Here is a 199,780-nt window from a genome sequence, read left to right on the forward strand (position 1 = left end):
TTCAGCCGCGAACGACCTTGCCCGCCTTCAGGCAGGAGGTGCAGACGTTCATGCGGCGGGTGTTGCCCGGGGCAACCTGGGCGCGCACGGTCTGGATGTTCGGGTTCCAGCGACGGTTGGTGCGCCGGTGCGAGTGCGAAACCGACTTACCGAAGCCGGGGCCCTTGGCGCAGACGTCACAGACGGCAGCCATAGTCGCGAGCTCCTTCATGTCATAGTGGGACGCGCTGCACGGTGCGCAGCGTGTCCGAAAGCCTAATGTTTTGGACGTACCTACCAGCGAATTGCTGGTGAACGCGGGCCGATACCTGAGAGGGCAGGACCGTGCCTGCGTGAGGCAACCGCACAAGAGTAGCCAACCCCGCCCGGGCGTGTCCAATCAGCCCCCCGTGCACGGTTTCGTATGTGCTGTACGAATGCCAGGTGGCGGCGTGGTGTCGGTCGCCCCGACTAGGCTGGCGGCCGGGATTCCACGACGTGAGAGGACGGTGACGGTGCCCGGGGTAGCGGACGCGCTCGACGGTCACGAGGGCCTGGATGGGACTGCCCTGCTGAGGTGGGGCCGGCTCGCCCTGACCGCCCTGGAACGCCACCGGGACGAGATCAACGCCCTCAATGTCTTCCCCGTCGCCGACTCCGACACCGGCACCAATCTGCTCAGCACCATGCGGGCAGCCGTCCACGAGGCCGAGGTCGTACACGCGGAAGCCGAGGCGGTGCACACGAACGAGCCGGAGCTGTCCGCTCACGCGGTTACCGCGGCCATGGCCAGAGCGGCGACCATCGGAGCGCGGGGAAACTCGGGGATCATCCTGTCGCAGGTGCTCCGCGGGATAGCGGACGCGGTGGCCACCGGGCCGCTGACCGAGCAGGCGCTGCGGGTGGCGTTGCGGCAGGCCGCACGGCTGGTGCGGGAGGCGCTGAGTTCTCCGGTCGAGGGGACCATGCTCACGGTGCTGGATCGGGCTGCCGAGCGGGCATCCGACTGTACGGAGCGGGATCTGGTCGCGGTGGCGCTGGCGGCGGCCGATGGAGCGGCCAAGGCGTTGGGGGAGACGCCCGCGCAATTGGGTGTGCTGCGTGAGGCCGGGGTGGTGGACGCTGGGGCGCGCGGATTGCTGGTTCTGCTGGACGAATTGGTGGCGGCGGCCGGGGGCAGCGCGCCGACGCGACCGGCTTACCGCCGCGGCGCACCGGAACGGCGGGAATCGGCGATGACAGCCGTGCGCGCCACGGGCGATCTCGACGCGGGCATTCCGGGCGCGGGGCCGGAGACGCCTAGCGTGATGGCGTCGAATCCGGTTGTCGCGGTAGTGGATTCGGCGGTGAGCGGCTCGTTCGGCCGGGTGGGGGTGGCCGCACCGCACTACGAGGTCATGTTCCTGGTGCGCGGGACCGATGACCGGCGGATCGCCGCCCTCCGGGATCGGCTCGGTGCGCTGGGGGATTCGGTGGTCGTCGTGGGGGACGGGTCGCAGACCTGGTCCGCGCACGTGCACTGCGCCGATGCGGGCGCGGCGGTCGAGGCCGGGCTGGAGACGGGGGCGCTGAGTGGCATTCGCATCGAGACGCTGACCGTGTCCACCCACGCCCTCGGCGGGACGGATCGGGCGATTCTGGCGGTGGCGACCGGGGCGGGCGCGGTGCGGCTGTTCGAGGACGCGGGTGCGGTGGTGCTGGAGGGGGAGGTGACGGCGGACGTGCTCCTCGAAGCGATTCGCGCGGTCCGGCAGCGGGAGGTACTGGTGCTGCCGAACGGGGCGCTGCCCGCGCACGAGCTGGTGGCGGTGAGCGTAGCGGCGCGGGACGGGCAGCGGGAGGTACTGATGCTGCCGTGCGGGTCGATGGTGCAGGGGCTGGCGGCGCTGGCCATGCACGATACGGGGCGGGCCGCGGCGGACGACGCGTTCGCCATGTCGGAGGCGGCGGCCGGGACACGGTGGGGGGCTTTGCGAATGGCGCCGGAGCGGGCACTGACCATGGTCGGGATGTGCGAGGCGGGGGACGGGCTCGGGCTGGTGGGCCACGATGTGGTGGTGATCGATTCGGATGTGCGGGCGGCGGGGCGCACCCTGCTGGACCGGATGCTCGGGCTGGGTGGGGAATTGGTGACCATGCTCATCGGATGCGATGCGCCGGAAGGGCTTTCCGCAGATCTGGCCGGGCATGTGGCCGCGGGTTTCCCGGGTGTGGAAGTGGTGGTGTATCCGGGCGGGCAGGCCGGTGACCTGGTGCAGATCGGGGTGGAATAGATGGCGACACTGGCGGATCGGCTCGACCACGTGCTCGGGGTGAAGGCAGCCGAGGGGCTGCAGGAACACTTCGACATGCAGACGGTGGAGGACCTGCTGCGGCACTATCCGCTGCGCTACGCCACCCAGGGACAGCCGCTCACCGAGGAGGCGCCCGAGGAGGGCCAGCACATCACGGTGATGGGCCGGGTCACCAAGACCGAGCTGCGGCCCATGAAGAATCGGCGCGGCAGCCTGCTCAAGGTGAACCTGGACACCGGCGGCGCGCGCCCGGTGGAGATCACCTTCTTCAATGGCGACAAAGTGCGCTATCTGGTGAAAGAGGGTGTGCGGGCCATGATGTCGGGCACCGTGCACTGGTGGCGGCCCGACCGCTGGAATCTCTCGCACCCGGACTATCTGATCCTGCCGGAAAAGGGTGACGGGTCGATCGAGAGCCTCACCACCGTGCGCGGCGGCGGCGCGCTGCGCGGCCTGGCGCAGAGCGCGAAAGGCGCGGGGGGAGTGGATGTCTCGTTCTTCGAGCGCGAGTTCATCCCCGTGTACCCGTCGACCGCCAAGGTGCAGAGCTGGGATCTGCTGCGCTGCATCCGTCAGGTGCTCGACCAGCTCGACCCTATCGACGATCCGCTGCCGGAAGCGCTGCGAACCGAGCACGCGCTGTTGCCGGTCTCCGACGCGCTGAGCCTGATCCATCTACCCGAGCACAAGGCCGATATCGAGGCCGCCCGCGGCCGTTTGCGTTTCGACGAGGCCATGGCCCTGCAGCTGGTGCTGGCCGAGCGCCGCCATCAGGTGGAGGGCCGGGCCGCCAAGTCGTGCCCACCGCGGACCGACGGCATCGCGGCCGCCTTCGACAAGCGGCTGCCGTTCGAGCTGACCGAGGGCCAGCGCACGGTCATCGACGAGATCTCCGCCGACCTGTCGCGCAGCCATCCCATGCACCGGCTGCTGCAGGGTGAGGTGGGTTCGGGCAAGACCATCGTGGCCCTGCACGCCATGCTGCAGGTGGTGGACAACGGCCAGCAGTGCGCGCTGCTCGCGCCGACGGAAGTCCTTGCGGCGCAGCACTATCGGTCCCTGACGAAGATGCTCGGCGATCTCGGCAACGCCGGGGAGCTGGGTGCGGCCGACCAGGCCACCAAGGTGGTGCTGGTGACCGGCTCCATGTCGGCGGGCCAGAAGAAGGCGGCCCTGCTGGACGCGGTCACCGGCGAGGCGGGCCTGGTGATCGGCACACACGCCCTGATCCAGGACAATGTGGAGTTCTTCGATCTGGGCATGGTGGTGGTCGACGAGCAGCACCGCTTCGGCGTGGAGCAGCGGGATGCCCTGCGCGCCAAGGCCAAGGACGCCGCCAGCCCGCACCTGCTGGTCATGACGGCCACCCCGATTCCGCGCACCATCGCCATGACCACGCTGGGCGATCTGGAAACCTCTGTGCTGACCCAGCTTCCGCGTGGCCGTTCCCCGATCACCTCGAAAGTCGTTCCCGCCAAGGTGAAACCGGCGTGGGTGGATCGGGCGTGGGAGCGCATCGGCGAGGAGGTGGCGCAGGGGCGTCAGGCCTATGTGGTGTGCTCGCGCATCGGCGACGAGGAGGAGAACGGAAAGGGCAAGGGCCGCAAGGCGAAATTCGAGGAGGAGAAGGAGGGGCCCACCACCCATTCGGCGGTCGACATGTACGAGATGCTCGGTTCCGGGGCCTTCAAGGATCTGCGGGTGGGCCTGCTGCACGGTCGCCTGCCGGCCGATGAGAAGGACCGCGTCATGCGGGCCTTCAATGACGCCGAGATCGATGTGCTGGTGTGCACCACGGTGGTCGAGGTCGGTGTCGACGTCCCGAATGCCACGGTCATGGTGATCGTCGACGCGGACCGTTTCGGCGTGAGCCAGCTGCATCAGCTGCGCGGCCGCGTCGGCCGGGGCAAGCATGCGGGCCTGTGCCTGCTCATCACCGAGACCAATCCGATGGGAACGGCCATGGCCCGGCTGGAGGCGGTCGCGGGCACCACCGACGGTTTCGAACTGGCGGTGCTGGATCTGCGGCAGCGCCGTGAGGGTGATGTGCTGGGCGCGGCGCAGTCGGGCACGGCTCGCAGTCTGCGCCTACTGTCGCTGCTCGACGACCTCGAAGTCATCACGGCCGCACAGCAGCTGGCGCGCGAGATCGTCGAGTCCGATCCGGGCCTGCGGAACCATCCCGGCCTGGCGAGCATGATGCGCGCGGCCGTGGACGGTGAACGCCTGGAGTATCTGGCCAAGTCCTGACGGGTCAGCCGTCCGTGGGCTCCGGGGTCAGCTGCGCCAGCTCGCGCCACCGGGCGAGTTCTTCGTCGTGTGAGCCGCTGAGCGTGGCCTCGGTGACGTCGACCGCGGCCGCGTCATCGCTGTCGCCGTCGCGGGTGAGCAGCAGCAGCGGCCAGGTGGGCCGGCCGGGTTCGGCCCCGTCGAACGGCTGCCAGGTCCAGGGTCCGCCGAAGCGCCACGCGCGCCCGCCGGCGTCGGCGACCTCGTCGCCGATCTCGAGGAAGGCGTATGGGCGGAACCGTAATTCGACGCGCCGGGGGATGTCGTCCTCGGGATCGAACGCGGCGCCCTGATCGTCGAGCTCCGGATCGAAGGACTGTCCCGCGCGCAGGTAGACGACCTCCCGTCGCGGCCGCGGCAGCCACCCCGTCACGCGCGGCGGATCGAAGTGCCGCACGGCGATGACGTGTACGACGGTCGGCGGAATCCCGATGCGGCAGCCGGCCTCCGCGGTGAGTTCCGCTGCCGCGGGCTGGATCCGGAACACTTCCCGTTCCCATCCGGGCGTGTCCGGTCCGACAGCCACCGCCACCACGCCGTTCCACCGCACCCCGTCGCTCGCCGGATCCACGGCCCACCACGGCCATTCGACGAAGACATCCTCCGCCGTCAGCTCGATCACCCGCGCATCGGTGAACGGACAGGACAGCTCGAGGATGTCGCCAACCCGGTATTCGAACGCCACAGCCACCGAACCTAACCCGTCCCCACCCCCGCCGTCGTATTCCGCGGGACCGGCCGGTCCCGAATGCCGATGGCGGGCAGGTGGGTGCGGTGTGTCCGGAAAGTCAGCCGGCGGCGGGGAATTCGTCGGCCTTCACACCCTGGATGAAGGCTTCCCACTCCCGGACCGTGAAGAGCAGCACCGCGCCGTTGCGGCCTTCCTTGCTGTGGGCGACCACGATGCCGCGGCCGGGCCAGTAGCCGACCTGGACGCAGCTGCCATGGGGGCCGCCGGCCGCGCTCGTCCGCAGCTGGAGTCCTGCGGGCAGATCTGCCTGGGTGATCATGAGGGCGGTTCCTTTCGTCCTTTCACAGGTCGGTTCGGACGCGAGGCGAGGAAGAGCAGCCGGGGTCCACGATGCGGGACAGCGCCGTCTGGCATCGGCTGAACGAATGCGAACACGGGACCCGGAGACAGCCGGATGACCGATTGTTCGACGGTGTTCACACTACCGGGTAGCTGCTGGGAGCGCGCCCGATCGATTGCAAATCGGTGACCCGTCATGGGGATTCAAGATCGACGGTTCACTGCGGGCACAGACACACTCGCCCGTACGGAATTCGGCGGTGCCGTCCGTACGAGCGAACAGGGATGCTGCCGGGCGATTTCTCACACCTCGATTCGGCCAGGTATGCGGGAACCTCAGCGGGGCATGCGGGGATACGGCAGATCCGAACTGGTGTGCTCACTGATCGCCAGCGGCCGCCCGATCTGCGGGAAGGCGCGCTGGGCGCAGCCGGGGCGCTCGCACACCTTGCAGCCCGCGCCGATGGGCGCGGCCGCGGCCGGGTCGTCCAGCTCCAGGCTGCGCGAATACACCAGCCGGTCGGCGTATTCGATGTCGCAGCCCAGTCCGATGGCGAATTCCTTTCCGGCCGAGCCGAATCCGGTCGGGGTGGGCGCCGTGGTGCGGGCCACCCACAGGTAGCGCCGCCCGTCCGGCATGGCGGCGATCTGGGACAGCATGCGGCCGGGATGGTTGAACGCCTCGTGCACCACCCACAGCGGGCAGCTGCCGCCTACCCGGGAGAAGTGGAAGGCGGTGGCGGACTGGCGTTTCGAGATATTGCCCGCGCGATCGGTGCGGATCAGGAAGAACGGCACCCCGCGCTGGCCCTGCCGCTGCAGGGTGCTGAGCCGATGGCAGACGGTCTCGAAGCCGACCTCGAAGCGCAGGCTCAGCAGGTCGATGTCGTAGTGCAGCTCCTCGGCCGAGCGCAGGAACTTGCTGTACGGCAGAATGAGCGCGCCGGCGAAGTAGTTGGCCAGCCCGATCCGGGCCAGGGTGCGGGATTCGCCGGTGAGCGAGGGACTTTCGTCGAGAACCTCGTCGAGCAGGCTGCCGTGCAGCAGGAAGGCCAGGGTGGTGGCGATCTGGAAGGCGCGCTGCCCGGGCCGCAGCCGCCGGGCCAGGGTGAGGGTGCGGGTCTCGGGCTCGTAGTGGCGCTTGGGGATGTTCGGATCGGCACCGTCACCGCGGACCAGGACGGTGACCCCGGCGCGTTCCTCGGCGACCCGGGCCAGTTGCCGGTCGAGGGAGCCGATGGTGAGCCCGTTCTCCTCGAACAGCCGCTCGGCCGCGAGATCCAGCTGGGCGATGTGATTGTGGTGATCGTAGAAGAAGTCGCGCACGTCCTCGTAGGGCATGGGGACGCCGGGTGCGCCGGTGGGGGTGGCCACCTTGGAGGACAAGAGATCCAACTGGTCGGTCGCGGCGCGTAGTCGGCGGTGCATGGCCACAACGATTTTCGCGACCTCGGGCATGCGGGTGGCCAGGTCTTCGACCTCGGCCACCGGCGCGGCATTGCCGCCCGCGGCCTCCACCAGGATTTCGTGCAGGTCCGAGACCAGCCGCGCGTCGGAGTCCGCGGCGAAGAACTGCACATCGAGATCGAAGGTGGAATTCAGTTTCAACAGCACGGGAATGGTGAGCGGCCGCTGATCACGCTCGAGCTGGTTGAGGTAGCTGGGAGACAGGTCCAGGGATTTGGCCAAGGCCGCCTGGGTCATCCGCCGTTCCTCGCGCAACCGCCGTAGTCGGGCGCCCGCATACATCTTGCGCACCTGCAGGATGGTACCGATTCGGCTTCGCAAACATCGCAATTTGAGGAGACTCGCCGCAATTTTACCGACTCTGCGTGGCACTTCACCATGGAGGCCGTCCTGCGTAGCATGCGAATTCGGTGCTACGGCCGGTTTTGCGCGCGAGTCCCTATGGTACGACCAACCCGACGTCGCCGAGGAGGAACGAGGTCCGGAATGTGCGCCGAAATCGGCGGGCTCACCCCAGAATCAGGTGAACCTGGAGTTCGCCAACCAGAAACCCGAGCACCGCGCCGATGGCTACCAGCTTCCATTCGTCCTGTTTGAACGCCGGGCGCAGCAGACCCTCGTACTCGTCGTCGGTGAGTTGCTTCGTCTTCTCGATGACGAGGTTGCGCACGTCCAGGGCCTCGATGGCGTGCTGATCGAAACCGGAGTGTGCGGCGGCCTTGACGTGATCGAGTACGAAGGTGACCGCATCGCGTTCCAGGGCGGTGTAGCGGTCGCGCGCGACCATCAGCATGAGCGGGCGGGCCGGGCCGGTCTGCAGTTCGAGGAACTCGCTGACGTGCCGGCTCAGCAGGGATGCCAACCGGTCGGCACGCTCGCCATTGAGGACGGCCTCGAGAATGCGTGCGGGGGTGAGGATCTCGGTGGCGATGAGATCGCCGTAGTCGGTGCAGACCTGCTCCCGGCGCTTGTGGAACAGGCCCTGCCACTTGAACGGTCCGATCCCGACCGGGCGGATCGGACGGAAGATCATCTGCAACGCCAGCCAATCGGTGATCAATCCGGTGAAACCGCCGAAAGCGGGCATGAGCAAAGGGGAGTGGGTGAGCGCCCAGGTGATCATCTGCACGAAGCCCAGCACCGTGCCGAAGATCAGGCCCGAGCGCACGATGAAGCGCAGCTCGTTGCGGCCCACCCGGCGCACCATCTCCACCAGCAGTGACTTGTCGTCCACCAGCGCGCTGATGGCCATGCCGCGCAGATCCATCACCTGGTCGATATTGGTGCGCAGGTCGTAGACGATGTCCTCGATCAGCTGCGGCAGATCCCGTTGCGCGCGTTCGATAATGGCGCGCTGGGCGGCGTCGGGCATGTTCACCCAGAGTCGCGGCTGATGCTTCATCATCATGGCGCGGACCATGTAATCGACACCGGCGTCGAGGGGTTCGCGCAGCCGCGTGGTCAGCTCGGCGACATCGATGCGGGCGATGATGTCCTGCGGATCGATGAGCTTGCCGAACATGAGATCCACCGCGATGGTGGCCATGCGCGGCGCGGAGCGCGGAATGACGCCCTGCCAGCCCAGCCACGGTGGGATGCCCTTGAATTCGAGCGGATACATCAGCATCTGCACGGCGACGATCTTGGTCACCCAGCCGATGAGGGCAGCGACGAGCGGGATGGAGCAGTACAGCAGCCAGTGGTCGGCAAAATCCGCGATCACGACCCGATCGGCCCCTGTGTCCCAGTGGTTGCCATGCCCTGCTCCTCGGTGCAATTATTCGTACTCAGCCGTGCGGCTATTTGTGCCGCGGCTCAGGCTAGGAGACCCGCGTGCCCACTGGCAAGACCGAGAGCTCACCGCCCACCCAGCGCGTGATCTCCATCGTGGAATTGCTCGCCGCCCAACGCGACTCGCTCACCTCTGCCGAGATCGCCGACAGCCTGGACCTGAACCGCTCCACCACCGGAGCGATCCTGGCCGCGCTGGCCGAACGCGGGTGGGTGCGCCGGCTCCCCGATCTGAGCTATGAACTCGGCGCGCGGCTCGCCGCCGTCGGGGCGCGGGCCGCCGCGGGTCAGCAAGATCGTGCCTGGTTGGACCGAGAATTGGCGCGGCTGGCCGATTGCGTCGACTGCGGCGCGGCGCTGACCGCGCTCAGCGGGGGTCACCTGAAGTTCGTCGCCGTCACCCGCGACCGCCTCACCGTGGGAATGGAGTCGGGCGTGCGGATTCCACTGCTCGCGCCGGCGGGGGCCGCGATCATCGCCCACACCGGCGCGGCCCGCCAACGGGATTGGCTCGACACCCGAGGAGCCGACCGACGTGACGAATATCGCGCCGTCCTCGACACCCTGCGGACCGCCGGGTACTGCGCCTGGCGGCTGGAAGCCGACAGCCTGCCCGGCGTCCGGGTCCTCTCCGAGGTCGCCGATCACCTCGCCGAACATCCGGGGAGCAAGGACCTGCGGGGAAAGGTGCTGGCGCAGTTGGCGACCTTCGGCGGAAGCGCCTACGACCAGCAGACATTCGACAGCGACGTGACACTGCCGCTGAGCTACATGAGCGCCCCGGTGTTCGATACCCGCGGCCAGGCGGTCATGGAATTGCAGATCGGCCCCCTGCGCGAGGACGTCACTCGCGCCGAACGCCGCCACTACCTCACGGAGTTGTCCGCGGCCGCGCGCCGCATCGGCGACGGGCTGGAGTCCGTCAGTGCTCGCCCAGTACCACCGCCTGCGCGGCGATGACCGAGTTGCCATCGAACGTCACCGCGGGCGACCCGTGCAGCCGGTAACCCTCGTCCAGCAGTGCACTGATCCGCTCACAGAAGGTCGCGTCGTCGGGGCCGGTGATCAGGCGGTAGCGCAGTCGCGGTTGCTCGGTCATGCCGACAGCCTAGGGCGGCCGCCTGACGATGGCGCTACTGCATCTCGCGGGTGATCGCGATGAGGAACTGAATGGTGTCCTGCACCTTCTGATCCGTCATCCGCAGCGGGACCGAACTCGTCGCGGCGGTCTTGTCGTCGATGGCGAGCATGCCCTCCCAGGTGCCGACCCGGGTCAGGTAGCTGTCGTCGGGGGTCCGCCAGACGTCCTCGCCGAAGCCGTCCAGGCGCTGATATCGGTCACCGGTAGGGTCGGTGTGGTCGGGCTTGCGCATATTGCGCACCGTCAGCCACGCGACGTAGGGGGCGCGGCGTTGCAGGTTCAGGTAGCAGGATCCGGTCATGCCGATGGTGGCATCGATGGTGCCCTGGCTGAGTTCGGCCACCTGCGCGTCGGGGACGCCGAGTGTGTTGTGGAAGAAGTCGGTCATCCGGACGCACAGATCCCGGTTCGAGTGCGCGGAAGGCGTTGAGCCGGGGTCTGTTCGGGATGCGGGGGACGAGCCGCATCCCGCGAGCACCAGCACGGCCACGGCCAACAGGCATCGGACCCCCCACTGCTTTCCGATCACCTCGACCTCCTGTCCGGGCCGGAGCGTAACAGGACCGGCGGGTCCGGCCAACCATGGTGGCGCAACTGCGCCGGGCCGCCCCATCAAGTGCCACAACAACTCTCGATTCAGCGGACCGTGACCGGTGCCGGATCAGAGCACCTTCACGATCGCGGGCACGACCTTCTGGACCAGGACGTCGGGGGAGCGGTCGGTCCAGGTCTGGAAGGACTGGACGGTGGCGGGATCGTCGATGATCACCAACCTGGTGTGGCTGAGGCTGGAGGAGAGGAAGCTGCTGGGCAGTCCGCGCAGGCCACCGTTGCCCGCCTGCTGGTCGGTACGCACGACGATCACGACGTCGACGTCGGGGACCGAGGTGTCGGAGGGGGACAGGGGGCGCGGCGACGCCTCGCCGGGCTGGGCGCGGTAGTCGGTGCTGTAGCGAAAGCCGATGTCCACCAGGAACTTCGCCTGATCGCTGGTGTCCAGGTCGGCGGAGAGACTGCCGTCGCCGAAGTTGAACGCGGCGACGGTCTTGTTCTGGAAGGTGGGGTGGGCGGAGCGGACCTGATCCAGCGCATCGGTGTGCACGGTGGTGGTCGCGGCGGTCGAGCCGCCGGACTCGTGGTTGCCGGCCAGGAAGGCGGCGACGCCCGAAATGCCCAGCAGCGCAACGATCGCCGCGATGGCCGGAGCGAGCCACCGCCGCCGGCGCGGGGCGGGCGGCCGCAGCGAGCCGATCCGCACGGTCGGCGGTTCGTCCCCGGCACTCGGACGGATGGCGATCGGCGGGGCGGGGACAACCGGTGCGGCGGAAGGTATCCGGCCCTGCAAGGCCAGCGCCGCGTCATGGGTGAAGTCGTGGCAGGTGGCGTAGCGGTGGTCCGGATCCTTGGCCAGCACCTTCGCGATGACCGCGTCCAGCGCCGGCGGCAGATCCGGGCGCAGCGGGCTCAGCGCGGGTGGCGGCTCCTGGAGGTGACCCAGGGTGGCCTCGGCCAGGGAGGTCACCGGGAACGGGGTGCGGCCGGTGAGCAGCTTCACGAACGCGCAGCCCAGGCTGTAGATGTCGCCGCGATGGTCGAGCGGCCCGGCGACCAGGCGCTCGGGCGGCGCGTAGGCCAGCGTCGCCATCAGACTGTCGGTGGCGGTGAGCTCGCGGCCGTCGGTAATCGATTTGGCCACACCGAAATCGGTGAGCAGCACCCGCTCCTCGCCGCCGAGCTTGTCGTCCGGTTCACCCGGTGAGAGCAGGAAGTTCGCGGGCTTCACATCCCTGTGCAGCAGCCCGCGCCGGTGCGCGTAGTCGAGGGCCTTGCCGACCTCGGTGATGATGCGCAGCGCCCGCTGCGGCGTCATGGCGGCGGGGTTCTTCTTCAATTCCACGGCGGCGTCGGTGCCGGGCACGTACTGCATGGCGATCCACAGCCGCCCGTCCTCCTCGCCACGCGCGTAGACCGTGACGATGTTCGGATGATCCAGTTCCGCCGCCAGATTCGCCTCGCGCTCGAACCGCGCCCGGTAATGCTCGTCGTGGGACAGATCGGCGCTGAGCACCTTCAGTGCGTCGAGCCGCCGCGGGAACATCGGATCCTGCACCAGATACACGGTGCCCATCCCGCCACTGCCGAGCACTCGGATCACCCGGTGGCCGCCCACGATCGTGCCGGGCCGCAACGGCATGGACATCCTCCCTCAGCACTGCCGGGATCCCGACCCTTACGAATGTAGCAACGATCGCCACACCCGGCCCGGCATCAGATGTGCCCGTATGCCAGTAGCTCGTACTGTGCCGAAAGTCGTTGGCGCAGATCCTGGGACTGGTCGGCGAACACCTCGGCCACATAGTGGTCGTAGGGCAGATAGCACATGAATTTCGCTCCGGCGGTGTTCTTCTCGTCCTTCAGCTGCAGGCACCGGGCGGTCGCCAGGCCGGGCGGTGGGTCGATGGGTTTGTACCGGTCGCTCAGCTCGTCCACGAAGGCGCCGGTGAGCCGTTGCGCGCCGCCCGCGTCCCGGGCCCGGTAGAGGCCGCTGAGCGCGTGCGCCACCAGGTCCACCCCGTCCTCGTCGAAGGCGCGCCGGGTGGCCGCCGGCCGATCGTCGAGGGTCAGGGCGGCGTGGGGGCCGTACAGTCCCTCGGTCGCCCAGATCTGGCCCTTGCCGGGCGGCAGGGTGCGGGCGAGCAGATCCTCGGGATCGGCGGCCAGCCCCGCGAGCTGATCCAGCGGGGTGGGCTCGTAGTCCCGCATGGCCTCGATCGTCTTGTCCAGCACCAGTTTCGTCGTGTCCAGCAGGGCTCCGGGACCGTCGGGCACCGTGAGGTCGTCCTCGACGTGAAGCCAGTAGAGGTAGTCGTCCTGCGCGTAGGTGGCCTTCACATATTCGAGCGAGGTCAGTGCGGCCCTGGCGGTGGGATACCCGGGAATCTGCAGCGGACCCTTGTCCGGGTATTCCGGGTTGGCCAGTCCGACAAGGAAATTCCCGGCCGCCGCGGCTTGCTCGGGCTTCGCGAACCGCAGCACCGTGATGTCCACGTTCAGCCCGAGCGTGGTGTCGACCCGATGCCGCCCGCCCGACTCCCAGCCCGAGATCAGGCCCGGCGCTTTGTCATTGAAGTTGTCGATGCTGATCGGCGGGTAGTCCGCCGTGATCGCGTGCGCGGAATTGTTGAACACCAGTCGGTTGTCGATGTCGAGGGCCAGCGGCACGTGCTCGGCCATCCGGATCGACTCCTGCAGGAGATCGCCCACCGTGATGTCGGGCTTCTGGTTCGTGATCGCGCGCGGGACGACCGGGTAGTTGCCCGGATCCAGTTGGGAGGCATCGACGATCGCGGCCTTCGAAGCGGGTGTGGCGGGTCCGCGGTGGTCCGAACCGCACGACGCCGCGAGGGCGACCGCCAGCGTCAGCAGGGCCAGGCGGCCGGGCAGGGTTCCGGTGCGTGCCGTGGTCATGACTGTCCGCTCTTGGCCAGCATCGAATACTGTGCCGACACCCGTTGCGGGAACGAGGCCGGTGCCCCGCCGCTGAAACGCGCCGCCGCCCCGATCACCGCGACATACCGGCCGTACACGACCGCGCAGATGTAGGTGTACTGGCGAATCGGCTCCGGTTCGTCGAGCTGGATACAGTGCGCGTCGGTAATGCCGGGCGGGTTGGGGAATTCGTCGTCGTCGCGGCCCAGCGTGGTCAGCGCGGCCTGTAAACCGAAGGCGGCCGCCCGGTCCCGGGTGCGGTAGACGGTCGCGGCATTGCGGGCGACCAGATCCACTCCCGCCGCCGCGAACGCCCTGCGGGCGGCGGCGCCGTCGCGTTCGTAGTGCAGGGCGCCCGCCGGGGTGTAGACACCGCCGTAATTCCATCCGAACTGGTCGGCATCGGAGGTGTCGTACTTGTTCGGCAGCGTCAGTCCCAGGATGTTGCCGGGGTTGATCGGCAGATCGGGGAGGTCCTCCAGCGGCGTGGGAGCCAGATCGGCCATCCGAGCGAGCTGGGCCTGCACCATGGTCCGCAGCCGCACCCCCAGTGCGGCGGGATCGGCCTGCGGGATCACGGCGTGGCCGACGATTGCGTAGACGCCGTGCACCGCGAAGACCTGCCCCTTGGCATCGGTGATCGACGACGCACGAGCGTCGACCCCGTCGATCGGAATCGGGTGCAGCCCAGGGGTGGCCAGCGCATCGGCAAACCCGTCGATCGCGGCCCGGGCGGCCTGCTCGGTCGGGAACCGAATGACCGCCAGGGTGATGTGCTTGCGCGCCCGGACGCTGTTGTTGTTGCGCCAGATGTACGCGCCCGCGATCATCCGGTTGTTCTGCGCGACAGCCTGCCAGGCCTTGGGGAAGGGCCCGTTGGTGTCGTCGAAGTTCGCGTCGGAGGTGTCCAGCACCCGGGCTCCGCCCAGATACGTGACGTCCGGATCGATTTCGTCCGGGCCGACCAGATAGGTCATCATGCGGCGCGACTCGATCTGGTACGCGTCGGTGACGACCGAGTACGTCGGGGCGTACTCGATCGGGGCCGAAGGATACGGTCCGACAACGAGTTTCGATAAGTCGGCCGGTGTCATGCCGGGAATCGGGTGACCCGGAACCGTCGACGACGCCGCCGCGATGCCCACCACCAGGACGGCGGTCACCGCCGTCACGATCGCCAGAACCGTTCGCGGCCTGCGGAATTCGCGGATTCGCCTCACGCCGTCACCTGCTCGTCACCAGCACGTACTCGGCCGAGGTCTTCTGATACAGCTCCGGCACGTTCAAGGCGCCGACCTGCACGGTGTACCGGTCCACGTGGAAGTTGCACTGGTTGGCGACCACATTTCCGTGGTCCAGCACCGTGAAACAGCCGATGTCGCCGGGGAAACCCGGAGGTGGGGCGATACTCCGGCGATCGCCGGAGGTGTCCTTGGACGGATCCCATCGGCCCCACAACGCGCGGGCCGCCGTCCCGGTCCGGCTGTGGAACACCAGTGCGTCGCCGTAGCCGACCAGGTCGATGTCGCCGACCGTCAGGAAATCGAGGTCGTTGTCGGTCAGGCTCTGCAGCGCACCACGGCCCGTGTACACCCCGTCCGGGTCCGGCCGCATGGGCTCCTCGGGATTCGTCGGCAGGGTGCGGCCGAGAATGCCGTCCGGATCGAGCGGCAGGTGCTCGAACCTGTCCGCGGGCGTGGGCTGGAACCGGTCCAGCAGCGGCAGCGCCACGTCCAGCATCCGTTCGGTCCGGGCGCTCAGGTCGGCCAGGTCCGGCGCGGCGGCCAGCTCGTCGACCACCTTGATGAACACCACATAGCGATCGTGCACGGTCCAGGAGCCGATCGAGGCCACGTTCGGCCGCCAATGCGCCTTGCTGTCAGGGTATTTCGGCAGGGTGGCGGCCCGGTTGTCGACGTTGTAGGTGAAGTCGTCGTGCTCGAGCGCGGGGCCGACGGCCGCGGCCCGCCCGGCGTCCGGCAGCTCCAGCACCGCGATGCTCAGCCTGCGGTGCGTGGCGTCGGAATCGGATCCGGTGCACCAGGTATCGACCCAGCCGCCTTGCAGATCGTGGGCGACCTCGTCGAAGGTGTCGTTGATGAGGATGTCACCCAGGCCCTTGTGATTGGTGACGATGTGCGGGCGGACGTCGTTGGAGCACTCGTAGGCGTAGTCCCTGTCGGCCTCGAACGGCAGCGCCACGTAGTCCGACAGCCGCTGTGACTCGCGGATGCGGGATTGCTTGTCGGTCTTGGCATTTCCCACCACACGCGGCGTGACCTGATAGTTGCCGACCTCGAGGCTGCCCGGATCGGTCTGCTGCCGCACCGGTTGCCCGGGAACGCTGGTGGCACAGCCGGTCGCGGCGGCGAGCACGACCGCGACACCGCACAGCAGCGGCGCGCGCCACGCGAACGATGTCACCGTCCCCTCCTCGCGCCGGATTTTACCGGCGCGCAAGCCTTCTCGCGCGGCTTTGGCCGCCGGGGGTGTGGTCTCGGACACGATCGCGCGGCAATCCGGCCACCGGGATGTCTCGGCGCGCGCCCGCGCCGCGGCTGGCCGCTGGGCCGCAATCCTTAACATGATGGCGAATTCAGTGGTCGGAGCGACGCAACCCTCACCGGCAGGGATGTATCGCGGTGATTAACACAAATTCGCAAGCGGGAAGTCCGTCCTGTGAAGATTGCACCGAACGGGACTTCGATGCCCGATCCGTATCTCCGGGCAGGTACCTTCTACCCATGTTCTCCAAAGTCCTGGTCGCCAACCGCGGCGAGATCGCCATTCGCGCCTTCCGCGCGGCCTACGAACTCGGCATCGGAACGGTCGCGGTTTTTCCGTACGAGGACCGCAACTCCGTGCACCGGCTCAAGGCCGACGAGGCCTACCAGATCGGTGAGCCCGGCCACCCCGTGCGGGCGTACCTGTCGATCGAGGAGATCATCAAGGCCGCCAAGAGCGCCGGCGCCGACGCCATCTACCCGGGCTACGGCTTCCTGTCGGAGAACCCGGACCTGGCCGCCGCCTGCGCCCGCGAGGGCATCACCTTCATCGGCCCGTCCGCCCAGGTCCTCGAACTGACCGGTAACAAGGCGCGCGCCATCGCCGCCGCCAAGGCCGCCGGACTGCCGGTGCTGCGCTCGAGCGAACCGTCCGCCGATGTGGACGCGCTCATGGCCGCCGCGGAGTCCCTGGAGTTCCCGCTGTTCGTCAAGGCCGTGGCCGGCGGTGGCGGGCGCGGCATGCGGCGGGTCACCGATCCGGCCCAGCTGCGCGAATCCATCGAGGCCGCCGCGCGCGAGGCCGAATCCGCCTTCGGCGATGCGACCGTGTTCCTCGAGCAGGCGGTGGTCAACCCCCGCCACATCGAGGTGCAGATCCTGGCCGACCAGCAGGGCAATGTGATCCACCTCTTCGAGCGCGACTGCTCGCTGCAGCGCCGCCACCAGAAGGTGATCGAGCTCGCGCCCGCCCCGAATCTGGATCCCGAACTCCGCGAACGCATTTGCGCCGACGCGGTGGCCTTCGCCCGCCAGATCGGCTACTCCTGTGCGGGTACCGTGGAATTCCTGCTCGACGAGCGCGGCAATCACGTGTTCATCGAAATGAACCCGCGAATCCAGGTGGAGCACACGGTGACCGAGGAGATCACCGATGTCGACCTGGTGCAGTCACAGCTGCGCATCGCTGCGGGGGAGACCCTGGCGGACCTGGGCCTGAGCCAGGACGGCATCCAGATCCGGGGCGCGGCGCTCCAGTGCCGCATCACCACCGAGGACCCGGCCAACGGGTTCCGGCCCGACACCGGCCGCATCACCGGCTACCGCTCGCCCGGCGGCGCGGGCGTGCGCCTGGACGGCGGCGCGAATGTCGGCGCGGAGGTCGGGGCCTACTTCGACTCCATGCTGGTCAAACTCACCTGCCGCGGCCGCGATTTCGCCACCGCGGTGGCCCGCGCCCGGCGCGCGGTCGCCGAATTCCGCATCCGCGGCGTGACGACCAACATCCCGTTCCTGCTCGCGGTGCTGGACGATCCGGACTTCCGCGCGGGCCGGGTGACCACCTCGTTCATCGACGAGCGACCGCAGCTGCTCACCCTCAAGAGCTCGGCCGACCGCGGCACCAAGATCCTGCAGTACCTGGCCGACGTCACCGTGAACAAGCCGCACGGCTCGCGGCCGACCAAGGTGTACCCGCACGACAAGCTGCCCGCCCTCGACATGACCGTGCCGCCCCCGCCGGGCTCCCGGCAGCGGCTGCTCGAGCTGGGACCGGAGGGCTTCGCGCAGTGGCTGCGCAACCGCGAAGGGGTGGCCGTAACCGACACCACCTTCCGCGACGCGCACCAGTCGCTGCTGGCCACCCGGGTCCGCACCAACGGCCTGCTCGATGTGGCCGGGCATGTGGCGCGCATGACGCCCGAGCTGTTGTCCATCGAATGCTGGGGCGGTGCAACCTACGACGTGGCGCTGCGCTTCCTCTACGAGGACCCTTGGGAGCGGCTCGCGGCGCTGCGCGAGGCGGTGCCGAACATCAACCTGCAGATGCTGCTGCGCGGCCGCAATACCGTCGGCTACACGCCCTACCCCGAAAAGGTCACGCGCGCTTTCGTTTCCGAGGCCACCGCCACCGGCATCGACATCTTCCGCATCTTCGACGCGCTCAACAATGTCGACCAGATGCGCCCGGCCATCGACGCCGTGCGCGAAACCGGCACCGCCCTGGCCGAAGTCGCGCTCAGCTACACCGGTGACCTGTCGAACCCGAACGAGAACCTCTACACGCTCGACTACTACCTCAAGCTCGCCGAGCAGATCGTCGAGGCCGGGGCGCACGTCATCGGCATCAAGGACATGGCCGGACTGCTGCGCGCGCCCGCCGCGCACACGCTGGTCACCGCGCTGCGCCAGGAGTTCGACCTGCCCGTGCACGTGCACACCCACGACACCCCGGGCGGTCAGCTCGCCACCTACCTGGCGGCCTGGCAGGCCGGCGCGGACGCCGTCGACGGCGCGTCGGCACCCATGGCGGGAACCACTTCTCAGCCCGCGCTCTCGGCCATCGTTGCGGCAGCGGCGAATTCGCCCCACGACACCGGGCTGAACCTGCAGAACGTGTGCGACCTGGAGCCGTACTGGGAGGCGCTGCGAAAGGTGTACGCGCCCTTCGAATCCGGGCTGCCGGGGCCGACCGGCCGCGTCTACCACCACGAGATTCCCGGCGGCCAGCTCTCGAACCTGCGGCAGCAGGCCATCGCGCTCGGCCTGGGCGACCAGTTCGAGCAGGTCGAGGCCAAATACGCTGCGGCCGACCGGATGCTGGGCCGGCTGGTCAAGGTCACCCCGTCCTCCAAGGTGGTCGGCGATCTGGCGCTGGCACTGGTCGGCACCGGCGTCGACGTCGACGACTTCGCCGCCGATCCGGGTCGCTACGACATCCCGGACTCGGTCATCGGCTTCCTGCGCGGCGAACTCGGCACCCCGGCCGGCGGCTGGCCCGAGCCCTTCCGCAGCCGCGCCCTCGCCGGCCGCGGCCCCGCCAAGCCGGAAACCCAGCTGACCGCGGCCGACGAGGCCGGGCTGAACGGGACCTCGGCCGAGCGCCGGGCCACCCTCAACCGCCTGCTGTTCCCCGGCCCCACCGCCGAATTCGTCGCCCACCGCGAGAAGTTCGGCGACACCACCGGGCTGTCGGCCAACCAGTTCTTCTACGGCCTGCGCCACGACGAAGAACATCACGTCCAGCTCGACAAGGGCGTGACCCTGCTCATCGGCCTGGAGGCCATCTCCGAGCCCGACGAGCGCGGCATGCGCACGGTCATGTGCATCCTCAACGGGCAGCTGCGACCCATCACGGTGCGCGACCGCTCCATCGCCAGCGAGATCCCCGCTGCCGAGAAGGCCGACAAGACCAATGCCGGCCACATCGCCGCGCCCTTCGCCGGCGTGGTGACCCTGTCCGTCTCCGACGGTGATTCGGTCGCGGCGGGCGACACCATCGGCACCATCGAGGCCATGAAGATGGAGGCCGCCATCACCGCCCCGCGCGCGGGCGTGGTCCGTCGCGTGGCCATCGCCAAGGTGCAGCAGGTGGAGGGCGGCGACCTGCTCGTCGACGTGAGCGTCACCGAGGCCGCCGCCGAATGACCCGCATCGTGGCAGGTACCGCCGGGGGCCGACACCTGCGCGTCCCCCCGGCGGGCACCCGCCCCACCTCCGACCGCGTGCGCGAGGCGCTGTTCAGCCTCCTGCACGCCCGCATGGATTTCGACGGCCTGCACGTCCTCGACCTCTACGCGGGCTCGGGGGCGCTGGCCCTGGAGGCCCTGTCCCGCGGTGCCTCCCACGCGCTGCTCATCGAAGCGGACCGCAAGGCCGCCGCCATCATTCGCGGCAATATCGGCGACCTCGGGCTGCCGGGCGCGGAGCTGCGCCAGAACTCGGTCACCAGCGTCCTGTCGGGTGCGCCGCCGGAGCGCTACGACCTGGTCTTCTCCGACCCGCCCTATGACCTCGACGTCGCCGATGTGCAGGCCGACCTGCGCGCCCTCGTCGACAACGGCTGGCTGCACGAGGGCGCGCTCCTCGTCGTCGAACGCTCCACCCGGTCGCCCGAGGTGTCCTGGCCCGACGGCTACGCCCCGCTGAAATCGCGCACCTACGGCGAGACGCGTATCGATCTCGCCGAATTCGAGGGCTGACACCCGACGGATTTCCCGGCTCCCGCCGGTCTGAATACCGACAGGAACAGACCAGAGTAGGGAGTGCGTGATGTCGGATTCGATACGGACCGCCGTGGTCACCGGCGCGAGCCGGGGATTCGGGCGGGCGATCGCCGCCTCGCTCGTCGCGTCGGGCGCGCGGGTGATCGGCGTGGCACGAGACGCGCAGGCATTGCAGGACGTCCGTGCGGAGCTCGGGGACAGGTTCGTGCCGGTGGCCGCCGACGCGACCGAGGAAGCCGTGGCGCAGAAGGTGATTCGCGGGTACCGGCCGGAGTTGCTGGTGCTCAATGCCGGGGCCGCTCCGCCCCTGGCCCCCGTGCACGAGCAGACCTGGGAGACCTTCAGCCGCAACTGGGAGACCGATACCAAGCAGGTGTTCGTCTGGATCGGGGCCGCCTTGCGGGAGCCGCTGCCCCCGGGGAGCGCGGTGATCGCCATGTCGAGCGGGGCCGCGCTGGCCGGGTCGCCGCTCAGCGGCGGATACGCAGGAGCCAAGTCCACCATCCGATTCATCCGGACCTACGCCGCCGAGGAATCGGACCGCGCGGGGCTCGGCATTCGGTTCGTGGCCCTGCTGCCCAGGCTGACACCGGCCACCGGGCTCGGCCAGAAAGCGGTCGCCGGGTATGCCGCCCGGCAGGGCATCGACGTGGAGACCTATCTCGCCGGGATGGCTCCGGTGCTCACACCCGAACAGGTCGGCAAGGCGGTCGTCGAACTCGCCGATGATGCCGGCAGTGCGGCGGAATACTTGGTGAGCGGCGCCGGGCTGAAGCAGATCGGCTGAGGGGTCGCGACCATGACGACCAGCGCACCTCCGGGAGTAGCGGCCATGCCCTCCGACACCGAACGGCCCGCGGTCACCGCACCGCCCACCGAGCGCGAATTCGCCGCTCTCACACAGCGATTCCGCCCGGAACTGCTCGCTCACTGCTATCGCATGCTGGGGTCGGTGCACGACGCCGAGGATCTGGTGCAGGAGACCTACCTGCGGGCCTGGCGGGGGTTCGGCGGGTTCGAGGGCCGGTCGTCGCTGCGGCACTGGCTGTACAAGATCGCCACCATGGCCTGCTTGACCGCGCTGGAAGGGCGCTCGCGTCGGCCGCTGCCGTCGGGACTGGGTGCGCCGGAGGACGATCACCGGGTGGCGATGGCGGCCCGGGAGCCCGAGGTGGAGTGGTTGCAGCCCGCGCCGGACTCGCTCTTCGGGTTCGACGATCCGGCCGTCATCGTGGCCGGACGGGCGGGGGTGCGGCTGGCTTTCATTGCGGCACTGCAACTTCTGCCCGCCCGGCAGCGCGCGGTGCTGACGCTGCGCGACGTGCTGGCCTTCCGGACGGCGGAGGTCGCCGCCATGCTGGACACCACGCCGACCGCCGTGGACAGTGCGCTGCGGCGGGCCCGGAGCCGATTGGCGCAGGCCGGGCCGGTGGAGGCGGACCTGGCCGAGCCCGACGAACTCGCCCAGCGGCGGCTGCTCGACGGCTATGTCGACGCGTTCACCCGTGCCGACCACGCCGCCCTGCTCGAGCTTCTGCGTGCCGACGTGGAGATGGAAATGCCGCCCACGCCAACGTGGTTCACCGGCCGCGACGCGGTCCTCGGGTTCCTGCGCAGTCGCATCCTGCGGCCGGGCCTGTGGCGTTTCACGCCGACCCGCGCGAATGGCCAGCCCGCCTTCATCGTTCACAAACGCATCGACGACCACCACTACGAGGCCTACGGCATCCACGTCCTGACGCTGATCGGGGCCAGGATCGGCCGGATTACCGCGTTCAACGACCCGACCCTGGTGCGTACCTTCGGCGCGGCGGCCGCGCTCGAACTCTGAGGCCGGGCCCGTCGCGAGATCGACAGCGGGAGCGGCGGATACGGCGATGCCCGCCGTGTACGACACGGCGGGCACCGTCAGGAATGTCCGAGAACGTCAGTTCTGGAACAGGTCCCGCAGCGATTCGGGAGCCTTGTGCTGGCAGGTGTTCGCCAGGCAGCCCAGGTCCCACATCTGCTCGATGGCCGACAGCACCGAGTAGTGGTCGGCGAGGTCGGTGGACGTCTTGTGGTGGGGCTGGGGCTTGCCCTTCTCGCCCTGCTCCTTGTGCACCTTGTCGGAGTTGATCACCAGCAGCGGGGAGTCGCCGCCACCGAGCACGGTGCCATTGGCGCCGACCGGGCTGCCCGGGCCGCCGGAGAAGCCGGAGTAGTCGTTCTCGTCCCAGGCGATCACGATGCTGGAACGGGTCTTCTTCCAGGTGTCCGAGCTCGTGATCTTGGTGACGGTGTCTTTCAGGAAGGCGTCACCGAGCTGGATCGGGCCGTGCGCCACACCGGAAGCCGGCTCCGTGCAGTTCGGCTTGTTGACCAGCGCGGCCGCGGCGCTGGAGATGCCGTGCATGTCCGAGCACTGGTCGGGGCTGATCCAGGTGAAGTTGGGTACGTTGCCGCTCTTCAGGTCGGCGTCGAAGTTGTTCTCGAACGGCACCACCTTCTGCAGGCGGGCATTGCCGGGCGAGTTGACGTCCGAGAAGTACATGAACGGATTGTGCTTCTGGGCGTACAGCTTGACCATGGTGCCGTTGACGTTGCCCGGCGCGAATTCGCCCTGGAAGCCGGCCTGCGGCATGCCGCCCATGTAGGCCTTCCAGGACTTGCCCTTGCCCTCGAGCTCGTCGACCAGGTTCTTCCCGGCGAACATGTGCGGCTTGGCGGTAGCGCTGGCGATCTGTTCCGGGGTGAGCGAGGCGCCGGAGGTGCCGTCGCCGGAGTTCGGGACGAATTCCTCGGGGGCGCAGGTGGAGTCGGCACCGGCCTTGCAGTCGTCCCAGATGCCCTGGAAGTCGCCCGAGAACATGGAGAGGTAGTTCGGCAGACTCGGGTGGGTCACACCATGGAAACCGGTGGACACGCCGTTGTCGTTGGCCAGCTGGTTGATGAACGGCGCATCGGCCGTGTTGCCGAGGATGTCGTCGTCCCCCTGGTTCTCCATCATGATGTAGAAGATGTGTTCCGGCGCCGCCCCTTGGCCGTTCCCCGGATCGGCCGACGCGGACGCGCCCACCAGGCCGCTGAACGCGCTCACCGTCGCAGCCACGGTGACTGCGATCTTCCGACCCAACGATGCCCTTGCCATATGTGTGTACTTCCTTCATCGAGCGAGATTGCCGATGCAGCTTCGCAATCGGGTCAGGAAACGATCAACGCGAGAAAACCGAACAGTACGGAAACGGGGAGCAAGCAGTTGCTGGGTTTCGGAGCCATAGCTGACCAGGCATAACTGCGCAGCGGAGGCCGGACCGGGCCGCGGCCGCCCCGCCGACATGCGGTAGCGTTCGGCCATGGCTGGAGCACTGTGCCCCGGGTCGTTCGACCCCGTGACCAATGGACATCTCGACGTGATCGCCCGCGCCGCCGCGCAATTCGACGAGGTCGTCGTGACCGTCGTGGTGAACCCCAACAAGCAGGGCATGTTCACCGTCGAGGAGCGGATGGACCTGATCCGCGAGGTCACCGCCCACCTGCCCAATGTGCGGGTGGAATCCTGGCGCGGCCTGCTGGTCGACTTCGCCAAGCAGCAGGGCATCACTGCTATCGTCAAGGGCCTGCGCGACGCCACCGACTTCGGCTACGAGCTCCAGATGGCCCAGATGAACCGCAAGCTCACCGGTGTCGACACCTACTTCATCGCCACCAACCCGGCCTACGGCTTCGTCTCCAGCTCCCTGGTCAAGGAGGTCGCCGCCTACGGCGGCGACATCGCCGACCTGTTGCCGCCGATCGTCCACAAGCGCCTGCTGGCCCGCATCGCCGAACGCCGGGCCTGATCGCCACCGCAGGGGCGCAACCCCTTCCGCCCCTGCGGAATCCGGCCCGGTTCAGAGTGCACGGACCGTCAGGGCGCGCGGCTCGGGCGCCGGGGCCGGCTCGATTCGGCCGTCCGGGCGGCGTCGGCGGGTGGCCAGGGCGGACCGCAGGTGCCGGGCCGGCCGCCCCCTGACCAGGTCGTCCCAGGTCCAGCGGACCACGTCGAAACCGAGGGCGCGTAGATAGGTTTCGCGGGTCCGCTCGCGCTGCACGGCGGCCGCGAGGTCCTGACCCGGCCGCAGCAGCCGGCCATACTCGGTGGGCCCGTCGAATTCGCAGAGGACACCGGCGGATTCGTAATAGAAGTCGACCCGGCCGACGAACCGGCCATCGGAAGTCAGGACATTGCCCTGCGACCGGGGCAGCGGTAGCGCGTGCTGATGGATCATGGTGCGACTGAGGGACTCGCCGATGCTCTGACTGTGGCCGTCCAGCATCGCGATCACCTGCTTCGCCTGGCCGATCCCGTAGCGGCCCTTGGCCCGTGCGAGCTCTTCGGCCAGTTCGGTCGCTCCCAGCCCGAACATCCCCGCCAGCGCGTCGCCCGCCACCACCGCGGCGTCGAACGGCAGGGTCAGGGCCAGATCCACCACCGTCCGCGCCGGGGTGGTGACCAGCAGCCCGTCGAGCTCCGCCGCCGAATCCACCGGCGAACCATGGACTTTCGTGAAGGGCCTGGTCCGGCCGCCGCCGCGGCGGTTACGGGTGACGCACACGCGATCCAGGGGAGTGCGCCACAGCGTGGTGCCGTAGAGCACGGCCGCCGACTGGTGACTCACCACGGTGCCCGCCGCCATGTCCGGCAGCACGGCCCGGATCAACTGCCGATACTGTTCCCGCCGGCCCAGTGCCGGCGCGAGCCCGTGCTGCGCGGGTCTGCGCTGCTGGCCGTGCCCCCGCTGCTGCCCGGGGCTCCGCTGTGCGCCGCACCCCTCGAGCAGCGCCCGCCGGGATCTGCTTGCCCCGCACCGCCGTCCGCCGCCCCCGGCCGTCCCCTCGGCGCTGGTGGCGATCGTCTCGGCCGCGGTGTCCATCGGCGCGGCGGCAGCCGTCGTCCGGGTGGTCATTCGCCCTCCCGGCGGGGCGGTTGTGGGCGCCGGTGCCGCACGCACGACCCGCGGATCCGCCCCGCCGGCCGCTGTGGTCGCGGCCCGGCCGTATCCCGCCGTCCCCCAAGGCATCCGCGCCAACGGTCCATGTCGGAACCCCTTTCGTCGTCGATGCTGTCTTGGACGCGGACCGGCCGAAAAGGGTTCCCGCGCACGCGGAGAACGAGGAGCGGTGGGGCTCAGAACACCCAGAGCCGCAGGGTGAGGAAGCGCATGGTGCCGACCGCGGCGGTGATACCCAGCACCGCAATGGCTTCGGTGAGGCCGTCGATGCCCGGCTCGATGACCTCGAGAATGGCCAGGCCACCCGAGGTGATGGCCAGTCCGGCCAGCGCGAGCGCGCCGCCCTCCAATTGCGCTGTGTACCAGCGCACCCGGTCGGCCGCCTGGAAGGTGAGCCGCCGATGCATTTCGTTGGCCAGCGCGGTGCTCACGATGGATCCGGCCAGATTGGCCAGCTGCGGGCCGCCGCCGTAGAGCGCGAGGAACAGCAGGATGTAGCCGACATTGCTGAGGCCGCCTACCAGGGCGAAGCGAATCAATTGCGCGAAGACCGCGTCACCGCGGAGCCAGACTCCGAGCCGGCCCAGCCAGCGCGAGCCCGTCGCGTGCAGGGCTTCGGTGCCGTGGGCGAGGGCCTCGGTGCCGTAGGCCAGGGCCTCCGTGCCGTAGGTATAGGTGTTCACCAGCCCGGTCACGGGCATCGTCGCCCGTTCCGGAATCTCGTGGACAGCCATCGTCTTCCCCATCCGAACACATCGGTGTCGGCCGGGCGGTCCGGAGTTCTACCGGGCCACTGTCATTGGCCGACACGTTCTCGCCCTTCCACGGTAACACCAAGTGGAGTGGTTTCCTCCACTTGTTTTTGTGGTCTGTGAAACAGGCCATGTTCCGGAAAACCAGCGACACGCCGTGTCGGACCTTGTTGACAGCGCTGAGATTGGCAGACTGGCGGAAGCGGAGAGTCTCGCCGTGAGTCCTGGCAGGAGAGTGGAGTAGCACATGTACCGGGTATTCGAAGCGCTCGACGAACTGGTGGCCATCATCGAAGAGGCCCGTGGCATCCCGCCGACCCGCAACTGCATCGTGCCGCGCGGTGAGGTGCTGGAGCTCCTCGACGATGTCCGCGAGGCCCTGCCCGGGGAACTCGACGACGCCCAGGACGTGCTCGATCACCGCGACAGGATCGTCACCGACGCTCGCACCGGCGCCGAGACCACGGTCAAGACCGCCAATGAGCAAGCGCACCACACGGTTACCTCCGCGCGCGACGAGGCCGACCGCATCCTCGCCGACGCCAAGGCGCACGCCGATCGCATGGTCGCCGAGGCCCGCGCTCACGCCGAGCACCTGGTCGGCTCGGCGGAGGAGGAGGCCGAGCGCACCGTCGCCGACGGCCAGAAGGAATACGACACCCTCACCGGCCGCGCCCGCGTCGAGGCCGACCGCCTGGCCACCGCCGGTCAGGCTTCCTACGACCGCTCGGTCGCCGAGGGCAAGGCCGAGCAGGACCGTCTGGTCTCGCAGACCGAGGTGGTCCGCGCCGCCCACGCCGAATCCGCCCGGCTCATCGACACCGCCCAGGCCGACTCCGATCGCCTCCGCCAGGAATGCGACGACTACGTCGAGGGCAAGCTCGCCGACTTCGAGGAGACCCTGCACAACACGCTGCGCATCCTCGGCCGCGGCCGCCACCAGGCCCGCTCGGGCAGCTCCGTCCCCGACTACGCCTCCGAGTTCCGCCGCTGAATTTCCGATCGGGTTGCCCGCTTTCGTCCCATTTGGGTCGCAAGCGGGCCTTTCGGTATTGTTGGGTGGTTGCCCATTCCACACCTAGCGTGAGCGAGTTCAGAGATGTCCGCCGATTCCGGTAATGGTTCGCGTCATCGTCACAAGACGACCGACGCGGGCTTCGTGCTGGACGTACGCAGTCTCGGACGCGCCCCCGGATCCATGCGCGAGTTGCAGCGCACCCTGACGACCGCCGACAAGATCGGCCTCGATCTGATCGGCATCCCGGCCGGTGCGCAGGTCGAGCTGGATCTCACGCTGCAGTCGGTCTCCGAGGGCGTGCTCGTCACCGGCACGGTGTCTGCTCCTATCGAGGGCGAATGCTCGCGCTGCCTCGAATCGTTCACCGACGAGATCGAATTGCAGCTCACCGAGCTGTTCGCCTACCCGGACAGCGCCACCGAGCAGACCACCGAGGAAGACGAGATCCCGCGCCTGGTCGACGATTTCATCGACCTGGAACCGGTGATCGTCGACGCCGTCGGCCTGGAGCTGCCGCTGCAGCCGCTGTGCGAGCCGGACTGCGCCGGATTGTGCCCGGAATGCGGCGTCAAGATGGCGATTGCGGGTTACGGCCACGGTCATGAGATACTTGACCCTCGCTGGGCCGGACTCGCCAGATTCACTGACAACGAACACAGTCGGGCTGAGTCCACCGATACGGAGACCGTGTCGGACCCATCAACAGATTCCACCCTTGCGGGACACAACGGTGCCGCAAGTAAGAAGACAGAGGAGAGCTAGTCGTGGCCGTTCCGAAGCGCCGGATGTCCCGTGCCAACACCCACGCGCGTCGCAGCCAGTGGAAGGCCGCCGCGCCGACCCTGATCACCTGCCCGAACCGCGCCTGCGGCCAGAAGACCCTGCCGCACATCGCCTGCCCGAGCTGCGGCACCTACAAGGGCCGTCAGGTCACCTCCGCGATCTGATTCGCGTTCAGCCGACCGTGACCGCCAGCAAGGATGCGGCGGATATTCCCGCCGTAGGTGATGCAGCCGACCATGCCAGTCTGCTCGAGGCACTCGGCGTGGACGTACAACCGGAGCTTTTGCGCCTGGCGCTGACGCACCGGTCGTACGCCTACGAGAACGGTGGCTTGCCGACCAACGAGCGCCTGGAGTTTCTGGGCGATTCGGTGCTCGGTCTGAGCATTACCGAGCGCCTCTATCTGGAGCACCCGGACAAGTCCGAGGGCGAGCTGGCGAAGCTGCGCGCGAGCGTGGTGAACATGCACGCACTGGCCGAGGTGGCCCGCTGTCTCGGTGAGGGCGGTCTCGGCCGCCATCTTCTGCTCGGTAAGGGCGAGGAACTCACCGGTGGCCGCGACAAGCCGAGCATCCTGGCCGACGGCATGGAGTCGCTGCTGGGTGCGGTGCACCTACAGCACGGCATCGATGTGGCACGCACCGTCGTGCTGCGGCTGTTCGCCGAACTGCTCGAGCGCGGTCCCCGCATGGGGGCCGGGCTCGACTGGAAGACCAGCCTGCAGGAGCTGACCGCCGAGCGCGGCATCGGCGTGCCCAGTTACGAGATCACCTCCACCGGGCCCGACCACGACAAGGAGTTCACCGCCACCGCGGTGATCGGTGGTCAGGGTTACGGCCAGGGGGTGGGCCGCTCCAAGAAGGAAGCGGAACAGAAGGCCGCGGGCGCGGCCTACAAGGCTTTGAACGCCGAGAACGCGCCCGAGGGTTCGGCCGACGGCTCGAAGAGCTAGATGCCCGAGCTTCCCGAGGTCGAAGTCGTCCGGCGCGGGCTCACCGAGCATGTGGTGGGCCGCGTCCTGGACCGGGTGACGGTCAAGCATCCGCGTTCGGTGCGTCGGCACGAGCTGGGCGGGGACGATCTCGCCGCCCGATTGACCGGTCTGCGCGTCGAGAACGCGCAGCGGCGGGGCAAATTCCTCTGGCTCACCTTCGATGAGACCGACACTTCTCTGGTCGTGCATCTCGGCATGTCCGGGCAGATGCTGGTGCAGCCCGCGGCCGCGCCGCTGGAGAAGCACGCGCACATCATCGCCGCTCTCGACGACGGGAACGAACTGCGGTTCGTGGACCAGCGCACCTTCGGTGGCTGGATGCTCTCGGATCTGGTCGAGGTGGACGGGACCTGGGTGCCCGAGTCCGCCGCCCACATCGCGCGCGACCCGCTGGATCCGCTCTTCGACGCCGATGCTGTGGTGAGGACCCTGCGTGGCAAGCAGTCCGAGATCAAGCGGCTGCTGCTGGATCAGACCGTGGTGTCCGGGGTCGGCAATATCTATGCCGACGAGGCGTTGTGGCGGGCCAAGATCCACGGTGAGCGCTCGGCGGCCAAGCTGACCGGGCCCGCGCTGCACACGCTGCTCGGCGAGACGCAGAATGTCATGAGCGAGGCGCTGCGGGCGGGGGGCACCTCCTTCGACGCCCTCTACGTGAACGTCAACGGCCAGTCCGGGTACTTCGAGCGGTCGCTCAATGCCTATGGGCGCGAGGATGAGCCGTGCCGTCGCTGCGGTGCGATCATGCGCCGGGAGAAGTTCATGAACCGTTCGTCTTTCTCCTGCCCCCGCTGCCAACTCCGCCCGCGCGGCTGAGACCAGCAGGTATTCTTCGCTTCAAGGTCATTCCAGTGTGACCGAGCCTCCCTATCCCGTCTGTCGAGGCGCTACCTTTTTCACTAGCGGTATGCGTTGTGCCGGCTGGAGGAAACAAATGCGCAAACTGACCTACTACGTCGCGGCCACCATCGACGGATTCATCGCCACCGATGCGGGTTCGGTCGACTTCTTCCCGGTCGGGGGCGACCACGGGCCCGCGATCATCGCGCAGTATCCCGAGACCCTCCCGACCAAGGTTCGTCAGGTGCTGGGCGTCGACAAACCCTGCCAGAACTTCGACACCGTGCTCATGGGCCGCAAGACGCACGATTTCGGCGTCCGCACCGGCACTTCCAGCCCGTACGCCCATCTGCGGCAGTTCGTGGTGTCCACCACGCTGCCGGAGAATCCCGCCCCCGATGTCGAGTTGATCGCCGAGAACCCGATCGAGCGGGTGCGCGAGCTCAAGCGCGAGGAGGGGCTCGGCATCTGGCTGTGCGGCGGCGGTGAGCTCGCCCAGACCCTGCTGCCGGAGATCGACCAGGTGTTCCTGAAGCTCTACCCGATGGTGCTGGGCCACGGCCGACCGCTGTTCGGCACGGCCGGTCACCTGCCCGAACCCGCCCGATTCCGGATCCTCACCAGCTGTATCTTCGAGGACGGCGTGGCCTTCATCAAGTACAGCCGGGTGCGCTGACCGCCGCTAGGCCAGGCCGTGGTCGAGCGCGTAGATCGCGGCCTGGGTCCGATCCCGGACGCCCAGCCGCGTCAGGATGTTAGAGACGTGGTTCTTCACCGTGCCCTCGCTGACGTACAGGGTGCGAGCGATCTCCCGGTTGGACGCGCCGGTCGCCAGCAGGCGCAGGATCTCCGATTCCCGTCTGGTCAGGTCGGCCGCGGGTTGCGGGCCGGTGCCGCGGCCCGGGCCGCGCAGCATGCCGAGCATGCGAGCGGACACGGTCGCCGAGTACTGATCGACGCCGGCGTGCACGAGCCGAACCGCCGCGGCGAGATCGGCGGCCGGGAGATCCTCGAGCAGGTATCCGTGCGCGCCCGCACGCAGGGCCCGGATGACGTACTCGTCGTCGTCGAAGGTGGTGAGCATGAGGACCTTGGTGTGGTCGCGCAGTGCCGCCGCCGCGGCCAGGCCGTCCAGGACCGGCATCCGGACGTCCATCAGCACCACGTCGGGTTCGCGTTCGAGCGCGAGATCGACTGCGGCCGAACCATTCTCGGCGGTGCCGACCACCCGCACCCCGGCCTGGAGCGCGAGCAGGGAGGCGATGCCTTCGCGAACCAGCGGTTGATCGTCGGCGATGAGGACGGTGGTCGCGGTGGTCATCGCGAACCCCGGGGGAGTCGTGCCCGCAGCCGGGTGCCGTGCGGCCCGGTTTCCGCCCGGAGTTCTCCGCCCAGGAGTGCGAGCGGTTCGCGCATGCCGGTCAGGCCGTGGCCCTCCTCGCTGGTGTCCTGGAAACCATTGCCGGGCAGAAGTTTCCGGTCACCGAGGTGCTCAACGGCGGGGCGGTGCCGTTCGGGATCGCGTTCGCGGCGGGGCTCTACCTGGCGCAGTACGACCGGATGGGGCGGTTCGGCGGGTGGGCGTTCGCGGTGCACTTCCTGAGCTTCGGATACTTCGCGGGCATCGCGTTCACCATGAACTTCGTCCTGGTGCACCTGGATCCGGCGGCGGTCGACCACTTGCTCGACGGACCGGCGCGCTGGGCGTTTCTCGCGACAGCGGCGCTCACCCTGCTCGGGACCTGGCTGTTCTCGGCGGCACTGTGGCATGCGCGCGTGGTCCCGCCCTTCGCCGTCGGGTGCTACGTCGCCGGACTGACGGCGCTGTCGCTGACGTTCCTGCTGCCCGCGCCGATCGTGCGGGTGGGCCATGTGTTCGTGGGCGCCGGCATGATCTGGCTGGCCGCGTGGCTGCGGGCGGCGGCCGGGCGCGCCGCCGCCCCGCTGCCGCAGTACAGCTGATCCGGGCCTCAGAGAATCGCGACCGCCACCACCAGGCCGATGGCGATGTGCGCGGCGGACACCACCACGGACTCGGTGCTGAACTCCGGATCCTTCAGCACCGCACCGATATCGATGCCGAGCACGTATTCCAGGCTGCGCATCGCGATCACCTGGGCTGCAATGCCGACCAGCCCGTAGATCGTGGTGGCGATGAGGCCCTCGGCAAGCTTGCCCGCCTGCGCATAGATGGCCAGCACCACGATGAACGCCGTGCTGAGCATGGCCGCGGAGCCGACGATGACGGCGTTCGGCAGCCCGCGCGCCACCATGGCGCGCAGGGGGCCCGGGGTGGTCCAGTCCACCGCCTGGAAGCCGATGAGCAACAGCACCAGGCCCAGCAGGGCGTAGCTCAGGATCGCGCCGACGCCGTGGCCCAGGGAGTGCCAATACCCGGCTTCGAGTGCGAGAGCGGTGGTCATCGGATCCTCCGGGTCGGGGTGAATCGGGCCAGGGCTACTGCGGTTACTGCGGTATGCGGTGCGGGACGAAGGTGGAGCTGTCGTCGGTGATCAGGCCGACTGTCTCCCGGATACCCAGTCCCGCGGAGGTGTCGCCCACGATCCAAGCACCCAGCACCGGTCGCATGCCGTCGAATTCGGGGAGCGGGTCCAGCATCTGGTAGACGTACCCCTCGGCACCGTAGACGCCGCCGGTGGCGGTTTCCACGCCCGCCCCGACGATGGTCATGTTCGCGCCCTCGCGGCCCAGCTTCGGCTTGCGGATGTACTCGGTGAGCTCGTGCGGGTCGTCGATGTAGGCGGGCAGCAGGTTGGGGTGGCCGGGGTACATCTCCCACAGCACCGCCAGGATGGCCTTGTTGGACAGCAGGGACTTCCAAAGCGGTTCGATCCACATGGTTTCCGGCAGGGACTCCACCACGCGGCGGCCGAAATCGTCGTCGAGGGCCCATTCCCACGGGTAGAGCTTGAAGATGGCCTCGATGGGGGCTTCGGCCAGATCCACGAAACGGTGCAGCTCCGTGTCGAATCCGACGTCCTCGATGGGCAGGGCGACGGTGTCGAATCCGGCCTCGGCGGCGGTCTCCTGCATGTAGGCGGTGGTGACATTGTCCTCGCCGGAGGAGTCCGCGCCCGACCAGCTGAAGTGCAGCTGCGAGCCCGGCAGCGTCTCGCGCATCTCACCCCAGCGCTCGACCAGCTTCTCGTGCAGGGAATTCCACTGGTCGTCGTCCGGGTGGGTGTCGGTGAGCCAGTGCCACTGCACGATTGCCGCCTCCAGCAGGGAGGTGGGCGTATCGGCGTTGTACTCCAGCAGTTTCGCCGGGCCGCGGCCGTCGTAGCGCATGTCGAAGCGGCCGTAGATGTGCGGGTCGGAGCGGTGCCAGGACTTGGTGATGGGTTCCCAACTCCATTGCGGCAGACCGAAATCGGCGAATCGCTCGGTCAGCACCACCTGTTCGACGGCGTGCAGGCACATGGAGTGCAGCACCTCGACCTGGGCCTCCATGGCCAGGATCTCGTCCATGTCGAACTCGTAGTGCACCGACTCGTCCCAATAGGGACGGGGTTGCCCGTTCGGGTACTGCCCCGGAGAGCCGTAGACCAGACCCTGACTCTCGATGATCCGCTGCCAGCCCGGCCGCGGAGTGCTGCGTACCCGCCGCACTAGGAACCTCCACCGTGGATCTTCGCGCCGAGTCCGCCGCGTTGAATCGTGCTGCCGCTCTTGGTCTTCACCGTCGAACCCTTCGGGGCCGTCGTGCTGCCGCCCGACGGCGCGTGCCCGATGGTGCCGCTGCCGCCGTAGTAGTAGCGGTAGGAGTGCCCCGCCAGGAAGAAGAAGCCGGGGTGAATCCCGCCGTCCCCATGATCCTGTGCATCCGAACAGTAGTTGTCCGGAACGACGATCTCCTGATTGTCCTGTGTCGCAGTGACACTCTGCCCCTGTCCGGTGGGCACGGTCTCGCCCTTGTTGGCCACCACCGTGCAATAGGCGGTCACCTCGGGTCCGTTCCACGCCTCCGCCACCAGGTATCCGCCGCCCACCAGCGCCGCGATCCCCACCACGGCGGCGCCGCCGACGAGTAGTCGCTTCTTCTTGCGCTGCTTGGCTTCCGCGGCCTCCGCCTCGGCCCGCTCCTGCGCCTCGGCTCGCTTCCTGGCCTTCTCCCGCGCCCGTGCCTCCGCCACGGTGGGCGGCCGCGGCCGGGTGACCCCCGCCTCCTGTGTGGTGATGCTGCCGCGCCGCGGCGGCGCGGCAGGCTCGTCCATCGTCGCCGGCAAGGCCGGTTCCTCCGGCTCCAGCACCGGCCCGGGCAGGACGAACCCGGCGTTGCCCAGCAGCGGCCCCGGCGCGGCGGTCGGGCCACCATCCCCCGGCCGCCCGAAAGCCCCGGGCCCACCATGGAATTCCCCCGCGAGATGATGCGGCCCGTGATGCTCGCCGCCGTGCTCCGCCCCGAAATCCGCCGGCATCGGCAGTGTTGGCGGATACCCGGCCGGTCGTTCGGTGCCGGGCTCGCCGAAACCGCCTGTGCCGCTCCGAGATTCATCGGATCCGGATGCGGATTGGTTCGGCAGCGCGAGCGTCGGCTCATGGCCGCGGGGGGTCTGGCCGGGTGTCGTGGGCTCGGCCGTGAATCGGACGGTGGGATCGGTGTCGCCTGTGCCGGCGGTCTCGGCGTCCGGGTCGGCGGGCAGCGGATAGTGCTCGTGGCCCGGGTGGGCGGGATCGGCTGGGGCAGTGTGGGATTCGGCGGGGTGTGCGGGGTCGGGGGTGGGGCGGTCCGGGGTTTCCGGACTACCGGGACGGTCTGTGGACATTGGTCGACTCCGTGGGCTCGCCGCTCGCTAGCGTTCTTCGAATCCTGTCATGTCGCCCGCGGCGGCACTCCAGTCTTCCACCACCAGGTTTACCCGACCCGGTGTAGTACCGGAACGTAGCAGGTCGAGTAGGGTTTCGCAGCGATCGCGGGGCCCTTCGGCCACGACGTGCACGCGGCCGTCGCGGTGATTGCGGGCATAGCCGGTCAGGCCCAGTTCCAGGGCGCGCGAGCGCGTCCACCAGCGGAAGCCGACTCCCTGGACCAGGCCGTGGACCCAGGCGCTGAGGCGGACCGGGCCACCGCTCATTCGTCGATGCGGAACGTCAGGTTGACGGTGGAGCCCGCCTTAAGGGTGCGGCCGACCGTGCAGACCTTGTCGACGGCGCGCTGCGCGGCCACCAGCAGGCGCTCGCGGGTTTCGGCGTCGAGTTCGCTGAGGTCGAGCTCGAACTCCTCGTTGAGCTCCGGGTACACCTCGTTCTCGCGGTCGGCGTCGCCGGAGACGTGCACGGTGGCGTCGAACGTCTCGCCCAGCCGACGTGCGAGGGTGAAGTCGGCGCTCAGTCCGGTGCAGCCCGCCAGCGCGATCTTCAGCAGCTCACCCGGGGTGAACGCGCCCGGCACGCCCGCGGACGCGATGAACACCTCGCCACCGCGGTTGTTGCGGCCGGTGTAGGCGCGGGTGCCGGTGCGTTCGGCCCACAGCTTGACCGGCTCGGCGGCCGGGTCGGTGGCGACGGTCTGCGGTGCGGCGGTCTGTTCGGACATAAGGAAGATCCTCCCATTGGGTCACCCAGGTCAACCATCTGGTTGCCGCTCGTTCGGAACGCCGAGGTGGTCAGCGGAATTCCTCCACCAGTTCCGGGGTGACCTCCTTCAGACTGTCGGCGACGTACGCGGCCAGCGCGATGGCGTCTACGGCGGGCGGGTACTTGGGATGCGGGACGGCGATGACCGTCATGCCCGCGGCGTGGGCGGCGCGCAGGCCGTTGCTGGAATCCTCGACGGCCAAGCACGCGTCGGGGTTGATACCCAGCCGCGCGGCGGCCTCGAGGTAGCCGTCGGGCGCGGGCTTGCCGCGCGCCACCTCCTCGGTCGATACGGTGGCGGCGAACAGGTCGGTGACGCCCATGTGGTCGAGCACCACGTCGATCAGCCGGCGCGGGGACGAGCTCGCCAGCCCGAGGGTGTAGATCTCGGCCAGCCGGCGCACGGTGTCGACCGCGTCCGGCATGAGCGGCAGGTGGTCGGCGTAGCGGGCGGCCATGCGGGCGATGACGTCCTCGGCGACCTCGTCGGGCGTGCGACGGCCGTCGAGCAGCTCCTCGCTCAGGTACCGCGACCATTCGGCCGTGCTCATTCCCATGAACCGGTCCTGGGTGTCGGGCAGCCAGCGCCCGCGCATCTCCTCGACGTACGCGCGCCGCACCTCTTCCCAGATGGGTTCGGTATCGATGAGCACACCATCCATGTCGAACACGATCGCAACAGACATGGCTTCCATGGTGGTTCATCACCGTCCGGGTACCCGGCATCGGGGGCGCATGCGGCGCGTCCACTGACTGGGATCGTGGTGCGGAACCGCGCCGCCCGCTCGCGCGCGGCGTTAGCTTCCGAAGCGAAAGACGCATACCCGCAAGCGAATACCGAGGTGGGCCGTGGGCACGGTCATGGACATCTACGATCCGGAGCTCTATGTGTCCGGGCCGATCCACGAGATCTTCGCCGACCTACGGCGCACGGACCCGGTGCACTGGCAGGAGATGCCGGGCGAACCCGGCTACTGGGCGATCCTCAAGCACGCGGATGTGGCGTACGTGGCCCGCAATCCGGAACTGTTCTCCGCCGAGCGGGAGGGCGTGATCCTGGAGAACCAGCCGCCCGAACGCCTCGAGCAGACCCGCAACATGCTGCTCATGATGGATCCGCCGCGGCACACCGACTACCGCAGGCCGCTGGCCGAGCACTTCAAGGCGCGGGTCATCGGCGAGCTGGAGGACCGGGTCCGGAAGCTTACCCGGAACCTGCTCGAAAGCGTCGACGGCGACGTCGAATTCGTGCACGACGTGGCGGGCGTGCTGCCCAGCCAGGTGGTGGGCGGTCTGTTCGGCATTCCGGTCGCGGACTGGCCGAGCATCCGGCGCTGGGCCGAACAGTCCACCAGCCAGCAGGATCCGGACCTGGTCGGCGATTTCGACGTGACGGCCGAGCTCACCAATATGGCCATCTACGCCATCCAGTTCTCCATGGCGCGGCGAGCCGAGCCGCCGCAGGCGGATCTGACCTCGCTCATCCTGGGCGGGTCCTACGGTGGAAAACCCATGTCGGACCTGGAGTTCGGCAGCTTCTTCACGCAGCTGGTGACCGCGGGCAACGACACCACCAAGACCATGCTGTCCTCGGGTCTGGAACTGCTGCTGCGGCATCCCGCGCAGCTCGCGGCGCTGCGCGCGGATCCGACGCTGATTCCCGGTGCGGTGGAGGAGATCCTGCGATACGCCAACCCGCTGCACTACTTCCGGCGCACCGCCACCGCCGACACCGAGATCCGCGGGGTTCCCATCAGGGCCGGGGACAAGGTGGCCATGTGGTACACCTCGGCGAATCGGGACGAGGACGTCTTCGACGACGCGCAGCGCTTCGATATCCGTCGAAATCCCAACCCGCACCTGTCCTTCGGGCTGGCCCAGCACTTCTGCCTGGGCGTGCACCTGGCCCGGCTGGAGGGGCGGGTGTTCTTCGAGGAGCTGCTGACCCGCTTCCCGGCAATGGAGCAGACCGGCGAATCCCGGCGGATCCGTTCGAATCTGAACAACGGCCTCAAGTCGCTGCCGCTCCGCCTGATGCGGTAAGTTCGCGCGTCCATCGCGGCGAGAGCTCCCTGATCGCTGTCCGGGGGATTACGACTGGAAGCGGTAGCCCATGCCCGCCTCGGTGAGGAGGTGTTTGGGCTGGGAGGGATCGTCCTCGAGTTTGCGGCGCAGCTGGGCGAGATAGACACGCAGATAATGGGTTTCGGTCGCGTAGGACGGACCCCAGACCTCGCGCAGGAGCTCGCGGCGGCCGACGAGCTTGCCGCGATTGCGGACCAGCATCTCCAGCACGCCCCACTCGGTGGGGGTCAGGTGCACGTCGTGGCCGTGGCGGGTCACCTTCTTGGCCGCGAGATCGACGGTGAAGGAGGTGGTTTCGATGACCGGCTCGGCGGTGTCGGCGATATTGGCGGAGCGGCGGACGGCGGCGCGCAGGCGGGCCAGCAGTTCGTCCATGCCGAAGGGCTTGGTGACGTAGTCGTCGGCGCCGGCGTCGAGGGCCTCCACCTTGTCGGAGGAGTCGGTGCGGGCGGAGAGCACGATGACCGGGGCGGTGGACCAGCCGCGCAGGCCGGCCAGCACCTCGATGCCGTCCATATCGGGCAGGCCGAGATCGAGGATTATGACGTCCGGGTGCTTCTCGGCGGCCGCGCGCAGGGCCGCGGCCCCATTGGATGCGGTAGTCACCTCGTAGCCGCGGACCGACAGATTGATGCGCAGCGCGCGCAGGATCTGTGGTTCGTCGTCGACCACGAGCACTTTGGTCGGCGCTGCCGCCGCGTTCGTCACCCGTTCTCCTCTCCGGTGTGCGCGGGGTCGTCCCCCGCGGGCAGATCGATCACCATGGTCAAACCGCCGCCAGGGGTGGGCTCCGCGTGCACGGTGCCGCCCATGGCGTCCACGAAACCGCGCACCACCGACAGGCCCAGGCCCACGCCGGTAGAGGTGTCGCGGTCGCCGAGCCGCTGGAAGGGCTCGAACAGCTGGTCCTCCAGGCCGGTCGGTACGCCCGGACCGGTATCGACCACGGTAACGGCCACCCGCTTCCCGACCTGCTCTGCCGCCACCCGCACCATCGAATCCCTGGGGGAGTAGCGGGCGGCATTGTCGATCAGATTGGCCAGGACCCGTTCCAGCAGACCGGGATCGGCGCGCACCGAGACGGTGTCGACATCCACCTTCACCCGGTCCATGGTGGTGCGGCGCATGCCGCGGGTGCCCATGCCCATGAGCGCGTGATGCACCACCTCGTCGAGGTAGACCTTGCGCACCTGCGGCTTGATCACGCCGACCGCCAGGCGCGAGGAGTCGAGCAGGTTGCCGACCAGCGCGGTCAGCTGATCCACGGATTCCTCGATGGTCTCCAGCAATTCGGCGGTGTCCTCGGGGGAGAACTCCACATCGTCGCTGCGCAGGCTGGACACCGCCGCCTTGGCCGCGGCCAGCGGGGTGCGCAGATCGTGGCTGACCGCCGAGAGCAGGGCGCGGCGCAGCTTGTCGGCCTCCATGACCGCCTGCGCGGCGCTGGCCTCCTCCTGCAGCTGCTTCTGTTGCACCAGTCCCGCCGCCTGATTCGCGACCGCGCCCAGCACCAGGCGGTCCCCGGAGGTCACGGAACGTCCTCGCAACAGCAGCCAGTGCATGTCATCGCCTGCCTCCAAAGCGGTTTCGGCGTCGCTGACCTTCTTCGGCGGCTGCTCGCCGACCGACGCGATGACCTCGTCGTCGGTGACCAGGCTGACGGCGTCCTGGTTGTAGGTCTCGCGGGCGCGTTCGAGTAGATCCTGGAGATCGGCGCCGTGCAGCACCGAGCCCGCGAACAGCGTCAGCAGCTCGGCTTGGCGAGAGGCCTTGCGCGCCTCCAGGGTTCGCTTGGCGGCCACATCCACCAGTGCCGCGACCGCGACCGCCACGAACAGTAGCACCACGATGGTGAGGAAGTTGTCGAGCTGGTCGATGGTGAGGCTGTAGCGGGGTTCGGTGAAGAACCAGTTCAGCAGCATGCCCGACAGGAGCGCCGACAACGCCGCGGGGGCCACGCCGCCGAGCAGCGCGACCGCGATGACGCCGATGAAGAACAGGGCGCTCTCACCGCTGAGGTCCAGCAGGCGATCGAGCCAGAAGTAGATGATTGCGCAGATCGCCAACGGCACGATGAACGCGGCCGACCAGGAGCCGACCTTGCGCTCGCGCCGGGTCAGCGAGGACCAGCGGAAGCCGCCCCGGTTGGATTCCTCGTGGGTCACCATGTGTACGTCGATCTTGCCCGACTCCTGCACCACGGTGGCGCCGATACCCTCGTCGAGCATGCGCGCCCAGCGTGAGCGGCGGGAGGTCCCCAGCACCAGCTGGGTGGCATTGACCTGGCGCGCGAAATCCAGCAGCGCCGTGGGCACGTCCTCGCCGGTGACGGTGTGCAGGCTGGCGTCGAGACTCGTGGCCAGGTCGCGCAGGCGCTCGAGCCGCTTCGTCGACACTCCGGCCAGCCCGTCACCGCGCACGATGTGGACCACGATCAGCTCGGCGCTGGACTTGGCGGCGATCCGGCTGGCGCGCCGCACGATGGTCTCCGACTCCGGGCCGCCGGTCACGGCCACCACGACCCGTTCGCGCGCCTCCCAAGTAGTGGTGATCTTGTGATCGGCACGGTATTTGGCGAGCGCGGCATCGACCTGATCGGCCAGCCACAGCAGTGCCAGCTCACGCAGTGCGGTCAGATTGCCCGGGCGGAAGTAGTTGCGCAGCGCCGCGTCGACCTTCTCGGCGGCGTAGACATTGCCGTGGGACATGCGGCGGCGCAGGGCTTCCGGCGTGATGTCCACCAGCTCCACCTGGTCGGCGGAGCGAACCACCCAGTCCGGCACGGTTTCCCGCTGCACCACGCCGGTGATCTGCTCGACCACGTCGTTGAGGCTCTCCAGGTGCTGTACGTTCACCGTCGACACCACGTCGATGCCCGCGTTCAGCAGGTCCTGTACGTCCTGCCAGCGCTTCTCGTGCTTGCTGCCCGGGACATTGGTGTGCGCCAGCTCGTCGACCAGCACCACTGCCGGATGGCGCCGCAGCACGGCGTCCACATCCAGCTCGGGCAAGGTGGTGCCGCGGTACTCGATCATCTTCGGCGGGATGCGCTCGATTCCGGCGAGCAGCTCCGCCGTCTTGCTCCGGCCGTGGGTCTCCACCACCGCGGCCACCACATCGCGCCCACGCTCCAGCCGCCGATGCGCTTCGGAGAGCATCGAGAAAGTCTTGCCCACGCCGGGGGCCGCGCCGAGGTAGATGCGTAGTTGCCCGCGTTTCAACGTTGAATAACCTTTCGTGTCCCCCGTGACGGTCCGTGCAGTGATCTACCTCCGAGTCAGTTTGGACACGTCAGGCGAAGGGCTGGCGGTCGAACGCCAGCCCGAGGACTGTAAGCGAATCGCCGAGGCTCGGGACTGGTCCATATGTGAAATTTATACGGAGAAGCCGGTCTCCGCCTGCGCCGAAGACAAGAAACGCCCAGCGTATGACCGCATGGTCGAGGAGCGCCGTGCTGGCCGCTTTAACGCTCTCATTACGGGGGCCTCGGCGGATTGATCCGCCGGCCACGCCGGCTCGAGGACTGGATCGACGCCGCCGAGGTCAATGGGCCGTACCTCGTGACGGCCAACGGCGAAGCCGACCCGCGGACAGCCGTCGGACGCATGTACGCGCTGATCAAGGCTGTGGTAGCCAATCGCCACGGCGACCGGCGCTGGTCTGGAACCGAAACCGGTCCCTTACCCGGGACGGTTCGGTTGTCGAGCGTGGAGTGTTGTTCGGGAGGCAGTCCAGGTAGCCGGCCCAGCTGGCTTTTCACGCAGTTGGCCCATTTATGTGCTGTGCCGGGGTGAACGACGTAGAGGTCACTGACGTCGGCGGCGTCGAGGTCGGTGACATTGGCAATCATGGCGGTATTGCGTGCAATTGGGGCTGCAGAGTGCCGTCGGTTGGGCAGCGGTGTGGTTGTTGTCGTGTTCACCGCGATCTTGAAACCATTGTGGGAGACCATCTTTGCGATTCGGTAGTTCGAGTTTGCTGATGAGTCGACACTTTTCGACCGTCTGACGAAACTCCGGGCACCGATGTCTCGGCGGCGGCCGACAGGGTTGGGCTCGAACCAGGTGCCGAGCTGTGCCTGTCCGGGGTCGGCGAGCAGGGTGCCGGTGTCGTCGAGCCGGTCAAGGAACGCGAGGATATTGCGGATCTTGTATTGGTCTGTGCGGACTACGCTTTCGCGTCAGCGATGGCGGCGTGTGGCCCGGCGGGCGCGTCGGATGACGTGCAATTCGACGTATGGCCGGACAACCTTCGGCTGGTGCAGTGGCGGGAATGATCGTGTTGGCCCTGATCCCGCCCTCGCGTGCGAAATCGGCCAGCACCCACGCGAATCCGTGCCGTGGGACCAAGGCAGCAACGTCGCCATGATGGGCGGAATCGACTGGGCCGCTGATCAATCGATGCTATTGAAGGCTACGAAGCGGGCAATGATTGCCCGACGTACTCACCGAAGAAACCTGCCTTCCTGCCATCGGGCGATCTCCCACAACGAGACTGCTGCGCCAGTACTTTCCGAAAGGCACCGACGTCGCCACCGCCGCGCGCATCCGGCCCGGGTCGAGTACGGGCTCGATCACCGCCCCGCGTGGTCCTCAGCGACCGCACACCTGCCGAGATCTTCGATGCTCGGCTGGCCTCCGGACACCTCTCATCGCTGTAATGGCCGCTGGAAACCGCCTTTCTCGTTGGCATCTGGCCGACATGGATACGACCGGCCCGCACGGCGTGCTTCCTGCTTCATCGCCTGTGAGTACGAGTTTTTAGGGGAAGATTCCGCAAAAATGAGATAGGTTCTAGAGCAATCGTTCATGCGAGACCTCGAGCTGACATGCACTGGAAGGTGGGAGGAGTCAAACTGTGAAGGCTGTCCTGGGTGCTTCGGTTGAAGGTGGTGGGGATTTGATGGCAAAGGCCCTCGCGGCAGATTTGCCCGTTCGCAGAAGCGGCGGCAAAGGAAAAAGACCGTTCGGCACCCAATTGCAGGGCTCAACGATCGTTCGTCTGGAATGGATCAAGAGCCGGGGGTTCATCATCTGGGCGACAGTCGACAATGCCGTCAATGCGTGGCTGGACACTGTTGGCGTTCCTCGACCCGATGAGAGCGGCGAGATTCCGGATCTCACCGAATGCTCAGCGGAGCCGGTAACGGATGGCGACGTTGATGGTTGACCCAAGGCAGTTGCCCGGGGCGGATCCCTCTGCACGTTGCGCCTGGACCGAGGCATGCATGTCGTCCTCACCGAACAGCTGATATGTAAGCATGTTCTGTCGAGCGGCAGTTGAAAGCGGTCCCGGCGATTGTGATTGCCGGGACCGCCTTCGTGTGTGGTCGAGCGACAGTTCACCGCCCAGCGGCACCGTCCCCATCGAAAAGTCGTCCCGTGGTTCCCGATCCGGGTGAACCCCGCGTCACCGGAAATCCCGGCATAGCCACTTTCTGGCGAACATCATGGGTGAGCGGGGTAGGTGTCGATGAATCCAGAGTGTGGGGCGACTGGCAGATTTGCCGGAATCCCAAAACCGCGACTGCCGGTTTTTGTCCGAATAAGGACAGTCCTCAATCAGGCAAACGGGAAACCTTTCCTCTTTATCCATCGAATATCCCCTCTGGGATGTATTCTGGCGAATGATTCGCTACCCCCCTTAGCGGATCCTGATGTTGTGGAATGAACGCCCTTCTAAGCTCCACAATGTCGCGGTGGTGTCGACTATCCCCGACACCACCGCTGGGAGGGCAAACACATTCACCGATCGGAGGCGTTGGACTGTCGTGATGGGAGCGTGGTGGCCGAGGCTCGAACCAGGAGTCGGCAACCGGCTCATCTGAGCCGGTCTGAGTAGCCCGTTACCGCCCGTTGCGCCGATTCGACCGCCACTTTAGGACAATTGTTCAGAAGAATCTTGGTACCGATTGCAGAGACGGAGCGCAGTGTACGCAAAGCATGTGACATTCAACGATTTCCAGGTCGTCTGGGTTACCGAAAGATCCACCTTCATTGCCTACTGTGAACACTATCCGGGGCTGTTCGCCAAAGATCCCTGGTCGGCAGTGCGCGCCAGACGGAGTCTGGAGGACCTGGCGCGCAATGTACTGGTGTGCAATGACCTTTCGTGAGTTCCATAGGTCGGTGCGTTTCGGCCTGTAGGCCCAGGATCGAAACAATCGCGAAGGTCGCCGAATTCGAACGGTCATTTGTGCTCGAACGCGTCGGCAGGGTGCTGCCGCAGCTCGAGTGCACGGCGTCCGGGAACGGAACTCGCTGAGCACCGAGTGGTCGACTTGAAATCCTTGCGGGCCGCTGGCCTGGCGGGAAGTTGTACCTGACCTGCACAACTACTCGGTGCACAAGCGGCGCGAGATGCGCGAGCGGTGCGCCGCGCATGGCGTGGCACTGGTTTCCCGCCGACGTACTCGTCCTGGCTCGACCCGCTTGTTCAGCAGTCTCCTAGACGCCGTCATCGGCCAAATAGCATGGCATGCAGCCGACGTCCAGTCGAGCCGGATAACGATCACCCAAACGAACAGGCAGCAGTCCATGGTCGAATGCGTCCTGGACTCGCTGGGTCCCCAACGGTGCCGCGCCAACGGCGCTGAATTCCCACAGGTGCCCGGTACCGTCCGGTGCCCAGCCCTCCGGATCGAGCTCGTAGACACGCTGGACAACACGATCGACGACGACGATGGCGTGGCGTGCACCTCGGCGGACAGCGGTTCCGATGTGCCACCACCGACGGTCCATTTCATAGGAGACCTGGCCACCCGATGTGTCGACCAGGGCCTCAACGTCCGGCCACGGGCGCGAGATCACCAGGGCTATCCGCGCACCGATCGACTCCAGATGGCCCCATCGGCGATGTACCGTCTCCCGCCCCAGATGGGTCACGGCCGCGATATCGCCGAGGTCTGCTGTGTGGTCGAGAGCTGCGGCCGCCCCACCTGCCATCCACGGGTCGATCTCGCACTCGAGGACGCTGCATATGTGAAGAAAACCGAGCTGAAGCTCCCGGACTTCAACGGCATCCAGGGCTGCGTTCTCGTATCGCCGCCAGGCGTCCGGCCCGAGACCCGAGATGACGCCGGCCATGCGCGTCACGATCCCATGGATTTCCCGGGAGAGTTGAAGCCGTTCCGCCGGTCGCAGTTCACGAGCGAAGCCAGCCGTATGACCACTGCCATCCATCGTCGGATGCTCCATATCCCTTGACTCTAGACGTGACTTATTGTCAATTGCATCGATTTTGCCGAATTGCAATACATCTTAATGGCCGTGCCTCCGCGGGCGTCGCTCGGATTACCCTATGTTTCATTCTAATTCTCCTCGAGAAGCTTCTAATTCTCTTCAAGAAGCTTCTAATTCTCCTCGAGAAGCGCGGTGTGATCCGGCCGGTGCATTGCCGACTTCGGCACGGGTCCGTTTCCGCGACAAACGCTGGGTTCATTCCTCTGTGTCAGAGTGGCGGAATGCGGTCCACTGCAACGTTCCGTTGCCTGGACGTATTTTGGGTGTCGGCGTGATGTGAGTCGCTCGTCGATTGCTGCGGAAGAAGTAATGCTGGCGGACTCAGTACTGGCATTACCGACACGCGGCGACTGTGTGGCGTCCTGGTGCGAGGACTCGCCGCGTCGACCGGCTTGCCTTTGCTGGGCCGGCAACCCACGACCTTAGGGTTCCTCAGGAAAACACGCAAACGTTCCGGGGAATACTTCCTGATTGCCGCTTTGGGGACGGTCCTCAATCGGATAATTCAGTCGAACCGATTCGGCTGGCAGGGTCTCGTCATGATCGCACCGCTGGCCGGCCCTCGGGTCCCGCCATAAATTTCCAGGATTTCATGCGACTTAATCCGGCAAATCTGTGACCAGCCACTACCGAACGGCTAGAGTCATCCGCGATGAACCCCGAAGGTGCGTGCGTGCGCGGGCGGTCGCAGGTCTGATGTCGACGCGCATGAGGAAGCGCCGGAGCTACTCGTCGCGGGCCAACACGGCGACCTGCGGCGTGACGCCGGTGCCGATCAGGGCGTGTGCACCTTCATGACACGTCCGTTCTCGCGGACTTCGAGTATCAACGCGTCGGCGGCGACGTATGTGTAGGAGCCTTGGTCGAGCGGGCGGGTGCGGAACGTCTCGAACCGGGCGTCGAGATCTCGGGCCATCATCGGTCCCTGCGATTTGGAAAGTGTTGTGATGCCGAGGGATTCGACCAGCTTGTGCACATCTGCCGGTCGGAGTGTGCCCCCGGCAGGATTCGAACCTGCCGGACCCGGGTGTGAATGGATGCTCACCCGGGAGAGTGTTCCGGGTGCGGGTTAGCCCGCGTCTTACTCGTTCATCGTGCGTGGTGCGCGGAAGCCCTGCTGTGCTTGCGGACGGATTCGCGGGTGCCTTCGGCGGCGGCCAGGACGCGCAATACCAGTGCGCAACCGAGGAATCCGAAGATCACCATCAGGGTGACGGCGATGTGCGGCACGGCTTCTCCTTTACCTATCTGGGTGTGCGCCCGGTTGCGCGTGTGCGCGTACGGGTCCCCACTTCATACCTCCGATGCTGGTCAGGTCGCTGATCCTGACGGTTTCTTTACAGTCGTGTGCCGTGTTGTTGACAGGATCCGAGCGGGCTCGAGAAGGCCAAACGGTAAGGCATCGATCTGGATGTCCGTGGTCGGGAGGAACCGGCGAACGACTGCGCAGCGAGCAACAAGACAGCAAATGTGGTAGCCGCATTGAAACCAAAATCCCTCTGCCTGGTGCCCCTATCACCGCTGGCGCAATGCAACCCATGCTCAAATAATGTGGCGTAGGCCGCAGTTCTTGCATGACGCAGTTACGATGTGGCTATCATCCTTGCCGCATGTGTCCGATAGGCAGTGGTCAGGGAGCTTTTCCAAGTCGAATCCAACGAGAGGGTGGTCGCATGACTCGTCGGTGTGGAGAATCCAGGACCAGCGCGTCGCGACGCGCCCTGCTGCCGATCGTCGGCGCAGTACCACTGGCCGTCGCTGTGGTGACCTGCTCCAGCGCCACGGGCGCCGCCGCGACGCAGCCCGGCGTCCCGGCTCCCGCGGTCTTCGAGCAGCTCTGGACGAGCCCGGTACCGCCCGGTGCGTTCGGCATCCCGGTGCCGGAGAGTGTCCCCGACGCCCGGCTCGATCAGGCGAAAAATGCTGCAGCCGCCACCAATGCCGTCATCGGCGGCGGGCTGCACTCGGTTGACGACAACTACTCGGACCGGGTCACCAGGCTGAATGTGGGTAGCGGTGCAGCCGGTCTCATCATCGGCGCGGCCGTGGCGGCTATACCGTGCGCGGTGATCGGGGCAGTGCCGGGAGCGATTATCGGGGCTGCGTTCGGTGGGGCTGCCGGCGGGGTCGTGGCCGGCCTCGCCATGGCCGTTCCGACCCTGGGGGTGGGTGCGCCCTTGGGGGCCGCAGGCGGCACCCTCGCTGGGGCCGGCGCGGGTGCTGCGGTAGGCGCCCTGATCGGCGGGACAGTGGCCGCTGTCTCCGGTGGCATCGTGGGCGGAGTTGTCGGTTACGGGCTCGGCGCGGCCACCGGGACCGGCAACGGTTTGCAGGGTACTTAGCCTGAATTCATCGGGTTGAAAAAGACCGATTGGTACGAGATCTCGCGTGTGCAGTGGGGGAACCCTAAGCTGTCGTCCGTGAATTCCGGGCGGGCAATGGTCGACGGGCGTTTCGAGTTGATCGAACCGCTCGGCAGCGGCGGCATGGGCACGGTGTGGCGCGCCTACGACATCGCGCTGCACCGCGAGGTGGCGTTGAAAGAGGTGCGGGCCGAAGGCGACGCGGGCTCCGCGGAGGTACAGCGGGAACGGGTGCTGCGCGAGGCACGCGCGCTCGCGCGCATCACGCACCCGAATGTGGTTGCCATCCACCACATCGTGGACACGCCCGCCGAGAAGCATCCGTGGATCGTCATGGAACTGGTCGCGGGCGGCTCGCTCGCCGACCGGCTGGACGAGGGGCCGATGTCGCCGGGGCAGGCCGCCTGGGTCGGTCGTGGCATCCTGGCCGGTCTCCGCGCCGCGCACGCGGTGGGTGTCCTGCACCGGGACGTGAAGCCCCCGAATGTGTTGCTGCGCACCGACGGTTCCCCCGTCCTCACCGATTTCGGCATCGCCGCCGTCAACGACCTCACCGGCCTCACCTCCACAGGCAGCGTCGTCGGCTCGCTCCCGTACGTCGCCCCCGAACGACTCCAGGGCCACGAGGGCAACCCCGCCTCCGACCTCTGGTCCCTCGGCCTGGTCCTCTTCGCCGCCGTCGAGGGCTACCAGCCCATGCGCCGCGACACCGACGTCGCCACCCTCGCCGCCGTCCTGATGGGCACGGTCCCACCCCCACGCCAGGCCGGCGCGCTGACCCCGGTCCTGCAAGCCCTCCTGGTCCCCAACCCCGGCCACCGCCCGCCGGCCGACCAGGTCGACCAGATGCTCGCCCAGGTCACCCAGGACTTCACGCCGCCGGCCCAGGACTTCACGCCGCCTGCCCGAGGCTTCACGCCGCCTGCCCGAGGCTTCACGCCGCCGGCCCAAGGCTTCACACCGCCGGCCCAGGGCTTCACGTCGCCGCCCCAGGGCTTCACGTCGCCGCCCCAGGACTTCACGTCGCCGCCCCAGGACTTCACTCCGCCGCCCCATTTCCAGGGATTCTCGACGACGTCCGGACCGCAGAACTCGACGTCGTCGCAGGGCTTCCCGGCAATGCCCCCGCCCCAGGGGTTTCCGACCGCACCGCAGCAGCCGGGCTTCGCGACCACTTCATCGTCGACGGGATACCCGACAGTCCAGCAGCCCCACGGATTCACCGCATCCCAGCCGTTTCCACCGGTCTCGTCGATCCCTGTTCCTGCTGCGCCGCAACGCAATTCGCGTCCCTGGATACTCGCCGGTGTCGGTTTCGTCCTGGCTGTCGCCGCGGTCGCCGCCATTGCCCTGTGGCCTTCCTCGTCCGGTGGCGGCCAAGGCCTATCGGGCCAGCCGAACGTCCCCACCCAACCCACCGGCATCCCGCTGAGCGGCGTCATCCCGCCCACCGTCATCGCCCCCACCACCGCCAAGGGTGACGCGACCACCGACCTGCTCACTCCCGACGGCATCCGGAAGGCCGTCGCCGCCCTCGAAAAGGTCACCGGCGGCAAACAATTCACCGAAACCACGATCTACCCGACCTACATCGGCACGGGCGCCCCGGTCCAGGGCCAGCCCAAGCTCTACGACAAGTTCTCCTACCGCAACGGGACCGCCAAACGCGACGGCGCCGGCAGCGAGCTGACCGAGCCCACCATCGACCTCGGCTCCATCAACTGGGACCTCCTCCCCGCCCTCCTGACCGCGGCTGCCCAGCAACTCAACGTCCCCCACCCCACCAGCCGCTACATCATCGTCAACCCCGCCTGGACCTTCAACGACGATCAGCCCAGCCTGCTGGTCTACCTCTCGGACGACTACGGCGGCGCCTACCTGGCGGCCGGCCTCGACGGCACCATCGTCAAGACCTACCCCCGCAATTAACCGTTCAGGCCACGGTCGAGGCCGCAAGGCGCGTGGGGCTCGGTGGCGGGCGTGGCCCCGCTGGTGGGCCCGATCATCGGCGGCATTCTGGTGGACGGGCTGGGCTGGAAGTGGATCTTCCTGGTGAATGTGCACGGCGCACTGATTCCGGCTCGGCTTGCCGCGCACGGCATTCCGTCGGTCGGTGAGGGTGCGAGCGGATCCCTCTCGGGCACAGTGCAATCCGCGTTCAGCGCCGCGCTGGTGCAGTCGATGGTGCTGCTTTCGGCGGTGCTGATCGGCGGTATCGCTGCGTGTTTGCTACTGGGGCATCGGACTCCCGCGCCATCCCCGGCGGCCGCGGCGCAGGAGGCGGCGGCCGCCCTGGGCTGACCCCCACTTCGCCTTCGCAATGCCCCCGGAGAGTATCGCTCTCCGGGGGCTTCAGCGCGTCCGGGTTCCGTCGAAATACCAGGTCCTGACGGTTTCTTGATGGATTTGTGCGGTATGTCGACGACATCCCTCCGACACGCGGCGCGACCCTGTAAGCGGAGCGTCAATGCGACCCGCTGGGACGCTAAGAAGGCGTAAAGGGCCTCGAAGTTGCGCTATCCGGGCGCTTGACTCACTCCGGCGCGTCTCAGGACGTGCCCGTAAGCAGAGAGGTTTCGAGACATGTCTGTCGTGGTGTTCACGGTGCTGACGGTGGCGATCTTCGCCCTGTTCGGCTTGATCCAACGCGGGGTGGAACGGCTGTGACGCAGAACATTATCGGTCTGGTCCTGGCCGTCGGTATCGCCATCTATCTGGTGGCGGCGCTGCTGTATCCGGAGAGGTTCTGAGTGAGCACGACAACAGCGGGGATCCTGTTCGCGGTATCCCTGGTCATCGCGCTGGCCGCGGTGCATGTGCCCCTGGGCGACTACATGTACCGGGTTTACAGCAGCGAGAAGCACTCCAAGGCCGAGAAGGGCATCTATCGACTGATCGGCGTGCAGCCGGGCGTCGAGATGACCTGGGCCGTCTACGCGCGCAGCGTGCTGGCCTTCTCGGCCATCAGCGTGCTGCTCCTGTTCTTCCTGCAGCTGATTCAGGGCAAACTGCCGTTGCACCTGAACGATCCGGGCACCAAGATGACCGCGGATCTGGCGTGGAACACCGCCATCAGCTTCGTCACGAACACGAACTGGCAGAACTATGCCGGTGAGTCGACGATGGGTCACGTCGTTCAGGCCGTGGGCCTGGGCGTGCAGAACTTCGTCTCGGCGGCCGTCGGTATGGCCGTGGCGGTCGCGTTGGTACGCGGCTTCGCCCGCCGCCGCAGCGGCGAACTCGGCAACTTCTGGGTGGATCTGGTGAGGGGAACCACCCGTATTCTGCTGCCGCTGTCGATCGTGTTCGCCATCGTGCTCGTCGCGGGCGGCGCGATCCAGAACCTGCACGTGTACGACCAGATCGCTCAGACGGTGGGCAACACCGGTTCGCAAACCCTGCCGGGCGGACCTGTTGCCAGCCAGGAAGCGATCAAGCTGCTCGGCACCAACGGCGGCGGTTTCTACAACGTGAACTCGGCACACCCGTTCGAGAACCCGACCGCGTGGACCAACTGGCTCGAGATCTTCATGCTGCTGGTGATCAGCTTCTCGCTGCCGCGGACCTTCGGTCGCATGATCGGCTCCAAGAAGCAGGGCGTGGCCATCGCCGCTGTCATGGCGACCCTGGCCATCCTCAGCGTCACGGTGATGAACTTCTTTCAGATGCAGCACCACGGCACCGTGCCGAGTGCCATCGGGGCGTCCATGGAGGGCGTGGAAACCCGCTTCGGCGTCTCGGATTCGGCGACCTTCGCCACCGCGACCACGCTCACATCCACCGGTGCGGTGGACTCGGCGCACGACTCGTACACCAGCCTCGGCGGCATGATGACCATGTTCAACATGCAGCTCGGTGAGGTCGCGCCGGGTGGTACCGGTTCGGGCCTGTACGGCATGCTGATCCTGGCCGTGATCACGGTTTTCGTCGCCGGTCTGATGGTCGGCCGCACCCCGGAGTACCTGGGCAAGAAGATCAACCCGCGCGAAATCAAGCTGGCTGCTTCGTATTTCCTGGTGACGCCGCTGATCGCGCTGACCGGCACGGCCATCGCGATGGCACTGCCGGGCGAGCGAGCGGGCATGGCCAATTCGGGTCCACATGGGCTCTCGGAAGTGTTGTACGCCTTCACGTCCGCGGCCAACAACAATGGTTCGGCCTTCGCCGGTCTGTCCGGCAACACGGTGTGGTGGAACACCGCGCTCGGCTTCGCCATGGTGTTCGGTCGCTTCGTCCCCATGATCTTCGTGCTGGCGCTGGCCGGTTCGCTGGCCGCTCAGGGTCACACCCCCGCCTCCGAGGGCACGCTGCCGACGCATCGGCCGCAGTTCGTCGGCATGGTCGCGGGCGTCACCGTCATCCTGGTCGCGCTCACCTTCCTGCCGATGCTGGCGCTCGGCCCGCTCGCTGAAGGAATCCACTCATGAGCACTCCCACCATCGATTCTGCGCCGGTGAAAGCGGCGCCCGGCAAGCCGAAACGCGGTGTCTCGGCGGGGTTGTTCGACCCCAAGATGCTGGTGAAGTCCCTGCCGGACGCGGTCAAGAAGCTGGATCCGCGCACCATGTGGCGCAATCCGGTGATGCTGATCGTCGAGATCGGCGCGGTCTGGTCCACCATTCTCGCGCTGGTGCATCCGACGTTCTTCGCCTGGGCGATCGTCGTATGGCTCTGGCTGACAGTGATTTTCGCCAACCTGGCCGAGGCCGTGGCCGAGGGCCGCGGCAAGGCGCAGGCGGACACCCTGCGAAAGGCCAAGACCGACACCATCGCTCGCCGTCTGGTGGACTGGTCCCCGGGCGCACGGGTGGTCGAGGAGAAGGTCGCGGCCCCCGAGCTGCAGCGCGGCGACCACGTGGTCGTCGAGGCGGGCCAGGTCATTCCGGGTGACGGCGATGTCGTGGAAGGCATTGCCTCCGTGGACGAGTCGGCCATCACCGGTGAGTCCGCGCCGGTGATCCGCGAGTCCGGCGGTGACCGTTCCGCGGTCACCGGCGGCACCACGGTGCTGTCGGACCGGATCGTCGTCAAGATCACCCAGGAGCCGGGCGGCTCGTTCATCGACAAGATGATCGCGCTCGTCGAGGGCGCCTCACGGCAGAAGACGCCGAACGAGATCGCGCTGAACATCCTGCTGGCCGCGCTGACGATCATCTTCGTCTTCGCGGTGGCGACCCTGCAGCCGCTGGCCATCTTCTCGAAGGTCAACAATCCGGGTGTGGGCGACAACCAGACGCTCGACATCAACGGTGTCACCGGCATCGTGATGGTCTCGCTGCTGGTGTGTCTGATCCCGACCACCATCGGCGCGCTGCTGTCCGCCATCGGCATTGCCGGTATGGACCGTCTCGTGCAGCGCAATGTGCTGGCCATGTCGGGTCGTGCGGTCGAGGCCGCCGGCGACGTCAACACCCTGCTGCTGGACAAGACCGGCACCATCACCCTCGGTAACCGCCAGGCCTCGGACTTCGTACCGATGCCGGGCGTCACCGCCGACGAATTGGCCGACGCCGCACAGCTTTCCAGCCTCGCGGACGAGACCCCCGAGGGTCGCTCCATCGTGGTGTACGCCAAGCAGGCGTACAACAAGCGGGAGCGCACCCCGGGCGAACTGGTCGGCGCCAGCTGGGTGGAGTTCACCGCCCAGACCCGTATGTCGGGTGTGGACCTGGCCGACGGCCACCAGCTGCGCAAGGGCGCGGCCTCGGCCGTGACCGAATGGGTCCGCTCCAATGGCGGCGAGATCCCGGAAGCGGTCGGCGTGACCGTCGACGGCATCTCCGCCTCCGGCGGCACCCCCCTGGTGGTCGCGGAGATCAAGAAGGGCACCGCCAAGCTGCTCGGCGTCATTCACCTGAAGGACGTCGTGAAGCAGGGCATGCGCGAGCGCTTTGACGAGATGCGCAAGATGGGCATCCGCACCGTCATGATCACCGGTGACAACCCGTTGACCGCCAAGGCGATCGCGGACGAGGCCGGTGTGGACGACTTCCTCGCGGAGGCGACTCCCGAGGACAAGCTGGCGCTCATCAAGAAGGAGCAGCAGGGCGGTCGCATGGTCGCGATGACCGGTGACGGCACCAACGACGCTCCCGCCCTGGCGCAGGCCGACGTGGGCGTGGCCATGAACACCGGTACTTCCGCCGCCAAGGAAGCCGGCAACATGGTCGACCTGGATTCGGACCCGACCAAGCTGATCGAGATCGTGGAGATCGGCAAGCAGTTGCTGATCACCCGTGGTGCGCTCACCACGTTCTCGATCGCCAACGACATCGCCAAGTACTTCGCGATCATTCCCGCGATGTTCGTGTCGCTGTTCCCGGGCCTGGACATCCTGAACATCATGCGGCTGCACTCGCCGCAGTCGGCGATCCTGTCGGCGGTCATCTTCAACGCGCTCGTCATCGTGGGCCTGATCCCGCTGGCGCTGCGCGGTGTGAACTACCGTCCGTCGAGCGCGTCGAAGCTGTTGAGCCGGAACCTGTACATCTACGGCATCGGTGGCATCATCGCGCCGTTCATCGGGATCAAGCTCATCGACCTTGTCATTCAATTCTTCCCGGGGATGTCCTAATGCGTATGTCAGCCTGGATTCGGCAACACATCGCGGCGCTGCGCGCGCTGCTGGTGCTCACGGTGATCACCGGGCTCATCTACCCGGCCGTGGTTCTGGGTATCTCGCAGATACCCGGGCTGAAGGACAAGGCGGACGGTTCGCTGATCACCAAGGACGGAAAGCTGGTGGGCTCCAGCTTGATCGGGCAGGCGTTCACCGACGGTAAGGGCAATGCGCTGGTGCAGTACTTCCAGACGCGTCCGTCCAACTCTTCCCCGGCCCCCGACTCGACCACCGGTATGAGCGCGATCCCGGACGGCTACGACCCGACCAACACGTCCTTCGGCAATATGGGCCCGGAGTCCGTGGTGGACAGTCTGGACGCCAGTGACCCGAAGAAGGACAAGCTGAGCCTGCTCAGCACCGTGTGCTCGCGCAGCGCGGCGGTCGGCCAGCTCGAGGGTGTGGACGGCAGTCGTCCGTACTGCACCTCCGGTGGCGTCGGCTCGGTGCTGGCGGTCATGGGCGACCGTGACTCGCACGGTCTGGTCACCCACCCGACCCAGGTGATCAGCGTCAACGAGGCCTGCTCGACCGATCCGAAGAACCCGACCACGCCGTTCATGCAGGCATACGAGGGCGTCAAGGTGGAGTGCGGCAAGCGTGGCGAGGACTACTCGGCCGGTCAGATCGTGCCGATCCGCGGCGACGCGTCGGTCGACACCCCGGTGCCGACCGACGCGGTGACCGCCTCGGCCTCCGGCCTGGACCCGCAGATCTCCCCGGAGTACGCGGCCATCCAGGTGGCGCGGGTTGCCAAGGCGCGCCACGTCTCCGAGGATCAGATCAAGGCCCTCGTGGATGCCCACAAGAGCGGCCGGGCCCTGGGCTTCATGGGTGAGCCCACGGTCAATGTCGTCGAGCTGAACTACGACCTGGACAGCAAGTACCCGTCCAAGGGCTGATCAGCCGACCCCTGGGGTCCGGTCGCTTCGCTCACGAAGGCGACCGGGCCCCTTTGGCATGCCGGCTGCCGGTCCGGCGAACACGTGGTGGGGTTGGGCAGCTCACCGCACGAGCGAGAACTGGGCCGCGGGTAGGCGCATGGCCGTCGGTGGTCACCGTCTCGACGACGGAAGCCTTTGCCGCGTAGGCGTATTCGGTCCGTGCGGATCGGTGGCCGCGATGGTGCGGCAGGAGGCGGCGGTCGGCACAGGGGGCCGGTCGTCGCCGAGCACGTGCGAGGCCCCGAATTCTGTTGTGTTACCGCGTCATCGGTAGCGCGTATGGATTCGGTAAAGAAGGTGGGCCGGGGCGAACGGGGGCCGTCAAGATCGGGCGATCAGCCCGTTCGCTCGGCCTAGCGTCGGTGCCGACAAGGTTCCGTGGTCGAAAGACGAGGCGTCGGTTCGATGGATAACCCAGCGGATGAGCTGTCCGCACTACGTGAGCTGGTGAATCACCGTGGCGTGGTGGAGTTGCTCGACCTCCTGGCCCGCGAGCCGCACACGGTGCGGCAACTGCGCGCCGAACTCGGCCTCCGCAGGCCCGGAGTATCGCGAGTCCTACGGCTCCTGGCCGCCTACGGCGTCGTCACCGCCGACCACGTCGGCACCTGGGACGACCCCCTCGACATCGCCGGCCCCGTCCGCCTGACCGAAAGCGGCTGGCGCACCATCGAATTGCTGAGCAGCTTCGCGGTCTGGGAAGCGCTCTACCAGTACCCGCATTCGGCCCGCGACCGCTGATCATCAGTCGGGTCCGCGCAGGATCGGGCCGGAATCGTCGTGTTCGCTACCATCGGTTCGGGGATGGGGCTACCACCAGTCCAGGATGGGCTCGAGTTCGCGGGCGAGTTCGGGGGCCATGGACCGCGAATAGCTTGCGGTCAAATGGTGTTCGTCGTGGTAGATGAGGATGTTGCCCTCCACGACCGGGCAGATGTCGGGTTCGCAGACCGCGTCGTTGGGGTCGATCAGGTGCATGTTCGGGAAGGCGGCGGCGGGCGCGGCGGCCGGGTTCTCCAGGCTGAGGGCCTCGGCACGCGGGATGCCGCAGCTGAGACGATCGCCGCCGCCCGCCAGGCAGTCGATGGCGCGGTAGCGAATACCGTTGCGGCGCAGCCACGGAGTGTCGCGGATGCCGATGATCTGGAGCCCGCGGTCGGAGAGCGCCGACCAGACGTCGACGTAGTCCTGCGGGGTCTCGTCGCCGCCATTGTCGCTGGGGCGGGTGGCGGTGGTGAAGACGTACTCGGGGCGCTCCACGCCGAGCCGGTCGATCACCTCGGACGACCAGTCGCGGCAGTCCGGGTTCTGCTGGCCCTTGTAGATGGGCTCCTCGGCGACCGTGAGTGGGCAGCCCATCTTCAAGTAGACGACGACCCGGAAACGGTACTGCTCGCCCAGGATCTGCAATGCCGGAATCCAGTGCTCGGCATGCGAATTGCCCACCACCGCGAGGGTGCGGTGCGCGTCGCGATCACCGTAGGTGCAGGTGACGACCGAGCGGGTGTCGAAGTCGGCGATGCAGCCGTCGCGCGTGGGGTAGGCGATATCGGCGGGGGCTTCCTCGGTGGTGGGGCGCATCGGGGCGCGCGGCACCAGCGCGTGATCGGTGAGGGCCTCCGCGCCCGGATATTTTGCGGGATCCAGCTCGCCGACCGCGTGCGCCTTCGCACCCATGCTCCACTGCCAGGTGAAGGTCGAGCCGACCAGCAGCACCCCGACCGTGGACACCGCCACCCCGGCGAGCACGCGGCCGCGCGCGGGGGTCGCGGCGGGCCGCGAGCGCAGCCGCAGCGGCTCCTCGACCAGGTGATGGGTCACGAAGGCCAGCAGCAGCGAGATCAGGATGATGACCAGCCCGCCGAGCCACCCGGCCCGCCGCTGATGCAGTTCGCCCAGATAGAAGATGAGCATCGGCCAGTGCCACAGGTACAGCGCGTAGGCGAATCCGCCGAGTTGCACCACCGGCCAGGAGGCCAGCAGGCGATTCACCAGCGGCTGATCGGCGGTGTCGCGGCCGGCGCCCGCGAGAATCAGTGCGGCCGTGGCCAGGACCGGAATCAGCGCGGCCGGGCCGGGGAAGACCAGGGAGCCGTTCACCATCCAGCCACAGCAGGCGATGGCCGCGATTCCGGTCCACGCGAACACCTCCCGCGTCGGCCTGGGCAGCCGGATCAGCGGCGCGGCCAGGGCGAGCAGACCGCCGGCGAGGGGTTCCCAGGCGCGGGCGAAGGTGTCGTAGTAGTTCCAGCCCTGCTGGGTCGAAACGCCTTCGCCGGCATGGCGGAACGAGATGATGGCTGCGGCGGCGAATATCACCGCGAGTGTCAGCCGCTGCACACCGTCCTGTCCGGCGCGGCGCAGCAGAGGGTACTCGGCGGCCAGTTTCCATGCCCCCGCCCGAATCACGCGGCGCAGCACCCAGGCCACGCCGGCGACGGTCAGTAGCAGCGCGAGATACATCTGCCCCTGCACCGACATCGACCACAGGTGCTGCAGCGGGCTCACCGAGGGATCCGCGGCCAGATAGTCCGACCAGGACAGCGCCAGATACCAGTTCTGGTAGTAGAACAGCGAGGCCAGCGTCTGGCCCGCGATATTCGACCAGCGGGTGTGGGGGAGCAGCACCACCGTGGCGACGACCACCGCGGCCAGCACCACCACCATGGCGGGCAGCAGCCGGCGCAGCGTGCGCCGGATGGTGGTCAGGACACCCACCGATCCGCTGTCGGCGCGGCGCATCAGCATGCCGGTGAAGAAGAAGCCGGACAGCACCAGGAACACGTCCACACCGCCGGATACGCGTCCGGCCCAGATATGGAAGGCGACGACGAGCGCGATAGCTACGCCACGCAATCCGTCCAGATCGAGGCGGTAGGTCCCGGGCCTGGCGGGGGCGGCCGGCGCGTCCTGTCGGTCGCTGCCCGGTGAGGTCGGGTGATCGGTGCTGGATATGGACATGGCGGCTGCCATTGTCGGTCAGGGGTCGCGGAAATTACCAATCGCCACACAGAAGAGGTCCGTGTCGTGCCCTTTGTCGCAGGTCAGGCGAATGCGAAATAGCGCAGCCACAGATATGGCACGGTCACCGTAATCGTGACCGCAGTCACCAGAATGCCCTTCCGGGTGAATTCCCAGAACGAGATCGGCTGGTCCGAGCGCCGCGCGATCCCGAGCATCACCACATTCGCGCTGGCCCCGACTGCTGTGAGATTGCCACCGAAATCCGCGCCCAGCGTCAGCGCCCACCACAGGGCGTTCGCCTGGGCCGGGTGATCGATGTGCTCCACCAGCTGGGCCACCAGCGGACTCATGGTCGCCACGTACGGGATGTTGTCGATGACACCCGACAGCACGGCCGAGACCACGAGTATCAGCATGGTTGCCACGAGCGCGTCACCGCCGGTGAGTTCGGTGGCGAATTTCGCCAAGCGCGCGATCACACCGGTTTTCACCAGCGCCCCGATCATCACGAACAGACCGGCGAAGAACAGCAGCGTCTCCCATTCCACCGCGGAGAGGTAATCCTGTTGCGGCAGACCGGAAATCAGCACCAGCGCGCCCGCGCCGAGCAATGCCACCAGCGACGGTTCGAGGTGGAAGATCGGGTGGCCGAAGAATCCCGCGAACACGGCGGCGAGCACGATTCCGCACTTGATCAGCAGCTTCGGATCGCGAATCGCCTCGCGCTCGTTCAACTGCATGATGTCGGCGGCGCGTTCGGGATCGACGTCGAAGGAGCCCTTGAACAGGCGCGGCAGCAGCAGGGTGAACACGGCCAGCGTGATCAGCACGATCGGTGTCAGATTCAGGAAGAAGTCGTTGAAGGACAGCCCCGCCCGGCTGCCGATGATGATGTTGGGCGGGTCGCCGATGAGGGTCGCCGCGCCGCCGATATTGGAGGCCAGCACCTCGGCGATGAGGAAGGGCGCCGGCGGCACCTCGAGGCGCTCGCACACCAGCAGGGTGACCGGGGCGATGAGCAGCACGGTGGTCACATTGTCCAGGAAGCCGGACGCGGTGGCGGTGATGAGCACCAGCAGGATCATCACCCGCAGCGCGGATCCCTTGGCGCGCTTGGCCGCCCAGATGGCGACGTACTCGAAGATGCCGGTCTGCCGCAGTACCCCGACAATGATCATCATGCCGAGCAGCAGGTAGATGACATTCCAGTCGATGCCGGTCTCGTGTGAGTAGAAGACGTCGTCGGAGTCGAGGATGCCGATGCCGATGACGACGCCCCCGCCGACCAGCGCCGCGATGGTCTTGTGCACCCGCTCCGATGCGACGAGCACATACGCGACGACGAAAACGGCAATGGCAACGGCGGTCACGAGGGCCGCCCCGGCGGGCTCAGTTCGCCAGCGCCACCTCGAGCAGCCGCGCGGACGTGATCACGCCGAGCAGCGTCTTGCCGTCCTGCACGGCCACCAGCGGCGACTTGTACTTCGCCATCAGCGCGGCCACCTCGACGATATTGTCGTCGGCCTTCGCCGCCGGAATCTTGGTGAGCCGCTCCGGAATCACATCTCGAACCTTCTTGCCCCGCAACCGTTTCACCACCTGCCCGCACATGGACTCGTTCAGCACCCCCGCCAGCGACGGATCGTCCTGCACGTACTTCGGCACGATGAACAGCACCACCTGCGACGCCGGCAGCACCGAATGCGGCTCCCCCTTGGCATCGGTCACCAGAATCCCGGGTAGTCGATACTCGGCCAGAAGCTTCGCCGCGTCGATCGCGTCGGAGTCCAGATCGATCACGGGATAGTCCTCGGCCATCTGAGCGGCATGCATATGTGCAGGATACGACGAAGAGCCGAGCGTTCACCGCAGCAGAATACGTCAAGATCGAAAACGGATGCCGCATCGAAACTCCCAGGTCGGACCGGTGCAGCCCGAGGTTCCGGACCGGCCGACCAGACTTCCCGGCACGCCGTGAGTAGAGATTTCGTAAACGGTACCGCGAACGGGTTTACCTGTTGCCCGGGTGTGTCAGCTCGTACACCCGGCAGGCCGTGCGAATGACCGGATAGGAGACATTGCGGACCTCGACGCCGCCCGCGGTGCGGCCGAATTCGGTGCCGCCGTGGGCGTGGCCGTGGATGGCGAGGGCGGCGCCGGCCGCGTCCACCGCCTCGGCGAGATCGTGGCAGCCCAGGCCCGGGTAGATCTTCGGGGGTTCGCCGGCCAGGGTGTCGACGACGGGGGAGAAGTGCATGAGGGCGATGCGGAGATCGGTGTCGAGGGATTCAAGGGCGGCGCGCAGGCGGGTGGCGTCGGCGGGACCGCGGCGGAAGCGGGTGCGGTGTTCGACGCTGCCCTCGGCGGGATTGCCCGGGTGGCCGGGAAATCCGCCGCTGCCGCCCATGACACCGGCGACACCCAGGCGAATCCCATTGACGGGCAGGGTGATCGCGGTGCCGTCGAGCATGTGGACGCCGATATCGCTGAGCCGCACCGAGATCCGGAAGGCGAGACGGCGGTCGTGATCGTGATTGCCCAGGACGGCGACCACCGGGACCGGCAGCTTCTCGATCTCGGCGCACAGCGCGTCGGTATCGCGCAGGGTGCCGCCATTGGTCAGATCACCGGCCAGCAGCAGCACATCCGCGTGTGCACCCAGTTCCAGCAGGGCGGGCCGGAATCGGCCGCGCATGCTCTCGCGCATGTGCAGATCGCCCACTGCCGCGATCCGGACGCGTCCGGCATCGCTCTCGCCACGGCCCATACCGTCAGCCAGCCACAGAACCTTCCTGGCTGTCAACGTTATTCGGGCCGTGGCTGGTGTTGGCTACTCGCCCAGGGGCTCCAGCCGCAGTGGGACGCCGATCCGGTTCCACAGGTTGATCTGCGCCGTCACCGCCACCAGACCCGCCCGCTGGCCCTCGTCGAAGTGCTTCTCCACGCCCGCCCAGATCTCGTCGCTCACCCCGCGCGGGCCGAGTTGCGTTGCGGCCTCGGCGTATTCCAGCGCGGCCTGCTCGGCCGGGGTGAAAAGTTCGGACTCCCGCCAGGCGTTGAGGTGCCAGAGCCGTCGCTCGGTCTCGCCCTCCTTGCGTGCCTCGGTGGAGTGCATGTCGATGCAGAACAGGCAGCCGTTGAGCTGCGAGACCCGGATCTTGACCAGTTCCCGCACGGTGGCGTCCAGGGGTCCGCGACGGATCGCGGTCTCCGCGGCGATCCAGGCCGTGTAGACCTCGGGGGCCGCCTGCTGCATGGCCAATCGCGACATGGTGTCGTCCTTTCCTCCGGTTCGTTTCCACCACCAAGGACGAGCCAGGGCCCGGGGACGTGACGGGTAGGCCGCTGTGGCCTCGATCACGCCAGTGTGGTGCTGCTCGCGGCCGGAGTTGCCGGCGGGTTCCCGGGCGGCGTCCAGGTGGACCGGTCGGCTCGCTCGGTCCGGAGGGTGGCGTTTGCCGTAATTGTGCGAAATACGGCGCGGCGGACAATAATCCGCACGTGGGAACAGTTCTGCTGATCGCGCTGGGTCTGCTGTGCTTCGTCACCGGACCCGCGTTGGCGCTGGTTATCGTGCTCGCCGTGCGAGGGTCGGCGCGGGGCGCCGCCGCCGCGCCCCGGTCCGGACACCGTGATGCCGGCCGGATACCCGTCGGCGTCGACCAGGGCCATCGCCGGTAGCCGGACGCCACGGGTTCACCTGCGCGACGACCGGGTTCCGGTGGATCCCCCAGGCGATCCACCGGAACCCGGCCGGACACCGGATCACCCCTGAACCGGTGCGCCGGAACCGCTACGGCCGCGTCATTGCGGCATAGCGGGCGATGTGTTGGTCGGTGGTGCCGAACTCGTACTGCACAGCGGTCAGGCGCTTGAAGAAGTGGCCGATGGCCAGCTCCTCGGTCATGCCCATGGCGCCGTGCAGCTGCACCGACTCCTGGCCGATGCGCCGGGCGGCGCGGCCGATGGTGGCCTTGGCGGCCGCGGCGGCGCGGGCCCGCTCGGGGGTGGGGGCGTTCAGTTTCAGGGTCACCAGATACGTTGCGGCCACGGCCTGTTCGAGCTCCAGCAGCATGTCCACCATGCGGTGCTGCAGCGCCTGGAAGCTGGCGATTGGCACGCCGAACTGCTGGCGCTGCTTGGTGTAGGCAACGGTGTCGGCGACGACCTTGCGCATGGCTCCGACCGCCTCCGCGCACACCGCCGCGATGGCCTCGTCCAGGGTGACGGCAATGGCCTCGCCCGCGTCCGCGAGCAGTAGGGCGTCGGCGGGCACGCGCAGGGCCCCGAAGGTCAGGTCCGCGGCCTGGCGCTCGTCGATGGTGCGGTACGGGCGCGCGGTGAGCCCGGCGGGCGGATGGGCGGCGTCGAAATCGACCACGAACAGCGCGATGCCGCCGTCCAGTCGCGCGGTCACCAGCAGGTGCGTGGCCAGCGGTGCGGAGGTCACCACCGTCTTCTCGCCGGTCAGCACCCAGTCGTCACCGTCGCGGACCGCGGTGGTCGCGACAGCGGTGTAGTCGTAGCCGGATTGCGGTTCCAGCGCGGCGAATCCGGTGACCACCTCGCCGGCGGCGATGCCCGTCAGCAGATCCTCGGCCCGCTTGCCGTCGGCGCGCCGCAGCAGGCCGCCGCCCACCACCACGGTGTCCACGTACGGTTCCAGCACCAGTGCCGCGCCCAGCGCCTCGGCGATGATCATGGTCTCGACCGGGCCGCCCCCGATGCCGCCCACCGACTCCGGCAGGCTCGCCCCGAGGATCCCGACCTCCTCGGCCAGCCCGCGCCACACCTCCGGCTGCCAGCCGGCCCCGGTGCGCGCCGCCGCGCGGCTGGGCTCGAGCGGATAGCGCGCCGCGAGGAACTCGGTGACCGTGTCGCGGAGCAGTTCTTGTTCGGCGGTGAAGGAGAAGTCCATGGCTACAGTCCCAGGGTGGCTTTGGCGATGATGTTGCGCTGAATCTCGTTGCTGCCGGCGTAGATCGAGCCGGCGCGGTCGTTGAAGTACCGCAGCGGGGCGACCGCCTGCCAGTCCGCGCCGGCGACGAAACCGTCGGCGGGCGGGGTGAAATCGGCGATCGGGCCGCCCGGCATGGTGGCGTGCGGCTGATAGGCGCGACCGCGCGGACCGGCAGCCTCCAGCGCGAGCTCGGTGAGCGCCTGGCTCAGCTCGGTGCCCAGGATCTTGATGGTGGATGCGGCCGGGCCCGGGTCCTTGCCGCTGGAAACCAGTGCGAGGGTGCGGTATTCGAGGACCTCGAGCACGTCCGCGCGCAGGCGGGTGTCGGCCAGCTTGGCGGCGAAGGCGGGGTCGTCGATGAGCGCGCCGCCGTTCGGGGCGACCTGCTCCGTGGCCGCCCGGGCGAGTTCCTCGGCCATGACCTGCAGGGCCGGGGCCGCCGCGCCGCCGCCGCGCTCGAAGTTGAGCAGGTACTTGGCGACGGTCCAGCCGTCGTCGATGGCGCCCAGCACGTTCGCCTGCGGCACCCGCACCTGGTCGAAGAACACCTGGTTCTGCACCTGCTCGCCGGAGGTCATGACCAGCGGGCGGATCTCGATGCCAGGTGTGCGCATGTCGATGAGCACGAAGGTGATGCCCTGCTGCTTCTTGGCCTGCCGGGAGGTGCGGACCAAGGCGAAGATCCAGTTGGCCTCGGTGGCGTGCGTGGTCCAGATCTTGGAGCCGGTGACGACCAGGTCCTCGCCGTCGGGTACCGCGGCCATGGTCAGCGAGGCCAGGTCCGAGCCCGCCTCGGGCTCCGAATAGCCCTGGCAGAAGAAGACGTCGCCGGTGAGGATGCGGGGCAGGAAGAAGTCCTTCTGCTCCGGGGTGCCGAAAGCCATGATGGCGTGCGAGACCATGCGAATTCCCATGGGGGACAGGTTCGGTGCGCCGGCCAGGGTGCATTCGCGGCCGAAGATGTAGTGCTGGGTCAGGCTCCAGTCGCAGCCGCCGTACCTGACCGGCCATGCCGGGGCGGCCCAGCCGCGCTCGTGCAGGATGGCCTGCCACTGCATGCTGGCCTCGTGGTCCGGGTAGACGCTGGTCGCCAACCGTCCGGCACGGCGAAGATCGTCGGTTAACTTTTCGTCGAGGAAGCTGCGCACTTCATCACGAAATGCCAGATCGGCAGGCGACCAGTCGAGGTCCACGATGACTCCTTGTCCGAGAACTGACACTAACCATCTCATCGCATCGCCCCTGCTGGCAAATGTGCTGGCACCCGCCTTCACTTTAATTTCTTGACATTCCATTGTGGAGGTTTATCCTAGATTTATGTTCCACTGTGGAACATATGGCAGCGTCCGATCGAGAGGATCGACATGGACATCACCACCGGCACCCGCGCCTCCGACGCCGAGCGCGCCCAGATCACCGACCTCCTCGGTCGCCACCTCTCCGATGGCCGCCTCGACCTGGCCGAATACAACGAGCGCCTCACCCGCGTCTACGCCACGGCCACCCGCGAAGACCTCCAACTGGTCCTCGGGGACCTCCCCAAACTGCCCAAGATCGGTGCGGCCCAGTCCATCTCCCGCACCCGCTTCCCCATCTGGCAGCGGATCGAAGGCAGCGCCTGGCTCGGCGTCGGCGTCCTCTGCCTGGTCATCTGGGCCGCAATCTCCCTCGCCGCAGGCGAATTCACCTACCCCTGGCCCATCTGGGTCATCGCCCCCTGGGGCGCAGTCCTCGCCTTCCGAGTTCTCATGGGCTGGGAATCCAACGCCTGGAACCGCTATCGCACCCACTGACCCGCCCCCTCGTCGACGTGTGACCCCCGTGTGTCAGCTGGCGAGTCACCATGAAACCGATTGCGGAGGAGTGGATGCGGCGTAGGTTGCCCGAATATGGCTGACCCGCCTAACAATCCGCACGACGCCTACTTCAGGCACGTCCTGGCCAAGCTCGCCAACGCTGCCGGAGAATTGCAGGCCGTGCTCCCGCCGGCCGTATCCGCCCGCGTGGACTGGGCCGCCCTGGAACTGCAGCCCTGCAGCTTCGTCACCCCGGAGCTCCGCTCCCGCTTCAGCGACCTCCTGTTCCGCACCCGCCTGGCCGGCCACGACGCCTTCATCTACGTCCTGGTCGAACAGAATTGGTCTGCGCCCTGACGTACATTCTCAGTGTCGGTGAAATCAGCGAATCCGATCTCGGATCCGTAATTGAACAACTTGGACCCCAGGCCAAGGAGGCCGTCATGACGACAGCAGATCGTCTCCGCGCCGAAGGCGAGGTCAAAGGGCGCATCAAAGAGCGCGCTGAGATGCTGATCGAGCAACTGTCACTCGAGTTCGGCGCTTTGCCTTCTCAGATCATCGCCACCGTCCACACTGCGGATCTGGACCGGCTGCGGGCATGGGCTACGCGTGCGCGTACTGCGGGCAGCCTCGATGAGATCTTTCAGAAGTGAGGGTCCCTGTCCCGACGCCAGTGAGATCATGGTGACAACCGCAGACCGCCTCCGCTCCGAAGGCCGTGTCGAGGGAGGCGCCGAGCTACTGATTCAGCAGTTTTCATTGAAATATGGTGCGTTGCCCGAGGAGGTCGTGACGACGGTGCGCACTGCGGATCCAGCGCGGTTGCGGATTCTGGCCGAGCGAATCCTGACTGCGGCCACCTTCGACGAGGTGCTCGAGGATTAGTGTGCCGCCCTTTCAATTGGGAAGGGCGGCACACTAATCGGTTCTCAGCTTGGTTCGTGCGCGCCCTACAGGGGTGAGAGGTAAGTACGGAGGGCGGTGGCGAACCAGGTGAACGTAGGGCCGAGGTCGGGGAGTGGGGGCCAGCCGTTGATGGTGGCGACGAGGTGCCAATAACGTTCTACGCGTGGATCGTTGGCGATTTCGAGGCGGTCGAGGATCCATTCGCGGAGGGCGCGATTGTCGGGTCTGGTGAAGGTTTCGGCGTAGCGGGTTGCCAGACTGTCGATGACGGCGACCGCGGCGGGGCTTTGGGGGGCGATGCCGTCGGCCAGGGCGCGGCCGACCTCGTCGCGGACGGCTTCGGTGAGGGCGTGGTGGAGGCCGGTGTCGTCGCCTGCGGCGCGTTCCTTGGCCTGGTAGTCGGCCATGCGGCGGACCGCGGCTCGGAAGTCGTTGTCCTGCACCAGGTCCACCAGATCCATCCAGGCGCCGACCTGGTCGGGGGTGGGGTCGTCGGGGAGTTCCGGCATGGTGGAACGGAGTAGGTCGAGGACGGCGGGGTTGCCGTCGACCGCGCCGAAGGTGTCGTCGATGAAGTCGTGGACGATACGGTCGCGTTCGGCTTCGGACAGCTGGACCAACTTGTGCATGAATTCCATCTCCTTTTCGTCCGATCCCCGTTTGGCCACCGCGCGCAGGACGGCGCGGCGCAGGCGCAGCAGCCGGATCTGTACGTCCACCGCCTCGGCGTGCGCGGTCGCGACCTCGGTCAGGGAGGTTTCGCGGGACAGCACGCGCCGCACGGTCGCCAGGTCCATGCCCAGTTCGCGCAGGGTGCGTACCAGTTCCAGGCACGCCACGGCCTCGATGTCGTACAGCCGGTAGCCGCCGGGGCTGTACATGGTCGCCGGAACGATCCCCTTGTCGGAGTAGAACCGAATGGTCTTGACCGTCAGGCCGGTGCGTTCGGCCAGCGCCCCGATCGTGTAGAGCGTTTCGTCGTCCATGCGTCTACCTTGGTGCTTCCCCTTGGTGGAGACTCAAGTCCTGGTGTCCGGCATACTCGGGGCAATCCTGGCGGAGCGGGTAGTCTGAGCCGCTGTGCACCTGAAGAGTCTGACGCTGAAGGGGTTCAAGTCCTTCGCGTCCGCGACGACGTTGCGATTCGAACCGGGGATCACCTGTGTGGTCGGGCCCAATGGGTCGGGGAAGTCGAACGTCGTCGACGCGCTCACCTGGGTGATGGGTGAGCAGGGCGCGAAAGCCCTACGGGGCGGGAAGATGCAGGACGTCATCTTCGCCGGTACCGCGGGCCGCGCCCCGCTCGGTCGTGCCGAAGTCACGCTGACCATCGACAACTCCGACGGCGTGCTGCCCATCGAGTACTCCGAGGTGTCCATTACCCGCCGCATGTTCCGCGATGGCGCGGGCGAGTACGAGATCAACGGAAACTCTTGCCGGCTCATGGATGTCCAGGAGCTGCTCAGTGACTCCGGCATCGGCCGGGAAATGCACGTCATCGTCGGTCAGGGCCAGCTGTCGGCGATTCTGGAATCGCGGCCGGAGGATCGGCGGGCCTTCATCGAGGAGGCCGCGGGCGTGCTCAAGCACCGGCGGCGCAAGGAGAAGGCGGTCCGCAAGCTGGACGCCATGCAGGCCAACCTGGCCCGCCTCACGGACCTCACCACCGAATTGCGCAGGCAGTTGAAGCCGCTGGGCCGGCAGGCCGAGGTGGCCCGCCGCGCCGCGACCGTCCAGTCCGAACTCCGCGACGCCCGATTGCGCCTGGCCGCCGACGATCTGGTGAGCCGCCGCCGCGAACTGGAGAGCCAGCAGAGCAAGGAGGCCTACGCCCGCGAACAGCAGGTCAATATGCAGGCCGAGCTGGACGCCGCCAATGCCGCACTGGCCCAGCAGGAATTCGAGCTCGCCAAGCTCACCCCCAGCGCCGAGGCCGCCGCACAGACCTGGTTCCAGCTGTCCGCTTTGACCGAACGCGTCAATGCCACTATCCGTATTGCCCGCGATCGCGCCCGCAACCTCACCATCGAGCAACCCGCCGGCGCCGGCCGCGACCCGGAACAGCTGGAGCGCGAGGCGGATCGGGTCGAAGCCGAAGAGGCCGAGCTGCGCGAAGCCGTCGAAATGGCCAGCGAAACCCTGGAAGCCGCCCGCGAGCAACTGCACGAACGCGAGCAGGCCGCCAAGGCCGCCGAACAGGCCCACCTGGCCGCCGTCCGCGCCATCGCCGACCGCCGCGAGGGCCTGGTCCGCCTGTCCGGCCAGGTCGACACCCTGCGCATCCGCGCCCAGTCCGTGGACGGCGAGATCGCGCGCATGTCCACCGCCCTCGCCGAGGCCCGCCGCCGCGGCGAGGACGCGAACGCCGAATTCGAGGCCGTGCAGGGCGAATTGAGCGAACTCGACGCGGGCGAGGAAGGCCTCGACCACTCCTACGAGCACGCCGCCCAGGCCCTCGCCCTGGTCGACCAGCGCGTCACCGAACTGCGCGAGAAGGACCGCGAGGCCGGCAAACGCGTCGCCTCGCTGACCGCTCGCATCGAGGCCCTCACCATGGGCCTGCGCCGCAAGGACGGCGCGGCCTGGCTGCTCGAGCACCGCACCGACGGCCTGCTCGGTCCGCTGTCCGGGTTGATCCGGGTGCACGGCGGTTTCGAGTCCGCGGTCGCCGCTGCACTGGGCCCGCTGGCCGACGCCGTCGCCGCCGACACCGGGCCCTCGGCCCACGCCGCCGTGCACGCGCTCAAGGAATCCGACGGCGGCCGCGCCGCCATCGTCTATGCCGACGTCACCGATCACCCTGTGGCACCGGCGGATTCGCGACTACCGGCCGCCGCGCGCTGGCTCACCGAGGTCGTGGACTGTCCCGCCGACCTGCGCGGCGCCATCGCCGCCCTCACCGCCGGCATCGCCGTCACCGACGATCTCGCCGCCGCCGCCCGGGTCCTCGCCGAGCGCCCGGAACTGCGCGTGGTCACCCGTGACGGCGACCTCACCGGTAGCGGCTGGCTGCTCGGCGGCTCCGACCGCGCCCCCAGCCAGCTCGAGGTACAGGCCGACATCGATTCCGCCAAGGACGAATTGGTCTCCTGGCAGCGCACGGCCGAGGAACTCGAGGCCGCGCTGGCGGGCGCGCTCGCCGAGCAGTCCGACCGCAAGGAGGCGGTCGACCACGCCCTGCTCGCCCTGCACGAATCCGATCAGGCCCTGGTCGCCATCTACGAGCGCCTGGGCCGCCTCGGCCACGCCGCCCGCACCGCCAAGCGCGAATGCGACCGCCTGCTGGCCCAGCGCGACGATGCCGAAACCGGCCGCGAGGACACGCTTTCCAAGCTGGCCGACCTCGAGGACCGGCTGCGCAACGCCGAACTCGAGCAGGCCGAGATGGATCCGGAGGCCGCCGGCGCCGAGACCGCGGGGTACGCCCGCGAGGAGGCCGCCGCCGCCCTCGCCGAGGCCCGCTCGATGGAGGTCGAGGCCCGCCTGGCCGTCCGCACCGCCGAGGAACGCGCGGAATCGGTACGCGGCAAAGCGGATTCGCTGCGCCGTGCGGCCCGTGCCGAACGTGAGACCCGTGCCCGCGTCGAACGCGCCCAGGCCGCCCGCCGCCAGGCCGCCGCCGTCGCCGCCGTGGTCGCGGAGTCCGCGGAACGGGTGGCCGCCGAACTCGAGCAGGTGGTCGGCCAGGCCGCCACCCGCCGCGACGAATTGGTGCGCCGCCGTAGCGAATTCGCGGCCCAGGTCGAGCAGACCAAGGAACGCTCACGCGCCCTCACCACCCAGCTCACCCAGCTCACCGACGCCGTGCATCGCGACGAGGTCGCCCGCGCCCAGGCCGCGTTGCGTATCGAACAGGTCGAGACCACCATCTCCGAACAGTTCGGCATCAGCCTCGACGACCTCATCGCCGAATACGGCCCGGACGTCCCCATGCCGCCCACCGCGCTGGAGATGATGGAGTACGAGCAGGCCCGCGACCGCGGCGAAGCCGTCAGCGCACCCCAGCCCATGCCCTACGACCGCGCCACCCAGGAGCGCCGCGCCAAGCGCGCCGAGAAGGACCTCACCACCCTGGGCAAGGTGAATCCCCTGGCGCTGGAGGAGTTCGCGGCCCTCGAGGAGCGCTACACCTTCCTCAACACCCAACTCGACGACGTCAAGAAGGCCCGCCAGGACCTGCTCGACGTGGTTGCCGAGGTGGACGAGCGCATCCTGCAGGTTTTCACCGAGGCCTACGAGGACGTCGAGCGCGAATTCACCGGCGTCTTCGGCCGCCTGTTCCCTGGCGGTGAGGGGCGGCTGCTGCTCACCGATCCCAGCGACATGCTCACCACCGGCGTCGAGGTGGAGGCTCGCCCGCCGGGCAAGAAGGTCAAGCGGCTGTCACTGCTCTCCGGTGGCGAGAAGTCCCTTGCGGCAGTGGCTTTCCTGGTGTCGATCTTCCGGGCACGCCCCTCCCCGTTCTATGTCATGGACGAGGTCGAGGCGGCGCTGGACGACACCAACCTGCGCCGGCTCATCGGTCTGTTCGAGCAGCTGCGTGAGAAGAGCCAGCTCATCGTCATCACCCACCAGAAGCCGACCATGGAGATCGCCGACGCGCTCTACGGCGTCAGCATGCGCGGCGACGGCATCACGCAGGTGATCTCGCAGCGCATGCGCGGGGAGAATCTGGTCGGCGCGACACCGTGACCCAGGGATGACCGTGGCGGCGGTGTCCCGGTGAGCGGGATTGCGTTGCGGGGCAAAGTGAAACGCCTGCGCGTCGCATGGGCGAGGCATTAGCGTCCGGCCCCATGAGACGCTCCATCGCCATACTGGCCGCCGGCATCGCCGTCGGCCTGGTCGCCCCGCTCCCGGTCGCCCTGGCCGACTCCGGATCCTCCGCACTCGGATCCGGATCGGCCTCCGGCTCGGGCACCGGCTCACTGTCCGGTTCCGGCGGCAGCAACAGCAACCTGCCGCCCTACAGCCAGTGGATCGGCGATATCACCCCGATCGCCGCCGACGCGCAGACCTACCTCACCACCGCGCTGCCCGGAACCACCAAGCCCGCCATCGTCTTCGACGTCGACAACACCGTGCTCGAGACGACCTACCATCCCGGCCCGATAATTCCGGCCATCCAGCCGATACTGAAGCTGGCGCAGTGGGCGAAAAGCCAAGGCGCGTCCATCATCTTCGTGACCGGCCGGCCCGCGGTCATGAACTTCTACACCCAGATCAACCTGACCACCGTCGGCTACCCGGTGGACGGGCTCTACGGCGGCGGCCTCACCACCGGCTCCAGCGGCGCGGGCGCTCTCGCCGACTACAAGACCGCCACCCGCATCTCCATCGAGGCCCAGGGCTACACGATCGTCGCCAATATCGGCAACAGCGCCTCCGACCTGTCCGGCGGCCATGCCCTGAAGACCTTCAAGCTGCCCGACTACAACGGCGCCCTGCCGTGACCTACCGAGTCCCGTGACCGCGGGAGAGGAGGCTTCGGTCCTCCTCGCCCGTGGTTCTCACCCATCCAGCAGCGACTTCAGCCGCGCCGCACCGGTTTCGGCGAGCCACCTGTCGAAAGTCCGCAAACCGGGGTGGATTTCACGCAGCGCGGGAATGTCGGCGTGCCAGCCCTGGCCCTGCCGCGACAACCGCCAGACCGCCCCGACCTCGGGCCCCATGGCATCGGCCTCGGCCTCGGTGCCCTCCAGATATCGCACCGTGTGCCCGGTAGCGGCCGTGATGGCCGCCGCCGCGGCGGGCATGGTCGGATCGTCACCGGCCAACTCCAGGACCCGGCCGTGGAATCGGGCCGGATCCTCGAAGGCCAGTTGCGCGAACACGGCGATATCGTCGAGGGCGATGGACTGCACCGGCCGGTCCGCCGGGAACAGATGCTTGTGCACGCCATCGTTGATGCCGTCCACCGGGAAGCCCTGCATGAAGTAGTTCTCCATGAAGCGGGCCGGGCGCAGGATCGTCCAGTGCAGACCACTGGACTGCAGCGCCTCCTCCACCCGCCGCTTGCCCTGCGCACCCCACTTGCCGTCCTCGGTGAGGGAGGCGACGGTGGTGAACACGACGAACTCCACCCCGGCGGCACGCGCCGCCGCGATGAATCGCGTGCCGCGCTCGACCTCCAATTCGGTGTCCCAGCCGTTCGGGCCGAAGGTCGCGGGCGGCACCAGGAATGCCGCGCCCACGCCGGACAGCGCCGGGGCGAGGGACTCGGGAGCGTCGAAGTCCCCGACGGCCAGTTGCGCACCTGCCGCCGCGAGTTCCTGTGCCGCAGGCGATTCCGGATCACGTACCAGCGCCCGCACCGCCCGGCCGGAGGCGAGCAGCCGGCGCGCAGTGGCCCCGCCCTGCTTGCCGGTCGCTCCGGTCACCAGCACCAGATCATTGCGAGAAGGCTCGATCGGATCATTACGAGAAGACATCGTCACCCGTTCGTTCGGTAGTATTCGGGTCGATCGACCCGAATACCGACGCTAGAACCGCCCGTTTCCGTTGGCCACCACCGGAAAGGACCCGCGTAACGAAATGTCCGCACCCGCCCTGTCCCACGCGGAACCGACCCTGTCCCACGACAGGCCCACCCCGAACACCCGGTCCGACGCGCGCCGCAATCGCGCTCTGGTGCTGGCCGCGGCACAGCGCGCCCTCGCCGAGGGCGGCGTCGCGGTGTCACTGGCCGAGGTGGCCCGCCGCGCGGGCGTCGGCGCGGGCACCGTCTACCGGCACTTCCCCACCAAAACCGCACTGCTGGAAGCGGTCATGCAGCAGCGCATCGACCGCCTCACCGCTGTCGCGCACCGCCTGCGGGACGCGCCCGACCCGGGCCGGGCCTTCTTCGCGTTCTGCACCGAGGTCATCACCTCCGCCCACCGCAACCAGGCCGTCTGCGACCTGGCCGCCAATGATGGCTGGCCCCGCGAACTGGTGCAGGACGCGGGCGCCCGCTTCCACGCCGCCTTCGACGATCTGCTGATCGCCGCGCAGCGCGCCGGTGCGGTGCGCCCCGATCTCGCCCTCTCCGACGTGCTGGCCCTGTTCACGGGATGCGTTGCCATCCAACGCCTCAGCCCGGGTAACGAACTGTCCCGCCCCACCGCCCTGGTCCTGGACTCCATGCGCGCCCGGCACGCGCCCGGCACCGTAACGAAACTCCGGAACCCGCCCGCGACCCGTGACGAAACCATCGCTCGTGACGAAACACCCCACTGCCCGATCTGCGCCACCCCGATCCACCCGACCGGCACCGGCCGCCCGGCCCGCTACTGCTCCGCCGCCTGCCGTCAGAAGGCTCATCGCCGTCGCCACGCCGCCCCCGCATGAGCTCCTGATCATTCCCTCCTTGAAAGCCGTTGGGGCACTTCGTGACCTGGGTGTGTCCGAACGGATGCGAAGGTGTGACGAGGCGGGTGCGGAGGCGAAAAATACTGGTAGAAGGCCATATCCGGTGTCTTCGTATGGACCCGCATTGGGCCAGTGGGGAAGTACGCTCCCTGCGTGGTTTGGGTGTCGGCCGCGACGTTCGGTGTCGCATGGTGGCTCGGTTTGTATCTACTGGCGCGGGATCCGCGAAAGCCGTTGTTACGCAGGGCTGCCATCGGGTTGCTGGCGTTCGCCGCGGCGGTGGTGGCGGATCGGCTGGCCGGCGGCAGCTCCTGGTTCGATGGTCTGCGGATCGTGCTGGTGTGCGCGCCCGTGCTGGCCTTCAGTGGAGTCTTCGTGCGGCTGCTGCCCCTCGGCGCCGTCGAGCGCGTGGACCGCTGGTGGCGGATCGGGCTGCTGCCGCTGTGCGCACTACTGGCCATGCCCGCCGCGGGCGGCTTCCTGCCCGCCGGATACCTGCTCGGCGCGCTCACGCTGCTGGCGCTGCTCGGCACCATGCTCGGGATGCTGGGACAGCACGCCGAATGGTCCGAGGATTCGCGGCGGTCGGCGGGCGGCCTGCTCACCATCGGCGCGCTGCTGCTCGGGCTCAGCGCGGCCCTGATCCTGTTGGGGCTCAATGTCCTGCCGCGTACGGCCATGCTGTCGGTGATCGCGGCCGACCTGGTGGTGCTGGGCCTGGGCATCGCCGTGGTGGACGCCTACGACGAGGGCGAGGCGCTGCGCGCCGACATGACCCACTCGCTGGTGGTCTCGGCGGCCACCGCGGCCGTCTTCGGCGGTCAGGCCGCGCTCGCACTCGCCCTGGCCGGTGAGCGCCCCGCCCTGATCGCCCTGTTCTTCGGCGCCGTCGCCGGCTCCATCACCCTGCAGGTCCTCAACGGCCCCCTGCACGCCGGCGCCGACCGCGTGGCCTTCGCCTCGGACCCGCAGCTGTGTGCGGCCCGCGTCGAATTGCGCAGCGCCACAGAGGCATTGCTGCGCAAGGGTAGCGACGACGAGCTGCGCACCGGCGGGTGAGCCGACTGCGGCAGGGTCTCAGAGCAGGTCGCTGACGTCGTCGGGGACGTCGACGGCGTACTTGCGCAGGGTTTCCATGGGCACCACTTCGAGGGCGTTCTCGTGGGTGGCCGCCAGCACCACCGGCGCGGCCACCCCGTCCTCGTGGGCGTGCAGCCAGCGCACGGCCACCACGCACCACCTGTCGCCCGGCTGCAGGCCCGGGAAGTTGTTCTCGGGCCGCGGAGTGACGAGGTCGTTGCCGATCGACTTCTGGTGCTCCAGGAATTCCGCCGTCACCACGGTGCAGACGGTGTGGCTGCCCAAATCCTCGGGACCGGTGCTGCAGCATCCGTCCCGGTAGAAGCCGGTGAGAGGATCGGTGCCACACTCCTCCAGCGGTCCCCCAAGCACATTTCGATCGGTCACGTCGCCGATCCTATTGTCTCGGTGTCGCATTCGCCGCTCCTTCCGCACTGTGGCACGTTCTAGAGCAGACCGGTTGGTAGCTGCTGGGATTTCCAGGCCCCGCCCCGGCGTGTCTCCGCATCACACGGCATAGCCGTGTGATAGGCGACACTGCTCCCCGACACGTCGGTAGGTATGTGAATCCGGCAATACAAGTGCCTCTGAAAGGATGGGGGTGTGACGACTGCTGAACTGTGGATTCTCATCGCCGCGATCGCGGCGGTGCTGCTCGTGGCGCTGGTGGCCGGTTATGCCCTGAACAAGCGTCGCCGGATCTCGCTGACCCCGGAGGTCACCGAGACCAAGGAGGTGACCGACCGGTCCGGCGGATATCAGGCCTCGAGCGGATTCAACTTCAGCCAGGGCAGCGGCACCGCCGAGCGCGAGAAGGCGCCCGCCGGCAAACCCAGGCCGCAGCCGCTCCCGCCCGAACGCACGGACGACGAGGGGCAGCCGCACGTCGGCGACGACGCCGCCGTCCCGCGTGACGCCGCCAAACGCAGCATCACCAATGTCCGCCTCCCCGACCCGGTCCAGGGCCCCGAGCTCGCTCCGCCCGCCGAGCCCGTCACGCCCGCCGAGCCCGTCACGCCCGCAGAGCCCGTCGACACCGAATCCGCCCCGGCCGCCGAGGCCGCCAGTGCGGGTGATGTGGCCACCCAGTCGGCCGAGAGCGCCGAGGACAGTGCCCGAGCCGCGGCCGTCGAGGCCGCCGGGCAGGCCGGTGAGACCGCGGCCGGCACGGCCGCCGGGGATGTCGTCGAGCAGCCCGCCTCGGAAGAGGCCGCCGCCGAGGAGGCCGCGGAGGCCGCCGTCGCCGCCGCCGAGGTGGCCGCCGCCGCCGAGGCCGCCATTGCCGCACACGCGGGCGCGCCTGCCGCCGCGCCCGCAACCGCTCCCCTGGCCGAGGCTTCGGCCCCGGCCATCGCCGAGATCGAGCCCACGGCGGGCCGCCTGATCCGGCTGCGCGGTCGCCTGTCCCGCTCCCAGAACGCCGTCGGCAAGTCACTGCTCGGTCTGCTGGGCGGTGGCGATCTGGACGAGGACTCCTGGGAGGAGATCGAGGACACCCTGGTCATGGCCGACCTGGGTACCGCCAGCACCGCCGCCATCGTGGAGCGGTTGCGCCAGGAGATGGCCGCCCGCAGCATCCGCACCGCCGCCGACGCGCGCGCCCTGCTGCGCGAGGTGCTCGTCGACGCGCTACGACCCGAGCTGGATCGTTCCATCCGTGCCCTACCGCACGCCGATCACCCGTCGATTCTGCTGGTCGTGGGTGTGAACGGCACCGGAAAGACCACCACCACGGGCAAATTGGCGCGGGTGCTGGTGGCCGACGGCCGCCGCGTGCTGCTGGGCGCGGCCGATACCTTCCGCGCCGCGGCCGCCGATCAGCTGCAGACCTGGGGTGAGCGCGTCGGCGCGGAGACCGTGCGCGGCAAGGAGGGCGCGGATCCCGCGGCCGTCGCCTTCGACGCGGTGTCGGCCGGCATCGATCGCGGCGTGGACGTGGTGCTCATCGACACCGCGGGTCGCCTGCACACCAAGACCGGCCTGATGGACGAGCTGGGCAAGGTCAAGCGCGTGGTCGAGAAGAAGGCCGCGGTTGACGAGGTCATCCTGGTGCTCGATTCCACGGTCGGCCAGAACGGCCTGATGCAGGCACGGGTCTTCGCCGACGTCGTGGACATCACCGGTGTCGCGCTGACCAAGCTGGACGGAACCGCCAAGGGCGGCATCGTCTTCCAGGTGCAGCATGAGCTGGGCGTTCCGGTCAAACTGGTCGGTTTGGGAGAGGGCGCCGACGACCTCGCACCCTTCGAACCGGGCGCCTTCGTCGACGCCCTGCTCGGCTAACGGCTACTGAACAGCGCCGATACCGAAATCAACATCATCCTCACCATGTCGCCGTAACAGCGGTGCGGTTCCGGAAACGTGACCGCAACACTGCAAGCTCACCCGTTCACCTACGCGAAACGCCGCAGGATCACGGCTGAAACACCGACTGGTGAATCTCATTGCAGGCTTATTCGCAGGTTGCTGCGGGGCCAGAGATGAGGAGGACAAAAGGTGGCGTACCCCATCGTTGATTTGCCGAACACCGGCGACACGGCCTGGATGTTGGCGAGTTCAGCACTGGTGCTTTTGATGACCCCTGGGCTCGCGTTCTTCTACGGCGGTATGGTCCGTAGCAAGAACGTGCTCAACATGATCATGATGAGCGTCAGTGCCATGGGCATCGTCGGCGTGCTGTGGGCGATCTACGGATTCTCGGCATCGTTCGGCAACAACAAGTTCGGACTGATCGGCAACCCGAAGCAATTCTTCGGTCTCAAGGGCCTGATCGGTCCCGACGCGGTGTCGGATCCCGATCCGACCAAGGTCGTCGGTATCCCGCTGGCCGGCAACACCCACATCCCGATGACCGTGTTCGTGGCATTCCAGCTGATGTTCGCGATCATCACCGTCGCCCTGATCTCCGGCGCGGTCGCCGATCGCCTGAAGTTCGGCGCCTGGGCGCTGTTCGCCGCGGTCTGGGCCACCGTCGTCTACTTCCCGGTCGCGCACTGGGTCTTCGACGGCAACGCCACCGATTCCGACGGCAATGTCATCCACGAGGGTGGCTGGATCCTGAACAAGCTGCACGTGATCGACTTCGCCGGTGGTACCGCCGTCCACATCAATGCCGGTGCCGCGGGTCTGGCGCTGTGCCTCGTCCTCGGCAAGCGCAAGGGCTGGCCGAAGACCCCGATGCGTCCGCACAACCTGCCCTTCGTCATGCTCGGCGCCGGTCTGCTGTGGTTCGGCTGGTTCGGCTTCAACGCCGGTTCGGCGCTGTCCTCCAACGGCACCGCGGGTTCGACCTTCCTGACCACCACTTTCGCGACCTGTGCCGCCATGCTGGCCTGGCTGCTCGTGGAGAAGATCCGTGACGGCCACGCCACCTCGCTGGGCGCCGCGTCCGGCCTCGTCGCGGGTCTGGTCGCCATCACCCCGTCCTGCTCCTCGGTGAACGTGCTGGGCGCGCTGGCCATCGGCGCGGTCGCCGGCGCCGCCTGTGCCCTGGCCGTGGGCCTGAAGTTCAAGCTGGGCTTCGACGACTCGCTCGACGTGGTGGGCGTCCACCTGGTCGGCGGCATCATCGGCACCCTGATGGTCGGCCTGGTGGCCACCAAGGAGGCGCCGGCCGGTGTCGCGGGTCTGTTCTACGGCGGCGGTTTCAACCAGCTGTGGCGTCAGGCCGTGGGAGCCGGTGTGGTGCTTGCCTTCTCGTTCATCATGACGCTGATCATCGCCTTCGCCATCAAGTTCACGATCGGCCTCCGCGCTACGGAGGAAGAGGAGTTCGTGGGCATGGACGAGTCGGATCACGCTGAAACGGCATACGATTTCGCTGCTGTGGGTGGTGCGGCGCGCACCGCCGCCGTCAAGGAGGCATGACGAAAATGAAACTGATCACTGCGATCGTGAAGCCGTTCACCCTGGAGGACGTGAAGACCGGCCTGGAGCAGGCGGGCGTGCTCGGCATGACCGTCAGCGAGGTTCAGGGTTACGGCCGCCAGAAGGGCCACACCGAGGTCTACCGCGGTGCGGAGTACTCCGTCGACTTCGTCCCGAAGGTTCGGGTCGAGGTGGTCGTGGACGACGCCTCCGTCGACAAGGTCGTCGAGGTCATCGTGGAAGCCGCCCGCACCGGCAAGATCGGTGACGGCAAGGTCTGGGTAACCCCGGTCGACGCCATCGTCCGGGTGCGCACCGGCGAACGCGGTTCCGACGCTCTGTAGGCGGTAACCGGAGCAGCGGAACCAGTGGCGGCCCCGGCCACCGTCGGTGTCGAACCGGCGGTGGCGGGGCCGCCCCCATGTGCGGCGACAAACTGAATTCAGATGGGTGGTGGGTTGTGGGTTTCCAGCAGGAACGCGACGACAGAACCGAGGCCGAGACGGTTTCCGGCGGAGCCTCGGACCTGGTCCGGGCCCGCAACCAACTGCTCGCCGAGCACAGCGCCAACGGCCGCTCGGCCCGTCTGGACCCCGAGGCGCTGCGGGAAGCGCTGGTGGATCTCTACGAACTGTGGCTGACCACCAAGAGCCACGAGGTCGGCATCACCGCCGACAGCGGGCTCGCACTCGTCGCCGTGGGCGGACTGGGCCGCCGGGAAATGCTGCCCTACTCCGATCTGGATCTGGTGCTGCTCTACGACGACATCGACCCGCAGCGGGTCGCCGAGGTCGCCGATCACCTCTGGTATCCGCTGTGGGACGCCCACATCAAGCTCGATCACAGCGTGCGCACCGTCCCGCAGGCGTTGCGCGTGGCCGCCGACGATCTCACCGCCGCCCTCGGCATGCTCGAGGCCCGGCACATCGTTGGCGACGACGGTCTGAGCAACCTGCTCATCAGCGGCGTGCGCCGGGACTGGCGCGCCGGAATCCGGTCCCGCTTCGACGCCCTGATCGAGCAGGCCCAAACCCGCTGGCGCAGAAGCGGAGACGTCGCGCACCGCGCCGAGCCCGATATCAAGAACGGGCGCGGCGGGCTGCGGGACATCCAGCTGCTGGACGCTCTCGCCATCGCACAACTGACCGACGCCATGCCGGGGCTCGGTCCGGATGTGCCCGGTGGCGGGTTGCAGCAGGCGCATCGCCGCCTGCTGGACGTCCGCACCGAGCTGCATCGGGTGGCGGGCCGGGCCCGCGACCAGTTGCGGGCCCAGGATGCCGACGAGATCGGGGCAGCCCTGCGTATCGGGGATCGCTTCGATCTGGCCCGCACGCTCAGTGATGCGGCCCGCACGGTGAGCTACTCCACCGATGTCGGGCTGCGGACCGCAGGGAACGCGCTGCCTCGGCGCGGGCTCGCGCGCTTGCGCCGCGCCCCGGTACGCCGACCACTCGATGAGGGGGTGGTCGAACACTCCGGGGAGGTGGTGCTCGCCCGCGATGCCCGGCCGCAGCGCGATCCCGGGCTGATCCTGCGGGTGGCCGCGGCCTCGGCGCAGACCGGGCTGCCGATGTCGGCGACCACGCTCAACCGGCTCGGTGAGGACGCGCCCGAGCTACGCGAGCCGTGGCCCAAGGAAGCCCTCAACGACCTGCTGGTCCTGCTGGGCACGGGCCGCGGCGCCGTCGACGCCGTGGAGGCGCTGGACCGGACGGGCCTGTGGGGCAGGCTCTTTCCGGAATGGGGTGTGGTGCGCGACCTGCCGCCGCGCGATGCCATGCACACCTGGACCGTGGACCGTCACCTCATGGAGACCGTCGCCCAGGCGGGGGCGCTGTCCACCCGGGTCGCCCGCCCGGACCTGCTGCTACTGGGCGCGCTGCTGCACGATATCGGCAAGGGCCGCACCGAGGATCACAGCGTGGTCGGCGCGGAGCTGGCCGTCTCCATCGGAAATCGCCTGGGGCTGTGGCCTTCCGACGTGCAGACGCTCGCGGGCGTGGTGCGGCACCACCTGCTGCTGCCCGACACGGCCACGCGGCGCGACATCACCGATTCCGACACCGTGAAGATGGTGATCGACGCCCTCGATGGTGACCCGCAGTTGCTGGAACTGCTGCACGCCCTGGCCGAGGCCGACGCGCTGGCCACCGGGCCCGGCGTGTGGAACGACTGGAAGGCCTCGCTCATCGGCGATCTCGTGCGCAACTGCCGCACGGCCATGGCGGGCGACGCCCTGCCCGAGCCCACCCCGATTCCCGACGAGCTGCGCGCCCGCGCGGAATCCGGTGGCGTGTACGTGGATCTGAAGCCGGGGGAGAACCGCTACCACCATGTGGTCACCGTGGTCGCGCCCGACAATCCGGGTCTGCTCTCCGATGCGGCGGGCGTGCTGGCCGTGCACTCGCTGCGGGTGTTGTCGGCCGAACTCGCCAGTGTGGGCGCCTCGGCCATCGATACCTTCGTCGTGGCACCGCGTTTCGGTGATCCGCCGGATCCGGGCCTGCTGCGCCAGGAACTGATTCGCGCCATCAACGGCGATCTGGATCTGGCCTCGGTGCTGGCCCGCAAGGAGCGCGATGCGGGCGGCACACAGCCGAGTCCGTTCGCGCGGGCGCGGCCGCGGGTGTTCTGGCACGAGACCGCCGATCCGGGCCGGGTGTTGCTGGAATTGCGTGCCGAGGATCGCATCGGGTTGCTGAGCCGGTTGGCCGCGGCGCTGGCCGAGGCCGGGGTGAATGTCTGCTGGGCGAAGGTGGTGACCATGGGTTCGGCGGTCATCGACTCGTTCTGCCTGGATCTGGGCGCTACCGACACGCCCGGGCGGCGCGCGGAGGTCGAGGCGGCGATGCTGGCGGTGGTGCCGCCGCAACAACCGAAGAAACCTCTCGAATCGGACAGCTGAATCGGATCTTCCAGACGTTTCCCCATTGTTCGCCAGGAACTGGGATTAACTGGCAAACCGCACGTTTGCCAGTTAATTAGAATGTTGCAGATAATTTGCTGTAATACCGGTCGGGTGATCGGAGTCACACCCTAATATTCGCGTGCAAGGTCGATCCGGAGGTCCCAAGCTGTCGCGAGCATGAGGGGAGCAGGTCGGTGGCAATCGAAGTCGTGTCCGCATCGATGATGACCAGCGATTTGACCGCACACATCGCCCGCTGCGTCGGCGGCGATCGCTGGGTGGTCTCCTGGCTGCCGGGGCGTACCCTCAGCGGCCAGCAGGCGGTGACCGCGATGACCATCGCGTCCACCGTCGCCGACCAGGGGCCCTCCGACGCCGAATGGGCGTTGCTCGACGGGCTGGCCCTCGAACTGGGCCTCACCGCCCGCGAGGCGGTCGGCATGGTCGCCACCGAGAACCATGATCTGCGCCGGCCCGGCCCACGTCCCCGCTCGCTGGAATAGCCGCCGGAACCGCTTGGCGTGCCGCCTCGTTCGCGCAGGTCCGAGCCTGGCGCAACGGCATCACGCGGATCCCACTACCCTGGTATCTCGAGTGACGTCCCTCGAGATCAGGAGCATCGGTGTTCGAATCCCTTTCCGACCGGTTGGCCGGTGCCCTCAAGGATCTGCGTGGCAAGGGACGCCTGTCGCCGGCGGACATCGACGCGACCGCCCGCGAGATCCGGCTGGCGCTGCTCGAAGCCGACGTGGCGCTGCCCGTGGTCCGCGGCTTCATCGCCAAGATCAAGGAGCGGGCCAAGGGCGCCGAGGTCTCCGGCGCCCTGAATCCGGCGCAGCAGGTCGTCAAGATCGTCAACGAGGAGCTCATCAATATCCTCGGCGGCGAGACCCGGCGGGTGCGGCTGGCCAAGAACCCGCCGACCGTCATCATGCTGGCCGGTCTGCAGGGTGCCGGTAAGACCACCCTCGCGGGCAAGCTCGCCAAATGGCTGAAGGGACAGGGGCATACGCCGCTGCTGGTGGCCTGTGACCTGCAGCGTCCCGGCGCGGTCACCCAGCTGCAGGTGGTCGGCGAGCGGGCCGGGGTGCCGGTCTTCGCGCCGCATCCGGGCACCTCCATCGGCGGCGGCGAGAACCCGCTGGGCGTATCGGCCTCCGACCCGATCGACGTGGCGCGTGCCGGTATCGAAGAGGCGAATGCCAAGCAGTACGACGTGGTCATCGTCGACACCGCCGGTCGCCTCGGCATCGACGAGGAGCTCATGCGGCAGGCCGCGGGCATCCGCGACGCCGTCAACCCCGACGAGACTCTGTTCGTCCTCGACGCCATGATCGGTCAGGACGCGGTCGCCACCGCCGAGGCCTTCCGCGACGGTGTCGGCTTCACCGGTGTCGTGCTGACCAAGCTCGACGGCGACGCCCGCGGTGGCGCGGCCCTGTCGGTGCGTGAAATCACCGGCCAGCCCATCCTTTTCGCCTCCACCGGCGAGAAGCTCGAGGACTTCGACGTCTTCCACCCCGACCGCATGGCCAGCCGCATCCTCGGCATGGGTGACCTGCTCACCCTGATCGAGCAGGCCGAACAGGTCTACGACGCCAAGCAGGCCGAGGAGGCCGCCCGCAAGATCGGCTCGGGTGAGCTCACCCTCGAGGACTTCCTCGAGCAGATGCTGGCCATCCGCAAGATGGGCCCGATCGGCAATCTGCTGGGCATGCTGCCCGGCGCGGGGCAGATGAAGGACGTGCTGGCCCAGGTCGACGACAAGCAACTCGACCGGGTGCAGGCCATCATCCGCGGCATGACCCCCGCCGAGCGCGCCAACCCGAAGATCATCAATGCCTCCCGCCGCCTGCGCATCGCCAATGGCTCGGGCGTCTCGGTGACCGATGTCAACCAGCTGGTCGACCGGTTCTTCGAGGCCAGGAAGATGATGGGCGCGATGTCCCGGCAGTTCGGCCTGCCGGGCGCAGGCCGTGGCGGCAAGACCAACAAGAAGGGCAAGAAGGGCAAGAAGGGCGGACGCGGCCCGACCCCGCCGAAGGTGCGCGGCGGCTTCCCCGGCATGCCCGGCCTCCCGGGCGGCATGCCCGCCGGTATGCCCGACCTCTCCAACCTCCCCGCCGGTCTCAACGAACTCCCGCCGGGCCTGGAAGGTTTCGACCTGTCGAAGCTGAACTTCCCCAAGAACTGATCCGCTCGAACCTGATTCGGCCCCGCCCCACCCGGGCGGGGCCGAATTGCGGTCCCGGCCAAGGGTGATCGTGCGGTCCTGCCAGGGTGATGCGGGTGGGCGCTCGGTCGTGCGCGGGATCGGGTCCGAAGGCTCGGGTCACGTATCCGGCCAGGCGGTCGACGTAGTCGGCGCCGGCGGGTTCGCGGGTGAGCATGGCGCGGAAGCGGATCGGCGCGATGAGCAGTTCCAGGGCCATCCGCGTGTCGGTGCCGGTCGGGAGTTCACCGCGCTCGGCGGCGCGGGCGCGGATCGGTCCCACGAGGCGATAGCGCTCGGCCCAGAAGCGTGCGCCGTGGGTCACGCCGTGCAGTGGCCGGAATTATCGGTACGGTTCCTGCGTGACCACTTGGTGTCCTCCGACGCGGCAGAACCGGTGATGCGATGACCGAACCCACCCCGCTCCCGCGCCTGCGCCGCACCCTCGACCGCGGCCGGCGGCGCATCCTCCGCCAGATCGACACCGGCGGCGGGTGGACGACGGTCGGCGAATCCGATGGCGGCGCAGCCGATCTCGTGCCCTCGGCCTGGACCGAGGAGTTCGAGCTGGCCCGCTACGAGCGCCTGGACCTCGCCGACGGGGCCACGGTGCTGCCGGTGTGCCCGGCCTCGTTCCGGGACTTCATGCTCTACGAGAAGCATGCCGTCGACGCCGCGCGCGGGATGGCCCGCCGGTTCCTGCCGGCCGGATACCGGCTCGGGCAGGCGTTCGAGACGCTCACCCGCCGGACGTTCCCGGCCTACCGGCCGCACCGGCTCTGGTACGCCCAGCCCATCTACTACCTGTCCAATGCCCTGACCATCGTGCCCTCGGGTGTCCCGATCGCGCCGCCCGCCTACAGTCGCGCCCTGGATTTCGAGCTCGAACTCGGGGTGGTGCTGGGCGCTCCGTTGCGCGACGCATCGCCGGAGCAGGCGCTGGCCGCGGTCGCGGCGGTGGTGGTCGTCAACGACTTCTCGGCGCGGGATGTGCAATTGGCGGAAATGCGGTCGGGTTTCGGCCCGCAGAAGTCCAAGCATTTCGTCAGCTCGATGTCCGCGACAGCGGTCGCCGGTGCGGCGGTGGCCAACCGGCTCGATCGGCTCACGGCCACGGTGGCGATCAATGGGGAAACGGTGTCCCGCACCGGCACCGAGGGCATGCGCTTCTCGCTCGGTGAGGCCATCGCACATGTCTCGCGCTCCGAGCAGCTGTATCCGGGTGAGCTGCTGGCCACGGGCACCCTGCCCGGTGGCAGCGGCATGGAGGTGGGCCGATGGCTGGCTCCCGGCGACGAACTGCGCCTGGAGATCGACGGCATCGGCGTCATCGAACATCGAATCCTGCCCTGATCGACCACCGAATCCAACACTGAGGACAGGTACGTGAAAATCGACCAGGTCTCCGATTCCGTCTACGTCGTCGCGGGCACGAACGTCAATTGGGCGTTGGTCAGTGACGAGCGCGGTGTGACCGTCGTGGACGCCGGATATCCCGCCGACACCGAGTCGCTGCTGAGCTCGGTGCACCAGATCGGGCGCGAGCTCGGCGATATCGCCGCGGTCCTGCTGACGCATGCGCACCTCGATCACATGGGTGCGATTCCGACCCTGGTCGAACGCCTGGGCGTGCCGGTCTACACCGGCGCCGAGGAGGTTCGGCACGCCAAACGTGAGTACCTGCAGCAGATCACGCCCGTGGACATGGTGCGGCAGTTGCGGACTCGGCGCGGGGCGGTCTGGGTGGCGCAGACCCTGCGCGCCTGCGTCGGTCACATCGGCATGACCGTGCCTACCGCGGAATCCGCGGACGCCGACACCCTGGCGGCGCTGCCCGGTGGTTTCGTCGAGGTGCCGACGCCGGGTCACACCAACGGTCACACCGCGTATCTGATGCCGTCGGAGGGTGTGCTGTTCTCCGGTGACGCCCTGGTCACCGGTCACCCCCTCGCGCTCGAAACCGGTCTGCAACTTCTTCCGAGCGTGTTCAACCACGATGAGGCGGGGACGCTCGCGAGCGCCCGCGCGCTCTGCACGCTGGAGGCCGGGATTCTGGTTCCCGGGCATGGGCTGCCGGTCCGGAAGGACCTGTCGAGCCTGCTGGGTGATTTCGGCCGGTCGTGATCGCCGCGGGGGCGGCGGTCGTGGCCGGGGACGGCTGGTCGAGGGAGACGGGCGTGGCCTGGGCCGTGGCGCCGACCGTGGTGACGGTCGCGCCGATCGCCAACGCGGCGACAGTCAGGCGAATTCGGTTGCGGGCGAACAACGATGACATGGGTCGAGCCTCCATCAAGGTGATGTGCGACCCAATCGTGAACGGATACTGAGAATCACATGCTTCAAATTTTGAAGGCCACGGGGGACAGGTGCATGCGCAGGGTGCCGCAGGCGCAGCGGGTATAGCTGACGATGCCCTCGGAGGTGCGGTGGCGCGAAAGCACTTGGAAGGGTTGGGCTGTGGGCCAGCCGCAGTGGCGGCACGGTCGGTCCGATCGGGTCATGAGGCCAGTCTTCGCGGGGGCGGTAGTCTCGGTCCATCGAAAGTTTTCGTAGCGAATCGTTCGGAATTGCCACATGATCGATCCTCGGTTGCAGGCCCTGCGGGTACTGCGTGAGCACGGCACGGTGACCGCGGCCGCGGCGGCACTGCATCTGACGCCGTCCACGGTGTCGCAGCAGCTGCGTGGCCTGGCCCGGGAGCTGGATGTCGAACTGCTCGAGCAGGTGGGGCGCAGGGTGCAGTTGACGGCCGCGGGGCACGCGCTGCTGCGGCACGCGGATCTGCTTGCGGCACAGGCGGAGAGCGCACGGGCGGAGCTGGCGGCGCACCGGGCGGGCATCGCGGGGGTGTTGCGGATCAGTGCGATGCCGACAGCCCTCGCGGCCCTGGTGGCGCCGGCCGCCGCCCGGCTGCGGGACGCGAATCCGGGGCTGACCGTGGAACTGATCGAGGACGAGAGCGCCCACTGCTTCGAAACCCTGTTGGTCGGGGACAGTGATATCGGGATAGTGCTGCCCGCACCCAGCAGCCCCGCGCCCGACGACCTGCGTTTCGAGCAGCGCCCGCTGCTGGCCGAGCCGGTGGATCTGCTTGTGCCCGTGGGCCATTCGCTCGCCGGGCGCGACAGCGTCGCCCTGACCGAGGCGGCGGCCGAGCCGTGGATCACCGGACGTGCGCGCATCACCCATCGCCTGGTCGTGTCGGCCGCCTGCGCCGCCGCCGGGTTCACACCCCGAATCACCGGGCAGGCGGTCGATTTCCCGGGTGTGGCGGCCATGGTGGCGCACGGGTTCGGGGTGAGTCTGGTGCCCCGGCTCGCGTTCCTGCCGCCGGAGCTGGCGGTGGTGCGCGTCCCGCTGCACGACGATCCGGTCCCGGTCCGCCGTCACCTGTCCGCGGTGCGACGGGGCAGCGCCGAGCATCCGGTGATCGCGGCCGGCCTGGACGCCATTCGCGAGGTGTGCCGGGAGCGCACCGATATCACCGTGCTCGACGACTGATGCGATAGTGGACCCGGATTCGCGTCGAGAGATACCGTCCCAGGCGAGGAGGTGGGCATGCGATTGCATTTCCGCGGCGTGGTCCTACCCGACGACGAAGTCCGCGACCTCTGGGTGCGCGACGGTCTGATCTCCGCCGAGCCGATTCCCGGCGCCGACACCGTGCACGCCTCCGGCTGGATCGTGCCCGGCCTGGTCGACGCCCACTGCCACGTGGGCATCAAATACGGCGGCGGACACGAGGATTCGGCGGGCGCGATCGCCCAGGCCGAGGTCGAGCGCGACGCGGGTGCCTTGCTGCTGCGCGATGCGGGCTCACCCATCGACACCCGTTTCATCGACGATCGTGACGACCTCCCCCGCATCATTCGCGCGGGCCGCCACATTGCCCGACCCCGGCGCTACATCCGCGAACTCGGCATCGAACTCGACGACGAGCGCGATCTCCCCGAGATCATCGCCGAGCAGGCCCGGCGCGGCGACGGCTGGGTCAAGATCATCGGTGACTGGATCGACCGCGCGATCGGCGACCTCGCCCCACTGTGGTCCGACGACATCCTGAAGGCCGCCATCGATGCCGCCCACGGCGAGGGCGCCCGCGTCACCGCCCACGTCTTCGGCGAGGACGCCCTGCCCGGCCTGCTGAACGCCGGCATCGACTGCATCGAGCACGGCACCGGCCTCACCGACGACACCATCGCCCTGATGGCCGCCCACGGCACCGCCCTGGTCCCCACCCTCGTCAATATCGACACCTTCCCCGGAATCGCCGACAGCGCAACCAAATTCCCTGGCTACGCCGCCCACATGCGAGACCTGCACCGCCGCTCCCGCACCACTGTCGCCAAGGCCCACGAGGCCGGCGTCCCCATCTACACCGGCACCGACGCCGGCGGCTCCATCCGCCACGGCCGCATCGCCGACGAGATCGCCGCCCTGGCCGGCGCGGGCTTCACCCCGCACAACGCCCTCGGGGCCTCGTCCTGGCACGCCCGCACCTGGCTCGGCCGCCCGGGCATCGAACCCGGCGCCCCCGCCGATTTCGTTGTGTACCAGGAAGACCCACGCGAGAACCTGGCCGCACTCTCCACCCCCGCCTGGGTGGTATTGCGCGGCCGCGTCCATGACCGCCGCGACCCGGTCACCACCCACCGCTGAGCTGTCGAGCGACAATGTCTGCCCCGCTGGCACCGCCGTCAGCCTGACCGACAACCCGGGCACCACCATCGGCGCCACGATCCGCATGCGCCGCAGGTGAGGGCCCGGTCGGACGGTTCTGGCGATTCGGCTGCGCAACCAAAGTGAATCGGTCATGCTTCAGACGTTTGTTGTTCAACCTGATGAGGAGATGACCGTGGGGTCTATCGAAGCCCTGGCGATCGACGTATTGGCCGGACTGATCGTGAAGCTGCTGACGTCCGGGAGCTCCGGGCCGGGCCCGGTTCAGCAGTAGGCTCTTCGTGAGACGCAGCCCATCGGGGTCGTACCCGGTGGGCTGTGGTGTTTCCGGGGCCGGGTCGGGGCGATTTCTCCGGGCCGCCGGTGCTCTGGCAGAATGGACGACCGTCCTCATCGAGGACAGTGTCAGCCCGTCTCCGGTTCCGTACCGCGCGGCGGTCACAGCACTTGACGCAAAACCGGGTCCACCTCGTGTGGGCTGCTGAATTGCGACGTGACCAACCATTTGAAAGGCATCAGCTCATGGCTGTTCGTATCAAGCTGACCCGTATGGGCAAGATCCGCAACCCGCAGTACCGCGTCGTCATCGCCGACGCCCGTACTCGTCGTGACGGCCGCGCCATCGAGTCCATCGGCAAGTACCACCCGAAGGAAGAGCCGTCGCTCATCGAGATCGACTCGGAGCGCGCTCAGTACTGGCTGGGCGTCGGCGCGCAGCCGACCGAGCCGGTGAAGCGTCTGCTGGAGATCACCGGCGACTGGCAGAAGTTCAAGGGCCTGCCGGGCGCCGAGGGCACCCTGAAGACCAAGGCCCCGAAGCCGTCCAAGCTGGACCTGTTCAACGCCGCGCTGGCTGCCGCCGAGAACGAGCCGGTCGCCGAGGCCGTCACCCCGAAGAAGAAGGCCGCCAAGAAGGACGAGGCCGCCGAGGCCGAGGCCACCACCGAAGCCGCCGAGTAGCCGTGAGCGAGCGCAGCGAGCGAACCAACGGCACGGCCGCCTCGGCGGTCATGCCGGAGCCGAGCGCTAGCGAGGTGGAGGCATGAGCGCCGTTGTCGCCGACGCCGTCGAGCACCTGGTGCGCGGCATCGTCGCCAATCCCGACGCCGTCCACGTCGAGCTGATCACCAGCCGACGTGGCCGGACCGTCGAGGTGCACGTGCATCCGGATGATCTGGGCAAGGTGATCGGTCGTGGCGGTCGTACCGCGACCGCCCTGCGCACCCTGGTCGCCGGGATCGGCGGTAAGGGCATTCGCGTCGACGTGGTCGACACGGATCAGTAGATGGAACTGGTCGTCGGGCGGGTCGCCAAATCGCACGGTGTGCGTGGCGAACTCGTCGTGGAAGTCCGTACCGACGAGCCGGAACTGCGGTTCGCGCCCGGCAGCGTCCTGAAGGGGAAGCTGCCGCGCGCGAAGCAGACGCAGGAATTCGAAGTGGAGTCGGTCCGGGAGCACTCGGGCCGGCTTCTCCTGCGTCTGGACGGCGTCGCCGACCGCACGGCCGCGGATGCGTTGCGGGGCATGCTGTTCGTGGTGGACTCCGCGGATCTGCCGCCGTCGGAGGACCCGGACGAGTACTACGATCACGAACTCGAGGGCCTGCGCGTCGAACTCGGCGACGGCACCGCAGTCGGCACCGTCAACGAGGTGCTGCATTCCGCTGCGGGAGAACTGCTTTCGATCAAGGCCGGGGACGCGTTCCCGCCCGCGGGCCGGGAGATCCTGGTGCCGTTCGTGCTGGCCATGGTGCCGACGGTGTCGGTCGCCGACGGCCTGATCGTCATCGACCCGCCCGAGGGCCTGCTGGACCCGGAGTAGCGCCGTGCGAATCGACGTAATCACGATCTTCCCCGAATACCTCGAGCCGATGCGAGCGGCCTTGCTGGGCAAGGCGATCGACAAGGGTCTGCTCGAGGTGGAGGTGCACGACCTGCGCCGCTGGACCCACGATGTCCACAAGTCGGTGGACGACACCCCGTACGGCGGCGGGCCGGGCATGGTCATGAAGCCGACCGTGTGGGGCGACGCCCTCGACGAGGTGTGCCCGGACGACGCGCTCCTGGTGGTGCCGACTCCGGCGGGCGTCCCGTTCACGCAGGAGACCGCGCAACGGTGGTCCGCCGAACAGCGCATCGTGTTCGCCTGCGGCCGTTACGAGGGCATCGACCAGCGCGTCTTCGACGATGCCGCGCGCCGGGTGCGTGTCGAAGAGGTCAGTATCGGCGACTACGTGCTCATCGGCGGCGAGGCCGCCGTGCTGGTCATGACCGAGGCGTTCGTCCGGCTGATCCCGGGCGTCCTCGGCAATCAGCAATCCCACGAACAGGATTCGTTCTCCGACGGTCTGCTGGAAGGCCCCTCCTACACCCGGCCGGTGTCCTGGCGCGGCCTCGACGTCCCCGAAATCCTGTTGTCCGGCAACCACGCCAAGATAGCCGGGTGGCGGCACGAACAGTCGTTGCGCCGCACGGCCGAACGCAGGCCCGACCTCCTACCGGATAACCTGGGCCATGCCTGAAGGAGAGTCGGTCATGCGTGAAACCAGAGGATTTCTCAGCGCGACGCTGGCCGGACTGGCCCTGTTCGCCGCGATGTTCAGCGGCGGCAAGGCGGTCGCGGACAACCTCGATGCGCTCTTCCTGAGTCACCTGGGTGACCAGACCGTCGCGTCGCCCGGCTACGAGGACACCGCGGACGGGCAGCGCCTGATCGCGGAGGGCAAGGACATCTGCGCCCGGCTGCGCGCGGGCACTCCGGTCGTGGCGACCGACGAGTGGGGTTACGAGCAAACGCTCATCCGCGCCGCCGTCACCGTCTACTGCCCCGAATTCAAGGCATCCCCAAGGGATTTCGGCTGAGCCCGCTCAGCGCTCGGCCGGTATGACCGCGTAGCTGTCGCCCGGGCCCGCGACCAGGACACCCCACGGCGCCGAACAGACGTGGGCGTTCGGAACGTCCAGATTCATGGTGAGGGCAGGCTTTTCACCCGCAGCCGTCGGGCCGCGACCGAGCACCACGGCGCGGTGGCCGTTCTTCGGGTCGTGGGCGATCAGCCGTGCCCTGTGGTCCGTGCTCTGCCGAATGCGCGTGAAAACCGCATTGCCGCTGCTCACGTCGGCGTGCGGCGGCGGTTCCGGCTCGCTGTCGCGGGGATGGTGACCGAATCGTGAGTGGGCCTTGCACCGGGTGTCGGGTGGCGGCGGTAGTGTCTGCGGGCGTGACGACAGCCTCCGAAACCGTCAGCGCAGCATCCGCAGGTGCCGCATCCACGGGTGCAGCGAGCACCGAGAGCACCGTCCGCCTCGCCAGCGTCGGCCGGCGTATCGCCGACGAGCTGGGGGTGCGCGAGGAGCAGGTGCGCTCCGCCGTCGAACTGCTGGACGCCGGGTCGACCGTGCCGTTCATCGCCCGCTACCGCAAGGAAGTCACCGGCGGGCTCGACGATGCGCAGCTACGAACTCTCGACGAGCGCCTGAGCTACCTGCGTGAACTCGACGAGCGCCGGGGCTCGATCATCGAATCCATCCGTGGTCAGGGCAAATTGGACGAGGCCCTGCACGCGCAGATCATGCTCGCCGAGACCAAGGCCCGCCTCGAGGACATCTACCTGCCCTACAAGCCCAAGCGGCGCACCAAGGCGCAGATCGCACGCGAGGCCGGGCACGAGCCCGTGGCCGACGCACTGCTGACCGACCCGACCACCGATCCCGCGCAGTACAATGCCGAACAGCTCGACGGCGCGCGGGCCATCCTGGTGGAGCGTTTCGCCGAGGACGCCGACCTGGTCGGTGAACTGCGCGAGCTCATGTGGGAACGCGGACAGGTCACCTCGTCCGTGCGCGCCGGCAAGGAGGAGGCGGGCGCGAAGTTCGCCGATTACTTCGAATTCTCCGAGCCCTTCAGCAAGCTGCCCTCGCACCGCATCCTGGCGCTGCTGCGCGGCGAGAAGGAAGAGGTGCTCAACCTGCACCTGGAACCCGACACCGAGGAGCTCGAAGACGGGCAGCGCTCGATCTACGAGGGCCGCATCGCCGTCAAGTTCGGCATCGCCGATCAGGGCCGCGCCGCCGACTCCTGGCTGCTGGATACCGTGCGCTGGGCGTGGCGGACCAAGCTGCAGGTCAGCATGGGCATCGACACTCGAATGCGGTTGCGGCAGTCCGCCGAACGTGATGCCGTCGATGTGTTCGCGGCCAACCTGCGCGACCTGCTGCTCGCGGCGCCCGCCGGTACCCGCACCACGATGGGCCTGGACCCGGGCTACCGCACCGGCGTGAAGGTGGCCGTGGTGGACTCGACCGGTAAGGCGGTCGCGACCGAGGTCATCTATCCGCACAAGCCGCAGGGCCAGACCGAGAAGTCGCTCGCGGTGCTCGGCGCGCTGGTCGCCCGCTTCAATGTCGAGCTCATCGCCATCGGCAACGGCACCGCCTCCCGCGAGACCGACGCCCTTGCCGCCGAACTGATTTCGCGCATCCCCGAGAACAAGCCCACCAAGATCGTGGTCTCCGAGGCGGGCGCGTCGGTGTACTCGGCCTCCGCCTACGCCTCGCAGGAACTGCCGGACATGGATGTCTCGCTGCGCGGTGCGGTCTCCATCGCCCGCCGCCTGCAGGACCCGCTCGCCGAACTGGTGAAGATCGACCCGAAGTCCATCGGCGTCGGCCAGTACCAGCACGATGTATCCGAGACGCTGCTGGCCCGCTCGCTGGGCGCGGTCGTCGAGGACGCGGTGAACGCGGTCGGCGTCGACGTCAACACCGCCTCGGTGCCGTTGCTGTCCCGCGTGTCCGGCATCTCCGGCTCGGTCGCGGAAAGCATTGTGGCGCACCGCGACGCCAACGGCCCGTTCCGCAGCCGCGCGGCCCTCAAGGATGTGCCGCGCCTGGGCCCCAAGGCCTTCGAGCAGTGCGCGGGCTTCCTGCGCATCCGTGGCGGCGACGATCCGCTCGACACCTCCGCCGTGCACCCCGAGGCCTACCCGGTGGTCCGTCGCATCCTCGACTCCAGCGGCCGCGGCATTCAGGAGATCATCGGCAACACCTCGGCCCTGCGCGCGCTGCGTCCGGCCGACTTCACCGACGAGCAGTTCGGTGTCCCCACCGTCACCGACATCATCTCCGAGCTCGAGAAGCCCGGCCGCGACCCCCGCCCCGAATTCAAGACCGCGGAATTCGCCGCGGGCATCGAGAAGGTCGCCGACCTGAAGCCCGGCATGGTGCTCGAGGGCGTCGTCACCAATGTGGCCGCCTTCGGCGCCTTCATCGACATCGGCGTCCACCAGGACGGCCTGGTCCACGTCTCGGCCATGTCCCACAACTTCGTCAAGGACCCCCGCGAGGTCGTGAAGTCCGGCGACGTCGTCAAGGTCAAGGTCCTCGAGGTCGACGTCCAGCGCCAGCGCATCGGCCTGTCCCTGCGCCTCGACGACGAGCCCGGAAACGCCAAGTCCGACCGCGCCGACCGCGGCCCGCGCAACAACCAGGGCGGCGGCCAGCGCGGCGGCAACCGCCAGGGCGGCCAGGGTGGCCAGCGCCAGGGCGGTCAACGTCAGAGTGGCGGCAACCGCAACCAGCCCGCCCCCAGCGGTTCGATGGCCGACGCCCTCCGCCGCGCCGGCTTCGGTCGCTGACCAGCCGATCCCGAACCACCCGTCCGGCCGCACCCCACCGGGTCCGGCCGGACGGCCGTTTCCGAACTCGGACCGACACGGCAACCGCACCCAGAAGATGGTCTCTCGGGGGTCCGGGCACTGCCGCCCGCGACCGGTCCCAGGGTGGCTCACGCGATCGGGCTGCCGCCGCACCGCTTCCCATGGCCGTAGGCTGACGTCGCTGCCGTCGTGACTGCACCGCGAACGCGGGATCTCCCCGGGCGCACACGGCGACGCGGCTAGCTCAGCGGAGAGCCGACTCGGTGCAGGGTGCCGTCGGGGTCGACGTAGCCGAATTCCCTTAGGCCGTAATCGGTGTCGACCGGGGTGGTGAGGCGGCCGGGCAGGTCTGCGGCGGCCCACTCGGCGTGCAGCGCGTCGGCGTCGGAGACATAGAGGTAGATGGCCGCGGCGGTGCGTTTCGGGTCGTGTTCGTCCCACTCGGTGAGGTGCAGGGATACGCGCCCGCGGTCGGCGAAGCCGTAGCGGGCGTCGCCCTCGTAGGCGTGGACACTGAAACCGAGGCGGCGATACCGGGCCAGGGCGGCGTCGAGGTCGAGGACCGGGATCACGGGGGCGACGCCCTCGAAGGCGATGTCGTCCGGCATGGAAGCTCCGAAGAATGAAGACGCCGAGGCGGTCCCGGTTCGGGGGCGCCTCGGCGTGCTCGTGGTGGGTTACTCGACGCCGAGGGAGACCTCGGTGGATTTGATGAGGACCTTGACTGGCGTGCCGTCGGCGAGACCCAGATCGTCCGCGGCGTCGCGCGTGATGGAGGAGGTGATCTCGTCACCGCCGGCGAGGCGGATGCGTACCACCGCCATGGCCTCGCCGCGGGTGACCTGGGTGACTGTTCCATCGAGTTGGTTTCGTGTGCTCAGTCGCATGGTGGTGAGCCTAGTCACCCGTGGTCGCCGTTTCGATGGTGGCTGGAAGGTTGCTCTATCACGTTGCGATCGAATGTGATCTTTCCGTGTGGGTCGGCGGCGCGGGTAGCGTGGCGGGGGTTGGCGTTCGCACGAGGGTTTCGGAGGCGACACGGGCATGCGCTTGCATCGGTGGTGGGAAGATGTCGTGGTGGCGCACGGCAGATTGCCATTGGCATGTCTGCTTCTCGGGTTCATCGTGGGGTTCCTGCTGATCCGAATCAGCGTGCGGCTTATCCGCAAACAGGTGCGCTGGTGGCCGGGCAATGTGCGGGCCGGGGACGTGCACATCCACCACATGGTGTTCGGGGTGATCCTGGTGCTCGGCTCCGGCATGGGGTTCGTGACGCTGTATCAGAGCAGCGTCGGCGTGATCAGTGCGCTGGCCGCGGTCTTCGGGCTCGGCGCGGCGCTGGTACTCGACGAGTTCGCGCTCATCTACTACCTGCGCGACGTGTACTGGGAGGAGCAGGGCCGCACGTCGGTCGATGCGGTGTTCGTGGCCCTTGCCGTGACCGGGCTGCTGCTGCTCGGTTTCCATCCGCTGTGGTTGCTGGACATCGGCAATATCCGTGATCTCCGGACCGATCAGAATGTGCCAGAGCGGCTGTTCACGATCGTGTTCGCGTTCGGGAATCTGCTGCTGGCGGCCATGGTCATTGCCAAGGGCAAGATTTGGACCGGTCTGTTCGGAATGTTCTTCCCGCCGCTGCTGGTCATCGGCGCGCTGCGGCTGAGCCGCCCGGGCGCACCCTGGGCGCGCTGGCGCTACGCCGCCGGCTCGGGCCTCATGCGGCGTGCGGTGCGGCGCGAGCGCCGCTATCGCCGCCCGGTGATCCGGGCCAAGATCTTCGTGCAGGACCTGCTGGCGGGCAAGCCCGATGCCGCGCACGTGCTCCGCGCCGCCGAGGAGGAGCTGGCCCGGACCGTGGTCCCGGCCCCGCCCGCGCCGCCCTCGGCCCACCTGCACCTCCTTCCCGGGCGCAAGCACGTGGATCAGCCCTTCGAGCCCAAGTCCGTGGAGCGTCCCCCGGAATCGGTAGATAGCCAATGAGTTGCTGACTCTCGGTCGGCGTGCCAGTGTTGACCCATGGGCTACGTTGTCGGCGACTACCTGCTCGATCGGCTCCGGGAACTCGGCGTCACCGAAATCTTCGGCGTCCCCGGCGATTTCAATCTGCAGTTCCTCGACCATGTCATCGCCCACCCCGGCATCCGCTGGATCGGCAGCGCCAACGAGCTGAACGCCGGCTACGCCGCCGACGGCTACGCCCGCCTGCGCGGTATCGGCGCGGTCGTCACCACCTACGGCGTGGGCGAGCTGAGTGCGGTCAACGCCATCGCGGGCAGCTACGCCGAGCATGTGCCCGTGGTGCACATCGTCGGTGTGCCCGCCAAGGACGTCCAGGCCGGTCACCGCGTCATCCACCACACTCTCGGCGACGGCGACTTCCACCACTTCCGCCGCATCGCCGCCGAGGTCACCTGTGCGCAGGCCGATCTCGGCGCGGCCGACGCCTGCCAGGAGATCGACCGGGTGCTGAATTCGGTTCGCGTGCACCGCCGTCCGGGGTATCTCATGCTGGCCACGGATACCGCGCGGGTGGAGGTGTCCCCGCCCGCGACGCCGCTGGCGCCGCCCGCCGACTTCTCGAGTAAGGGCGCGCGGGCAGCCTTCGCGCAGGCGGCACGCGAATTTCTCGGCGGCCGTCGGGTGACCGTCCTCGCGGACATCTTCGTGGACCGGGTCGGAGCTACCGACCGGTTGCGTTCCCTGGTCGGCCCGACCCCGGGACAACCGCACGGACTCCCACACGCGACCCTGGCCTGGGGCAAGACCGTGGTCGACGAATCCGCCCGGAACTTCCTCGGCGTCTACACCGGCGCGGCCTCCCCGCCGCAGCTACGTGCCGCCGTCGAGGACGCCGACCGCCTGGTGACGGTCGGAGTCCAGTACACCGACAGCATCACCGCGGGTTTCAGCCACCGCATCGACCCGCACCGCACCCTCGATATCGGTCCCGAGCGCACGGTGATCGGGGGCGTCGACGCCTTCGCGCCCCTGTCGCTCACCGCGGCCCTGGAGATCCTCACCGAGCTCGCCCCCGAATTCGCCGGTCCCGCACCGGTTCCCGCCCCGGCGACCGCCGCACCGGACGCCCCGCTCGCCGTGGACGCCCCGCTCACCCAGGCCGCCCTCTGGCCCCTGGTCGCGGCAGCGCTGGGCAACAGCAACATTGTCGTGGCCGACCAGGGCTCGGCCTTCTTCGGCCTGGCCACGCTCCGCATGCCGACCGGCATCACCTTTCTCGGCCAGCCGCTGTGGGGCTCGATCGGCTATGCCCTCCCGGCCGCCCTCGGCGCGGGCATCGCCTGCCCGAACCGTCGCGCGGTCCTCGTCATCGGCGATGGCGCGGCCCAGCTTTCGATCCAAGAGCTGGGCACCTGGATCCGCGAGCAGGTGAACGGCGTGATCATCCTGGTCGACAACAACGGCTATGCCATCGAACGCGCCATCCACGGTCCGGCCGCCCCGTACAACGACATCGCCCCGTGGCGCTGGCTCGAACTCCCGCACGCCTTCGGCGGCGACGCCGAGTCCGTCCTCACCCTCCGCGCGACCACGGTCGGCGAGCTGCAACACTGTCTGACAGCCGCGACGGACGAGCAGGACCGACTGGTGTTCCTGCAGGTGGTCACCGGCACCACCGACTACCCGCCGCTGGTCTCGGACCTCGCCGCCGCCCTCACCCCCGCGAATACCCGCACGTAGGGGCCGATTAACCGCACGATCCCCGCGTCTGGCACAATGCTCAGGTTGCTTTGGACGCTCTGCGCCCGGGCACCGCCCAAATATCCGGAGCACGAACCGGTAGAGCACCCTCCCCGGGTAGCCGCCAGGTTCCTCTGTTCGCGCGAACTCCAATAAGGACGGACATGAACACCCTCGACTTCGTCGACGCAAGCTCGCTGCGCAGCGACATCCCGGACTTCCGCCCGGGTGACACGGTCAACGTGCACGTGAAGGTTATCGAAGGCAACAAGGAGCGCATCCAGGTCTTCAAGGGCGTCGTCATCCGCCGCCAGAACGGTGGCATCCGCGAGACCTTCACCGTGCGCAAGGTTTCGTTCGGTGTCGGCGTGGAGCGCACCTTCCCGGTGCACAGCCCCAACCTGGACAAGATCGAGGTCGTGACCCGCGGTGACGTGCGTCGCGCCAAGCTGTACTACCTGCGCGATCTGCGCGGCAAGGCCGCCAAGATCAAGGAAAAGCGCTGAAGTAGTCGCAGCTCCCGCTGAGCCGGTGGACGGTTCGGCGCAGGAACGGCAGTCGGCTCGCCGACAACGAGTAGCCCGGCACCGCATGGTTCTTCGCGGTGCCGGGCTACTCTGTTCCGGTGGCAGACGAGAGCGAGTCGGTGACGAAGTCCGGGTCGGGCGATGGCAATGGGGCGGAGACGCCCGAGGCCCCCGGGACCCCCCAGCCGAAGCCGAAGAAGAAGCAACGCCCGTTCTGGCAGGAACTGCCCATCCTGATCGGTTTCGCGGCGCTGATCGTGGCGCTGCTGGTGACCTTCATCGGCCGGCCCTACGTCATTCCCTCGCAGTCCATGGAACCCACCCTGCACGGCTGCGCGGGATGCACCGGCGACCGCATCTATGTCGAGAAGCTGAGCTACTACTTCGGCGATCCCGAGCCGGGTGACGTGGTGGTGTTCGTCGGCCCGACCAGCTCGTGGAACAGCCACTACAAGTCGATCCGCTCCTCCACCACCGTGGTGCGCGGGGTGCAGAACTTCCTGTCCTTCTTCGGCCTGGTGCCGCCGGACGAGAACGATCTGGTGAAGCGGGTCATCGCCACGGGTGGGCAATCGGTCAAATGCTGTGACGCGCAAGGCCGGATCCTGGTCAAGGACGACAGCCCCGGCGCCGACTGGAAGCCACTCGACGAGCCGTACGTGAAGTTCAACAACCCCTTCGACGCCCAGCACCCGGACGTGCAGTTCAACGCGGGCGGCCGGGCCTTCCCCGAGATCAAGGTGCCCGCCGGCAACCTGTGGGTGATGGGTGACAACCGCGCCGAGTCCGCCGACTCCCGCTACCACATGAAGGACGAGCTGCAGGGCACCGTTCCGGTGAAGGACGTGCGCGGCAAGGCCGTGTTCAAGATCTGGCCGCCGAGCCGGATGGGCCCGGTCCGGGCGCAGGACCCGCAGTAGAACCGAGAATCGCGGGATAATCGACCGGTGGGGAAGATGGTGAGGACCGCCGAGCCCGGCGTGAACCGGAAGGCGAGCGGCGGCAAGAAGATTCAGCGGATCGACCGCGGTGACTGGCCGCCGCGCGTGGTCATGCGGCAGGCGGGCGGGCTACGCACCCTGGAAGCCGCGCTGATCCGCAGCGGCCTCGGCCCGGTCGCGGGCGTCGACGAGGCCGGGCGCGGCTGCGCGGCGGGCCCGCTGGTGGTGGCCTCCTGCCTGCTGCCACCCAAGGCCTACACCTCCCTCGCCGGTCTCGACGACTCGAAGAAGCTCACCGAGAACGCCCGCGAACAGCTGTTCCCCATCATCAAGCGGCTCGCGCTGGCCTGGGAGGTGGTGGTCATCCCGGCCTGGGAGATCGACGCCATCGGCATCCACGTGGCCAATATCGAGGGCATGCGGCGTGCGGTGGCCGGGCTGGATCCGGTGCCCGGCTACGTGCTCACCGACGGTTTCCGGGTGCCGGGTATCCCGGTGCCGTCGCTGCCGGTGATCGGCGGTGACGCCTCGGCGGCCTGCATCGCCGCGGCCAGCGTGCTGGCCAAGGTGACCCGTGACCACATGATGGTAGAGATGGACGAGCAATACCCGGGCTACGGGTTCGCCGCCCACAAGGGCTACAACACCCCCGAGCACAATGAAGCGCTGACCCGTCTCGGCATCACCCCAGAGCACCGCCGATCGTGGCGAAACGTCCGGGAGACCGGCCGGGTGGCTACCGACACGGCGTATGCGGGATGATGTTTCTACACCCAGTTGGGCGACAAGGAGGACGTTCCACCCGATGAGCGCCGAGGACCTCGAGAAGTACGAAACCGAGATGGAGCTATCCCTGTACCGCGAGTACAAGGACATCGTCGGGCAATTCTCGTACGTGGTGGAGACCGAACGTCGCTTCTACCTCGCCAATTCCGTCGAACTGCGGCCGCAGAACGCCGATGGCGAGGTGTACTTCGAGGTACGGATGTCGGATGCATGGGTGTGGGACATGTACCGGCCGGCGCGCTTCGTGAAGCACGTTCGCGTGATCACCTTCAAAGACGTGAATATCGAGGAGCTGGAGAAGACCGACCTGCGGCTTCCCGACTAGTCCACAAGCCGCAGGTTATCCACAGGCTCACTGTTTTCCCAGTTCGGCATGGCCGGGTCCGTCGCGGGCCCGGCCATGCTGGCTGAATGGCACAGCATCTGGCGCTGGGAGCGCAGGGGGAGGAACTGGCCGCGGACTTTCTCCGCGCCGCCGGCATGGAGATTGTCGCCCGCAATTGGCGATGCCGCTTCGGCGAGCTCGACGTCATCGCCCGCGAGGGCGAGGTGACGGCCTTCATCGAGGTCAAAACCCGCCGCACCCTGACCTGCGGCCCACCCGAGGAAGCCGTCACCTACCTCAAGCAACGCCGCATTCGCGAGCTCGCCACCCGCTGGCTGCGCGAACAGAACGGCCCGCATCTGCGCATCCGCTTCGACGTGGTCGCCGTCCTCCTGCGTCCGGGCCGCACCCCGGAGATCCGCCACCTGAAGGCGGTGTTCTGAAATGCCTTTGGGCAGAGCCTATTCCGTCGCCGTCAACGGCGTAGAGGGTCAACTCGTAGAAATAGAAGCCGACATCGGCCAGGGCCTCCCCTCGGTTCATCTGGTCGGCCGTCCCGACACCACCCTCCAGGAGTCCCGCGACCGCGTCCGCGCCGCCGTCACCAATACGGGCGAGAAGTGGCCCGACGGCCGCGTCATACTCGCCCTGTCCCCGGCCACGCTGCCGAAGGTCGGCAGCGTGTACGACCTGGCCCTGGCCGGTGCCGTGCTGGACGCGGCCGGGGCGATCCCGTCCAACCGCCTCTCGGATTCGGTGCTGCTGGGTGAACTGGCGCTGGACGGCCGTGTGCGCCGGGTGCGCGGCATACTCCCGGCGGTACTGGCGGCGCGGAATTCGGGGCGGCGCGTCGTCATCGTCCCGACCGCCGCCCTGCCCGAGGCGGGCCTGGTCGACGGCATTCGCGTCCTGGGGGCGTCGACCCTGCTCGAACTACTGGATTGGTTGCGTGGAGGCGGTGAGCTCGCACCTCCCGATCCCGTCCAGCCGACGGGCGAGCCATCGATCGGGGACCTGCGCGAGGTGGTGGGCCAGGACGAGGCGCGCTGGGCCCTGGAGGTGGCCGCGGCGGGCGGGCATCACCTGTTGCTGACCGGCCCGCCCGGCGTCGGGAAAACCATGTTGGCGCAACGGCTTCCGGGCTTGCTGCCGCCGCTGCGCGAACGGGATTCCCTGGAGGTGACCGCGATTCACTCGGTGGCGGGCACGCTGTCCGACGATGCCCCGCTGATCACCGCGCCGCCGTTCGTGGCACCCCATCATTCGTCGTCGGTCGCGGCGATGATCGGCGGCGGTTCGGGTTCCGCCCGGCCCGGGGCAGTCAGCTGCGCCCATCGCGGCGTCCTGTTCCTGGACGAGTGCGCCGAGATCGGCAGCAAGGTCCTCGAAGCGCTGCGAACTCCCTTGGAGGAAGGCGAGGTTCGCATTGCGCGCCGGGACGGGGTGTCCCGTTTCCCGGCCCGTTTCCAACTGGTCCTCGCGGCCAACCCGTGCCCGTGCGCACCCGCCCGCGATATCGACTGCATCTGCGCGCCCCTGGCCCGCCGCCGCTACCTCGGCAAACTCTCCGGCCCGCTGATGGATCGCATCGATCTCTCGGTGAAGATGCACGCCCAGGCCGCCGGAGCCTTCACCGGCGACGAGGTCGAGAGCAGCGAGGAGGTCCGCGCCCGCGTGACAGCGGCACGGAACGCGGCCGCGAAACGATGGGTCGAACTCGGCATGACCACCAATGCGGAGGTCCCCGGTCACGTGCTCCGCCAACGCTTCCGGTTGCCCCGTGAGGCGCTCGCCCCGGTCGAGAACGCACTCCAGCACGGCCGCATGTCCGCCCGCGGCGCCGACCGCGCCATTCGAGTTGCCTGGACTGTCTGCGACTTGCGTGGCGGTGCGGTGCCCAGCGCCCAGGACGTCCTGCAGGCATTGAGCTTTCGACAGCGAGGTGGAGCATGAGCGAGACGACGGGCAACCCCGATTCGATGCAGCGCACTGGTGTACGCCACGAATCCATCTCGGCCTCAGGGGATGTGGCGGCGGGAGCGTCGGCTGCGCCGGCCTCTCGAAGTGCTGCCTGTGTGACCGACACCGGACTCGGGCAGCCTGGTTCCGTCGATATAACCGATTCCGGGTCACGCGCACCCGGTTACGTCGGCGAATTCGGCCGGGGCTCCGGGTGGACGGGGGCGAAGCACGGCGCGAAAGGCGCTGTCGGCGGGGCAGTCGCGGGCGGGGATGCGGAGGAGCGGCGGTTGGCTTGGGTGTATTTGTCGCGGGTGGTGGAAGGGCCCTGCGCGGCGTTGTCGGCGTTGATCGGGTCGGTGGGGGTGGTGGAGGCGGCGCGCGCGGTGCGGGAGTGCGCATTGCCCGAGGTGTTGCGGGGGCCTACGGAGTTGCGGCGGGGGATCGAGCGGGCGGAAAGGGATGTGGCGTATATCGAGCGGTTGGGTGGGCGGGTGGTGACGCCGGATGATGCGGAGTGGCCGGCCTGGCGGATGCTCGGGCTGGGGCAGTTGGATCCGGCACAGGATGCGGATGCGGCTGTGCCGCTGGTGTTGTGGGTGCGGGGGCCGCGGTCGCTGCTGGAGACCACCGAGCGGGCGATCGCGGTGGTGGGGGCGCGGTGCAGCACCGGGTACGGGAATCATGCGACCGGCGAGATTGCCGGTGAGCTCGCGGCGCGCGGGTGGACGATCGTGTCCGGGGCGGCCTTCGGGATCGACGGGATGGCACACCGGGCCGCGCTGGCCGTCGGCGGTATGACGATCGCCGTGCTCGCCTGCGGTCCGGATCGTCCGTATCCCGTTCAGCACGATCAGCTGCTGGCCGAGATCGTCGACACGGGTCTGGTGGTCACCGAGTACCCGCCCGGCACCTCCGCGCGCAAGCACCATTTTCTGGCCCGCAATCGGCTGATAGCCGCCTTCGCGGACGGCGTCGTGGTGGTGGAGGCCGGGATGCGCAGCGGGGCGCGCAATACGGTGAAATGGTGCCGCCGGCTGGGCCGACCCGCGATGGCCGTGCCCGGCCCGGTCACCTCGGCGGCTTCGGTCGGCTGCCACCGCATGATCCGCGAGGGCGAAGCCTTCATCGTCACCCGCGCCGAGGACGTTCTGGATGAAGCCGGGCCTCTGCGCCTGTCCCTCCCGGGCACGGTCCCACCCAGCCCGGAGGACAACCTCTCCGGCGACGAGGCCGTGGTCTTCGCCGCCCTCCCCAACACCGGTTCTCGCCTGCCTCGTGGGGTGGCCGTCGACACCGGCCTCTCACTGCCCGCAGTCCGTGCAACCTTGTCCGCCTTGGAGATCGCCGGCCTGGTCGCCTGCGACGGCAACGGCTGGTACCGCACCACTCACGGAACCTCGGCCACCGCCGCCATAGTCGCCGCCCACGACCGACATCGCTGACCGACCGGCCCGCTCTCACAGGACCGCCGCGGAAGTCCAGGCCGGGATGGGGGCTCGAGCCAGGCCGAAAACAACCGTGGCCTGGGTAATGGCGCTCTGCCGCCGAGCAGTCTCCGTGTCGTGGCGGGCCCGGCTGGGTCGGCTGTCTCCACCGACCCGTGCGCGCCGCCATCGGCATCGTTCCCGGTCTCCAGCTCGGATGATCCACACGACGAACGGATTCGCCCCATCTGTCGATCCGCCCCGGTGACCTGCGTGAAGCTCCCCCATAGGAATGCGGCGCCGGACATGGACAACCACTGGTGGCCGGGCCGTGTGATGGGCACGGCGGCGAGGGTGCTTGATATGTGGCGGGATTCGGGTCAGCGTGGGGGGATGAGTGAGCTGCCCGAGGATTTGGAGGCATTGCTGGCCGAGTATGGGCGGCACTTGCGGTTGGGGCGGAATCGGTCGGAGCATACGGCGCGGGCGTATGTCGGTGATGCGCGCGGGTTGCTGGAGCATTTGCTGGGGCGGGCGGTGGATTCCGGTGTGGGGGAGGTGGATCTGGCGTTGCTGCGGTCGTGGCTGGCGGCGCAGGCGGCGGGGGGAGCGGCGCGGACCACCATGGCGCGGCGGGCCTCGTCGGCTCGGACGTTCACGGCCTGGCTGACGCGCACGGGGCGGCTGGCGGTGGATCCGGGGCCGCGGCTGGGGTCGGCGCGGGCACACCGGGTGCTGCCGTCGGTGCTGGGCCGCGAGCAGGCGCGGGCGGCCATGGCAGCGGCGGAATCGGGTGCGGCGCAGCATGATCCGATGGCCTTGCGGGATCGGCTGATTGTCGAGATGCTGTACGCGACCGGGATCCGGGTGAGCGAGCTGTGCGGGCTCGACATCGAGGACGTGGATCGGGAACGGCGGCTGGTGCGCGTGCTGGGCAAGGGGAACAAGGAGCGGGCGGTGCCGTTCGGCGCGCCCGCCGAGCAGGCTCTGGACGGCTGGCTGCGGTTCGGGCGGGCCGTCTTCGCCACCCCGGAGTCCGGGCGCGCGCTGCTACTGGGCCGCCGGGGGCGCCGGATCGACCAGCGGCAGGCCAGAACGGTTGTGCACGAAGTGGTTTCCGCCATTCCGGGCGCACCCGATATGGGCCCGCACGGTTTCCGTCACACCGCGGCCACCCATCTGCTCGAGGGTGGGGCCGATCTGCGTGTGGTGCAGGAGATCCTGGGCCATGCCAGCATGGCCACCACACAGCTGTACACGCACGTGTCGATCGATAGGCTGAAAAAGGTGCACGACCAAGCCCACCCGCGCGCCTGACGGTCATGCGAATTCCCGACTCGGCCGAACTGCTGCCCGGCGCCGCCGATTCGCCTGTGGTGCTGCATGTTCCGCACTCCGCGCGCACGATTCCCGCCGCTGTCCGCGCGGAGCTGCTGCTCGATGACCGGGCTCTCGATCGTGAGCTCGACGCCATCACCGACGCCCATACCGCGCGACTGGCCGACGCGGCCGCACGCCTGTCGCCCACCCGGCCATGGCAATTCGTGAACCGGCTGTCCCGGCTGGTCGTCGACCCGGAGCGTTTTCCGGACGAGCGGGAGGAGATGCTCGCCGTCGGCATGGGCACGGTGTACACCGCCACCACGGACCGGATGCTGTTGCGGGCGGCGGATTTCGATCCCGCGTCGTTGCTGGACCGCTACTTCCACCCCTATGCGCAGGCCATGACGGATCTGGTCGCCGATCGCCTGTCGGCGACCGGTCGCGCGGTGATCATCGACGTCCACTCCTACCCGGCTGAGCCCCTGCCCTATGAGCTGCACGGTGATGCACCACGCCCGCCGATCTGCCTGGGCGCGAACGCCTTCCATACGCCGCCCGAACTGCTCACCCGTGCTGCCGGAGCCTTCGTTGATTTCGGTGGCGTCGGCGTCAACAGCCCGTTCGCGGGAACCTATGTGCCGCTGGACTTCTACGGCAGCGAACCTCGCGTCACCGCCCTGATGGTGGAGATCCGCCGCGACCTGTACCTGACCGAACCCGGCGGCCCGCCCGGCTCCGGAATCGATCGCCTGGCCGCCGCCCTGGCCGCGCTCATTGCCGATATCCGGTGACCGACTGCTTATCGAAATACTATCGACGACCTATCGGAATTCGTGCTAGCGTCACTTAGGTAATCCTAATTATGGAGGTTTCCTTTGGCGCGCACACGCATCACGCTGGTGGTCCAGAACACGATCCGACTGACCGATCACCTGATCCGGGTCCGGCTGGGTGGCCCCGGCTTCGCGTCCTTCCAGCCCAACGACCGCACCGACGCCTACGTCAAACTGGTCTTCCCCGGTGCCGGTGGCGACACCGTGCGCACCTACACTGTGCGCGAGGTGGATCGCGCCGCGCAGGAGCTCGCCATCGACTTCGTCTACCACGGTGACGAGGGTGTGGCCGGACCGTGGGCCGCCGCGGCCCAGCCGGGCGACACCATCGACCTGATGGGCCCGGGCGGCGCCTACGCCCCGCGTTCCGACGCCGACTGGCATCTGCTGGCCGGCGACGAATCCGCGCTCCCCGCCATTGCCGCGGCCTGTGAGTCGCTGCCCGCCGATGCGGTCGGACAAGTATTCGTGGAGGTCGCGGGTCCCGACGATGAGCTCGCCTTCGCGCACCCGGAGGGCGTGGAGCTGACCTGGATTCACCGCGGCGAGGACGACCCGGGAGTGCGCCTCGCCGCCGCCGTCCACTCCGCCCCCTGGCGTGACGGCCAGGCGCAGGTCTTCATCCACGGTGAAGCACAGGCCGTCATGCACGACCTCCGCCCCTACCTCCGCAAGGACCGCGGCGTCCCCGCCGAATGGGCATCCATCTCCGGTTACTGGCGGCGTGGCCGCACCGAAGAGGGCTTCCGCCGCTGGAAGTCCGAGCTCGCCGAACGCGAAAAGACCACGCCCGCAAGCATTTAGCCGGTCCGCTCCGCCCGGACGGGGTGCTGCCCGCAGCCGCCGCACAGATCTGCAGCGGGCCGCGGGCCGATCCCGAGCGTCCCTCAGCACAGAGACAACACCGCGCGGCTTGCTGTGGGAGGGATCGGACGAGTCCCTCGTCGATCAGCTCGAATCCGTTGGGGCGGACGATATGGCGCTGCCCGAGTACCCCACCACGCCAAGAGCATTCCCGAAACCCGAGCGGGTAGCGTCGATGATCATGACGACCCCATCCTCCCTGCGTGAACGCCTGCGCGCCGCGCTTCCCACGGCGATGAAGGCCCGCGATCGCAGTGCCACCGCGGCGCTTCGTTCGGCCCTGGGCGCCATCGACAATGCCGAAGCCGTGGACGGTTCCGATGTTCGTGCTGGCGCCATCGAATCCAGTGCCGTGGGGCTGGGTGCGGCCGAACGCGTCCGTCGCGACCTCACCGAATCCGATATCGCCGGCATCGTGCGCGCCGAGATCGACGACCGCCTCACTGCCGCACAGGAATACGATGCGCTCTCCGGTGGAGCCGACCGTGCCGCCTCGCTCCGCGCCGAGGCCGCCGCCCTCTCCGCTCACCTCGCGGATGACTGAGGGCGCGCGCCTCAGCGCGGCCGGATGGTTCCGATGTATCGGTGTGCGAACCAGCGCTGAATGAGCCGCACGATCGGTCCGCCGAGCCGGGTGTACCAGGCGCCCGGCTTCGAGAACGCGGCAATGACCCCGTGGACCGAGTCATCGGCGGGATCGTATTCGACGCAGAACAACTCCTCACCGCTCTCGGGATGGCCGGGCAGCGTCCCATAGGCGAACCCGCGCCGATGCGGCTCGTCGAGCACGTAGACGACCCGGCATGGCGCACTCACCCCGATCGGCCCCAGCCCGAGCCGCACCGTCAGTTCGGTCCCCGGCTCGGCGACCGGCGTGGTCGCATCCTGGAAGATCCCGGTACCGCGCTGCATCCCGTACCCGAGAATGTGTTCCGCCGCCTGCTCGAACAGCGCTCGGCCCGAACCGATGTGCCTGCGCAGCCGGAAATGGTCGTAGCCCGGCGGATATTCACCCGCGGTCGCGCCGACATCGGAGTACGTGAAGGGCGTGGAAGCGGGCTGCTGCGACATGGTCACCATCCTCGCTCGGTTTCGAAATTTACGTCCATGCGGCTACGGCGGGCTGCGATATCGCCCGTGAGGGGCTTCAGCCGGATCGGAGTGCGGTGGAGCAGCCCGAGCGGATCGAGGTATTCGCCGTCCCGCCGCGCACCCCAGTGCAGGCATGGAGAGCAGGGTGGGTGTCCGGCCTCCAGCAGCCCGATCGGTGTGCCGCGAGTCAGCCTGCGGCCCACGGGAATTGCCGCGGTGACCGGCTCGTAGGTCGTCCGGAGCCCGCCCGGATGGTCGATGGAGACAACCGGCTTGTCGGCCACGATTCCCGCGAAGACGACGATCCCGTCCCCGGCCGCGAGCACCACCTGACCCTGGTCACCCGCCAGATCCACCCCGCGATGCCCCGGTAACCAGTCGTGTTCGGGCTTGTCGAAGGCGCGTACCACCCCTGGCCGCGGCCGCAGCGGCCAGTCGAAATCGCCGCCGGGCGCTGGTGCACCGCCGGCGGCAGGCATGGCGGTGCACAGCCCGATCAGGCTCGTCGCGCACGCTCCGGCCACGACTCGGACGACCGTGCCGCCCGGACCATGCGCACGCGATGCGAGCCGAGATCTGGTGTGCAGTCCCGAGGAAGCGCCCGCGGCATTCGAAGCCGTCATGGACGGCACGGCCGAGACACCGGTGTGCCGGGTGGGAGGCGGTGGATCGTGTGGGGGTGAGGGCATGGGAATCAGACTGCTCCGTGGTGGGGCGGTGGGCGAGCGGGTGCGCGGCGAGTGTGGATGACACGACCGGTTGTGGACAGCGTGAATGTCAGTTGCGCGGTCGCGTCAGGGCGTAGTGGATCATCGGGCCGAGTACGCCGGGAACGGTTCCGAAAGGACGCATTCCCAGTCGTTCGACGACGGCTCGTGATGCGGTGTTGCCCTCGTCGATTTCGGCCAGGACTCGATCCAGCCCGAGCGTGTCGAAGGCGTAGTCCAGGACCACGGCTGCGGCCTCGCCTGCCAGGCCGCCGCCCCAGCAGGCCGGGGTCAGGCTGTACACGATCTCCAGGTCGGGACCGCCGTCGAGCTCGCGCAATCCGGCGGTGCCGAGCAGTGGCCCGCCGCTCCTTTCGCGGATTGCCCAGAGCCCGAAATTCGCGGTGGCGAAACTCTTTTCGGAATTCGTGATGATCCGCGTGATCTCACCGGGGGAGAGCATTTCGCCGTCGAACAGGAATTCGCGGCCGAGCGGGTCGTGCCACAGCGCCACGAGTTCGTCGCGATCGCTCGCGCACACCGGTGTGAGCGTCAGTCGCCCGGTTCGGAGCATTGCCCCACCGTAGGCCGCTGACCTGCGATTGCGCACCTGAGTAAGGCACACCCCCTGGGCCCGATTTCGGTCTGACGCGTTCGCTGCGTAAACTGATCCAGCGGTTTGCGAGAGCGCAGACCGACTTCGCGCGCCCACAGTGAGTGTCGCCGGCTGGTCCCCCTGATTCGTTTTCGGAGGGTTCCGGTGGCCGTGAGCGCCAGGGCAGGAATCGCCGATTCCTGTGTCAACCAGCAACGAGAGGAAGTTACGGAGCCATGGCTGTCGTAACAATGAAGCAGCTGCTCGATAGCGGCGCGCACTTCGGTCACCAGACCCGCCGGTGGAACCCGAAGATGAAGCGGTTCATCTTCACCGACCGCAACGGCATCTACATCATCGACCTGCAGCAGACGCTGACCTACATCGACAAGGCCTACGAGTTCGTCAAGGAGACCGTTGCCCACGGCGGCACCGTTCTCTTCGTCGGCACCAAGAAGCAGGCCCAGGAGTCGATCGCCTCCGAGGCGACCCGCGTTGGCATGCCCTACGTGAACCAGCGCTGGCTGGGCGGCATGCTCACCAACTTCTCGACCGTCCACAAGCGGCTGCAGCGCCTGAAGGAGCTGGAGTCGATGGAGCAGACCGGCGGTTTCGAGGGTCGCACCAAGAAGGAAATCCTCATGCTGACGCGTGAGAAGAACAAGCTGGAGCGCACCCTGGGCGGCATCCGGGACATGGCCAAGGTTCCCTCGGCCATCTGGGTTGTCGACACCAACAAGGAGCACATCGCCGTCGGTGAGGCTCGCAAGCTGAACATCCCGGTCATCGCGATCCTGGACACCAACTGCGACCCCGACCTGGTCGACTACCCGATCCCGGGCAACGACGACGCGATCCGTTCGGCCGCGCTGCTGACCAAGGTTGTCGCCTCCGCCGTCGCCGAGGGCGTGCAGGCTCGTGCCGCGCGTGCCACCGGCGATGCGAAGCCCGAGGCCGGCGCCGGCGAGCCGCTCGCCGAGTGGGAGCAGGAGCTGCTGGCTCAGGCCACCCCGGCCGCCGAGCCGGAGACCGCGGCCGAGGCCGAGCTGAAGGAAGACCCGGCCACCAAGACCCCGGCCGACTTCTGATTTCCAGCCGCGAGGCATCTGTTCACCTTGCCGACCGCTCATGTTCCATGACGGTCGGCAAGGTGTGACCCCCACAGACTTTCACTCACAAAGGGAGGCTCGCCCGAGATGGCGAACTACACCGCCGCCGATGTGAAGCGGCTCCGCGAGCTCACCGGCTCCGGCATGATGGACTGCAAGAAGGCCCTCGAGGAGAACGCGGGCGACTTCGACAAGGCCGTCGAGTTCCTGCGCATCAAGGGCGCCAAGGATGTCGGCAAGCGCGCCGAGCGCGCCACCGCCGAGGGTCTGGTCGTCGCGCAGGACGGCGTCCTGATCGAGATCAACTCCGAGACCGACTTCGTCGCCAAGAACCAGGAGTTCCAGGACGTCGCGAATGCCATCGTGGCCGCCGCCGCGAAGGCCCGCCCGGCCGACCTGGACGCCCTGAAGGCCGTCGAGGTCGACGGCAAGACCGCCGACCAGGTGCTGCAGGAGCTGGCCGCCAAGATCGGCGAGAAGCTCGAGCTGCGCCGCGTCGCCACGTTCGACGGCACCACCACCGTCTACCTGCACAAGCGTGCCACCGACCTGCCGCCCGCCGTGGGCGTGCTGGTCGAGTACACCGGTTCCGATGCCGACGCCGCTCGCGCTGCCGGCATGCAGGTCGCGGCCCTCAAGGCCAAGTACCTGACCCGCGAGGACGTCCCGGCCGAGTTCGTCGCCAAGGAGCGCGAGATCGCCGAGGCCACCGCCAAGGAAGAGGGCAAGCCGGAGGCCGCGCTGCCGAAGATCGTCGAGGGTCGCGTCAACGGCTTCTACAAGGACGTCGTCCTGCTGGAGCAGGCGTCGGTCACCGAGTCCAAGAAGACCGTCAAGCAGCAGCTGGACGAGGCCGGTGTCACCATCACCCGCTTCGCCCGCTTCGAGGTCGGTCAGGCGTAATCGCCTGAAGCATCGAAAAGGCCCCTCGCTCATCGGATTCCGATGAGCGAGGGGCCTTTTCCGTTGCACGGTTCCACTGCTAGTGGAGACCGGGGTTGCAGCTGACGCCGCCTCTCCACACGTGGCCGAGGATCCTGGGCCCGCTACCGGTGGCGTTGGCCGGCGTCGGGGTTGCGCCGGTCCCGTCGCCGAGGCTGATCGGCTCGGCGGTGGCTGGGGTGAGGAGAACGTCGGCCACGGCGGGGCCCGCGACGGTGACGAGGGCCGCCGCGAGAAACGACTTTGTTTTAAATGGGATTGAGCGCCCCCTGTTTCTGGGCAATGCTTCCCGGGGCCGGGTGTCAGGTGGGTCGGTTCTGTAGCGCCGTCAGCTGGTGGATGTCGTGCTTCAGGCGTAGCTCGGAGATGGCCTCGGTGGTTGCCGAACCGGACAGGAGCAGGTCGCTCAGCTCGGCGAGGTACTTCTCGTGCCCGGCCGGGGTGACCATGAAAAGCATTCTGGCGGTGGTGGTTCCGGGATTGTGGAAGGCGTGGGGGCAGCCCGCGGGCACGTACATGAAGCTGCCCGGGCCGCCGCGGTAGACGGGCGTGCCGTCGGCGGCCTGCCAGGTGAGCCAGTCGCCCACGGCCTCGGCTTCCGGGTGGAAGGCCAGCAGGTCGAGTTCGCCGTCGACGATGTAGAAGATCTCCTCGGCGTGCCCGTGCCAGTGGGCGCCGACATCGAAACCGGGCGGGACCTCGGCCTCGAAGGCGGACCAGGCATCGGAGTGGTCGGCCCCGACCTTGAGGGTCATGGTGGGCTGCACCTGCTCGCCCGCACCGGGTGGCAGCAGCAGTCCGTCGGCGGCCAGCAGTCCGTCGGTCATGGTGTGCTCCTCAGAGGGTCCAGTCGGTGGCGGTCAGCCAGGCGTCGAGGGTCATCAGGTCGGGGAGGGCCGTGCGCAGGGCGGGCACGTCGATGGCCGGGGCGGGGCGGGAGTTGAAGAAGGCGAACATCTTTCCCACCTGCTCGTCGAAGGCGCGGATCTGCTCGACGGGGACCTGGACGGTCCGCGGGGCCAATCCGGCTGCGCGCGAGAGGGTTTCGGCGATCTGCGTGGGCGTCGGGATGTCGCCGGCGAGGTCCAGGGTGCGGCCCAGGAACTCGGCGGGGCGGTCGAAGGCCAGGGCGGCGAAGCGGCCGATATCGCGGATGGCGATGAGCGGCATGGGCAGGTCCGGCGGCACCGGCAGGGCCAGGACCAGGTGGTTTCCGTCGCGGGACGGCCGGTTGTAGGTGGCGAAATTGTCCATGAACGACACCGGCCGCAGCACGGTCGCGGGCAGTCCGAGGGCGCGGATGTGGTCCTCGATGTGCTCCTTGGCGTCGTAGTACTCGATGCCGGAGCCCGCTCCGACCCCGTGCAGCGAGCTGTAGACCAGGTGTGCGACACCGGCTTTGGCGGCCAGGTCGGCCACCGCTTTCCCACGTCGCTCCTCGTCGGCGACGGCGGCCAGGCTGATGTGGACGCCGTCCATCATGGTCAGCATGAGGAAGACGCCGTGTACGCCGTCCATGGCCGTCCGCAGCGATTCCTCGTCGTCCAGGTCGCCGACGGTGAGCTCGGCCCCCGCGTCCCGTAGCCGGCGGGCCTGCGGTGCGTCCGGATTCCGGACGAAGGCGCGGACGGGCCGGCCCCGCTCCAGCAGTGCGGTGGCGGTGGCGCTGCCTTGCCGCCCGGTTGCTCCGACGACCAGTACCGGTCCGTTGTCTGCGCTCATCTCCAGCTCCCGTCGCGTCGATCTCGATTCGACGGTAGGAAGCCGCGCGCGGGCTTGTCCTGGTGGCGATAATGCTAGGCAGGTCTCTGTACAGGGGGACGGCCGAATGGTAAGCGGCAACGGCACTTCCGGCTCGCATCACGTCTCCGCCCGGCACGCGCAGCTGGGCGAGTTCCTGCGGGCGCAGCGGGCCCGGTTGCAGCCGGGGGACGTGGGCCTGGTGCCGTACGGCGATCCGGCGCGGCGGCGCACGCCCGGATTGCGGCGGGAGGAGGTCGCCGAGCTGTCGGGGGTGGGGGTGACCTGGTACACGTGGCTGGAGCAGGGGCGCGAGGTGGCGGCCAGCCGGCAGGTCATCGACGCCCTGGCCCGCACCCTCCGGCTGGATCCCGATCAGCATCGCCACCTGCGATTTCTGGCCGGTCTCGCGGAGCCGGAGGACGCCGAGCCGGAGGCCGACCGGGCTCGGCTGCAGCGCCTGGTGGACGCCGTCATGCCCAGTCCGGCCAGCGTGTACGACGCCGGATTCGACTATCTGGTCTGGAATCGGGCCTATGTGCTGGTCCGTGACGATCCCCTCGCCCTGCCGCCGGAACGCCGCAATCTGCTCTGGATGATGTTCACCGAGAACGCGAATCGCATGCGCATGGCCCATTGGGAGCGTGCGGCGCGCGCGGTGGTCAGTCAGGTGCGCGATGCCGTGGGCCGCCGCCCCGACGATCCCCGCCTGGCCGCCCTGGTGTCGGAATTGTCCGTTGTCAGCCCCGACTTCCGTCGCTGGTGGTCGGAGTATCCGGTGCGCCGATTCCGGCCCGCCACCATAACCGTGCGTCATCCGCAGGCCGGGCCGATCGAACTCGAAGTATTCCAATTGCGCCCGGTCGAGTACCCGAACCTGCTGATGGTGGTGCAGGCCCCCGCCACGCCGGTCGCCGGCGAGCGAATCGCTGCGGTCCTGGCGGCCGGGCAAATCGGGTAAACGTCACGAATCGGTAGGCTGTATCGAGGGTCGGGTCACGCTCGCCACCCGTCGTGAGGCAGGATAGATAGAGCTTTGTTGCCGTCCCGTGCAATTCATCGTCCGGGATGGTCTTTTCATGTGCGTGCGCACGCTCGACCGCCGAGACAAGGAGACCGATGACGGATCCGGATACCGCCCCCGATCGCAAGGGCTACCGCCGAGTGCTCCTCAAGCTCGGTGGCGAGATGTTCGGCGGTGGTCGGGTGGGTCTCGATCCCGATGTGGTGCAGGCGGTCGCGGAGCAGATCGCCGAGGTCGTCGAGACCGGTGTCCAGGTGGCGGTCGTCATCGGCGGCGGCAACTTCTTCCGCGGCGCCGAGCTCGAGGAGCGCGGTATGGAGCGGGCCCGCTCGGACTACATGGGCATGCTCGGTACCGTCATGAATTCCCTTGCGCTGCAGGACTTCCTGCAGAAGCAGGGCATCGACACCCGGGTGCAGACCGCTATCACGATGGGGCAGGTCGCCGAGCCGTACCTGCCGCTGCGCGCCAAACGGCATCTGGAGAAGGGCCGCGTCGTGATCTTCGGCGCGGGCATGGGCATGCCCTACTTCTCCACCGACACCACCGCCGCTCAGCGCGCACTGGAGATCGGTGCCGAGGTGGTCCTGATGGCCAAGGCCGTGGACGGCGTCTTCACCGCGGATCCGCGGGAGGACCCCGACGCCACCATGTTCACCGAGATCACCCACAAGGAGGCGTTGGAGCGCGGCCTGAAGGTCGCCGATGCCACCGCTTTCAGCCTGTGTATGGACAACCAGATGCCCATGCTGGTGTTCAATCTGTTGACCAAGGGAAATATCGCCCGCGCGGTCGCCGGTGAGAAGATCGGCACGCTGGTCCGGTCATGACCGAGACAAGAACGATGACGCAGTGGAGGAATCGCCGTGATTGAAGAAGCGCTCTTCGACGCCGAGGAAAAAATGGAGAAGGCCGTCTCGGTGGTGAAGGACGATCTGGGCTCCATTCGGACCGGGCGCGCGAATCCCAGCATGTTCTCGCGAGTGGTGGTCGACTACTACGGTTCGCCGACGCCGATCACCCAGATGGCCTCCATCACGGTGCCCGAGCCGCGCATGCTCGTCATCAAGCCCTACGAGCAGGCCCAGCTGCAGCCGATCGAGACCGCGATCCGCAACTCGGACCTCGGGGTGAACCCGACCAACAATGGCGACATCATTCGGGTCAGCGTCCCGCAGCTCACCGAGGAGCGCCGCCGGGAAATGGTGAAGCAGGCCAAGTCCAAGGGCGAGGACGCCAAGATCTCGATCCGCAATGTCCGCCGCAAGGCGATGGACGAGCTCGGCCGCATCCAGAAGGACGGCGAGGCCGGCGAGGACGAGGTCGGCCGCGCCGAGAAGGAACTCGACAAGACCACGCAGAAGTACGTCGCGCACGTCGACGAACTGGTGAAGCACAAGGAAGCTGAGCTCCTCGAGGTCTAGGACGGCCGACGCCGGCCGGGGGCAGGGACGAACGGACGACAAGTGAGCGACGGGACAATCGTGGCCGAAGAGACTGCCGCCACCGGCGAGATGCCGGAGGACGCCAGCACACCGCCGGCGGCGGGCGCGGGGTCGGCAGGGCCGGGAAATGACGAGGGGAAGCCGCCCGCGTCGAAGGCGGGCCGCAACCTGCCGGCGGCGCTGGCGGTCGGATTCGGGCTGGGGTTGTCCCTCATCGCGATTCTGCTGTGGGCGCCCAAGGTGCTGATCGGCGTGATCGCGGTGGCGGTCGCGGTGGCCACCTGGGAGGTGGCCAAGCGGCTGCGCGAGGCCGATGTGCTGGTGCCGCGGATTCCGCTGCTGGTCGGCGGGCAGGCGGTGGTGTGGCTGGCCTGGCCGTCCGGGCCGCAGGGGGTGTTGGGCGCCTTCGGCGCGACCACACTGACGATCATGGTGTGGCGGCTGTTCGACCACGGCCTGCGGGCCACGCCGCGAAACTACCTGCGCGACACCGCGATCGCGGTGTTCGTGCTGGCCTGGATTCCGCTGCTGGCGGCCTTCGCGGTGCTGATGCTGCAGGAGGACGAGGGCAACCTGCGGGTGCTCACCTTCATGATCCTGGTGGTCTGCTCGGATGTGGGCGGCTATGTGGCCGGTGTGCTGTTCGGCAAGCACCCGATGGTGCCGCACATCAGCCCGAAGAAGTCCTGGGAGGGCTTCGGTGGATCGCTGGTGTTCTGCGTGATCGGCGGCCTGCTGACAGTGACGCTGTTGCTGCAGGCGAACTCGATGATCGGCGTGCTGCTCGGGGTGGGCCTGGTGCTGGTGGCGACCAGCGGCGACCTGATCGAATCGCAGGTCAAGCGGGAGCTCGGGATCAAGGACATGGGCACGCTGCTGCCCGGCCACGGCGGGATCATGGATCGTCTGGATTCCATGCTGCCGTCGGCCTTCGTGGCCTGGCTGGTGCTCACCGCGCTGCTCTGACGCGTCGAAACGGTTGCCGCTCAGAATGTTTCGGTGGTTCAATGCAGGGGCGCTGACGCGGCAGCGGTGACAGGGGGGCGACCATGGGCGACATCAAGCAGATCGAGCTGCCCGACGGCACGATCATCAATGCCCGGGTCACCTCCGACGCGGGCGAGCAGGCCGGTGGTGACGCCGGCCTCGGCGACTACTTCAAAATCGAGAAGTTCGGTGACACCGTCAAGGGGGTCGCCGCCTCGGTGCACCAGAGCGTGTCCGGTCTGCGGGCCGACAAGGTCGCGGTCGAATTCGGACTCGAGCTGTCATTCGACTCCCGCGGTGTGATGGCCGTGCTGGCTTCGGGTGGGGCGAAGGCGTCGGTGAAGATCAAACTCGACTGGGATCTGGATGCGCGCGATGCGGGGGACCAGGCGGCGGGGTGAGGCCGGGTGCCGGCGCACGATGAGATAGCCAAGCTGCTGAAAAGCGCCACCGCCGAGGTGGTTCCGATTCCGGCGCGGCCGGATGGGAAGTCGCTCGGCACGGCGTTCCGGGTGGCTCCCGGCTACGCGGTCACCGCTGCGCACGTAATCCGAACCGTAGGCGCGCGAGTCGAGCTCCGCTTCGAGGACGGAACGAGCGTGGCCGAAGTCGAGGTCGCGGACCCGGCTCCGCCGGAGAGCAATCGCTGGGACTTCGACGATCATGCCGTGCTCCGCATCGTCGAACCCGAGCTGGTGGAAGCGGTCCCCTGTGTGTTGCTGGGCGAACCGGTGCCCGAGCCCGGCGACAAGCTGCTCATCTGCGCCTACAACCCGGGCTATGTCGCCGACTTCGTGGAGAATTACCGCGATTGTGTTGTGCGGGAACCGCATCCACCGAAGTTCTGCACCATTGATGGGGATCGTGCGGTGATCCAGGGCATGTCGGGTGGGCCGGTGTGGTCGATGCGGCAGGGCTGCGTCTTCGGATTGGTCAAGGGGAGCGAGAGTTTCACCGCACCCCAGGGTGGCGCGGTGGTGCTGCTGCTGGATGGCCTGCGCCGGCTGTGCTCACCCGAGCTCTATCAGCAGATCGTCACCGCACACGACATGTATCACAGCGACCACCAGCTGTGGACGGACTGGTTGTCCGGTGGTTCCGGCGCCGTGCGGCGCAGGATGATCGACCTGCATGGTCTGCTCGCCCAGATCCCACCCGGTACCGGTCGACTCGCCCCGGAAGAGCTGGTCAATCAGCTTTTCCGCGACTTCGTCAGGCCGCGCGACGCGAAGCGCTATGCGACGCTTCGCGACTTGGTCGAGTTCCTGGGAACAGAGTTCCCGCGGCCGAACGAGGCCCTGGCGCGTTTCTGCATCGTGGTTCCCCATTTCCTGCCCGAGCTCGACATGACGGTTGCCGAAGAACTGCGGCGCATCAAAGGGCGGATGCTCGCAAAGCCCGTGCTCGACGAGCTCGAGCAATTCCTGCTGGCGCAGCTGCCGGACACCGCGGTGCGCACGACCCTTTTCGGGGTGATTCAGCCCGCCCCAGGGCCGAAAATCGAGGGGCGGCCCCCGTCGTTCCGCTATGAGGTACACCGGAGATTCGACGACCAGGAAATACTCCAGGTCGAGGATGAAAAGTGCGAGAATGCCGGCGAATACGCTACGGTCAAGCAGGATTTGAAAGCGGCGCTCGATCGCCAGTTGAGTAAAACACGGGCAGCGACCCAGTCGGTCGAAATCGTTGTCGCGCTGCCCGATGATTTCTTGACCGAGGAACCGCTGTACGAATGGAAGCGACCGGCGGATGCGCGCCCGTTCAGCAAATACGTGATGCGATTGCGTCGGAGTTGTACCTGGGAGAAGGACGACGAGAAGATCGTCGAGGTCGAGGAGCGTTATCGGCGACTGCTGCGGCAGTCGTCCGGCGGATTGGTATGGATCTGCTGCTCCGATCCTCGTGCCCAGGAGCTGGGTTCATTGCAGGAACTTTTCGTCTACGACTCCGATGATCCGGGGCCGCACGACAGTCTGGCGATCACCGAACCACCCACAGTGCACGCGCTGGAGGCATCCCGCAGCAACGCCCTGCCGGTGACCCTCTGGCGCACCGAGCGCTGCCCCGACCATCCTGCTGGGTTGCACTGTGGCGGGGCGATGTTCCGGGCGGAGCTGACCACGCGTCTGCAGGGCGAGTCGCCGTCGGACTGGCACTTCGCGGTGTGGCGCGAGCAGCATCGGATGCAACCCTCCGTCCAGCGAGATCAGTTCTGGCGCAAGATCGTTTTCCTGTTCGACAAGCCGGGGGAGAGCCGTCGCCGGCCGCCGCTGGCGGGTCCGCGGATGGCATGAGGGAGTGGGGATGACAGCACCCAATTGGCATGTGTTCCATGGTTCGGGGGAGCCGCGGCGGGACGGCTGGGATGCCGTGCCGCCGCCGATGCTCGCGCGCACCTTCTCCGGTGCGCCGCTGGTGCCGCCGCCCCGGGAGCGGGCGGATCAGCCCGATCAGATCCGGCGCAAGCTCGGCGCGGGCGACATCGGCGCGCATCAGTTGCGGCCCGACGATCTGGATGTCATCAACGCCGCGCTGCTGTGCCGCAGACCGTTGCTGGTCACGGGCGCACCGGGTTTGGGGAAATCCTCGCTGGCCTATCTCATCGCCCGCGAGCTGGCGCTGGGACCGGTGCTGACCTGGCCGATCACCAGCCGCAGCACGCTGCGCGAGGGGCTCTACCACTACGATGCCCTGCGGCGCTTCGAAGAGGCGCAGCTGCCGGACGCGGGGCGGGTGGAGCTGGCCGACTACATCACGCTCGGACCGCTGGGTACCGCGCTGCTGCCGTACCGGCGGCCGCGGGTGCTGTTGATCGACGAAATCGACAAGGCCGATGTCGATCTGCCCAACGACCTGCTGCACGTCTTCGAGAACGGCGAGTACCAGATCGACGAATTGCGCCGAATTCGGGCGCAGCGCGGGACAGTTGACGTTTTCACCCACGAGGGCCGGGAACAAGTCTCGATCTCCGAGGGTTTCGTGCAGTGCAACGCATTCCCGATCGTGATCTTGACGAGCAATGGGGAGCGTGAATTCCCGCCCGCCTTCCTGCGCCGCTGTTTGCAACTCCAGTTGGCGAAACCCGAACGCGCGCAATTGGAGCGCGTGGTCGCCGCGCATCTGGGAGACTCGGTGGTGCGGGAATATGAGGAGATTATCGAGACTTTCATCAGACGACGAGATGATCTGGGAACACTACCGACCGATCGGCTTTTGATCGCTCTGCATGTTCTCACCCGGGCCGCCGGCGACGATCTGAACCAGGAGGGACGGAAACGGCTGGCGGAGCGTCTGATGCAGCCGACGGAGAGCGGGGGCTGAGGTGGGAAGCCTGTCCGAACTGCTGGAGGCTTTGCGCGGGCTGGAGATGGACCCCGACCAGGTCGCCGAGGCGCTGTGGCTCGCCAAGCACATCGAGGATCAGCCCGCGGCCGCGACACCGTCGCCTCCGCCGCCGACCGAAGCGCCTGAGGCCGAACCCATTTCGCCGATTCCGGCCACGTCGCCGCCGGACCTGCCGGTGGCGCCCCGGGCCGCGCCCGCCGCGTCACCCGGCCGCACCTACGGCTGGCCCTTCCGCGCGGAGATCGAGGTCTCCGCACCCGCACCGCTGGATTCGGAGCTGCGGCTGCTGGGCGAATTCCGCCCGCTCGGACAACGACTCCCCGATCCCGACCAGCGCGAGTTCGACGAGGACGCGACGGTGCAGCGCAGCGCGAGCACGGGCGTGGCCTGGCCGGTCACCCGGCCGGCACTGGTGCGCCGGCGCGAGGCCGCGCTGGTGTTCGACCGGCATCCGTCCATGGTCGCCTGGGGCGGTTTGGCCCGCGCGGTGCGGGAGCTGGTGGAGAAGGTCGGGTTTCGCCAGGTGCGGGTCTGGTATCTGGACGAGGACGCCGAGGGTGCGCTCCGATTGGCCACGGGCGCACGGGAACCCGCGGACCGGGCGCTGTCGGAGCTCTACGACGCCTCGGGCAGCCGGGTGATCATGGTCTTCAGCGCTTGCCTGGGTGACGCGTGGCAGTGGGGCACGGCCGCGGCGGAACTGCAGCAGCTGTCCAAGGTGTCCCCGGTGGCGGTCATCCAGCCGCTGCCCAGCAGCATCTGGAGTAGGACCGGTCTGAACTGGGAGCAGGGCCGAATAACTCCGGTGATCCTCAACTGTCCTTCGCCCCTGCGCGTGGTCGCGCCGGCGGGTTCCGGCCCGATGCCCGTTCCGGTGCTGGAGATGACGCCGGGCTGGATCGCGCCCTGGACCGACCTGCTCACCGGCCGCCGCCGGGCCGCCGGTTTCCCGCTGCTGAGCAGCCCGGCGAGCGATCCGGACCGCTCGCGCACGCTCGCCGCCCGGCAGAACGCCGAACTCGGGAATCGTCCGCTGGAACGGGTGCGACGCTTCCGTTCGGCCTCCTCGCCGGACGCCTTCCGCCTGGCCGCCAGCCTGGCGCAGGTGCCGCTGCTGCTGCCGATCATGCGGCTCGTACAGCGGGCGGTGCTGCCCGGCACCCGAGCGACCGTGCTGGCCGAGGTGCTGGCGGGCGGCCTGATCGAGGAGGCCACCGAGACCTCCGCGCCGCCCTACACGATTCCCGAGGACAGCCGGGTGTTCGTCTTCCGGCAGGAGGTCGCGGCCATCCTGCGGGACGCCCTGCCGCGCAGCGAGGCGACCGGCGTGCTGAATGCCGTGTCGCAATTCATCGAGACGCATTACGACGTGCCCGGAAAAGTCTTCCGGGCCACCGTTTCCGAGCCGTCCTCCGGCGGTGGCGCGCCTTTCGCCTATCTGTCTCCGGAAACGCTGCGGCGCATTGCCCCGAGCTTTCCCGATCCGCCCACCGAACCGCCCGACGAGGACGACCGTCGCCGCTATGACGCGGTGCTGAGCGATGCCGTGGCAACCGTCGCGCTGGACGATCCGGATCTCGCGCTCACCCGCTGCCGGTACGCGCTGGCCTCGGTCCCGATGGGGTATGCGCCGCGAATCACGGTGCTGCACAGCATGACAAGGCTCTTGCGCGTCCGCTGGGAGCGATTCGGCGACACCTCGGATCTGGACGAGGCGATCGCGGTGGCGAAGACCGCGCTCACCGAAATGCCGGACGCGGAGGACGATCCGGAATTCGTGGCCGAACTCGGCGGGTTGCTGTTCCGGCGGTATTCGGCGGTCGGCGGGGTGGACTTCCTCATCGACTCGACCCGAGTGCTCCGCATTGCCGTGGAGGCCATGGAACCGCACGGCCGGCTCGGCGTCCAGGTCTCCGACCAACTCGGGGACGCCCTGGTGCTGCGCTGCGAGGTGGCCGCCGAACCGCTGTACGCGTGGGAGGCGATCGACCGATATCGGGTGGCCGCCGAGGGCGCCGACGAGTCGCGCGGGCCGGTGCTGTTGCTCAAACTGGCGCGCGCACGGCTGGATGTCGTGGTGCTGTCCGCCTATCCGGACCCCACGGTGGTGGAGCAGCTGCTCGAAGATTTCCGTTATGCCGCACCGCAATTGACTGATGCCGGGATCGAACTGAGCGAGGCGACGCGCGAATTCGTGCGGCGGGTCGAGTCGGGCGCGGCCACCGGCCGGTTGGAAACCAGCTTGATGCACCGCCTGGTCGGTATCCTGCGGTCGGCCCTGCCCGGCCTGATGGACGTGGTGGCCGAGCCCGGATCGGCACTGTCGGCGGTGCGGGCTCTGCTGGAACTGGCACCGCCGGAAGCGGAGCCCGGCGCTCGATGACGGAGGCGGCACCCGACGGCGATCACACTGGGCGCGGGCGGGTCCGGCGGGACCGAGGGCTGTCGGAGGTCCAGGAGTCAGTTGATTGCTCAATTTCCAAGGCGCTACCGGCAATTGGAGGTTTCGGTTATGTTGAAATCAGCCGCCGGTGTCAACAGAAGGTGGGCGGATCGCATGTTCGGCGGCGTCTGGTCGCGACACCGGAAACGGTCGGATCCGCCCGGGGGAGGTTGTGCGATGGAGCCTGAGACGGCGCGTGGTATTCCCGATTTATCCGATATTTCGCTGGATGTGCTGGCTCGTTCCGACCGGCCGGATATCGGGCAGGCGCTGCGGATCGCCCTGGCGCGCAGGGCATCCGCCGGGATCATCTTCGCAGGGCACAGCGCCGGTGGCGCATGAATCGGCACAGCGCCGGTGGCGCATGAATCAGCACAGCGCGGGTGGCATATGAAGGGGCGCAGCGCGGGTGGCGCATGACAGCGCGGCGGGTCGGGTCATGAGGTCCCGATTGGGCTGCGGCACAGAGCAGCTGGCGACCCTGACGGTACCGGCGGACCAGATCGACGCTCTGGCACGGCTGTCCGACGCGCCGGGCACCCTGGGCCTGCTGCAGCGATCCCACCTCAGCCGGAACCTGGCCTTCCTGGCCGCCATCGTCCGCGCACCCGTGGCCGATGACTCTGTGCGCACCGCATTCGAGCTGCTCGCCGATATGCAGCGCAAGCATCCGGACCCGGTGCGGGATACCCTGCAGCACCCGCGATTCGGGGCCTGGGCCGCGGTGTGCGGCGCGGCGCTCGCGGCCGGCGGGGCGGAACAGGGCGCCGATGCGGTGCCCGCCGCGCACCTGGCCTCGTTCGCCGCGGCGGCCGCGATCCGGACGGGGACGCCGTTCGACCTGTGTTTGCCGGCGAGCGGGGACGCCGTCGTGGTGCCGGGACTGGGCTGCTGGACCGGCCCGGCCGCGGACCCTGCCCGGGTGCGTTCCACCGGTTCGACGACGCCACCCGAGATCGGACAGCCGTGGACATCGGTGCGGCGGTTGGCTGCTCGCCTACCGGACGGTGTGGTCACCGTGGAGTTCGACGACCTGCCGCCGACACCCGCGGCCTGGCCGGACCTCGCGCCCGCCGATCCGCGGCATCGGTGGCAGCCCTCCCCGGAGTCCGAATTCGACGGCTGGCGGCGATTGTTCGAACCCGCGCTGGAACTGCTCCGGCGGACCGTGCCCGAGCTGGCAGGACCGCTGTGCCGGGGCATGCGGGCGATCATGCCGCGGTCGCAGGGTTCGTCCAGTTTCGTCAGCTCCACGCTGGCCGACTCCTTCGGCGCGGCCGCCATGGTGCTGCCGCCGGACGATCTGGCCGCCGCGACCGCACTGCTGCACGAATTCCAGCACTCGAAGCTGTGCGCGCTGATGGAGGTCGTGCCGCTCATCGCCGTCGAGGGCGCGGCCGATCTACCCTCGCCGTGGCGCCGGGAGCCGCGGCCGGCCAGCGCTGTCCTGCACGGCATCTACGCGCATCTCGCGGTGGTGCGACTGCATGCCCGGGCGGCCCGGCAGCAGGGCTACCACGTCGACGGCGTCCTGGTGCGCGAGCAAACCCTCGACGCCTGCGACACCCTGCTGCACTCGGACCGGTTGACCCCGACCGGCCACCGCTTCGTCCAGCTCATGCGACACACCGCGCTTCACGACGGCCGCACCGCGGCCACGAACCGGCGAACGGAGTAGAGACCCTTGGCATCGATTCCGCCGCAACAGCTTCCGGCCGACCCGCCGATCGTGGTTGTGCACGCGCCCGAGGACGCGGTCTGGGGGCTGTGGATTCAGCAGGTGTGCGCGGGCGTCGGCCTCGACGTCCGCACCCGGCGGCTGAACGGGACCGATCCCGCCGAGCGTGCCGGCACGGTGGTGCTGGTGGTCAGCGTGAACTTCGTCCGGGCGGCCGGGTTCTCGCACCGGGATTGGGCGCGGCTGGCCGACCGGGCGGGCGTGCTCGCCGTCCTGGTCGGAGCCGCCGACGTGCCGGCCGACGCGGACCGCATACCGGTGGTCAACCTCCGCGTGCTGCCCAGCGCGCAGCAGGCACGGGCGCGAGTCCTGAACGCGCTCGGCCACACGGCTTCCGAGACCGTGCCGGAGACCCTGCGGCAGGCCGGTCGATTGCAGGTGCGCTACCCCCGGGAGCAGATGTACCCCGGGTATCAATCCATGACCACGCCCCAGTACCAGGCGGATTGGTTCTTCGGCCGCGAGCAGGAGATGGAGGACATCCGCGCCCGGCTGGACGCCGACAATGTCGTGGTGTTGACCGGCCGGCCCGGCAGCGGCAAGACCTGGCTGGCCGCCGCCTACGTGCACCGCTTCCGGTCGCAATACGATCTGATCGCCTGGATCCCCGGCGAGAACGGCGCGGTGCTGCGCGCCGAGCTGGGCAAGCTGGCCGAGCCGCTCGGCCTGCCGGACTCGCTGCCGCGCGAGACCCTGCACCTGGATGTGGTGCAGGCGCTGCGGACCCGCGGCAAGCGCTATCTGATCATCTACGACAATGTGACGCCGGACCGGTACCGGGCCGCGGGCGAGCGTTTTCCCTTGCCGCGCAAGCCCGCACGCCTGTCCGAGGTGATCCCGTGGGACGGTCCCGGTCATGTGCTGCTGACGTCGAAGGCCCGCGATTGGGATGAGCCGCAGCCGATCACGGTGCCGCGCTTCTCGGAGCAGGAGGGCATCGACTTCCTGCAGCGGCACGTCCGGTCGCTCCCGGACGATCTGGCCAAGGGACTGAGCGCGGCCGTCGACGGCAGCCCGGTGCTGCTGAACGCGCTCGCGCACCGTGGGGCGGGCGGCGCCGACGTCATCGACGAGACCTTCGTGCGCTCGGTGGCCGACAAACCGTTCCCGGTGCTGGCGGACGGGTTGTACCGGCAGGCGGCCCTCATCTTCGGCGGTGTGGTGCAGCCGCTGATCGAATCCCCGGTGGGCAGTGACGAATGGGCGGCCGGGCGGCTGCTGCAATTGCTCACCGCGTTCCAGGAGGGCCAGCCGATCCCGTTGGCACTGTTGATCTCCCAGCTACCGGGCACCGAGCGGCGACCGGGGCGCAGGCTGCCCGCGCCACTGCGGGACGCGCTGATCGCCGAACACCGCCGCCGGAATGTGCTCACCCTCGCGACCCGGGATTCGGTGGCCGACGTGTGCCGCGATCCGTTCACCGATCGCGGGCAGGCGCTGAAGATCCATGCTGTGCCCTGGCACGGCATCCGGGACTATCTGGGCGCACCCGTCGTCGAGGAGAACCGGCACATCGTGCACGGCATGCTCTGCGATGCCGACCCACAGCGCACGGATCTCCCCGCGCTCTGGCAGCGATACCTGTGGCTGTGGCAGCAGCTCGACATCTCCGCGGCGCTGACCTGCCGGCAGGTGGGCGATCCGCACGGTACCTGTGCGCAGCTGCCCGCGCTGATCCAGCATGTGGTGGACGCGCTGGGAGTGCAGGGCGAACTGACCGCCGCCGCGGGGCTCGGCCTGCGGGCCGCGGAAAGCTACTCGGAGCTGCTGGGTCCCGATGACATCGGGGTGGTCCGCATCCGGGTCGTCACCGGAAATGCCCTGTGGCAGCTGGGCCGTTCGGCCGAGGCCCGCGATGTGGCGGCGGCGGCCCGGGCCGGAGTGGAACGGCAGCGCGAGCGGTATCCGGAGGAACACGTGTGGTCCAGCGATCTGCTGGCCGCCTGCATGCGCACGTCGGGGGACTGGGCCGGAGCGGTCGAGGTCAACGAGGAGTCGTTCCGGTGGGCGCGAGATCATCTGGGCGACAGTCATATCGAGACCATTCGCGCCGAGCACAATCTGGCCGTGGCCTACCGGATGGTCGGCCGCTTCGCCGATGCCATGGACGCCGATGTCGCGAACTACGACCGGTTCCGCAATGACCCGCTGCTGGCCTCGGAAACGGTCCTGAAATTGCACTGCGTCAACAATGTTGCGCGCAACCACCGCGAACTGGGCGACGTCGAGGCGTCCGTGGTGCTGCAGGAGCAGGTGCTGCGGGATTTCGTCGAGCTGTTCGAGAATCCGCGGCAGCAGCACATTCTGCGGGCTCGCAAGAACCTCGCCCTGTCCTACCGCAAGTCCGGGCGGTACGCACAGGCGCTCGAGATGCAGCGCGCGGCGTTGGCCGACTGTGTCGAGGTGTACGGAGCGGAACATCCCGAATCCGTCTCCGCCCGAACGAATGTCGCCAATGACCACCGGATGACCGGGGATCTCGGTGAGGCGTTGCGGCACGCGGCCGACGCGTACCGGACCTGCCGGGCGGTGCGGCCGGATCATCCGTACACCGCCGCGTGCGCCGTCAACCACGCGGCGGCGCTGCGGGCGCTCCGGCGGTATGACGAAGCGCTGCAGGCGGATCTGGAAGGTGTGCGGATCTTCCTGGACCGGTTGGGGCCCGATCATCCATACACCCTCGCCGCCCAGACCGGCGCGGCCTCGGATCTGGCCGGACTGGGGCGTACGGCCGAGGCCGCCGAACTCGGGGCCGACACGCTGGCGCGGCTGCGGCGGGCGCGCGGAGGCTGGCATCCCTACACCCTGCAGTGCGCGCTCAACCTCAGCCTGGATTGGCGTGCACTGGGCCGCATCGAGGCCGCGGACAACCTGGAACAGGACACCCTGGAGGCCTACGCGGCCACCCTCGGCCCCGATCATCCGGAATCACAGGCGGCCGCCGCCCGGATCCGGGGCACCTGTGACGTGGAGCCGCCGCCCATGTGACGGCGCTTACTGTGAGGAACGCGATTCCCCCGGACGGCGTCCGCCCGGCGGGGGATGGGACACTGGAACGGTTATGACTACCCCCTTGCCCCTCGTTTTCGACGCCCCTCGTCGCGGCATGCCACCGCGGCATCTCGCCGACCTCGATTCACAGGAGCGCAAGACGGTGGTCGAGGGGCTCGGCCTGCCGAAGTTCCGCGCCGACCAGATCGCGCGCCAGTACTACGGACGGCTGGTCGCCGACCCGGCCCGGATGACCGATCTGCCGGAGGCCATGCGGTCCACCGTCGCCGAGGCGCTGTTCCCGCCGCTGCTCACCGAGGTCCGCCACGTCGTCTGTGACGAGGGCACCACCCGCAAGACGCTGTGGCGCGCCGGTGACGGGACTCTGCTCGAGAGCGTGCTCATGCGCTATACCGACCGCAACACCCTGTGCATCTCCAGCCAGGCGGGCTGCGGCATGGCGTGCCCCTTCTGCGCCACCGGCCAGGGCGGCCTGAACCGCAACCTGTCCACCGCCGAAATCGTCGACCAGGTCCGCGCCGCCGCGGCCGCCCTGCGCGACGGTGAGGTCGCCGGCGGCCCCGGCCGCCTGTCCAACATCGTGTTCATGGGCATGGGCGAGCCGCTGGCCAACTACAAGCGCGTGGTGAACGCGGTGCGCCGCATCACCTCTCCGGCTCCCGACGGCCTGGGCATCTCCCAGCGCAATGTGGTGGTCTCGACCGTCGGCCTGGCTCCCGCGATTCGCAAGCTCGCCGACGAGGACCTCTCGGTGACTTTGGCCGTCTCCCTGCACACTCCCGACGATGAACTCCGAGACACCTTGGTGCCGGTCAATAATCGCTGGCCGATTGCCGAAGTTCTCGATGCCGCCAGGTATTACGCCGACAAGTCCGGCCGCCGCGTATCGATCGAGTACGCCCTGATCCGAGACATCAACGACCAGCCCTGGCGGGCGGACATGCTTGGTTCGAAGTTGCACAAGGCGCTGGGTTCGCGGGTGCACGTAAATCTGATCCCGCTGAATCCGACACCGGGTTCGAAGTGGGATGCGTCGCCGAAAGCTGTTGAACGCGAGTTTGTTCAGCGGGTGCAGGCGCAGGGCGTGCCGTGTACGGTGCGGGATACGCGGGGGCAGGAGATCGCAGCGGCGTGCGGCCAACTTGCCGCCGAGGGATAGCCCTGGATCGGCGGCTGTGCTCGGTCGCCGGCGGATCGTGGAGATGGACGGCTGGGACCGCGACGTGATCGATCTGTTCGGTCCCGGGTGCATCGAGTTTCGGGCGAGCGGCACAGGGGAGCGAACCGAACACACTTGCGGCCGCATAGGCCGGAGTGCAGACAGAGATCTTGGTGGCCGACAGACAGTTTCGGCGGTGTAGCGGTTCGTCACACCGAATCCGAGAACGCGTCCGGCGGTACCCGAGCGCCGGTCTGGGGGGTCGTGCCGGTCCAGTGGGCGGTCTCCTGTTCGGCCCACTGGGCCCAGCGGAGCAGGAGCTCGTTCTGTTCGCGCAGGAAGCGAGCGCTCAACGCGATGACCGGGAGCCGGTCGGGGTAGGGGCCGCCGGTCTGCTCGAATTCGGCCATCCGGTCGGCGACGGCGGCCATCCGGATCTCGGCCTCGACCCTGATCCGGGCTATGTTGGCGCGAAGCTGGTCGAGGTCACCGTGGTCGGCGAACGCCACCTTGAGCAGGCCCTCGAACTCCAGGACCGGACCGGCTCCGGGCACGTCCAGCCACTCCCGCAACGTCTGCCGCCCTGCCTCGGTGATCTCGTACACCGTGCTCCTGCGGCGGCCGGTGAACTCGGCGCGGCTCACCGCCAGGCCGTGCTGCACCAGCTTCTTGGGCTCGTCGTAGAGGACGCTGCCCGCGCGTGGCCACATCGCGCGCAGGCTCCGGTCCATCTGCTGTTTGAGCTCGTAGGTCGTCCACGGACGGACGGCCAGCAGGGACAGGATCGCATACGAAGTGGTAGTCAGCGCCATACCTTGTCACAATACTCCGTTCCGGAGTATTGTAATGCTCTGTTTCGGAGTATTGGAGTGAGTCTTGTCCCCTCAGATCACCGGCATTTCCCACCTGTCGCTGTCGGTCAGCGACCGCGACGCCAGCGTCGCCTGGTACGGCGACCTCCTCGGATTCCAGCCGATCACTACGCTCGACTGCGACGACTTCCTGGAGACCATCTGCATGGACTCCAAGGGCACCGTTCTCGCGTTCCAGCAGCACCTCGAGGGCGGCTCGGATTACCGCCCGAGCCAAAGAGGGCTGGATCACCTGGCGTTCGGGGTGGACAGCTCGGCCGCGCTCGAGGAGTGGTCCACGTTCCTGGACGAACGTGGCGTCACCTGGTCGCCGGTGGCCGACACGCCGTTCGGCAAGGTTCTGTGCTTCCGCGACCCCGACGGCCTGCAGCTCGAGCTGTTCGCCATGGCCGGGACCTAACCTTCGCGGCCATCGAGCAACGCTGGGCCATCCCCACAGCAGAGCATTCTCATGTATCTCGCTTCGGCGTGCCGACTGCAGCGTTGACCGACCTCGATGCGGAACTGCGCTGGCAGCGTGATGTGCCGGTACCAGGCGTCGTAGCGGCGGACCTGGTACCGGTCGAGCCCGATCTCGGTTTTCGCGGTCTGGAAACAGTCCTCGACCGACCAGCGGGCACCGGCGACCCGGATGAGATCCTCGCCGCTGGTGCCGATCGGGGCGCCTTCCGCAGTAGGCCTTGTCGGCAGTGACCCAGCGAGCGGGCACACCGGCATCCAGTGGACGGGCCAGCATCCTTTGTGCCAGAACCTGTTTCGTGGCGAAGTCGACCTCGTCGGGCACCCCCGCCTCCCGGCAGCGGTCCCGATCGGTGGTCCACGACTTCGGCAGATACAACTCCCCGTCGATCAGCGTGCCGCCCTTCGCGGTCGTGTACGCACAGAACACGCCCAGCGGACAGTTCTTCACCCGACCGGCGGCTGCCGAGTATTGTCGTTGCACCCCAGCGGATTTCACTCCCTTTGTCGGGAATCCGGTCTCGTCGACAACAAGCACACCGTCCGCATCGCCCAGGTGCTCGACGGCCTACGCGCGCGTCGTCGCGGACTCCGTCGACGTCCCACGCCGCCTTGTTGAGTAGCCGCTGCATTCCATTCGGTGTCAGATCGTCCGCGGCTTCAGCCAAGGTCCAGCCTTTCTTCCCCGCCAGCGCCAGCAGGCCTCGCACATGGCACATGGCCGTGCAACATTTCTGCGGAACCAGTTCGCCGCCATAGTGCCCGCGGACTCCGACGCGGTCTGCAAAGTGGGATGCGAGCCCCCCAAACCTGTTGAGCGCGAATTCGTTCGGCGTAGCGAGGCTCGGGGTGTGCCGTGCGCCGTGTGCGACACTCGCGGCCAGGAAATCGCGGCAGCCTGCGGTCAGCCGGCCGCTGAGGGGTGAGCACCTTCCGGGTCCCCGACGACGCCGAATTCGCCGTCTCCGCTGGATCCGGCGGGGGCGACCCGAAGGATCAAAGGCGGTATCCATGCCGATCGTGGCGGCGTAGCGTCATGGACGGGGCGGCTGATCGATGAAGGTGAGCGCCATGACGAAATTTGTGCAAACGATCGAGTTCACGACCACGCGGCTCGACGAATTCAACAAGAATCTCGACGAGTGGCTCACGGCGACGCAGGGGAAGCGGGCCGCGACCCACAGCATGGAGACCAAGGATCGCGATCGGGACAACACGTACATGCAGATCGTGGAGTTCCCGTCCTACGAACAGGCCATGGCGAACTCCGCCATGCCCGAGACCACCGGGTTCGCCGAATCGCTCGCCGAACTCTGCGACGGGCCCGCGCTGTTCCGCAACCTCGACCTGGTGCGCGAGGACGACATGCTCCCGCACGAAGAGTTGGGCTTGCAGGTCAGAAGCTTCGACACACCTGACGAAACGCGACTGTTCGAGTCGGGCGCCGGCCGATTCGAAGTCATCGAAGCAGGATCCGGATCGGTGGGCCGCGGTGTCTTCCAGCCCGGCTGGCGCTGGTCCACCCACGTCAAGCCGATCGCCGGCACGGACAGCTGCCAGGCGTTGCACGTCGGATACTGCGTGTCCGGACGGATGCGGATCCGGATGGACGACGGTACCGAACGCGAGATCGGCGCGGGCGATTTCACGATCTGCCCACCCGGACACGACGCATGGACCGTCGGCGACGAACCATGCGTCCTCGTCGACTGGGCGGCAGCCGCCGACTACGCGCGCCGTCACTGACCCGTACACCCGCCCCCGCGCGGCATCCCCGTGGGGGCGGAATCGCGGGCTGACCCGACGCAGCGCGAAGGTCCGATGGCCGAGGGCATTCGGCACGATCCCGCTAGGCTGACGGCACGAGTGAGGCCGTCGACTGGTCGTGGCTGCGTACGACGATCCCCGTCGTCGATATGTCCATGTACTTGGATATGCCCGAGGACGTAGCGCGCACCGTGGAGATCCGTGATGGCATGATCGTCCATTGCGAACCGCCGTCGCCGAATCATGTTGCGATCAGCGACAATATCAAGGCAGCCCTGCGCGAGGCGGTGGCCAAGCGTCCCGAGGGTGCGCCGTATCTGCGCGCCGGCGGCGAGCTGGACATGCTGGTTTCCGATGTGCCTTTTCATTACAAACGGCCGGACGCGATCGTGTACCGCTATATCGACGAGCCGCGAGGCAAATGGAAAACCAAACCGACAGCCGCGGACACTCTGTTGGTTGTCGAAATCGTGTCACCGAATACGATCTCGGCCGATCTGGTGGAAAAGTGGGCGGAGTACGCGCGCCTGGGCATCCAGCATTACTGGATCGTTCGCATGGTGCAGGACGACGGTCCCGCTACGTCGATCGAGATGCTACGACTCGCCGCCGACGGCACCTATGTCCGGGAGACCACGGCGCTGCGGGCTCGCGGCGATGCGATGGCCGTCGATGTACTGGACCCGCTCGATGTCACGATCAGCTGGAATCAACTTGATCTCGGCCTGGACTGATCCGCTTCGTTCCAGGAACGCCGATGCGGGCGCCGCTGGGCGACCAGCGCGAAATCCGGCGATCGTGGCGTGGCCGCGGAGCTCTGGGCACTCTCCGAGAAGCTGACCGGCATCGGTTTCTCGGTCGCCGATGCCGAGATTGGTTGGAACACAGCGCCATTCGGTTGTACGCAAATGTATTTCAGTGCGCGACAGCGAGTTCGACGACGAAATACCGATGGTTACCGAACCTCCGACAAGCGCGCCCGACGGCCTGCCGGCCGCCCGCTTCGACGCCGCCATCGACATCACGCTCGGGGAACTCCGCATCGAGCTCCGCTATCCCCTCGACTCTATGCCCTCGACCTCGACTCCGAGGAATTCGTCCGGCCGCACTGAACCACCGAGGGGTGCGAAGTCGCCGAACCGCCGCGCTGCCGCAGGGACCGTCCCCAACATTGACGACCATGACAACGAAGCGGAATCGAAGTGCCTCGGCGGCAACGCCCTTGAAGCGCGCGGTCGCGGCCGCGCGGTTGAACATCGCGGTCGGGGACCTGCCGGAACTGGGTTGCGGCTGGACTGTCGGGGAGGTGCTGCGGCTGCGGCGGGAACGGCCCGACTGGCTGACCGATGCGCGGCGCAGATTCACGCGGCCGGAGATCCGCGCGCGGTGGCGGTGATCGGCTTATGCTCGGGATGACTGGCTCGTTCTCGTATCGGGGTCGCTGTGGCGCATGTCGATCCGTTTTCCACGCGCCGCGAACAGACCCTCGGGTTCGCGGCGGAGCTGGCGGCTGCCGGGTTCGGGGAGCCGATCGAGGTGGGGCGCGGGGGATTCGGCGTGGTGTACCGCTGCTTTCAGCACTCGCTGGGGCGAACCGTCGCCATCAAGGTACTGACCGCGGATCTGGAATCCGACAGCCTGGAACGATTCGTACGCGAGCAGCTCGCCATGGGGAAGCTGTCGGGGCATCCGAACATCGTGACAGTGTTCGAGGTCGGGTCCACCGACACCGGGCGGCCGTACATCGTGATGCCGTTCCACGCGCACGGGTCGCTCGATACCCGGATACAGCAGGGCGGGCCGGTCGAATGGCCGGAGGTGCTGCATCTCGGGGTGCGGCTGTCGGGGGCGTTGGAGACGGCGCATCGGCGGGGACTGCTGCACCGGGATGTGAAGCCCGGGAACATCCTGCTCACCGAGTACGGGGAGCCGCAGCTGGCCGATTTCGGAATCGCGCGGCTGACAGGCGGATTCGAGACCGCGGCGGGCACGATCACCGGGTCGCCCGCCTACACCGCGCCGGAGGTGCTGCAGGGGCAGGCTCCGGATGTCACCGCCGATGTCTACAGCCTGGCGGCGACCCTGTTCTGCGCGGCCACCGGGCACGCGGTGTTCGAACGGCGGAGCGGGGAACAGTTGGTCGCACAGTTCGTGCGGATCACCAGACATCCGATGCCGGACCTGACCGGGGAGGGCCTGCCCGCCGACCTCACCGGGGCGATCGAGGCGGCCATGGCGCGCGAGCGCTCCCAGCGCCCCGGCTCCGCCGCCGAATTCGGTGCGGCGCTGCGGGATATCCAGCAACGGCACGGGCTGCCGCCCGACGACATACCGATTCCGGCGCCCGCCGCGGAACCACCGCCGCCGGCGGACCGGGCCCGGACCGTCGGCCGCACCACCCCGCCCCAGGCCGGGCGCCGGCGCTCCCGCACCACCACCGCCACGCCGCCGGTCCCGGCCACCCGGCTGCGCCCGCCCACCCTCACCCGGGCCCTGGTGGACCGCCCGCGCCTGCTCGACGCGCTGCGCTCGGGTAGCGATCGCCGGCTCGCGGTCGTCCACGGCCCCACCGGTTTCGGCAAGACCACCCTCGCCGCGCAATGGTGCGCGGCGGTCACCGCGGCCGGGGGATCGGTGGCCTGGCTGACCGTCGACAGCGACGACGACAATGTGGTGTGGTTCCTCTCCCACCTGATCGAAGCGGTGCGTGCGGTCCGGCCCGCCCTGGCGCGTGAACTGGGCGAACTGCTCGAGGAACACGGCGACGAGGCCGGGCGCTTCGTGCTCACCTCGCTCATCAACGACATCGACCAGCGCGGCGAGCCGCTGACCGTGGTCATCGACGACTGGCATCGCGTGAGCGACCCGAATACCCAGGCCGCGCTGCGCTTCCTGATCGAGAGCTGCAGTCCGGTGCTGCGCATGCTGGTGACCAGCCGCCACCAGACCGGCCTGCCCATGAGCTCCATGCGCGCCCGCGACGAACTGGTGGAAATCGACACCGCCGCACTGCGATTTACCGCCGGCGAAGCCTACGCCCTGTTGGTCGAGCTGGGCGGGCTGGAACTGGACCGCGACGACGTGGCCGACCTCACCGAATCCACCGGCGGCTGGGTCGCGGCACTGCAACTGGCCGCTCTGTCGCTGCGCGGCAGTGACGATCCCGGGCAGCTGATCGGGCGGCTCACCGGACGCCACCACGCCATCGGCGAATTCCTCGCCGAGAACGTGCTCGAGACCCTCGAACCCGGCGTGCTCGACTTCATGGTGGCGACCTCGGTCACCGAACGCACCTGCGGCGAGTTGGCCGCCGCGCTCACCGGCGCGCCCGACGGGCAGGCGCTGCTGGAACGGATCGAGCAGCAGGACCTGTTCCTGCGCCGGGTCGACGGCGGCCCGTGGTTCCGCTACCACCAGCTGTTCCAGGACTTCCTGCGGCAACGGCTCGAACACGATCGGCCCGAGGACATCGACCGCCTGCATCGCGCGGCCTCGGAGTGGTTCGCCGGGCACCGGCACGTGAGCGAGGCGGTGGACCACGCCTTGCTGGCCGGCGACGAGCAGCGCGCGGTCGAAATCGTGGAGCGCGACGGCATATCGCTGCTCGAATACGGTCAGATGGCCAGCCTCATCGGCCTGGTGAACAAGCTGCCGCCGGCCGTCATCGAATCCCATCCGCGGCTGCAACTGGATCTGGCGTGGGCGAACATCCTGCTGCACCGGGCCGGTCCAGCCGAACGTGCGCTGTCCCTGGCGGAAGACACGCTCGAGCGCGGCGACCTCGACCGGGAGACCACGGCCCGGCTGCGCGCCGAAGCGGGCGTGGTGCACGCGGTGGTGACAGTCCGCGCGGATGTGCTGACCGGCGTGGAGGATTGGCTCGCACCGTGTTTCGCCATGGCCGACGAGCTCTCACCGTATGTGGTGGCCATCGGCGCCAACTGCGCGAGCTTCGCCGCGGGCTACCGCTACGACTTCGAGGAGGCGATCCGCATCCAGGAGTGGTCGGCCCCGTACATGCGCCGGAACAAGGGCTACTACAACAATGTTCACGGCCTGTGCTTTCTGGGCCTGGCAGCCAGCCTGCAACTCGACATCCCGCGCGCCGAGGAGTACTTCCGCAGCGCTCTGAGGATCGCCAAGCAATCCGGCGGCAGCCATTCCTACGGCGCCCGCCTGGCCGGATCGCTGCTCGGTGAACTGCTCTACGAGCGTGGCGAGGTCGCCGAGGCGGAGCGCCTGCTCGACGAGGGCTACAAACTGGGCGCCGACGCCGGTGTCGTCGACTTCAAACTGGCCCGCTACGTGGTGGGCGCCCGGGTGAAGGCGCTGCGCGGCGACCGCGCCGCCGCCATCCGCCGCCTGAACGAGGGTGCGCGCGTGGCCGATTCGATGTCGCTGCCCCGCCTGCGCGCCGAGGTCGAGAACGAGCGGCTACGCCTGGGCCTGCCACCGCACCCCGACTTCGGCCCGCTCGCGGTGGTCGACCACGCCCACCGGCGTACCCCGATCGACCCCATCGACGAATTCACCGTCCTCTACGAGGAATTCACCGCCATCCGCCTGCTGCTGGCCGAATCCGGTACCGAATCCCGGGAACTGGCCCGTACCTGGGCCCAGGAATGGGTCGACGAGCTCGAAGCCGTCCGCCGCCCCCGCGAACTCCTGAAGGCCCGCCGCCTCCTGGTCGCCTGTCTGGCCGCCACCGGCCGCACCGACGCCGCCAAGACCCTGCTCGCCACCGTCACCGCCCAGTGCGCCGAACACGGCTCGGTCCGCTACATCCTCGACGGCGGTCCTCACGTCGTCGCCACCCTCGCTGCCCTCGCCGCCGACCAGGCCGCTGGCCACTGGCACCCCGACTGGCCCGAGGTCCCACCCGCCTTTCTCCGTGCCCTGGCGGAAGCCGATGCCGCCCAGACGATCTAGAGTGACTTCGCTGGATGTGGAGCTAGGCAGGGATTTACGGGTGTGACTGAACCTCTACACGAGGCGCACGAGCGGGCCAGTTGGGCCGAGTTGTTCTTCGATCTGGTGCTGGTGTTCGCGGTGACGCAGGCCGCGCATGTGGCGGTGGCGGGGCAGAGCTGGGGCGCGGTCGGGCAGACGGTGCTGCTGCTGGGAATCATGTGGTGGTCGTGGGTGGGGACCACGCTGGCCGTGCACGGGGTGGAGGATTCGAACCAGCAGCGGATATTCCTGTTCGCCTGCGGATTGTGCATGTTCGTCATCGCGATCACCGCGCCACACGCGTTCACCGGGCACGCGCAACCGCTGCTGCTGGCCGGCGCGCACCTGGCGCTGCGGCTGCTGCTGTGGGGGGAGATGCAGCACAAGCGGGCGTTCTCGTCGGCGGGGACCTTCGGGAACTGGCTAAATCCGTTCACCGTGACGCTGGCCGCGGCGGTGCTCCTGGTGGTGGCCGCACTCGCGCCCGCGGGCGGAATGCGCAACGGGCTCTGGATCATTGCGGTGGCGCTGGCCTTCGGCGGTCCGGCGCTGCTGGCGCGCCGCCTGGAGAAGGTCCAGTTCGGCGCGACCCATCTGCCCGAACGCTTCGCCACCTTCGTCATCATCGCGCTCGGCGAGACCGTGGCCTCGGTGGGTTCCCAAGCGGCGGAAGCACACCTGGGGGTGGTGGCCTGGATGGCGGTGGTGCTGATCTTCGTGCTCGGCTGCGGCCTGTGGTGGCTGTACTTCGCCTACGGTTTCGCCGCGGTCGAGCATTCGCTGCGCACGAACCAGGTGCGTGGCACGGTCGTGCGGGATGTGCTCAGCTACGGGCACCTGCTGCTGGTGACCGGCCTGGTGCTGGTGGCGGTGGGCGCGCGCACCATGGTCGAGCATCCGACCGCGGTGGCGCACAGCGTGACCGGATATCTGCTGCCGCTGGGCGCCACCCTGTACGTGACCACCTTCCTGTTCACCCGCTGGCGTATGTTCGGCGCGGCCACCCTCGGCCGGTTCGTCACCGCGCTGGCGCTGGCGGTCCTGACCGCCGCCGCGCCGCTGCTGCCGCAGATCGCGACGCTGGCCGCGGCGACCGCGATCCTGGCCGGCCTCAACGCCTTCGAGTACTGGGTGGTGTCGACGGGACGGCCGCTGCAGCTCATGCGCCGCTCCCGGGCGAGCTAGCCGACCGGCACGATGGTGGCGTCGATGGTGTGGATGAGACCGTCACTGATCACGAAGGTTTCGGTGATGTCCACCGTCACCAGCCGCACCCCCGCGACGCCGGAGTCCAGCAGATACCGCGCCGTCACCACACCGTCCGCCTCGGTCAGGCGCAGGTTGTAGCAGCGCTGCACGAGCGAATACTGCGGTCCGTGTTCGAGATCGTAGGTGAGCTGCGGCCCCGAAAAGCCGGTCTGCAGGCCCGCTTCAACCCGCGTCGCGTCCGGCGCGAACGGCACCGCCGACGCGTCGTGGCTGATCAGCGCGTCGAGATAGGCGAGCGCGATGGCGGTGTCGCGGGTGTGCATGGGTGCCGCGCCCGCGCTTCCGGACGCGATCCCGAGCGCGGCCGCCGCCGTCGCCGTCACCGCTGCAACATGTCTCATTTTCATCCGCTGATGCTGGCTCGAGAGGCCGTGCCGCGCAAGCGTTTCCAGCCCTGTGCCAGGCGTTCACTCAGCCCCGGCCGGACCGGTTCCGCGCCGAGCCAGTCGGCGATATCGCTGATCACCGCCGGATCGACGTGCTGCGGTCGCAGGTAGGCACCGGGTGTGGACGGCCCGGTACCGGAGCAGAGCATGTGGTCGACCGTGGGGTGGACACGAATGGTGACATCGGGTCGCCCGGCCAGCCCGGCCTCCCACAGCGGCAGGTCCTCGTCGGCGGTGACCTGATAGTCGCGGCCACCCTGGATGAGCAGGATGGGTCTGTCCAGCGCGGCCGCGGTGGCGACCTGGTCGTAGTCCCGCAGGTCCAGCCAATACGACGCGGGCCAGTTGAACAGCAGGTCCACGGCCGGGGTTTCGGTTGACAGCGTGGGACTTTCGGTCCGTGCCGCCCGGGCACGCATGCTCTCCTGCAACTCGCCGATGTCCTGATCGGGCTCGACCGCCGCGATGTGCCGCAGCGCGCGCAGTATCGACCGCGGCAGCGGCACGGTATCCCCGGCCAGTATCGCCACCCCGGCAATGCCCGGGTCGGCGGCCGCGATGCGCGGCGCGGCCTTACCGCCGCCGCTGTGCCCGACCACGAAGATCCGGGCGGAGTCCACCCCGGGCTCGTGGCGCAGCACCTCGACCGCCGCACGGGCATGCGGCAGGTACTCCTCGACCATGGTGAATCCCGCCGCACTCTCGAATTCGCTGTGCGCGTGGGTCAGTTTGTCGAAACGCAGCACCGCGACGCCGCGAGTGGCGAGTCCCCACGCCAGGTCCTTGAACGGTTTGTTGGGTCCGGTGGTGAGGTCCCGGTCGGCGGGCCCGGAGGCCACCAGCACCACGGCGGGCCCGGATCCGTTCCCGACGGGCAGGGTCAGCGTGCCGGACACCGCGGTGGCGCCCGCGCCCAGGGTGACGTCCCGTTCGCGGAATCTACGCGGCACCGCGTAATCCGGTGGCGTCCAGTCGGATTCGGCCGGTGCGGCGAGCCGGAGCCCGTGCAGCCGGCCCGCCGCGTCCACCGCCAGGCGTACCGCGAGCGCACCCCGCTCACAGGTGACCGGTATCTGCACCGATGTCAGCCCGTCGGCGGCGGGCCGGGTGACCGCGGAGCCGACCGACCGCACCGTGCCGATCTTGGCGATCTCACCGGTCCACCCGGCCCGGACGGTCTCTGCGGACACCACGTCCGCCAGTGGCGGTGCGAACAGGTCCGCCAACTCGTCGAATCGTTCGTTTCGCAGTAGGTCGGCCACGGTGGTGGCCACGGTCTCGGGATCGATGTCAACGGTCACTTCCCCGAACCTTTCTCAATAGGTGCAACCATTCTTATGATTGAGAAAGGTAGCAGCTTATGAGAAGGTTGGGAAGTGGAAACCTTCGAGCTGCTGGCACATCCGGCGCGGCTGCGCATCGTGCACGCCCTGCGCGGCGACCGCACCCTGACCACCGGCGACCTCTGCGCCCGCCTGCCCGATACCTCGAAAGCGACCGTGTACCGCCACGTCGACGCCCTCACCGCCGCCGGCATCCTCGAGGTCGCCGAGGAGCGGCGGGTGCGCGGCGCGGTCGAGCGCCGCTACCGGCTGCGTCAGGAGAACGCGGCCATCAGCGCCGAGGCCGCCGCCGCACTGCCCGCCGACGGCTACCGCCCGATCTTCGCCCTCGCGATGGCCGTGCTCGTCGCCGAATTCAACGCCTACCTCGACGGCGAGAACGCAGATCCGGCAGCCGATCTCGTCGGTTTCCGCCAGCACGCACTCTGGCTGAACCGCGACGAGCTCGAGCAGCTGATCGCGGAGCTGCGCGAGGTGATCCTGCCGCGCCTGGCCAACCAGCCCGCCGCCGGCCGCGACCAATACCTGTTGAGCCCCATCCTTTTTCCGATCGAACAGGCGCCCGCCGACCCGGCCGGCTGAATCAGCCTTCGACCTCGCCGAGCCGGCGGCGCAGGTAGGCGCGCTCGGCGTCGTTCGCGGTGAGATCGAGGGCGGCCCGGTATTCGGGTGCCGCGGCATCATTGCGGCCCGGGCGGATCAGGGGTGTCGATGAGCGCCGGCGCGCGCAGCTGTGGCCGCTCACCGGCCTGTCCGAGTGCTCACACTGTGCTGCTATTGCAGTTATTATGCAATAACTTGGAGGGGTGGCTTCCGAAGAGCAGACCGAACTCGACTACCGCTTCACCCTCGCCAACGAACGCACCTTCCTGGCCTGGATCCGCACCGCGCTGGGCTTGCTCGCGGGCGGCGTCGCCGTCCACACGCTGGTCGAACGCTTCAGCATCCACGGCCTGCGCGCGGCCATCGCCATGTCGGCCATCCTGCTGGCGGTGGTGCTCGCAGTCGGGGCGTACACCCAGTGGCGCAAGGTGGAACGGGCCATGCGGGCGGGCGAACCGCTGCCGGGCAATGTGCTGATCCCGGTACTCGCGGCCGGCGTCGCGGTGATCTCCGCGATCGCCGTGGTCGGTGTGCTCAGCCTGTGAACTCGCCGGCGATCGCCCGCGATCCCGGACTGGCGACCGAGCGCACCGCGCTGGCCTGGCGGCGCACCGCCATCTCCGCCATCGCCAGTGCCGCGCTGTTCACGAAGGTGGCCGCCGAGGGCGGGATCGGCTGGCGGCCGACCGGCCTGCTGCCGCTGGGCGCGGCCGCGGTCATGATGCTGTTGGCGGTAATCGCGGTGGCGCGCAGCCGGAGTCTGCACCGCGGCGCGCATCGCGGCACCGCGCCGCTGCTGCTCCTGGTGACCGCGGGTGTGGCGGCGGTGGGGGTCGCCGCAATGGCGATGGTCCTCGCGCACCGGGCCTAGCGGGATTCCGCCCGCCGCACGGTATTTCCCCGGACCGTTCGTGATTGCAGTACTTCTGCAGTAGGTTCGGCCGCATGAGTGGTACAGGTCACCGGCGCACCGACCTGAAGGACGCGTGGAGCAAGTTCCTCGAGCATCGCGGCCCGCGGCACATCGCCGACGGGGCCGCGCCCGCGGTCGGTTTCCTGCTCGGATACAAGCTTTTCGACCCGTGGATCGGGATCGGGCTCGCGCTCGTGGTGGCCGTCGCGCTGGGCGGCTACCGCCTGGTCCGTGGCGATTCGGTCAAGGTGGTCGGCGGTTCCATCGCGGTGGTCGCGCTGTACTCCGTGTTCGTCGTGTGCACCGGTCGCGGCCGGGACTTCTATCTGCCCGACCTCCTGGGCTGCGTCCTGCTCTCGGCGGCGTTCGGCGTGAGCCTGTTCGCGCGCCGCCCACTCAGCCTGTGGATCACCCAGCGGCTGCGCCTGGAACCGGCCGACCCACCCGTCGCGTACCTGGCCCTGCACCGGCGAATCACCCTGGGTTGGCTGATCTTCTGGCTGGTGCACCTCGCGGTGATCGTCCCGCTGTACCTCGCCGACAAGGTGGTCCTGCTGGGCGTTGCGACCCTGATCCTGGGCAAACCGTCCATCGTCGTCATGATCCTGGTGACCTGGCTGCTGCTGCGGCGGTCGGCGCAGGGCCGCCCCGCGCCGCAGCGGACAGCGGTCGAAACGGGCTGAGCCAGGCATGCGCACCGGCACGGAGTGAGCGAATCACGGGCTGGGGAACGCGGCCGCCGACCTCCCTGATCGATAGCGTGGTGATTGCTAATCTGGCGCCATGAGTGCTGGTCAGCGGCTGGACGGATCTCGGTCCACCGGATCCCGATGAGGATCCGGGGCGGCCGCGACGTCATCGAGGCGGGCACCGCGTTCCTGGCGGCGCTCATAGCCGGGCTGTCGCTCATGGTGCCCATCGACTTCGCGTGGACCTCGCGCAGTTCGGCGCTGCACTTGGAACTGCTGGTCTTCAGCCTGCCGCAGGCGATTGCGGCGGGGGCGCTGGTCGCGATCGCGACCGCGGTGCTGTCCACCGCGCTGGGCGGGCAGAGCCTGCGCTGGGGTGTGGCGCTGGGCGGGGCGGCGCTGCTGTTCGTCGACCACCTGCTGGGGCGGCACGCTGTGCTCGGCACGTCGCTGGCCACCCTGAACTTCCTGGATTCCATTGCCGGCGGCCTCATACTCGGCGGTTCGGGGGCCGGGGTGCTGTCCCGCTCCCACGTCGAATCCCGGTACACCTGGGAGACGTCGGCGTGGCTGCTGGGCGCGATCGGCGGCGTGGTCGCCCATGACGTCATCCCGGAAACCCAAGCCAAGGTGGCCGATCCGCACTTCCCGCAGAACTGGCCCGCCATCGGCACGCATCCGCTGTGGCTGATCGCGCTGGCCCTGCTCGTCATCGGACTTCGGTTCCTGCGCGAGCCGGGCGCGCATCCAGCGGAAACACATTCGATCCAGCTGCCTATCGTCCCGATCATCGCGGGCGCGTTCATGATCGGCGTCAGCCTGGTCGGGTCCGGGGTGCTGGCCCGCCACGGCGGCAGCCCACTCGCCATCGCGGTGACGGCCGCGGCCACGGCGGCCGGGGCCGTGCTCACCGCGTTCATGCTGCCCAAGCGGGACGGTGTCCAGGTGCTGCTCGCGGTGGCGGTCGTCGGGACGGGCAGCGCTGTCCTCGTGGCAAGCCTTCCGGGCTGGTCGATCCCGGGACTCATGGTGCTGGTCGCCAGCGGGCTGGTCGCGGGTATCCGCTGGCCCGGTGTGCGGGCCGCCGCGGTCGGCGTCATCGGCCTGTCCGTCTTCACGGTGCTGACGGTCGCGGCCGGGCATCCCGTCGTCCTCACGGTGCTCGGACACGCGCTGCTCGCTCTGCTGGCCGGCTACTGCTTCGGCGCGGTCACCCCGCGCTACGGCTCCACCCGGGTGCTCGGCATCGCCCTGATCTACGTGCCCTCACCGGTGCTCGCGCTGCGCGACTACACCCGGCGCGGGCACTGCCTGCTGATCGACCCCGGAAAGCCCTGCACCATCGCCGATTTCACCTCGTTCGCACCGGGCTGCGCGGCCATCGCGCTCGCGGTGGGCTGCGCGCTGGGCCTGTGGGCGCTGCTGCGGCGGCGACCCGAGCAGGCTCCGGTGGCGGCCTCCGCGAGATGAGCGTCCTCAACACTCGGGTCGAGCGCCCTGAGTACCGTGGCCAACATGAATTCGCTGCTGCACCGGATATTGGATATTGCGCCGATCTGGGTGTACCTGGTCGTCACCCTGCTGGTGTTCGCCGAGGACGCGCTCTTCGTCGGCTTCGTGATTCCCGGTGAGACGGCGGCGGTGCTCGGCGGTGTGGCCGCCAGTCAGGGACATGTGCTGCTGTGGCTGATGATCCTGCTGGTGGTGGCCGCCGCCATCATCGGTGACAGCGTGGGCTACGAGGTCGGCAAGCACGTGGGCCCGCGGCTGCTGCAGGCCTCGATGCTGGATCGGCATCGCGGCCGCCTCGACCGCGCCCAGGACTATCTGGCCCGGCGCGGGGGCTGGGCGGTGTTCCTGGGTCGGTTCACCGCATTCTTCCGGGCCATGATGCCCGCGCTGGCGGGCACCTCGCGTATGCCCTACCGGCGCTTCCTGCTGTTCAATGCGGCCGGTGGAATCGTCTGGGGCATCACGTTCGTGGTGCTCGGCTTCGTGGCCGGGCAGTCCTACGAGGCGGTGGCCAAGACGGTCGGCCGGGACCTGGCCATCGGTGTCGTCGCCATCGTCGTGTTCGCGCTGATCGCGTGGAAGCTGCGCGAACGGCGCCGCGAGCGGGCCTTCGAGGCCGAGTACGAGGCGACCCACGAGGGACTGATGACGCCCGAAACCGATTGAGCCCAACCGGTTTCGGGCGTCCACACTCAGACCGTCGCCAGCTCGCGCTGCGGCTCCGGCTCGCTGTCCTCCTGCGGCCCTTCGATATTCAGCGTCGGCAGCACCCGATCCAGGCGGCGGGGCAGCCACCACGCACGGCGGCCGAGCAGGGCCAGAACCGCGGGGACCAGCGTCAGCCGGACTGCGAACGCGTCAACCAGCACGCCCACCGCCAGGGCGAAGGCGATCGGCTTGATCATGGCGTCGTCGGTGGGGACGAAGGAGGCGAAGACCGCCACCATGATCGTCGCCGCGGCCGTCACCACCCGGGCGTTGTGGCGGGTGCCCTCGATGATCGACGCCCCCGCATCGCGGCGGTGCAGCCACTGTTCGCGAATCCCGGACACCAGGAACACCTGGTAGTCCATGGCCAGCCCGAACAGCACGCCCACCAGGATGATCGGCAGGAAGCTCACCACCGGCCCGACCTTCGAGACACCGAACAGGTCCGCGGCCCAACCCCATTGGAAGACCGCGACCGTGGTGCCCAGCGCCGCCGCGACCGACAGCAGGAAGGTGAGCGCCGCCTTCACCGGTACCGCGATCGACCGGAACACCAGGACCAGCAGCACCAGGCTCAGGCCGACCACGATGCCCAGGAACGGCACCAGGGACGCGGAAAGCCGTTGCGAGACATCGATGGTGACCGCGGTGTCGCCGGTGACGGCCACGTCGGCCCCGGGGACCGCGCCGGCCCGATCGCGGATGGCGTGGACCAGATCGGTGGTCTGCTGCGACTCCGGCGCGCTGGCGGGAACCACCATGACCAGCGACTGGCCCGCCCGCTGGGTCGGCTGTGGCGGTGCGACATATGTGACGTCGGGCAGTCCGCGCACCGTGTCGGCGACCGTCGCGGCGGCCCGGGTGTCGCCGTTTGGCGCGTCCACGACGACCACCAGCGGGCCGTTGAATCCGGGTCCGAACTTCTCGGCAATGGTGTCGTAGGCCTGCCGCTGACCCGTCGCCGCGGCGGCGGAACCATTGTCGGGCAGGGCCATTCGCAGTGAGGCGGCGGGCAGGGCCAGCAGGATCAGCGCCCCGGCCACTGCCACCACGGTGACGAGCGGCCGCGCGGTGACCAGCCGTGCCCAGCGGGCGCCCATGCTGTCGGCTCCGGTGGCGGTGGCCCGCCGGTGGGCGCGCGAGCCCGCCCGCGGCGTCAGCCGGGCACCGGCGAATCCGGCCAGCGCCGGCAGCAGTGTGAGCGCCACCGCCACCGCGATCAGCACCGCGCCGGAGGCGGCCAGCCCCATGACGGTCAGGAACGGAATGCCGATCACGCTCAGCGCGGCCAGCGCGATGATCACCGTCGTGCCCGCGAAAACGACTGCGCTGCCCGCGGTCTCGTTGGCTCGCCGCGCCGATTCCCGGGGCGTCAGCCCGGCGGCCAGCTGGGACCGATGCCGGGACAGGATGAACAGCGCGTAGTCGATCCCGACCGCCAGGCCCAGCATGAGCGCCAGCGTCAGCGCGGTCGACGACACCGGCACTGCCGCGCTCAGGGCCGACAGCCCGCCCACGGTGACCGCGATGCCGAAAACCGCTGACAGGATCGGCATTCCGGCCGCCACCAGCGATCCGAACGTGATCAACAGGACCAGCACCGCCGCCCCGAGCCCGAGGATCTCGGTGACGCCCGGCTTCATTTCCCCGGCCCCGTACGCCGAGCCGCCGACCGACACGTCCAGCCCGGCCTCGCGCGCGGTCTCGCCGGACCGTTCGACCGCGTCCCGAGCGGCGCTGGTCACCTTGGACCGGTCGCCGTCGAAGTGCACGACACCGATCGCGGTGCGCTGGTCCTGCGAGACGGCTCCCGCCTGCTGGGGCGTGGTCACCCCGATCGCTCCCGGCGCGGTTCCGGCGACCTCGAGGGTGTGCTGGATCGCCGTGCGATAGGGCGCCTCGGTGATGAGGTGGCCCGCCGGCGCGGTGAAGACCAGTTGCGCGTTGGCTCCAGCCGCGTCCGGCGCGGTCTCGGACAGGGTGTCGAGCGCCCGCTGGGACTCGGCCCCGGGCACGGTGAAGCGGTCGTCGAGACGGCCGCCCGCGAGCGCGGCACCGCCGACGACGGCGATCAGCAGGATGGCCCAGATCGAGACGACCAGGCCGCGGCGCCGGAAGGCGAAGTCGCCGATCCGGCCCAGTAATGCGCTCATCGGTGATTCCTCTCGGAAGCGTGCGAGTTGATGTTGACGGGCGTGAACTTTATGGGTGTTAACTTGCCTCCAAATCTGTACAGGTGTCAACATCAATGTCGTGGACATCACCGACGATGTGGCGAAGAAACCCGCTCGCGAGGGTCCCTACCACCACGGGGACCTGCGCAATGCCCTGGTGAGCGCCTCCGCGCAGCTCGCCGAGATCGGCGGGCCCGCCGCGGTCACCGTCCGCGCCGCTGCGCGTGCGGTCGGCGTCACCGCCACCGCCGCGTACCGCCATTTCAACGGCCATGAGGAACTGCTCGCCGCGGTGCGCGAGCAGGCCGAGGAAGCCCTGTTCGAGGCCCTCGACGGCGCGATGAAAAATGTTCCGGCGCAAGATGATCCGACCGCGACCGCGATCGCCCGGCTGGCCACCGCCGGGCGCGCCTACATCGAATACGCCGAGCGGGAGCGCGGCCTGTTCCGGACCGCGTTCTGCGGCAGCGATGTCGACGTCCACAAAGAGGTGCTCGAGGACCCCATCTTCCAGCTCATCGGGGTCGGAATCGACGCCCTGGTCGCGGCTGGATTCATGGATCCACGTCAGCGTCCCGGCGCGGAATTCACCGCGTGGGCGGCCGTACACGGGCTGGCGAGCCTCATCGTCGACGGCCCGCTGGCCGACGCCGAGCCCGCCGACCGCGAGGCGGCCATCGACCATGCCGTCGCCACCGTGCTGCGCGGCTTCGCCACCGGCCCGCGCGCCGAGCCGTACCGCTCGACCGACCCGCACATCGCGCTGCCCGCCTGATTCGGACGACTAGCCGCGCGAATTGTCCTGTGTTCACCGCCATGTCGCGAGACCGTAAGCTTGCCGCGTTTTGATGACCGCGCAAACGGACTCATGGTGACAAGGTTTTCTCGATGCTGAACCCCCTCGGCACGGTGCCCCGCACGGGTATTCCGGCACAGCTCGCCGCGCAGATGACGATGGACGAGCAATACGACTGGCACCGTTCGTATTTGAAACGGCATCGGGTGAGCCGCCGCACCTTCCTGTGGGGCAGCGCCGCCGCGGCCATGGCCGCCGGACTCGGCTCCGCCTTCGGCGGCCGCGGCATCGCCTACGCCGACGACGCGCCGCTGACCGTCGGCGGCCGCCGCGTCGGGTACGGCACCGACGCCGCCAGTCAGCTGCGCTTCTCCGCCCAGCTGTCGCGAAACCCGGGCGCCACCAAGGTCTTCCTCGACCACGGCCCGACCCCCGCACTGGGCGGCACCCTCGAGGCCGAGGTCCGCAATCTGGTCACCCAGCTCCCGCGCACCGACGGGGGAGTGCTGTCGGCCGAACAGTTCTACGTCCACGCCCCCGTCGACGGACTGCCCGGCCGCCTGCCGCACTTCTACCGCTGGCGTACCGCCGACGGCTACAGCAGCGACGTACTCTCCGCGAACACCGCCATGCCGACCTCGCGCGCCGCGCTGCTGCCGTTCCGCTTCACCATGATGGGCGACCAGGGCGTCGACGACACCCCGGCACTGCCCGCGGGCATGCCGGCGGGCGCCTACCGCAACAAGTACGGCGAGGGCGACGCCCCGAGCTCCCGCAATGCCGAGAACATCCAGCGCCAGATCGTCGCCAGCAACCCGGAATTCCACATTCTGGCCGGCGACATCTGCTATGCCGACACCTCCCACGGCGGCGGCCCGGACTGGTTCGTGCCCAACGGCAAGGCCGACACCGACGCCATCGACGCCTACAACCCGTTCGTGTGGGACACCTACCTGCAGGCCATCGAGAGCAGCGCGGGCCGTGTGCCCTGGATGTTCGCCACCGGCAACCACGACATGGAAGCCGTCTACGGCAATCACGGCTACGGCGGCCTGACGGCGCGCATGGACTTTCCGGACAACGGGCCCGCGGGCTGCCCGTCGGTGTACTCCTTCACCTACGGCAATGTCGCGGTGCTGTCGCTGGACGCCAACGAGGTGAGCTGGCAGGTGCGCGCCAACCTCGGCTATTCCGGTGGCGCACAGAACAGTTGGGTGGAATCCACCCTGGCCGGCTACCGCGCGAACCCGAGCATCGACTTCATCGTCTGCTTCTTTCACGAATGCGCCTACGCCACCGGCATCGGCGGCGCCAGCGACGGCGGCGTGCGCGGGGCCTGGGCCGACCTGTTCGACAAGTACCGGGTCGATCTGGTGTTGCAGGGCCACAATCACAACTTCGAGCGCACCGACCCGATGCGCGGCGGGCAGCCGACCAAGGCCGCACCCGACAACTCGATCGTCTACCCCGACACCGACGGCACCGTCTACTACGTGGTCGGCGGAGGCGGCGCGGCGCACGGCACCTTCGCCGCAGGCGACACCTACCGCGGCAACGAGCAGCCCGACACCTTCGTGCCGGAGAGCACCCTGTGGGGTTCCGACGGCAAGGAGGGCAAGGAGGCCGTCGCCTGGTCGCGGGTGCGGTTCAGCCGCTACTCGTTCATTCGCGTGGATGTGCGGCCCGGCGTGTTCTCCAGCGAAATGGACGTGGTCGCGGTCGATGAGCATGGGCGCGAATTCGACACCGTGACCTACCGCCGCCTGGTCTCCCGCTAGCCCCGCACCGCCTTCCCGGTAGCCGTGCCGACCCTCGCGGCGGCACGGCGCATACTGGGTGCCGTGTTACAGACCCATACACCGCTGCAGCTGAGCAGTTTGGTGAGCTCCTGGCGGTGGGACACCTCGACCGTGCTGGTCACCGCGCTCCTGGGACTCGCGTATACGGCCTGCTTCCTCAAGGGAAGACAGCGCGGCGAGCAGCTTCCGGTGAGCCGGGCCCTCTACTTCGGGCTGGCCGGGCTGGGGGTGTGGCTGTACACCGGCGTCGGCATGATCGGCGTGTACTCCGACACCCTGTTCTGGGTGCGCGCGCTGCAGGTGCTCCTGCTGCTCTACCTGGTGCCCTTCGCCCTCGCGGCCGGTGCGCCGTTCACCGTGCTGCGTGCGGCGCTGGGCCCGGCGGGCCGGAAACGCCTGGACGCCATGCTCTCCGGCAGTGTCGCCCGGCTGCTCACCCACCCGGCCACCGCCTCGATGCTGATCCTGCTGCTGCCCTGGGTGCTGTTCCTCTCGCCCTGGTACGAGTCGGTGCTGCGGCACGGGGGCGTCGACGCGGTCACGCGAATCATCGTGGTGGCCATCGGGTTCCTGTACTTCTACTCGCGCCTGCAGATCGATCCGGTGCCCAAGCACTTCACGCAGGGTCTGTCGCTGCTCATCACCATCGCGGAGTCCCTGGCCGACGGCATCCTCGGCATCGTGCTGTGGCTGGGGCCACTGATCGCCACCGGCTACTACGGCTCGCTCGGCCGTACCTGGGGTCCGGACGCGCGCCTGGACCAGACGATCGGCGCGGGCATCCTGTGGCTGCTCGGCGATTTCCTCGGGCTGATCTACTCGCTGGTCGTCATGCGGGCCTTCGCCGCCGACGAGAAGCGCAGGGCCGGGGAGGTGGATGCCGAGCTGGATGCCGCGGAGGCGGCGCGGGCGCGGCGGAAGGCGGTGTCGCGCACCGCGATCCGGGCCGCGGAGGCGGACGACGAGCCGGTGTCCACCGGACTGTGGTGGGAGAACGATCCGCAGCTGCGCGAGCGCTTCCGCCGCTGATCCGCCGAAAAGTGACCTGTCTCACCAAGATTGGGAGTCAGTGATATCGGCTATCGATACGCCTGTTGGCTACCGCTCAGCTCCCAACTGCTGGACACTTGACTAGGCCGCTTCACAAGCGCGTCCTTCCCTGGGGGTGGGAAGTACGCCTGCAAGAAAGCCGGTAGTCATGCAGTTCGGCAAACTCGCCGTCACCTCGGCCCTCGTCATTGCGGCCCTCGGGAGCTTGCCGGTGCTCGAGGGCATGGCTTGGGTCGGCTGCCCGGCCGGTACGGGCATCGGGCATTCCGCTGGGCGCGGCGGCCGGCCTGATCCTGACCGGGGTGCCCGCGGCCAGATCATCGGCATCGGATTCGTCCAGCATCGATGATCCGGTGAACCAGTAGCTATCGGCTCGCGAAGAAAAGGCCCTCGATGGGGGTGTGAGGCGGGCCTCTATATGCGCCGAAAGGTTGCCTGGATCACTCATAAAAGGCTCAGTGAACGCCATCTTTACGCAAAACATACTCCACGATGTGTTTTTGCTACGGTTTGGCAACAAGTAGGCAACATTTGCTGACCTATCCTGTTCGGGGTGCTCGATGAGGACCTCGCTCCCAGGAGGGAAGCGCCCGTTCAAGAAAGCGACGAGAAGTTTATGCGTTTCACCAAGTTTGCCGCCACCTCGGCCCTGGCCATCGCGGCCCTCGGCATCTCCGCCGGGACCGCCTATGCCGATCCGGCGGCCGCCGCCGCCCCCGGCATCCACTGGGACACCAAGATCGACGGCGCTTCGGTGGTGCTGAAGACCGACGCGGGCTCGCTGACCACCCAGGACGGCCAGTTCCAGGTGCGTGACAACAACGGCGGCCTGGTCACCCAGTTCCCGCTCGACATCATCACCGGTGACGTCGCCCACCCGGTCGCCGCCCGGATCGACGGCAACACCGCCACCTTCACCCCGAACATGGACCCGGCCGCCGCCTTCCCGGCCCCGGCTCTCCCGGCTCCGGTCGTCAAGGACGTCGCCAGCCAGGCCGACCAGGACGCCGCGTTCTCCGCCGCGGTCAACCAGTTCGGCATCGCCACCTCCATGGGCACCCTGCTGGGCACCCTCATCGGCGGTGTGGCCGGCTGTGCCATCGGCGCGGCGGGCGGCGCCATCGCCGGTGTCGTGGTCATGTCGGTTCCGGCCGGTATCGCGGGCTGCGTCGCCGGCGCCGCGATCGGTATCCCGCTGGGCGCCGCGGCCGGTCTGGTGGTGACCGGTGTGCCCGCCGCCATCGCGGTCGGCATCGGCCTGTTCAACCGCCTGAACGCGCCGGACTCCACCCCGGCCGCCAGCTGAGCCGCTGAGTAGGGGCCGGACCGGGACCACCCCGGTCTGTCCGGGCCGTGGCAGTGGCGCGCACGCCGCGGCGAGCAGCGGTGCCGGTGCAGGAGGCATTGCGTGACAACAGAATTCGGGCCGGATCGCTTGGGGGCGATCCGGCCCGAATCTGTTTGCGGATACTATCGCCGGTTACGAGCAGGACGCGTTGAACGAGTCGATGGCGTCGCTCAGATCGGTCACATTGTCATCGATCAGCGCGGTGGCGAAAGCGGCGATGGCGGCCTTGTCCGCGCCATTGGCATCGATGCCGAGCAGCTTGGCGGCCAGCGCCTTCTGCCCGTCGTTGTCGATACCGTTGGGGTACTGGACGATCGCGGCATTGATCAGATCGATCGCGGTGCCGCAGGCGGCGGACTGGGCCTGGGCGGTGCCGGTCGGCAGTGTCAGCAGGGCGGCGGTGGCGGCCACGGCCAACAGGGCAGACGGCAGGATTTTGCGCATGAGGGTCTCTCCGGTTATCGGGTACGTCGTTATGACGTAGCGAGTGTGCCGGAAGGGGCCGACAAAACCCGAATGCCCCACGGACGTGTCCGCGGGGCAAGGGATTTCGTGTCGAACTAGCGCGGGCGGCGCGACACGATGGCGTCGCGGATCAGGACGAAGGCGATACCGATCGCGAACAGCACCAGGAAGATGTAACCGACATTGCCGCTGCCCGAGGAGCTGCCCTGCTGGTTCTCGAACAGCATGGCCAGCAGGATCACGACGACGACCCAGCCGGCGGTGCGAGCGGTACGGCGCGATTCGCCGCTCCAGCCCCACGCGGCGGACGGAACCTCGGCGGTGTCGACCTTGGTGACAACCTCAGAGGGGTGCGCGGGTTCCAGTTCCGTGGCGGCCACTGTGGCTCCTTTACGGCTCGAATCGATTGCTGGCCAATATCGTGACATACGACCCAGCGTCGTAGCGAGCAGGGGGCAGGGGACAATGGTTCCGTGTCCGACGTTGTGAGAGTTCTGCTGCTGGGCAGCACCGGTTCGATTGGTACGCAGGCACTGGAGGTGATCGCGGCCAACCCCGACCGCTTCGAAGTGGTGGGTCTCGCGGCGCGCGGGGGCAATGCGGACCTGCTGGCACAGCAGATCGCGGCCACCGGGACCGGCAACGTGGCGGTGACCGACCAGGCAGCGGCGGCGAAACTCGGTGTGACGCTGTCGGGTCCGGACGCCGTGACCGAACTGGTGCGGCGCACCGACGCGGACGTGGTGCTCAACGCGCTGGTCGGCTCGCTCGGCCTGGAGCCGACCCTCGCCACATTGGAATCGGGGCGGCGACTCGCCCTGGCCAACAAGGAGTCTCTGGTGGCGGGCGGCTCGCTGGTGACCCGGGCGGCCAAGCCGGGACAGATCGTGCCGGTGGACTCCGAACATTCGGCGCTGGCCCAGTGCCTGCGCGGCGGCAGCGCCGACGAGGTCGCGAAGCTGGTGCTCACCGCCTCCGGCGGACCCTTCCGCGGCTGGACCACCGAGATGCTGGAGTCGGTGAATCCGGCCGAGGCCAAGACTCATCCGACCTGGTCCATGGGACCGATGAACACGCTGAACTCCGCGTCACTGGTGAACAAGGGCCTCGAGCTGATCGAGACGCACCTGCTGTTCGGCATCGACTACGACCGCATCGACGTCACCGTGCACCCGCAGTCCATCGTGCACTCCATGGTCACCTTCACCGACGGCTCGACCCTCGCCCAGGCCAGCCCGCCCGATATGAAGCTGCCCATCGCGCTCGCCCTGGGCTGGCCGGACCGCGTTCCCGGTGCGGCCGCCGCGTGCGACTTCTCCACCGCCTCCACCTGGACTTTCGAGCCGGTCGACAACGCGGTCTTCCCGGCCGTCGAGCTGGCCCGCCAGGCCGGTAAGGCCGGCGGCTGCGTGACCGCGGTCTACAACGCCGCCAACGAGATCGCCGTGCAGGCCTTCCTCGACGGGCTCATCCGATTCCCCGACATCGTGAGAACCGTCGGGCGCGTCGTGGAGTCCGCCGACCGCTGGAGCGCTGAACCCGGTAGCTTGGACGAGGTGCTCGCGGCCGATACGTGGGCGCGTGACACCGCGCGCACGATCGTGCGCGGCTGACAGCAGGAGGGCTCGGAACCGGATGGTCTACGCGATCGGCTTCGTACTGTTCGCCCTCGGGATCACGGCCTCGGTCGCCCTACACGAATGCGGCCACATGTGGACCGCGCAGGCCACGGGCATGAAAGTACGACGCTACTTCATCGGTTTCGGGCCCAAGGTCTTCTCGTGGCGGCGCGGCGAGACCGAATACGGTCTCAAGGCGCTGCCGCTCGGCGGGTTCTGCGATATCGCGGGCATGACCGCCCTCGACGAGCTCGAACCCGAGGAGCTCGACCGGGCCATGTACCGGCAGGCCACCTGGAAGCGGCTGCTGGTGATGTCCGGCGGCATCCTGATGAACTTCCTCATCGGGTACCTGCTCATCGTGCTGCTCGCGGTGGGCTGGGGGCTGCCGCGTTTCGATCAGCCGCCGGCCACCCAGCTCGGCGCCATGAGCTGCGTCGCCAACATGGCTCCCGACCAGTCGCTGCTGCCCTGCACCGGGCAGGGCCCGGCCCAGCTCGCGGGTCTGCAGCGCGGCGACCGGGTGACCGCGGTCGCCGGCGTCCCGATCAAGACCTGGAACGACTTCCGCACCCAGACCGAGAAGCAGACCGGCACCTTCGAATACACCGTCGAGCGCGACGGCAAGACGCTGCCGGTCCAGGTCACCCCGCAGATGGCAACGGTCTACACCGACAAGAACGGCACCCCGAAGACCGTCGCCAAGGTCGGCGTCGGCCAGGACTACTACGCGCCGGTCCAGCACAACATCCTCAGCGCGATTCCCGCCTCGGGCGCGTTCACCGGCCAGATCGCGGTGCGCACCGTGGAGTCGCTGGCCCAGATGCCGTCCAAGGTGGTCGACCTGTGGCACGCCGTCACCGGCGGCACCCGTGACCCGGAGACCCCGGTCAGCGTCTACGGCGCCTCCAAGATCGGCGGCGAGACCGCCGAGCACGGCCTGTGGTCGATGTTCGTGCTGACCCTGGCCAGCCTGAACTTCTTCCTCGGCGCCTTCAACCTGCTCCCGCTGCTCCCGCTCGACGGTGGCCACATGGCGGTCGTCATCTACGAGAAGCTGCGCAACCTCTTCCGCAACCGCAAGGGCCTGCCCGACGGCGCCCCCGTCGACTACCTGAAGCTGCTCCCGGCGACCTACGTCGTGGTCGTCATGGGCGGCGCCTACATGATCCTCACGCTGGTCGCCGACATCGTCAATCCGGTGAAACTGTTCCCATAGCCGTTGGCGCGCTTGCGGATTCGATTGCGATGTCGCGCAACAGGGTCCGGCAGAGCCGATCGGCCCGGCGGGTGGTTTCGGGCTGACGGTATTCCGGGGTCAGCGACAGGACCTGGGCGCAGGCAGTTTCCAGGTCGATCAGATGACCGACCGAGACGTACACCGGTTTGACGTCGGTGCGGGTACGCAGCGCGCGGCCGACCGGGTCGCCGTCGATGGTGATGACGCTGGAGGCGCCCCGCTCGCGGGCGGGCTCCTCGAACTCGCCCCAGGCGTTCTTGGCGACCCCGATGGTCGGCACGCCGGTCAGCAGGCCGAGGTGGCAGGCGAAGCCGAAACGCCGCGGGTGGGCCAGGCCCTGCGAATCGCAGACGAGCAGATCCGGTGTGGCGGTGAGGTTTTCGAGGGCGGCCAGGGTGGTGGGGAGCTCCCGGAAGGCGAGCAGCCCCGGCACGTACGGGAAATCGGTGGTGCCGCGCGCGGTGGCGGTCTCGACGGTCTCGAGCGTGGTGGCGTCCAGCACCACAATGGCGGCCGCCACATTGCCGTCGTCGTCATAGGCCGAGTCAAGCCCCGCTACCGTCCGGAATTCCGGTGGCCGGGGGTTGACGGCGATCACCCGCGCGCGCAGCCGATCTTGCAGTGCCACTGCCTCTTCCGGTGTCGCCGGCCACGGATCTGGATTCGCTACCTTCACTTTTCGGAGCGTAAACCTTGGCGTCGATGGCGACGAATATGAACCGTAGGCCCCGGGCCGATTCCGAGTCCTGCAGCCGGCGCGGGTACCCTTGTCGCCGCCGTCACAGGGCGACCGGTATTCGAGCCTCGGTAAGCTCGGAGCCGGTAAGGGTGAGGACTTAGTCGAAAGTAGGCAGCCGATCGTGAGCAGTGCCATCGCATTGGGGATGCCGGCCGCACCGGCGGCCGTCCTCGCACCGCGGCGCAAAACGCGCCAGCTGATGGTGGGCAATGTCGGAGTGGGGAGTGAATTCCCCGTCTCGGTCCAGTCGATGACCACCACCAAGACCCATGACGTCAACGCCACCCTGCAGCAGATCGCGGAGCTGACCGCGTCCGGCTGTGACATCGTGCGCGTGGCCTGCCCGCGTCAGGAGGACGCGGACGCGCTGGCGACCATCGCCCGCAAGTCGCAGATCCCGGTGATCGCCGACATCCACTTCCAGCCGCGCTACATCTTCGCCGCCATCGATGCGGGCTGTGCTGCGGTGCGCGTGAACCCGGGCAACATCAAGGAGTTCGACGGTCGCGTCAAGGAGGTCGCCAAGGCGGCCGGTGACGCGGGCATTCCGATCCGTATCGGCGTCAACGCCGGATCCCTCGACAAGCGGATGCTCGAGAAGTACGGCAAGGCCACCCCCGAGGCGCTGGTCGAGTCCGCGCTGTGGGAGGCGGGCCTGTTCGAGGAGCACGGCTTCGGCAATATCAAGATCTCGGTCAAGCACAACGACCCGGTGATCATGGTCGAGGCCTACCGCCAGCTCGCCGCGCGGTGCGACTACCCGCTGCACCTGGGTGTGACCGAGGCCGGCCCGGCCTTCCAGGGCACCATCAAGTCGGCCGTCGCCTTCGGCGCCCTGCTGAGCGAGGGGATCGGCGACACCATCCGCGTCTCCCTCTCCGCCCCGCCCGCCGAGGAGATCAAGGTCGGCACCCAGATCCTCCAGTCCCTCAACCTGCGCCCCCGCAAACTGGAGATCGTGTCCTGCCCGTCCTGCGGCCGCGCCCAGGTCGATGTGTACACCCTGGCCAACGAGGTCACCGCCGGTCTCGAGGGCATGGAGGTCCCGCTGCGTGTGGCCGTCATGGGCTGCGTCGTGAACGGCCCCGGCGAGGCCCGCGAGGCCGACCTAGGCGTCGCCTCCGGCAACGGCAAGGGCCAGATCTTCGTCAAGGGCGAGGTCATCAAGACCGTCCCCGAGCATCTCATCGTCGAGACCCTCATCGAGGAGGCCATGCGCCTCGCCGAGGAAATGGGCGACATCACCGAATCCGGCGCCCCGGTCGTCACCACCGGCTAGCCACACCCCAACCCCGGCCCGGTCCGTATCGGCATCACCGCCGCTGCCGCCCGGGCCGTTCGTCGTTCACGCATTGGCCCGGGACCCGTACCGGGCCGCCGTGTTCGGGGTGGTGTGGGGCGGATATGAACCAAAGGGTTGGATTGGGTTGGGGGGTTTGGGGTTTTGCCTGATGGGTCGGCGGTTGGGGACAATCGGGCGGCGCGGGGCGGGAAGTTCTGGCAGGCTGTGAGCGTGCGGAGTGTGCTGGAGCCGACTCGCAAGGGCCGGACGTCCGGGGTCCGTCAGCTCGCGAACCGCGATCTGGCGCAGGTCTTGCGTGTGCTCGACACCGATCCGGTGGCGACCTGCATGGTCGCCGCGCGCCTGCAGGAGTACGGGCTGGATCCGCGCGGGCTGTACGGCGAACTGTGGACCCGGGGTGGGCCGGCGGAGTCGCTGTGCTTCTCGGGCGCGAATCTGGTTCCGCTGCGCGGCGGTCGCGACGATATGAAGGCCTTCGCGGAGCGCGCGATCAAGGGGCCGCGCATGTGCTCGTCGGTGGTGGGGCGGCGCGAGCTGACCCTGCCGCTGTGGGAGTTGCTGGCCGAGCACTGGGGGACGCCGCGGGAGGTGCGCGAGGACCAGCCATTGCTCGCGCTGGAACGGCCCGCGAGTATTGCGCCGGATTTGCGGGTGCGCCGGGTGCGGCCCGAGGAGATCGATCGGTATCTGGTTGCCGCGGTCGCCATGTTCACGGAGGAGATCGGGATCGACCCCCGCGCGGGCGACGGTGGGCGCAGTTATCGCCGCCGGGTGTCGGGGCTCATCGAATCCGGCCGGGCCTGGGCGCGATTCGAGGACGGTGAGGTCGTCTTCAAGGCGGAAGTCGGTGCGTTGTCGCGACGCACCGGACAAATTCAGGGCGTATGGGTCCATCCGGACAAGCGCGGCCAGGGCTACGGCGCGGCGGGGACCGCGTCCGTGGCCAATGTGGTGGTCTCCTCCGGACGCACGGCCAGCCTGTATGTCAACTGCTACAACAACATTGCGCGCCGCGCGTACGGCAAGGTGGGGTTCCGTCAGGTCGCCACCTTTGCGACAGTGCTGCTGGATTGAGTCCACACCCGACCATGGGGAGGCGGAGCGGGATGTGGGTGTGAAATCCGTTCCGGTACAGAGTGTCGCGCAAGTTTGCCGGTAGTTGGCTCTAGCATCTGACCCAATGTCAACACGGGTCTTCACCACGCTGATCGCCGCCGCGGTCGCCCTCCCGGTCACCGTCGCCGCGACCGGTTGCTCGTCGGGTCCGCAGGGCCCCGGGCAGGCGGCCGAGGCCTTCGTGTCCGCCTTCGCCGACCATGAGGTACAGGCGGCGGCCGACCGCACCAGTCAGCCCGAAAAGGCCGGTGCCGCACTGGCTTCGGCGTGGGACCAGCTGCAGGCCGAGAAGCTGGTGGCCACCACCGGCGCCGCCCGCGTCACCGGCGACACCGCCATTGTCGACTACACCTACGAATGGCACCTGCCCAAGGACCGCGTCTGGACGTATCAGGGCCAGCTGCAGATGGGCCGCGCCAACGGCCAGTGGCAGGTGCGCTGGTCCTCCGCCGACATCCACCCGCAGCTGGGCAATACCCAGACGCTGCAACTACGTTCGAATCCCGCGCCCCGCGCGCGTGTGAACGAGCGCTCGGGCAGCGATGTCATGGTGCCGGGCTCGCTGTACCGGGTGCTGTTCAAACCGTCGGCATCGGCCGACCCGACCGCTGTCTCCGCGGCGCTGGCGAATGCCCTGCACCGCTTCGACGCGCACGTCACCCCGGATTCGCTGTTGCGCGCGGCCCGCAACGCCGACGGCGCCTACACCGCGGCGTTGCTCTCGGAATGGGAGTTCGGCCAGGTGAATTCGCAGCTGCTGGGACTGTCCGGGGTCACCTTCAGCAAGGAATTCGATCTGGTCCCCACCGACCGCCACTTCGCCCCCGGCCTCATGACCGAGGTCCGCAAGACCGTCATCGACGAGGTGGACGGCAAGGCGGGCTGGAGCGTGGTGACCGTGAATGCCAATGGCGTCGACACCGATGTGCTCCAGGAGGTCGATCCGCAGACCTCCCCATCGTTCTCGCTCAGCGTCGACCGCTACATCCAGAACGCCGCCCAGGGCGCGGTGGATGCCCGCGCCGAGCAGACCATGATGGTGGTGCTGCAACCCTCCACCGGCGCGGTGCTGGCCATCGCCCAGAACGAGGCGGCCGACGCCGACGGCCCGGTGGCGGCGACCGGCCTCTACCCGCCGGGCTCGACGTTCAAGACGGTGACCGCCGCCGCGACCATGACCGCCGGCCACGCCACCCCGGACACCGTGGTCCCCTGCCCGAGCCAGATCGTGGTGGGGGAGCGCACGATTCCCAACTACGACCTGTTCAGCGTCGGCAATGTGGCCATGGCGACCGCCTACGAGCGTTCCTGCAACACCTCGTTCGCCAAGCTCGCCTCGGAGCTGGGCGGCCAGGATCTGCGCACGGCCGCGGCCGCGCTGGGGCTGGGCCCGGACTACACGATGGCGGGCCTGCCGACGGTGTCGGGTTCGGTGCCGCCCGACGATGATCTGGTGCAGCGCGCCGAGGACGGCATCGGTCAGGGCAAGGTGCTGGCCAGCCCGTTCGGTATGGCGATGGTGGCGGCGACGGTGGCGCACGGTTCGACGCCCGTGCCGTATCTGATCGCGGGTCATCCGACGCAGGTGTCGGGTGGTCGGCCGCAGTTGAAGCCGGAGGTTGTCGACGGGTTGCGGTTGATGATGCGCAAGGTGGTGCTCGGCGGTACGGCCGAGCGCATCATCGATCAGGGTGAGGTCTACGGGAAGACCGGTGAGGCCGAGGTGGACGGCGGTTCGCACTCGTGGTTCATCGGCTACCGCGGTGATCTGGCCTGGGCGACCCTGCTGGTGCGCGGTGGCAGTTCGGACAATGCGGTGGCGGTGACGCGGGACATGCTCGCGGCCCTGCCTCCGGGCTACTGAGGACCACCGCCCGGCAGGGTCAGCGCTCGCTGTAGGTGTCGAGTCGAGAGCAGGCGACGGGATGGATCGTGCCGACGTTGTCGGTTACGAAGCGTTGGTCGGCGAGGGCTTGGACGGGTGGTCCGTCAGTGGACGCGTCGCCGATGATCTCGGTGACACCCGCGCCCGCGAGGATCATGCCTGCGGTGGTGATCAGCAGAAGGGCCGAGCGCTTCATGTCCCTCTCCCTTGTTTGGGGATGAGTTGGGAGACCCGAACGTTCGCCTTTCGCGGCGAACACGGTGATGATCCGATGCTCATTAAGGGTTGGCTGACTATTTGCCAATGGAAGAAACGGTAATCGGTCACTTATGCCGAGGCAACCCGCAAGTCTGCTGCCGCATTCCGGTTGGGCGGAGATTCAGCAGTTCACGGGCCGGATTGGAATCCGAAGTTCACTGTCAGTTTTCCCGCTGCATGGTCGCCGCGAGGTGGTGCGTCAGCGGTTGCTCGACTGCCGCCATGCGCAGCGAGTACTCGAGGGTGTCGCCCGCGACGGTGATGGTGCGACCCAGCGCGGTCACCGATTTCGCGGTGCTGCTGAGACCGATCGAGGTGGATTCGAGTTCCAGGCGCAGCTCGCCGCCCTCGGTCACCAGGCTGCCCTCGCAGATCTCGGTGATGCCGGTGGGATGGGCCAGGATGAGCTCGATGCGGTCGGGGCTGATCGCCCGCAGGTATCCGGTCTCGCTGTGCATGGGCCGGCTGCCGTCGGCGGCGCGGGTGCGCTGCCGGTAGGTGAGGAAGGGGCGGCCGACGTGGCCGAAGTGCACTTCCTCCAGGTACTCGAACGGCTCGATGGTCGGGTATTCGCCGCGGCCGCGGCCGCGCCAGGAGCCCAGCAGCGGGGCGAGGTGGGCGATATCGGGGTGCGGCGCGACGGTGGTTTCGGGTTCGAGCACGGCGGACAGCTTAATAGGCCCGGCGCGTAGCTGCGCGAGGTCCACACGCCTGCGCGCCGACATTCCCGGATAGGGGTATTGATCTCAGCGGCGGCTGGCCCGGCGGTAGCCGTAGGCGGCGGGGATGGCGAACACGATGATCAGGCCGACGGTCCAGGCGAGTGTCTGCATGAGCGGGCCCGCCACGGGTCCGCCGTCGGCCAGCGCGCGCATGGTGTCGACGGCGACCGACATGGGCTGATCGCGGACCACGGGCTGAATCCACCGGGGGTAGGCCCCGAGTGGCACGAATCCGGTGCTGAAGAACATGAGCAGTGACGACAGCAGTGCGACGGCCTCGACCAGGGTGGACTTGGCGGTGAACACGGCGATGGCGGTGATCATCGTGGCGAAGGCCAGCCCGAACAGCACCGGGATCCACAGGAAGGCGAAGGCCTGCAACGGTCCCTGCCGGAAGTGGAAGCCGAGCGCGATGCCGAAGCAGATGATCACGACGGTTCCGGCGAAGATGCGGCAACCTTCGGCGAGGATGCGCGCGGCGAGCCCGGACGCGCGGTGCACCGGCAGCACCCAGAAGCGGGACAGGATGCCCGCCTCGCGTTCCCGGCCGAGCATGACGCCGCTGGCCACGGTTCCGGACAGCGCGCCGACCAGGGTCACCATGGGGGTGGATCCGTAGAGTGCGCTGTGGCCGGAGAACTTCTGGATCTGTGAGCCCACCACGATGTCGAGCATGAGCAGCAGCAGGCACGGCACGATGAGGGTTTCGAGCAGCGTGATCGGGTCGCGGACCCAGCGCAACAGCAGTCGCTGGGTCTGAATCCAGGTGTGCCGCAGCAGGGCCGGGGCCGAGCCTTCGCCGAAGACGATGGTGTCGGCGAGTTCGGGGTGGTCGAGGGTGGCCATATCAGGACCTTTTCAGGTTCTGCCGGGCGATGAAGTAGCAGGCCAGTGCGATGGTGCCCACGAGCCACAGCAGCGGCGGCGTCATGAGAGACCAGGTCACCGGGTGGGCCTTGCCGAGGGTGTCGCCGCCCAGCGCGCGCAGCCCCTCGGCGTATTGGGACACCGGCTGGTTGCGGACGAAGAACTGGACCCAGTGCGGGAATTGGTGGGCGGGGGCGAGACCGGTGGAGAGCATGCCGAGGATGAGCGGCGGCAGTACCAGCACCTGGGTGGTGGCCTCGGGGCTGCGTGTGGCGGTGCCGATGGCGTCCGCGCCGAGACAGAACGCGATGCCGATGGCCAGTCCGAGAGCCAGGAAGCCCAGGGTGTGCAAGGTGCCGTCGACGAAGCGGAACCTGATCACGTGGGTGCTGACGACGGCCGAGACGAGCCCGATGAGCAGCCGGAACACATTGGAGGACATGCGCGCCGCGGCGGGGACGATCGGGTGCATGGGCATGGCGTCGAAGCGCCGGTCGAGGCCGGAGACCGCGTCGGTGGCGGCGCGGAAGGCGGCGGAGACCGCGGTGAAGGCGCACGCCTGCAGGATGACGATGGGCGCCATGAACTGCGCGTAGCTGCTGAATCCCAGTCCGGCGAAGGACATCACGCGGTTGAGCGGGATGTAGAAGCTGGCGGTGAAGGTGATGGGCGCCAGGACGGCGGTGATGATTTCGCCGGTTTTGACCGAGGGCACGATGAGCCGCACCGTGAGCACCCACCACTGGGCGAGGGTGGCGGGGGCGGCGCGGACGTTGGTGAGCCACCCGGCGGGTGCGGCCTCGACGGCGGTCATGCCCGGGTCCGATCCTCGGCGCTGAAGCGCCCGTCCGTCGTGCGGAACCGGACCGACGGCGAATCATCCTCGGCCTCTTCGGATTTGGCGATGTGCCCGGTGAGTTCGAGGAAGACGTCGTCGAGGGAGGGTCGGCGCAGCGCGATGTCGATGAGTTCCATTCCGGCCGTGTCGAGCCGGCGCAGCGCCTCGGCGAGCGTCTTGGCGCCTTCCGGTGCGGGGATGGCGATCCGGTCCGAATCCCCGGTCAGCGCTTCGCGATTGGCGGCGGGCAGCAGGTCGCCGAGGGCGCGGGCGATGGCGGGCAGATCCTCGATGCGCAGCGGCACGATCTCGCAGTAGCTGCCGCCGGTCCGGGCCTTGAGTTCGTCTGCGGTGCCGTCGGCGATGACCAGGCCGTGGTCGATGACGATGATGCGGTCGCAGAGCGCGTCGGCCTCTTCGAGGTACTGCGTGGTGAGCAGGGTGGTGATGCCGTGTTTGCGGAATCCGCCGACCAGGTCCCAGACGCCCTGGCGGCTGCGCGGATCCAGGCCGGTGGTGGGTTCGTCGAGGAAGACCACCTCTGGCCGCACCACGAGTCCGCACGCGATGTCGATGCGCCGCCGCATGCCGCCGGAGTAGGTGCCGACGCGGCGTCCGGCGGCCTGCACCAGGTCGAATTCCTCGACGAGTTCGTCGGCGCGGGCGCGGGCGGCGCGTTTGCGCAGGCCCATGAGGCGGCCGAACATGACGAGGTTCTCGTATCCGGACAGGGCGTCGTCGAGGGCGGCGAACTGCCCGGTCAGCATGATGGATCGGCGGACCGCGGCGGCGTCGGTGACGACGTCGTGCCCGGCGACCAGGGCGCGCCCGCTGTCGGGGGCGATGAGGGTGGACAGGATATTGACCGTGGTGGTCTTGCCCGCGCCATTGGGTCCGAGGATGCCGAGTACCTCGCCGGGCGCGGCCTTGAAGGTGATGCCGCGCAGCGCCCGGACCGTGCCGAAGGATTTCTCGACGTCTTCGACGACGACGCCGTCGACGCCGGTGCGCACGCTGCTCGGGGGTACGGCCGTCTTGGTTTCCACGTTTGTTGTATCGGGTTTGGCACTGTCGGTGTTCACGGCGTCCCTCCCAGGTGTGCGTCGAGAATGCGTGCGATGGCCGCGAGCGCGTGCGGTGCGGTGAGTTCGTCGTGGCTGACGTCGATGTCGTGGTTGCTGATGGTCCCGGTGATCCAGGGTCGCCAGCCGGCGGGCCCGAAGATGTCGGAGGTGTGCACGGTGGCGCTGAAATACAGTGCGTCGCCGTGGAATACGGGCCGCTGGTAGCCGGTGCGGGTGGCGGCGGAGGCGTTGTAGGAGGCGGCCATGCGTTCCAGGGTCTGCGCGTCGACCAGGCTGACGCCGCCCATGCGGTCGCGGATCATGGCCGCGGCTTGTTCCGCGCTGGTGTCGGCGGGGATGTCGGTGATGCCGAAGACCGAGCCGAAGGCCGCGACGAAGGAGCCGGCGGTGAGCGTGTCGATGCTGTCACCGTCGATATCGGTGCTGTCCGCGTCGAGCAGGGCCAGGGTGCCGACCTCGTCTCCGGTTGCCTCGAGCTGGGCGGCGATTGCGTGCGCGATCAGGCCGCCGAAGGACCATCCGAGCAGATGATAGGGGCCGCGCGGTTGCAGTCGGCGGATTTCGGCCACGTAGCGCGCGGCGAAGTCGGCGATGCTGCGGGCGTGTGGTTCGCCGGACAGGTCGGGGGCCTGCAGACCGTAGATGGGACGGCCGGGGTTCAGCGTGTCGGCGAAGCCGAGGTAGGTCCAGGCGATGCCGGAGGACGGATGGATACAGAACAGGGCGGGTTCGTCGCCGCCGGGCCGGATCGGCAGCACCACGTCCAGGCCGAGGCCCGGCGGCGAATCTGCCTTGCCGGCAGCGAGTTCGGCCGCGGCCTGCTGGTCGCGCAGATACTGCCGTTCGGCCTCGGCGGCGGGCTCGGCGGCCGGTGAGGTGGCGAAATAGGCTGCGGCGGCGAGCGCGTCGGTCCACAGGTGGGCCAGCATGGTGATCTCGTGGCGGGGCAGCAGGGTTTCGGGGAAGGTGAAGGCGGCCTGCAGGCGGTCCCCGACGACGACGGCATTGATCTCGATCTCGGCGGTGACGGGCACGTCTGCGTGCTCGGTGGCGTGCAGGTCGCCGAGCTCGTCGGTGGGCAGCCAGCCGAGATCTTCGAGCCCGGCCGGAATGTCGGCGGTGGCGTAGCGGCCGAGGTAGTTGAAGCCGATGCGGCCCGGCACCCGGTCGGGCAGGTCGGCGGCGGTCCCGGGGTTGAGGTAGCGCAGCATGCCGTAGCCGATGCCCTTGTCCGGCACGGACATCAGCTGGTGTTTGACCGCCCGGATGGCCGCGCCCATGGCCGGGCCGCCGGCGAAGGCGTCGCGAATCGGGATGTCCGACAGGGCGAGTCGCACCGGGTACACGGTGGTGAACCAGCCGATGGTGCGGGACAGATCGGCTCCCGGAACGATTTCCTGCTGTCGCCCGTGCCCTTCGAGCCGGATCAGCACTGCCGCACCGGGTTCCATGCGCCAGCGCATGACGGCCAGTGTGAGCGCGGCCAGCAGGGTGTCCTCGACGGTGCCGTCGAACAGCGCGGGCAGGGTGGTGAGCAGAGCGGTGGTGACGTCCGCGTCGAGCTCGACCTCGACGGTGCGGACGACCGGCACCCGGTCGACGGCGGGATCGAGTGCGCGCGGCCCGATCGGAGGGTCGGGGGTGGCGGCGACCTCGCGCCAGTAATCCAGTTCGGCCGTGCGGGTTTCGCCTTGCGCGGCTTCTTCGAGCGCGTGCGCCCAGCGGCGCAGGGAGGTGCCGGTCTCCGGCAGGATCGGTGGCGTGTCCGCGCTGATCTGCGCCCAGGCGGCGATCAGGTCGGGGATGAGGATGCGCCAGGACACACCGTCGATGACCAGGTGGTGGGCCACGAGGATGAGCCGGCCGCGGCGGTCGGCGGGGCTGCCCGGGGCCGGGTCCAGCCACACCAGTTGCAGAACGGTCCCGGTGGCCGGGTCGAGGCGGCCGAGCGCGGAATCCAGTTCGGTGACGGCGTATTCACGCAGGTCGACCGCGTCGGCGGTGTCGAATTCGATGCGATGCAGGAGCGTGTCGATATCGACCGCGCCGGGTTCGCGGATGCTCATGCGCCAGTCGCCGTCCGTGTAGGCGAGCTGGGCGCGCAGTGCGTCGTGGAGGTCCACGACGGCGGTGACGGTGGCGACGAGCTGGTCGCGCCCGATGCCCTGCGGCAGTTCCAGCACCGCGGTCTGCGCGAATCTGCGGTGGTCGCCGCCGCGTTCGAGCATCCAGCGCACGATGGGGGTGAGCGGCAGCTCGCCGACTCCGCCGCCGGGCAGCTCCTCGAGGACGACGGTCTCGCCGGCTGCCGCCGCGAGCGCGGCCAGCGCCGCGACCGTGCGATGCTCGAAGATCTGCAATGGCGTGAGTTCGATGCCGCGCAGCCGGGCGCGGGAGACCAGCTGGATGGCGAGAATGCTGTCGCCGCCGAGGGCGAAGTACGAGTCGTGCACGCCGACCCGGTCGCGGCCGAGCAGTTCGGCGACGAGCTCGGCGAGCACGGTTTCCAGCTCGGTGCCCGGTGCCCGGTATTCGGTCGCGGCCTCGAATACCGGCGCCGGCAGCGCCTTGCGGTCGAGCTTGCCGACCGCATTGAGCGGGATGGCGTCGAGCACCCCGAACGCGGTCGGCACCATATAGCCGGGCAGCCGGTCGGCGGCGTGGGCGCGCAGGGCGGCCAGGTCGACCTCGCGCCCCGGCTCCGGTAGCACATACGCCGCGAGCGCGATGGCGCCGCCGGGTCCGGGAACGCCCAGGGTGACGGCGAATTCGACGCCCTCGGCGGCGGACAGCGCGGCGTCGATCTCGCCGAGTTCGATGCGCTGGCCGCGCACCTTGACCTGGAAGTCGGTGCGGCCCAGGTATTCCAGGCGCGGTTCGTCGAGGTAGCCGGTCCAGCGCACCAGATCGCCGGTGCGGTAGAGCCGTTCACCGGGCCGCCCGTACGGGTCGGCGACGAAGCGGGCCGCGGTGAGGCCCGGGCGTGCGTGATAGCCGCGCGCCAGGGCCGGTCCGGCCAGGTACAGCTCCCCGGCCACGCCCATCGGCACCGGGCGCAGGCGGTCGTCGAGGACGAGGGTGCCCGCACCGCGGATCGGGGTGCCGATGGTGACCGGATGCCCGGCGGTGAGGGGTTCGGAAGCCGTTGCCCAGATGGTGAATTCGGTGGGCCCGTAGAGGTTGATCAGCGTGCGTCCGCTCGACCACCGGGCCACCAGGTCCGGGCCGATGGCCTCGCCCGCCACGGCCAGTACCCGCACGCTGGATACCGCCTCCGGGTCCAGGGTCGCCAGCGCCGAGGGCGTGATGACCAGGTGTGTGACACCCTGCGCCGCAATGAGATCCGACAGCGCCTCGCCGCCGAAGACATCGGGCGGGGCGACCACGGCGGTGCCGCCGGAACCGAAGGCCATCAGCGCCTCGAAGGCCGAGGCGTCGAAACTCGGTGAGGCGACCTGGAGTACGCGGCAGTGCTCACCCAGTGCCAGCAGTTCCCGCTGGGCCCGCACCAGGTCGGCGATGCCGCGATGCGAGACGGAGACGCCCTTGGGTGTGCCGGTGGACCCGGAGGTGTAGATGAGCCATGCGGGCTGATCCGGGTACGTGGTCATGGCGCGAATCCGGCGCTGCCCCAGGGGGATCCGCACGCTGGAAGCGGCCGGATCGTCGAGCACCAGCCAGCCGACCGTGTCGGGCAGCAGGGCCCGGTGCGCGCTCGTAGTGAGCCCGAGCACCGCGCGCGAGTCGGCCAGCATGTGATCGATGCGGTCCAGCGGGTGCCGCGGGTCGATGGGCAGGAAGGCCGCCCCGGCCTTGGCGCAGGCCCAGATGGCGGTGATCAGTTCGATGCCACGCGAGAGGGCCAGCGCCACAATCATTTCCGATCCCGCTCCGGCGGCCGAGAGCTGCATGGCGAGCCGCTGCGACGCGGTGTCCAGCTCGCGGTAGGACACCGCGCGCCCGTCGGCGAGGACAGCCGGGCACATGCGGTGGGCGGTGGCGGCGGCCCGGAAAACCTGGGCGAGCGTGGTGATCTGGTCGTGCCCGGGCCCGCGCAGCGGCACCAGCGCGGTCCGTTCGGCCGCATCGAGCAGGTCGATATCCGACACCCGGACCTCGGGGTCGGTGGTGACGGCGGTGAGGATCCGCTGCCACCGGGTCACCAGCCGCGCGGCGGTGGCCTCGTCGAACAGGTCGGTGGCGAAGGTGAGCGTGCCGTCGAGTCCGGCCGCCTCGCTGCCGGGCAGTGGTGCGCGCAGATCGAAGGTCAGATCGAACTGCGAGGCATCCCGCTCGATGGGCTCGACCGCCACCCGCAGCCCGGGGAATTCGACGGTCGGCGGCTGGAAGTTCTGCAGCGACAACGACACCTGGAACAGCGGATGCTGTGCCGTCGACCGCGCCGGGTCCAGGACCTGCACCAGCCGCTCGAACGGCACCTCCGCGTGCGCGAAGGCATCCAGATCGGTGGCCCGCACCTGTGCCAGAAACTCCCGGAACCCCGTGGCGGGATCCACGGGTGTGCGCAGGGCGAGCGTATTGACGAACATGCCGACCAGGTCGTCGAGGGCCGCCTCGCCGCGCCCGGCCACGGCGGTCCCGATCAGAATGTCGGGCGTGCCGGACAGCCGCGACAGCAGCACCGCCAGCGCGGCATGCAACACCATGAACAGGCTGGTGTCGGTCGCGGCCGCCAATTCGGTGAGCGCACCGTGCAATCCGGCGTCGAGCCGGAACTCCAGGTCCGTGCTCCGCAGGCTCTGCACCGCCGGTCGCGGCCGATCGGTCGGCAGCTCCAGCACGTCGGGCGTCGCCGCCAGCCGCTGCTGCCAATACCGAATCTGCTGTGCGGCACGCGATTCCGGATCCGCCTCGTCGCCCAGTAGTTCCCGCTGCCAGATCGAATAGTCGGCGTACTGCACCCGCAACGGCGGCCGCTCGGCCTCCGCGCCACTGCGCGCGAGATACGCCGTCACCAAGTCGGTGGCCAGCGGTGCCATGGAGGCTCCGTCCGCACTGATGTGGTGCACCACCAGCACCACCACGTGCACCTCGGATGCCGTGCCGCCGGTGCGCTGTGCTCCGGCCGGGTCGATCAGCCGGAGCACGCGGACCCGCAGCGGGGCTTCGCGGGTGAGATCGAAACCCGCCCCGGTGCTTTCGGCGATGGCCGCGCGCAGATCCGGGCCGTCGTCGGTATCCGCGACGCTGATCTGCGGCGCGGCCGCTTCGGCGCTGAGCACCACTTGGCGGGGACCGTCGGCGTCGGCGGGGTAGATGGTGCGCAGCGATTCGTGCCGGGCGACCACGTCGGCGACCGCCGAGCGCAGGGCCTCCATATCCAGTTCGCCGGTCAGGCGCAGGGCCGCGGTGATGTTGTAGGCGGAGGAGGCCTGGTCCAAGCGGTTGAGGACCCACATCCGTTGTTGTGCGGGGGACAACGGGATTCGGTCCGGGCGGATGCGCGGGGCCAGCGCCGGAAGTCCGGGAGTCTCGGTGCCGGGGACGATGCGCGACGACAGTTGCGCGACGGTGGGCGCGTCGAAGAGATCGCGCAGGGCGATGGTCGCGCCGAGGGCGGCGTTCACCCGGGCCACCACGCGGGTGGCGGTGAGCGAGTTGCCGCCGAGGTCGAAGAAGGAGCGGTCGATGCCGACGCGCTCGGCGTCGAGGACGTCGGCGAAAACCTGGGCGACGGCCGTTTCGACGGGGGTGCGCGGGGCCAGGTAGCGCTGGTCGAGGGTCGCGAAATCCGGTGCGGGCAGCGCATTCCGGTCGAGCTTGCCGACCGGGGTCAGCGGGACTTCGTCGAGTGCGATCAGGTAGCTCGGCACCATGTAGCCCGGCAGCGCGGCGGCGACGCGGGTGCGCAGCAGTTCGGTGTCGAGGGTGTGCCCGGCCGCGGCGACCACGTAGGAGACCAGCACTGTCTGCCCGCCCGGGCCGGGACAGCCCAGGGTGGCGGCATAGTCGACTTGCTCGTCGGCGGACAGCACCGCATCGATCTCACCGAGTTCGATGCGCAGGCCGCGGATCTTGACCTGGAAGTCGCTGCGGCCCAGGTATTCCAGTTCCAGTTGTGCGCCGTCGGGTGTCTTGACCTCCACCCAGCGCACCATGTCGCCGGTGCGGTACATGCGCGCGCCGGGCGCGGTGTACGGATTGGCGACGAAACGGGCGGCGGTGAGCCCGAATCGGTTGAAGTAGCCGCGGGCCAGTGCGGGCCCGGCCAGATACAGCTCCCCGGTCACCCCGATGGGAACCGGCCGCAGCCAGCCGTCGAGCACCAGGGCGGCCGCGCCGCGAATGGGCGCGCCGATGGTGATCGGCTCCCCGGGCAGCAGCTCACCCGGACCGGTCGCCCACACGCTGAATTCGGTGGGGCCGTATAGGTTCACCATGCGCCGCCCGGCGGACCAGGCGGCCACCAGTTCGGGCCCGGCCGCCTCACCGGCCACCGACAGGCAGCCGAGTTCGTCGAGTCCCGCCGGATTCATGGTGGCCAGTACCGACGGCGTGATGACCGCGTGTGTCACCCCTTCGGTGCGAAGCAGTTCCTCGAGTGCGCTGCCGCCGTACACATCCGGCGGCGAGATGACCAGCCGCCCGCCCGCGCCGTGCGCCATGAGCAATTCGTGCACCGAGGCGTCGAAGCTCGGCGAGGCCACCTGCAGGGTGCTGGAGGTCTCGTCCAGATCCAGCAGACTCTGTTGCGAGGCCACGAGATTGGCGAGGCCGCGATGGCTCAGCAGCACCGCCTTGGGCTTGCCGGTCGAGCCGGAGGTGTAGATGAGGTAGGCGGTCTGGGCGAGGTTGATGGGCCCGCCGCGTTCGTCGTCGGTGATGTGGGCGTCGGACACCGTCATGACCCGGCGGATGGTGTTGAGGTCGTCGAGCAGCAGCCAGTCGATGGTGCCGGGCAGGGTGTCGCCGACCGCGCACACCGTCACCCCGATGGGCGCGCGGGAGTCGCTCAGGATGTGCTCGATGCGCTCGACCGGATAGCTGGGGTCCAGCGGCAGGAACGCCGCCCCGGTCTTGGCCAGCGCCCACACCGCCACCACGGATTCCACCGATCGGGTCAGGGCCAGCACCACGAAACTCTCGCGGCCGACACCGCGCCGCAACAGGACTCGCGCGAAGCGGTTCGACCAGGTGTCGAGATCGCGGTAGGTCATGCTGAGGGCGCCGGAGCTGACGGCAATGCCCTCCGGATTGGCGCGCGCGCCCGCGGCCAGGATGTCGGGCAGGGTGCGCAGGGGGGTGGGCGTGCCGCCGCGGACGGGCAGCAGCTGGGTGCGTTCGATCGGATCGCAGTGCTGCAGCTGCGCGGTCCGGCGTTCGGGATGGTCGGCGATCTGGTCGAGCAGCAGCACGAACCGGTCGAGCAGCCGGCGCGCGGCGGCCTCGGGCAGTTCGTCCGCCATGAATTTGACGGTGATGGTGAGGCTTTCGCTGCCGTCGGCGGCGCGCTGCGGGATCACCATGAGGTTCAGCGGGTACGGGGTGGCGTCGGTGCCCGACACGTCGAGGATCCGCATGCCCGCGATATCCAGTGCACGCGAGAGCGTTTCGCGGTCGATGGGATAGGACTCGAAGACGGTGAGGGTGTCGAACAGCTCGGGCAGCCCGACCGCCCGGTGGATGGCGGCCAGCCCGACGTGCTGGTGGTCCAGCAGCCGCGCCTGCTCGGCCTGCACCCGGGCCAGCAGATCGCCCACGCGCTCACCGGGATCCAGCCGCACCCGCACCGGCAGGGTGTTGATGAACAGTCCCACCATCTCCTCGACCCCGGCCAGCTGCGGCGGCCGCCCGGAGACGGTGCCGCCGAACACCACATCGGTGCGGCCGGTGAGCATGGTCAGCAGCAGCGCCCACGCGGCCTGCACGGCGGTGTTGACCGTGGCCCCGGCGGTGCGCACGGTGTCGGTGAGCCGTTCCAGTCGCGCCGCGGTGAATTCGGCCGAGACCATGCCGGATTCGGTCGAGGTGATGCCCGCGAGGGTGGGTACCGCGCGGGTCGGCGCGTCGACCCCGGCCAGCGCCTCGGTCCAGGCCGCCAGGGACGCGGCGTCGTCCTGCTGATCGAGCCAGGCCAGGAATTCGCGATACGAGTGTGCCGGAGCCGGCGCGATCTCGTGCCCGGTGACCGCGGCCAGGTATCCGGCCAGCAGCTCGCGCACCAGCAGCGGCGTGGACCAGCCGTCCAGGGCCAGATGGTGATTGGTCATGAGCAGCGTGTACGCCTCGGGTTCGGTGCGCACGAGGCTGAAGCGCAGCAGCGGCGGCCGGGCGAGGTCGAAGCGGGTGCCCGCGTCCACGGCGATGAGCCGGGCCAGTTCCCGCTGCCGTTCGGCGGGTTCGTCGATGGTGGTGAGATCGATGTCCTGCCAGGAGATCTCGGCCTCGCCGAGCACCAGCTGCCGGGGGCCGTCGGTGGTCTCGACGTAGGCCACCCGCAGCACCTCGTGCCGAGCCGTCAGTGCCGCCGCGGCGGTGCGCAGCCGCCCGGCGTCGACCCGTCCGACCAGCGACAGCCGGGTCTGGACGGTGTACCCGTCGGCGGTGTCGGAGTCGTAGCGGGCGTGGAAGAGCAGGCCGTACTGCAACGGCGACAGCGGCCAGACCTCGGTGAGGTCCGGATACTCCCGCTCCCAGGCGTCGATCTGCGCCTGATCCACCGTGACCAGCGGGAAGTCCGAGGGGGTGTGCCCGCCGGCTCCGGCGTGGCGGGCATGGGTCACCAGTGCGGTGACCGCCCGCCCCCACAGCCGCGCGAACTCCCGCACCTGCCCGGGAGTGAGCAGCCGCGACGCGTAGGCCCACGTCACCTCGAGGCCGGCGGCGGTGTGGAAGGCATTGATGTCGACGACCGCCGCCAGCGGTGCGCGATCGTCCTGGGTGGCGGCGAATCTGACCGGCACCCACGGGGTTTCCGCGCCGCCCGGATGCTCCACCCCCGCGCCCGTGCGGCCGAGATAGTTGAAACTGATCTGCGGCGTGGGCGAATCGTCGAGTCGGGCAGGTCCCGTACCGAGGTAGCGCAGCATGCCGAAGCCCACACCCTTGTCGGGAATCGCCCGCAGCTGCTCCTTCACCGCCTTCAGTGCCGCGCCCGCCGCGGGCCCGCCCCGGAAGGCGTCGTCGAGGTCGAGGTCGCCGAGGTCGAGCGCCACCGGGAACACGCTGGTGAACCAGCCGATGGTGCGCGAGATGTCCGCACCGGGCAGCACCGATTCCTCGCGCCCGTGCCCCTCGACGGTGAGCAGGGTCCGGGTGCTGTGCCGCCAGCGGCTCGCCGCCAGGGCCAGCGCGGTGAGCAGGGCGTCGTCGAGTCCGCAGTGGAAACGTGCCGGAATGAGTTCCTGTGCGGCCGTGGCGGTATCGCTGTCGATGACGGTCCGCAGCTGCCCCATGGTGGCCACGGTGTCGAGCTCCGGATCCAGGACCCGGATGCCCAGCCGCGGGTCCGGTGTGGTGAGGATCCGCCGCCATTGCGGGATCTCGGCCGAGCGCGCCGGGGTCTGCTCGACCTGCCCGTGCGCCCAGCGCCGGAACGAGGTCCCCACCGGCGCGAGCGATCCGCCCGCCCAGGCCGTGGCCAGATCCGGCAGCAGGATGCGCCACGACACGCCGTCGGTGACCAGGTGGTGCAGCACCACCCACAGCAGTGGCACGGCGTCCTCGCGGTCGATGAGCACGAAGCGGGCCACGATCCCGGCGGCGGGATCCAGCAGGTCGGCCGCGCGCTGCAGTTCGTCCTCGCCGTCGCTGCCGGGTGCGGCGGTCACGGTTTCGATGAGGGCCGCGGCCTCGATCGTGCCGGGCGCGCCGACCCGCCACTCCCACGGGCGGCCGCCGTTCGCGGGCCGGTGGACGAGGGTGCTGCGCAATAGGTCGTGCCGGTCGAGCAGGGCCTGCACCGCGACCGTGAGCCGGGATCGGTCGGCTTCGCTGGAGGCGAAAGTGTCTTCAGCGCCGGAGGCGAAAATGTTTTCAGCGCGCGGAAGCGGAATCAGCACGGCCTGAGCGAATCTGGGCCAGGTCTCGCCCTGCTCGAGCATGGCGTGCACGATCGGCGTGAGCGGTACCGGGCCGACCGCGCCGCCGGGCAGCTCCCGGACCACCGCGGCGGTCACCTCGGTGGCGACGACGGCCAGCGCCGCGACCGTCTTGTGCTCGAACACATCCCGGGCGCGCAGCCCGAGTCCGGCCGCCTTGGCGCGTGCCACCAGCTGGATGGCCACGATGCTGTCGCCGCCGAGGACGAAGAAATTGTCGTCCGCCGCAACCGATTCCACCCCGAGCACCGCGGCGAAGACCTCCGCGAGCACGCGTTCCCGCTCGGTGGCGGGTGCGCGACCGGCGCTGGGGCCGGACCCGAAGTCGGGTCTGGGCAGCGCGCGGCGATCCACCTTGCCCGCCGGGGTGAGCGGCAGCGAGTGCAGCACCATCACGACCGACGGCACCATGTGCGCCGGAAGCGACTGGGCCACCGCGGCTTTCACATCCTCCGGCGCGACCACGGAATCGGCCGCCAGCACGTAGGACACCAGCGCGCTCGCGCCGCCGGGCGTGGTCGCGCCCACCGTGACCGCCATCTCGACCCCCGGATACCGCGCCACCGCGGCGTCCACCTCGCCGAGTTCGATGCGGAAGCCGCGCACCTTCACCTGGGTGTCGCCGCGGCCCAGGTACTCCAGTTCCCAGCGGCCGCCGCGTCGGCGCCACCGCACCAGGTCGCCGGTGCGGTACATGCGCGTGCCCGGGCCGAACGGGCTGGCCACGAAACGCTCGGCGCTCAGGCCGATGCGCTGGTGGTAACCGCGCGCCAGGCCCGGCCCGCACAAATACAGTTCACCCGTCACGCCCGGCGGCACCGGACGCAGCCACGGATCGAGCACGATCGCCCCCACACCCTGCGAGGGCGCGCCGATCGTAATGGGATCGCCCGGGGCGAGCGGGGCGGACAGAGTCGCGGTGACGGTGGCCTCGGTCGGGCCGTAGCCATTGATGACACACCGCCCGGCCCAGCGGACCGGCAGCTCGGGCGGGCAGGAGTCGCCGCCCACCACCACGGTGCGCAGCCGCGGCAGCGTGTCCGGTTCCAGTGAACCCGCCACCGCCGGCGTCACATTCAGGTGGGTGACCTCCAGGTGCCGCAGCACCCGCGCCAGCTCCTCGCCCGCGTAGGCGGCCGGCGGCACCACGGCCACCGTCGCGCCGACCGCGAGCGCGACCAGCAGCTCCTCCACCGAGATGTCGAAACTCGGCGAGACCGCGTGCGCCACCACGGCATCCGAGCCGACGCCGAACGCGGCCCCGGAGCCGGTGACCAGATTCGTCAGGCCGCGATGGGTGACCGCGACGCCCTTGGGCAGCCCGGTCGAGCCGGAGGTGTAGATGAGGTAGGCGACCTGGTCCAGGTGCAGGGGCGCGTGCCGGTCGGCGTCGGTGATCGGACCGGAATCGCTTGCGGCGATGAGCTTCTCGGTGGCCGGGTCGTCCAGCACCAGCCACTCGACCCGATCGGGCAGGGCCGGCCGGGAGCCCGCCACCGTCACGCCCGCGACCACGCCGCTGTCGGTGAGCATGTGCTCGATGCGGTCCATCGGATAGCCGGGGTCGACGGGCACGAACGCCGCGCCGGTCTGGGCGACCGCGCACATGGCCAGCACCGACTCCGCGGAACGCGGGATCGAGATCGCCACCGTGCGTTCCGGTCCGGCCCCCGCCGCGATCAGCACCCGGGCCAGCCGATCGGCGTACTCGGTGAGCTCGCGATAGGTGAACACGGTCCCGTCCACCCGCAGGGCGATGGCCGACGGCGCCCGGCCCGCACCCGCCGCGAGGATCTCGGGCAGCGTGCGCGGTCGGGTGCCGCCACGGCCCTGCGCGGGCGTCAGCTCGGCGCGTTCCGTGCCGGAGAGCGCCGTCACCGCCGCCAGCGGCTGTTCGGCGCCCCCGGCCAGGAAGCGGTGCAGGAACTCCAGGAACCGAGCGTGCAGCACCGCGAGTTCGGGCTCGTCGTAGCGGTTCGGATTGGCCTGGAAGTCGATGTGGGTGTGTTCCCCGCCACCGCCCGGATAGACATTCACGAACAGGTCGTCGATGAGTCCCGAGGTCAGCACGTGCAGCTGCCCGGTCACCCCGCCCAGTCGGATTCGGGTGTCGGCGAGCATGAGGTTGACCGTCGGACCGAAGCCCGCCACCTCGTCCATGGCCCAGCCGAGGTCGCGGATGATGTCCTCCTGCCGGTACCGCTGGCGGCGCAGCGCCGCCGTCAGCTCAACCTGAGTGGCGCGAATGAGATCGCCGACGGTCGCGGTGGGGGAGGGGCGCAGCCGCAGCGGCACCACATTGGCGACCATGCCGCCGGAGCGGCGCAGGGTGGCGGTGGTGCGGCCGGATACCGGCAGGCTCAGCACGATCTCACCCGCGCCGGTCATGGCGCCCACATAGGCGGCGAAGGCGGCCACCAAGACGGGGGCCGGGCTGCTGGACAGGGTGGCGGTGAGCGAATCCAGCAGGGCTGCGGTCGATTCCGGCAGCGCGCCGCTGAGCAGACGCGGGTGTGTGTCGACCGCACCGGTGCGCTTGCCCAGCTGCACCGGTTCGGGCAGGCCGGCCAGATGCTCGCGCCAGTACTCGCGGTCCGCCTGGAGTTTGTCCGAATTCCGGTATGCCGCATCGGCTTCCGCGATGCGCTGGAGCGGCTCGGCCTTGCCTGCCGGGATCTCGCGTCCAGCGGCGGCCTCGTTGTAGATCTCCGAGGTGCGCTGCAGCATGGTCAGCGCGCCGACGCCGTCGAGCAGGATGTGGTGGAAGCGCGAATACCAGTACCAGCGGTCCTCACCAAGGTGCAGCATGGCCACGACGCAGAGGCGGTCGCGGGTGAGGTCCAGGGGCGCGGTGTACTCCGCGCGCATCCAGGCCTGCGCTGCGGCCTCGGGGTCGGGCGCGCCGGTCAGGTCGACGGTCTCGATCCGGTCGTCGAGCGTGGTGTCGACGAGTTGCCAGGGCAGCTCGTCGATTTCGATCAGCCGCAGGTAGCCGGTGCCGAACTCGCGCCCGGCGCGGCGGGCCGCGTCGGCGAGCAGCTCCACGTCGACGGGGCCGGTGAGCTCCACGTACTGGGCGATCGAGACGGGTGTGTCACCCGCCAGCTGCTGGGCGAACCAGATGCCGCGCTGGGCCGCCGAGAGGGCGAAGGCCGCGGACGAATCAGGGATGGATGCGGACAGGGCGCTACTGGGAGCCATTCTGAAAGATCCTGCGGGCTATATGGATTCAGTGCTTCAGGCCGCCATCTGCTGCGCCGGATTCAGTTCCGCCTCGGTGAGCGGGGCGTCCGAGCCGGTGAGGTAGTGCACCAGCGTGGACCGATCGTCCAGTACCAGCCAGCGGCTCGCATCGGTGACCAGCTCCCGGCCGGCCTTGGTGGTGATGCCGAAGTCGGCGCGGTCCACCGCGGTCTCGGTGGTGAGCGACACCGGGATCCCGCCGGTCTTCATGATGGCCAGACGGGATACCGCAGCCTCCGGCTGCGGGGTCTCCGCGATCACGATGTGGGCTCCGGGGTGGGCTCCGAGGCGTAGCAGTATCCGCGCCAGACGGTTGCTCCAGCGATCCAGGTCGGCGTAGTTCAGCTCGCAGTCGGCGGCGGTCTCCGCGGTGGCGGTGGGCGAATCGACCGGCTTGCACATCGAACATCATCCTCTCGGAGGGGCGCCTGCGGTGGCGTTCAGTATGTATACACTCTCGCCGATGCGCGTCGCGACCGATAGTGACCTCAGTGTTGCCAGAATCCGCTCCGAGGGTGCGGGTCCACCCACCCTGGGGTGGGTGGATCAGCCGCCCAGATCCTCCATGGTCTGAGAGATCATGGTGATGGAGTCGCGCGGGCTCAGCGCCATGGCCCTGAGCTGGTCGAACATGACGCCGTACCGGCGCACCTCCGGGTGGCCCTCGATGAGCTCGTCGCTGGCGATGCCCTCCACGTAGACCAGCTCCGGGTCCGCGGGGTCCGGGAAGTCCAGCAGCGTGAAGGAGCCCAGCATGCCCGGGTGCGCGCCGGCCTCGAAGGGCAGGATCTGCAGGATCACATTGCGCTTCTCGGTGTGCTCCAGCAGCAGGGTGAACTGCTGGAACATCACCTCCGGGCCGCCCACCAGCCGGCGGATGACGGCCTCGTCCAGCACCACCCACAGCTCCAGCGGATCGTCCTTGGTGAGTACGTTGGCCCGCTCCTGGCGCGCCCGGATGCGTTGCTCGATAACCTGATCCGAGATCTTGGGCATGGTGGTCTGGTAGACCGCGTTCGCGTACGCCTCGGTCTGCAGCAGGCCGGGGATATAGGTGGACTGGAAGAACCGAGCCGAGAGCGCCTCGGCTTCGAAGTTGATGTAGGCGCCGTAGACCTCCGACACCGCGTCCTCGAAAGACCGTGCCATGCCTGGGCGGAGCGCATCCACCAGCAACTGCAAGGCATCTGAACGTTGCGGCTCGCCGATGCCGTAGAGGTCCAACATGGCCGTCAGGGTGCGGCGCTGGGGTCTGGCCTGAGCGGTTTCGATGCGGTAGAGGGTGGTCACGTTGATGCCGGTCTTGGCGCTGACCACTTCTTTGCTGAGCTGCGCGTTCTCGCGCATCTCGTGCAGCATCGCGGCGAGCCGCCGCAAACGGACGGTTAGCACGGTGCGCTTGCCTGCCATGACAACCCTTTCCCTTGTCGCACTTGCTAGAACGCAGTATTGCGTTCTTGCATTTGTAAGAGCATGATCCAGCTAGCCTATTCGTGTACAACCGATCCGATGACCGGTATAGCTGAATCCGGAGACCAATCATGTTGGTGCGATTAGTGATGCTGTCGGGTGCGTATAGGGAGTCTCGATGACCATGTCGATAGCCGGCGTCCTGCCGACCGCTCCGCAATTGCTTTGTGCCTTCCAGGGGAGGCGATTTCAAGATCGAGTATTGCTACGGTCGGCGCACGCCCTCGCCGAACTACACGAACGTCGCGGCCAGGTACGGGATCCCATGATGGTAAGCGAGATCGATTGTCGCCGCAGCGAACTCGTTGACGATATCAACGATTGGGTGGAACAGGAACTGCCGCAACACCGCAACGGCGCCACGCTGCACACCGAGAGCCTGGGCGCGGTCGTCGACCGCATGGCCCGGAGCTGGGTGAAGGCCAATCAGGTGATCGATCACGAGGGCGCAGCCAGTGATAACACCCATAAACACTGGTACCATCTGGCCGAACTGGTGGACGGCTACACTGATCTCGTAATCGACGTGGCCGGTGGCCGCCGCCGTTTACCAGAACAATGATTCCAAATGCATTGACACAATTAAGGTATTGCTAACGAATCGTTGATCGTCAGCGGTGACGTCAGCCGAGTCGTGCTATCGGACAATAGCTCGCTCGAACCGTAGGACGTCGCCCGCCCGAGACGGCGGGCGCAACGGGGCGCCCCGCCCGGCGTGCCGCGCGGTCGACTGGCGCGGCACGCCCGCCCTGGATAAATCGCGGAGCGCTCAAAAACCATCCGTGCGGTATTTATTCACGCCATGTTTCATTCACATGGCGGCGGGTTGACAAAAGTGCGGGTGTAATACGGCATTTCACAATACGAGGGAGGGAGTTCGTCATGAACACGGGCGAGAGCGCGGCCACCGAGCTCTATCGGCGGGCCCAGGACGGCACGTTCCGCCTGGAGGTGGGGGCGGCGCGCACCTGCGCCGCACACTTCCTGCGGTTCGCAGACGCACTGGACCCGCAAATCGAGCGCAGCCACGATACTCACACCCTCACCGGCTTCGGGGATTTCGACTCCGCCCACCAACTCCGGCGCGGCTTCGAACGCAAGGGCTGCCAGCTCACCGAGGCCCTGACCGCCCTGCGGCACTCCGCCCTCGACATGGCCGCCGCCTACCTGCTGGCCGCGGGCCTGATCGAGGCCACCGACGCCACCTACTCCCGCACCCTCCTGGCCGCCACCGCCGGCCTCTGAAACTTCGGGTCTTGTTGATCCCTCGCCCGGAGAAGGTTGGGCCGGTATCCGCCAAACGGGTACCGGCCCAATTCTTGTCGTCCGGACCCGGCGCTGTCGGGGGACGGCCAAACACATTCAGCCGCAGTCGATCTCATCCGTTTCCGGAGAACGCCACCGTCGTCCCCACCCCGATGATCATCGCGCCGCCGGTGGCCGCATCCGGTACCTGATCGACGATGACGAGCGGACCGTTCGGATCATGCACGCCGCACGGGGCATCCCGAGCTCACCGATTGAAATGGGTTGGGGTCAGCGGGTTTTCCAGTAGTTGTCGGGGCCCACCAGGTTGAGGATGGTGCGGGAGGGGGCCTCCAGGTTGGGTTCGAGGGAGGAGTCGACCGCGAGGTTGATGTAGAGGGAGTAGGACTCGTAGAGGTAGCGGTATTCCTGGCTGCCCCAGCTGGAGTAGGTGGCCTTGAAGAGGGTGTCGGTGTTGGCCTGGCAGACGCTGGAGCCGACGCCCTGGGTGGGGCACCAGACGTCCCAGATCTGGTCCTGGCCCTTGAGGCCGTTGTAGAGGGTTTGGGCCTCGGTGTTGGAGGGGAAGGCGAAGACCTCGATGGAGGTCAGGATCTTCTCGGACGCGTCGAGGTAGACGCCGGTCATCATCTGCTGGCAGTTGTTGTTCTGCAGCGCCGTCTTCACGTTCTGCGACATGTTGCTGGAGACGCAGTCCTTGGGGCCGAAGGAGCGACGGGTGAACACCACGCCCTTGCTGTCGGTGAAGCTCTGCGGCAGTAGGGCGTCCGCGGTGAACGGGGTCTTGTCGGTGGACTGCTTGTTGAGGGTGTTCTTGTCGAAGCCCGCGGTGGTGCTGGTCGGCGGGCCGGTCGTGGTCGTGGTGGTGGTCGTCGTGGAGGTGCCCGAGGCCGAGTTCTTGTTGGAGTCCTTGCGGGTGAGCACCACCGCGCCCACCGCGATGGCGATGACCAGCACCACCAGCAGGACCCCGAGGATCGCCTTGAGCGCCGTGTTCGCCGAATTGGACTGCGGTGCAGTCGGATACGCCGCCGGCTGCTGCGGTGTGGACCAACCGGTCGGTGAGCCCGGGGTGGTCGGCGAGCCGACCGCCACCGTCGGCGTGGCGGGCGTACTGGCCGGCTGCCCGGCGTGCCGATCCAGCACCGCCAGCGCCTCGGGTACATAGTTCGCGCCGTCGGGCGTCAGATACACCGCACGCAGCGTGTCGCTCCACTCCGTCGCGGAGGGCCGGGCGTCCGGCCCGAATCCGCCATTGCCGAAGGCCCGGTCGAACAGCGCCCGCACCCGCGGATCGAGATCGGCGGGCACCCCGGACGGCTGCCACGGCGCACCGGGCGCCCTCACCGCCCCGGCATCCGGCAGCAGCGTCCGATACACCAGCACCGCCAGGTCGTACCGATCCTTGAACCGGTCGTAGGCCGCGTCGATCGGCGTCAACCCGGCGGTGTCGATGAGGTACGCCAGCGGCGCGGCCGGCTGCCACAGCACGTTCTTGGCGGACAGGTCCCCGTGCACGAATTGCCGATCTTCGAGCAGCCGCACGATATCGCTCAGCCGGATCGCCAGTCCGGTCCGGAAATACGACGCCACCTGCCCGGGCGCGGCCCACAGCTGATCGAGCGTGCGCGGCCGCCCGTCCGGCTGCAGGAAGTCCATGGGAATCAACGGCAGCACGGTCCCGGCCAGCACCCCCTCGTGCAGCACCAGATCGACCGGCCAGTTCACCGCCTCGGCGGCGTCCCCGGTGGATCCGCCCGCGGCCTCGGCGGTCAGGACGGTCTGCCGCCCGGAGAGCATGGCCTGCCGGGCCGATTCGATGGCGTCGGGACCGGTGACCGGAGTCCGGTACAGCTTGTAGAGCCGCTGCTGCCCGCGCGGATCCCGGCACAGATACTGCACCGACCGGCTGCCCACGGCATAGAACGGTTCGCTGTCCACGTCATAGGAATCACCGGACAACCCTGCGACGACCACCATCGAACTACCCCCGCCCGAGCAGTTAACTCCGACAACAAACTCCGACAACGCGAACGACTCCGACAACGCGGCGAGCCTACCGGTTCAACTGTCCGCCACGCCCGGCAATAAACGCAAGACACCGCTGACCGTCCCCTCATTCGCGGTCAGCGGTGTGGTGCGGTCGACCCGAAAGCTGACCCGGCAGTCAGCGCAGCGCCGCACGACCTTTCAAGCGGCCCAGGATCACCAGGGCGAGGAGGGTGACCAGCACCAGCAGCGTGGTGCTGGCCGCGGCATCGAAGACCGCGCCGCGGTCGGTGGCCGCGAAGATGGCCACCGGCAGGGTTTTCCAGGTCGCGGGGTAGACCATGATGGTCGCCCCCAGCTCACCCATGGACAGTGCGATGGCCAGCCCCGCCGCCGCGCCGAGAGCGGGCAGCAGCAGCGGCAGCGTGATCCGGAACAGGACCCGCGCTGGTCCGGCGCCGAGCGATTCGGCGGCCTGCCGGTAGCCGGGGTCGAGCCGGTCCAGCGCCGCGGAGACCCCGCTGAAGGCGTAGGCCAGCACGAGCACCGTATGCGCGAGGATCACGATCCATTTGGTCCCGCCAAGCAGCAGCGGCCGCTCGTTGAAGCTGATGAGCACGCCCAGGCCGATCGCCACCGACGGCACCGCTACCGGCACGTGGAACACCGCGTCGGTGATCCGCCGCAGCCACCCGGGCGCCTCCACCGACGCCAGCGCCGCCCAGGTGCCCAGCGCCAGCGAGAGCAGTCCCGCCAGCAGCGCGGTCTGCAGGCTCACCGACAGGCTCGCGGACTCCTCGCCCGACAGCGCCCGGGAGAAGTTCGCGAACCCCAGATGCGAGGGCAGCGGCCCGTTCCAGCGTCCGGCCAGTGCCGCCGCCACCACGGTCGCGATGGGCGCGACGAACACCACGGCGACGACGACCCCGAACACGGCGAGCACCGCGGCCCGCCCGCGCCTGGTCCACACCAGCATGGCTCAGCTCTCCTTCCGCGCGCCGGTGAGGCGCGCGAACAGCAGTCGGTATCCGAGGTACAGGCCGAGCGACAGCAGCACCTGCACCGAGGCCAGCACCGCGGCCCCCGGCAGATCGAAGGTGACGATGCCGCGCGTGTAGATCAGCGCGGGCAGCGTGATGACACCCTTGGCCCCGGTGAACAGCACGATGCCGAATTCGTTGAGGGTCAACAGCAGCGTGAGGCTGCCGCCCGCCGCCAGCGCCGGCCACGCCTCCGGCATCACCACCTGCGCCAGCACCCGCCACGGCGAGGCGCCCAGGCTGGAGGCCACATCCAGTTGTTCGCGCGGCAGCTGCGCGAACGCGGCCAGCAGCGGCCGCACCACGAACGGCGTGAAGAAGGTGACCTCGGCGAGGATCACGCCCCAGGGCGTGCTGAGGAAATTCACCACCGGCCGCGTACCACCGGTGATCTGGCTGATGAGCGCGTTCACCGCCCCCGCTGTCCCGTACAGGAACGTGAAGGCCAGTGTCACAAGGAAGGACGGCAGTGTCAGCACCGAGTCGATGAGCCGACCCACCAGCTGCGAACCCGGAAACGGCACGAATGCCAGCACGATCGCCAGGAATGTCCCCAGCAGCAGGCAGCCGACGGTCGAGCTGACCGCGATGGTCACGGTGCGTGTCAGCGCATTCCGGAACGACTCCTCGGCCAGCACCGCCGACCAGGTCCCGACCCCTCGCCCGGACTTGGTCTTGGTCGACTCCAGCAGCACCCGCACGATCGGATACACCGCGATCAGCAGCACCGTCAGCACCGGTGGCAGTGTCCACAGCACCGGCCGCCACGACCGTCCCGGCTCGCGTGTCCCGGGAGCCTCTGCCGCGGAAGGGGATTCGAGCAGCGCGGTCACGACGGCCCTCCGTCCCGCGCCGCGGCCGACCCGGCGAACGGCTCGGACCATTCGTCGGTGGTCATCGCGCGCCGCCGCGACACCGTCCGCCGTTCCTCGCGCAGCGGGATCGATGTCACTGCGGCATAGGCGAATTCACCCGTAGCTCGACGGGTCGGGGAGGCGGTCATGCGCGGACCTCGCCGTCGGCGGCGGAGTCGGTGCCGATGCCCGGCGGGATGAGCACCCCGGCCGGGTCGGGGAAGCGCACGCCGATGTGGTCGCCGGGCGCGATCTCGGTGTGGCCCAGGACATCCGCGGTGAGCTCGGCGGGGAGGCCCGCCACATCGAGGTGCAGCCGGGTCGAAGCGCCCTTCCAGACGCTGGTGATCACGGTGGCGCGCAGCGCATCTCGTTCGGTGAGCGGCACGATGCGCACGGTGTGCGGCCGGACGCACAGCTGGGCGTCGGCATTCGGGGCCCAGTCCGGGCGTCCCACACCGGGCGGCGGCGCGTCGGCGCGCAGCGTGTGCTCGCCGACGGTCACCAGTGCGGCGGTGCCGGAGACGTGTTCGACCGCGCAGGCCAGCAGATTCGCGCCGCCTAGGAAGGACGCGGTGAACTCGGTGGCCGGCTGCTGCCACAGTTTGTGCGCGGTATCGATGTCTACCAGCCGCGCGTCACGCATGACCGCGATGCGGTCGGCGAGCGCCAGCGCCTCGGCCTGGTCGTGGGTCACGTACAGCATCGCCGTGTCCGGCAAGGCTTTTCGCAGCTGCTGCAGCTCGCCGAGCATGTTCTGGCGCAGCTGGGCGTCCAGCGCGGCAAGGGGCTCGTCGAGCAGCAGCACCCGGGGTCGGATGGCGAGCGCCCGCGCGATGGCGACGCGCTGCTGCTGCCCACCGGACAGCTCGCGTGGCAGCCGCTTGGCATAGGCGCCCATGCCGACCATGTCCAAGGCCTCGGTCACCCGGGCCCCGATCTCTTTGCGCGGCACGCGATGCGCCTTCAGCCCGAAGGCCACATTGTCGTGCACCCGCATGTGCGGGAACAGTGCGTAGGACTGCACCACCACTCCGATGCCGCGCCTGGCGGGGGAGAGGTCGGTGACGTCGCGGCCGGCCAGCCGCACCGCGCCCGAGGTGGGCCGGACGAACCCGGCCAGCGCCTTGAGCGCGGTGGACTTGCCGGAACCGCTGGGCCCCAGGAGCGCGACCGTTTCCCCCGCGGCCACCCGCAGGTTGAAATCGGCCAGTGCGACAGTGGATTTACGGCCGCGGCCGTAGGTGACCCCGACCCGGTCGAACACGATGGCCGGTTCGGCGGTGGTGTCGGTGACCACCGTGGATGTCGTCAACGCGGAGGACATGGTTGCTGGCTCCTGGGCTGGTATCGGACTGACGCCGTGCTCTAGCTACCGGTGGCCTTGGTGTAGGCGGCCACGTCGGCGTCGAGGTTGTCGAGCACGGAGGTCCAGTCGGGGTGCAGGACGGTCACGTCCTTGATGGTCGAGGCCGGGGACGGACCGTTGCCGGAGGCCGGGGCGCTCGCCAGATCCGTGCGGGACGGGATGGCGAAGGTGTCGGGCAGCGACTTCTGCACGTCGGCCGAGAGCAGGAACTCCATCAGCTTCTTGGCCGCGTCCGAATGCGGCGCGCCCTTGGCCATGCCCATCAGGTAGGGCAGCGAGACGGTCGACTTCTTGCCGTCGGCGGACGCCGGGAAGAAGACGTTGAACTTGGAGCCGCTCTTGACACTTTGCAGGTTCATCTGCACATCGCCGTTGGCGATGAGGATCTCGCCCTTGTCCACCTTGGCCTGCAGCTTGCCGGTGGAGGAGGACGGGCCGACATTGTTGGCCTGCAGCTTGGCCAGGTAGTCGAGCGCGCCCTGCTTGCCCATGAGCTGCTGCAGCAGCACCAGCACCGCGGTGCCGTCACCGGCCTGGCCGGGGGTGGAGTACTGCAGCTTGCCCTTGTAGTCGGGCCTGAGCAGGTCGTCCCAGGTCAGCTTGGCGGCGTCGACCGACGGGTTGGCGATGAAGCACAGGTAGTTGCCCGCCAAGGAAACCCACTTGCCGTCGGAGTCCTTGTCGGCGGCGGCGACCGCGCCGGTGTCCACGCCGCTGACCTGCAGCAGTCCGGACTTGTCGGCCTTCTGCATGAATGGCGGCAGGGTGACGACCAGGTCGGCCTGCGGGTTGGACTGTTCCTTCTCCACCCGGCTGACGACCTCGCCGGAGCCGGCCTCCACCTCGTTGACCGTGATGCCGGTCTGCGCCTTGAACTTCTCGAAGACGGGCTTGTACCAGTCGCCGAGGCCATCGACGGAGTAGACGGTGACCGTCTTGCCGTCCTTCGAGTCGCTGCCGGTGCCGCCGCAGGCGGTCAGGCTGAGGGCGACCGCGGTGGCCGAGGTCAGGATGAGAGCGGTGCGGGCGATGTTGCGTGCGAGGCGGTTGTTCGAAATACGCACGGTGACTGCACTTTCAGTTCAGGGGACGGTCGAGTCGAAGGAACAGGGGGTACTCCGCCGCCCGGGCGAGGCGCGCCCGGGCGGCGGAATTCTCTAGCCGCGCTCGGCCAGCAGCAACTGCGCGAATTCGGTGACCGACGGCACCACGTGGGTCGCTCCCGCGGCCCGCAGCTGCTCCTCGGTGTGTGCGCCGGTCAGCGTGCCCGCGACGATGCGCGCGCCCGCGGCCAGGCCGGTGGCGATATCGCTGGACGTATCACCCAGCACCGCGACACGATCCACGGCGTCGGCCTCCAGCCGCAGCACGGCGGTGAGCACCATGTCGGGGTAGGGGCGGCCGCGCCCGGCGTCGGAGGGGACCAGCGCCAGATCGGCGATGTCGTTCCAGCCCAGCGCTTTCAGCAGCTTGTCCTGGGTCTCGCGGCTGAACCCGGTGGTCAGCGCCACCTTGATGCCCGCCGCCCGCAGCGCCGAAATGGCCTCTGCGGCACCGGGAATCGGGTTCACGCCCGCCTCGGCGAATTCCGCGTAGGCGGCCTCGAAGGCGCGGTTGGCCAGCTGGGCGCGGTCCTCGTCGCCGAGCAGGGTGCGGAAGCACCGGATCTTGGACTGGCCCATGGTGTCCTGGACGAATTTCCGGGCCGCCTCGCGCTCCGGGCCCTCGGCCGGCAGGCCCGCGGCGGTGATGGCGGCCTCGAACGCTCGCTCGACCAGCCCGTCGTCGGCGACGGTGGTGCCCGCCATATCGAGCACCGCGAGTTCGATCTGCTTGTCGGACATGGTGATTCCTCTACAGGTTCAGAAGGTCGGCGGTCTCTTCGCCCAGTGCGGGGCCCAGCGTCATGCCGCGCCCGCCCGGGCCCGTGACGACCCAGACGCCGTCGGACGCCTGCGCGCGGGTGACGATGGTGCCCGGATCGATGGACTGGCTGTACACGCCCGCCCAGCGCCGCACGATCGGCGGCAGCTTGCGGCCCAGCAGTTCCTCCATCACGCCGGTGAGGTGCTCGTAGGGGGCCTCGTCCACGTCGAAGGTGAACGGTTCGTCGTACTCGTGGGTGTCGCCGACGGTGAGCCCGCCGTGCAGGCGCTGCACGGCCAGCAGCTGCATCTTGTGCTGGGCGGCCGTGAACGGCTGCGCCTCTTCGCGATTGAGCCGGTCCAGCTCCGGGCCGGCGAAGGCCGGGTAGTAGCGGAAGCTGTCGCCGTCCGCGATGGCGGTGGTGAGCGGTTCGCCCAGGGGAGCGGTCTGCATCATCTGCAACCGCACCCGGCGCACCGGAATGTCACCCACCAGTTCGCGGGTCAGGCCGGTGTGCGCGGCGCCCGGGCAGACCAGCACCAGATCGCCCGCGTGGCGGCGGCCGCGGTCGTCGATGACGGTGGTGCCAGTGACGGCGCGGGCCTCGGTGCCGGCGAAGAAGGCGTAGCGTTCGCTGGCCTCCATGTACCGCCGCAGGGCGGGCAGCGCCTGCCGGGACTCCACGGCGGCGTCGGTCGAACAGTGCAGGCCCGCAAGGAATTTGCCGCGCAGCGCAGGGTTCAGCGCGCGCACCCGGTCGACATCGAGCAGGTCGAAGCCGCGTTCGGCGGCCGACGGGTGGGCCGCGGCGGCCTCGGCCACCGCGAGCTCGTTCTCTGAGCGCACCAGCGTGAGGGAACCGGCCGGGCGGAAGCCGACGCCGGGGACCCGGCCGCCGATCTCCTCCCACAGCTGCCGCGAGCGCAGGGTGAGCTCCAATTCGGGTGCGCTGCGCCCCGATACCCACACCAGACCGAAGTTGCGTACGGTCGCGCCGCGGGCTTCGACCTCGCGTTCCAGGTGGACGACGTGGTGGCCGCGCCGGATGGCGGCCAGAGCGTGGGCGGTACCGAGGATCCCTCCGCCGATGATGACCAATCGCATGGGAATCATCCTGAGCAATGGTCTAGACCTACGAGTGTTTCGTGTGGAAACGATAGGTTAATAATTGGTATAGACCAATCTTGTGTAGGCTGGGGCCATGGACACGAGGGAGGCCGCCGGGGTGGAACGCCAGGTGGAGCGAGGCCGTACGCTGGGCGAAATGCCCGGCGCCGGAACCGATTCCGCGTCGAATGCGCGCCTGCCGAAGTCGTACCGCGTGCGCGCGGAACTCGAGGCGCTGCTTGCGGAACTCTCCGAGGGTGACCCGCTGCCCTCGGAACGCGAACTGGCCCTGCGCTGCGGCGTCGCCCGTGAAACCGTGCGTCAGGCGGTGCGAGAACTCTTGGTGGAAGGACGCATTCGCCGTCAGGGCCGCGGTACGGTGGTCTCGCGCCCGAAGATGGTGCAGCCCCTGTCGCTGCGCTCCTACACCGAGGGTGCGATCAAATTCGGTCGCAAACCGGGCCGTCTGCTCGTCGAATGGACCGATATCCCGGCGGACGCGGACACCGCCCAGGACCTCGCGCTCGAACCCGGCAGGCCGGTCATGCATCTGGAGCGCATCCTGCTGGCCGACGGCGAGCGCATCGGCCTGGAGAGCACCTGGATGCCGCTGGACCGCTTCGCCGTGTTGCGCGAGTTCTACAACCCGGAAACCTCGTTGTACGCCGCCACCCGCGGCATGGGCGTGGTCTACGCGGTCGCCACCGAGCGCATCGAAACCGTGCTGGCCTCACCGCGCGAGGCCGCCCTGCTGGAGTGCACGACGGCCCTGCCGATGCTGCTGTTGCACCGCCGCAGTGTGGACGGTGAAGGCGTGCCGATCGAACGCGTGCGCTCGCTCTACCGCGGCGATCGCATCGCGTTCCAGGCCAAACTCACCGATTACTGATACGTGCGCGAAAATCGGTGTGCGCGAGGCGTATCGGCCTCCTGCTCGCCGGGATTGCCGGTGGGCGGGAGTAAAGTGCAGCTGCCTATCCACCATACGTCCGCGCCGTCATCGGGACGGCGCGAACGATTAGTTGATCTGAGCGAAATATTCTATCCGCCAACATAATTCGCTGACTGCCCGGTCGGTATTCCGGGGCTCAGCGAACCTGCGGAGCTACCTTGGCGCCCAGCAATTCGATGTTGTGCAAGACCTTTTCGTGCGGCAGCGTTCCGACGCTGCTGTGCAACATGAATCGATCCAGCCCGAGGGTGTCACGGACATCGGCGATCTTCTCCGCGACATGGTCGGGCGTGCCCACGAACAGCGAACCGCTCTGCGAGCGCAGCGCGTCGAACTGCTGGCGGGTCATCGGACCCCACCCGCGCTCGCGCCCGATCCCGGACATGGCCCGCGCGTACGGCGCGTAGAAGTCCTCGACGGCTTCCTTGTCGGTGTCGGCGACATACCCGTGCGCGTGCACCGCCACCGGCCGCAGCTCATGCCCGCCTTCCTCCAGCGCCCGGTGGTACAGATCCACCAGCGGCTTGAACCGCGCCGGCTGTCCGCCGATGATGGCGATGGCCAGCGGCAGCCCCAACAGCCCTGCGCGCACGACGGATTCAGGACTTCCGCCCACCGCGATCCACACCGGCAGCGGCCGATTCTCGGTGCGCGGGTAGACGATCGCGTCCGTCAGCGGCGCGCGGAACCTGCCGGACCAGGTGACCGGCTCCTCCTCGCGGATCTTCAGCAGCAGCGCGAGTTTCTCCTCGAAGAGCTCGTCGTAGTCGCTGAGGTCGTACCCGAACAGCGGGAACGACTCGATGAACGACCCACGCCCGGCCATCAATTCGGCCCGCCCGTTCGAAATCCCGTCCAGCGTCGAGAAGTCCTGGAAGGCGCGCACCGGGTCGGCGGAGCTCAGCACGGTCACCGCGCTGGTGAGCTGGATCCGTTCGGTGCGTGACGCGATGGCCGCCAGCACGACGGCCGGCGAGGACGCGGCGAAGTCCTTCCGGTGATGCTCGCCGACGCCGTACACGTCGAGCCCTGCCTGCTCGGTGGCCACGGCTTCCTCGACCACCTGCCGCAACCGCTCGCCCGCGGTCGGCACCGGCCCGTCCCCGCCGACGGGATGCGTTTCAGCGAATGTTGTCAGCCCCAGTTCCACGGCCGGAACCCCTCTCCTGTCTTGTTTCCAAGTCAACTGAGAGGATAAACGGACCGCGGTCCGGAAGAATTCCCCGTCCCCGGACCTCGGAATCCCACGATCCGGACCGGCAGATAGTCTGGTACCCATGTCTGTGCGCACCCGCAAGCCCCTCGTTCCCGGCACGCAGTCGCCCATTCGCGAGGTCCCGAAAAGTATCGAGCGACCCGAGTACGTCTGGAAGAAGACCGTAAAGGAGGGGCACGAACCCTGGGTGCAGACCCCGGAGACCATCGAGAAGATGCGGATCGCGGGCAAGATCGCGGCCCAGGCCCTGGAAGAGGCCGGCAAGGCCGTCGCGCCCGGCGTCACCACCGACGAGCTGGACCGGATCGCGCACGAGTACATGCTCGACCATGGCGCCTACCCGTCGACCCTGGGCTACAAGGGATTTCCCAAATCCTGCTGCACCTCGCTGAACGAGGTCATCTGCCACGGCATCCCGGACTCGACCGTGATCGAGGACGGCGACATCGTCAATATCGACGTCACCGCTTACATCGACGGCGTACATGGCGACACCAACAAGACCTACCTCGCCGGTGAAGTGGACGAGGAGGTGCGACTGCTGGTCGAGCGCACCGAGGAAGCCACCATGCGGGCCATCAAGGCCGTCAAGCCCGGCCGCGCGCTCAATGTCGTCGGCCGCGTCATCGAGGCCTACGCCAACCGCTTCGGCTACGGCGTGGTCCGCGACTTCACCGGCCACGGCGTCGGGCCGACCTTCCACTCCGGCCTGGTCATCCTGCACTACGACCAGCCCTCGGTGGAGTCGGTCATCGAGCCGGGCATGACCTTCACCATCGAGCCGATGATCAACCTGGGTGGGATCGACTACGAGATCTGGGACGACGGCTGGACCGTGGTCACCAAGGACCGCAAGTGGACCGCCCAGTTCGAGCACACCCTCGTCGTCACCGATGACGGCGCCGAGATCCTCACGCTCCCGTGAGGGTCGCGATGCCCCAGCGGGGTACCAGAACTCGGGCGATCGGCTCCCGCGGCCCGCGGCGGAAGAATTCGCGGGTCCTCCCGCCCAACCCCCGCGACGAGGGCCTGGGCGCGCTCCGCGCCACCATGCGACGCCACGTCGAACTCGCCGCGGGACGACAGTTGCCGGAAACGGACGATGCCCCCGGCGTGCAGCCCGACGTCGAAGTGACCAGCGGCGCGGACGCCGAAGCTGACGACGGCCGCGACGTCTACACGAGCCGGGACGCCTACACGAGTAGCAGCCGAGACTCCTACAGCAGCCGGGACGCCTACACCAGCGGTGCGCGAGCGGGGAACAGCCCGCGGTGACGGGTGCGCTGCCGGTCGCAGGCGCCGTCAGGAAAAGCGTTGTGGTGGCTGGGTTTTGCCGCCCGCCCGCACAGCCGGTAGCGCGGAAGGTGTCCGGCGACGTCATCCTCGCCCTCGTCTACCGGAAGAGCGTCGGATGGCCGGAGTGAAGGGCGCACTTCTGGTGGCGGGCACCACCTCCGACGCGGGAAAGAGCGTTGTGGTGGCGGGGCTCTGCCGCATGCTGGCACGGCGCGGGGTGCGGGTCGCACCGTTCAAGGCGCAGAACATGTCGAACAACTCCGTCGTCACCCTGGACGGTGGGGAGATCGGCCGGGCGCAGGCGCTGCAGGCCCGGGCGTGCGGGCTGGAGCCCAGCGTGCGGTTCAACCCGGTGCTGTTGAAGCCGGGGAGTGACCGGCGCTCGCAGCTCGTGGTGCGGGGTAGCGCCGTCGATACCGTCGGAGCGAAGGACTACTTCCGCCATCGGCAGCAGTTGCGCGCCATCGTCGCCGAGGAATTGGCTTCGCTGCGAGCCGAATTCGATGTGGTGATCTGTGAGGGCGCGGGATCGCCCGCCGAGATCAACCTGCGGGCAACGGATCTGGCGAACATGGGATTGGCACGGGCCGCGGATCTGCCGGTGCTGCTGGTCGGGGACATCGATCGCGGGGGTGTGCTGGCGCACCTGTTCGGGACCGTCGCGATCCTGGAACCCGAAGACCAGCATCTGATTTCCGGGTTCGTCATCAACAAGTTCCGCGGCGACGTGGACCTGCTGCGGCCCGGGCTGGATCAGCTCACCGAGCTCACCGGCCGCCCCACGCTCGGCGTCATCCCCTTCGCCGAGGACCTCTGGATCGATGCCGAGGACTCTCTGGGCACCGTCGCGGACGCACCGGTGGGCCGCTCCCGGCCGCCGCTGGGTGGGGACTGGCTGACCGTGGCCGCCATCCGGCTGCCGCGCATCTCCAACTCCACCGATGTCGAGGCCCTGGCCTGTGAACCGGGCGTCGCCGTGCGCTGGGTGAGCGACCCGTCCCGGCTGGCCGGAGCCGATCTGGTGGTCGTGCCGGGCAGTAAATCCACCGTGAGCGATCTGGAGTGGTTGCGCCGCACCGGAATCGCCGACGCTCTCATCGCTCGCGCGGCCGCGGGTGCGCCCATTCTCGGCATCTGCGGCGGCTACCAGATGCTGGCCCGCACCATCGTCGACCCGATCGAATCCGCGGCCGGCACCGTCCCCGGCCTGGGCCTGCTGGACCTGGAGATCGAATTCGCCGACCCCAAGGTGCTGCGCCGTTCCAGCGGCCGTGTCCCGAATCATGGTGTGCCGGGCCGTGACAGCGATCTCCCGGTGCACGGCTATGAGATCCACCACGGCCGCGTCACCCGGCAGGGTGACGACCCGTGGTTCGAACTCGACGGCGCTCGCGAAGGCAGTGTGCGCGAGGCGATCTGGGGCACCCATCTGCACGGAGCCTTGGAATCGGACGAGTTCCGCCGCGCCTGGCTGCGTGTGGTCGCCGCGCGGGCGGGCCGCACCGATTTCGTTGTCTCCGAAACTGTTTCGGTCGCCGAGGTGCGCTCCGCCCAGCTGGATCTGCTGGCCGACCTGATGGAGAAGCACCTCGACCAGGACGCCCTCGACCAGCTCATCACCGCTGGCGCGGCCGCGGATCTCCCGGTTCTGACCGTTGAGAAGTGACCGCCGTCACAATAATCCGCCCGACTCGCGTTCGGCCCCTCCGGCGCTCCTGTAGCGTGATCGAACATGGAATCTCGGCGGATCACGGTCGGTGACCGCGAGTGGGCGGTGCGAGTCGGCGGACCCGAAACCCGGCACCACGTCCTGCTGCTACCCGATGCGGGCGATCCGGCCGACATTTACGACCAGGTCTGTGCACGCTTGCAGACCTCGGACCTGCACACCATCGCGATCGAATCGATCGACGGTCTCGACGCCACCACCGTTTTCGCCATCCTCGACCAGCTGAAGGTCCCGTGGGCCAACCTGGTCGGCAGCGGCGCGGGCGCGGACCTGGCCTGGCAGCTGGCCGCCCGCGGCTTCGGCCGCTTCATGAGCCTCATCGTGGCCGGCGGCGGTCACCCGGCCGCGCCGGGCGCGGACGGCGCCGTCAAGGACCCTTCCTGCCCGCCGGTGGAGATCCCCACCACGCTGCTGGCCACCAAGCGCCTGCCGCGCCCGGTGGCCGAGGGTTCCAGCCGGTTCGTCTACGGCGAATTCCGGCTGGTCCCCATGGATGTCACCGATGTGGCCGCCGAAGCGGGCCACGAGCTGGCCACCGAAGTGGTGCTACGCACCAGCTTCTGGTGAGTCGGCCAGCCACCTCAGCCAGGAATCCAGTTCTCTGAACGCCTGGGTGCGCGGCGTCTCCGACGACAGGAACACGTCGTGCCGCGCACCCTCGATCGGCACGATATTGGTGCGCTCGCCCAGGCAGCCCGACCAGCGCTGGATCTGCCGCACATCCAGCACCACATCCGACACGTCGGCGGCGGGCCCGTACTTGCGCATGAACTTGGTGACCTTCGAGCGCAGGATCAGTGCGGGCACCCCGATCTCGAGGCCCTTGTGCAGCCGCAGGTGCCCGCGCCGGATGGCGCGCAGCCAGCCCGCGTGAACGGGGTAGCCGCTCAACGGTTTCCAGTCCAGGTTGTAGTCCCACTCACCGGCCTGGGTGTGGTGCAGGCTGTCGCCGTAGGTGGTGGCCACGCCCAGCGGCAGCTTGGCGAAGGCGCGCAACCGGCCCAGGCCCTCCAGCAGCGGCGTGCCCACCGAGCGGTAGTAGCCGGGACCCTGCAGGTCGAACCACGGGCTGTTGAGCACCAGTCCGGTAATGCCCTGTGCGCGAACGCCACCGGTCGCCTCCAGCCGGTTCAGCCACAGCGAGGTCACCAGGCCGCCGGTGGAGTGCGCCATGATCAGCACCGGCAGCTCGGTCTCCTCGCGGATGACCTGCAGTGACCGGTTCAGTTCCACGTCGTAGAGCGCCAGGTCGCTCACGTAGTGCGGGGTCTGCCCGGCCCGCTGTGAGCGTCCGCATTTGCGCAGGTCCAGCGCATAGAAGGCATAGCCCTGGGCGGCCAGATGCTGGGCCAGGTGCTCCTGGAAGAAGTAGTCGGTGAACCCGTGCACGTACAGCACGGCCCGGGTGGCGACCGGGGCGTCGGCCGGGGCATAACGGACCAGGGTGGCGACCGCGTCGCCCTCACCGTCCGGATCCGGACCCATCGGGATTGTCAGCTGCTGGTAGTCGGCACCCAGCACATCGGGCTGCCAGGCGGTGGTCAACGACGTGGTGGATGACGTTTCGGAGGTCACACGCCCAACATAGACCGCGACACAACGATGTCCATTTGGGAGGGATCTCTCACATTCAGGGATTTCGAAGCGGGATTCGGGAATGGTCAGGGGCAGAATTGAGTCCAAGTGAACGACGGGTAACCTAACCCCCACCTGGTGACCCCAAATGACAAGGAAGTCGATCAACGCCGTGTCGAACGCTGCCACGATTGAAAAGACCGATGTAGTACTCATCGGTGCCGGCATCATGAGTGCCACCCTCGGTGCCTTGCTTCGACAGGTGCAGCCGGACTGGTCGATCACCATCTTCGAGCGCCTGGAAGCCGCGGCCGCCGAGAGCAGCGACCCGTGGAACAACGCCGGCACGGGCCACTCCGCCCTGTGTGAGCTGAACTACACGCCGCAGAACGCCGACGGTTCGGTGGAGATCACCAAGGCCATCGACATCAACGAGCGCTTCCAGGTCTCGCGCCAGTTCTGGTCCTACTCGGTCGAGAACGGCGTGCTGGCCAACCCGTCGAACTTCATCAACCCCATCCCGCATGTGAGCTTCACGCACGGCGCGGACGGCGTGGAGTACCTGCGCAAGCGCCACGAGGCGCTGTCCAAGCACCCGCTGTTCGAGGGCATGGAATTCATCGACGACGCAGCCGAATTCGGCCGCCGGCTACCCCTGATGGCCAAGGGCCGTGACTTCTCCGACCCGGTCGCCCTGAACTGGACCGACTCCGGCACCGATATCGACTTCGGTGAGCTCACCAAGGAACTGCTGGCCTACCTGGGCGCGTCCGGCGCGGACATCGCATTCGGCCACGACGTGCTGAACCTGACCAAGCAGTCCGACGGCTCCTGGCTGGTCAAGGTGCGCAACCTGCGCAGCAACAAGGTGCGCGTCCTCAACGCCAAGTTCGTGTTCGTGGGTGCCGGCGGCGGCGCGTTGCCGCTGCTGCAGAAGTCGGGCATCAAGGAGATCCGCGGCTTCGGCGGTTTCCCGGTGTCGGGCCTGTTCCTGCGCTGCACCAACCCGGAGCTGATCGCCCAGCACGAGGCCAAGGTGTACGGCCAGGCGTCGGTCGGCGCGCCGCCGATGTCGGTGCCGCACTTGGACACTCGCGTCATCAACGGTGAGAAGGGCCTGCTGTTCGGCCCCTATGCCGGCTGGACGCCGAAGTTCCTCAAGGACGGCAAGCTGACCGACCTCATCAAGTCGGTCAAGCCGAACAACCTGTTCTCCATGCTGGGCGTGGGCGTCACCGAGATGGGCCTGGTCAACTACCTGGTCTCCGAGCTGCTCAAGTCGCAGAACGGCCGCATCGGCGCCATGGAGGAATTCATCCCGCGCGCCGACGGCAGCGACTGGGAGCTGATCGTCGCCGGTCAGCGTGTGCAGATGATCCGCCGCAAGGGCATCGGCGGGGTGCTGGAGCTGGGCACCGCGGTCGTCGCGGCCGAGGACGGCACCATCGCCGGTCTGCTCGGCGCGTCACCGGGCGCGTCCACCTGTGTGAGCGCCATGCTGGATGTCATGAAGAAGTGCTTCCCGCGCGAATTCTCCACGTGGGAGCCGAAACTCAAGGAAATGGTGCCGTCGCTGGGCGTCAAGCTCTCCGAGAACCAGGCCCTGTACCGCGAGGTCTGGGACTGGTCCACCAAGGCCCTGCAGCTGGATTCGGTGGATTCGGACAACACGCCCGAGACCGTCGGTGTCGCTTCTCACGCCTAGATGTGATAGCAAGACGCGATGATGTCAACGGTTGCTCTCAAACGGTCGTGGTCCCAAGACCTGGACACCGCGACGCTGTACAAGCTGTTGAAACTTCGCGTCGAAGTGTTCGTCGTCGAGCAGAAGTGCGCGTATCCGGAACTGGACGGGTTCGACCTGCTGCCGGAAACCCGGCACTTCTGGCTCGACGATGAGGGCGAGGTCATCTGCACCCTGCGCCTCATGGAGGAGCACGAGGAGGGCGTGAAGTCCTTCCGCATCGGCCGCCTCTGCACCACCCCCGAGGCTCGCGGCCACGGCTACACCACCCGCCTGCTGCAGGCCGCCCTGGCCGAGGCGGGCTCGGCGACCGTCCGCCTGAACGCGCAGACCTACCTGCTCGACATGTACACCAAGCACGGCTTCAAGCCCGACGGCGAGGAGTACATCGAAGACGGCATCCCGCACATCCCGATGCGCCGCGGCTGACCCCGCACCGACCGAACAACCCCGCGCCCGCTGTGAAACCCACAGCGGGCGCGGCTGTTTCACGCCGGCGGGCGGCCCGGAGGCACGCCGGTGCCGATTCGTGGGTTGTCGCTCGCCGATGGACGACCTGGCGCCGCAGTGGAGAGGGGCCGCTGGAGACTCGACAGCGTGGCGATGTGGGGAATCGCCCGTCATCCGCCGTGCCGGTGCGCAATCGGGCGGATCGGTGCGTGTGGGGCGGCGGAGGTGGGGGACGGTGGCCCGCTTAGAGTTGTGGGCGTGTCCGTTTCTCCTGTGGCTTACTCCGAGAGTGTTCGTGCGGCCGGTGACGAGGCCGGGTTTCCGTTCTCCGCGGTGGTGGGGCAGGAGCGGTTGCAGCTGGCGCTGATTCTGTGCGCGGTGCATCCGGGGATCGGCGGGGTGCTGGTGCGCGGGGAGAAGGGGACCGCGAAGTCGACCGTGGTGCGGGCGCTGGCGCAATTGCTGCCGCCGGTGGTGGACGAGTCCGGGGCGCGGCCCGCGCGGCTGGTGGAGCTGCCGGTGGGCGCCACCGAGGACCGGGTGGTCGGGTCGCTGGATCTGGAGCGGGTGCTGCGGGACGGGGAGCAGGCGTTCAAGCCGGGGCTGCTGGCCGCCGCGCATCACGGCGTGCTCTACGTCGACGAAGTGAACCTACTGCACGACCATCTGGTGGATGTGCTGCTCGACGCGGCCGCCATGGGGCGGGTGCACATCGAGCGCGACGGTGTCTCGCATACGCATCCGGCGCGATTCGTCCTGGTGGGCACCATGAATCCGGAGGAAGGTGAGCTGCGGCCGCAGCTGCTGGACCGGTTCGGGCTCACCGTGGACGTGGTCGCCTCCCGCGATGTGGATGTGCGGATGGCTGTCGTCCGCCGCCGCCTGGACTACGAGGCGGATCCCGGCGCCTTCGCCGGCCGCTATGCCGCCGCGGATCGTGAAGTGGCCGAACGCATTCTGACCGCCCGCGACCGGCTCGCCGACGTCGGTCTCGGCAATGTCGAGCTGCGCCGCATCGCCGCCCTGTGCGCGAGCTTCGATGTCGACGGCATGCGCGCCGACCTGGTGGTGGCGCGCACCGCGACGGCCCATGCGGCCTGGCGCGGAGCAACCGCGGTCACCGAGGCCGACGTCCGCGTGGCCGCCGAACTGGCGCTGCCGCACCGCCGTCGCCGCGATCCCTTCGACGAACCCGGGATCAGCGAGGAGCAACTCGATGACGCCATGCGGAACGCGGCCGAGGAAGCGGCCGGCGCCGAGGAGGACGACAGCCTGGGAAAAGGTGAAGCGGTCCCGCCGAACAACGGTGCGGGACCGCAGGATCCGGCGGACGGGGCCGAGGACTCCGGCCTGAACCCGGATCACGCCAATTCACCTGGCGCCGACCCGGACTCGCACGATGGCGGCCCGGATTCGGACAATGGACTCGATCTCCCGGAGCGTGGCCCGGATTTCCCTGGGGGAGGCCAGAATCCACCGGATGACCCGCGCCCGGACGACGGCGATCGGCGTGACCGGAACGACTCGGCCGGCCGTCCCGGCCGCGAGGGCCGGGTCGCCGCCCCCACCGCGACCCTGCCCAAGCCCCCGCGCTGGGAGGTCCCCGGCGTCGGCGAGGGCGCGCCCGGCCGCCGCTCCCGGGCCCGCACCCGGCAGGGCCGCGTGGTGCGCGCCACCGACGACACCTCCACCGGCCTGCATCTGCTGGGCACCATCTTCGCCGCGGCCCCGCGCCAGTTCGAGCGCGGCCGCCTGTCGGGCCCGCTCGCCTTCGCCCCCGGCGACCTGCGCGGCGCGTATCGCGAAGGCCGCGAAGGCAACCTGGTCGTCTTCGTCGTCGACACCTCCGGCTCCATGGCCGCCCGCGACCGCCTCGCCGCCGTCACGAACGCGGTGGTGGCGCTGCTCCGCGACGCCTACCAGCGCCGCGACAAGGTCGCTGTCATCACCATGCGCGGCCAGGACGCGGAGCTGGTCCTCCCACCCACCTCGTCGGTCGACATCGCCGTCCGCCGCCTCGCCGACCTCCGCACCGGCGGCAAAACCCCACTCGCCCAAGGCCTCCTGAAGGCCCGCGACCTCATCCGCCGCGAACGCACCCGAGACCCCCACCGCCGCCCCCTCCTCGTCCTCCTCACCGACGGCCGGGCCACCGGCGGCGCCGACCCGCTCCCGCGCGCCCGAACCGCCGCCCGCATGCTCGCCAACGACGCCGTCACCGCCATGGTCATCGACTGCGAACGCGGCATGATCCGCCTGAACCTCGCCCGCGACATAGCCACCGCTCTCCGCGCCGGATACCTCCAATTGACCGCCCTCACCGGCGATTCCGTCGCCGGCATCGTCCGCGCCACCCGCGCCGCCTGACGGCAACCGGTGGTCGGCCGTCGTGCCGGACCGGGGCGCGGATCGGCGCGCCGAGTGTGTATGGCACCGTGAATCCTCGGACTGGTTGGTGTGGAAGGAGCTGGAGACGATGCCGAAGGGTGTGCCGCTGCCGGAGAGCATTCCGGATGACGGGCTGACGACGCGGCAGCGTCGGAATCTGCCCGTGCTCGCGGTGCACACCGGGCCCGGGAAGGGGAAGTCGACGGCGGCGTTCGGGATGGCGTTGCGGGCCTGGAATCAGGGGTTCGATGTCGCGGTGTTCCAGTTCGTGAAGAGCGCGAAGTGGAAGGTGGGGGAGGAGGCCGCGTTCCGGACGCTCGGGAAGCTGCACGACGAGACCGGGGTCGGCGGGGCCGTGGAATGGCACAAGATGGGCGAGGGCTGGTCGTGGACGCGGAAGCAGGGGTCCGATGAGGACCATGCGGCCGCGGCGCTGGCGGGGTGGCAGGAGATTCGCCGCCGCCTGGAGGCCGAGCAGCATCGGTTCTATGTGCTGGACGAGTTCACCTACCCGCTGAAGTGGGGCTGGGTCGACGTGGACGAGGTCGTCGAGACGCTGCGCAACCGGCCGGGCAACCAGCACGTGGTGATCACCGGCCGCGACGCACCGCAGGCGCTGATCGAGGCCGCGGACCTGGTCACCGAGATGACCAAGGTGAAGCATCCGATGGACGCGGGCCGCAAGGGCCAGCGCGGCATCGAATGGTGAACACGCCCGCGGTCGTCATCGCCGCGCCCGCGTCGGGGAGCGGGAAGACCACCGTCGCCACCGGATTGATCGGGGCACTGCGCCGGGCCGGGCACCGGGTCGCGCCGTTCAAGGTGGGCCCGGACTACATCGACCCGGGATATCACGGGCTGGCGGCCGGGCGGCCGGGGCGGAACCTGGACCCGGTACTGGTCGGGTCCGACCGCGTGGTGCCGTTGTACCGGCACGGGAGCCAGGGCTGCGATCTGGCGGTCGTCGAGGGCGTCATGGGCCTGTTCGACGGACGCATCGACGAACACCACACCGAACCCATCGCCGAGGGCTCGACCGCCCAGATCGCCGCCATGCTGGGCGCGCCGGTCATCCTGGTGGTCGACGCGCGCGGGCACAGCCAGAGTCTGGCGGCCCTGCTGCACGGATTCGCGACCTACGACAGCGGAATCCGGCTCGGCGGAGTGATTCTCAACCGGGTCGGCAGCGAACGCCACGAGCAGGTCCTGCGCGCGGCCTGCGCCCGCGTCGGGCTGCCGGTACTGGGCGCACTACCGCGGCTGGCCGAATTGGCGGTGCCGTCACGGCATCTCGGCCTGATTCCGGCGGTGGAACACGGCTCGGCCGCCCAGGCCGCCGTGGACGCCATGACGGATCTCGTTGCGGCACATATCGATCTCGCGGCGGTGGCCGCCTTGGCCGTGTCGAGCGCACCGGGACGGGACTGGGATCCCGCCACCGAGGTGACGGCGGCGGAATCCGGGCCGGTGGTGGCGATGGCGGGCGGACCGGCCTTCACCTTCGGATACGCCGAACATCGCGAGCTGCTGGCGGCGGCGGGTGCCCAGGTGCGAGTCTTCGACCCGCTGCGCGACGAATTGCCCTCCGGTACAGCCGGACTGGTCCTTCCGGGCGGTTTCCCCGAAGAGCACGCCGCCGAACTCGCCGCCAACACCGGCCTGCTCGCCACCATCGCCGACCAGGCCGGCCGCGGCCTACCGGTCCACGCCGAATGCGCGGGCCTGCTCTACCTGACCCGGACCCTGGACGGCCACCGCATGGCCGGGGTCATCGACGCCGAAGCCGAATTCGGCCCGCGCCTCACCCTCGGCTACCGGGATGCGGTGGCGCTCACCGATTCTCCGCTCTGGAGCGTGGGCGAACGCGTGCGCGGCCACGAATTCCACCGCACCCGCCTGGTCACCCCCGGATCGGGCGCCCCGGCCTGGGCCTGGCGCGCTCCCTCCGGGGAGACCGTCCGCGAGGGTGCGGCAGTGCATCGCGTCCACGCGTCCTACCTGCACACCCACCCCGCCGGGAATCCGGCGGCCGTCGGCCGATTCGTCACCGCCGCTGCTGAGTTCACACGGAGCCATGCCCCGGCCTGAATTGGCTGTCGCGATCGGACTACGTCCCGGAACGACCGCCGACGCCATCCTCGCCGCCATACGAAACACGGTCGGTGACAGGACGATTCGCTGCTTGGCGACCGTCGATCGGCGAATCGGAGAGCCCGGGATCAGAGCCGCCGCCGACCGGTTGGGCGTTGGGCTGGTGGGATTCACGCCAACGGAGTTGGAGGCCGTTTCCGTACCCAATCCGTCGGAGCGGGTCGCGCTCGCCGTGGGGAGCGCGAGCGTTGCCGAGGCGGCTGCTGTGCTGGCCAGCAATGGCGGGAATTTGGTTGTCGCCAAAACTGTTTTCGCTGAGGTTGTTATCGCTGCGGCAGAAGTCAATTCGTAATCGTGAAGGTGAAAGGTTAAGGGATATTGGACATTTCGGGTTCCTAGCATGTCCATTCGGCGGTAAAATCAAAGCATGAATTCGACGGGGGTGACACTCAACGCATGCGGTATCGCCGAATT

The 199,780-nt window shown here is 68.6% G+C and carries 184 protein-coding genes and 3 pseudogenes; 115 read left to right on the forward strand and 72 right to left on the reverse strand.

All coding sequences use genetic code 11. The annotated features are described in order from the left end of the window. Position 1: 1 nt before the first annotated feature. Complete coding sequence (gene rpmB, locus ABZ909_RS10600; protein WP_011210730.1) at positions 2 to 193, reverse strand: 50S ribosomal protein L28; 192 nt, start codon at positions 191 to 193, stop codon at positions 2 to 4. 301 nt (positions 194 to 494) lie between these two features. Here rpmB and ABZ909_RS10605 point away from each other — a divergent pair, with 301 nt between their 5' ends. Together ABZ909_RS10605 and recG are read left to right on the forward strand one after the other, a co-directional pair. Then, a complete protein-coding gene (locus ABZ909_RS10605; RefSeq protein WP_356997648.1) occupies positions 495 to 2,252 on the forward strand; it encodes a DAK2 domain-containing protein in 1,758 nt (585 codons plus the stop codon). Then, a complete protein-coding gene (gene recG / locus ABZ909_RS10610; protein ID WP_356997649.1) occupies positions 2,253 to 4,523 on the forward strand; it encodes an ATP-dependent DNA helicase RecG in 2,271 nt (756 codons plus the stop codon). Between the two features lie 4 nt (positions 4,524 to 4,527). Here recG and ABZ909_RS10615 read toward each other — a convergent pair whose 3' ends face one another. From ABZ909_RS10615 to ABZ909_RS10630, 4 genes are all read right to left on the reverse strand, one after another. Then, positions 4,528 to 5,253, reverse strand: a complete 726-nt coding sequence (locus ABZ909_RS10615) for a hypothetical protein (protein ID WP_356997651.1) — start codon at positions 5,251 to 5,253, stop codon at positions 4,528 to 4,530. A 97-nt stretch (positions 5,254 to 5,350) separates the two neighbouring features. Next, positions 5,351 to 5,572 carry a DUF397 domain-containing protein gene (locus tag ABZ909_RS10620; protein WP_356997652.1) on the reverse strand — a complete coding sequence of 74 codons (222 nt, stop codon included), beginning with the start codon at positions 5,570 to 5,572 and terminating at the stop codon, positions 5,351 to 5,353. A gap of 356 nt (positions 5,573 to 5,928) precedes the next feature. Continuing rightward, positions 5,929 to 7,350, reverse strand: coding sequence for a short-chain fatty acyl-CoA regulator family protein (locus ABZ909_RS10625; RefSeq protein ID WP_356997654.1), 1,422 nt, complete (start codon positions 7,348 to 7,350; stop codon positions 5,929 to 5,931). Between the two features lie 217 nt (positions 7,351 to 7,567). Then, positions 7,568 to 8,782 (reverse strand): DUF445 family protein, encoded by a 1,215-nt coding sequence (locus ABZ909_RS10630; RefSeq protein WP_356997655.1) that lies wholly within the window; start codon positions 8,780 to 8,782, stop codon positions 7,568 to 7,570. Between the two features lie 110 nt (positions 8,783 to 8,892). Between ABZ909_RS10630 and ABZ909_RS10635 the strand changes: the two genes are divergently transcribed. Then, complete coding sequence (locus tag ABZ909_RS10635) at positions 8,893 to 9,810, forward strand: helix-turn-helix domain-containing protein (protein WP_356997656.1); 918 nt, start codon at positions 8,893 to 8,895, stop codon at positions 9,808 to 9,810. Here the strand turns inward: ABZ909_RS10635 and ABZ909_RS10640 are convergent. The 6 genes from ABZ909_RS10640 to ABZ909_RS10665 all read right to left on the reverse strand — a co-directional run bounded on the left by ABZ909_RS10640 (position 9,773) and on the right by ABZ909_RS10665 (position 15,904). Next, positions 9,773 to 9,949 carry a DUF1737 domain-containing protein gene (locus ABZ909_RS10640; protein ID WP_356997657.1) on the reverse strand — a complete coding sequence of 59 codons (177 nt, stop codon included), beginning with the start codon at positions 9,947 to 9,949 and terminating at the stop codon, positions 9,773 to 9,775. The genes ABZ909_RS10635 and ABZ909_RS10640 overlap by 38 nt on opposite strands. A 34-nt stretch (positions 9,950 to 9,983) precedes the next feature. Continuing rightward, on the reverse strand, positions 9,984 to 10,379 hold the full coding sequence (locus ABZ909_RS10645; protein WP_356997659.1) for a hypothetical protein: 396 nt from the start codon (positions 10,377 to 10,379) through the stop codon (positions 9,984 to 9,986). A gap of 273 nt (positions 10,380 to 10,652) precedes the next feature. Further along, on the reverse strand, positions 10,653 to 12,185 hold the full coding sequence (locus ABZ909_RS10650; protein WP_356997660.1) for a serine/threonine-protein kinase: 1,533 nt from the start codon (positions 12,183 to 12,185) through the stop codon (positions 10,653 to 10,655). 74 nt (positions 12,186 to 12,259) lie between these two features. Next, the gene (locus ABZ909_RS10655; RefSeq protein WP_356997661.1) at positions 12,260 to 13,459 is read right to left on the reverse strand and encodes a hypothetical protein; all 1,200 of its coding nucleotides are present in this window, start codon (positions 13,457 to 13,459) and stop codon (positions 12,260 to 12,262) included. Next, a complete protein-coding gene (locus tag ABZ909_RS10660) occupies positions 13,456 to 14,700 on the reverse strand; it encodes a hypothetical protein (RefSeq protein WP_356997663.1) in 1,245 nt (414 codons plus the stop codon). Before ABZ909_RS10660 ends, ABZ909_RS10655 begins: the two co-directional genes overlap by 4 nt. A gap of 4 nt (positions 14,701 to 14,704) precedes the next feature. After that, positions 14,705 to 15,904 carry a hypothetical protein gene (locus ABZ909_RS10665; RefSeq protein WP_356997665.1) on the reverse strand — a complete coding sequence of 400 codons (1,200 nt, stop codon included), beginning with the start codon at positions 15,902 to 15,904 and terminating at the stop codon, positions 14,705 to 14,707. A gap of 320 nt (positions 15,905 to 16,224) precedes the next feature. Here ABZ909_RS10665 and ABZ909_RS10670 point away from each other — a divergent pair, with 320 nt between their 5' ends. From ABZ909_RS10670 to ABZ909_RS10685, 4 genes are all read left to right on the forward strand, one after another. Then, a complete protein-coding gene (locus tag ABZ909_RS10670; RefSeq protein WP_356997666.1) occupies positions 16,225 to 19,629 on the forward strand; it encodes a pyruvate carboxylase in 3,405 nt (1,134 codons plus the stop codon). Next, a complete protein-coding gene (rsmD, locus tag ABZ909_RS10675) occupies positions 19,626 to 20,183 on the forward strand; it encodes a 16S rRNA (guanine(966)-N(2))-methyltransferase RsmD (protein ID WP_356997668.1) in 558 nt (185 codons plus the stop codon). Before ABZ909_RS10670 ends, rsmD begins: the two co-directional genes overlap by 4 nt. 70 nt (positions 20,184 to 20,253) lie before the next feature. Then, a complete protein-coding gene (locus ABZ909_RS10680) occupies positions 20,254 to 20,994 on the forward strand; it encodes an SDR family oxidoreductase (protein WP_356997669.1) in 741 nt (246 codons plus the stop codon). 12 nt (positions 20,995 to 21,006) lie between these two features. Then, complete coding sequence (locus ABZ909_RS10685) at positions 21,007 to 22,038, forward strand: sigma-70 family RNA polymerase sigma factor (protein WP_356997670.1); 1,032 nt, start codon at positions 21,007 to 21,009, stop codon at positions 22,036 to 22,038. 96 nt (positions 22,039 to 22,134) lie between these two features. On the opposite strand, the gene ABZ909_RS10690 is transcribed toward ABZ909_RS10685, so the two are convergent. Then, positions 22,135 to 23,337 carry an alkaline phosphatase family protein gene (locus ABZ909_RS10690; protein ID WP_356997672.1) on the reverse strand — a complete coding sequence of 401 codons (1,203 nt, stop codon included), beginning with the start codon at positions 23,335 to 23,337 and terminating at the stop codon, positions 22,135 to 22,137. A 205-nt stretch (positions 23,338 to 23,542) separates the two neighbouring features. Here ABZ909_RS10690 and coaD point away from each other — a divergent pair, with 205 nt between their 5' ends. Beyond that, the gene (gene coaD / locus ABZ909_RS10695) at positions 23,543 to 24,028 is read left to right on the forward strand and encodes a pantetheine-phosphate adenylyltransferase (protein ID WP_356997673.1); all 486 of its coding nucleotides are present in this window, start codon (positions 23,543 to 23,545) and stop codon (positions 24,026 to 24,028) included. 51 nt (positions 24,029 to 24,079) lie between these two features. Here coaD and ABZ909_RS10700 read toward each other — a convergent pair whose 3' ends face one another. Continuing rightward, positions 24,080 to 25,135 (reverse strand): hypothetical protein, encoded by a 1,056-nt coding sequence (locus ABZ909_RS10700; RefSeq protein WP_356997674.1) that lies wholly within the window; start codon positions 25,133 to 25,135, stop codon positions 24,080 to 24,082. A gap of 221 nt (positions 25,136 to 25,356) precedes the next feature. After that, on the reverse strand, positions 25,357 to 25,926 hold the full coding sequence (locus tag ABZ909_RS10705) for a GtrA family protein (RefSeq protein ID WP_356997675.1): 570 nt from the start codon (positions 25,924 to 25,926) through the stop codon (positions 25,357 to 25,359). 253 nt (positions 25,927 to 26,179) lie between these two features. Between ABZ909_RS10705 and ABZ909_RS10710 the strand changes: the two genes are divergently transcribed. The 6 genes from ABZ909_RS10710 (at position 26,180) to ABZ909_RS10735 (ending at position 30,243) form a co-directional block, all read left to right on the forward strand. After that, on the forward strand, positions 26,180 to 26,926 hold the full coding sequence (locus ABZ909_RS10710) for a DivIVA domain-containing protein (protein WP_356997676.1): 747 nt from the start codon (positions 26,180 to 26,182) through the stop codon (positions 26,924 to 26,926). 105 nt (positions 26,927 to 27,031) lie between these two features. After that, the gene (locus tag ABZ909_RS10715) at positions 27,032 to 27,712 is read left to right on the forward strand and encodes a DUF177 domain-containing protein (protein WP_356997678.1); all 681 of its coding nucleotides are present in this window, start codon (positions 27,032 to 27,034) and stop codon (positions 27,710 to 27,712) included. 2 nt (positions 27,713 to 27,714) lie between these two features. Next, positions 27,715 to 27,897, forward strand: coding sequence for a 50S ribosomal protein L32 (gene rpmF, locus ABZ909_RS10720; protein WP_040859971.1), 183 nt, complete (start codon positions 27,715 to 27,717; stop codon positions 27,895 to 27,897). 17 nt (positions 27,898 to 27,914) lie between these two features. Further along, the gene (gene rnc / locus ABZ909_RS10725) at positions 27,915 to 28,685 is read left to right on the forward strand and encodes a ribonuclease III (RefSeq protein ID WP_354837808.1); all 771 of its coding nucleotides are present in this window, start codon (positions 27,915 to 27,917) and stop codon (positions 28,683 to 28,685) included. Continuing rightward, the gene (mutM, locus tag ABZ909_RS10730; RefSeq protein WP_356997679.1) at positions 28,686 to 29,543 is read left to right on the forward strand and encodes a bifunctional DNA-formamidopyrimidine glycosylase/DNA-(apurinic or apyrimidinic site) lyase; all 858 of its coding nucleotides are present in this window, start codon (positions 28,686 to 28,688) and stop codon (positions 29,541 to 29,543) included. Between the two features lie 118 nt (positions 29,544 to 29,661). After that, positions 29,662 to 30,243 carry a dihydrofolate reductase family protein gene (locus ABZ909_RS10735; protein WP_356997680.1) on the forward strand — a complete coding sequence of 194 codons (582 nt, stop codon included), beginning with the start codon at positions 29,662 to 29,664 and terminating at the stop codon, positions 30,241 to 30,243. A 6-nt stretch (positions 30,244 to 30,249) separates the two neighbouring features. Here the strand turns inward: ABZ909_RS10735 and ABZ909_RS10740 are convergent, their stop codons facing one another. Then, positions 30,250 to 30,888 carry a response regulator transcription factor gene (locus ABZ909_RS10740; RefSeq protein WP_356997681.1) on the reverse strand — a complete coding sequence of 213 codons (639 nt, stop codon included), beginning with the start codon at positions 30,886 to 30,888 and terminating at the stop codon, positions 30,250 to 30,252. A 38-nt stretch (positions 30,889 to 30,926) separates the two neighbouring features. Here ABZ909_RS10740 and ABZ909_RS10745 point away from each other — a divergent pair, with 38 nt between their 5' ends. Next, entirely contained in the window at positions 30,927 to 31,529 is a 603-nt protein-coding gene (locus tag ABZ909_RS10745) for a hypothetical protein (RefSeq protein ID WP_356997683.1), read from the forward strand. Between the two features lie 8 nt (positions 31,530 to 31,537). Here the strand turns inward: ABZ909_RS10745 and ABZ909_RS10750 are convergent, their stop codons facing one another. The 6 genes from ABZ909_RS10750 to ABZ909_RS10775 all read right to left on the reverse strand — a co-directional run bounded on the left by ABZ909_RS10750 (position 31,538) and on the right by ABZ909_RS10775 (position 35,851). After that, positions 31,538 to 31,990 (reverse strand): DUF350 domain-containing protein, encoded by a 453-nt coding sequence (locus tag ABZ909_RS10750; RefSeq protein WP_356997684.1) that lies wholly within the window; start codon positions 31,988 to 31,990, stop codon positions 31,538 to 31,540. Positions 31,991 to 32,033: 43 nt separating this feature from the next. Continuing rightward, the gene (locus ABZ909_RS10755) at positions 32,034 to 33,197 is read right to left on the reverse strand and encodes a glutathionylspermidine synthase family protein (protein ID WP_356997686.1); all 1,164 of its coding nucleotides are present in this window, start codon (positions 33,195 to 33,197) and stop codon (positions 32,034 to 32,036) included. Then, positions 33,197 to 34,354, reverse strand: a complete 1,158-nt coding sequence (locus tag ABZ909_RS10760) for a hypothetical protein (RefSeq protein ID WP_356997688.1) — start codon at positions 34,352 to 34,354, stop codon at positions 33,197 to 33,199. The genes ABZ909_RS10755 and ABZ909_RS10760 overlap by 1 nt, the downstream gene beginning before the upstream one ends. 27 nt (positions 34,355 to 34,381) lie before the next feature. After that, positions 34,382 to 34,663 (reverse strand): acylphosphatase, encoded by a 282-nt coding sequence (locus tag ABZ909_RS10765; RefSeq protein WP_356997690.1) that lies wholly within the window; start codon positions 34,661 to 34,663, stop codon positions 34,382 to 34,384. Then, the gene (locus ABZ909_RS10770) at positions 34,660 to 35,124 is read right to left on the reverse strand and encodes an OsmC family protein (RefSeq protein ID WP_356997691.1); all 465 of its coding nucleotides are present in this window, start codon (positions 35,122 to 35,124) and stop codon (positions 34,660 to 34,662) included. The genes ABZ909_RS10765 and ABZ909_RS10770 overlap by 4 nt, the downstream gene beginning before the upstream one ends. Before the next feature lie 70 nt (positions 35,125 to 35,194). Continuing rightward, on the reverse strand, positions 35,195 to 35,851 hold the full coding sequence (locus tag ABZ909_RS10775; RefSeq protein WP_356997693.1) for an HAD family phosphatase: 657 nt from the start codon (positions 35,849 to 35,851) through the stop codon (positions 35,195 to 35,197). A 163-nt stretch (positions 35,852 to 36,014) separates the two neighbouring features. On the opposite strand from ABZ909_RS10775, the gene ABZ909_RS10780 reads away from it, so the two are divergent. Next, entirely contained in the window at positions 36,015 to 37,208 is a 1,194-nt protein-coding gene (locus ABZ909_RS10780) for a cytochrome P450 (protein ID WP_356997695.1), read from the forward strand. A 48-nt stretch (positions 37,209 to 37,256) separates the two neighbouring features. Here the strand turns inward: ABZ909_RS10780 and ABZ909_RS10785 are convergent, their stop codons facing one another. Beyond that, a complete protein-coding gene (locus ABZ909_RS10785) occupies positions 37,257 to 37,958 on the reverse strand; it encodes a response regulator (RefSeq protein ID WP_356997697.1) in 702 nt (233 codons plus the stop codon). Beyond that, positions 37,955 to 40,471 carry a sensor histidine kinase KdpD gene (locus ABZ909_RS10790; RefSeq protein WP_356997698.1) on the reverse strand — a complete coding sequence of 839 codons (2,517 nt, stop codon included), beginning with the start codon at positions 40,469 to 40,471 and terminating at the stop codon, positions 37,955 to 37,957. The genes ABZ909_RS10785 and ABZ909_RS10790 overlap by 4 nt, the downstream gene beginning before the upstream one ends. A gap of 40 nt (positions 40,472 to 40,511) precedes the next feature. Between ABZ909_RS10790 and ABZ909_RS10795 the strand changes: the two genes are divergently transcribed. From ABZ909_RS10795 to ABZ909_RS10805, 3 genes are all read left to right on the forward strand, one after another. Continuing rightward, complete coding sequence (locus ABZ909_RS10795) at positions 40,512 to 40,748, forward strand: recombinase family protein (RefSeq protein ID WP_356997699.1); 237 nt, start codon at positions 40,512 to 40,514, stop codon at positions 40,746 to 40,748. A 1,359-nt stretch (positions 40,749 to 42,107) separates the two neighbouring features. Further along, positions 42,108 to 42,419 carry a hypothetical protein gene (locus ABZ909_RS10800; protein WP_356997700.1) on the forward strand — a complete coding sequence of 104 codons (312 nt, stop codon included), beginning with the start codon at positions 42,108 to 42,110 and terminating at the stop codon, positions 42,417 to 42,419. A gap of 775 nt (positions 42,420 to 43,194) precedes the next feature. Continuing rightward, on the forward strand, positions 43,195 to 43,365 hold the full coding sequence (locus tag ABZ909_RS10805; protein WP_356997701.1) for a hypothetical protein: 171 nt from the start codon (positions 43,195 to 43,197) through the stop codon (positions 43,363 to 43,365). Between the two features lie 331 nt (positions 43,366 to 43,696). Here ABZ909_RS10805 and ABZ909_RS10810 read toward each other — a convergent pair whose 3' ends face one another. The 3 genes and pseudogenes from ABZ909_RS10810 to ABZ909_RS10820 all read right to left on the reverse strand — a co-directional run bounded on the left by ABZ909_RS10810 (position 43,697) and on the right by ABZ909_RS10820 (position 45,721). Next, the gene (locus ABZ909_RS10810; RefSeq protein ID WP_356997702.1) at positions 43,697 to 44,446 is read right to left on the reverse strand and encodes a hypothetical protein; all 750 of its coding nucleotides are present in this window, start codon (positions 44,444 to 44,446) and stop codon (positions 43,697 to 43,699) included. A gap of 829 nt (positions 44,447 to 45,275) precedes the next feature. After that, positions 45,276 to 45,467: pseudogene (locus ABZ909_RS10815) on the reverse strand (transposase); the annotation flags it as partial. A gap of 113 nt (positions 45,468 to 45,580) precedes the next feature. Next, positions 45,581 to 45,721, reverse strand: a complete 141-nt coding sequence (locus ABZ909_RS10820) for a hypothetical protein (protein WP_356997704.1) — start codon at positions 45,719 to 45,721, stop codon at positions 45,581 to 45,583. Between the two features lie 443 nt (positions 45,722 to 46,164). Between ABZ909_RS10820 and ABZ909_RS10825 the strand changes: the two genes are divergently transcribed. The 8 genes from ABZ909_RS10825 (at position 46,165) to ABZ909_RS10860 (ending at position 55,158) form a co-directional block, all read left to right on the forward strand. After that, positions 46,165 to 46,833: a hypothetical protein gene (locus ABZ909_RS10825; protein ID WP_356997706.1), complete on the forward strand. Its 669-nt coding sequence runs from the start codon at positions 46,165 to 46,167 to the stop codon at positions 46,831 to 46,833. A gap of 78 nt (positions 46,834 to 46,911) precedes the next feature. Continuing rightward, positions 46,912 to 48,783 carry a protein kinase gene (locus ABZ909_RS10830; RefSeq protein ID WP_356997707.1) on the forward strand — a complete coding sequence of 624 codons (1,872 nt, stop codon included), beginning with the start codon at positions 46,912 to 46,914 and terminating at the stop codon, positions 48,781 to 48,783. A gap of 51 nt (positions 48,784 to 48,834) precedes the next feature. Further along, positions 48,835 to 49,155, forward strand: coding sequence for a hypothetical protein (locus tag ABZ909_RS10835; RefSeq protein ID WP_356997708.1), 321 nt, complete (start codon positions 48,835 to 48,837; stop codon positions 49,153 to 49,155). A 362-nt stretch (positions 49,156 to 49,517) separates the two neighbouring features. Further along, positions 49,518 to 49,604, forward strand: a complete 87-nt coding sequence (kdpF, locus tag ABZ909_RS10840; RefSeq protein ID WP_120737472.1) for a K(+)-transporting ATPase subunit F — start codon at positions 49,518 to 49,520, stop codon at positions 49,602 to 49,604. Further along, complete coding sequence (kdpA, locus tag ABZ909_RS10845; protein WP_356997710.1) at positions 49,605 to 51,281, forward strand: potassium-transporting ATPase subunit KdpA; 1,677 nt, start codon at positions 49,605 to 49,607, stop codon at positions 51,279 to 51,281. Continuing rightward, positions 51,278 to 53,428 carry a potassium-transporting ATPase subunit KdpB gene (gene kdpB / locus ABZ909_RS10850; protein WP_356997712.1) on the forward strand — a complete coding sequence of 717 codons (2,151 nt, stop codon included), beginning with the start codon at positions 51,278 to 51,280 and terminating at the stop codon, positions 53,426 to 53,428. Before kdpA ends, kdpB begins: the two co-directional genes overlap by 4 nt. Continuing rightward, the gene (locus ABZ909_RS10855; RefSeq protein WP_356997714.1) at positions 53,428 to 54,375 is read left to right on the forward strand and encodes a potassium-transporting ATPase subunit C; all 948 of its coding nucleotides are present in this window, start codon (positions 53,428 to 53,430) and stop codon (positions 54,373 to 54,375) included. Before kdpB ends, ABZ909_RS10855 begins: the two co-directional genes overlap by 1 nt. A gap of 447 nt (positions 54,376 to 54,822) precedes the next feature. Continuing rightward, a complete protein-coding gene (locus tag ABZ909_RS10860) occupies positions 54,823 to 55,158 on the forward strand; it encodes a helix-turn-helix domain-containing protein (protein ID WP_356997715.1) in 336 nt (111 codons plus the stop codon). A gap of 69 nt (positions 55,159 to 55,227) precedes the next feature. Here the strand turns inward: ABZ909_RS10860 and ABZ909_RS10865 are convergent, their stop codons facing one another. The 5 genes from ABZ909_RS10865 to ABZ909_RS10885 form a co-directional block, all read right to left on the reverse strand. Then, the gene (locus tag ABZ909_RS10865; RefSeq protein ID WP_356997716.1) at positions 55,228 to 57,378 is read right to left on the reverse strand and encodes an acyltransferase family protein; all 2,151 of its coding nucleotides are present in this window, start codon (positions 57,376 to 57,378) and stop codon (positions 55,228 to 55,230) included. An 83-nt stretch (positions 57,379 to 57,461) separates the two neighbouring features. After that, entirely contained in the window at positions 57,462 to 58,751 is a 1,290-nt protein-coding gene (locus ABZ909_RS10870) for an ArsB/NhaD family transporter (protein WP_356997718.1), read from the reverse strand. A 19-nt stretch (positions 58,752 to 58,770) separates the two neighbouring features. Continuing rightward, positions 58,771 to 59,214 carry a CBS domain-containing protein gene (locus ABZ909_RS10875; RefSeq protein ID WP_356997719.1) on the reverse strand — a complete coding sequence of 148 codons (444 nt, stop codon included), beginning with the start codon at positions 59,212 to 59,214 and terminating at the stop codon, positions 58,771 to 58,773. Between the two features lie 178 nt (positions 59,215 to 59,392). Next, positions 59,393 to 60,103 (reverse strand): metallophosphoesterase, encoded by a 711-nt coding sequence (locus ABZ909_RS10880; protein WP_356997721.1) that lies wholly within the window; start codon positions 60,101 to 60,103, stop codon positions 59,393 to 59,395. A 108-nt stretch (positions 60,104 to 60,211) separates the two neighbouring features. Continuing rightward, a complete protein-coding gene (locus tag ABZ909_RS10885; protein ID WP_356997723.1) occupies positions 60,212 to 60,652 on the reverse strand; it encodes a carboxymuconolactone decarboxylase family protein in 441 nt (146 codons plus the stop codon). Positions 60,653 to 60,882: 230 nt separating this feature from the next. Between ABZ909_RS10885 and ABZ909_RS10890 the strand changes: the two genes are divergently transcribed. Next, entirely contained in the window at positions 60,883 to 61,062 is a 180-nt protein-coding gene (locus ABZ909_RS10890; RefSeq protein WP_356997725.1) for a hypothetical protein, read from the forward strand. A gap of 112 nt (positions 61,063 to 61,174) precedes the next feature. Here ABZ909_RS10890 and ABZ909_RS10895 read toward each other — a convergent pair whose 3' ends face one another. Together ABZ909_RS10895 and ABZ909_RS10900 are read right to left on the reverse strand one after the other, a co-directional pair. Then, on the reverse strand, positions 61,175 to 62,299 hold the full coding sequence (locus ABZ909_RS10895; protein WP_356997727.1) for an acyl-CoA dehydrogenase family protein: 1,125 nt from the start codon (positions 62,297 to 62,299) through the stop codon (positions 61,175 to 61,177). A 2-nt stretch (positions 62,300 to 62,301) separates the two neighbouring features. Continuing rightward, entirely contained in the window at positions 62,302 to 63,534 is a 1,233-nt protein-coding gene (locus tag ABZ909_RS10900) for an acyl-CoA dehydrogenase family protein (RefSeq protein WP_356997728.1), read from the reverse strand. Between the two features lie 171 nt (positions 63,535 to 63,705). Between ABZ909_RS10900 and ABZ909_RS10905 the strand changes: the two genes are divergently transcribed. The 3 genes from ABZ909_RS10905 (at position 63,706) to ABZ909_RS10915 (ending at position 64,793) form a co-directional block, all read left to right on the forward strand. Then, positions 63,706 to 64,134: a DUF1707 domain-containing protein gene (locus tag ABZ909_RS10905; RefSeq protein WP_356997730.1), complete on the forward strand. Its 429-nt coding sequence runs from the start codon at positions 63,706 to 63,708 to the stop codon at positions 64,132 to 64,134. 96 nt (positions 64,135 to 64,230) lie between these two features. Next, positions 64,231 to 64,494 (forward strand): Rpn family recombination-promoting nuclease/putative transposase, encoded by a 264-nt coding sequence (locus tag ABZ909_RS10910; protein ID WP_356997732.1) that lies wholly within the window; start codon positions 64,231 to 64,233, stop codon positions 64,492 to 64,494. 86 nt (positions 64,495 to 64,580) lie between these two features. Further along, the gene (locus ABZ909_RS10915; protein WP_356997734.1) at positions 64,581 to 64,793 is read left to right on the forward strand and encodes a hypothetical protein; all 213 of its coding nucleotides are present in this window, start codon (positions 64,581 to 64,583) and stop codon (positions 64,791 to 64,793) included. A gap of 297 nt (positions 64,794 to 65,090) precedes the next feature. Here ABZ909_RS10915 and ABZ909_RS10920 read toward each other — a convergent pair whose 3' ends face one another. After that, the gene (locus ABZ909_RS10920) at positions 65,091 to 66,032 is read right to left on the reverse strand and encodes a MerR family transcriptional regulator (protein WP_356997736.1); all 942 of its coding nucleotides are present in this window, start codon (positions 66,030 to 66,032) and stop codon (positions 65,091 to 65,093) included. A 94-nt stretch (positions 66,033 to 66,126) separates the two neighbouring features. On the opposite strand from ABZ909_RS10920, the gene smc reads away from it, so the two are divergent. Together smc and ABZ909_RS10930 are read left to right on the forward strand one after the other, a co-directional pair. Beyond that, complete coding sequence (gene smc, locus ABZ909_RS10925) at positions 66,127 to 69,738, forward strand: chromosome segregation protein SMC (protein ID WP_356997737.1); 3,612 nt, start codon at positions 66,127 to 66,129, stop codon at positions 69,736 to 69,738. A gap of 104 nt (positions 69,739 to 69,842) precedes the next feature. Then, positions 69,843 to 70,499: an HAD family acid phosphatase gene (locus tag ABZ909_RS10930; RefSeq protein ID WP_356997738.1), complete on the forward strand. Its 657-nt coding sequence runs from the start codon at positions 69,843 to 69,845 to the stop codon at positions 70,497 to 70,499. Positions 70,500 to 70,556: 57 nt separating this feature from the next. Here the strand turns inward: ABZ909_RS10930 and ABZ909_RS10935 are convergent, their stop codons facing one another. Beyond that, complete coding sequence (locus tag ABZ909_RS10935) at positions 70,557 to 71,477, reverse strand: NmrA family NAD(P)-binding protein (protein ID WP_356997740.1); 921 nt, start codon at positions 71,475 to 71,477, stop codon at positions 70,557 to 70,559. Positions 71,478 to 71,580: 103 nt separating this feature from the next. Here ABZ909_RS10935 and ABZ909_RS10940 point away from each other — a divergent pair, with 103 nt between their 5' ends. Both ABZ909_RS10940 and ABZ909_RS10945 read left to right on the forward strand, forming a co-directional pair. Next, complete coding sequence (locus ABZ909_RS10940) at positions 71,581 to 72,375, forward strand: TetR/AcrR family transcriptional regulator (RefSeq protein WP_356997741.1); 795 nt, start codon at positions 71,581 to 71,583, stop codon at positions 72,373 to 72,375. A gap of 174 nt (positions 72,376 to 72,549) precedes the next feature. Beyond that, positions 72,550 to 73,455 carry a hypothetical protein gene (locus tag ABZ909_RS10945; protein ID WP_356997742.1) on the forward strand — a complete coding sequence of 302 codons (906 nt, stop codon included), beginning with the start codon at positions 72,550 to 72,552 and terminating at the stop codon, positions 73,453 to 73,455. A gap of 18 nt (positions 73,456 to 73,473) precedes the next feature. Here the strand turns inward: ABZ909_RS10945 and ABZ909_RS10950 are convergent, their stop codons facing one another. Then, positions 73,474 to 73,863, reverse strand: coding sequence for a DUF2237 domain-containing protein (locus ABZ909_RS10950; protein ID WP_326357779.1), 390 nt, complete (start codon positions 73,861 to 73,863; stop codon positions 73,474 to 73,476). A 216-nt stretch (positions 73,864 to 74,079) separates the two neighbouring features. Here ABZ909_RS10950 and ftsY point away from each other — a divergent pair, with 216 nt between their 5' ends. From ftsY to ffh, 6 genes are all read left to right on the forward strand, one after another. Beyond that, the gene (gene ftsY, locus ABZ909_RS10955) at positions 74,080 to 75,759 is read left to right on the forward strand and encodes a signal recognition particle-docking protein FtsY (RefSeq protein WP_356997744.1); all 1,680 of its coding nucleotides are present in this window, start codon (positions 74,080 to 74,082) and stop codon (positions 75,757 to 75,759) included. A gap of 261 nt (positions 75,760 to 76,020) precedes the next feature. Then, a complete protein-coding gene (locus tag ABZ909_RS10960) occupies positions 76,021 to 77,343 on the forward strand; it encodes an ammonium transporter (RefSeq protein ID WP_356997914.1) in 1,323 nt (440 codons plus the stop codon). A 5-nt stretch (positions 77,344 to 77,348) separates the two neighbouring features. Further along, complete coding sequence (locus tag ABZ909_RS10965) at positions 77,349 to 77,687, forward strand: P-II family nitrogen regulator (RefSeq protein WP_040859831.1); 339 nt, start codon at positions 77,349 to 77,351, stop codon at positions 77,685 to 77,687. A gap of 116 nt (positions 77,688 to 77,803) precedes the next feature. After that, positions 77,804 to 80,251, forward strand: a complete 2,448-nt coding sequence (locus ABZ909_RS10970) for a [protein-PII] uridylyltransferase (protein ID WP_356997746.1) — start codon at positions 77,804 to 77,806, stop codon at positions 80,249 to 80,251. A 197-nt stretch (positions 80,252 to 80,448) separates the two neighbouring features. After that, on the forward strand, positions 80,449 to 80,757 hold the full coding sequence (locus tag ABZ909_RS10975) for a hypothetical protein (RefSeq protein WP_356997748.1): 309 nt from the start codon (positions 80,449 to 80,451) through the stop codon (positions 80,755 to 80,757). Positions 80,758 to 80,876: 119 nt separating this feature from the next. Next, a complete protein-coding gene (gene ffh / locus ABZ909_RS10980) occupies positions 80,877 to 82,448 on the forward strand; it encodes a signal recognition particle protein (RefSeq protein WP_356997750.1) in 1,572 nt (523 codons plus the stop codon). On the opposite strand, the gene ABZ909_RS10985 is transcribed toward ffh, so the two are convergent. After that, entirely contained in the window at positions 82,384 to 82,791 is a 408-nt protein-coding gene (locus tag ABZ909_RS10985) for a TetR-like C-terminal domain-containing protein (protein WP_356997751.1), read from the reverse strand. The two genes, ffh and ABZ909_RS10985, sit on opposite strands and share 65 nt — an antisense overlap. Positions 82,792 to 82,871: 80 nt before the next feature. Between ABZ909_RS10985 and ABZ909_RS10990 the strand changes: the two genes are divergently transcribed. The 10 genes from ABZ909_RS10990 (at position 82,872) to ABZ909_RS11035 (ending at position 90,008) form a co-directional block, all read left to right on the forward strand. Continuing rightward, positions 82,872 to 83,819: a fumarylacetoacetate hydrolase family protein gene (locus ABZ909_RS10990; RefSeq protein ID WP_356997752.1), complete on the forward strand. Its 948-nt coding sequence runs from the start codon at positions 82,872 to 82,874 to the stop codon at positions 83,817 to 83,819. Positions 83,820 to 83,852: 33 nt separating this feature from the next. Then, on the forward strand, positions 83,853 to 84,590 hold the full coding sequence (locus ABZ909_RS10995; protein WP_356997754.1) for an MBL fold metallo-hydrolase: 738 nt from the start codon (positions 83,853 to 83,855) through the stop codon (positions 84,588 to 84,590). A 53-nt stretch (positions 84,591 to 84,643) separates the two neighbouring features. Beyond that, complete coding sequence (locus ABZ909_RS11000) at positions 84,644 to 84,793, forward strand: hypothetical protein (protein ID WP_356997756.1); 150 nt, start codon at positions 84,644 to 84,646, stop codon at positions 84,791 to 84,793. Positions 84,794 to 85,040: 247 nt separating this feature from the next. Continuing rightward, the gene (locus ABZ909_RS11005) at positions 85,041 to 85,967 is read left to right on the forward strand and encodes a LysR family transcriptional regulator (protein WP_356997758.1); all 927 of its coding nucleotides are present in this window, start codon (positions 85,041 to 85,043) and stop codon (positions 85,965 to 85,967) included. A 57-nt stretch (positions 85,968 to 86,024) separates the two neighbouring features. Continuing rightward, complete coding sequence (locus ABZ909_RS11010) at positions 86,025 to 87,125, forward strand: amidohydrolase family protein (RefSeq protein ID WP_356997759.1); 1,101 nt, start codon at positions 86,025 to 86,027, stop codon at positions 87,123 to 87,125. Positions 87,126 to 87,668: 543 nt separating this feature from the next. Next, complete coding sequence (gene rpsP / locus ABZ909_RS11015; RefSeq protein WP_356997761.1) at positions 87,669 to 88,106, forward strand: 30S ribosomal protein S16; 438 nt, start codon at positions 87,669 to 87,671, stop codon at positions 88,104 to 88,106. An 82-nt stretch (positions 88,107 to 88,188) separates the two neighbouring features. Next, positions 88,189 to 88,431, forward strand: coding sequence for an RNA-binding protein (locus ABZ909_RS11020; protein WP_356997762.1), 243 nt, complete (start codon positions 88,189 to 88,191; stop codon positions 88,429 to 88,431). Continuing rightward, positions 88,432 to 88,968, forward strand: a complete 537-nt coding sequence (gene rimM / locus ABZ909_RS11025) for a ribosome maturation factor RimM (protein WP_356997763.1) — start codon at positions 88,432 to 88,434, stop codon at positions 88,966 to 88,968. It abuts the gene before it with no gap. Between the two features lie 4 nt (positions 88,969 to 88,972). Continuing rightward, positions 88,973 to 89,668, forward strand: a complete 696-nt coding sequence (gene trmD / locus ABZ909_RS11030; RefSeq protein WP_356997765.1) for a tRNA (guanosine(37)-N1)-methyltransferase TrmD — start codon at positions 88,973 to 88,975, stop codon at positions 89,666 to 89,668. Positions 89,669 to 89,681: 13 nt separating this feature from the next. Next, on the forward strand, positions 89,682 to 90,008 hold the full coding sequence (locus ABZ909_RS11035) for a DUF732 domain-containing protein (protein ID WP_356997767.1): 327 nt from the start codon (positions 89,682 to 89,684) through the stop codon (positions 90,006 to 90,008). 6 nt (positions 90,009 to 90,014) lie between these two features. On the opposite strand, the gene ABZ909_RS11040 is transcribed toward ABZ909_RS11035, so the two are convergent. Then, positions 90,015 to 90,263, reverse strand: coding sequence for a hypothetical protein (locus ABZ909_RS11040; RefSeq protein ID WP_356997769.1), 249 nt, complete (start codon positions 90,261 to 90,263; stop codon positions 90,015 to 90,017). Between the two features lie 209 nt (positions 90,264 to 90,472). Between ABZ909_RS11040 and ABZ909_RS11045 the strand changes: the two genes are divergently transcribed. Further along, positions 90,473 to 92,782: a Tex family protein gene (locus ABZ909_RS11045; RefSeq protein ID WP_356997915.1), complete on the forward strand. Its 2,310-nt coding sequence runs from the start codon at positions 90,473 to 90,475 to the stop codon at positions 92,780 to 92,782. A gap of 260 nt (positions 92,783 to 93,042) precedes the next feature. On the opposite strand, the gene ABZ909_RS11050 is transcribed toward ABZ909_RS11045, so the two are convergent. Next, complete coding sequence (locus ABZ909_RS11050; protein ID WP_356997917.1) at positions 93,043 to 93,399, reverse strand: VOC family protein; 357 nt, start codon at positions 93,397 to 93,399, stop codon at positions 93,043 to 93,045. An 81-nt stretch (positions 93,400 to 93,480) separates the two neighbouring features. Continuing rightward, entirely contained in the window at positions 93,481 to 93,690 is a 210-nt protein-coding gene (locus ABZ909_RS11055; protein WP_213557048.1) for a TOBE domain-containing protein, read from the reverse strand. Between the two features lie 157 nt (positions 93,691 to 93,847). Between ABZ909_RS11055 and ABZ909_RS11060 the strand changes: the two genes are divergently transcribed. The 13 genes from ABZ909_RS11060 to ABZ909_RS11120 all read left to right on the forward strand — a co-directional run bounded on the left by ABZ909_RS11060 (position 93,848) and on the right by ABZ909_RS11120 (position 106,031). Continuing rightward, positions 93,848 to 94,783, forward strand: a complete 936-nt coding sequence (locus ABZ909_RS11060; RefSeq protein ID WP_356997771.1) for a hypothetical protein — start codon at positions 93,848 to 93,850, stop codon at positions 94,781 to 94,783. Positions 94,784 to 94,819: 36 nt separating this feature from the next. Then, a complete protein-coding gene (locus tag ABZ909_RS11065) occupies positions 94,820 to 96,502 on the forward strand; it encodes a thiamine pyrophosphate-binding protein (RefSeq protein WP_356997773.1) in 1,683 nt (560 codons plus the stop codon). A 164-nt stretch (positions 96,503 to 96,666) separates the two neighbouring features. Next, positions 96,667 to 97,008 (forward strand): 50S ribosomal protein L19, encoded by a 342-nt coding sequence (gene rplS, locus ABZ909_RS11070; RefSeq protein ID WP_033086110.1) that lies wholly within the window; start codon positions 96,667 to 96,669, stop codon positions 97,006 to 97,008. Positions 97,009 to 97,253: 245 nt separating this feature from the next. Further along, positions 97,254 to 97,949: a signal peptidase I gene (gene lepB / locus ABZ909_RS11075; RefSeq protein ID WP_356997919.1), complete on the forward strand. Its 696-nt coding sequence runs from the start codon at positions 97,254 to 97,256 to the stop codon at positions 97,947 to 97,949. 132 nt (positions 97,950 to 98,081) lie between these two features. Further along, complete coding sequence (locus ABZ909_RS11080; protein ID WP_356997921.1) at positions 98,082 to 98,732, forward strand: ribonuclease HII; 651 nt, start codon at positions 98,082 to 98,084, stop codon at positions 98,730 to 98,732. A gap of 43 nt (positions 98,733 to 98,775) precedes the next feature. Next, positions 98,776 to 99,081 carry a DUF2469 domain-containing protein gene (locus ABZ909_RS11085; protein ID WP_040859817.1) on the forward strand — a complete coding sequence of 102 codons (306 nt, stop codon included), beginning with the start codon at positions 98,776 to 98,778 and terminating at the stop codon, positions 99,079 to 99,081. A gap of 86 nt (positions 99,082 to 99,167) precedes the next feature. After that, on the forward strand, positions 99,168 to 99,524 hold the full coding sequence (locus tag ABZ909_RS11090) for a YraN family protein (RefSeq protein ID WP_356997775.1): 357 nt from the start codon (positions 99,168 to 99,170) through the stop codon (positions 99,522 to 99,524). Between the two features lies 1 nt (position 99,525). Then, positions 99,526 to 101,034: a YifB family Mg chelatase-like AAA ATPase gene (locus tag ABZ909_RS11095; RefSeq protein ID WP_356997777.1), complete on the forward strand. Its 1,509-nt coding sequence runs from the start codon at positions 99,526 to 99,528 to the stop codon at positions 101,032 to 101,034. A gap of 296 nt (positions 101,035 to 101,330) precedes the next feature. Further along, positions 101,331 to 102,485 carry a DNA-processing protein DprA gene (dprA, locus tag ABZ909_RS11100; RefSeq protein WP_356997779.1) on the forward strand — a complete coding sequence of 385 codons (1,155 nt, stop codon included), beginning with the start codon at positions 101,331 to 101,333 and terminating at the stop codon, positions 102,483 to 102,485. 375 nt (positions 102,486 to 102,860) lie between these two features. Continuing rightward, positions 102,861 to 103,784 carry a tyrosine recombinase XerC gene (locus tag ABZ909_RS11105; RefSeq protein ID WP_356997781.1) on the forward strand — a complete coding sequence of 308 codons (924 nt, stop codon included), beginning with the start codon at positions 102,861 to 102,863 and terminating at the stop codon, positions 103,782 to 103,784. A gap of 5 nt (positions 103,785 to 103,789) precedes the next feature. Further along, positions 103,790 to 104,581, forward strand: a complete 792-nt coding sequence (locus ABZ909_RS11110; RefSeq protein ID WP_356997782.1) for an N-formylglutamate amidohydrolase — start codon at positions 103,790 to 103,792, stop codon at positions 104,579 to 104,581. Between the two features lie 84 nt (positions 104,582 to 104,665). After that, positions 104,666 to 105,427: a siderophore-interacting protein gene (locus tag ABZ909_RS11115; protein WP_356997784.1), complete on the forward strand. Its 762-nt coding sequence runs from the start codon at positions 104,666 to 104,668 to the stop codon at positions 105,425 to 105,427. Between the two features lie 241 nt (positions 105,428 to 105,668). Continuing rightward, positions 105,669 to 106,031 (forward strand): hypothetical protein, encoded by a 363-nt coding sequence (locus ABZ909_RS11120; protein WP_356997785.1) that lies wholly within the window; start codon positions 105,669 to 105,671, stop codon positions 106,029 to 106,031. An 11-nt stretch (positions 106,032 to 106,042) separates the two neighbouring features. Here the strand turns inward: ABZ909_RS11120 and ABZ909_RS11125 are convergent, their stop codons facing one another. The 3 genes from ABZ909_RS11125 to ABZ909_RS11135 form a co-directional block, all read right to left on the reverse strand. After that, complete coding sequence (locus ABZ909_RS11125; protein ID WP_356997786.1) at positions 106,043 to 106,558, reverse strand: DUF1990 domain-containing protein; 516 nt, start codon at positions 106,556 to 106,558, stop codon at positions 106,043 to 106,045. A gap of 2 nt (positions 106,559 to 106,560) precedes the next feature. Further along, complete coding sequence (locus ABZ909_RS11130) at positions 106,561 to 107,058, reverse strand: M23 family metallopeptidase (protein ID WP_356997923.1); 498 nt, start codon at positions 107,056 to 107,058, stop codon at positions 106,561 to 106,563. A gap of 298 nt (positions 107,059 to 107,356) precedes the next feature. Next, positions 107,357 to 107,860: a GNAT family N-acetyltransferase gene (locus ABZ909_RS11135; RefSeq protein WP_356997788.1), complete on the reverse strand. Its 504-nt coding sequence runs from the start codon at positions 107,858 to 107,860 to the stop codon at positions 107,357 to 107,359. Positions 107,861 to 108,117: 257 nt separating this feature from the next. Here ABZ909_RS11135 and rpsB point away from each other — a divergent pair, with 257 nt between their 5' ends. Both rpsB and tsf read left to right on the forward strand, forming a co-directional pair. Further along, positions 108,118 to 108,969 carry a 30S ribosomal protein S2 gene (gene rpsB, locus ABZ909_RS11140; protein ID WP_356997790.1) on the forward strand — a complete coding sequence of 284 codons (852 nt, stop codon included), beginning with the start codon at positions 108,118 to 108,120 and terminating at the stop codon, positions 108,967 to 108,969. Positions 108,970 to 109,077: 108 nt separating this feature from the next. Then, positions 109,078 to 109,893 carry a translation elongation factor Ts gene (tsf, locus tag ABZ909_RS11145; protein WP_356997791.1) on the forward strand — a complete coding sequence of 272 codons (816 nt, stop codon included), beginning with the start codon at positions 109,078 to 109,080 and terminating at the stop codon, positions 109,891 to 109,893. 341 nt (positions 109,894 to 110,234) lie between these two features. Here the strand turns inward: tsf and ABZ909_RS11150 are convergent, their stop codons facing one another. Continuing rightward, entirely contained in the window at positions 110,235 to 110,759 is a 525-nt protein-coding gene (locus tag ABZ909_RS11150) for a cupin domain-containing protein (protein WP_356997793.1), read from the reverse strand. 10 nt (positions 110,760 to 110,769) lie between these two features. After that, positions 110,770 to 111,654: an NmrA/HSCARG family protein gene (locus ABZ909_RS11155; RefSeq protein WP_356997795.1), complete on the reverse strand. Its 885-nt coding sequence runs from the start codon at positions 111,652 to 111,654 to the stop codon at positions 110,770 to 110,772. Between the two features lie 106 nt (positions 111,655 to 111,760). On the opposite strand from ABZ909_RS11155, the gene ABZ909_RS11160 reads away from it, so the two are divergent. The 12 genes from ABZ909_RS11160 (at position 111,761) to rlmN (ending at position 126,825) form a co-directional block, all read left to right on the forward strand. Further along, positions 111,761 to 112,633: a helix-turn-helix transcriptional regulator gene (locus ABZ909_RS11160; protein ID WP_356997797.1), complete on the forward strand. Its 873-nt coding sequence runs from the start codon at positions 111,761 to 111,763 to the stop codon at positions 112,631 to 112,633. Between the two features lie 158 nt (positions 112,634 to 112,791). Next, positions 112,792 to 113,526 (forward strand): UMP kinase, encoded by a 735-nt coding sequence (pyrH, locus tag ABZ909_RS11165; RefSeq protein WP_040859803.1) that lies wholly within the window; start codon positions 112,792 to 112,794, stop codon positions 113,524 to 113,526. Between the two features lie 36 nt (positions 113,527 to 113,562). Further along, a complete protein-coding gene (gene frr / locus ABZ909_RS11170) occupies positions 113,563 to 114,120 on the forward strand; it encodes a ribosome recycling factor (RefSeq protein WP_356997798.1) in 558 nt (185 codons plus the stop codon). Between the two features lie 90 nt (positions 114,121 to 114,210). After that, complete coding sequence (locus ABZ909_RS11175) at positions 114,211 to 115,107, forward strand: phosphatidate cytidylyltransferase (RefSeq protein WP_356997925.1); 897 nt, start codon at positions 114,211 to 114,213, stop codon at positions 115,105 to 115,107. A gap of 83 nt (positions 115,108 to 115,190) precedes the next feature. Continuing rightward, positions 115,191 to 115,529 (forward strand): CU044_2847 family protein, encoded by a 339-nt coding sequence (locus ABZ909_RS11180; protein ID WP_356997800.1) that lies wholly within the window; start codon positions 115,191 to 115,193, stop codon positions 115,527 to 115,529. Positions 115,530 to 115,586: 57 nt separating this feature from the next. Further along, on the forward strand, positions 115,587 to 117,422 hold the full coding sequence (locus tag ABZ909_RS11185) for a serine protease (protein WP_356997927.1): 1,836 nt from the start codon (positions 115,587 to 115,589) through the stop codon (positions 117,420 to 117,422). A 10-nt stretch (positions 117,423 to 117,432) separates the two neighbouring features. Next, the gene (locus ABZ909_RS11190; protein WP_356997802.1) at positions 117,433 to 118,449 is read left to right on the forward strand and encodes a MoxR family ATPase; all 1,017 of its coding nucleotides are present in this window, start codon (positions 117,433 to 117,435) and stop codon (positions 118,447 to 118,449) included. 1 nt (position 118,450) lies between these two features. Next, positions 118,451 to 120,856, forward strand: a complete 2,406-nt coding sequence (locus tag ABZ909_RS11195) for an SAV_2336 N-terminal domain-related protein (protein ID WP_356997804.1) — start codon at positions 118,451 to 118,453, stop codon at positions 120,854 to 120,856. A 237-nt stretch (positions 120,857 to 121,093) separates the two neighbouring features. Beyond that, entirely contained in the window at positions 121,094 to 121,258 is a 165-nt protein-coding gene (locus ABZ909_RS11200; protein ID WP_356997805.1) for a hypothetical protein, read from the forward strand. 97 nt (positions 121,259 to 121,355) lie between these two features. Continuing rightward, positions 121,356 to 122,594, forward strand: a complete 1,239-nt coding sequence (locus ABZ909_RS11205; RefSeq protein ID WP_356997806.1) for an HEXXH motif-containing putative peptide modification protein — start codon at positions 121,356 to 121,358, stop codon at positions 122,592 to 122,594. Positions 122,595 to 122,600: 6 nt separating this feature from the next. Further along, on the forward strand, positions 122,601 to 125,642 hold the full coding sequence (gene fxsT, locus ABZ909_RS11210) for an FxSxx-COOH system tetratricopeptide repeat protein (protein ID WP_356997807.1): 3,042 nt from the start codon (positions 122,601 to 122,603) through the stop codon (positions 125,640 to 125,642). 73 nt (positions 125,643 to 125,715) lie between these two features. Continuing rightward, positions 125,716 to 126,825 (forward strand): 23S rRNA (adenine(2503)-C(2))-methyltransferase RlmN, encoded by a 1,110-nt coding sequence (gene rlmN, locus ABZ909_RS11215; RefSeq protein ID WP_356997808.1) that lies wholly within the window; start codon positions 125,716 to 125,718, stop codon positions 126,823 to 126,825. A gap of 209 nt (positions 126,826 to 127,034) precedes the next feature. Here rlmN and ABZ909_RS11220 read toward each other — a convergent pair whose 3' ends face one another. Next, positions 127,035 to 127,637, reverse strand: a complete 603-nt coding sequence (locus ABZ909_RS11220; RefSeq protein WP_356997809.1) for a PadR family transcriptional regulator — start codon at positions 127,635 to 127,637, stop codon at positions 127,035 to 127,037. 64 nt (positions 127,638 to 127,701) lie between these two features. On the opposite strand from ABZ909_RS11220, the gene ABZ909_RS11225 reads away from it, so the two are divergent. Beyond that, on the forward strand, positions 127,702 to 128,097 hold the full coding sequence (locus ABZ909_RS11225) for a VOC family protein (RefSeq protein ID WP_356997810.1): 396 nt from the start codon (positions 127,702 to 127,704) through the stop codon (positions 128,095 to 128,097). Positions 128,098 to 128,210: 113 nt separating this feature from the next. On the opposite strand, the pseudogene ABZ909_RS11230 reads toward ABZ909_RS11225, so the two are convergent. Beyond that, positions 128,211 to 128,869: pseudogene (locus tag ABZ909_RS11230) on the reverse strand (transposase); the annotation flags it as partial. Positions 128,870 to 128,927: 58 nt separating this feature from the next. Here ABZ909_RS11230 and ABZ909_RS11235 point away from each other — a divergent pair. The 6 genes and pseudogenes from ABZ909_RS11235 to ABZ909_RS11260 form a co-directional block, all read left to right on the forward strand. Then, a pseudogene (locus ABZ909_RS11235) lies at positions 128,928 to 129,082 on the forward strand (23S rRNA (adenine(2503)-C(2))-methyltransferase RlmN); the annotation flags it as partial. 439 nt (positions 129,083 to 129,521) lie between these two features. Continuing rightward, positions 129,522 to 129,902, forward strand: coding sequence for a cupin domain-containing protein (locus ABZ909_RS11240; protein ID WP_356997929.1), 381 nt, complete (start codon positions 129,522 to 129,524; stop codon positions 129,900 to 129,902). 170 nt (positions 129,903 to 130,072) lie between these two features. Continuing rightward, positions 130,073 to 130,657 (forward strand): Uma2 family endonuclease, encoded by a 585-nt coding sequence (locus ABZ909_RS11245; RefSeq protein WP_356997811.1) that lies wholly within the window; start codon positions 130,073 to 130,075, stop codon positions 130,655 to 130,657. 446 nt (positions 130,658 to 131,103) lie between these two features. Beyond that, on the forward strand, positions 131,104 to 131,319 hold the full coding sequence (locus tag ABZ909_RS11250) for a hypothetical protein (RefSeq protein ID WP_356997812.1): 216 nt from the start codon (positions 131,104 to 131,106) through the stop codon (positions 131,317 to 131,319). A 47-nt stretch (positions 131,320 to 131,366) separates the two neighbouring features. Further along, on the forward strand, positions 131,367 to 134,852 hold the full coding sequence (locus ABZ909_RS11255) for a protein kinase (RefSeq protein ID WP_356997814.1): 3,486 nt from the start codon (positions 131,367 to 131,369) through the stop codon (positions 134,850 to 134,852). A 42-nt stretch (positions 134,853 to 134,894) separates the two neighbouring features. Next, positions 134,895 to 136,058 (forward strand): low temperature requirement protein A, encoded by a 1,164-nt coding sequence (locus tag ABZ909_RS11260; protein ID WP_356997816.1) that lies wholly within the window; start codon positions 134,895 to 134,897, stop codon positions 136,056 to 136,058. Here ABZ909_RS11260 and ABZ909_RS11265 read toward each other — a convergent pair. Beyond that, positions 136,055 to 136,483: a hypothetical protein gene (locus ABZ909_RS11265; protein ID WP_356997817.1), complete on the reverse strand. Its 429-nt coding sequence runs from the start codon at positions 136,481 to 136,483 to the stop codon at positions 136,055 to 136,057. The genes ABZ909_RS11260 and ABZ909_RS11265 overlap by 4 nt on opposite strands. Before the next feature lie 2 nt (positions 136,484 to 136,485). Then, a complete protein-coding gene (locus ABZ909_RS11270; protein WP_356997819.1) occupies positions 136,486 to 137,829 on the reverse strand; it encodes a DUF3887 domain-containing protein in 1,344 nt (447 codons plus the stop codon). A 75-nt stretch (positions 137,830 to 137,904) separates the two neighbouring features. Here ABZ909_RS11270 and ABZ909_RS11275 point away from each other — a divergent pair, with 75 nt between their 5' ends. Beyond that, positions 137,905 to 138,453 carry a helix-turn-helix domain-containing protein gene (locus ABZ909_RS11275; protein WP_356997820.1) on the forward strand — a complete coding sequence of 183 codons (549 nt, stop codon included), beginning with the start codon at positions 137,905 to 137,907 and terminating at the stop codon, positions 138,451 to 138,453. A gap of 1 nt (position 138,454) precedes the next feature. Here ABZ909_RS11275 and ABZ909_RS11280 read toward each other — a convergent pair whose 3' ends face one another. Continuing rightward, positions 138,455 to 138,616, reverse strand: a complete 162-nt coding sequence (locus tag ABZ909_RS11280) for a hypothetical protein (protein WP_356997821.1) — start codon at positions 138,614 to 138,616, stop codon at positions 138,455 to 138,457. A gap of 61 nt (positions 138,617 to 138,677) precedes the next feature. On the opposite strand from ABZ909_RS11280, the gene ABZ909_RS11285 reads away from it, so the two are divergent. The 5 genes from ABZ909_RS11285 to ABZ909_RS11305 all read left to right on the forward strand — a co-directional run bounded on the left by ABZ909_RS11285 (position 138,678) and on the right by ABZ909_RS11305 (position 142,254). Then, positions 138,678 to 139,019 (forward strand): DUF202 domain-containing protein, encoded by a 342-nt coding sequence (locus tag ABZ909_RS11285; protein ID WP_356997822.1) that lies wholly within the window; start codon positions 138,678 to 138,680, stop codon positions 139,017 to 139,019. Further along, positions 139,016 to 139,345, forward strand: a complete 330-nt coding sequence (locus tag ABZ909_RS11290; protein ID WP_356997824.1) for a DUF202 domain-containing protein — start codon at positions 139,016 to 139,018, stop codon at positions 139,343 to 139,345. The genes ABZ909_RS11285 and ABZ909_RS11290 overlap by 4 nt, the downstream gene beginning before the upstream one ends. Positions 139,346 to 139,419: 74 nt before the next feature. Beyond that, positions 139,420 to 140,070, forward strand: coding sequence for a DUF3159 domain-containing protein (locus tag ABZ909_RS11295; protein ID WP_356997826.1), 651 nt, complete (start codon positions 139,420 to 139,422; stop codon positions 140,068 to 140,070). A 147-nt stretch (positions 140,071 to 140,217) separates the two neighbouring features. Beyond that, the gene (locus ABZ909_RS11300) at positions 140,218 to 141,546 is read left to right on the forward strand and encodes a hypothetical protein (RefSeq protein ID WP_356997827.1); all 1,329 of its coding nucleotides are present in this window, start codon (positions 140,218 to 140,220) and stop codon (positions 141,544 to 141,546) included. Between the two features lie 45 nt (positions 141,547 to 141,591). After that, the gene (locus ABZ909_RS11305) at positions 141,592 to 142,254 is read left to right on the forward strand and encodes a DedA family protein (RefSeq protein WP_356997828.1); all 663 of its coding nucleotides are present in this window, start codon (positions 141,592 to 141,594) and stop codon (positions 142,252 to 142,254) included. Between the two features lie 26 nt (positions 142,255 to 142,280). Here the strand turns inward: ABZ909_RS11305 and ABZ909_RS11310 are convergent, their stop codons facing one another. Next, positions 142,281 to 144,449 carry an MMPL family transporter gene (locus ABZ909_RS11310; protein ID WP_356997830.1) on the reverse strand — a complete coding sequence of 723 codons (2,169 nt, stop codon included), beginning with the start codon at positions 144,447 to 144,449 and terminating at the stop codon, positions 142,281 to 142,283. A 100-nt stretch (positions 144,450 to 144,549) separates the two neighbouring features. Here ABZ909_RS11310 and ABZ909_RS11315 point away from each other — a divergent pair, with 100 nt between their 5' ends. The 5 genes from ABZ909_RS11315 to ABZ909_RS11335 all read left to right on the forward strand — a co-directional run bounded on the left by ABZ909_RS11315 (position 144,550) and on the right by ABZ909_RS11335 (position 149,421). Further along, positions 144,550 to 145,245, forward strand: coding sequence for a TetR-like C-terminal domain-containing protein (locus tag ABZ909_RS11315; RefSeq protein WP_356997832.1), 696 nt, complete (start codon positions 144,550 to 144,552; stop codon positions 145,243 to 145,245). Between the two features lie 113 nt (positions 145,246 to 145,358). Further along, positions 145,359 to 147,044 carry a metallophosphoesterase gene (locus ABZ909_RS11320; RefSeq protein ID WP_356997833.1) on the forward strand — a complete coding sequence of 562 codons (1,686 nt, stop codon included), beginning with the start codon at positions 145,359 to 145,361 and terminating at the stop codon, positions 147,042 to 147,044. Positions 147,045 to 147,107: 63 nt separating this feature from the next. Next, the gene (locus tag ABZ909_RS11325) at positions 147,108 to 148,094 is read left to right on the forward strand and encodes a cytochrome c oxidase assembly protein (RefSeq protein ID WP_356997835.1); all 987 of its coding nucleotides are present in this window, start codon (positions 147,108 to 147,110) and stop codon (positions 148,092 to 148,094) included. Between the two features lie 169 nt (positions 148,095 to 148,263). Beyond that, positions 148,264 to 148,464: a hypothetical protein gene (locus ABZ909_RS11330; protein ID WP_356997837.1), complete on the forward strand. Its 201-nt coding sequence runs from the start codon at positions 148,264 to 148,266 to the stop codon at positions 148,462 to 148,464. A 267-nt stretch (positions 148,465 to 148,731) separates the two neighbouring features. Continuing rightward, positions 148,732 to 149,421 (forward strand): hypothetical protein, encoded by a 690-nt coding sequence (locus tag ABZ909_RS11335; protein WP_356997838.1) that lies wholly within the window; start codon positions 148,732 to 148,734, stop codon positions 149,419 to 149,421. A gap of 174 nt (positions 149,422 to 149,595) precedes the next feature. On the opposite strand, the gene ABZ909_RS11340 is transcribed toward ABZ909_RS11335, so the two are convergent. Together ABZ909_RS11340 and ABZ909_RS11345 are read right to left on the reverse strand one after the other, a co-directional pair. Beyond that, a complete protein-coding gene (locus ABZ909_RS11340) occupies positions 149,596 to 149,907 on the reverse strand; it encodes a hypothetical protein (RefSeq protein WP_356997839.1) in 312 nt (103 codons plus the stop codon). Between the two features lie 116 nt (positions 149,908 to 150,023). Then, positions 150,024 to 150,308, reverse strand: coding sequence for a DUF2631 domain-containing protein (locus tag ABZ909_RS11345; protein ID WP_356997840.1), 285 nt, complete (start codon positions 150,306 to 150,308; stop codon positions 150,024 to 150,026). 93 nt (positions 150,309 to 150,401) lie between these two features. On the opposite strand from ABZ909_RS11345, the gene dxr reads away from it, so the two are divergent. Further along, positions 150,402 to 151,541, forward strand: a complete 1,140-nt coding sequence (dxr, locus tag ABZ909_RS11350; RefSeq protein WP_356997842.1) for a 1-deoxy-D-xylulose-5-phosphate reductoisomerase — start codon at positions 150,402 to 150,404, stop codon at positions 151,539 to 151,541. A 22-nt stretch (positions 151,542 to 151,563) separates the two neighbouring features. After that, complete coding sequence (locus tag ABZ909_RS11355) at positions 151,564 to 152,766, forward strand: M50 family metallopeptidase (RefSeq protein WP_356997844.1); 1,203 nt, start codon at positions 151,564 to 151,566, stop codon at positions 152,764 to 152,766. On the opposite strand, the gene ABZ909_RS11360 is transcribed toward ABZ909_RS11355, so the two are convergent. Then, complete coding sequence (locus ABZ909_RS11360) at positions 152,741 to 153,415, reverse strand: endonuclease V (RefSeq protein ID WP_356997845.1); 675 nt, start codon at positions 153,413 to 153,415, stop codon at positions 152,741 to 152,743. The genes ABZ909_RS11355 and ABZ909_RS11360 overlap by 26 nt on opposite strands. A 232-nt stretch (positions 153,416 to 153,647) precedes the next feature. On the opposite strand from ABZ909_RS11360, the gene ispG reads away from it, so the two are divergent. The 3 genes from ispG to ABZ909_RS11375 all read left to right on the forward strand — a co-directional run bounded on the left by ispG (position 153,648) and on the right by ABZ909_RS11375 (position 157,809). Then, the gene (ispG, locus tag ABZ909_RS11365) at positions 153,648 to 154,805 is read left to right on the forward strand and encodes a flavodoxin-dependent (E)-4-hydroxy-3-methylbut-2-enyl-diphosphate synthase (protein ID WP_356997847.1); all 1,158 of its coding nucleotides are present in this window, start codon (positions 153,648 to 153,650) and stop codon (positions 154,803 to 154,805) included. A 234-nt stretch (positions 154,806 to 155,039) separates the two neighbouring features. Further along, a complete protein-coding gene (locus ABZ909_RS11370; RefSeq protein WP_356997848.1) occupies positions 155,040 to 155,903 on the forward strand; it encodes a GNAT family N-acetyltransferase in 864 nt (287 codons plus the stop codon). Between the two features lie 106 nt (positions 155,904 to 156,009). Beyond that, the gene (locus tag ABZ909_RS11375) at positions 156,010 to 157,809 is read left to right on the forward strand and encodes a penicillin-binding transpeptidase domain-containing protein (protein WP_356997850.1); all 1,800 of its coding nucleotides are present in this window, start codon (positions 156,010 to 156,012) and stop codon (positions 157,807 to 157,809) included. A 19-nt stretch (positions 157,810 to 157,828) separates the two neighbouring features. On the opposite strand, the gene ABZ909_RS11380 is transcribed toward ABZ909_RS11375, so the two are convergent. The 8 genes from ABZ909_RS11380 to ABZ909_RS11415 form a co-directional block, all read right to left on the reverse strand. Beyond that, positions 157,829 to 158,026: a hypothetical protein gene (locus ABZ909_RS11380; RefSeq protein ID WP_356997851.1), complete on the reverse strand. Its 198-nt coding sequence runs from the start codon at positions 158,024 to 158,026 to the stop codon at positions 157,829 to 157,831. Between the two features lie 223 nt (positions 158,027 to 158,249). Continuing rightward, on the reverse strand, positions 158,250 to 158,750 hold the full coding sequence (locus ABZ909_RS11385; RefSeq protein ID WP_356997853.1) for a peroxynitrite isomerase: 501 nt from the start codon (positions 158,748 to 158,750) through the stop codon (positions 158,250 to 158,252). Positions 158,751 to 158,834: 84 nt separating this feature from the next. Further along, positions 158,835 to 159,656, reverse strand: a complete 822-nt coding sequence (locus ABZ909_RS11390) for an ABC transporter permease (protein WP_356997854.1) — start codon at positions 159,654 to 159,656, stop codon at positions 158,835 to 158,837. A 1-nt stretch (position 159,657) separates the two neighbouring features. Continuing rightward, positions 159,658 to 160,491, reverse strand: a complete 834-nt coding sequence (locus ABZ909_RS11395) for an antibiotic transporter (RefSeq protein WP_356997856.1) — start codon at positions 160,489 to 160,491, stop codon at positions 159,658 to 159,660. Continuing rightward, the gene (locus ABZ909_RS11400; RefSeq protein ID WP_356997931.1) at positions 160,488 to 161,528 is read right to left on the reverse strand and encodes an ATP-binding cassette domain-containing protein; all 1,041 of its coding nucleotides are present in this window, start codon (positions 161,526 to 161,528) and stop codon (positions 160,488 to 160,490) included. Before ABZ909_RS11400 ends, ABZ909_RS11395 begins: the two co-directional genes overlap by 4 nt. A gap of 65 nt (positions 161,529 to 161,593) precedes the next feature. Further along, entirely contained in the window at positions 161,594 to 174,862 is a 13,269-nt protein-coding gene (locus ABZ909_RS11405; protein ID WP_356997858.1) for an amino acid adenylation domain-containing protein, read from the reverse strand. Positions 174,863 to 174,898: 36 nt separating this feature from the next. Continuing rightward, positions 174,899 to 175,306 (reverse strand): AMP-binding protein, encoded by a 408-nt coding sequence (locus ABZ909_RS11410; protein ID WP_356997860.1) that lies wholly within the window; start codon positions 175,304 to 175,306, stop codon positions 174,899 to 174,901. A 144-nt stretch (positions 175,307 to 175,450) separates the two neighbouring features. Further along, complete coding sequence (locus ABZ909_RS11415) at positions 175,451 to 176,314, reverse strand: helix-turn-helix transcriptional regulator (RefSeq protein WP_356997861.1); 864 nt, start codon at positions 176,312 to 176,314, stop codon at positions 175,451 to 175,453. Positions 176,315 to 176,576: 262 nt separating this feature from the next. Between ABZ909_RS11415 and ABZ909_RS11420 the strand changes: the two genes are divergently transcribed. After that, a complete protein-coding gene (locus tag ABZ909_RS11420; protein WP_356997932.1) occupies positions 176,577 to 176,936 on the forward strand; it encodes a DUF4254 domain-containing protein in 360 nt (119 codons plus the stop codon). 320 nt (positions 176,937 to 177,256) lie between these two features. Next, a complete protein-coding gene (locus tag ABZ909_RS11425; protein ID WP_356997863.1) occupies positions 177,257 to 177,619 on the forward strand; it encodes a hypothetical protein in 363 nt (120 codons plus the stop codon). A gap of 291 nt (positions 177,620 to 177,910) precedes the next feature. On the opposite strand, the gene ABZ909_RS11430 is transcribed toward ABZ909_RS11425, so the two are convergent. From ABZ909_RS11430 to ABZ909_RS11465, 8 genes are all read right to left on the reverse strand, one after another. Next, positions 177,911 to 179,620: a hypothetical protein gene (locus ABZ909_RS11430; RefSeq protein WP_356997864.1), complete on the reverse strand. Its 1,710-nt coding sequence runs from the start codon at positions 179,618 to 179,620 to the stop codon at positions 177,911 to 177,913. 187 nt (positions 179,621 to 179,807) lie between these two features. Continuing rightward, positions 179,808 to 180,605, reverse strand: a complete 798-nt coding sequence (locus ABZ909_RS11435; protein WP_356997865.1) for an ABC transporter permease subunit — start codon at positions 180,603 to 180,605, stop codon at positions 179,808 to 179,810. 3 nt (positions 180,606 to 180,608) lie between these two features. Beyond that, entirely contained in the window at positions 180,609 to 181,502 is an 894-nt protein-coding gene (locus tag ABZ909_RS11440) for a 2-aminoethylphosphonate ABC transporter permease subunit (protein WP_356997866.1), read from the reverse strand. Further along, positions 181,499 to 181,672 (reverse strand): hypothetical protein, encoded by a 174-nt coding sequence (locus tag ABZ909_RS11445; RefSeq protein ID WP_356997867.1) that lies wholly within the window; start codon positions 181,670 to 181,672, stop codon positions 181,499 to 181,501. The genes ABZ909_RS11440 and ABZ909_RS11445 overlap by 4 nt, the downstream gene beginning before the upstream one ends. Continuing rightward, complete coding sequence (locus tag ABZ909_RS11450) at positions 181,669 to 182,850, reverse strand: ABC transporter ATP-binding protein (RefSeq protein WP_356997869.1); 1,182 nt, start codon at positions 182,848 to 182,850, stop codon at positions 181,669 to 181,671. Before ABZ909_RS11450 ends, ABZ909_RS11445 begins: the two co-directional genes overlap by 4 nt. Positions 182,851 to 182,891: 41 nt before the next feature. Next, a complete protein-coding gene (locus tag ABZ909_RS11455; RefSeq protein ID WP_356997870.1) occupies positions 182,892 to 183,956 on the reverse strand; it encodes a 2-aminoethylphosphonate ABC transporter substrate-binding protein in 1,065 nt (354 codons plus the stop codon). Between the two features lie 93 nt (positions 183,957 to 184,049). Then, complete coding sequence (locus ABZ909_RS11460) at positions 184,050 to 184,736, reverse strand: phosphonatase-like hydrolase (protein WP_356997872.1); 687 nt, start codon at positions 184,734 to 184,736, stop codon at positions 184,050 to 184,052. 10 nt (positions 184,737 to 184,746) lie between these two features. After that, the gene (locus ABZ909_RS11465; protein WP_356997873.1) at positions 184,747 to 185,862 is read right to left on the reverse strand and encodes a TIGR03364 family FAD-dependent oxidoreductase; all 1,116 of its coding nucleotides are present in this window, start codon (positions 185,860 to 185,862) and stop codon (positions 184,747 to 184,749) included. 160 nt (positions 185,863 to 186,022) lie between these two features. Between ABZ909_RS11465 and ABZ909_RS11470 the strand changes: the two genes are divergently transcribed. Continuing rightward, entirely contained in the window at positions 186,023 to 186,754 is a 732-nt protein-coding gene (locus ABZ909_RS11470; RefSeq protein ID WP_356997933.1) for a GntR family transcriptional regulator, read from the forward strand. Positions 186,755 to 186,953: 199 nt separating this feature from the next. Here ABZ909_RS11470 and ABZ909_RS11475 read toward each other — a convergent pair whose 3' ends face one another. Next, the gene (locus ABZ909_RS11475) at positions 186,954 to 187,967 is read right to left on the reverse strand and encodes an LLM class flavin-dependent oxidoreductase (RefSeq protein WP_356997875.1); all 1,014 of its coding nucleotides are present in this window, start codon (positions 187,965 to 187,967) and stop codon (positions 186,954 to 186,956) included. A gap of 127 nt (positions 187,968 to 188,094) precedes the next feature. Here ABZ909_RS11475 and map point away from each other — a divergent pair, with 127 nt between their 5' ends. The 4 genes from map (at position 188,095) to ABZ909_RS11495 (ending at position 191,625) form a co-directional block, all read left to right on the forward strand. Further along, positions 188,095 to 188,958 carry a type I methionyl aminopeptidase gene (gene map, locus ABZ909_RS11480; RefSeq protein ID WP_356997877.1) on the forward strand — a complete coding sequence of 288 codons (864 nt, stop codon included), beginning with the start codon at positions 188,095 to 188,097 and terminating at the stop codon, positions 188,956 to 188,958. A gap of 8 nt (positions 188,959 to 188,966) precedes the next feature. Beyond that, the gene (locus tag ABZ909_RS11485; RefSeq protein WP_356997878.1) at positions 188,967 to 189,308 is read left to right on the forward strand and encodes a hypothetical protein; all 342 of its coding nucleotides are present in this window, start codon (positions 188,967 to 188,969) and stop codon (positions 189,306 to 189,308) included. 136 nt (positions 189,309 to 189,444) lie between these two features. Continuing rightward, positions 189,445 to 190,995 carry a cobyric acid synthase gene (locus ABZ909_RS11490; protein ID WP_356997880.1) on the forward strand — a complete coding sequence of 517 codons (1,551 nt, stop codon included), beginning with the start codon at positions 189,445 to 189,447 and terminating at the stop codon, positions 190,993 to 190,995. Positions 190,996 to 191,061: 66 nt separating this feature from the next. Then, positions 191,062 to 191,625: an alpha/beta hydrolase gene (locus ABZ909_RS11495; protein ID WP_356997882.1), complete on the forward strand. Its 564-nt coding sequence runs from the start codon at positions 191,062 to 191,064 to the stop codon at positions 191,623 to 191,625. On the opposite strand, the gene ABZ909_RS11500 is transcribed toward ABZ909_RS11495, so the two are convergent. Next, positions 191,605 to 192,543, reverse strand: coding sequence for an alpha/beta hydrolase (locus tag ABZ909_RS11500; RefSeq protein WP_356997934.1), 939 nt, complete (start codon positions 192,541 to 192,543; stop codon positions 191,605 to 191,607). The genes ABZ909_RS11495 and ABZ909_RS11500 overlap by 21 nt on opposite strands. 238 nt (positions 192,544 to 192,781) lie before the next feature. On the opposite strand from ABZ909_RS11500, the gene mqo reads away from it, so the two are divergent. From mqo to ABZ909_RS11530, 6 genes are all read left to right on the forward strand, one after another. Continuing rightward, positions 192,782 to 194,338 (forward strand): malate dehydrogenase (quinone), encoded by a 1,557-nt coding sequence (gene mqo, locus ABZ909_RS11505; protein ID WP_356997884.1) that lies wholly within the window; start codon positions 192,782 to 192,784, stop codon positions 194,336 to 194,338. A gap of 18 nt (positions 194,339 to 194,356) precedes the next feature. Continuing rightward, a complete protein-coding gene (locus tag ABZ909_RS11510; RefSeq protein ID WP_356997886.1) occupies positions 194,357 to 194,806 on the forward strand; it encodes a GNAT family N-acetyltransferase in 450 nt (149 codons plus the stop codon). Between the two features lie 279 nt (positions 194,807 to 195,085). Then, complete coding sequence (locus ABZ909_RS11515; RefSeq protein ID WP_356997887.1) at positions 195,086 to 197,194, forward strand: magnesium chelatase subunit D family protein; 2,109 nt, start codon at positions 195,086 to 195,088, stop codon at positions 197,192 to 197,194. Between the two features lie 109 nt (positions 197,195 to 197,303). Beyond that, the gene (gene cobO / locus ABZ909_RS11520; protein WP_356997889.1) at positions 197,304 to 197,924 is read left to right on the forward strand and encodes a cob(I)yrinic acid a,c-diamide adenosyltransferase; all 621 of its coding nucleotides are present in this window, start codon (positions 197,304 to 197,306) and stop codon (positions 197,922 to 197,924) included. Continuing rightward, complete coding sequence (locus ABZ909_RS11525) at positions 197,918 to 199,303, forward strand: cobyrinate a,c-diamide synthase (protein ID WP_356997890.1); 1,386 nt, start codon at positions 197,918 to 197,920, stop codon at positions 199,301 to 199,303. Before cobO ends, ABZ909_RS11525 begins: the two co-directional genes overlap by 7 nt. Then, positions 199,290 to 199,658: a cobalamin biosynthesis protein gene (locus ABZ909_RS11530; protein WP_356997892.1), complete on the forward strand. Its 369-nt coding sequence runs from the start codon at positions 199,290 to 199,292 to the stop codon at positions 199,656 to 199,658. Before ABZ909_RS11525 ends, ABZ909_RS11530 begins: the two co-directional genes overlap by 14 nt. Positions 199,659 to 199,780 lie beyond the last annotated feature (122 nt).

Source organism: Nocardia sp. NPDC046763, from assembly GCF_040645495.1.
In the GTDB taxonomy this organism is placed as follows: Bacteria; Actinomycetota; Actinomycetes; order Mycobacteriales; family Mycobacteriaceae; genus Nocardia.

What these genes read in the sequence shown, in the direction of transcription:
- rpmB (WP_011210730.1), bottom strand. Translation starts at nt 193, where the DNA reads ATGGCTGCCGTCTGTGACGTCTGCGCCAAGGGCCCCGGCTTCGGTAAG.
- recG (WP_356997649.1), top strand. Translation starts at nt 2,253, where the DNA reads ATGGCGACACTGGCGGATCGGCTCGACCACGTGCTCGGGGTGAAGGCA.
- ABZ909_RS10620 (WP_356997652.1), bottom strand. Translation starts at nt 5,572, where the DNA reads ATGATCACCCAGGCAGATCTGCCCGCAGGACTCCAGCTGCGGACGAGC.
- ABZ909_RS10640 (WP_356997657.1), bottom strand. Translation starts at nt 9,949, where the DNA reads ATGACCGAGCAACCGCGACTGCGCTACCGCCTGATCACCGGCCCCGAC.
- ABZ909_RS10645 (WP_356997659.1), bottom strand. Translation starts at nt 10,379, where the DNA reads ATGACCGACTTCTTCCACAACACACTCGGCGTCCCCGACGCGCAGGTG.
- ABZ909_RS10650 (WP_356997660.1), bottom strand. Translation starts at nt 12,185, where the DNA reads ATGCCGTTGCGGCCCGGCACGATCGTGGGCGGCCACCGGGTGATCCGA.
- ABZ909_RS10655 (WP_356997661.1), bottom strand. Translation starts at nt 13,459, where the DNA reads ATGACCACGGCACGCACCGGAACCCTGCCCGGCCGCCTGGCCCTGCTG.
- ABZ909_RS10670 (WP_356997666.1), top strand. Translation starts at nt 16,225, where the DNA reads ATGTTCTCCAAAGTCCTGGTCGCCAACCGCGGCGAGATCGCCATTCGC.
- rsmD (WP_356997668.1), top strand. Translation starts at nt 19,626, where the DNA reads ATGACCCGCATCGTGGCAGGTACCGCCGGGGGCCGACACCTGCGCGTC.
- ABZ909_RS10680 (WP_356997669.1), top strand. Translation starts at nt 20,254, where the DNA reads ATGTCGGATTCGATACGGACCGCCGTGGTCACCGGCGCGAGCCGGGGA.
- ABZ909_RS10685 (WP_356997670.1), top strand. Translation starts at nt 21,007, where the DNA reads ATGACGACCAGCGCACCTCCGGGAGTAGCGGCCATGCCCTCCGACACC.
- ABZ909_RS10690 (WP_356997672.1), bottom strand. Translation starts at nt 23,337, where the DNA reads ATGGCAAGGGCATCGTTGGGTCGGAAGATCGCAGTCACCGTGGCTGCG.
- coaD (WP_356997673.1), top strand. Translation starts at nt 23,543, where the DNA reads ATGGCTGGAGCACTGTGCCCCGGGTCGTTCGACCCCGTGACCAATGGA.
- ABZ909_RS10700 (WP_356997674.1), bottom strand. Translation starts at nt 25,135, where the DNA reads ATGACCACCCGGACGACGGCTGCCGCCGCGCCGATGGACACCGCGGCC.
- ABZ909_RS10705 (WP_356997675.1), bottom strand. Translation starts at nt 25,926, where the DNA reads ATGGGGAAGACGATGGCTGTCCACGAGATTCCGGAACGGGCGACGATG.
- ABZ909_RS10710 (WP_356997676.1), top strand. Translation starts at nt 26,180, where the DNA reads ATGTACCGGGTATTCGAAGCGCTCGACGAACTGGTGGCCATCATCGAA.
- ABZ909_RS10715 (WP_356997678.1), top strand. Translation starts at nt 27,032, where the DNA reads ATGTCCGCCGATTCCGGTAATGGTTCGCGTCATCGTCACAAGACGACC.
- mutM (WP_356997679.1), top strand. Translation starts at nt 28,686, where the DNA reads ATGCCCGAGCTTCCCGAGGTCGAAGTCGTCCGGCGCGGGCTCACCGAG.
- ABZ909_RS10735 (WP_356997680.1), top strand. Translation starts at nt 29,662, where the DNA reads ATGCGCAAACTGACCTACTACGTCGCGGCCACCATCGACGGATTCATC.
- ABZ909_RS10740 (WP_356997681.1), bottom strand. Translation starts at nt 30,888, where the DNA reads ATGACCACCGCGACCACCGTCCTCATCGCCGACGATCAACCGCTGGTT.
- ABZ909_RS10750 (WP_356997684.1), bottom strand. Translation starts at nt 31,990, where the DNA reads ATGACCACCGCTCTCGCACTCGAAGCCGGGTATTGGCACTCCCTGGGC.
- ABZ909_RS10760 (WP_356997688.1), bottom strand. Translation starts at nt 34,354, where the DNA reads ATGTCCACAGACCGTCCCGGTAGTCCGGAAACCCCGGACCGCCCCACC.
- ABZ909_RS10765 (WP_356997690.1), bottom strand. Translation starts at nt 34,663, where the DNA reads ATGAGCGGTGGCCCGGTCCGCCTCAGCGCCTGGGTCCACGGCCTGGTC.
- ABZ909_RS10770 (WP_356997691.1), bottom strand. Translation starts at nt 35,124, where the DNA reads ATGTCCGAACAGACCGCCGCACCGCAGACCGTCGCCACCGACCCGGCC.
- ABZ909_RS10775 (WP_356997693.1), bottom strand. Translation starts at nt 35,851, where the DNA reads ATGTCTGTTGCGATCGTGTTCGACATGGATGGTGTGCTCATCGATACC.
- ABZ909_RS10810 (WP_356997702.1), bottom strand. Translation starts at nt 44,446, where the DNA reads ATGGAGCATCCGACGATGGATGGCAGTGGTCATACGGCTGGCTTCGCT.
- ABZ909_RS10825 (WP_356997706.1), top strand. Translation starts at nt 46,165, where the DNA reads ATGACTCGTCGGTGTGGAGAATCCAGGACCAGCGCGTCGCGACGCGCC.
- kdpB (WP_356997712.1), top strand. Translation starts at nt 51,278, where the DNA reads ATGAGCACTCCCACCATCGATTCTGCGCCGGTGAAAGCGGCGCCCGGC.
- ABZ909_RS10855 (WP_356997714.1), top strand. Translation starts at nt 53,428, where the DNA reads ATGCGTATGTCAGCCTGGATTCGGCAACACATCGCGGCGCTGCGCGCG.
- ABZ909_RS10860 (WP_356997715.1), top strand. Translation starts at nt 54,823, where the DNA reads ATGGATAACCCAGCGGATGAGCTGTCCGCACTACGTGAGCTGGTGAAT.
- ABZ909_RS10865 (WP_356997716.1), bottom strand. Translation starts at nt 57,378, where the DNA reads ATGTCCATATCCAGCACCGATCACCCGACCTCACCGGGCAGCGACCGA.
- ABZ909_RS10875 (WP_356997719.1), bottom strand. Translation starts at nt 59,214, where the DNA reads ATGCATGCCGCTCAGATGGCCGAGGACTATCCCGTGATCGATCTGGAC.
- ABZ909_RS10885 (WP_356997723.1), bottom strand. Translation starts at nt 60,652, where the DNA reads ATGTCGCGATTGGCCATGCAGCAGGCGGCCCCCGAGGTCTACACGGCC.
- ABZ909_RS10895 (WP_356997727.1), bottom strand. Translation starts at nt 62,299, where the DNA reads ATGGACTTCTCCTTCACCGCCGAACAAGAACTGCTCCGCGACACGGTC.
- ABZ909_RS10905 (WP_356997730.1), top strand. Translation starts at nt 63,706, where the DNA reads ATGGACATCACCACCGGCACCCGCGCCTCCGACGCCGAGCGCGCCCAG.
- ABZ909_RS10910 (WP_356997732.1), top strand. Translation starts at nt 64,231, where the DNA reads ATGGCTGACCCGCCTAACAATCCGCACGACGCCTACTTCAGGCACGTC.
- ABZ909_RS10915 (WP_356997734.1), top strand. Translation starts at nt 64,581, where the DNA reads ATGACGACAGCAGATCGTCTCCGCGCCGAAGGCGAGGTCAAAGGGCGC.
- ABZ909_RS10920 (WP_356997736.1), bottom strand. Translation starts at nt 66,032, where the DNA reads ATGGACGACGAAACGCTCTACACGATCGGGGCGCTGGCCGAACGCACC.
- ABZ909_RS10930 (WP_356997738.1), top strand. Translation starts at nt 69,843, where the DNA reads ATGAGACGCTCCATCGCCATACTGGCCGCCGGCATCGCCGTCGGCCTG.
- ABZ909_RS10935 (WP_356997740.1), bottom strand. Translation starts at nt 71,477, where the DNA reads ATGTCTTCTCGTAATGATCCGATCGAGCCTTCTCGCAATGATCTGGTG.
- ABZ909_RS10940 (WP_356997741.1), top strand. Translation starts at nt 71,581, where the DNA reads ATGTCCGCACCCGCCCTGTCCCACGCGGAACCGACCCTGTCCCACGAC.
- ABZ909_RS10960 (WP_356997914.1), top strand. Translation starts at nt 76,021, where the DNA reads ATGTTGGCGAGTTCAGCACTGGTGCTTTTGATGACCCCTGGGCTCGCG.
- ABZ909_RS10965 (WP_040859831.1), top strand. Translation starts at nt 77,349, where the DNA reads ATGAAACTGATCACTGCGATCGTGAAGCCGTTCACCCTGGAGGACGTG.
- ABZ909_RS10990 (WP_356997752.1), top strand. Translation starts at nt 82,872, where the DNA reads ATGACCGAACCCACCCCGCTCCCGCGCCTGCGCCGCACCCTCGACCGC.
- ABZ909_RS11005 (WP_356997758.1), top strand. Translation starts at nt 85,041, where the DNA reads ATGATCGATCCTCGGTTGCAGGCCCTGCGGGTACTGCGTGAGCACGGC.
- ABZ909_RS11010 (WP_356997759.1), top strand. Translation starts at nt 86,025, where the DNA reads ATGCGATTGCATTTCCGCGGCGTGGTCCTACCCGACGACGAAGTCCGC.
- rpsP (WP_356997761.1), top strand. Translation starts at nt 87,669, where the DNA reads ATGGCTGTTCGTATCAAGCTGACCCGTATGGGCAAGATCCGCAACCCG.
- ABZ909_RS11020 (WP_356997762.1), top strand. Translation starts at nt 88,189, where the DNA reads ATGAGCGCCGTTGTCGCCGACGCCGTCGAGCACCTGGTGCGCGGCATC.
- rimM (WP_356997763.1), top strand. Translation starts at nt 88,432, where the DNA reads ATGGAACTGGTCGTCGGGCGGGTCGCCAAATCGCACGGTGTGCGTGGC.
- ABZ909_RS11035 (WP_356997767.1), top strand. Translation starts at nt 89,682, where the DNA reads ATGCGTGAAACCAGAGGATTTCTCAGCGCGACGCTGGCCGGACTGGCC.
- ABZ909_RS11055 (WP_213557048.1), bottom strand. Translation starts at nt 93,690, where the DNA reads ATGCGACTGAGCACACGAAACCAACTCGATGGAACAGTCACCCAGGTC.
- ABZ909_RS11060 (WP_356997771.1), top strand. Translation starts at nt 93,848, where the DNA reads ATGCGCTTGCATCGGTGGTGGGAAGATGTCGTGGTGGCGCACGGCAGA.
- ABZ909_RS11065 (WP_356997773.1), top strand. Translation starts at nt 94,820, where the DNA reads ATGGGCTACGTTGTCGGCGACTACCTGCTCGATCGGCTCCGGGAACTC.
- rplS (WP_033086110.1), top strand. Translation starts at nt 96,667, where the DNA reads ATGAACACCCTCGACTTCGTCGACGCAAGCTCGCTGCGCAGCGACATC.
- ABZ909_RS11080 (WP_356997921.1), top strand. Translation starts at nt 98,082, where the DNA reads ATGCGGCAGGCGGGCGGGCTACGCACCCTGGAAGCCGCGCTGATCCGC.
- ABZ909_RS11085 (WP_040859817.1), top strand. Translation starts at nt 98,776, where the DNA reads ATGAGCGCCGAGGACCTCGAGAAGTACGAAACCGAGATGGAGCTATCC.
- ABZ909_RS11090 (WP_356997775.1), top strand. Translation starts at nt 99,168, where the DNA reads ATGGCACAGCATCTGGCGCTGGGAGCGCAGGGGGAGGAACTGGCCGCG.
- ABZ909_RS11095 (WP_356997777.1), top strand. Translation starts at nt 99,526, where the DNA reads ATGCCTTTGGGCAGAGCCTATTCCGTCGCCGTCAACGGCGTAGAGGGT.
- ABZ909_RS11105 (WP_356997781.1), top strand. Translation starts at nt 102,861, where the DNA reads ATGAGTGAGCTGCCCGAGGATTTGGAGGCATTGCTGGCCGAGTATGGG.
- ABZ909_RS11110 (WP_356997782.1), top strand. Translation starts at nt 103,790, where the DNA reads ATGCGAATTCCCGACTCGGCCGAACTGCTGCCCGGCGCCGCCGATTCG.
- ABZ909_RS11120 (WP_356997785.1), top strand. Translation starts at nt 105,669, where the DNA reads ATGACGACCCCATCCTCCCTGCGTGAACGCCTGCGCGCCGCGCTTCCC.
- ABZ909_RS11125 (WP_356997786.1), bottom strand. Translation starts at nt 106,558, where the DNA reads ATGTCGCAGCAGCCCGCTTCCACGCCCTTCACGTACTCCGATGTCGGC.
- ABZ909_RS11130 (WP_356997923.1), bottom strand. Translation starts at nt 107,058, where the DNA reads ATGCCTGCCGCCGGCGGTGCACCAGCGCCCGGCGGCGATTTCGACTGG.
- ABZ909_RS11135 (WP_356997788.1), bottom strand. Translation starts at nt 107,860, where the DNA reads ATGCTCCGAACCGGGCGACTGACGCTCACACCGGTGTGCGCGAGCGAT.
- rpsB (WP_356997790.1), top strand. Translation starts at nt 108,118, where the DNA reads ATGGCTGTCGTAACAATGAAGCAGCTGCTCGATAGCGGCGCGCACTTC.
- tsf (WP_356997791.1), top strand. Translation starts at nt 109,078, where the DNA reads ATGGCGAACTACACCGCCGCCGATGTGAAGCGGCTCCGCGAGCTCACC.
- ABZ909_RS11150 (WP_356997793.1), bottom strand. Translation starts at nt 110,759, where the DNA reads ATGACCGACGGACTGCTGGCCGCCGACGGACTGCTGCTGCCACCCGGT.
- ABZ909_RS11155 (WP_356997795.1), bottom strand. Translation starts at nt 111,654, where the DNA reads ATGAGCGCAGACAACGGACCGGTACTGGTCGTCGGAGCAACCGGGCGG.
- ABZ909_RS11160 (WP_356997797.1), top strand. Translation starts at nt 111,761, where the DNA reads ATGGTAAGCGGCAACGGCACTTCCGGCTCGCATCACGTCTCCGCCCGG.
- pyrH (WP_040859803.1), top strand. Translation starts at nt 112,792, where the DNA reads ATGACGGATCCGGATACCGCCCCCGATCGCAAGGGCTACCGCCGAGTG.
- ABZ909_RS11175 (WP_356997925.1), top strand. Translation starts at nt 114,211, where the DNA reads ATGCCGGAGGACGCCAGCACACCGCCGGCGGCGGGCGCGGGGTCGGCA.
- ABZ909_RS11180 (WP_356997800.1), top strand. Translation starts at nt 115,191, where the DNA reads ATGGGCGACATCAAGCAGATCGAGCTGCCCGACGGCACGATCATCAAT.
- ABZ909_RS11190 (WP_356997802.1), top strand. Translation starts at nt 117,433, where the DNA reads ATGACAGCACCCAATTGGCATGTGTTCCATGGTTCGGGGGAGCCGCGG.
- ABZ909_RS11200 (WP_356997805.1), top strand. Translation starts at nt 121,094, where the DNA reads ATGGAGCCTGAGACGGCGCGTGGTATTCCCGATTTATCCGATATTTCG.
- ABZ909_RS11205 (WP_356997806.1), top strand. Translation starts at nt 121,356, where the DNA reads ATGAGGTCCCGATTGGGCTGCGGCACAGAGCAGCTGGCGACCCTGACG.
- rlmN (WP_356997808.1), top strand. Translation starts at nt 125,716, where the DNA reads ATGACTACCCCCTTGCCCCTCGTTTTCGACGCCCCTCGTCGCGGCATG.
- ABZ909_RS11220 (WP_356997809.1), bottom strand. Translation starts at nt 127,637, where the DNA reads ATGGCGCTGACTACCACTTCGTATGCGATCCTGTCCCTGCTGGCCGTC.
- ABZ909_RS11240 (WP_356997929.1), top strand. Translation starts at nt 129,522, where the DNA reads ATGCTCCCGCACGAAGAGTTGGGCTTGCAGGTCAGAAGCTTCGACACA.
- ABZ909_RS11245 (WP_356997811.1), top strand. Translation starts at nt 130,073, where the DNA reads ATGTCCATGTACTTGGATATGCCCGAGGACGTAGCGCGCACCGTGGAG.
- ABZ909_RS11250 (WP_356997812.1), top strand. Translation starts at nt 131,104, where the DNA reads ATGACAACGAAGCGGAATCGAAGTGCCTCGGCGGCAACGCCCTTGAAG.
- ABZ909_RS11265 (WP_356997817.1), bottom strand. Translation starts at nt 136,483, where the DNA reads ATGAGACATGTTGCAGCGGTGACGGCGACGGCGGCGGCCGCGCTCGGG.
- ABZ909_RS11295 (WP_356997826.1), top strand. Translation starts at nt 139,420, where the DNA reads ATGAGTGGTACAGGTCACCGGCGCACCGACCTGAAGGACGCGTGGAGC.
- ABZ909_RS11300 (WP_356997827.1), top strand. Translation starts at nt 140,218, where the DNA reads ATGAGGATCCGGGGCGGCCGCGACGTCATCGAGGCGGGCACCGCGTTC.
- ABZ909_RS11305 (WP_356997828.1), top strand. Translation starts at nt 141,592, where the DNA reads ATGAATTCGCTGCTGCACCGGATATTGGATATTGCGCCGATCTGGGTG.
- ABZ909_RS11310 (WP_356997830.1), bottom strand. Translation starts at nt 144,449, where the DNA reads ATGAGCGCATTACTGGGCCGGATCGGCGACTTCGCCTTCCGGCGCCGC.
- ABZ909_RS11320 (WP_356997833.1), top strand. Translation starts at nt 145,359, where the DNA reads ATGCTGAACCCCCTCGGCACGGTGCCCCGCACGGGTATTCCGGCACAG.
- ABZ909_RS11330 (WP_356997837.1), top strand. Translation starts at nt 148,264, where the DNA reads ATGCAGTTCGGCAAACTCGCCGTCACCTCGGCCCTCGTCATTGCGGCC.
- ABZ909_RS11335 (WP_356997838.1), top strand. Translation starts at nt 148,732, where the DNA reads ATGCGTTTCACCAAGTTTGCCGCCACCTCGGCCCTGGCCATCGCGGCC.
- ABZ909_RS11340 (WP_356997839.1), bottom strand. Translation starts at nt 149,907, where the DNA reads ATGCGCAAAATCCTGCCGTCTGCCCTGTTGGCCGTGGCCGCCACCGCC.
- ABZ909_RS11355 (WP_356997844.1), top strand. Translation starts at nt 151,564, where the DNA reads ATGGTCTACGCGATCGGCTTCGTACTGTTCGCCCTCGGGATCACGGCC.
- ABZ909_RS11375 (WP_356997850.1), top strand. Translation starts at nt 156,010, where the DNA reads ATGTCAACACGGGTCTTCACCACGCTGATCGCCGCCGCGGTCGCCCTC.
- ABZ909_RS11380 (WP_356997851.1), bottom strand. Translation starts at nt 158,026, where the DNA reads ATGAAGCGCTCGGCCCTTCTGCTGATCACCACCGCAGGCATGATCCTC.
- ABZ909_RS11390 (WP_356997854.1), bottom strand. Translation starts at nt 159,656, where the DNA reads ATGGCCACCCTCGACCACCCCGAACTCGCCGACACCATCGTCTTCGGC.
- ABZ909_RS11395 (WP_356997856.1), bottom strand. Translation starts at nt 160,491, where the DNA reads ATGACCGCCGTCGAGGCCGCACCCGCCGGGTGGCTCACCAACGTCCGC.
- ABZ909_RS11405 (WP_356997858.1), bottom strand. Translation starts at nt 174,862, where the DNA reads ATGGCTCCCAGTAGCGCCCTGTCCGCATCCATCCCTGATTCGTCCGCG.
- ABZ909_RS11410 (WP_356997860.1), bottom strand. Translation starts at nt 175,306, where the DNA reads ATGTGCAAGCCGGTCGATTCGCCCACCGCCACCGCGGAGACCGCCGCC.
- ABZ909_RS11415 (WP_356997861.1), bottom strand. Translation starts at nt 176,314, where the DNA reads ATGGCAGGCAAGCGCACCGTGCTAACCGTCCGTTTGCGGCGGCTCGCC.
- ABZ909_RS11425 (WP_356997863.1), top strand. Translation starts at nt 177,257, where the DNA reads ATGAACACGGGCGAGAGCGCGGCCACCGAGCTCTATCGGCGGGCCCAG.
- ABZ909_RS11430 (WP_356997864.1), bottom strand. Translation starts at nt 179,620, where the DNA reads ATGGTGGTCGTCGCAGGGTTGTCCGGTGATTCCTATGACGTGGACAGC.
- ABZ909_RS11435 (WP_356997865.1), bottom strand. Translation starts at nt 180,605, where the DNA reads ATGCTGGTGTGGACCAGGCGCGGGCGGGCCGCGGTGCTCGCCGTGTTC.
- ABZ909_RS11445 (WP_356997867.1), bottom strand. Translation starts at nt 181,672, where the DNA reads ATGACCGCCTCCCCGACCCGTCGAGCTACGGGTGAATTCGCCTATGCC.
- ABZ909_RS11450 (WP_356997869.1), bottom strand. Translation starts at nt 182,850, where the DNA reads ATGTCCTCCGCGTTGACGACATCCACGGTGGTCACCGACACCACCGCC.
- ABZ909_RS11460 (WP_356997872.1), bottom strand. Translation starts at nt 184,736, where the DNA reads ATGTCCGACAAGCAGATCGAACTCGCGGTGCTCGATATGGCGGGCACC.
- ABZ909_RS11465 (WP_356997873.1), bottom strand. Translation starts at nt 185,862, where the DNA reads ATGCGATTGGTCATCATCGGCGGAGGGATCCTCGGTACCGCCCACGCT.
- ABZ909_RS11470 (WP_356997933.1), top strand. Translation starts at nt 186,023, where the DNA reads ATGCCCGGCGCCGGAACCGATTCCGCGTCGAATGCGCGCCTGCCGAAG.
- map (WP_356997877.1), top strand. Translation starts at nt 188,095, where the DNA reads ATGTCTGTGCGCACCCGCAAGCCCCTCGTTCCCGGCACGCAGTCGCCC.
- ABZ909_RS11485 (WP_356997878.1), top strand. Translation starts at nt 188,967, where the DNA reads ATGCCCCAGCGGGGTACCAGAACTCGGGCGATCGGCTCCCGCGGCCCG.
- ABZ909_RS11490 (WP_356997880.1), top strand. Translation starts at nt 189,445, where the DNA reads ATGGCCGGAGTGAAGGGCGCACTTCTGGTGGCGGGCACCACCTCCGAC.
- ABZ909_RS11495 (WP_356997882.1), top strand. Translation starts at nt 191,062, where the DNA reads ATGGAATCTCGGCGGATCACGGTCGGTGACCGCGAGTGGGCGGTGCGA.
- ABZ909_RS11500 (WP_356997934.1), bottom strand. Translation starts at nt 192,543, where the DNA reads ATGGGTCCGGATCCGGACGGTGAGGGCGACGCGGTCGCCACCCTGGTC.
- mqo (WP_356997884.1), top strand. Translation starts at nt 192,782, where the DNA reads ATGACAAGGAAGTCGATCAACGCCGTGTCGAACGCTGCCACGATTGAA.
- ABZ909_RS11510 (WP_356997886.1), top strand. Translation starts at nt 194,357, where the DNA reads ATGATGTCAACGGTTGCTCTCAAACGGTCGTGGTCCCAAGACCTGGAC.
- cobO (WP_356997889.1), top strand. Translation starts at nt 197,304, where the DNA reads ATGCCGAAGGGTGTGCCGCTGCCGGAGAGCATTCCGGATGACGGGCTG.
- ABZ909_RS11525 (WP_356997890.1), top strand. Translation starts at nt 197,918, where the DNA reads ATGGTGAACACGCCCGCGGTCGTCATCGCCGCGCCCGCGTCGGGGAGC.
- ABZ909_RS11530 (WP_356997892.1), top strand. Translation starts at nt 199,290, where the DNA reads ATGCCCCGGCCTGAATTGGCTGTCGCGATCGGACTACGTCCCGGAACG.